The organism is Acinetobacter sichuanensis (assembly GCF_003024515.2).
GTDB classification, from domain to species: domain Bacteria; phylum Pseudomonadota; class Gammaproteobacteria; order Pseudomonadales; family Moraxellaceae; genus Acinetobacter; species Acinetobacter sichuanensis.
On record NZ_PYIX02000002.1, the window covers coordinates 115,344 to 295,115 of the forward strand.

At 37.6% G+C, this 179,772-nt stretch carries 184 protein-coding genes and 4 tRNA genes; 84 read left to right on the forward strand and 104 right to left on the reverse strand.

Going from position 1 to position 179,772, the window contains the following annotated elements; translation table 11 throughout:
• Positions 1–174: 174 nt before the first annotated feature.
• From leuA to rdgB, 6 genes are all read left to right on the forward strand, one after another.
• On the forward strand, positions 175–1,872 hold the full coding sequence (gene leuA / locus C9E89_RS01925) for a 2-isopropylmalate synthase (RefSeq protein WP_107006759.1): 1,698 nt from the start codon (positions 175–177) through the stop codon (positions 1,870–1,872).
• 380 nt (positions 1,873–2,252) lie between these two features.
• Positions 2,253–3,413, forward strand: coding sequence for a homoserine O-succinyltransferase MetX (gene metX / locus C9E89_RS01930; protein WP_107006760.1), 1,161 nt, complete (start codon positions 2,253–2,255; stop codon positions 3,411–3,413).
• A complete protein-coding gene (gene metW / locus C9E89_RS01935) occupies positions 3,413–4,006 on the forward strand; it encodes a methionine biosynthesis protein MetW (RefSeq protein ID WP_107006761.1) in 594 nt (197 codons plus the stop codon). Before metX ends, metW begins: the two co-directional genes overlap by 1 nt.
• Positions 4,003–4,596, forward strand: coding sequence for a tetratricopeptide repeat protein (locus C9E89_RS01940; RefSeq protein WP_107006762.1), 594 nt, complete (start codon positions 4,003–4,005; stop codon positions 4,594–4,596). The genes metW and C9E89_RS01940 overlap by 4 nt, the downstream gene beginning before the upstream one ends.
• Before the next feature lie 223 nt (positions 4,597–4,819).
• Positions 4,820–5,995 carry a zinc-binding dehydrogenase gene (locus C9E89_RS01945; protein WP_107006763.1) on the forward strand — a complete coding sequence of 392 codons (1,176 nt, stop codon included), beginning with the start codon at positions 4,820–4,822 and terminating at the stop codon, positions 5,993–5,995.
• Between the two features lie 163 nt (positions 5,996–6,158).
• The gene (rdgB, locus tag C9E89_RS01950; RefSeq protein WP_107006764.1) at positions 6,159–6,785 is read left to right on the forward strand and encodes an RdgB/HAM1 family non-canonical purine NTP pyrophosphatase; all 627 of its coding nucleotides are present in this window, start codon (positions 6,159–6,161) and stop codon (positions 6,783–6,785) included.
• Positions 6,786–6,895: 110 nt separating this feature from the next.
• On the opposite strand, the gene C9E89_RS01955 is transcribed toward rdgB, so the two are convergent.
• A complete protein-coding gene (locus C9E89_RS01955; RefSeq protein ID WP_107006931.1) occupies positions 6,896–7,771 on the reverse strand; it encodes an AEC family transporter in 876 nt (291 codons plus the stop codon).
• A gap of 163 nt (positions 7,772–7,934) precedes the next feature.
• Between C9E89_RS01955 and tatA the strand changes: the two genes are divergently transcribed.
• From tatA to C9E89_RS01975, 4 genes are all read left to right on the forward strand, one after another.
• Positions 7,935–8,156 carry a Sec-independent protein translocase subunit TatA gene (tatA, locus tag C9E89_RS01960; RefSeq protein WP_107006765.1) on the forward strand — a complete coding sequence of 74 codons (222 nt, stop codon included), beginning with the start codon at positions 7,935–7,937 and terminating at the stop codon, positions 8,154–8,156.
• 18 nt (positions 8,157–8,174) lie between these two features.
• Positions 8,175–8,639: a Sec-independent protein translocase protein TatB gene (tatB, locus tag C9E89_RS01965; RefSeq protein ID WP_107006766.1), complete on the forward strand. Its 465-nt coding sequence runs from the start codon at positions 8,175–8,177 to the stop codon at positions 8,637–8,639.
• Complete coding sequence (gene tatC / locus C9E89_RS01970; protein ID WP_107006767.1) at positions 8,636–9,415, forward strand: twin-arginine translocase subunit TatC; 780 nt, start codon at positions 8,636–8,638, stop codon at positions 9,413–9,415. The genes tatB and tatC overlap by 4 nt, the downstream gene beginning before the upstream one ends.
• Before the next feature lie 153 nt (positions 9,416–9,568).
• Complete coding sequence (locus C9E89_RS01975) at positions 9,569–11,764, forward strand: PhoX family protein (protein ID WP_107006768.1); 2,196 nt, start codon at positions 9,569–9,571, stop codon at positions 11,762–11,764.
• 85 nt (positions 11,765–11,849) lie between these two features.
• Here the strand turns inward: C9E89_RS01975 and C9E89_RS01980 are convergent, their stop codons facing one another.
• Positions 11,850–12,614, reverse strand: coding sequence for an NRDE family protein (locus tag C9E89_RS01980; RefSeq protein ID WP_107006769.1), 765 nt, complete (start codon positions 12,612–12,614; stop codon positions 11,850–11,852).
• Positions 12,615–12,719: 105 nt separating this feature from the next.
• Between C9E89_RS01980 and lgt the strand changes: the two genes are divergently transcribed.
• Complete coding sequence (lgt, locus tag C9E89_RS01985) at positions 12,720–13,538, forward strand: prolipoprotein diacylglyceryl transferase (RefSeq protein WP_107006770.1); 819 nt, start codon at positions 12,720–12,722, stop codon at positions 13,536–13,538.
• 62 nt (positions 13,539–13,600) lie between these two features.
• Here lgt and C9E89_RS01990 read toward each other — a convergent pair whose 3' ends face one another.
• Positions 13,601–14,431, reverse strand: a complete 831-nt coding sequence (locus C9E89_RS01990) for a YwqG family protein (RefSeq protein ID WP_107006771.1) — start codon at positions 14,429–14,431, stop codon at positions 13,601–13,603.
• Between the two features lie 101 nt (positions 14,432–14,532).
• Between C9E89_RS01990 and C9E89_RS01995 the strand changes: the two genes are divergently transcribed.
• A complete protein-coding gene (locus C9E89_RS01995) occupies positions 14,533–14,916 on the forward strand; it encodes a hypothetical protein (RefSeq protein ID WP_107006772.1) in 384 nt (127 codons plus the stop codon).
• Between the two features lie 2 nt (positions 14,917–14,918).
• Positions 14,919–15,293, forward strand: a complete 375-nt coding sequence (locus C9E89_RS02000) for a hypothetical protein (protein ID WP_107006773.1) — start codon at positions 14,919–14,921, stop codon at positions 15,291–15,293.
• A gap of 63 nt (positions 15,294–15,356) precedes the next feature.
• Here C9E89_RS02000 and C9E89_RS02005 read toward each other — a convergent pair whose 3' ends face one another.
• The gene (locus C9E89_RS02005) at positions 15,357–15,899 is read right to left on the reverse strand and encodes a CHAP domain-containing protein (RefSeq protein ID WP_107006774.1); all 543 of its coding nucleotides are present in this window, start codon (positions 15,897–15,899) and stop codon (positions 15,357–15,359) included.
• A gap of 306 nt (positions 15,900–16,205) precedes the next feature.
• Positions 16,206–17,006 (reverse strand): YwqG family protein, encoded by an 801-nt coding sequence (locus C9E89_RS02010; RefSeq protein WP_107006775.1) that lies wholly within the window; start codon positions 17,004–17,006, stop codon positions 16,206–16,208.
• 156 nt (positions 17,007–17,162) lie between these two features.
• On the opposite strand from C9E89_RS02010, the gene thyA reads away from it, so the two are divergent.
• From thyA to msrA, 5 genes are all read left to right on the forward strand, one after another.
• On the forward strand, positions 17,163–18,005 hold the full coding sequence (thyA, locus tag C9E89_RS02015) for a thymidylate synthase (RefSeq protein WP_107006776.1): 843 nt from the start codon (positions 17,163–17,165) through the stop codon (positions 18,003–18,005).
• Between the two features lie 103 nt (positions 18,006–18,108).
• A complete protein-coding gene (locus C9E89_RS02020) occupies positions 18,109–18,621 on the forward strand; it encodes a dihydrofolate reductase (protein ID WP_107006777.1) in 513 nt (170 codons plus the stop codon).
• A gap of 28 nt (positions 18,622–18,649) precedes the next feature.
• Positions 18,650–19,714 (forward strand): Lnb N-terminal periplasmic domain-containing protein, encoded by a 1,065-nt coding sequence (locus tag C9E89_RS02025; RefSeq protein ID WP_107006778.1) that lies wholly within the window; start codon positions 18,650–18,652, stop codon positions 19,712–19,714.
• Between the two features lie 95 nt (positions 19,715–19,809).
• The gene (locus C9E89_RS02030; RefSeq protein WP_107006779.1) at positions 19,810–20,238 is read left to right on the forward strand and encodes an META domain-containing protein; all 429 of its coding nucleotides are present in this window, start codon (positions 19,810–19,812) and stop codon (positions 20,236–20,238) included.
• A 120-nt stretch (positions 20,239–20,358) separates the two neighbouring features.
• Positions 20,359–20,889 (forward strand): peptide-methionine (S)-S-oxide reductase MsrA, encoded by a 531-nt coding sequence (gene msrA / locus C9E89_RS02035; protein WP_107006780.1) that lies wholly within the window; start codon positions 20,359–20,361, stop codon positions 20,887–20,889.
• Positions 20,890–20,968: 79 nt separating this feature from the next.
• On the opposite strand, the gene C9E89_RS02040 is transcribed toward msrA, so the two are convergent.
• From C9E89_RS02040 to C9E89_RS02060, 5 genes are all read right to left on the reverse strand, one after another.
• Positions 20,969–21,373, reverse strand: coding sequence for an ExbD/TolR family protein (locus tag C9E89_RS02040; protein WP_107006781.1), 405 nt, complete (start codon positions 21,371–21,373; stop codon positions 20,969–20,971).
• Entirely contained in the window at positions 21,373–21,993 is a 621-nt protein-coding gene (locus tag C9E89_RS02045; RefSeq protein ID WP_107006782.1) for a MotA/TolQ/ExbB proton channel family protein, read from the reverse strand. The genes C9E89_RS02040 and C9E89_RS02045 overlap by 1 nt, the downstream gene beginning before the upstream one ends.
• A gap of 32 nt (positions 21,994–22,025) precedes the next feature.
• On the reverse strand, positions 22,026–22,886 hold the full coding sequence (locus C9E89_RS02050; RefSeq protein WP_107006783.1) for an energy transducer TonB: 861 nt from the start codon (positions 22,884–22,886) through the stop codon (positions 22,026–22,028).
• 214 nt (positions 22,887–23,100) lie between these two features.
• Positions 23,101–23,967 (reverse strand): formyltetrahydrofolate deformylase, encoded by an 867-nt coding sequence (purU, locus tag C9E89_RS02055; protein ID WP_107006784.1) that lies wholly within the window; start codon positions 23,965–23,967, stop codon positions 23,101–23,103.
• An 85-nt stretch (positions 23,968–24,052) separates the two neighbouring features.
• A complete protein-coding gene (locus tag C9E89_RS02060) occupies positions 24,053–24,745 on the reverse strand; it encodes a TetR/AcrR family transcriptional regulator (protein ID WP_107006785.1) in 693 nt (230 codons plus the stop codon).
• 112 nt (positions 24,746–24,857) lie between these two features.
• Here C9E89_RS02060 and C9E89_RS02065 point away from each other — a divergent pair, with 112 nt between their 5' ends.
• The 5 genes from C9E89_RS02065 to C9E89_RS02085 all read left to right on the forward strand — a co-directional run bounded on the left by C9E89_RS02065 (position 24,858) and on the right by C9E89_RS02085 (position 29,136).
• Positions 24,858–26,306: a coniferyl aldehyde dehydrogenase gene (locus C9E89_RS02065; protein WP_107006786.1), complete on the forward strand. Its 1,449-nt coding sequence runs from the start codon at positions 24,858–24,860 to the stop codon at positions 26,304–26,306.
• A 165-nt stretch (positions 26,307–26,471) separates the two neighbouring features.
• Complete coding sequence (gene rpmB / locus C9E89_RS02070; protein ID WP_000048256.1) at positions 26,472–26,708, forward strand: 50S ribosomal protein L28; 237 nt, start codon at positions 26,472–26,474, stop codon at positions 26,706–26,708.
• Between the two features lie 12 nt (positions 26,709–26,720).
• Positions 26,721–26,876 (forward strand): 50S ribosomal protein L33, encoded by a 156-nt coding sequence (rpmG, locus tag C9E89_RS02075; protein ID WP_003654787.1) that lies wholly within the window; start codon positions 26,721–26,723, stop codon positions 26,874–26,876.
• Between the two features lie 148 nt (positions 26,877–27,024).
• Positions 27,025–28,743 (forward strand): cation:proton antiporter, encoded by a 1,719-nt coding sequence (locus C9E89_RS02080; protein ID WP_107006787.1) that lies wholly within the window; start codon positions 27,025–27,027, stop codon positions 28,741–28,743.
• A gap of 150 nt (positions 28,744–28,893) precedes the next feature.
• Complete coding sequence (locus C9E89_RS02085; RefSeq protein WP_107006788.1) at positions 28,894–29,136, forward strand: hypothetical protein; 243 nt, start codon at positions 28,894–28,896, stop codon at positions 29,134–29,136.
• A 75-nt stretch (positions 29,137–29,211) separates the two neighbouring features.
• Here C9E89_RS02085 and C9E89_RS02090 read toward each other — a convergent pair whose 3' ends face one another.
• The 4 genes from C9E89_RS02090 to C9E89_RS02105 all read right to left on the reverse strand — a co-directional run bounded on the left by C9E89_RS02090 (position 29,212) and on the right by C9E89_RS02105 (position 30,843).
• The gene (locus C9E89_RS02090) at positions 29,212–29,490 is read right to left on the reverse strand and encodes a hypothetical protein (protein ID WP_107006789.1); all 279 of its coding nucleotides are present in this window, start codon (positions 29,488–29,490) and stop codon (positions 29,212–29,214) included.
• 111 nt (positions 29,491–29,601) lie between these two features.
• On the reverse strand, positions 29,602–30,105 hold the full coding sequence (locus tag C9E89_RS02095) for a DUF6586 family protein (protein ID WP_107006790.1): 504 nt from the start codon (positions 30,103–30,105) through the stop codon (positions 29,602–29,604).
• A gap of 75 nt (positions 30,106–30,180) precedes the next feature.
• Complete coding sequence (locus C9E89_RS02100) at positions 30,181–30,543, reverse strand: ASCH domain-containing protein (RefSeq protein ID WP_107006791.1); 363 nt, start codon at positions 30,541–30,543, stop codon at positions 30,181–30,183.
• A gap of 45 nt (positions 30,544–30,588) precedes the next feature.
• A complete protein-coding gene (locus tag C9E89_RS02105) occupies positions 30,589–30,843 on the reverse strand; it encodes an RNA recognition motif domain-containing protein (protein ID WP_107006792.1) in 255 nt (84 codons plus the stop codon).
• Between the two features lie 389 nt (positions 30,844–31,232).
• On the opposite strand from C9E89_RS02105, the gene C9E89_RS02110 reads away from it, so the two are divergent.
• From C9E89_RS02110 to C9E89_RS02130, 5 genes are read left to right on the forward strand one after another with little or no spacing between them, the layout of a single operon-like run.
• Positions 31,233–31,676 carry a type IV pilin protein gene (locus tag C9E89_RS02110; protein WP_107006793.1) on the forward strand — a complete coding sequence of 148 codons (444 nt, stop codon included), beginning with the start codon at positions 31,233–31,235 and terminating at the stop codon, positions 31,674–31,676.
• Complete coding sequence (locus C9E89_RS02115) at positions 31,670–32,161, forward strand: pilus assembly FimT family protein (RefSeq protein ID WP_107006794.1); 492 nt, start codon at positions 31,670–31,672, stop codon at positions 32,159–32,161. Before C9E89_RS02110 ends, C9E89_RS02115 begins: the two co-directional genes overlap by 7 nt.
• A complete protein-coding gene (locus C9E89_RS02120; RefSeq protein ID WP_107006795.1) occupies positions 32,139–32,564 on the forward strand; it encodes a PilW family protein in 426 nt (141 codons plus the stop codon). Before C9E89_RS02115 ends, C9E89_RS02120 begins: the two co-directional genes overlap by 23 nt.
• Positions 32,561–33,229 (forward strand): PilW family protein, encoded by a 669-nt coding sequence (locus C9E89_RS02125; protein WP_107006796.1) that lies wholly within the window; start codon positions 32,561–32,563, stop codon positions 33,227–33,229. Before C9E89_RS02120 ends, C9E89_RS02125 begins: the two co-directional genes overlap by 4 nt.
• An 11-nt stretch (positions 33,230–33,240) precedes the next feature.
• Positions 33,241–35,196, forward strand: coding sequence for a hypothetical protein (locus C9E89_RS02130; protein WP_107006797.1), 1,956 nt, complete (start codon positions 33,241–33,243; stop codon positions 35,194–35,196).
• A gap of 51 nt (positions 35,197–35,247) precedes the next feature.
• On the opposite strand, the gene C9E89_RS02135 is transcribed toward C9E89_RS02130, so the two are convergent.
• Positions 35,248–37,239: an ATP-dependent helicase gene (locus tag C9E89_RS02135; RefSeq protein WP_107006798.1), complete on the reverse strand. Its 1,992-nt coding sequence runs from the start codon at positions 37,237–37,239 to the stop codon at positions 35,248–35,250.
• A 110-nt stretch (positions 37,240–37,349) separates the two neighbouring features.
• On the opposite strand from C9E89_RS02135, the gene C9E89_RS02140 reads away from it, so the two are divergent.
• The gene (locus C9E89_RS02140) at positions 37,350–37,748 is read left to right on the forward strand and encodes a hypothetical protein (RefSeq protein ID WP_107006799.1); all 399 of its coding nucleotides are present in this window, start codon (positions 37,350–37,352) and stop codon (positions 37,746–37,748) included.
• Between the two features lie 65 nt (positions 37,749–37,813).
• On the opposite strand, the gene C9E89_RS02145 is transcribed toward C9E89_RS02140, so the two are convergent.
• Both C9E89_RS02145 and C9E89_RS02150 read right to left on the reverse strand, forming a co-directional pair.
• On the reverse strand, positions 37,814–38,947 hold the full coding sequence (locus tag C9E89_RS02145; RefSeq protein WP_107006800.1) for a glycerate kinase family protein: 1,134 nt from the start codon (positions 38,945–38,947) through the stop codon (positions 37,814–37,816).
• Between the two features lie 77 nt (positions 38,948–39,024).
• Entirely contained in the window at positions 39,025–39,240 is a 216-nt protein-coding gene (locus tag C9E89_RS02150; RefSeq protein WP_147305706.1) for a hypothetical protein, read from the reverse strand.
• A gap of 81 nt (positions 39,241–39,321) precedes the next feature.
• On the opposite strand from C9E89_RS02150, the gene C9E89_RS02155 reads away from it, so the two are divergent.
• The gene (locus tag C9E89_RS02155) at positions 39,322–39,771 is read left to right on the forward strand and encodes a carboxymuconolactone decarboxylase family protein (protein ID WP_107006802.1); all 450 of its coding nucleotides are present in this window, start codon (positions 39,322–39,324) and stop codon (positions 39,769–39,771) included.
• Positions 39,772–39,901: 130 nt separating this feature from the next.
• Here C9E89_RS02155 and C9E89_RS02160 read toward each other — a convergent pair whose 3' ends face one another.
• From C9E89_RS02160 to C9E89_RS02180, 5 genes are all read right to left on the reverse strand, one after another.
• Complete coding sequence (locus tag C9E89_RS02160; protein WP_107006803.1) at positions 39,902–40,465, reverse strand: HdeD family acid-resistance protein; 564 nt, start codon at positions 40,463–40,465, stop codon at positions 39,902–39,904.
• A 217-nt stretch (positions 40,466–40,682) separates the two neighbouring features.
• A complete protein-coding gene (locus C9E89_RS02165) occupies positions 40,683–41,441 on the reverse strand; it encodes a hypothetical protein (protein ID WP_107006804.1) in 759 nt (252 codons plus the stop codon).
• A 101-nt stretch (positions 41,442–41,542) separates the two neighbouring features.
• A complete protein-coding gene (locus C9E89_RS02170; protein ID WP_107006805.1) occupies positions 41,543–41,989 on the reverse strand; it encodes an NUDIX hydrolase in 447 nt (148 codons plus the stop codon).
• Between the two features lie 88 nt (positions 41,990–42,077).
• A complete protein-coding gene (gene topA / locus C9E89_RS02175) occupies positions 42,078–44,723 on the reverse strand; it encodes a type I DNA topoisomerase (RefSeq protein WP_107006806.1) in 2,646 nt (881 codons plus the stop codon).
• Positions 44,724–44,752: 29 nt separating this feature from the next.
• The gene (locus C9E89_RS02180) at positions 44,753–45,202 is read right to left on the reverse strand and encodes a hypothetical protein (protein ID WP_107006807.1); all 450 of its coding nucleotides are present in this window, start codon (positions 45,200–45,202) and stop codon (positions 44,753–44,755) included.
• Positions 45,203–45,577: 375 nt separating this feature from the next.
• Between C9E89_RS02180 and C9E89_RS02185 the strand changes: the two genes are divergently transcribed.
• Positions 45,578–46,480: a peptidase gene (locus tag C9E89_RS02185; protein ID WP_107006808.1), complete on the forward strand. Its 903-nt coding sequence runs from the start codon at positions 45,578–45,580 to the stop codon at positions 46,478–46,480.
• A gap of 11 nt (positions 46,481–46,491) precedes the next feature.
• On the opposite strand, the gene C9E89_RS02190 is transcribed toward C9E89_RS02185, so the two are convergent.
• The gene (locus C9E89_RS02190; RefSeq protein WP_107006809.1) at positions 46,492–47,493 is read right to left on the reverse strand and encodes a hypothetical protein; all 1,002 of its coding nucleotides are present in this window, start codon (positions 47,491–47,493) and stop codon (positions 46,492–46,494) included.
• A gap of 138 nt (positions 47,494–47,631) precedes the next feature.
• Entirely contained in the window at positions 47,632–47,877 is a 246-nt protein-coding gene (locus tag C9E89_RS02195; RefSeq protein ID WP_107006810.1) for a SlyX family protein, read from the reverse strand.
• 35 nt (positions 47,878–47,912) lie between these two features.
• Between C9E89_RS02195 and C9E89_RS02200 the strand changes: the two genes are divergently transcribed.
• Positions 47,913–49,817 carry an ATP-binding cassette domain-containing protein gene (locus tag C9E89_RS02200; protein ID WP_107006811.1) on the forward strand — a complete coding sequence of 635 codons (1,905 nt, stop codon included), beginning with the start codon at positions 47,913–47,915 and terminating at the stop codon, positions 49,815–49,817.
• Between the two features lie 540 nt (positions 49,818–50,357).
• A complete protein-coding gene (locus tag C9E89_RS02205) occupies positions 50,358–51,968 on the forward strand; it encodes a purine-cytosine permease family protein (protein WP_107006812.1) in 1,611 nt (536 codons plus the stop codon).
• Positions 51,969–52,486: 518 nt separating this feature from the next.
• On the opposite strand, the gene C9E89_RS02210 is transcribed toward C9E89_RS02205, so the two are convergent.
• The 12 genes from C9E89_RS02210 to C9E89_RS02265 all read right to left on the reverse strand — a co-directional run bounded on the left by C9E89_RS02210 (position 52,487) and on the right by C9E89_RS02265 (position 61,157).
• Positions 52,487–53,059, reverse strand: coding sequence for a HupE/UreJ family protein (locus C9E89_RS02210; protein ID WP_107006813.1), 573 nt, complete (start codon positions 53,057–53,059; stop codon positions 52,487–52,489).
• Between the two features lie 12 nt (positions 53,060–53,071).
• Positions 53,072–53,686, reverse strand: coding sequence for an urease accessory protein UreG (gene ureG / locus C9E89_RS02215; RefSeq protein WP_107006814.1), 615 nt, complete (start codon positions 53,684–53,686; stop codon positions 53,072–53,074).
• Between the two features lie 48 nt (positions 53,687–53,734).
• On the reverse strand, positions 53,735–54,397 hold the full coding sequence (locus tag C9E89_RS02220; protein WP_107006815.1) for an urease accessory protein UreF: 663 nt from the start codon (positions 54,395–54,397) through the stop codon (positions 53,735–53,737).
• Positions 54,387–54,893 carry an urease accessory protein UreE gene (gene ureE / locus C9E89_RS02225; RefSeq protein WP_107006816.1) on the reverse strand — a complete coding sequence of 169 codons (507 nt, stop codon included), beginning with the start codon at positions 54,891–54,893 and terminating at the stop codon, positions 54,387–54,389. Before ureE ends, C9E89_RS02220 begins: the two co-directional genes overlap by 11 nt.
• 7 nt (positions 54,894–54,900) lie before the next feature.
• Entirely contained in the window at positions 54,901–55,482 is a 582-nt protein-coding gene (locus tag C9E89_RS02230; protein WP_107006817.1) for a histidine phosphatase family protein, read from the reverse strand.
• A gap of 12 nt (positions 55,483–55,494) precedes the next feature.
• Positions 55,495–57,195 (reverse strand): urease subunit alpha, encoded by a 1,701-nt coding sequence (gene ureC / locus C9E89_RS02235; RefSeq protein ID WP_107006818.1) that lies wholly within the window; start codon positions 57,193–57,195, stop codon positions 55,495–55,497.
• Positions 57,196–57,228: 33 nt separating this feature from the next.
• Positions 57,229–57,552, reverse strand: coding sequence for an urease subunit beta (locus tag C9E89_RS23735; protein ID WP_107006819.1), 324 nt, complete (start codon positions 57,550–57,552; stop codon positions 57,229–57,231).
• A gap of 13 nt (positions 57,553–57,565) precedes the next feature.
• Positions 57,566–57,868 carry an urease subunit gamma gene (gene ureA / locus C9E89_RS02245; protein ID WP_107006820.1) on the reverse strand — a complete coding sequence of 101 codons (303 nt, stop codon included), beginning with the start codon at positions 57,866–57,868 and terminating at the stop codon, positions 57,566–57,568.
• Between the two features lie 47 nt (positions 57,869–57,915).
• Positions 57,916–58,539, reverse strand: coding sequence for a hypothetical protein (locus C9E89_RS02250; protein WP_147305707.1), 624 nt, complete (start codon positions 58,537–58,539; stop codon positions 57,916–57,918).
• An 89-nt stretch (positions 58,540–58,628) separates the two neighbouring features.
• Positions 58,629–59,504: an urease accessory protein UreD gene (locus C9E89_RS02255; RefSeq protein WP_107006822.1), complete on the reverse strand. Its 876-nt coding sequence runs from the start codon at positions 59,502–59,504 to the stop codon at positions 58,629–58,631.
• A gap of 81 nt (positions 59,505–59,585) precedes the next feature.
• Positions 59,586–60,575, reverse strand: a complete 990-nt coding sequence (locus tag C9E89_RS02260) for an acyltransferase family protein (RefSeq protein ID WP_107006823.1) — start codon at positions 60,573–60,575, stop codon at positions 59,586–59,588.
• A gap of 30 nt (positions 60,576–60,605) precedes the next feature.
• Entirely contained in the window at positions 60,606–61,157 is a 552-nt protein-coding gene (locus C9E89_RS02265) for an O-acetyl-ADP-ribose deacetylase (protein WP_107006824.1), read from the reverse strand.
• A gap of 121 nt (positions 61,158–61,278) precedes the next feature.
• On the opposite strand from C9E89_RS02265, the gene C9E89_RS02270 reads away from it, so the two are divergent.
• The 3 genes from C9E89_RS02270 (at position 61,279) to C9E89_RS02280 (ending at position 64,027) form a co-directional block, all read left to right on the forward strand.
• On the forward strand, positions 61,279–62,214 hold the full coding sequence (locus C9E89_RS02270) for an LpxL/LpxP family acyltransferase (protein ID WP_107006825.1): 936 nt from the start codon (positions 61,279–61,281) through the stop codon (positions 62,212–62,214).
• Positions 62,215–62,283: 69 nt separating this feature from the next.
• A complete protein-coding gene (locus C9E89_RS02275) occupies positions 62,284–63,384 on the forward strand; it encodes a glycosyltransferase family 4 protein (protein WP_107006826.1) in 1,101 nt (366 codons plus the stop codon).
• 79 nt (positions 63,385–63,463) lie between these two features.
• Positions 63,464–64,027, forward strand: a complete 564-nt coding sequence (locus tag C9E89_RS02280; RefSeq protein WP_107006827.1) for a hypothetical protein — start codon at positions 63,464–63,466, stop codon at positions 64,025–64,027.
• A gap of 45 nt (positions 64,028–64,072) precedes the next feature.
• Here the strand turns inward: C9E89_RS02280 and C9E89_RS02285 are convergent, their stop codons facing one another.
• Positions 64,073–65,518, reverse strand: a complete 1,446-nt coding sequence (locus C9E89_RS02285; protein ID WP_107006828.1) for a DUF2252 domain-containing protein — start codon at positions 65,516–65,518, stop codon at positions 64,073–64,075.
• Between the two features lie 402 nt (positions 65,519–65,920).
• A complete protein-coding gene (locus tag C9E89_RS02290) occupies positions 65,921–67,048 on the reverse strand; it encodes an endonuclease/exonuclease/phosphatase family protein (RefSeq protein ID WP_107006829.1) in 1,128 nt (375 codons plus the stop codon).
• 186 nt (positions 67,049–67,234) lie between these two features.
• Here C9E89_RS02290 and asd point away from each other — a divergent pair, with 186 nt between their 5' ends.
• From asd to truA, 5 genes are all read left to right on the forward strand, one after another.
• Positions 67,235–68,353: an aspartate-semialdehyde dehydrogenase gene (gene asd / locus C9E89_RS02295; protein WP_107006830.1), complete on the forward strand. Its 1,119-nt coding sequence runs from the start codon at positions 67,235–67,237 to the stop codon at positions 68,351–68,353.
• 148 nt (positions 68,354–68,501) lie between these two features.
• Positions 68,502–69,851, forward strand: a complete 1,350-nt coding sequence (locus tag C9E89_RS02300; protein WP_107006831.1) for a FimV/HubP-related protein — start codon at positions 68,502–68,504, stop codon at positions 69,849–69,851.
• Positions 69,852–69,906: 55 nt separating this feature from the next.
• Positions 69,907–71,382, forward strand: a complete 1,476-nt coding sequence (locus C9E89_RS02305) for a FimV/HubP family polar landmark protein (protein ID WP_107006832.1) — start codon at positions 69,907–69,909, stop codon at positions 71,380–71,382.
• Between the two features lie 63 nt (positions 71,383–71,445).
• Positions 71,446–72,432: an asparaginase domain-containing protein gene (locus C9E89_RS02310; protein WP_107006833.1), complete on the forward strand. Its 987-nt coding sequence runs from the start codon at positions 71,446–71,448 to the stop codon at positions 72,430–72,432.
• 8 nt (positions 72,433–72,440) lie between these two features.
• Positions 72,441–73,238, forward strand: coding sequence for a tRNA pseudouridine(38-40) synthase TruA (truA, locus tag C9E89_RS02315; protein WP_107006834.1), 798 nt, complete (start codon positions 72,441–72,443; stop codon positions 73,236–73,238).
• Between the two features lie 98 nt (positions 73,239–73,336).
• On the opposite strand, the gene C9E89_RS02320 is transcribed toward truA, so the two are convergent.
• Both C9E89_RS02320 and C9E89_RS02325 read right to left on the reverse strand, forming a co-directional pair.
• Positions 73,337–73,957, reverse strand: coding sequence for an SMI1/KNR4 family protein (locus C9E89_RS02320; protein WP_107006835.1), 621 nt, complete (start codon positions 73,955–73,957; stop codon positions 73,337–73,339).
• A 102-nt stretch (positions 73,958–74,059) separates the two neighbouring features.
• Complete coding sequence (locus C9E89_RS02325) at positions 74,060–75,070, reverse strand: AraC family transcriptional regulator (protein ID WP_107006836.1); 1,011 nt, start codon at positions 75,068–75,070, stop codon at positions 74,060–74,062.
• 229 nt (positions 75,071–75,299) lie between these two features.
• Between C9E89_RS02325 and infA the strand changes: the two genes are divergently transcribed.
• On the forward strand, positions 75,300–75,521 hold the full coding sequence (infA, locus tag C9E89_RS02330; RefSeq protein WP_001284370.1) for a translation initiation factor IF-1: 222 nt from the start codon (positions 75,300–75,302) through the stop codon (positions 75,519–75,521).
• A gap of 43 nt (positions 75,522–75,564) precedes the next feature.
• On the opposite strand, the gene C9E89_RS02335 is transcribed toward infA, so the two are convergent.
• A complete protein-coding gene (locus tag C9E89_RS02335; protein ID WP_107006837.1) occupies positions 75,565–75,933 on the reverse strand; it encodes a lysozyme inhibitor LprI family protein in 369 nt (122 codons plus the stop codon).
• Between the two features lie 153 nt (positions 75,934–76,086).
• On the opposite strand from C9E89_RS02335, the gene C9E89_RS02340 reads away from it, so the two are divergent.
• Both C9E89_RS02340 and C9E89_RS02345 read left to right on the forward strand, forming a co-directional pair.
• Positions 76,087–76,461, forward strand: coding sequence for a hypothetical protein (locus C9E89_RS02340; protein ID WP_213069623.1), 375 nt, complete (start codon positions 76,087–76,089; stop codon positions 76,459–76,461).
• A gap of 205 nt (positions 76,462–76,666) precedes the next feature.
• Positions 76,667–76,978, forward strand: coding sequence for a hypothetical protein (locus tag C9E89_RS02345; protein ID WP_107006838.1), 312 nt, complete (start codon positions 76,667–76,669; stop codon positions 76,976–76,978).
• A 73-nt stretch (positions 76,979–77,051) separates the two neighbouring features.
• Here C9E89_RS02345 and leuB read toward each other — a convergent pair whose 3' ends face one another.
• From leuB to C9E89_RS02370, 5 genes are all read right to left on the reverse strand, one after another.
• A complete protein-coding gene (gene leuB, locus C9E89_RS02350) occupies positions 77,052–78,131 on the reverse strand; it encodes a 3-isopropylmalate dehydrogenase (protein ID WP_107006839.1) in 1,080 nt (359 codons plus the stop codon).
• Between the two features lie 45 nt (positions 78,132–78,176).
• Positions 78,177–78,740, reverse strand: coding sequence for a hypothetical protein (locus C9E89_RS02355; protein ID WP_107006840.1), 564 nt, complete (start codon positions 78,738–78,740; stop codon positions 78,177–78,179).
• A 92-nt stretch (positions 78,741–78,832) separates the two neighbouring features.
• On the reverse strand, positions 78,833–79,483 hold the full coding sequence (gene leuD / locus C9E89_RS02360) for a 3-isopropylmalate dehydratase small subunit (protein WP_107006841.1): 651 nt from the start codon (positions 79,481–79,483) through the stop codon (positions 78,833–78,835).
• A gap of 115 nt (positions 79,484–79,598) precedes the next feature.
• A complete protein-coding gene (gene leuC, locus C9E89_RS02365) occupies positions 79,599–81,032 on the reverse strand; it encodes a 3-isopropylmalate dehydratase large subunit (RefSeq protein ID WP_107006842.1) in 1,434 nt (477 codons plus the stop codon).
• Positions 81,033–81,184: 152 nt separating this feature from the next.
• A complete protein-coding gene (locus C9E89_RS02370; RefSeq protein ID WP_107006843.1) occupies positions 81,185–81,841 on the reverse strand; it encodes a hypothetical protein in 657 nt (218 codons plus the stop codon).
• A 142-nt stretch (positions 81,842–81,983) separates the two neighbouring features.
• Here C9E89_RS02370 and C9E89_RS02375 point away from each other — a divergent pair, with 142 nt between their 5' ends.
• Positions 81,984–82,232: a DUF2061 domain-containing protein gene (locus C9E89_RS02375; RefSeq protein ID WP_107006844.1), complete on the forward strand. Its 249-nt coding sequence runs from the start codon at positions 81,984–81,986 to the stop codon at positions 82,230–82,232.
• 26 nt (positions 82,233–82,258) lie between these two features.
• Here the strand turns inward: C9E89_RS02375 and C9E89_RS02380 are convergent, their stop codons facing one another.
• Positions 82,259–82,912, reverse strand: coding sequence for a glycine-rich domain-containing protein (locus tag C9E89_RS02380; protein ID WP_107006933.1), 654 nt, complete (start codon positions 82,910–82,912; stop codon positions 82,259–82,261).
• A gap of 439 nt (positions 82,913–83,351) precedes the next feature.
• On the opposite strand from C9E89_RS02380, the gene C9E89_RS02385 reads away from it, so the two are divergent.
• Positions 83,352–84,209, forward strand: a complete 858-nt coding sequence (locus C9E89_RS02385; RefSeq protein WP_107006845.1) for a LysR family transcriptional regulator — start codon at positions 83,352–83,354, stop codon at positions 84,207–84,209.
• A 56-nt stretch (positions 84,210–84,265) separates the two neighbouring features.
• Here C9E89_RS02385 and C9E89_RS02390 read toward each other — a convergent pair whose 3' ends face one another.
• Both C9E89_RS02390 and C9E89_RS02395 read right to left on the reverse strand, forming a co-directional pair.
• The gene (locus tag C9E89_RS02390; protein ID WP_107006846.1) at positions 84,266–84,514 is read right to left on the reverse strand and encodes a DUF2789 family protein; all 249 of its coding nucleotides are present in this window, start codon (positions 84,512–84,514) and stop codon (positions 84,266–84,268) included.
• A 202-nt stretch (positions 84,515–84,716) separates the two neighbouring features.
• A complete protein-coding gene (locus tag C9E89_RS02395) occupies positions 84,717–85,367 on the reverse strand; it encodes an HAD family hydrolase (RefSeq protein ID WP_107006847.1) in 651 nt (216 codons plus the stop codon).
• Positions 85,368–85,550: 183 nt separating this feature from the next.
• On the opposite strand from C9E89_RS02395, the gene C9E89_RS02400 reads away from it, so the two are divergent.
• Together C9E89_RS02400 and ptsP are read left to right on the forward strand one after the other, a co-directional pair.
• Entirely contained in the window at positions 85,551–86,051 is a 501-nt protein-coding gene (locus C9E89_RS02400; RefSeq protein ID WP_107006848.1) for an RNA pyrophosphohydrolase, read from the forward strand.
• 82 nt (positions 86,052–86,133) lie between these two features.
• Positions 86,134–88,434 (forward strand): phosphoenolpyruvate--protein phosphotransferase, encoded by a 2,301-nt coding sequence (gene ptsP / locus C9E89_RS02405; RefSeq protein WP_107006849.1) that lies wholly within the window; start codon positions 86,134–86,136, stop codon positions 88,432–88,434.
• Positions 88,435–88,437: 3 nt separating this feature from the next.
• Here the strand turns inward: ptsP and C9E89_RS02410 are convergent, their stop codons facing one another.
• Complete coding sequence (locus C9E89_RS02410; protein WP_107006850.1) at positions 88,438–88,623, reverse strand: DUF7230 family protein; 186 nt, start codon at positions 88,621–88,623, stop codon at positions 88,438–88,440.
• 101 nt (positions 88,624–88,724) lie between these two features.
• Positions 88,725–89,363, reverse strand: a complete 639-nt coding sequence (locus C9E89_RS02415; protein ID WP_107006851.1) for a LysE family translocator — start codon at positions 89,361–89,363, stop codon at positions 88,725–88,727.
• A 137-nt stretch (positions 89,364–89,500) separates the two neighbouring features.
• Between C9E89_RS02415 and C9E89_RS02420 the strand changes: the two genes are divergently transcribed.
• Both C9E89_RS02420 and C9E89_RS02425 read left to right on the forward strand, forming a co-directional pair.
• Positions 89,501–89,977, forward strand: coding sequence for an Lrp/AsnC family transcriptional regulator (locus tag C9E89_RS02420; protein WP_107006852.1), 477 nt, complete (start codon positions 89,501–89,503; stop codon positions 89,975–89,977).
• A 190-nt stretch (positions 89,978–90,167) separates the two neighbouring features.
• Positions 90,168–90,362, forward strand: coding sequence for a hypothetical protein (locus tag C9E89_RS02425; protein ID WP_107006853.1), 195 nt, complete (start codon positions 90,168–90,170; stop codon positions 90,360–90,362).
• A gap of 228 nt (positions 90,363–90,590) precedes the next feature.
• Here the strand turns inward: C9E89_RS02425 and C9E89_RS02430 are convergent, their stop codons facing one another.
• A complete protein-coding gene (locus C9E89_RS02430; RefSeq protein ID WP_107006854.1) occupies positions 90,591–92,267 on the reverse strand; it encodes an acyl-CoA dehydrogenase family protein in 1,677 nt (558 codons plus the stop codon).
• 80 nt (positions 92,268–92,347) lie between these two features.
• Between C9E89_RS02430 and C9E89_RS02435 the strand changes: the two genes are divergently transcribed.
• The gene (locus C9E89_RS02435) at positions 92,348–92,950 is read left to right on the forward strand and encodes a TetR/AcrR family transcriptional regulator (protein WP_107006855.1); all 603 of its coding nucleotides are present in this window, start codon (positions 92,348–92,350) and stop codon (positions 92,948–92,950) included.
• A gap of 28 nt (positions 92,951–92,978) precedes the next feature.
• Entirely contained in the window at positions 92,979–93,791 is an 813-nt protein-coding gene (locus tag C9E89_RS02440; RefSeq protein ID WP_107006856.1) for a GIY-YIG nuclease family protein, read from the forward strand.
• 59 nt (positions 93,792–93,850) lie between these two features.
• On the opposite strand, the gene katG is transcribed toward C9E89_RS02440, so the two are convergent.
• Positions 93,851–96,040 (reverse strand): catalase/peroxidase HPI, encoded by a 2,190-nt coding sequence (katG, locus tag C9E89_RS02445; RefSeq protein ID WP_107006857.1) that lies wholly within the window; start codon positions 96,038–96,040, stop codon positions 93,851–93,853.
• Between the two features lie 314 nt (positions 96,041–96,354).
• Between katG and C9E89_RS02450 the strand changes: the two genes are divergently transcribed.
• Together C9E89_RS02450 and C9E89_RS02455 are read left to right on the forward strand one after the other, a co-directional pair.
• Complete coding sequence (locus C9E89_RS02450; RefSeq protein WP_107006858.1) at positions 96,355–96,837, forward strand: thiol-disulfide oxidoreductase DCC family protein; 483 nt, start codon at positions 96,355–96,357, stop codon at positions 96,835–96,837.
• Positions 96,815–97,216: a DoxX-like family protein gene (locus C9E89_RS02455; RefSeq protein ID WP_107006859.1), complete on the forward strand. Its 402-nt coding sequence runs from the start codon at positions 96,815–96,817 to the stop codon at positions 97,214–97,216. Before C9E89_RS02450 ends, C9E89_RS02455 begins: the two co-directional genes overlap by 23 nt.
• A 139-nt stretch (positions 97,217–97,355) precedes the next feature.
• On the opposite strand, the gene C9E89_RS02460 is transcribed toward C9E89_RS02455, so the two are convergent.
• The 8 genes from C9E89_RS02460 to hcaE form a co-directional block, all read right to left on the reverse strand.
• Positions 97,356–98,474 (reverse strand): MBL fold metallo-hydrolase, encoded by a 1,119-nt coding sequence (locus C9E89_RS02460; protein ID WP_107006860.1) that lies wholly within the window; start codon positions 98,472–98,474, stop codon positions 97,356–97,358.
• A complete protein-coding gene (locus C9E89_RS02465; protein WP_107006861.1) occupies positions 98,474–99,415 on the reverse strand; it encodes a cation diffusion facilitator family transporter in 942 nt (313 codons plus the stop codon). The genes C9E89_RS02460 and C9E89_RS02465 overlap by 1 nt, the downstream gene beginning before the upstream one ends.
• A 198-nt stretch (positions 99,416–99,613) precedes the next feature.
• Positions 99,614–100,843 (reverse strand): 3-phenylpropionate/cinnamic acid dioxygenase ferredoxin--NAD(+) reductase subunit, encoded by a 1,230-nt coding sequence (gene hcaD / locus C9E89_RS02470; protein WP_107006862.1) that lies wholly within the window; start codon positions 100,841–100,843, stop codon positions 99,614–99,616.
• A gap of 1 nt (position 100,844) precedes the next feature.
• Positions 100,845–101,813 carry a 3-carboxyethylcatechol 2,3-dioxygenase gene (locus tag C9E89_RS02475; RefSeq protein ID WP_107006863.1) on the reverse strand — a complete coding sequence of 323 codons (969 nt, stop codon included), beginning with the start codon at positions 101,811–101,813 and terminating at the stop codon, positions 100,845–100,847.
• 326 nt (positions 101,814–102,139) lie between these two features.
• Positions 102,140–102,955, reverse strand: coding sequence for a 3-phenylpropionate-dihydrodiol/cinnamic acid-dihydrodiol dehydrogenase (hcaB, locus tag C9E89_RS02480; protein ID WP_107006864.1), 816 nt, complete (start codon positions 102,953–102,955; stop codon positions 102,140–102,142).
• 2 nt (positions 102,956–102,957) lie between these two features.
• A complete protein-coding gene (gene hcaC, locus C9E89_RS02485; RefSeq protein WP_107006865.1) occupies positions 102,958–103,284 on the reverse strand; it encodes a 3-phenylpropionate/cinnamic acid dioxygenase ferredoxin subunit in 327 nt (108 codons plus the stop codon).
• Positions 103,284–103,802: a 3-phenylpropionate/cinnamic acid dioxygenase subunit beta gene (gene hcaF, locus C9E89_RS02490; protein WP_107006866.1), complete on the reverse strand. Its 519-nt coding sequence runs from the start codon at positions 103,800–103,802 to the stop codon at positions 103,284–103,286. Before hcaF ends, hcaC begins: the two co-directional genes overlap by 1 nt.
• Positions 103,799–105,166: a 3-phenylpropionate/cinnamic acid dioxygenase subunit alpha gene (gene hcaE, locus C9E89_RS02495; protein ID WP_107006867.1), complete on the reverse strand. Its 1,368-nt coding sequence runs from the start codon at positions 105,164–105,166 to the stop codon at positions 103,799–103,801. Before hcaE ends, hcaF begins: the two co-directional genes overlap by 4 nt.
• A 281-nt stretch (positions 105,167–105,447) precedes the next feature.
• Between hcaE and hcaR the strand changes: the two genes are divergently transcribed.
• Positions 105,448–106,353, forward strand: coding sequence for a DNA-binding transcriptional regulator HcaR (gene hcaR / locus C9E89_RS02500; RefSeq protein ID WP_107006868.1), 906 nt, complete (start codon positions 105,448–105,450; stop codon positions 106,351–106,353).
• 286 nt (positions 106,354–106,639) lie between these two features.
• Positions 106,640–107,311 carry a DUF1345 domain-containing protein gene (locus C9E89_RS02505; RefSeq protein ID WP_107006869.1) on the forward strand — a complete coding sequence of 224 codons (672 nt, stop codon included), beginning with the start codon at positions 106,640–106,642 and terminating at the stop codon, positions 107,309–107,311.
• A 394-nt stretch (positions 107,312–107,705) separates the two neighbouring features.
• Here the strand turns inward: C9E89_RS02505 and C9E89_RS02515 are convergent, their stop codons facing one another.
• Both C9E89_RS02515 and C9E89_RS02520 read right to left on the reverse strand, forming a co-directional pair.
• Entirely contained in the window at positions 107,706–108,563 is an 858-nt protein-coding gene (locus C9E89_RS02515) for an alpha/beta fold hydrolase (protein ID WP_107006871.1), read from the reverse strand.
• 238 nt (positions 108,564–108,801) lie between these two features.
• Positions 108,802–110,043: an OprD family outer membrane porin gene (locus tag C9E89_RS02520; RefSeq protein ID WP_107006872.1), complete on the reverse strand. Its 1,242-nt coding sequence runs from the start codon at positions 110,041–110,043 to the stop codon at positions 108,802–108,804.
• Between the two features lie 507 nt (positions 110,044–110,550).
• On the opposite strand from C9E89_RS02520, the gene C9E89_RS02525 reads away from it, so the two are divergent.
• Both C9E89_RS02525 and C9E89_RS02530 read left to right on the forward strand, forming a co-directional pair.
• Positions 110,551–111,894 carry an amidohydrolase gene (locus C9E89_RS02525; protein WP_107006873.1) on the forward strand — a complete coding sequence of 448 codons (1,344 nt, stop codon included), beginning with the start codon at positions 110,551–110,553 and terminating at the stop codon, positions 111,892–111,894.
• A 155-nt stretch (positions 111,895–112,049) separates the two neighbouring features.
• Positions 112,050–113,237 (forward strand): porin, encoded by a 1,188-nt coding sequence (locus tag C9E89_RS02530; RefSeq protein WP_107006874.1) that lies wholly within the window; start codon positions 112,050–112,052, stop codon positions 113,235–113,237.
• 79 nt (positions 113,238–113,316) lie between these two features.
• Here the strand turns inward: C9E89_RS02530 and dmpG are convergent, their stop codons facing one another.
• From dmpG to C9E89_RS02555, 5 genes are all read right to left on the reverse strand, one after another.
• Positions 113,317–114,336, reverse strand: coding sequence for a 4-hydroxy-2-oxovalerate aldolase (gene dmpG, locus C9E89_RS02535; RefSeq protein ID WP_107006875.1), 1,020 nt, complete (start codon positions 114,334–114,336; stop codon positions 113,317–113,319).
• An 11-nt stretch (positions 114,337–114,347) separates the two neighbouring features.
• On the reverse strand, positions 114,348–115,256 hold the full coding sequence (locus C9E89_RS02540; RefSeq protein ID WP_107006934.1) for an acetaldehyde dehydrogenase (acetylating): 909 nt from the start codon (positions 115,254–115,256) through the stop codon (positions 114,348–114,350).
• Between the two features lie 114 nt (positions 115,257–115,370).
• Complete coding sequence (gene mhpD / locus C9E89_RS02545) at positions 115,371–116,180, reverse strand: 2-keto-4-pentenoate hydratase (RefSeq protein WP_107006876.1); 810 nt, start codon at positions 116,178–116,180, stop codon at positions 115,371–115,373.
• A 490-nt stretch (positions 116,181–116,670) separates the two neighbouring features.
• Positions 116,671–117,339, reverse strand: coding sequence for an HAD-IA family hydrolase (locus C9E89_RS02550; RefSeq protein ID WP_107006877.1), 669 nt, complete (start codon positions 117,337–117,339; stop codon positions 116,671–116,673).
• 157 nt (positions 117,340–117,496) lie between these two features.
• Positions 117,497–118,447, reverse strand: coding sequence for an RluA family pseudouridine synthase (locus C9E89_RS02555; protein ID WP_107006935.1), 951 nt, complete (start codon positions 118,445–118,447; stop codon positions 117,497–117,499).
• A 767-nt stretch (positions 118,448–119,214) separates the two neighbouring features.
• Between C9E89_RS02555 and C9E89_RS02565 the strand changes: the two genes are divergently transcribed.
• The 6 genes from C9E89_RS02565 (at position 119,215) to C9E89_RS02590 (ending at position 125,672) form a co-directional block, all read left to right on the forward strand.
• Complete coding sequence (locus C9E89_RS02565; RefSeq protein ID WP_107006878.1) at positions 119,215–122,769, forward strand: Rne/Rng family ribonuclease; 3,555 nt, start codon at positions 119,215–119,217, stop codon at positions 122,767–122,769.
• Between the two features lie 208 nt (positions 122,770–122,977).
• Positions 122,978–124,819, forward strand: a complete 1,842-nt coding sequence (locus C9E89_RS02570) for a long-chain-acyl-CoA synthetase (protein WP_107006879.1) — start codon at positions 122,978–122,980, stop codon at positions 124,817–124,819.
• Positions 124,820–125,012: 193 nt separating this feature from the next.
• Positions 125,013–125,088: transfer RNA gene (locus tag C9E89_RS02575), tRNA-Lys, on the forward strand.
• Positions 125,089–125,110: 22 nt separating this feature from the next.
• Positions 125,111–125,186, forward strand: a tRNA-Lys gene (locus C9E89_RS02580).
• A gap of 56 nt (positions 125,187–125,242) precedes the next feature.
• A tRNA-Lys gene (locus tag C9E89_RS02585) sits at positions 125,243–125,318 on the forward strand.
• A gap of 278 nt (positions 125,319–125,596) precedes the next feature.
• Positions 125,597–125,672, forward strand: a tRNA-Lys gene (locus tag C9E89_RS02590).
• A gap of 19 nt (positions 125,673–125,691) precedes the next feature.
• On the opposite strand, the gene C9E89_RS02595 is transcribed toward C9E89_RS02590, so the two are convergent.
• Positions 125,692–126,372 (reverse strand): hypothetical protein, encoded by a 681-nt coding sequence (locus tag C9E89_RS02595; RefSeq protein WP_107006880.1) that lies wholly within the window; start codon positions 126,370–126,372, stop codon positions 125,692–125,694.
• Positions 126,373–126,683: 311 nt separating this feature from the next.
• Between C9E89_RS02595 and C9E89_RS02600 the strand changes: the two genes are divergently transcribed.
• Entirely contained in the window at positions 126,684–126,950 is a 267-nt protein-coding gene (locus C9E89_RS02600; RefSeq protein WP_107006881.1) for a PspC domain-containing protein, read from the forward strand.
• 81 nt (positions 126,951–127,031) lie between these two features.
• Here C9E89_RS02600 and C9E89_RS02605 read toward each other — a convergent pair whose 3' ends face one another.
• Positions 127,032–128,132 carry an HPP family protein gene (locus C9E89_RS02605; RefSeq protein WP_107006882.1) on the reverse strand — a complete coding sequence of 367 codons (1,101 nt, stop codon included), beginning with the start codon at positions 128,130–128,132 and terminating at the stop codon, positions 127,032–127,034.
• 220 nt (positions 128,133–128,352) lie between these two features.
• On the reverse strand, positions 128,353–129,831 hold the full coding sequence (locus C9E89_RS02610) for an FAD-binding protein (protein ID WP_107006883.1): 1,479 nt from the start codon (positions 129,829–129,831) through the stop codon (positions 128,353–128,355).
• Positions 129,832–130,412: 581 nt separating this feature from the next.
• On the opposite strand from C9E89_RS02610, the gene C9E89_RS02620 reads away from it, so the two are divergent.
• The 4 genes from C9E89_RS02620 (at position 130,413) to glyS (ending at position 134,637) form a co-directional block, all read left to right on the forward strand.
• On the forward strand, positions 130,413–130,931 hold the full coding sequence (locus tag C9E89_RS02620; protein ID WP_107006885.1) for a 3'-5' exoribonuclease domain-containing protein: 519 nt from the start codon (positions 130,413–130,415) through the stop codon (positions 130,929–130,931).
• An 86-nt stretch (positions 130,932–131,017) separates the two neighbouring features.
• Complete coding sequence (locus C9E89_RS02625; RefSeq protein WP_107006886.1) at positions 131,018–131,485, forward strand: hypothetical protein; 468 nt, start codon at positions 131,018–131,020, stop codon at positions 131,483–131,485.
• A gap of 90 nt (positions 131,486–131,575) precedes the next feature.
• Positions 131,576–132,568: a glycine--tRNA ligase subunit alpha gene (gene glyQ, locus C9E89_RS02630; protein ID WP_107006887.1), complete on the forward strand. Its 993-nt coding sequence runs from the start codon at positions 131,576–131,578 to the stop codon at positions 132,566–132,568.
• Positions 132,568–134,637 (forward strand): glycine--tRNA ligase subunit beta, encoded by a 2,070-nt coding sequence (gene glyS, locus C9E89_RS02635; RefSeq protein ID WP_107006888.1) that lies wholly within the window; start codon positions 132,568–132,570, stop codon positions 134,635–134,637. Before glyQ ends, glyS begins: the two co-directional genes overlap by 1 nt.
• A 47-nt stretch (positions 134,638–134,684) precedes the next feature.
• Here the strand turns inward: glyS and C9E89_RS02640 are convergent, their stop codons facing one another.
• From C9E89_RS02640 to C9E89_RS02650, 3 genes are read right to left on the reverse strand one after another with little or no spacing between them, the layout of a single operon-like run.
• Positions 134,685–135,407 (reverse strand): retron system putative HNH endonuclease, encoded by a 723-nt coding sequence (locus C9E89_RS02640; RefSeq protein WP_107006889.1) that lies wholly within the window; start codon positions 135,405–135,407, stop codon positions 134,685–134,687.
• A complete protein-coding gene (locus C9E89_RS02645) occupies positions 135,404–136,870 on the reverse strand; it encodes an AAA family ATPase (protein WP_107006890.1) in 1,467 nt (488 codons plus the stop codon). The genes C9E89_RS02640 and C9E89_RS02645 overlap by 4 nt, the downstream gene beginning before the upstream one ends.
• A 1-nt stretch (position 136,871) precedes the next feature.
• Complete coding sequence (locus C9E89_RS02650; protein WP_107006891.1) at positions 136,872–137,819, reverse strand: retron St85 family RNA-directed DNA polymerase; 948 nt, start codon at positions 137,817–137,819, stop codon at positions 136,872–136,874.
• Positions 137,820–138,143: 324 nt separating this feature from the next.
• Here C9E89_RS02650 and C9E89_RS02655 point away from each other — a divergent pair, with 324 nt between their 5' ends.
• The gene (locus C9E89_RS02655; RefSeq protein WP_107006892.1) at positions 138,144–138,527 is read left to right on the forward strand and encodes a hypothetical protein; all 384 of its coding nucleotides are present in this window, start codon (positions 138,144–138,146) and stop codon (positions 138,525–138,527) included.
• Between the two features lie 21 nt (positions 138,528–138,548).
• On the opposite strand, the gene C9E89_RS02660 is transcribed toward C9E89_RS02655, so the two are convergent.
• On the reverse strand, positions 138,549–139,007 hold the full coding sequence (locus tag C9E89_RS02660) for a hypothetical protein (RefSeq protein WP_116746683.1): 459 nt from the start codon (positions 139,005–139,007) through the stop codon (positions 138,549–138,551).
• 129 nt (positions 139,008–139,136) lie between these two features.
• On the opposite strand from C9E89_RS02660, the gene C9E89_RS02665 reads away from it, so the two are divergent.
• Together C9E89_RS02665 and C9E89_RS02670 are read left to right on the forward strand one after the other, a co-directional pair.
• A complete protein-coding gene (locus C9E89_RS02665; protein WP_107006894.1) occupies positions 139,137–139,742 on the forward strand; it encodes a hypothetical protein in 606 nt (201 codons plus the stop codon).
• Between the two features lie 401 nt (positions 139,743–140,143).
• A complete protein-coding gene (locus C9E89_RS02670) occupies positions 140,144–140,737 on the forward strand; it encodes a hypothetical protein (RefSeq protein ID WP_107006895.1) in 594 nt (197 codons plus the stop codon).
• An 82-nt stretch (positions 140,738–140,819) separates the two neighbouring features.
• Here C9E89_RS02670 and C9E89_RS02675 read toward each other — a convergent pair whose 3' ends face one another.
• Complete coding sequence (locus C9E89_RS02675; RefSeq protein ID WP_107006896.1) at positions 140,820–141,515, reverse strand: TetR/AcrR family transcriptional regulator; 696 nt, start codon at positions 141,513–141,515, stop codon at positions 140,820–140,822.
• Positions 141,516–141,807: 292 nt separating this feature from the next.
• Here C9E89_RS02675 and C9E89_RS02680 point away from each other — a divergent pair, with 292 nt between their 5' ends.
• On the forward strand, positions 141,808–142,194 hold the full coding sequence (locus C9E89_RS02680) for a hypothetical protein (protein ID WP_107006897.1): 387 nt from the start codon (positions 141,808–141,810) through the stop codon (positions 142,192–142,194).
• On the opposite strand, the gene C9E89_RS02685 is transcribed toward C9E89_RS02680, so the two are convergent.
• Positions 142,187–143,449 carry a hypothetical protein gene (locus C9E89_RS02685; RefSeq protein ID WP_107006898.1) on the reverse strand — a complete coding sequence of 421 codons (1,263 nt, stop codon included), beginning with the start codon at positions 143,447–143,449 and terminating at the stop codon, positions 142,187–142,189. The genes C9E89_RS02680 and C9E89_RS02685 overlap by 8 nt on opposite strands.
• A 120-nt stretch (positions 143,450–143,569) precedes the next feature.
• On the opposite strand from C9E89_RS02685, the gene C9E89_RS02690 reads away from it, so the two are divergent.
• Positions 143,570–144,349, forward strand: coding sequence for a class I SAM-dependent methyltransferase (locus C9E89_RS02690; protein WP_107006899.1), 780 nt, complete (start codon positions 143,570–143,572; stop codon positions 144,347–144,349).
• 23 nt (positions 144,350–144,372) lie between these two features.
• Entirely contained in the window at positions 144,373–144,918 is a 546-nt protein-coding gene (locus C9E89_RS02695) for a hypothetical protein (RefSeq protein ID WP_107006900.1), read from the forward strand.
• Positions 144,919–144,997: 79 nt separating this feature from the next.
• Here the strand turns inward: C9E89_RS02695 and C9E89_RS02700 are convergent, their stop codons facing one another.
• The gene (locus tag C9E89_RS02700; protein WP_107006901.1) at positions 144,998–145,405 is read right to left on the reverse strand and encodes a protease inhibitor I42 family protein; all 408 of its coding nucleotides are present in this window, start codon (positions 145,403–145,405) and stop codon (positions 144,998–145,000) included.
• A 117-nt stretch (positions 145,406–145,522) separates the two neighbouring features.
• On the reverse strand, positions 145,523–146,098 hold the full coding sequence (locus C9E89_RS02705) for a hypothetical protein (protein ID WP_107006902.1): 576 nt from the start codon (positions 146,096–146,098) through the stop codon (positions 145,523–145,525).
• 171 nt (positions 146,099–146,269) lie between these two features.
• Between C9E89_RS02705 and C9E89_RS02710 the strand changes: the two genes are divergently transcribed.
• A complete protein-coding gene (locus C9E89_RS02710) occupies positions 146,270–146,890 on the forward strand; it encodes a class I SAM-dependent methyltransferase (protein ID WP_107006936.1) in 621 nt (206 codons plus the stop codon).
• 24 nt (positions 146,891–146,914) lie between these two features.
• Here the strand turns inward: C9E89_RS02710 and C9E89_RS02715 are convergent, their stop codons facing one another.
• The gene (locus C9E89_RS02715; protein ID WP_107006903.1) at positions 146,915–147,385 is read right to left on the reverse strand and encodes a Holliday junction resolvase-like protein; all 471 of its coding nucleotides are present in this window, start codon (positions 147,383–147,385) and stop codon (positions 146,915–146,917) included.
• A 131-nt stretch (positions 147,386–147,516) separates the two neighbouring features.
• Here C9E89_RS02715 and C9E89_RS02720 point away from each other — a divergent pair, with 131 nt between their 5' ends.
• From C9E89_RS02720 to C9E89_RS02735, 4 genes are all read left to right on the forward strand, one after another.
• The gene (locus C9E89_RS02720) at positions 147,517–148,161 is read left to right on the forward strand and encodes a ParA family protein (protein WP_107006904.1); all 645 of its coding nucleotides are present in this window, start codon (positions 147,517–147,519) and stop codon (positions 148,159–148,161) included.
• 105 nt (positions 148,162–148,266) lie between these two features.
• Positions 148,267–149,388, forward strand: a complete 1,122-nt coding sequence (locus C9E89_RS02725; RefSeq protein WP_107006905.1) for an AI-2E family transporter — start codon at positions 148,267–148,269, stop codon at positions 149,386–149,388.
• 112 nt (positions 149,389–149,500) lie between these two features.
• A complete protein-coding gene (sodC, locus tag C9E89_RS02730; protein ID WP_107006906.1) occupies positions 149,501–150,058 on the forward strand; it encodes a superoxide dismutase family protein in 558 nt (185 codons plus the stop codon).
• A 241-nt stretch (positions 150,059–150,299) separates the two neighbouring features.
• Positions 150,300–150,584 carry a DUF3817 domain-containing protein gene (locus C9E89_RS02735; protein ID WP_107006907.1) on the forward strand — a complete coding sequence of 95 codons (285 nt, stop codon included), beginning with the start codon at positions 150,300–150,302 and terminating at the stop codon, positions 150,582–150,584.
• A gap of 126 nt (positions 150,585–150,710) precedes the next feature.
• Here the strand turns inward: C9E89_RS02735 and craA are convergent, their stop codons facing one another.
• The 3 genes from craA to C9E89_RS02750 all read right to left on the reverse strand — a co-directional run bounded on the left by craA (position 150,711) and on the right by C9E89_RS02750 (position 153,962).
• Positions 150,711–151,940 carry a chloramphenicol efflux MFS transporter CraA gene (gene craA, locus C9E89_RS02740; RefSeq protein ID WP_107006937.1) on the reverse strand — a complete coding sequence of 410 codons (1,230 nt, stop codon included), beginning with the start codon at positions 151,938–151,940 and terminating at the stop codon, positions 150,711–150,713.
• 340 nt (positions 151,941–152,280) lie between these two features.
• Positions 152,281–153,159 (reverse strand): pirin family protein, encoded by an 879-nt coding sequence (locus tag C9E89_RS02745; protein WP_107006938.1) that lies wholly within the window; start codon positions 153,157–153,159, stop codon positions 152,281–152,283.
• Positions 153,160–153,197: 38 nt separating this feature from the next.
• Positions 153,198–153,962 carry a nucleotidyltransferase domain-containing protein gene (locus C9E89_RS02750; RefSeq protein ID WP_107006939.1) on the reverse strand — a complete coding sequence of 255 codons (765 nt, stop codon included), beginning with the start codon at positions 153,960–153,962 and terminating at the stop codon, positions 153,198–153,200.
• A 229-nt stretch (positions 153,963–154,191) separates the two neighbouring features.
• Between C9E89_RS02750 and C9E89_RS02755 the strand changes: the two genes are divergently transcribed.
• Entirely contained in the window at positions 154,192–155,487 is a 1,296-nt protein-coding gene (locus tag C9E89_RS02755; protein ID WP_171405058.1) for a tetratricopeptide repeat protein, read from the forward strand.
• A 51-nt stretch (positions 155,488–155,538) separates the two neighbouring features.
• Here C9E89_RS02755 and C9E89_RS02760 read toward each other — a convergent pair whose 3' ends face one another.
• A complete protein-coding gene (locus C9E89_RS02760; RefSeq protein ID WP_107006909.1) occupies positions 155,539–155,913 on the reverse strand; it encodes a hypothetical protein in 375 nt (124 codons plus the stop codon).
• A 137-nt stretch (positions 155,914–156,050) separates the two neighbouring features.
• On the reverse strand, positions 156,051–157,460 hold the full coding sequence (locus tag C9E89_RS02765; RefSeq protein ID WP_107006910.1) for an FAD-binding oxidoreductase: 1,410 nt from the start codon (positions 157,458–157,460) through the stop codon (positions 156,051–156,053).
• Between the two features lie 350 nt (positions 157,461–157,810).
• Between C9E89_RS02765 and serA the strand changes: the two genes are divergently transcribed.
• Both serA and C9E89_RS02775 read left to right on the forward strand, forming a co-directional pair.
• Positions 157,811–159,043, forward strand: coding sequence for a phosphoglycerate dehydrogenase (gene serA / locus C9E89_RS02770; protein ID WP_107006911.1), 1,233 nt, complete (start codon positions 157,811–157,813; stop codon positions 159,041–159,043).
• A gap of 98 nt (positions 159,044–159,141) precedes the next feature.
• Positions 159,142–160,032: an EamA family transporter gene (locus C9E89_RS02775; RefSeq protein ID WP_107006912.1), complete on the forward strand. Its 891-nt coding sequence runs from the start codon at positions 159,142–159,144 to the stop codon at positions 160,030–160,032.
• Position 160,033: 1 nt separating this feature from the next.
• Here the strand turns inward: C9E89_RS02775 and C9E89_RS02780 are convergent, their stop codons facing one another.
• On the reverse strand, positions 160,034–160,747 hold the full coding sequence (locus C9E89_RS02780; protein WP_107006913.1) for a metallophosphoesterase: 714 nt from the start codon (positions 160,745–160,747) through the stop codon (positions 160,034–160,036).
• Complete coding sequence (locus C9E89_RS02785) at positions 160,740–162,200, reverse strand: tetratricopeptide repeat protein (RefSeq protein ID WP_107006914.1); 1,461 nt, start codon at positions 162,198–162,200, stop codon at positions 160,740–160,742. The genes C9E89_RS02780 and C9E89_RS02785 overlap by 8 nt, the downstream gene beginning before the upstream one ends.
• Before the next feature lie 162 nt (positions 162,201–162,362).
• Between C9E89_RS02785 and C9E89_RS02790 the strand changes: the two genes are divergently transcribed.
• Positions 162,363–163,232, forward strand: a complete 870-nt coding sequence (locus tag C9E89_RS02790) for an EamA family transporter (protein ID WP_107006915.1) — start codon at positions 162,363–162,365, stop codon at positions 163,230–163,232.
• A gap of 55 nt (positions 163,233–163,287) precedes the next feature.
• On the opposite strand, the gene C9E89_RS02795 is transcribed toward C9E89_RS02790, so the two are convergent.
• From C9E89_RS02795 to C9E89_RS02875, 17 genes are all read right to left on the reverse strand, one after another.
• On the reverse strand, positions 163,288–163,746 hold the full coding sequence (locus tag C9E89_RS02795; RefSeq protein ID WP_107006916.1) for a hemerythrin domain-containing protein: 459 nt from the start codon (positions 163,744–163,746) through the stop codon (positions 163,288–163,290).
• A 152-nt stretch (positions 163,747–163,898) separates the two neighbouring features.
• A complete protein-coding gene (locus C9E89_RS02800; RefSeq protein ID WP_107006917.1) occupies positions 163,899–164,666 on the reverse strand; it encodes a sulfite exporter TauE/SafE family protein in 768 nt (255 codons plus the stop codon).
• Between the two features lie 24 nt (positions 164,667–164,690).
• The gene (truB, locus tag C9E89_RS02805) at positions 164,691–165,596 is read right to left on the reverse strand and encodes a tRNA pseudouridine(55) synthase TruB (protein WP_107006918.1); all 906 of its coding nucleotides are present in this window, start codon (positions 165,594–165,596) and stop codon (positions 164,691–164,693) included.
• Between the two features lie 327 nt (positions 165,597–165,923).
• Complete coding sequence (rplS, locus tag C9E89_RS02810; RefSeq protein ID WP_107006919.1) at positions 165,924–166,295, reverse strand: 50S ribosomal protein L19; 372 nt, start codon at positions 166,293–166,295, stop codon at positions 165,924–165,926.
• Positions 166,296–166,467: 172 nt separating this feature from the next.
• On the reverse strand, positions 166,468–167,217 hold the full coding sequence (trmD, locus tag C9E89_RS02815) for a tRNA (guanosine(37)-N1)-methyltransferase TrmD (protein ID WP_107006920.1): 750 nt from the start codon (positions 167,215–167,217) through the stop codon (positions 166,468–166,470).
• 42 nt (positions 167,218–167,259) lie between these two features.
• On the reverse strand, positions 167,260–167,808 hold the full coding sequence (gene rimM, locus C9E89_RS02820; RefSeq protein WP_107006921.1) for a ribosome maturation factor RimM: 549 nt from the start codon (positions 167,806–167,808) through the stop codon (positions 167,260–167,262).
• Positions 167,809–167,836: 28 nt separating this feature from the next.
• Entirely contained in the window at positions 167,837–168,094 is a 258-nt protein-coding gene (gene rpsP / locus C9E89_RS02825) for a 30S ribosomal protein S16 (RefSeq protein WP_107006922.1), read from the reverse strand.
• A gap of 147 nt (positions 168,095–168,241) precedes the next feature.
• Entirely contained in the window at positions 168,242–168,712 is a 471-nt protein-coding gene (locus C9E89_RS02830) for a type IV pilin protein (protein ID WP_107006923.1), read from the reverse strand.
• Positions 168,706–169,161 (reverse strand): type IV pilin protein, encoded by a 456-nt coding sequence (locus C9E89_RS02835; RefSeq protein ID WP_107006924.1) that lies wholly within the window; start codon positions 169,159–169,161, stop codon positions 168,706–168,708. Before C9E89_RS02835 ends, C9E89_RS02830 begins: the two co-directional genes overlap by 7 nt.
• 10 nt (positions 169,162–169,171) lie before the next feature.
• Positions 169,172–173,026: a pilus assembly protein gene (locus C9E89_RS02840; RefSeq protein ID WP_107006925.1), complete on the reverse strand. Its 3,855-nt coding sequence runs from the start codon at positions 173,024–173,026 to the stop codon at positions 169,172–169,174.
• A 15-nt stretch (positions 173,027–173,041) separates the two neighbouring features.
• A complete protein-coding gene (locus C9E89_RS02845; RefSeq protein ID WP_171405059.1) occupies positions 173,042–173,806 on the reverse strand; it encodes a pilus assembly PilX family protein in 765 nt (254 codons plus the stop codon).
• Entirely contained in the window at positions 173,803–174,828 is a 1,026-nt protein-coding gene (locus tag C9E89_RS02850) for a PilW family protein (protein WP_107006926.1), read from the reverse strand. The genes C9E89_RS02845 and C9E89_RS02850 overlap by 4 nt, the downstream gene beginning before the upstream one ends.
• Positions 174,829–175,335: a type IV pilus modification protein PilV gene (pilV, locus tag C9E89_RS02855; protein ID WP_107006927.1), complete on the reverse strand. Its 507-nt coding sequence runs from the start codon at positions 175,333–175,335 to the stop codon at positions 174,829–174,831.
• A complete protein-coding gene (locus C9E89_RS02860; RefSeq protein ID WP_107006928.1) occupies positions 175,329–175,775 on the reverse strand; it encodes a pilus assembly FimT family protein in 447 nt (148 codons plus the stop codon). Before C9E89_RS02860 ends, pilV begins: the two co-directional genes overlap by 7 nt.
• Before the next feature lie 271 nt (positions 175,776–176,046).
• A complete protein-coding gene (locus C9E89_RS02865) occupies positions 176,047–176,556 on the reverse strand; it encodes a type IV pilin protein (protein ID WP_322887898.1) in 510 nt (169 codons plus the stop codon).
• Positions 176,537–176,989 carry a type IV pilin protein gene (locus C9E89_RS02870; RefSeq protein WP_286376050.1) on the reverse strand — a complete coding sequence of 151 codons (453 nt, stop codon included), beginning with the start codon at positions 176,987–176,989 and terminating at the stop codon, positions 176,537–176,539. The genes C9E89_RS02865 and C9E89_RS02870 overlap by 20 nt, the downstream gene beginning before the upstream one ends.
• Positions 176,979–179,772: pilus assembly protein (locus C9E89_RS02875; RefSeq protein WP_213069624.1), on the reverse strand; the 2,794-nt coding region annotated here is incomplete at its 5' end. The genes C9E89_RS02870 and C9E89_RS02875, both read right to left, overlap by 11 nt.

Below are 179,772 nucleotides of genomic sequence, written 5' to 3' on the forward strand. Positions count from 1 at the left end.
AAGCGTCAAAGGCTGACTTTATGTCGTGTTACATCCACACATAATTTAATGCCACTTTAGGCGAATATACTCCAAAAACGACTTGTAAATAGAATGCATAGACACAATCTATATTTGTAGTAAGTTGCCTTTATCCAAGAAACGAGCAACGACAACTACACAAGGAGTTACCTCATGATGTTGGCTGATCCAAGTAAAAAATACCGTCGCATGTATCAACGTGTAGACTTGCCTGACCGTCAATGGCCAGATAAAGAAATCAATAAAGCACCAATCTGGATGAGTACCGACCTACGTGATGGTAACCAAGCAATTTTTGAGCCGATGAACATTGAACAAAAATTTAAAATGTTCCAAATGTTGGTGAAAATTGGCTTTAAACATATTGAAATTGGCTTCCCTTCCGCATCTCAGGTGGACTTTGACTTCACCCGTAAATTGATCGAAGAAAATCATATTCCTGAAGATGTGTATATCGAAGTTTTGGTTCAAGCACGTGATCATTTGATTCAGCGTACCTTTGAATCTTTACAAGGTGCAAAACGTGCCATTGTGCATATCTACAACTCAAACTCTCCAACCTTCCGTCAGAAAGTCTTGAATGTAGATGTTGAAGGTGCAAAACAATTGGCGATCAATGCTGCAACCAAAGTCAAAGAATATGCAGCAAAACAGCCTGAAACAGATTTTATTTTCCAATACAGCCCTGAATGTTTTACCGCAACAGAATTAGAAGTTGCCAAAGATGTGTGTGATGCTGTCACTGAAATCTGGGAAGCATCTCCTGACAATAAAGTGATTTTGAACTTGCCTGCAACGGTTGAAGTTTCAGGTCCTCATGTCTATGCCGACCAAATCGAATGGATGCACCGCAACTTGCAACGTCGTGATGGCGTGATCATTTCTGTTCACTGTCACAATGACCGTGGTTGTGGTATTGCCGCTTCTGAATTGGCAATCATGGCAGGTGCTGACCGTGTTGAAGGCTGTGTGTTTGGTAATGGTGAACGTACAGGTAACGTCGACGTTGCAGCGATTGCCTTGAACATGTACACCCAAGGTGTTGCACCTGAATTGGATTTCTCGAACATCAACGAAATCATTGCCACTGTTGAAGAATGTACAGGTTTGCCTGTACACCCACGTCATCCGTATGCAGGTGACTTAGTCTTTACTGCGTTCTCAGGTTCACACCAAGATGCAATTAAAAAAGGTTTTGAGTTCCAAAAAGATCAAGAAATCTGGGATATGCCTTACTTGCCAATCGACCCGAAAGATTTAGGTCGTGACTATGATGCGGTGATTCGTGTCAACTCACAATCAGGTAAAGGCGGTATCGCTTACTTATTAGAATCCAACTACAACGTGGTTTTGCCACGTCGTTTACAAGTTGAATTTTCACAAGTGGTACAACAAGTTGCTGACGATGAAGGTGTAGAAGTCTCTGCACAACAAATCTGGACTTTGTTTAAAGATACTTATGTTGCGGCAAAAGATGCACATTATTCAGCAAAAAACTATCGTTTGTCTGATGAAAATGGCAATCAAGTGATTGAACTTGATGTGGTAGTCAATGGTGAAACTCAGCATTTGCGTGGTGAAGGTAACGGTCCAATTTCAGCCATTTTAAATGCGCTTCAATTGCCGATTGATGTCTTAAACTATGAAGAACGCAGCATCAGTGCTGGTGCGCATGCAAAAGCTTTGGCATTGATTGAACTTCAGGTTCAAGGTACAGGCAAATCCGCATTTGGCGCAGGTGTGCATGACAATATTGTCACCTCTTCTATTGAAGCAATTATTGCCGCGACCAACCGTTTGATTGATCAAGGCGTATTAAGCACAGATCAGGTGATCGCTGCTGCTGTTTAAACAGTTGCTTTGCAAATAAAAGACTTTAGAAAGGATGCCCCAAGTGGTATCCTTTCTTTTATGTATTTATTGAATAGAGTACTTTCACACATCAAAAAACGAACAGCTTTTTAAGTCAAAAGTGCTATTAAAATCGTCATAAAAGTCCTTTTTCTCTGAGCAAAACAAAGCACTGCTTTGTTGAAATACAAAACGTAGTGGAGAAGATGAGGATGAGGATACATCTCTGATGGTGACCTCACCCTGATCCTCTTCTACAAGGAGAGGGAACTTTTTTGCGAAATAGTGCGAAGTTCAAATGATCAAAATCTGCCATTTTCTGATCAAAAAATGGTTAATGAAAGTTATCTATTCCTCAAAATTTAAGGCGAACATTTCCTGTGTCTTTTCCAGCTGATTCTGTGGGGCTTGTTACTCCGCAAAAGTTTGAATTTGAAGAACCTTTAGAACTTGAATGTGGTCGAGTACTGCCACGTTTTGAAATCATGATGGAAACCTACGGTACGCTCAATGCAGACAAATCCAATGCGATTTTAATCTGTCATGCGCTTTCAGGTCATCATCATGCCGCAGGCTATCATCATGAAGATGATAAAAAAGCGGGTTGGTGGGATGCCTGTATTGGACCAGGAAAAGCCATTGATACTTCAAAATTCTTTGTGGTGGCACTCAATAATATTGGCGGATGTAGTGGTTCAACAGGACCAATCTCACCCAACCCTGAAAATGAAAATCGTCCTTATGGTCCAGACTTTCCTTTGGTGACTGTGCGTGATTGGGTAAAAACTCAAACTATGCTGTCTGACCGTTTAGGGATCGATGTTTGGTACGCTATTATTGGCGGTTCGTTGGGTGGGATGCAGGCATTGCAATGGTCGGTGGATTATCCTGATCGTTTGAAAAATTGTGTGATTATTGCTTCAGCACCCAAGCTTTCAGCACAAAATATTGCCTTTAACGAAGTGGCACGTCAGTCCATTTTATCTGATCCAGACTTTCATCATGGTCGTTATCTAGAACAAGACAGCTATCCAAAACGTGGCTTAATTTTAGCGCGTATGGTGGGTCACATTACCTATTTGTCTGAAGAAGCCATGAAGCAAAAATTTGGTCGTGATTTAAAATCTGGCAAATTTATGTATGGCTTTGATGTTGAATTCCAAGTCGAAAGCTATTTGCGTTATCAAGGTGAGCAATTCAGTCGTAACTTTGACGCTAATACCTATTTAATCATGACCAAAGCTTTAGATTATTTTGATCCATCCCGTGAATATGAACACTCTCTGACCAAAGCATTATCAAATACTCAATGTCGTTTCATGGTGGTGTCATTTACCACAGACTGGCGCTTCAGCCCTCAGCGTTCGCAAGAAATTGTCGATGCCTTAATTACCAATCATAAACCTGTCAGCTATTTAGATATTGATGCTGAACAAGGTCATGATTCATTTCTATTCCCTATTCCGCTGTACGTTAAGTCCTTACGTGCATTTTTAGGTGGCGAAGAACACCTTAAAACCACACCGAAGGAGGCAATCTAATGCGTATTGACCAACAACTTGCTGAAAAATGGATCAGCCCTGGGGCAAGTGTGCTCGATTTGGGTTGTGGTGATGGCGAATTATTGTCACAAATGAGCAAAAAACATCAAATTCGCGCTTATGGATTAGAAATTGATCAAGAAAAGATTGCAATTGCCGTAAGCAAAGGGTTAAATATTATACAACAAGACTTGAACCTCGGTTTGGAACGCTTTGCAGACCAGTCTTTTGACTATGTGGTTATGGCACAAGCTTTACAAGCTGTAGATGCACCTGATGTGTTATTACGCGATATGGTGCGTGTGGGGAAACAAGCCATTATTACTTTTCCTAATTTTGCACATTGGAAGACTCGCTCTTTTCTTGCGCTTAAAGGGATGATGCCTGTTTCTGATGCATTACCGTATATGTGGTACAATACCCCCAATATCCACTTATGCACCTTCCGTGATTTCGAAGCACTGTGTGCAGAAAATCAGATTAAAATTATTGATCGACTCGCTGTAAATGGGAATCAACAAGGCAGCTTTTTAAGTAAAGCTGTACCAAACTTGTTTGGCGAAGTCGCGATCTATAGAGTGAGCGCTATATGAAGAAAATCTTATTAGGCAGTACCCTATTTTTTGGGCTGCTCAGTTTTCAAGCCCATGCGGACTATATTCCTCAACAACAAAAATCAACGTCTGCATTAGCAGCACAATATGCACAAATGAACGTTGCTGATTTAGAAAAAGCGGCTAAGTCAGGACAAGCTGCTGCTCAGTTCTATTTAGCTACACGTTATCAATCAGGTACAGGTGTTGCAAAAGATTTAAAACATGCTTTTAGTTTGTTTAAATCTGCGGCTGACCAAGGTATTTCTGCGGCTCAGTTAAATGTAGGTCGTATGTATGCTGATGGTCTCGGGGTATCTAAAAACGAAACAGCAGCACGCCAATATTTTGAGAAAGCTGCAAGTCATGGTGATAACCGTGCTAGCTTTAATTTGGCAGTGATGGAAGAACAAAAGAAAAATTACATTGGTGCTTATCAATGGTATGAACTTTCAACGCGTGATGGCATGTTAGACAATAAAGTCATTAATATGTCTGAAACTAAAAAAACAGCTTTAGCTGCAAACTTAACACCTGAACAAATCCGTACTGCGCGTGACCGTGCTGATCGTTGGATTCAAACTCAATAAGTTTTATTTACTATTAATTATATAAGGAAGCACCATAAGGTGCTTTTTTTATCCTTTGAGAATATAAAGATAATAATGACAATTTAAGAGATTTTAATTCAGCTAATTTAATACAAAAAAATTACTGGCATCTTTACAGCTTATAACCACGATCACAGCCATATTTTTATACGACTAGAACTGCAATGATCAACAAGAGTCAAATAAAAACAGGGAAGATTTCATGAAATCTGTAGTTTGCCAAAATGCTGAATTAAGAATAGAAAAACTGGCTGAACTTGTACCCTTAAAAGGTCAAGTGCTACTTGAAGTTGTTCGGTGCGGGATCTGCGGTAGTGACTTACATATGCAGCATAACTGCGACCATATGCATAATCTTGCAGCAAAAGTTGGGTTTCAAGGTATCGCCAAGAATGCTGATCAATTTGTTATGGGACATGAATTTTGTGGAAAAATCATGGATTATGGTCCCAAGACACGTAAAAAATTCAAAAAAGATACCTTAGTCTGTGCGATGCCTTTATTAAAGTTTGATGATTTAGGCTACCAATCTACAGGGCTTTCACCCAATGCTTCAGGTGGCTATGCAGAACAAGTTCTAGTTCAATCTAGCCTGATGTTTGAAGTACCAAATGGTTTAGATGTTGATAGTGCAACAATGACTGAACCTATGGCAGTTGCTTTACATGCCGTTCGACGTAGTCGGATCAAAACCAATGAACCTGCGATTGTCATTGGCTGTGGTCCTGTTGGGCTTGGCATTATTTTAATGCTAAAAGCAGCAGGTGTTAAAAAAGTCATTGCCAGTGATTTCTCTGCTAATCGTAGAAAGTTGGCTGAGCGCTGTGGTGCTGACAGTGTCATTAATCCTGCAAGCAACTCCCCTTTCGAAAACTGGAAAGAACTGGGTTTATTGGGCAATGCTGCCGATGCACTCAATTATGGTTTAAGTCTTTTTGACAAAATTCAAGCCACTGGAATGCCTTGGTGGCATGCATGGCGAGTTGCAGATAAATTGGGTGCATTGCCAAAACGTGCAGTCATTTTTGAATGTGTCGGTGTACCAGGAATTCTGCAACAAATCATTGATGGTGCACCATTATTTTCCAAAATTATTGGTGTGGGTGTATGTATGCAAAGTGATCGCATTGAACCTGCACTTGCGATCAATAAAGAAATCGAAATGCAATTTGTTTTAGGTTATACCCCTTTAGAGTTTCGTGATGCCTTACATATGATTGCAGAGGGTAAAATTGATTGTTCTCCACTCATTACGGGAATTGTTGGCTTGGATGGCGTAACGAATGCTTTTTCTGCACTACGTGATCCTGAGCAACATGCCAAAATTTTAATTGATCCAAAGAAAGTTGGAACAGATATTACGATGATAAAAAGATAACTTATTTTAAATCTCTTTAATCAAAGCATCTTCGGGTGCTTTTTTTATTGGGGAATAAAATTAAAATAATCTCGATTAAATTAAACTGATAAAACTCATCTTCTCAAATGATGTACATAATCAGTTAAAATACCCACCAATATTCAAAATCAGAGCAATTGCAATGTCTGCACAAGATTGGTTATCCCAAGGAACACTAGTACTCGCAAGTAATAACAAAGGAAAAATTGCTGAATTTGAAAAAATGTTTGCTGAGTTAAAACTACCAGTCGAAGTGATTCCTCAAGGGAAACTTAATATCGAAGATGCCATAGAAGATGGTTTAAGCTTTATTGAAAATGCCATCATCAAAGCACGTCATGCTAGCCGTATTTCTGGCAAACCTGCGATTGCAGATGATTCAGGCATTTGCGTTCCTGTTCTTGGTGGTGCTCCTGGCATCTATTCTGCACGTTATGCAGGTGAACATGGTGATGATGCTGCCAATAATGCAAAACTATTAGCTGACCTAAAACCTTTGCGCAAAGATGGTCAACCAATTGATGGTATGTTCGTTTGTGTATTGGCTTTGGTACAACATGCTGATGACCCACTTCCACAAATTTTCCAAGGGATTTGGGCAGGTGAAGTCTTAGAACAAGCACGTGGTGAAAATGGTTTTGGTTATGATCCACTGTTTTTGTTGCCTGAACTAGGTATTTCAAGCGCTGAAATGAGTAAAGAAGAAAAAAATAAAATCAGTCATCGTGGGCAAGCAATGCAATTGTTTAAAGCAAGTTTGGAAAAATAAGTTCCTATAAGAAGTCCCTCTTCTTTTTTAAAGGTGAGGGACTTATTCCGCAAAGGGAGGATTCAAATCTATGATCAAAAAAAGATTTACGATGATTTGAATGACTACAACTACGATAAATGCACCACTGCGCCATACAACACACAGATCACACAACTGACAATCGTTCCTGAAGCAATATATTTAGCTGAAACACCAGTGCCTTGATAATGTGTTTCCAAAGCAACAATATTAGCAGCAGGAGGCAAGCAAAATAATAAAAACATCACACCAATATATTCGTGAATATTTGCAATCGCTAAAAAATAATAAGCAAAGCTACAAAAAACCAAGCCACAAAAAACTTTTAATAATGCAATTTTAAAGCTATAAATCAAATCAACCCAATGAACTTTTGTTTTACGTAACCACATGCCTAAAACAGACATTCCTGTAAAAACCATTCCCCACTTAGAAAACTGATAAATAGCCTCAATCCATTGATGATCTTCTAACGTCTGTAACTGTAGAACACGAAATAAAGCTGCAAGTAATAAAGCCACAACAGGAGGAGATTTTAAAACTTTTTTGAACATATCCCCTAAAGCCAAAGGTGTCGTACTCACAGAAGCAACTGCCCAAACATTACCAAAAATTGAGCCACCTACATAAATTGCAATCATTGCTGAACTTATTTCTTCACCAAATAAAGCAATCGCGATCGGAAAACCTAGCCAAGCCATATTGGTATAGCTAAAACATAGTGCCTGTAAACGATCCTTAGACAGCAGAAAATAAATAAAAAATAATAAAATGGCAGAGAAAAAACTAAAAAGCATCAAACTTAAACTGCCAGCTTGATAAAAAACCATATTGTAAATAATCACAATAGGAATAAATAAACGTGATAAAAAAGCAGAAAAAACAGCTCTAAGCTGAGGAGAAAATGAACTGTTTGCCAAAATTAAGCCACTAAAAAATCCTAAAAGCGGTAATAAAGCCGACACACGCATTCACCTAAAATAATTTCCTAAAATATTAACACGTACAAGCTTTACATAGCTTTGAAAATATCAAGACTGCACATTGTCTTTAAATTGAAATATAGACGTCACCTTTTTGTCATAGATACCTGTTGAGATAGGCTGTAATAAAAGAGGAGATTTTATCATGGCTGGATTATCGATTTGGCACGTACTGATTTTTGCAATTGTGGTCATTTTATTGTTTGGTACATCTAAACTTAAAAACTTAGGCAAAGATGTAGGTGGTGCAGTAAAAGATTTTAAAAAATCAATCAAAGATGATGATGCTACCAAAGCAGCAATTGCTGAACCTCGTACTTTAGAACATCAAAATACCAGTGATGTGAATTCTACAGTAAAGCACTAACACACGGAGAGATTAGTCATGCTCGATGTGGGTTTTTCTGAATTACTGGTTTTTGGCATCATTGCTTTATTGGTTTTAGGACCTGAAAAGCTTCCTGTGGCTGCACGCTTTGCAGGAAAATGGTACTCCAAAATAAAACGTACTGTAAGTAATGTTCAAAATGACATTGATCGTGAACTTCGTCTCTCAGAACTACGAGAACAAATGCAGCTCGAGATGAAACGTATTGAAGAACTTGAGCAAAAAATGCAAACTCAAATGCAAGAGTTACAACAACAATCTATAGCCGCTGAAGAAAAACAAAAACATACAGCAATGACAGACAATAAAAGTTTGATGTGTACGTATGAATTGGTCAAAACATCTATTCCAAGCCCTTATATCTCAGAGGTTTGGCTTAAACAATTAAAGTTTGTCGTACACCCCATTCAGCGACTTGAAACTCCAGTTTTTGAGCCGTCTATCTTAAAGGTTGCAGTATGAACAGCTCTTTTAGCCCTCAAATTCAATCACCTGAACCTAACCCTCAGCCTGAATTAGAGTCCATGCCGATTACTAAACATTTGATCGTTTTAAGACGTCATTTATTTAAAATCATGGCATTGTTAATTCTTTTATTTTTTTGTTTACTTCCCTTTGCCAATAAAACTTACGTTGCGTTATCTGAGCCTTTAAGAGCACAACTGCCTGCAACATCAACCATGATTGCCACAGATGTCACCGCAACATTTATGGCACCATTTAAGTTGAATTTTTTCATTGCTTTAATGTTGGCAATGCCTTTTATTATTTATCAAATTTGGTCGTTTGTTAAACCTGCGCTGTATGCCAAAGAAAAAAGTTTAGCACTGCCCTTGCTCATTGGTAGCATTAGCCTGTTTTATGCAGGAATTGCTTTTGCATATTTTGTGGCTTTGCCCTCGATTTTACATTTTTTTATTAGTGTATCGCCTGAAACAGTAGCACCCATGACAGATATTAATAGTTATCTGACATTCTGTTTAAAGCTATTTTTAGTCTTTGGCTTAACTTTTGAAATTCCGATTATCACTTTACTGCTGATTTTAATTGGTGTGGTTTCAACTCAAGACCTTGTCGAAAAACGTCGCTATATTATTGTGGGCTGTTTTTTTGTCTCTATGTTTATTACGCCACCCGATGCTATTTCAATGATTATGCTTGCTATTCCAATGTGGTTACTCTTTGAACTCGGTTTATTTTTTGGCAAAGTCATCGAAAAAAGACGAGCAACAACATAAAGTTGCTCTTTATTTGACTTATATTGTGATTTTCATCATTTTGACTTTTTATCTTCACCAGACTGTCACCTTATTGTCAAAGCTTCGTCATATTTATTATCTAAGTTAATAACAACTTTTGAGAACCATCAATTAACTTTAGGGAATACTTCTATGACCGAGCTGACGCCATATCATGAAGATCAAGAACTTGATAATAACACTTCAGACAATATACATTTTCGTGATATTTTAGAACAACATATTACTCGTCGTAGCTTAATTGCAAAAACTGCAAGTGGTGCAGCAGCTCTGGCTTTAGCGTCAACTTTGACTGGTTGTGGTAATGACAAAGACTCATCAAATAATGTCACTCCACCAACACCAACTCCTGAACCAACAGACCCAAATAAAAAACCTGAAAAATTAACCTTTAAACCTGTTGCTAAAAACCTCAATGATATTGTGACTGTACCTGAAGGTTATGAAGCAACTGTACTCTATGCAATGGGTGACTCGATTAACCCTGCTTATGCAGAATGGAATGATAATGCTGTGCCTTCTGGTCCAAGTTTCCAGTATCGCTCAGGTGACTGCCATGATGGTATGAGTTATTTTGGTTTAAATACAACAAATAAAAACTATGATCCAAAAGCATCTGAAAATGGCTTGTTGGTGATGAACCATGAATATATCAATCCGACATTTTTACACCCTAAAGGTCCAACGAAAACCGCTGATGGTCGCCGCCCTGAAGATGAAGTGATTCGTGAAATGAATGCTCATGGTGTTTCAATCATTGAGTTGAAAAAAGATAAAACGACACAAAAAGTTGAAATTGTTAAAAATTCACTCTTTAACCGTCGTATTACAGCATCAACAGTGATGGATTTTGCAGGTGTTGTTGCAAACTCAGCTTTAGTCACCACCAAGTATTCACCAGCGGGCAAGCAAACACGTGGTACCCATAATAACTGTGGTAATGGTTATACACCTTGGGGCACCTATTTAACGACTGAAGAAAACTATATTGGTTACTTTATCCGTAACAAAGGTGATGATGAAAAACGTACACCAGAAGAAATCATTGCTTTAAAACGTTATGGTTTAAAAGATGGTGCAAGCTCACGTTACCAATGGGAAACAGCGCTTGGCAAAGTTGAAAGCCAAGACTTATACGACCGCTGGAACTCGTCAGTTACAGGTGCTTCTGCTGCACAAGACTACCGTAACAGTGCCAATACTTTTGGTTGGATCGTTGAAATTGACCCATTTGATGGTCGCCAAAATCCTGTAAAACGTACATCTTTAGGTCGTTTTGCGCATGAAGACTGCCGTGCAAGTCGTTTACGTGAAGATGACAATTTAGCGTTCTATATGGGCGATGACTCACGTGGCGAATACATCTATAAATTTGTATCTGATGCAAAATGGTCTGCAAAAGATATCAATGGTGGCTATAAAGCAGGTGATAAATACATGAACTCAGGCAAACTTTATGTTGCTAAGTTCAATAGTGATGGTACAGGTCAATGGATTGAATTGGCTTATGGTAAAAATGGTTTAAATGCATCAAGTACAGTTTATCCATTTAAATCACAAGCAGAAGTCACAACTTTTGCTCGTCTTGCAGGTGATGCAGTCGGTGCAACAAAAATGGATCGCCCTGAATGGGTTGCTGTAAACCCTGAAAATGGCGAAGTCTATGTGACTTTAACCAATAACTCAAATCGTGGTACAGCCTATCCAACAGATGCCGCTAACCCTCGTAACTATGAAGATCCTGAGGGTGGTAAAGGTAATGTGAATGGTCATATTATTCGCTTCCATGAAGATGGTGACACTACAACTGCTACCACATTCAAATGGGATATTTATCTCTTTGGTGCTGAAGCGAAAATGGCAAGCAATATCAACCTTTCTGGCTTAAATGACAATAATGACTTGTCTTCTCCAGATGGTATGTGGTTTGACCCACGCGGTGTGCTTTGGATTCAAACAGATGATGGCGCTTATACTGACGTTACCAACTGTATGATGCTTGCAGCTCTACCAGGTAAAGTCGGTGATGGTACCAAAGCAAAAAGCTCTACAGGACAAGAAACCATTGTTGGTGCAAAAATGACGGATGATAATCTACGTCGTTTCCTCACAGGTCCAACAGAATGTGAGATCACAGGTGTTACGATGACACCTGACCACAAAGCAATCTTTATTAATGTACAACATCCAGGTGAAGACTCTGAAAGTTATGACAAGCCAACGAGTCATTGGCCAGCTACGCAAAAAGATAGCAGTAACAAAACAGCACGTCCGCGTTCAGCAACGGTTGTCATCACCCGTAAAGATGGCGGTACGATTGCAGGTTAATTCAACCTTATTTATCGTATAACAATGATCCACAAATGTTTCTTAACATTTGTGGATTTTTTATCATTTCATTTTTATAAAAAAGCTAAATTTTAATCACCTCTCCCGCATGCTCACCCTGCTGAGTTTTCTCAAACCAAGCAATTTCTGACTGACTTATTCTTAAAAAATTTGAACATCGTGTGCCATAAACAGGACTTTGAATAAAAGTTGATGACAATAAATGCTCCATCTCTTGATTGATTCCTGTTTCAGGCAATAAATCAACAATCACTTTACGTTCATCTTCTAAAATATCCCAAGCTGTGTGTTCTAAATCCTGTTCAGGTATAGATGGCAGTTGTAACATCGGTAAAAATTCTTGCGTAAAACGTTTACGTAAATGTTTGGTCTTTTCCCAATCTTCAGACATCAATCCATTAGAAACAACAAACACACCTTTGGCTAAAACTTGCGGTGCTTCACCACGATTACTTAAATATACTGCCTGTTCTCGATCACCTAAAAATAAATTAAACCCTGCATAGTCTCTTTGTTTTTCTTCAAGTTGTTGTGCAAAACGAATAGGTGTTTGTTCAGATTCTAAAAAAGACTGAATCAAATGTCCTCTGGAAGTTGGATATGAATTTTTATCTTGCCCTTCTCTGAAGTTGGTGACAATTGCCCAGCGACCCTGTGCTGTTACCCCCATCCATGTGCCCCCAGATTGTAAATCCTGCCCTGCAATAATTGGGCTATTTTCCCAGACATGTAATTGCGATGCGGGTCGATGATAAAACTCATCTCGATTTGAAATTAAACACAGTGGTACATCTTCCAAGACTTGCCATGCTAAAGCCACAATACACATATTTTTATTCCATAGCTTATTACTTTAAGTTTACACATTGAATGTACAACATTTTTCATGTCTTTCAGATAAAATCTGTGCAAAACAGAATACAAAGGAAGAGCGATGCTGACCTACCCAAATATAGACCCAGTTGCAATATCACTGGGACCACTCCAAGTGCATTGGTATGGGATCATGTATCTTCTGGCATTTTTATGTGCTTGGGGGCTTGCAACTTATCGTGCTAAACAACGTACAAACTGGAATTCGGAAATGGTTTCAGATCTTGTATTTTATGGTGCTTTGGGTGTGGTATTGGGTGGACGTATTGGTTATGTCCTATTTTATGAGTTTAGTAAGTTCCTTGCAGATCCAATCTGGTTATTTAAAGTTTGGACAGGTGGAATGAGCTTTCATGGTGGCTTCTTAGGTGTCATGATCGCCATGCTTTTATGGTGCCATAAATATAAGAAAACATGGTTTGAAACTTTAGATTTTATTGCACCTTGTGTCCCTACAGGTTTAATGTTTGGTCGTATTGGTAACTTTATTGGCGGTGAACTTTATGGTCGTCAAGTGTCCGATCCAAACTTTGCTTTAGGTATGATTTTCCCAACTGATCCATTACACTTAATACGCCATCCTTCACAAATTTATCAAGCACTGTGCGAAGGCTTATTATTATTTCTTATTCTTTGGTTTTATAGTGCAAAACCACGTCCACGTTATGCAGTATCTGCAATATTTTTGATGGGTTATGGCTGTGCTCGCTTCTTTATGGAGTTCTTCCGCGAACCTGATGCAGATCAAGGCTATATCTTATTTGGTTGGATGACCAAAGGTCAAATTTTATCTTTCCCAATGATTTTGATTGGTTTATGGATGATTTGGTATGCTTATCAAAAGAAAATTTTCGATTGGGGACCGCATAAAAATACCTAATTAAACCCTGTCAAAGCGGATGATCACTCATCCGCTTTTTTATTTTTAAGCTCTCAATTAACTCAATGACATGCCCACAAAAAAACAACTTTAGAAAAATCTCTTTTTTTCAAATCTTGGAGGGCAATATACCACTGCGCAACACCACCATCAGACCACTCCAAACCCTCATCTGTATCTAACTGCATTAACAACACATAGTCTTCAATTCCAAATTCAGTTCGGTTATCTGTAGAGTGTAGATAATTTGCATATCCTCCGATACGATGTCCACCTTCACACTGAAATTGTTCTGTATACGGTTTTTCATATTCGGTATAAGCCCACATTAGATCATCATAATCTCGGCTTAAAGCAACTTGCTCACGCCCAAATATGAGGGGTGCAAAACGATAATCATGAAATGTCATATATTGCTGAACTTTTTTAAAAGTTAAACCACATTCTTCAACCCATAATTGCTGCTCACCCTCAGAAATTTCATAAATTTTTTTCAATGTTTCACGAGTTTTGAGTAAAGTTTCATCTTCTTTTACTTCAGGAAAATACAGCACACGATGATTAAATTGGATGTGTTCAAGGCTTTCATCCATTCCCAAATCCCACTCTTTCATATTCAAATAAAACTGTAAAATTCCTTGTTCAGGAAAATCAGTTAAATGCGGCATTTCAGCAAAATTGATTTGTGCTAAAAATTGCAAAGGTTCATTGCTCAGCTTAGAGCAAGGATATTCACCCTCTAAAGGAAAATAAGGCGACATACCTAAATTACTTTGCCATAAATCCACATGACTTTTTAACTCCCGATCAAATTCAACACAGGTTTGTAAGGTAGATTCGATAGTTTTGATGAAGGGAAAAAACTGTTCTGGCAATTGCGTTATTTTTGACATTATTATGTTCCCATCTTATTTTGCATGACTATGTAACTAAAACTCATCTTTTCAACAAGTTCATTTATACTGCAAGCATCCTTTGAATATATACCAACATTATGCTTGAATTTTGGTTTGATCCACAAACACCTATCTTCAAAAAGATATTTATCTTCATTGCGATTGCCATTGCAACCATCTTGTTATATCGCATGCAACCCTTAGCATATAGCGCGATTTTAATGTTTGTCGCAACAGGTGTGATCTTCCTGATTTGTCGTTACTGCAAACTCCATTTTGCAGCAAAAAAACCAACTGGAATTGTATATCGTATTTTGACATGGGTACCCATCGCACTCTTATTGGCGTTGATTTTTAAAAATATGACACAAGGTGAAATTTTAATTCCGGGAGCACAAGGCATCGGATTTATGGCATTGGCTGTTTGTTTATTTTCACCTTTGTCTTTACTTCATCAAAACAACACGAAAAAAGTCTCTTAATCATGTTAGATTTTTGGTATTCAGAACGCTGTACTCGTCAAGTTAAGCTGATCGTCAGCATCATGCTCTGTATTGTGATTTTTTATTGCTCTAACATTGAAAAACTCAGCCCAATTTTTGTAGGTATTGGTTTAGTTTTAGGTATGGCATTACATGTGCTGTATCGGGCTGCAAGTCAACAGACAGCACAAAATCCTCAGAAAAAATGGATGAAAATTGCAGCAGTTTATCTCCCTATTTTTATTCAAATCACGATCATTTACTGGTTTTTAAAACAATCGAATTTTGTCTATTTAGCCATTCAAGCTTTAGGCTTTATGATGCTTGGACTTGTGCTGATTTCAAATTATCAAAACCGCAGTAAACGCTCAGATTAAAAAGGAAGGTTTTTGCTCAAGCTTCCTTTTTAATCGTCTGCTTTTTGACACATAGAAGACAAATCAACCTAAGCGATAGTATTTATAAGTGACATTACTATCTTTATAAACATCATAACTACGTTGTTTAAAGTCAGAAACCCATTCTGAACCTGTATAACCTGCAATATGCCCATAACGATGTTTACGGGTACGGTCAATAATATAAATATCTCCTTCTTGTGGAGCATCAAAAGAAGGTTGTATTTGTTTATAACCAATTTCTTCTAAAGTCTCGCCCCAATCTGCTGCTGCAATGGGATGATCAATAAACTTTGCACCTGCTGTTTGTAATGCAATACGAATACTACGTGCACAACGTGCTGAGCTTGTACGTGCTGAAATACTATCTAATTTATTGATAAATTTATCAATATCAATTTGAAAAGCATTCGTTAAAGAAAAATTATTGGCTTGGGCTTGTTTTAATTTATTTTGTTGAATAATCGCTGTTGGATTAAAGTCCTGTTTTGGGTAAAAAGATCCATTTTCATTTTGAAAAATGTATTGACTAACAGATACGCTATTGACGTCTTGTACAGGTTGAGTATTTAAATCAACAATCATTGCTCAACCCCAAACTGACTCACTAAACTCTGTCTTACCATACCAAAGTACCGCTACCATAAATTACGAAGTTGCAATACTAAGCATACATTCTTAAAATTTGTTTAACGTAAATGTAATAAAATTTGTGATTGTAAATGAGAATCTTTTAAGTTGCTCTTTCTTGGTTTATTTTTAAAATAAAAAATCAATATCACTTTTAATTATATATTTATAATTTTTTATGCAATAGATTAATAACGTGAAGCCTATCACAAAAAACCCATTCTATCGAATGGGTCTTTTATTTCATCAGATGATCTAATTTTAAGAACAATCCCAGTTATAAAGTACTTTAGAAAAATCTCTTTTCTTTAAGTCATCGGGGTGAATAAAGAAATTGGCAACACCACAATCACCCCATAAAATTTCAACATCTTGTTGCCCAGAACTGTCCAGTTGAAAGAGTAAAATATAGTCCTTAAAACGACTCGTGCTTCGAGGATCATCTTGCGTGAAATATGGATAGCCGCCTAAATGATGCCCACTTGCTGAAAATGCATCATCATATTCATCATAGATGTCTTCTGCGGCATCATCTTCCATTTCATAAGGATCAAAAATTTTCTCAGCAAATTCATGATCTCCCATAGAAATATAACGTTCTGACGCAACAAATTGCACAGCATATTGCCCTGTTACAGGGTTCATATCATGATCTAAATCTTGTGTAGGAAATGCTTGTAGCAACTGCGTTGTATCTTCAATCACTTGATCATAGTAAATGACCCGAAAGTTATTTTGCTTTTGTGGTTCGTCAAAATCTAAACCCCATAAATCATCTTCAATATCAATAAAAAACTGTAAAATTCCTGTACTTGGATAGAGCTCATTTTGAGGAAGTTCAGCAAAATTGATCTGTGCTAAAAGTACCAAAGGTCGCTCTTCGGCGTTGTGTGGATATTTAGCCGTTAAAGGTAAATAAGGCTCACCACCTACTTTGCTTTGCCACAATGATAACGTCTGTGCAGGGGACAAATTTAACTCGATTGCTGACTTTTTTGTTGCTAAAATTTGTGCTTTATATTGCTGAATAAATTCAGAAAGTTCATTCCAGTTGACTTGCATCTTTCTTCTCTCTTGTTATCTCTAGTTAAAATAAATCAGTGTTTAGTATAAACTGAGAAGTTCAGTAAAAATATGACACGCTCAAAGTTAAACGTCATGAAATGTCGTGATTACGTCACTTCAAAACGGACATGATGAGCCTAATTTGGAATTAATATGAAAGCGTATTTAGACCTTCTACAACATATCCTCGACAATGGTGGCGATAAAGGCGACCGTACAGGCACAGGAACTCGTTCTGTATTTGGTCATCAAATGCGTTTTGATTTGTCCAAAGGTTTTCCTCTTCTAACCACCAAAAAAGTTCACTTCCGTTCAATCGTGATAGAACTCTTATGGTTTTTAAAAGGTGACACCAACGTTCAGTATTTAAAAGACAATAAAGTCAGTATCTGGGATGAATGGTCTACGGCTGAACAAACTGCACGTTTTGGTCGTCCAGAAGGCGAGCTTGGACCTGTATATGGTCATCAATGGCGTAATTTTGGTGCAACAAAACTGGAAAACGGCTTATATGAACATGATGGTTTCGATCAAATTCAATGGCTCATTAATGAAATTAAGACCAATCCAAACTCACGTCGTTTGATTGTTTCAGGTTGGAACCCGCAAGAAGCAGGTCAAGTTGCATTACCACCTTGTCACACCTTATTTCAGTTTTTTGTACAAGATGGAAAATTATCTTGTCAGCTTTATCAACGTAGTGCAGACGTATTTTTAGGTGTACCTTTTAATATTGCAAGTTATGCCTTACTGACGCACATGATTGCACAAGTATGTGGTCTAGCTGTGGGTGATTTTGTTTGGACAGGTGGTGACACACATTTATATGCAAACCATTTTGAACAAGCTCAATTGCAATTAACACGTCAACCTTTAGCACTTTGTCAGCTTAAATTAAACCCTGAGATCACAGATATTTTTGATTTTAAATTTGAAGATATTGAAATTGTAGGTTATGAATCACATCCTGCGATTAAAGCCCCTGTTGCGGTTTAATTTTACAAAACCACTTTCAATAAAGCCCCTAAATTCCTCCTTTCAAATATTCGCCTCTCTTTAAAAGGAGAGGTAGAGAGGAATTAAAAAAAATGAGCTCACTATGACATTTAAAAATTTAGAAATTGTTCATGTTGTTGCAATGGATCAGCAACGCTGTATTGGTAAAGGTAATGATCTTCCTTGGCATATTTCAGCCGACCTAAAACACTTTAAAGAAATCACTCAAGGCGGTGTTGTGGTGATGGGACGAAAAACCCTCGAATCGATGGGACGTGCTTTACCTAAACGCGTTAACTGGGTCATTACTCGTGATCCAAACTGGTCTTTTGAGGGTGTTAAAACAGCAACCAGTATTGAACAGGCTTTAACTTTAGCAATTGCTGATGTTCAAGCTTCAGAAAAACCTGAAACTCTATTTATTATTGGTGGTGGTGAAATTTTCACACAAACCATTGCTATTGCTGATCGCTTGGAGCTTACTCATATAGAGCTTAATGTACAAGGAGATGCACATTATCCAGAAATTCCAAATGAATTTAAGAAAATAGCGTCTGAGCAACATATTGATGACAAAACTGGGATTGCTTTTGAGTTCGCAACTTATCAAAAATAAGCTTGATCTCAGTTTATAATTTAAATATATGCAAAAAATTAAAAAAAAATCGCTTTTTCATGCACTTGGAATGGGGCTAATCCATTCCATTTTTAGCATTTTTGTCATTTTTTCTTCTATTTGGCTGTGCTGTGCACTTTGGTTTCAAGCACCTTTTGGTCTGTTCAGTCGTATTATGATTGGTCTTTGGATTTTATTTGCTTTCAGTATTTTAGGCATTTATATCAAACAAAATCTTTTTAGCCGTCATAAAGATATTCTAATTTATATCCTTGCATTTTTGTGTAGCCTACTTTGGTACTTTAATATTCCTGCCAAACAAGACCGTGAATGGAACCCTGAAGTAGATCGCCTTTTTACCTATAAAAAACAAGGTAATATTGTCACCATTCATAATATACGTAACTTTAATTGGCATACAGAAAATAAATACGATGTGCATTGGGATACCCGCAGCTATAACCTTGAGCATATTACAGGCGTCAATATTATTACTTCTTATTGGATGGGACCACAAATTGCACATACGCTGGTTAGTTTTGATTTTTCTGATCAAAAACCCTTAGTATTTTCAATCGAAATTCGCAAAGAGAAAACGGAAAGTTTTTCTGCAATCGGTGGTTTTTTTAGAAAATATGAATTAAGTCTGATTGCTGCTGATGAAAAAGATTTGATCTATACACGTAGTAACATTCGAAATGAACAAGTATATTTTTTCCCTGTCAAAATGCCAAAAACTGAAATGAAGGCTTTATTTACAGAATACTTAGAAAAAACCGATGAACTTGCTCAACAAGCCAAATGGTACAATACACTCAGTAGCAACTGTACAACGCTAGTTTTTGACATGGTACAAGCGATTTCACCGCATGAATTACCTTTGGACTATCGCTTATTGGCTTCTGGCTATCTGCCAAACTATTTATATGATTTAGGTGCTTTAAATCAGCAATGGACAATCAAGCAATGGTATCAACGTGCGCATGTTAATCCTCGTACAGACCAATTCAAACATTTTGAATATCAAAGCAGTGAAAACTATTCTAAAGTCATTCGTGAAGGTTTAACTGAAAATATCCACAAAGGTTTATGATTTAAGCATTTTTTTAATGCTTAGATACATTGTTAATCTAGTGATTTGCATCATTTTTTGCTTATATAGACCCAATTTATATTTTTGAGAAAGTCATGTTAAAAAATATTTTGTTGATCGGTTTAATTCCAGCAACACTTGCAGTTGTTGGCTGTACAACAACTCCAACGGTTAAACAACAAGAAAATTTAAACCTCTTACAAAATAAAACGTGGGTACTGACACATATTGGTAGCACAGAATATCCAAGTCAAACAAACTCACCGATGATTCAATTTAGTAGTGACTTACGTGTGAGCGGCTCAGATGGCTGTAATCGTATTATGGGCAACTATGCAGTTAAAGATCATCATCTAAACTTAGGCTCACTCGCATCTACAAAAATGTATTGTCAGGATATGACTCTCGTAGAAAAATATACGACTGCTTTGCACAAAGTCACAGGCTATCAAAGTTATGATCGTACACTCAAACTAGTCGATCAATATGGTAATGTTGTTTTACAATATAAAACTACGCCATAACATCTTGTATTTACTTTAAAATAGATAAAAACCTGAAATCTCAGGTTTTTTATTCCATACAATTGATTTACTTTAAGATGGTTTTTTTCTCTAGAAAATAAAATAGAAAGGAGGTCTTCGATGCAACAAGCATTATTTGGTGGCGGTTGTTTTTGGTGTACGGAAGCAGTATTTCTTCAACTTAAAGGCGTTGAAAAAGTAACAAGCGGTTATGCTGGTGGCAATACCCTACAACCCACTTATGAACAAATTTGTACAGGTACTACTCAGCATGCTGAAGTCATTCTGATTGATTTTGATGACAGTCAGATTAGCTATGTGCAACTTCTACATGTATTTTTTACCACACATGATCCAACCACACTCAACCGTCAAGGCAATGATATTGGTACACAATATCGCTCGGTGGTTTATTATTTTAACGATGAACAAAAAGCACAAGCTGAGCAACTGATTAGCGAATTAAAAGCACAGGACTTAGATATTGTCACAGAGCTATCTCCTGCTCCAACGTTCTACGCTGCTGAAGAATATCATCAAAATTTTTATGCAAAAAACCCATCACAAGGTTATTGTAACTTTGCCATTCCACCAAAATTAATGAAATTACAAAGTCAGTTTAAAGACTTGCTTAAAGAAAGCGAATTGTAAAATAAAAAATACTGAAAAAAACCATAAAAAAAGCGATCTATCAAGATCGCTTTTTAAATTTTTAATGCGTAATTAACGCTTAATTATCGCTCATAAAGGCAAGATCGTTCAGTCCGGCTTCACTGGCACGAGACATGACTTGAGCAACTGTGTCATAACGAGCATCTTGATCTGCTCTTAATTGCACAGCAGGTTTTACAGTTTGCTGAGCCGCTTCACCAAAGCGCTTTTCTAGTTCAGGTAAACCAATCACCTGATCATTCCAAGCCACTTCACCCTCTTTATTAATACTGATTGTGATTGCTTCAGGTGGAGGATCAATAATTTCTGCTGTTGTTTTTGGTAAGGTTAATGGTATTGATGGGTTAGCAACGGTTGCAGTCACCAAAAAGATGATCATCAATACCAACATAATGTCGATGAGCGGAATGAGATTCATCTCATTCATGCCAGCATCGTTGTCTTCACCCAATTGAAAAGCCATTAAGCTTGACCTCCAACTAAACCTTTTTGTGTTGTCTGCGCTTCAACTTTCACAGTTGAATCTTGTTGTAACATGGTGTCAATCAATAAACCATGTGCTTGATCTTGTAGCTCATTTGACAAAGTACGATTAAAACGTACACAAATGTTATAAGCCAATACAGCAGGAATCGCGACTGCTAGACCTAGACCTGTCATGATCAATGCTTCACCTACAGGTGTTGCTACTTGTGCTAAACCTGCTTGACCACTTTTGCCCACAGCAACCAAAGCATGGAAAATCCCCCAAACAGTACCAAATAAACCGACAAATGGTGCGATTGAAGCGATTGTACCGAGTACAGATACCCCTTTCTCAGCATTGGCTTTTTCAACCGAGATTTGACGTAATAAAGCTTGTTCTGCAACAGCTTTACGTTGATCAAAACCTAAAGGCGCTAATTTTGCTTTCAGTTGGCTCAATGCCTGAGCAAGGTGAGCTTGAGCTTGCTGTTTAAGTTGACGTGTACCCATCAAACGTAGAATGAATACTGTCCATGTTGCAATAGACATTGCCAACAACACGAAATACAGTGTTTTACTGATGGCATCAGCATGTTGCCAATAAACGGAAAAGTTCATACTCGAACTCCTAATTATGTTAGCCGGTTAAATTATTGCCCAGAGGTTTGAAGATTTACAGGTAAGTCAGCAACCATGGCACGTCCATCATTTGACGGGTTCATTCTTGCAGAACGTACAGCACTTCGCACTTCACGATCAAGGTTAGGCAATCCACTCGATTTAATCACAGTGACATCTGTAATTTTACCCGCTGGATTAATTTGAATACGTACAACCAACGATCTAGCTTGATTTCTCAGCAGGTCGTCATCAAACTCAAAACTTGGACGATTTTTCCAAGAAATCTCACCTGCTGTTAATTTACGAGGTTGATTTGCTTCTTCTTGCTGACGACGCTGTTGTTCTAAACGCTGTTGCTCTTGACGTTGCTGTTCTTGCTGCTGACGCAATTGCTCTTGACGCTGTTGTTCTAAACGTTGTTGCTCTTGACGCTGCTGTTCTTGTTGCTGACGCAATTGCTCTTGACGCTGCTGTTCTTGCTGCTGGCGTTGCTGTTCTTGTTCACGTTTAATTTTTTCATGATCAATCTTTTCTTCAGGCTGTTGAATTGCTTTCTTTTCAACTACAGGCTGCTTTTGAGTAATCAATTTTGGTTTTTCAATAGGCGGCGGCGGAGGTGTCACCTTTTTTTCCACTACAGGCTTAGGCTCAACTTTAGGTTTAACTGGTGGAGGTGGCGGCGGCGGTGGAGGGGGTGGTACATCCTCTTTAATCTGTACAAATTTAACCTGAATAGGTTTTTTTTCAATTGGTTGTAATTCAGGAGTTTTTAGATGACTCAATGCCCATAAAGCACCCAAATGTCCTACAAGAACGGCTATTACAGCAGTAATCACCTTTTTCTTCATTGGATTTGGAGCCTGCATATTTGAAGTGGAAGATTGACTCATATGAATCTAAATACCTAAATCTCTGAGAGAATCACATACAAGATGGCTTGTTTAGATTAAACTCATCGGATAGAACAATTAAAGTGCAACAATAATAAATGAGAAGTGTTTTCATTTGCAACTACTTTTTAGAGAGTTTTTATTGATTTTATAAATTAAAAATGCAAAAAGGATGCCTAATTGCATCCTTTTTACTGATTAAAGCAAAGACAATTTATTGGAAAACAACCGTTTTATTTCCATCCACAATAATACGATCTTCCAAATGCCATTTTACTGCACGTGCTAAGACATTACGTTCCACGTCTTGACCTAATTCACGCAATTGTTCAACTGTAAAGTCATGGCTTACACGCTCTACATCTTGCTCAATAATCGGACCTTGGTCTAAGTCAGCAGTCACATAGTGTGCCGTTGCACCAATCAATTTCACACCTTTTTCATGTGCTTGTTTGTATGGATTTGCACCCACAAATGCAGGTAAGAAAGAATGATGAATATTAATAATCTTCATTTCCCATTTAGAAACAAATTCTTCATCTAAAATCTGCATATAACGTGCAAGAACAAGTAAATCATCACCTTGAACTAACTCATCAATTTTTGCATAAGCTTCACGTTTATTTTCTTTATTTACAGGTACAACATGGAATGGAATACCAAAATTTTCAACTGCGCTGCGTAAATCTTCATGGTTCGAAACGACTTGTGTAATTTGGCAAGCCAAACCACCACGCGCATGACGCCAGAGCAACTCAAGTAAAGCATGGTCGACTTTTGAAACCAAAATACCGACTTTTTTCAAATCACTTACAAAAGCAAGACGCCAATGCATCTCATAACGTTCAGCGACATTTTGCGAAAAAGTTTGCAATAACGTTTCTTTACGGCTTTGCAAATTTTCAAGTTCAAACTCAACACGCATGAAATAACGTCCGCCCTGAGCTTCAGTTGCATATTGATCAAGCGCAGTAATATTTGCTCCTTGATGATACAAAAAGCTCGATACAGCTTGCACAATGCCTGGTTTATCTTCACAAGTAATCAGGAGACGTGCTGTGTTGGCAGTGGTCATGTTCATTTAATTGATATCACTTATACGTTAAATTGAAAAACAGCCAAATATTCTAACGCTTTTTAAAAAGCTTTCAATGATTGTGCGCTATTCAATCATGTTTTAATGTCGATAAACTCGCAAATAGCTCAGAAGAACCAAAACTTTCCAATAAGCGCTCATAAGTTTCTCGACTTTCACCCCGTAAATATGGACCTTCTAAAAATACCATTTGACGTAATGCTTGCCAGATCCATTTTTCATCTAAATGATTTGAATTACTCAAATGCCCTGACATATATAAAAAATTTGTCCAGTTGGTTAAAACAATCCAAATATTAATAATTAAAGCTTCAATTTCTGAGGCTGTCATTTGCATTAAACCTGCGTCGACAAAGGCATGATAAATTTTTTGCCCTTGTTGCATCACTTTTCCTGCAAAACGTGGATACACTTTTCTAAAGTCACCATTATTTTCAATTAAATGGTAAACATCACGGTGTAAAAAACGATATTCCCAAAGTTGACTGCTCAAAACTTGAAAATAACGAATTTTATCGTTGGCATTGACTACACGGTCATCGGGTAATGCGAGCATGTCTAGCGTTTCTTTTTGATAACGCTCCATGAGCTCTTTAATGATCTCTTGTTTGTTTCGAAAGTGATAATACAAATTCCCAGGACTGATCCCAAGCTCAGCAGCGATATGGTTGGTCGTGATTGAACGCTCGCCACGTTCATTGAACAACTGCAAGCTGATTTGCAAAATTCGATCTTTGGTTTTTACCGTTTTGGAGTGCGACATCCTAATACCATCTTTCAGCGTTAACATAGGCTAACATATAAAGTGACTTGACTAATTAGAGCTTTTACTCTAAAAATTATCATAAATCAGCTCCTCTCTAAAGGTGTGCGAGATGAACAGTCAAACAAAAACAAATTCAATGACTTCTTATTCCCCTGAAGTTCAACATTTACATGATACGCTCACTCAGCAAAAACAAGCGTATCAACGTTATCCCGTTCCAACTGCGAAAGAACGCATTGAACGTTTAGCACGTCTAAAAAAAGTGTTACTAAAATATCAAGATCAAATTGCAGAAGCAATTAATCAAGATTATGGTAATCGCTCTATTACTGAAACAAAAATCGGTGAACTCATCACCTGTTTAGAACAAATCAAATATTATAGTAAAAATCTAAGTACATGGATGAAGCCATCTAAACGTCATGTTGGCATCATGCATCAACCTTCAAAAGCGTGGGTACAATACCAACCTTTAGGGGTCATTGGTATTATTGCACCATGGAATTACCCATTAGTTCTTTCCGTTGGTCCGCTCATTTGTGCCTTGGCTGCGGGTAATCATGCCATGATCAAAATTTCAAGTTCATCAATGAATTTTGGTTATGTGTTGGAAAATGCACTTTCAGAAGCATTTCCACGTGAATTGGTTTCTGTAGTCACAGGCGGTGGCGTTATTTCTGATGCCTTTTCACATTTAGCTTTTGATAAAATTATTTTCACAGGTTCAACCAATATCGGTAAAACTGTGATGGCGGCTGCGTCAGAAAACCTAGTGCCTGTCATTTTAGAGCTTGGAGGTAAATCACCTGCTATTGTTCATCCATCTACCGATCTCAAAGACGTTGCTCAGCGTTTAGCTTTTGGAAAACTATGGAATGCTGGACAAACATGTGTGGCTCCTGACCATTTATTCTTACCTAAAGGCACAACTGCTGAGTTTGTTGAACAATTCAAAACTATTGTCAGCTCAATGTATCCTCATCTTGCGCACAATCAAGATTACACATCTATCATTAATGATAAACAATTTAATCGTGTGCAAAGTTACTTAGAAGATGCTCAAGCACAAGGTGCTCAACTGGTAGAAATTAATCCTAAACATGAAGACCTCAACCAAGTCCGTAAAATTGCACCTACCTTAGTCACAGGTGTAACGACTGAAATGGACATTATGAAAAATGAAATTTTTGGTCCTGTATTACCGATTATGGAATATGATCAAATTGATGATGTGATTGACTTTATTAATAGCAGACCTCGCCCACTTGCATTATACTATTTCGACTTTGACGATGCGCGAGCACAATATGTCGCTCAGCGTACCCATTCAGGGCACTTTGGTCAAAATGCATTATTGACCCATGTTGCACAAGATGACCTACCATTTGGTGGTGTTGGTGCATCAGGTATGGGGAAATATCATGGTCCAGAAGGTTTTTTCAACTTGTCGCATGAACGCTCTATGATGTCTATGCCAAAACTATTTAGCATAAAATTCATCCTACCGCCATTTGGCGGCGCTGTTCATAAAATTTTAGAGAAAACTTTTATCCGCTAAATGATCAAGGCATGATCTATCGTCAAAGATCATGCAGTGTTTTCACCGATTCCGCTTGTCTTTTAAGCGGAATTTTGGTATAAAACGCCCCTTGAAAGAATTCAATCCGTTTTATTTTGACTGGCCATACAGATTTGCTGTTGGCTAAATCAATGGAGTTACACCATGTCTAAGGTTTGCCAAGTTACCGGCAAGCGTCCAGTCGTTGGTAACAACGTCTCACACGCCAACAACAAAACTAAACGCCGGTTCGAGCCGAACCTGCACCACCACCGTTTCTGGTTAGAAAGCGAAAAACGTTTTGTACGTCTTCGTTTAACCACTAAAGGTATGCGTATTATCGACAAATTGGGTATCGAAAAGGTTGTTGCTGACCTACGTGCTCAAGGTCAAAAGATCTAAGGAGTCCGAACCATGCGTGATAAAATTCGCCTAGTTTCTACTGCTGGTACAGGTTATTTCTATACCACAACTAAAAACAAACGTACTATGCCGGAAAAAATGGAAATCAAAAAATTTGATCCAAAAATCCGTCAACACGTAATTTTCAAAGAAGCTAAAATTAAATAATTTTAGTTTTCTAAAAAATACGACCCTTTTGGGTCGTTTTTTTTTGCCTTTTTTTTATGCAAATTGTTAAAATTGTCCCACTTTATCTTTGGCACTCTTTGTGCTTTTCCTTTTTATTCACGTTATCCCATCTTTCAAGGAGTGTTTAGTGCCTCATGATGTAGACTTGATTATTTTACTCGCCGTGGGTTTTGGTATTGCCCTCATTTTTGGCTATATCGCTGCTCGATTACGCCTCCCTCCTCTGATTGGTTATCTGATTGCTGGCATTATTATTAGTCCAAATACGCCAGGTATAGTGGCAGATCTGGCACTTGCTAACCAACTTGCTGAACTTGGTGTCATGTTTTTGATGTTTGGTGTTGGGATGCATTTTTCATTAAATGATTTAATGCAAGTACGCCGCATTGCCTTACCGGGTGCGATCTTACAAATTACTGTTGCCACATGCTTAGGCATGATCGTATCGCATTTTTGGGGCTGGAGTTGGGGTTCATCTCTCGTTTTTGGTTTAAGTTTATCTTGTGCAAGTACTGTCGTTTTGCTTAAAGCACTTGGAGATAAAGGCTTACTTGACTCCGTCAACGGTAAAATCGCAGTAGGTTGGTTACTTGTTGAAGACCTTGTGATGGTTTTAGTCTTGGTACTTTTACCTGCGACAGCGGTTTTATTAGGCGGACATGCGCTTGCAGGACAAGCATCTGATGAAAATATTTGGCTCACCCTTGGTATTACTTTATTAAAAGTTTCAGGCTTTATTGCTTTCATGCTCATCATTGGGAAACGTCTGGTTCCAATGATCATGCAATATGTTGCTCGTTTGGGCTCTAGAGAGCTTTTTACGCTAACAGTCGTGGCAGCAGCCGTTTCAATTGCTTATGGCTCATATGCGATTTTTGGCGTATCTATGGCACTTGGCGCTTTCTTTGCAGGCATGGTCGTTAAAGAGTCTGATTTTAGCCATCGAGCAGAAGAAGAAACGCTACCTTTAAGAGAAATTTTCTCTATTTTATTCTTTGTCTCTGTCGGGATGTTGTTTGATCCTCGTATTATCATTGAGCAACCTTTACATATTTTAGCTGTGATTGCCATCATCATGATTGGTAAAACCATCGCTGCAATGGCATTGGTTTTATTCTTTCGTTATCCAATGAATACAGCATTGACCGTCGGTGCAAGTTTAGCGCAAATCGGGGAATTCTCTTTTATTTTAGCAACATTGGGATTGTCACTGGGTTTGCTTACTCCTGAAGCACAAAATTTAATTTTAGCAGGGGCTTTATTTTCAATTACCTTAAATTCATTTTTATTTTCGGCAATTGAACCTGTACAAGTTTGGATTCGAGAGCATTCACATCTTGCTCGTTTACTAGAACGTAGTGGCGACCCTCTGGCGATGTTACCCGATGAAGTGGATCAAGATTATCTACGTGATCAAGTCGTTATCGTTGGGCATGGTGAAGTTGGACGTCGTATTACTAAAACCCTAATGGATGATGGTATTAAAGTCGTTATTGCTGAAGAAAACCGTGAAATTGTTGAAAATCTGCGTGAAAAAGGTATTGCTGCTGTTTCTGGTCGCGCCACTGAACCTAGTGTACTGATTCAAGCTCATATTCAACATGCTCGTTTGTTGGTGATTTCTCCAATGGATATCTTAGATATTCATAAAATTGTCGATACGGCAAAACTACTCAACCCTCAAATTCAGGTTTTAGTTTGTGCTGAAAGCAAAGAAGAAGCTGAAATTATTCGTCGAGATCAGATTGGTCAGGTTTATTTTGCTAAAGAAGAAATGGCGAAAAATATGAGTAATCATATTTTAAATCAGATTCAAATTGCGCATCATCACGAACCAACACATTGATTCATTCCAACAGACTATCAAATATGGTAGTCTGTTTTTGCTTGATTAAAGTCATGATAAACAGAAATCACAACTTCATAAAATACGCTTTACTCTGCACACTTTAATGATAAATGTAATTGAAATATAAAAGATCAATAAGAGGACAACATGTTTTTATTTTATTTTGGGCTACTCATTCTCGTCATTGCTTCGATTGGCTTTCTCATCGCTGCATTCAAAGAAAGTATTTGGTGGGGCTTAGGCTGTTTATTGCTTTCTCCAGTTTCTCTGATTTTTCTCATCTTGCATTGGCATCAAGCTAAAAATCCATTTTTCCTACAACTGATTGGCTTAGCCATTATGTTTGCAGGTGGATACTTTTTTGCACCACAGCCTCTACCAACGTATTAAAATCTCAAAACTCATGTATAAAAAACGCACTTAAAAGTGCGTTTTATTCTAGATTAAACTGACAAATATAATCATTTAACTCATAAATTTAGGTTGTTCATCAACAACTTCAGCATGCCATTCATCTGCTTGTTTTTCTAATAAAGCAAATAGAGCAGCTTGAATCATTTGTTGAGCAATTGCAGGCGTTTGATCTCCTAATAATGCTTTCACTTCTTCATTAAATTGAATTGTGACTAATGGTTCTTTTTCAGATCCTGCATTACGCAATGCTAACTCCCCACCCTCAAGTTGAACCAACTCTAAAATGGCTTCTTGATTTCCAAATAATGCTTTTAACTGTTCAATAGACATAAAAACCCTCCATGCTCAACCATGGGGCAAAATGCCGAATGCATTTTGCATCTTGTAACTATTGTATATAGTCATTTAAAAATAAATTTCAAGTAAAACCAATCAAATTGATCAGAATTCAACCATTTCGTTACGAAAACCATCAATAAGCTGCGTTAAATCACGATGCCATTCACGTAAAATTTTGGTATCGGGCAGCCAAGCTTGTGGTGTTTGAGTGACTTTAATAATTAAATTTGACGATGTTTCTGCTTCAGGCTCTGGTGTACTTGGTTCTGGTGCGTATTGGCATAAACGATAGGCTCTTTTTAACTCTGCAATAAATCCATCTTTAGCAAGCTTTTGCATCACCAATACTTCAGGTGAAACTTGTCCTTTTGCAGCCATATGTTCTTCAATAGACTTAAGTGTTGGTGCTAAATCATTTAAACGGTAATAACGTACTAATTCTTGTAGAAATGCCAAAATAGTTCCATGCAAATGAAAAACGGCTGCTTCACGATGTGCTTGTGCTTGCTGCACATGTTCAGTTTGCTCTGCTTGTTGGCATGAAAGTCGTGCGAAATACAGTTTTTGATTAGTGCGATCTGCATGAAAGCGAGCAACTCGTGACATGATATAATTTCCTAAATTTTGGCATCTTTTATGAGACTAAGAGTAAACTTTCTTTTGTCTTCTGCACAACAATATTTATAAATGATCTAGCTCAATAAAATAGATGTTTCGTTTTGCAATCATTGAAAATGGTTGTGAAATTGGTCGTACATTACAAATGACCCATGCCCAATAACCATCTGCCCAGTAGCTTGCACAAGCTGCTTCAAACTCATTTATTCGCCATGCATGAACAGATTCAATATCCACAAGCGCAATGGCTTGTCCAATATCTTCATCCTCTTTTTGAGTTAAATATCTATTATTTTCTACAATCAATAAATCTTTCAGAGGTAAATATTCAGGTTTCCAAGTGCGTATTTCTAAAGTTTTTATACCTTGCGCAATCTTCATTCCATTTGGCTTCACAATAGATAAAGCAGGATATAGTTTTTTCATATTGACCCATAAAAAAGGAGCAATCTATTTGCTCCTTCTTCACTTTTACTCAGCTTTTGGCTTATCTTCCGCGGCTTTGACACGGATACCAGCACCTTTGACTTTCAGTGTATTTAAACCTTTGATCGCTTTGATGGCTTCACGTGCATTTGGCATTTCAACAAAACCAAAACCTTTAGATTTTTTGGTTTCAGCATCCATCACCACAACAGCGGATTCTACTGTGCCATAAGGTTTAAACAATTCAAGTAATTCTGCTTCAGTTACTGAACGCTCTAAGTTACGCACTAAAATTTTCATGATCAAACCTTTAATATCTTCCTTATAGTTTAATCTAGATCAAGTTCAAAATCTAAATTAATCGTGTGATCTTTAATTCAAGTCATTTCATCAAATCATTTACTGAATTTTTTATTCTAAAATCCATATCAAGCTGTAGTTTTTATCTTACTAACTCTCTAAAAATCATCCAATTTATACTGTTTTGAACTTTATTTAGCAGTTTATTGCTCAGCAACTCATCCTTGATAATCCGCCTTTTGTCGGATTTCATGCCTCATTTCAATCTTTAAAATGCCAAATAATTCACCGATATAATCTAGTTTTGAGAGACGAAAAACATTGCTTTGTTTAGTACATGTTAAAATTCAGTCTTATTATTTAATTTTTTTAAATTCTCCCAAAGCAATATGTACTCCGTTAAAAAACCTTTTATTTTTCAATCAGGTTTCACCCTTATTGAAGTCATGGTTACGGTGGTGATTGTCGCAATTTTAGCGGCAATTGCAATGCCTTCGTACACCCATTATATCCAACGTGCCAATATTAAAGCAGCTCAATCTGACCTTGTTGCACTCGGTTTGGTCTATGAAAATTTCTATCAACGAAATTTAAGCTATCCAAGTACAGACTATAGCTCTACCAGTGCATTAACAAATGCAACAACAGGGTTTCCACAATGGTCTCCAACAAAGCAAGATGTTTTTGAGTTTTCAGCAGCGCATACTGAAAATAACAAAGGCTACACGCTCACAGCGACAGCAAAAAGTTCAAGTAACTTAAATGGTTGTTCTTTTAGCATCAATGAAAAGAACATAAGAACCATCAATAACTGTCATGGTGTGACATGGTAAAAGTGCAACAGTTTCAAACAGGCATAAGTCTCATTGAACTGATGATTACGATTGCCCTACTTGCCATTTTAGCGACTACTGGTTCTGCCTTTACAGCGCAATGGGCAAAACAAGCAGAACTCGATAAAGCAACAATGTCCTTTAAAAGTGCCATTGCTTTAGCCAAATCGACTGCGCTTCGTAATGAATATGCGACACAGCATGATTTACCGATTAGTCAGCTTTGTTTCGATGCCAATACCAGTGAACTCACCGTTCGTAAAGCCTCAAGCACAGGTTCTGCAAGCTGTAATAGTCCAGTAATTTTTAGTGCATTTTTAAAAAGCTCAATTGAAATTCAGCATAGTTTGACGAGCTCACCATTTAAATGTTTTGCCTTAAACAATTATGGTCAAGTCATTTCTGAAATTACGGGCAATTGTAAAACACATGTAGCTGTAACCATCAGCAATGGAACATTAAATGAAAACCTTAGCTTCAATTAATCACAATCAACGTGGGGTTGGATTAGTCGAAGCCCTAGTCTCTGTTGCGCTCTCGAGTATTGTTATTTTAGGGGCTGCTTATGCCACAGGAAAAATGCTCACTAGTCAGCAACAATCAAATTTGCAATACATTGTCATTAATGAACTGCAAGCTCGCTTACAAAATGCCACTGTTGAACAGAAAAAATCTTGGTGTAACAAAACAGAAATTCCCACTATTTTGCTGCCAAAAGAAAAAGATGTCACAAAGATTGAGGTCAGTTGTGATGACGTCAATGTGACGATCAATAATAGTGCCAATGCCACGCATAACCGTACTATTTCAGAAAGCCAACCTGTGAAATTTGAAGTGAATAGTCCTCTTTTAGGTGGAAAACTGACTGTAGGTGAAGCATTAAAATGAAACATCAAGCAGGTGTGACTTTAATCAGTTTATTGATTGGTTTGGTCATCGCAATGTTATGTATGATTGCGGTACTGACGACCTATCGAACAGTTGCAAAAACAGGTGCTGAGTCTAGAGTTGCGGCAAGCCATGACACTCAGTTACAAATGGGCTTAACCAATGCACAAATGTTATTACAAAGTGCGAGTTTTGGCTTAGAAGGCAATACTCATTTTAATGCAAATGCGACAATTCGCGTGCAAAGTGATGGCAGAACACAATCCATTAAAGCCATAGTTTGGCGTTATCAAGATGATAATGAAGTTGTATGCCAAGGCTTAGCTGATCTTGAACATCCAAACCATAAACAACGTCAATTTGCATTACTCAAAGGTACAACGGATGGAAGTCATTGTGATACAACACAAAATTTAAGTAACTTGACATGGACAGTACAGAGTAGCCTTGCCAATTTACAAGATTATTCATTAGATCAATCCAACCCTGCACAAATTACATGGCTTCAAAGTAGCGCGCCATGTACACCTTATGGTTCAGGCAAAATTGATGAATCTACAGCGCATGCTGTCATCACCTTATCTGCAAAAACCAGTACACAACACAGTGCGAATTTAAGCCCTGTAAATGTTGCTGTGTGTTTATTAAATATCTCTACGTCATAAAGGCAAATTTTATGAATTCGACCTCACAACATTTTGCCTCATCACAACGAGGTTTTGCCACCATTTTGGTTGTACTCTTGGTTGGGCTAGCTTTGGGTGCTTCAGTGCTTGGAACCGCCTATTATCTAAGAAGTTCACAAAAAAGTTTGGTTGCAAGTCATGCTTTAACCAATGCTCAATCAGGTGCATGGACAGGTGTAGAAATTTTTCGGAAATATCTGAATGATTTAGATGGTGAAACAATTCTAAGTTTAAACAATCAGACCTTACACTTAAATGTTCAAGCAGGACGTGAATTAACAGTCAGTCAAATTCAAACAGCACGTGTTAGTACACATCCTGAAACTTATCAAGTTGCGGCTCAAATTCAAAATATGAGTACAACATCTGAAGCATCCTCAACCATTGGTATAGTCTATGAAGTGACACCAGATGGCGCAGCCTCATCATCAGGAGAGGGGGAATCTGGTACTTCTGGAAGTTTTGAGAATGCTATGAATTTTTATGGAGGGCTTACTGTTGGGGGAGATATAAAAATGGCAAATGCTGGAGAAAATGCTGTTATTAATGTCGATGGAAGCTTTAAATCAGGCGGAGTTAGCTTAACTGGTGTAAAAACAATCAATTCTACTAGTGATGTCAATCTAGGTAGTTCAACAAAAATTGAAAATGTTTATGCGAATGGTACGATTACATTGGTTGGAAGTGCAACAATTACAAGCATTGCCTCAGCTCAAAAAGAAATTTATATGCAGAGTTGGGGAAATCCTCAAGGTGAGTTCTATGCAAATGGTAATATTTATTTGAAAGGTAGTGATGTTAAACGGGCTGATACCCTGAAAAGCATCACAAGCACAGTATGGTCCCGAGTTGGAACTGCCCTTGCCAAAGAAAATATTACCTGTGTTGGAACTGGATGGTCTGCGTTTGATACCCTTCAAGCGACCAAGTTAATAAACTGTCCAACTATCTCAGGCAAAACATATACGCCACCGATTACCACACCACAAGGTGCATTTGCAGCTGTTTCTTTAGCAAGTCGCCCTTTAGTTAATGCCTTAAACTCTAAATACTTAAACGAAGCGAATTATATTTTCAAATATAACGCTACACTTGAACGTCCTATTGTCACCATCAATAATGTTCAAGGAATCCCTAAAGGTGATTATGAAATAGGAAAATATTCAGTAAATAACACTCAATATTGGGGGCATATTTGTAAAGAGTTAAATAGTGATAAAACTTGTAAAACAACAATTTTAGCAAATATAGCACCCAATAAATCTCAAAAAACAAGAATTTCCTATAACAATAATACATGGACTGTAGATGATGAGGTGGGTAATGCAACGGGAAAAGTGGGCAGTAAAATCCCTCCAACGATTCCCTCTTTAGCACCAGGCATTATGCTTTTTTATGGTAATGTTAATATGCCTAGAGGACTTTTTGTTAATACTATTTTAGCGACAGGCAACATTAATTATGGAGCGTCAATTACAGTTTATGCTCCAAATTATGCAGGACCTAGCTCAACCTGTAATGTCACAGGATACCAAATGCCCTTGAACCTATGCTCAGATGCTTTAACAATGACAAAAGCAAGCATAGGGAATATTGCTTTACTTGCTGGATCATGTGCGGATGATTCCTCCTTAGAAACATGTACATCTTCTTATAATGGTGGAACGATTACACTAGGTAGTAGTTCTTATGTATATGGCAATGTTATTGCAGGAAATATCCTAGACACCTCTGGGTCAAGCCATATATTAGGTGCAATTCTTGCAGCTGCCTTAGGTGATGTTGGTCAGGGCAATAAGTTAGGAAATACTACAACCATTGATTTTGATGGTGTGAATGATCATGAAAATTTCAAACCATCTATTCCTAAAGATGATAGTGACAATACTCCCCCAATAAATACTGCAACAGACAAAGCCAAAATTCGTTGGGCGCGTTATATCTAAATACTGATCAAAAAAATTTAAAATGAGGAGAGCAATCTCCTCATTCTTTACTTAATCCAAATCAATACCAAAATCTAAATGAATCGCCTTACGTTCAATTAAAGCACTTTTCACCGTTTGTTCACGCTGACGATAATGCGTTTCAGTAGTACATAAATTGCGTGTTAAATCATTCAAAAAATAACTTTCTACTTTACGTCCGCGTTCATCAATTTGGCTCTGTGCCCAGAAACTTAGATTTTGTTTGGTCAAAATCAGTTCATTTTGTGCACGAGTCAGTGCCACATAAAGTACACGACGTTCTTCCTCAACTTCATCAAAATTGCCTTGCGCACGGGCATGTGGATATTGCCCTGCTGATACATTGGCAACATAACAGACTTTTTGTTCTGTGCCTTTTGCTGAGTGAATGGTAATCAGCGTGACCACATCATCCTGTGACTGACGCTCTATTTCGGAAATAGAGACAGGATCGAGTACATATTCTTCTAAAAATTCACTGAGTTGAGAATGCTTAGACGCCAACTGTTTCACCAGATCAAAATCACCTACGCGTTTATGCCAGTCTTTCTTGGCATAGTTTTCTTCGAGTTGATTGATAATCGCTTCGACGCCCAATTTGACACAGGCTTCAACTTCAGTTTTCAAGACTGCCATTTGCTTCATGATCAGCAAGGTGTTGTCAGGAATACGTCCAAACTTTTCCAATTTTTCAGCAATTTTATCCAGATCAGGATCGATTAAAAGTTGCTGTGCAAGTTTACTTGCACCAACATCACCGACACCATTCCACAGCGTTAAAAAGCGCATCCATGCAATATCATCCAATGGATTGGCGATCACACGCAGTAAACTGAGTAAATCTTTCACATGCGCTGTTTCCAGTAGTTTCATTCCACCAATAAAACGATACGGCACATTGGCTTGAATAAATGCAGCTTCAATATGACGAGCCGCAAAAGCTGAACGTACCAAGACCATGTGATCATTCCACGCTGCGGCTTCAAGTAAATGACGCTCTTTAATATCAATGGCGATCCATTTTGCCTCATCAAACTCATTGGGAAAGACATGCATGCGTGGTTTTATGCCATCGCCTCGATAGGCTTCGAGCTTTTTGTCGTATTTAATGGCACTTTGATCCAACAACCAATTGGACAGGTCTAAAATTTCTTGGGTTGAACGATAGTTTTTTTCGAGTTTAAAAATTTGTGCATCAGGCACACGTTCTTTAAAATGGTGAATATTTTCAAAATCTGCACCACGGAAGCCGTAAATTGACTGTGCATCATCTCCCACACAAAACAATGAAGTTTTGTCTTTGAGTGGTTCTAAAATTGCCCATTGCAGTGGATTGGTATCTTGCATTTCATCCACCAACATATGCTGACACAAGCTTGCAACATAGTCCGTCAAGCCTTCGGATTGTGCCAAGCCTGAAGCCACCACAGCCAAAATATCATCATAATCGAGAAAATGACGTGCCTGTTTGCGTGTCTCGTACTCTTTCATGATTTCTGCAATTTGGTCTTTATATTCTAAAAACTCAGGCAATTGTTTTTCTAAAGCCAAGCTGAGTTTTTGACGAGTATTTCGGGCAAATGAATATAGATCACAGAGTTGTTGCGGTTTTGGTAATGCATTTGGATTTTTCTTATCGTCTTTACCACGAATCAGGCGAAACAGCATGAGTTGATCATCACGATCAATAATTGAAAATTGTTCCAATCCAAATGCTTTTGGTACACGGCGCAGGAGGTACATACAAAATGTATGAAATGTTGATGCGCGTAAGCCTTTGGCTTGATCGCCCAAAGCCAACTCCACACGCGCCACAATTTCACTTGCGGAACGGCGGGTAAAGGTCAAAATCTGAATTTGATTGGCAGGAACGCCTTGATCTATCAGATAAGCTGCTCGTGCCACGATGGTTTTGGTTTTGCCACAACCTGCCCCTGCAAGGACTAGACTGTGCTTGGTTTCAGTCGTAGCAGCTTGTTTTTGTTGAGGGTTTAATTCGTTGATCAGGTTGGCTAAACTCATGGGTACTCATCGTTTGGTGGATGGTGAGTAGTTTAGCAGAGCTATAGATAAATTATGTGTCTTTGACTTAGAATCAAGTCATGAAATAACGTTCAATTGAATAACCAAAAATGCAGAAAAATACCATTTACCAGATTTTTAATTTTCAGACTGAAGGTAATTGCTTTTACCAACTCATTCGACCAAAAGGTTTTGATAAAGAAAAAGGGATTAAATTCAACCCTTTCATAAAAGAAGAATACGATTATAAAAGCGAAGTCGTCATGTATCCTCATGATGACTTTGATATTTACCCAAGTTTTGACCTAATTCGTTTTGATAAAATGAGCTGTTTAATTCGTCTTTATTCTTTACGATTTGGTGAAAGTTATATTCTTGATCATCAATTTGATTATGCTGATGCAATTGATGTAATCAGTCGTTTTGGTCATGAACATTTTCATACTGTGAGTAAATTATTACTTAAAAAATATGGTATAAAACCTGATGAGTATTGGATAGATGAATAAGTACAAGATTCCTCAATGGAATTTCCCTCCCTTTGGGAGGGACTAAGGCAGGGGAAAAAATAAATTTAACGACCAATCAACCTCACCACATTTTCACACGTTCTTTGCAAATTCTTCTCACCATTTTTTAATGCTGTCCGTAAATCACACGCACCATCAACAATGCCGAAAATTGCAGTAAAACCCTCTTCATAAAGTTCTTCAACACCCTCACCCACATAGCCTGCAAAAGCAATCACAGGTTTATTTAAATGCTTCGCCACTTGTGCCACGCCATACGGGGTTTTGCCAAACTTAGTTTGAAAATCAATTCCACCCTCACCTGTAAATACATAATCTGCCTGTGCAATTTTTTCAGCAAGTTGGGTTTCTTCAACTACGATTTCCACACCTGAACGGATGATTGCGCCTGCAAACGCCATCAAGCCAAAACCCAAACCACCTGCTGCCCCCGCACCTGCAATATTTTTCACATCAATTTTCAATTGCTGCTCAACCAAATCTGCAAAATGACTCAAGTTTTGATCCAGTATTTCTACCATTTCAGCGTTTGCACCTTTCTGTGGTGCAAACACATAAGACGCACCATTTTCACCACACAATGGATTATTCACATCACTCGCAATAAGAATTTCTGTGTCTTTTAGGCGAGTATCCAATTGTGAAAGATCAATACTTTGGATTTGATTAAGCTGACCACCACCCACCGCAACAGATTGACCATTTTTATCGAGAAATTTCACACCTAGTGCCTGTGCCATACCTGCACCTGCATCATAGGTGACACTGCCACCAAGCCCAATGATGATTTTAGATACCCCAAAATCCAATGCCGCCTTAATCATTTCCCCTGTGCCCAAAGTTGAAGTGAGCATCGGATTTCGTTGCGACTTTTCAAGCAGATGAATACCGTTTGCGAGTGCCATTTCAATCACAGCAGTTTGATCATTTTCAATCAGACCAAAATAAGTTTTTACTTTTTTATGTAGCAATGAATTGCAAACTTCAATTTCGACTTTTCTCCCCTGTCGAGCGGAGATCAAGGCATCTACAGTTCCCTCACCACCATCCGCCATAGGCACATGTATGCAAATAGCATCAGGGATGACTTTTTGGATGCCACGCTGCATTGCCACACAAGCTTGTTCAGCTGTCATACTTTCTTTAAATGAGTCAGGGGCTAAGAGAAAAGTTGTCATTATTCATCATTTTAATTGCGTATTTCCAAACTATTAATAGCATGACTTTTCAATAAATTATGCTTTCTTTTTCAATTTTACATGTTCATAGATTCTTTCTTCTGTTTAATACGTTTGTCTTCACTTCGAAGATACAGCCAAATAAAGAAAATCAGTAAGACAGTAATGATTGCTAAAATAATGCCAATTCCTGTATCAATCACTACATTATCTTTATGTATCTCATTGATCATAAAGTATAAAATACTGATCACAGCAGATAACATAAACGACGTTTTGTATATTTTATTCATCGTTATTATCAATAATTCAACATTGTTTTAGAACAATATCGTTAAACTCATCAATAATAAATCATGAAATTGTAGAAAATTATGACACGTGTAAATCTTGGCAAAACAGCACCTGAACTTTATAAAACTGTGATTGAACTTGAAAATTTATCTATGCAAAAAGTTCAACAGGCAGGAATCGAAATTGGTTTTTCGCATCTGCTAAAATTAAGAGCTTCGCAAATTAACCAATGTGCTTTTTGTGTACGTATGCATACGCAAGATGCCATTAAAGTCGGTGAATCTATTGATCGGATTGCGTTGATCAGCGCATGGCGTGAAAGTGAATATTTCTCTGCAAAAGAACGTGCTGCCTTGACTTTGATTGAAGAAATTACCCTGATTGCACAGCAGCATTTCCCAGACGCTGCTTATGAACAAGCAGCAAAAGTTTTGTCGAGTGATGAAATTACTGCGATTGAATGGATTGCGATTGTGATTAATACATGGAACCGAATTGCCATTTCAAGCCAATATAAAGTCGCGCCTTGAGTGAGTTTAAAGCACTGCTTTAAGTGAAGCGCAAGACGTAACGAAGTGGTGTAGAGCCTAAAATCCTCTCTCCCAATGGGAGAGAGTTAGAGAGAGGGGGAAAATATATTCTTCTCTTTTATTTCAATAATTAAGAACTTGCAGGTGGAATCTTTTTAATCGCTGCTGCAAAAGTCAGATAATTCACCCCTTGGAATAAAATATCCACACCTAAAAATAACCCTAACACCCAAAATGGTGAATCAGGAGAAGCCAAAATAATCGCACCTGTAGCTAAGGTCAAAATCCCTGAAAATAGTGTCCAACCCCAACCTGCTGTAGGTTTGAGCATAAAAGCATTAAAAATACGGATAAAACCACCAATCAACAAAGCAATTGCAAGTAAACTGGTTAAAACCACGGCTGTCTTGATAGGTGAGTTAAACGCATAATAACCTGCGATCAAATACAAAACACCAAACAATGCCCACAACCACCTTAAGCCACCGTCAAATATTTTGAATGCCGCGATCAAATGTAAAACACCACCGATCATCATCAGTACGCCAAAAAGCACAACAACAGTCAGTGTAGCCATACCTAAAGAGGCAAGTAAAACTAAGCCAAAAATGACCAATAATGCGCCCAACAACACATACCATTTCCGATTTTCATGTAACTGATGCCGAACTAAATCATTTCCTACAGTACGCATAATCTTCTCTTGGTTGTTATTCATTCATTTGATTGTTGATCTAATTCAGTTTTTTGTCTGTATAAAATCTGCATCTTGAGCGAGAACAAAGCATCGCTTTGTTCGAAGCGCAAGACTAGCGTAGCAATAAAAAATGCATTGCTTTATTCGAAGTGCAAGACAAACGTAGTGATAAAAAGCAAAAGCTTATCCAGAATTGAAGAGCAATGAATAACTTTTATTTCACCCAACCAATTTCCTGAGCGGTTAAATCACTGATCATGGTATCTTCCAAATTATCAGGAGTTTTACTTTTCGTTGCGCTCAGTGGAATATAGCCACCCATGATTTCAGCATATTGTTGCGGATATCTTGGATTTTGCTCAGGATGTGCATATCCCAATGGAAAAATCGGCTGTCCTGTGTTCAGGTCATATTTATCCTTTGCACCAAAGGTATGTAACAGTTCATGCACTAAAACGACTTTATTGCTTTCGCTCTGCTTTTTAGAAGCAAATAAATTGACTGAGCCAATACGACCTTTTTCAAGTGCTGTTGAGTGTTTTAAACTTTGTATATTTTGGGGATCATAATAATTTAAATAGAGCGTTACAGCAGGTGCACCATCACCATTTTCATGTTGTTTCCAAGCATAAAACCTAAACTTTAGACTCCATAAAATACTATTGAACAGACTTGGATTTTCTGGAACTTTAGGTGGAATATTTTTAAGTTCTCGTCCGAGTTGAAAATAGACTTGAATCGGCTGTCCACGAAATTGTTTCGACTGTTCCATTAAATATTGTTTTGACTCATCTAAATCATCAATCGAAAGTTGCTGAATATAATGCTCAGTTGCCGTTTGCCCATCCGCATTAATCGGATGAAGCAGCACAATAATGGCTTTATTCCAGTTTTGATTCATATCACGCCAAGTATTCACTCCAACAACCAATAAAACAAATAATAAAATGACCACTCGGATTTTTTTCCACATCGTTTTATTCCCCCAAAATTTTGATATCACACTGCATTTTTAAATATTTCTGCTTTTATATTAAACACATCTATCTGATGAATATTTCTTTTATTTTCATTTCAATAAATTTGTAATAATGGTTCAGGTTTATTTTCAACAAAATTTTCCCACACAAAATCATAAAGCTTTCTTTGGTTTGAAAATACCACTAAAGCTTTCGCTTCTGGCAAGCTACACCAACGATATTCAGTATGCTCTTTATTTAAAACAACGGTTTGCTCATCCTGACAAATGGCTACAAAAGCAGGGATCATTTCAATAACATTAAGACTGGCTTCATAAAACTGTTCAATATAATCGGCACTAAATAAATGTTTTGGCTGAATATTTGTTTCCTCTCTTATTTCTCGGAGAATGGCTTGGCTTGCTGTTTCATCTAGTTCAACTTTTCCTGCGACATGACACCAAAAACCGCCTTTCACACGTTTCATCAATAAAATTTTAAACTCACCTTCAATTTTTGAAAGTAAGACTGACGATACAACAACAGAACGAATTGGAATCATTGAAAATCTCTATTTATATTTAAAATATTTAAGTTTTTCGAACATAAAAAATGCTAACCGAAGTTAGCATTTTCAAATGAATTAAAACTTAAGCTTCAACCCATTTTCCATCTTGATAAACCAATGACCATTTGGTTTGCTTGCCTTCTGGCGTTTCTGAACCAATATATTGCGCTTGGTTTTTACGGCTAAATTTCACCAGCGTTGGATTACCCTCTGGGTCTTGATCAGGTGCCTGTAAAATAAACTGATACTTTGGATCAATTTGATCTGCAACTGTACGCAACTCAGCAACTTTAGGTGCACGTGTTTCACGAACTTTCGGGAACTTACTTGCTGCTAAGAACAGACCCGCTGCACCATCACGTAATACAAAATAATCATCATGTTTGGTTGAGCGTAAATGTTCCATTTTAATCGGATCTACACGTGGTGGTGCAGGTTGACCGTTTTTCAACATTTTGCGGGTATTGTCGCAGCTTGTACATGCAAAATAAGGACCAAAACGTCCTGTTTTCAACTGCATTTCACCATCGCACTTGTCACACGGAATGGTTGGACCATCATAACCCTTGATTTTGAACTCGCCTTCTTCGAGTTCATAACCATTACAATCAGGGTTATTACCACAAATATGTAGCTTACGACCACCATCGATCACGTAGCTATCCATTGCTGTACTACAGACTGGACAGCGTTTTTTCGACATTAAATCAGCTGTTTCAGCACCATCATCATCAGATAAAACTGCGAGTGATTCAACTGGTGTGAGATTTAGAGTACCTTTGCAGCGTTCTTTTGGTGGCAAGTTATAGCCTGAACAACCAAGAAATACGCCTGTCGTTCCTGTGCGGATCTGCATAGGACGCTCACACTCTTTACAGTGCACTGCTTCCACTTCCACAGGTAAATTACGGCGCATGCCGTTTTCACCTTGTGCAGTCGTTAATCGTTTTTTGAAATCGCTATAGAAACTGTCTAATAGTTCTTTCCAATTACTTTCACCATCTGCAACCTTATCTAACTGCCCTTCTAAATCCGCTGTAAATGCGTAATTCATGAGGTTGTTAAAATTCTCATCCAAACGATCAGTGACAATTTCACCCATCTTTTCAGCGAATAGACGACGGTTATCTAACTTGACATAACCACGATCTTGAATGGTTGAAATAATTGCAGCATAAGTCGATGGACGACCAATCCCACGTTTTTCTAACTCTTTCACTAAAGAAGCTTCAGTAAAACGTGCTGGTGGCTTGGTAAAATGTTGTGACGGATCAAGTTTTTCTAACTTGAGAATTTCCCCAACTTTTACAGCAGGAAGTAATACATCATCATCTGATTTGTTTTGACCACGAACTTTGGTAAAACCATCAAAAACTAAAGTACGACCTTTGGCTTTGAGTTCAACGCCATTGGCATCGACTAAAATGGTCGAAGACAAATATTCTGCTGGTGTCATCTGACAAGCAACGAATTGACGCCAAATCAAATCATAAAGGCGCTGAGCATCACGCTCTACACCCACAAGCTGATCACCTGATAAACTCACAGTAGATGGTCGAATGGCTTCATGCGCTTCTTGAGCACCTGCTTTATTGCCATAACGATTGGCTTTTGCAGGTAAGTATTTTTCACCATATTCAGTTTGAATATGATCACGCACCATGCTCACAGCATCATCACTTAAAAAAGTCGAGTCTGTACGCATATAAGTGATAAAACCTGCCTCATACAAACGCTGTGCCAACATCATGGTTTTCTTCACAGAAAAACCTAAACGTGTGCTCGCTGCTTGTTGCAATGTCGACGTAATATAAGGCGCGCTTGGATTTACCTTCGTTGGCTTGTCTTCACGTGTTGCAACTTTGTATTCAGCTTGTTTTAAAATACTTAATAAAGCATCTGTTTGTACTTTATTTTTTAATTTTAAGGTTTTACCGTTTTGTTTGACTGCTTCTAAGCGAATGTCATCGCTCGAAGATTTCGTGTCTGCAAAAACTTGCCAATATTCTTCAGGAATAAAGGCACGAATCTCACGCTCACGCTCAACAACCAGTTTGACTGCAACGGACTGTACACGACCTGCTGACAAACCACGTGCAATTTTTTCCCAAAGTAATGGTGACACCATAAAGCCCACTACACGATCAAGGAAGCGACGTGCTTGTTGAGCATTAACTTTATTCGTATCTAAGCGAGAAGGGTGTTTAAATGCATCCTGAATGGCATTTTTAGTGATTTCATTGAAGACTACACGTTGATAACGTGAATCATCACCGCCTATCACCTCTTTTAAATGCCAAGCAATCGCTTCCCCTTCTCTATCCATATCCGTTGCAAGATAAATTTCGTCAACCTGAGAGGCTAGTTTTTTGAGTTCAGCAACAACATGTTCTTTTCCAGGAAGTACCTCATACTGTGCCTTCCAGTCATGCTCTGGATCGACACCCATACGATTAACCAATGCTGTTTGTGCTTTTTCAGCCTTCTGCGCATCTGTTAATTTAGTACGTGTAACAGGTTTTTTTTCTGCTGTTTTGCTTGAGCCACCTGTTGGCAAATCACGTACATGACCTACCGATGACTTCACAATGTAATTTGAGCCTAAGTATTTATTGATGGTTTTCGCTTTTGCAGGCGACTCCACAATCACTAAGGCACGTTTTTTACCAGCATCAGGAGAGTCTGCTGTCGTACTTTGGTTTGTTGTGGACCGAGGAGCTTTCGCCATAATGAATCGTTTATCCTATTCTTTATAAATTAAATTTCAGCCAAAGAAAGTAAAAATGCTTTCATTTCATCTAACTGCGTTGCTCTGAGATCTGTTTCTTCATCCCAATAAAGCCCTACACAGTTGGCTTGCATATCAATAGCATAAATCCCTTTTAATGCAATGGGAAAATCATTAAATTTCTGATCACCTTGAATAGGTTTCAGTTTCTGATCTTCTACTCTGGCACGCATTAAAGGTAAGCGAGCTTCTGGTATTAACACACTATAGTAAGCCACCATACTGGCACGTTTTTCTGTTGCCATTGGAACTTTTGTCCAATCTGGTGCTGCCACCAAACGTGGATGTAATCCCATTTTTCGTGCTTTCTCACGCATCAAACCTAAAGCTTTTTCTCGAGGACTGACGCGCAAGCCCAAAATTGAACCCATTATGAAAATAACGATAAGGAGCGCAACCCAAAGACCAATGTGTTCCATAGTTCACCTTTTTATTCCTATATTAGAGTTGCATAAGCTGAATATAAAACGCAAGATTAAAATTTAATTTGTCTATTGAAAAGGGGCTTTTTTTCTCTTTATATCATTCATGTTAAATAATTTATTTATTATCAATAACCTTTTTACATGAACAATTTAGTATTATTGAAATAGATAATGAACGAAAATATACCCAGATTTTCTATATTTCATTCAAATCAATTTCCACAAATATAAAAATTTAACCTATAACAAAACCATGACAATCATATTTAAAAAATGCTTTTTTATGACTAAATTGCGACATTTTCAGTCTTGTAAAGGGGTGGTTTCACTAGCAAAATCATCCCATCGTTTTACTTTTTTATAAAAATTATGGATACAAAACTACTCGTAAAAATAAGTAATATTATTGGTTTAATTTCGATCATTTTATTAATGTATTGGGTTTTTAGTTTTGTTTTGATTGAAGTCTTTGGTTTAAAAGTATTTCGTCAACAAATGACAGAAACTTTTTTATTTAGCATTTTAGGTATTTTGGCACTCATGGGAGGCGCATTAATATTAAATATCATGTTAAATCTCACTCGAATTGCTGAACGTGGAGCAGAAGTAAAATATAATAAAAATACCAAAAAAATCATTGTAGGTTTAATTGCGATTTTTCCTTTACTCGCAGGTATTTTATTTACAGGTGACTACTTAAGCTCTAAGAAAAAACAAGACCTTTTTGTAAAATCTGCTGAAAATATGATCTCAACACAAAACGGACGCTTACAACAATTGAGTCAATATCAATTTTCTATTCCATACCTTTCCCAAGCTCAAAAAAATTTAGATTTCTTAGCATTATTAGACCGCTCATTTAATGAAGTTCAGGTGATTGTTCCTGACACCATTGACAAAAACCCTGTTTATTTAAGTATTAACCAATATAATACTTTTAGTTCAAATGAGATGATTTTGACACAGGAACAAGCAAATAAGCTCAATCAGAGTGAACAAACTGATAAAGATCAAGCTTTTGAAATAAAAAATAAAAATTCTATTCAAACCAATGTATGGAACAAAATCAGTGTCAATAAAAAGAGCTATGTAAAACAATTAACTTTAGCTCAGAAAGAATATCTTAACCAAGTTTTTCAGCACAATTCAAAACAGATTCGCTTTGAAGCACATGATGGTCAATATGAATTGTTTTATCCATACCACTATCAAAACAAGACCATTGTTTTGTATTTTACCGACCGACAAAACTATGGAAAACTGGGCAGTTGATGTCTAGTTTTCTAATTTAGATACATCTCATGACTATAAATTACATCGTGCCCATTCCAATAAATATAACCTTTTTCAATCAACTCTTTCAGTAATAAACGCACATCAGATTGGGGAAACATTTTTTCTAGCAAATCACGCAATGCATAAATATCTTTAGGTTTATTGGTTTTTAATTCATTCAGTTTTTGAATCACTTCCCATTGCACAGGATCAATTTTTTCAAAGTTTGTAGTGAATGAATCATCCGTATTTTGCTGTTTCTTGATTTCAGCAATCACCTGTTGAGCATCTGAACTTAGTTTTTCTAAAATATCATCAACTTTTAAGACTTTACTCTCTTGTAAAGCATCTTTACGGTCTAAATCAAGTTGCGACCATTGCTTTAAAAGTTTTTTACGGAACCACACTTGTTCATCATCTTTTTTGACAATTTTTAAATTAATCAACATACCCAATAAACGTTGTGCTTTTTCAGGCACAATCTGCAAACAATTTACAATCGAATTTTTTAACTTTTCAACTGTATTTGGCTTCCCTGTCATTTTTGCAACAGCATCACAATATTTTTTAACAAGCTGTAATGCAGGTTTATTTTTTATTGTTTCAATACTTGGAACTTGATGCTTAGATGGACTGAGCGATAAATTTTTTGATTGCACTTGAGTTAAGTTACAACTCAAATCTGAGCTTCTTAACATATCTATTAACATGTCTGCTGTTGCCATCGCTGAAATAACTTCAATTTGCGTCTCAGGCTCAAGCAAAGCTAAAAGTTGCCCCACCACAACTGCATATTCATATTCTTTTTCAGTGGTTTCTGGCACATCTAAAATCACAACTTGCCCACTGGTAATCCAAGTTGCAAGTTCAGTTAAATCATCTAAAGGAAATTCAAAATGACCTGTACAATTAAATAAATATACTGTTGGATAATGTTCAATAATATCCTGTAACACTTTGAAGGTAGGCATATTATTTTCAATATCAAGAAGGATGACTTTATTCTGCATGATCAATTTTTAACACCATAGGAATACTGCATTACACCGAGCTTTTAAATAAAGGTCAAATAAATTTAACACTTTAATTTGAAATATTAAATATTGTTTTCATCACTAAAAGTGATATAAACCAAATGATAAGTCCACTTAATAATGCGGCGGACGATTGGTCATTGGGTCAAAAGCAGCGATGCCTTCCGATAAATCTGAAGATTCAATCCGTTGGTAAATTAAGCGCATTTGCTTTTTCAAATCAGCAATTTCGGCATTTTGTCGAGCGACTTGATCATTTAATTGTTCGACTAAATCATCTAAAAATGTAATTCGCACTTGCAAATCTTCTATGGGTGCGGAAAATGGCGCCTGATCATCTAAATTTTTTTGTTTAGTCACTTTTAAGTCCTCATTTGGGATGTTTAGGAAACACTATGGCCTATATTACTTTAAGGGATGTCCAACTTGCGTTTGGTGGACCAGCCCTGCTCGATGGCGCAAACTTCAATTTAGAACGTGGCGAACGAGTCTGTTTGATTGGTCGTAACGGTGAAGGTAAGTCTACTTTACTTAAACTGATTGAGGGAAGTTTATTACCTGATGCAGGTGAGGTTTCACTACAAAATGGCATCACCATTTCCATGCTTGCGCAGGACGTTCCAATGGACTCTGGCAAAGTTGCTGACATCGTTGCTGATGGTGCAGGCGAAGCTGCTTCAGTCTTAAAAGCATATCATGAAGCGAGCGATGCTTGTGTACTTGGTGATATGGAAGCCTGTGAACGCATGGGCAATTTACAACATAAAATGGATCAACTCGATGGTTGGTCACTTGAAACCAAAGTCAATGCAATTTTGAGCAAAATGGGTTTAGACCCTGAAGCAGACTTAGCTGATTTATCGGGTGGTCGTAAACGTCGTGTCCTTTTAGCCCGTGCTTTACTGACTCAGCCAGATGTGTTGTTACTAGACGAACCAACCAACCATTTGGACGTTGAAAGTATCGAATGGTTAGAAAAATTTTTATTGGATCAAAACAATTTAACTTTACTGTTTATTTCGCATGACCGTTCATTTGTTGACAGTATTGCAACACGTATTGTTGAGTTGGATCGTGGAACTTTGCGTAGTTATGAAGGTAACTATTCACGTTATTTAGAGCTAAAAGAACAGCAAATGGAAGCCGAGGAAAAGGCAAATGCGCTGTTCGATAAAAAGCTTGCCGAAGAAGAAGTCTGGATTCGTCAAGGTATTAAAGCACGTCGTACCCGTAATGAAGGTCGTGTCCGTGCATTAAAAGCATTACGTGAAGAATCAAGAGCACGTCGCTCACAGCAAGGCAAAGTGAGTATGGCAACTCAGGATGCCAACCGCTCAGGTAAAGTGGTCTTTGAGATTGAAAATCTCAGCGTTACTTTTGGCGATAATGCACCGATCATCAAAGATTTCTCGACCTTGGTCTTGCGTGGTGATCGTATTGGCTTAGTCGGTGATAATGGTGTCGGCAAAACCACCCTGATTAAAGCCATTTTAGGTGAGCAAGAACATACAGGGAATGTTAAAACAGGGACACAGCTTGAAGTTGCCTATTTTGACCAACTCCGTAATGCGCTTGACTTGGAAAAATCAGTCAAAGATAACGTATCAGAAGGTTCTGACCATGTGGATGTAAATGGTTCACGTCGTCATATCTATAGTTATTTACAAGACTTTTTATTCTCACCTGAACGTGCCCGCACACCTGTAAAAGCGTTGTCTGGTGGTGAACGTAACCGTATTCTTTTGGCTAAGCTTTTACTCAAACCATCCAACCTGATTGTGATGGATGAGCCAACCAATGACTTGGATATGGTAACACTTGAGCTACTTGAAGAAATGCTCGGTGGTTATAAAGGCACATTGCTCCTCATCTCGCATGACCGTGCCTTTATGGACAATGTCGTGACCTCGACTTGGGTCTTTGATGGTAAAGGCAATATTGATGAATACATCGGTGGTTATCAGGACTATCTTGAACAGCGTCCTGACCAAACCGTTGTGGATCAAAAGAGTGCAGTGAAAAAAGCCGCAGCAAAAGCTGAAGCAGCAGCGCAAACCACGCAACCGAAAAAAGTAAAGTTAAGCTATAAAGACCAACGTGCTTTAGAGCAACTTCCTGCTGAAATGGAAGCATTGGAAAAAGAGCAAGCTGAAATTAATGCACAACTTGCAGATGGTTCACTGTTTGTTTCTGACAATGCCAAAGCCATGAAATTATCAAATCGCTTAACGGAAATTGATGATGAATTGCTTGAAAAAATGGAACGTTGGGAAGAACTTGAAGAAATGAGCAAAGGTTAATTTTTTCGGTTTCGCTCCTGAATTAAAAACTCCGCTTCGTGCTCATGCTGATCAGTTAAGTATTTTTAAATCCTCCCCCAACCCTCCTTTTTCAAAGGAGGGAGCTTTCCATTACTAAAAATGACTTTAGTTATTGGAAGTTCCCCTCTTTTCCCTTACGCCATATATGGCTTAGGGTTAGGGGAGATTTTTAGAACTTTATCCAATAATTTTACTTAATTGATGGGTATTACCGCTTCGTGCGGAGTTTTTACATTCATGTTCTGATTTTTCAAAATGAACAACACGATATTTTCATTTTTTGATGCGCTAAAAATGCTCATGGTATTTTTAAAATCTTATTTTCTGTCATTTTTTGTGCATTTATTTAGGTACATGAATGGATAAAAATAGTGCTTAAATTTACTCTCCTCAATCACCACATAAAAATATTGCATTAATATTCAAATCCTTAATTAAAATAAAATATCATTCAAACATTTGGCATCTATTTTGCAAAACATCTGACAAACACAAAATTAAAATACAGGAGTGTTTGCGATGCATAACCCATCTACAACAGATACTTTTGAGGATAAAGCCACATCCTCAGCTGCAAATGAAACATTGGAAGACTACACATTACGTTATGCACCACATAGTTTTCGTCGTTGGAGTCCTAAAGTTGTTGCGATTACTGCATTAGGTGGTATTGCCTATTTGGCTGATTTTTCAATTGGTGCAAGTATTGGCATGACGTACGGTACAACCAATGCTGTCATGTCGATCATCTTCGCTGCGATCATTATTTTCCTGACAGGTATTCCGCTTGCCTATTATGCCGCTCGCTACAATATTGATTTAGATTTGATTACTCGTGGTGCAGGTTTTGGCTACATTGGTTCAGTGTTGACGAGTATTATTTTTGCAAGTTTTACCTTTATTTTCTTTGCACTTGAAGGTTCAATCATGGCACAAGGTTTATTGCTTGGGCTTGGTATTCCACTTTGGGCAGGTTATCTGATTTCTACAGTGATGGTCATTCCTCTTGTGATTTATGGCATGAAAGCACTGAGTAAATTACAAGTATGGACCACGCCGATTTGGTTAATTTTGATGATTGGACCTGTGGCATATTTAATTCATAAAGAACCAAGTTTGGTCAGCTCTTTTACCACCTATACAGGTACAAGCGGTTATGCACCTATGGACATGGCAGCGATTATGTTGGGTGCAGGGATTTGTTTGTCGCTGATTATGCAAATTGGTGAACAAATTGATTATTTGCGCTTTATGCCTGCAAAAACCAAAGAAAATAGTAAATCTTGGTGGATTGCTGTGATTTCAGCAGGTCCAGGTTGGGTGATTTTGGGTGCAATTAAACAAATCATTGGTGCATTTTTAGGTTTTTATTTACTGACAAAAATTCCGGGTGTCAATGCAACTGAGCCTGTACAACAGTTCAATGCAGCTTTTCATGATATGTTACCGGGTTGGTTGGCGCTGTCTTTAGCCGTGATTTTGGTGGTGATTTCACAAATTAAAATTAATGTGACCAATGCTTATTCGGGTTCTTTGGCTTGGACAAGTGCATATACCCGCATCAGTAAACATTATCCTGGACGCATCGTTTTTGTCATTGTCAATCTTGTCATTGCGCTCGCATTGATGGAAGGCAACATGTTTGCGGTCTTAGGTAAAATTTTAGGTTTCTATTCTAACTTTGCCATTGCTTGGGTGGTTGTGGTTGCAACGGATATTGCCATCAATAAATATGTTCTCAAACTGTCACCGAAAGAGCCTGAGTATCGTCGTGACATGTTATATAACGTTAACCCTGTCGGAATGGTTGCATTCCTTGCTGCTGCTGGTCTATCGATTGCTGCATTCTTTGGCTTGTTTGGGGATTTCCTTGCTGCCTATTCTCCATTGATTGCCTTGGTTGTAGCATTTGTACTGACTCCTGTAATGGGCTTAATCACCCAAGGAAAATACTACATTAAGTCTGAAAATGATGGCATTAAAGAGCCACGTTATGATGCTGAAGGTACACCTGTTGCCACGGTTTATCATTGTGTGTCATGTCATGAAAATTATGAACGTCCTGATATTATGTATTCACATCAACATAATGGCGTGATCTGTTCATTGTGTAAAACTATGGAAAAATAATAAAACTAAAAATGGTTGCATTAAATTTAAGGCTTCATATGAAGCCTTATTTTTGTGGTGTTTTAAAATAAAGTACTTACAAAAGTCAAAAACAAGAAATGATTGATAGAAAAATCAATATTGAAAGTTTCTTCTTTTATGCCATATATAGCTCAAGGATGAGGAGTAATACCATTCTATAAAAATAAAATAATATAAGTTCTAAATTTGGCACAGCCCCATTTATATTGAAAAATTTTGATTATTTTGCGTAGGCGATGCCTCACTTTTGAAGGATCAAAAGTGACAAAAATCCTTTGTTGGACAAAGGGGACTCCTGTCACCCTTGCCCAACGGCGACATCCATGTCGCCACGCGATAGCACCATTGTTTTTAAAGAAAAATCAACTAAAATATATTAAGTCAATTTAGCAGTTTTTATAATTTCAATAGGTTAAGTATTTTTATATAAAATGATCAGACACAAAAAATCCCACATTTTCATGCAAGATTTTTACACCGTCAAAACTTTCTGCACTTCAAGCCAAACCGATCAACGCAACAATTGCTGCAAAAAAACCCACGATTTTTTTGCCATGTGGAATATAGTCAGCAATCACTTTCCCCAACAGTAAACCCACAGCATAAATCAGTGACATTGCCACCACCATACCTGTAACCAAGCCTACGACATGCCCTGCACCACCCAGTTCAGCACCATGCGCAACGCCATGAAAAGTGACTAACATCGCCGTTGCCACAGGTAAAATCATGTTTGACTTCGACCATAATGCAATCGCAACCACCATCAGCGAAGCCACAATGCCATATTCTGCAAATGCCTCAGGTATCCAATGTGCTGCCCCAATTGCAAAGCCAACGACCAAAGCCAAGACCATACTGATCATGCCGATCGCATTCCATTTTTTAGCAGCCGAATAAAACAAAACCCCCAAAGCAATCGCCATCATCATATGGTCAAGCCCTGTGAATGGATGTGTAAATCCTGCTGCAAAACCTGAGTGAGTTTGATCATGCCCGGGATGTGCCATGGCAAAAACAGGACTCAAGGATAAGAAAAATAAAATACTTTTTTGCCCAAATTTTGTCATTTTCATCGCTCCTCAGGCTTTAAATAAACCTTGTTTTTCAATAAATAAAATAATCTCAGCTAAACCATCTTCAGTTTTCATATTGGAAAAAATAAAAGGTTTTTCGCCACGCATGCGTTTTGTATCCTGATCCATCACCTCAAGATTTGCACCCACCATTGGCGCTAAATCTGTCTTGTTAATAATTAATAAATCTGACTTAGTAATGCCCGGTCCACCTTTACGAGGAATCTTTTCACCCCCTGCAACATCAATCACATAAAGGGTTAAATCGGATAGCTCAGGGCTAAAAGTTGCAGCTAAATTATCACCACCACTTTCAATAATAATCAGCTCCAAACCCTCAAACTTTTCACATAAATCATCAATTGCAGCAAGGTTAATTGAAGCATCCTCACGAATCGCAGTATGTGGACAACCGCCTGTTTCCACCCCCACAATACGATCAGGTGACATGGCTTCATTGCGGGTTAAAAAGTTAGAATCTTCTTTGGTATAAATATCATTGGTGACCACTGCCATATTATATTTGTCACGTAATGCACGACATAAATTTAAGGTCAATGCCGTTTTACCTGATCCGACAGGACCACCAATTCCAACACGTAATGGGCTACGTTCTGACATGATTTTTTCCTTTATTTTGTGTGAATACTAAAGTTAAATGTTGTTGATTTAAGAACGGAATAATCTTGAATATTGCGTTTCATGTTGCATGCTGAGCATGGCGTACTGTGGCAAACTGCTACTCATTTCATCATCCTGTAGCGCCATTGCCTTCTCTACCGCAGCAGGAACCAAGCCATGCAAATGCCATAAAATCCGTTGACCGCTCATTTGACCCAATGGAATGGTTTTAACCGCAGCTAAGACCTGATTTTCCAAAACAGAAAAACTATAAGCGGTTAAAACATCAGCCTCGTTTAAGCCCAAACGACCACAGAGCTGTGCATAGACAGGCACAAAACCAAACTGTTTTTTCACGGTGACATCAAGTAAAAGGACATCTTTGATCCATGCATTTAAGGAAAATGCTAACTGTTGTGACTCAGCCAAGAGCTCCTTACTTTCACGACTCGCCCGATATAAATGCGCCCAATATAAAAATTCATTTTCCTGTGAAAAATACTGCATTAACCGTTGCAAAATAGGTAGCTCAAAACGAAGCAACAGCATTTCCAAAACATCTTCAAAATAGGCTTTGCTGCTGTTTTCATCATAAATCAAGCCTTTTTCAATCGCACTTTCCACACCTTGTGAATAACAATAAGCACCCACAGGTAAAGCGGTTGAAGAAAGCGTTAAGAGCTTGAGTAGTTGCGCGGCATTAATGGACATGGTGTAAAGACTTAATCGGGCTTAAACGATGACTTTCTGCTTTCGATAAACGCTCATGACTGTGTGCATGTTGCGCATAAGCACCACTTTCAGGCTCAAAGGGATGATGAACCTCTGTGACAACCAAACCTAAGCCCTGCACCATTTCCGCAAGCACATGATCAGGCTCAAAATACAAAGCAGTCGGTGTCAACATCAGTGGGACATGCCGATTGCCCAAGTGATATGCCGCTTTTAACAGCTCAAAATCTGTCTTTGCCGTAACTTGCATCAAATGTTCAGCTTTGGCATTGACCTTTAAAATCTCGCCTTGCTCGGTAGCAATCAATGCGCCACTTCTTAAAATGCCTGTACGTGGTAAATCCACGCCAATATCATCGCCATTGTCCAAAGTGGCACGAAAACGACTTTTTTGACGAGTGTCGAAAGTCAGAGCAACCGTTTCAAATGCCTCTTCAGTTTGCATCTGCTCCAATCGTTGGGTAAATATTTTCATCAGCATCCTACTTATAAATAAAAAATTCTGTATTTTTAATGGGTTGATGTAACATATTGTGGCGAAATGCTTGCATTAATTCGGCTGAAACTGCCTGTGGTTCAGTCATTAACATTTGAAATAACTGTAAAAATTGACCATGACTAAAAATCATCAAGTTTTGATCTAAATAACGTTGTTGTTCTCGATCAAGAAATGTGAATAAAGCTTTAACTCTTTGATATAAATCTCGAAAAGATTCAGCATCCGAGGCATCAACATAGTCCACATCCGCCAAATGCCAATAAGCATCTACCCACGGTTTGCGCTGTGATAAGGTTGTACCTCTGCATTTCACATCAGAAAGATAAGAAAATTCTTCAATCGGCAAAATTTCCGCTGTTAACTGATCCCGATCAAGCAAGGGTTGAGCCGTTTGTAAGGTTCTTAAAAAGGGTGAAATAATGACATGATCAGCCTTTGGCAACTGTGCTAAAAGCTGTTGTGCCTGTAAATGCCCCAATTCAGTCAGTGCAATACTTGCGTGTGATTCTGTTTGACCATCAACATTTCCCACACTTTCTGCATGTCGAATCAAATAAATTGCCATCAAACCCGTCCCTTAAAATAAAAAATAGCGTTGTGCCATCGGTAACACTTCGGCAGGTTCACAGGTCAAATGTACCCCATCAGCTTTCACTTCATAAGTTTCAGGATGAACCTCCATCACAGGACAATAATCATTATGCTTCATGTCCTTTTTGGTGATTTTTCGAGTATTTTTTGATGGGGAAATGATCTTTTTAAGCTGTAATTTTTCTGCCACACCTGCATCAATTGCCACTTGTGAAAGAAAAGTAATACAGGTGTTATGTACACCACGCGGAAAAGCCCCAAACATTGGACGGTAATGCACAGGTTGAGGGGTTGGAATCGATGCATTGATATCGCCCATTGGTGCGGCTGCAATCATGCCACCTTTAATGATCATGGACGGTTTAACGCCAAAAAATGCAGGCTTCCACAACACCAAATCTGCCAATTTCCCTTCTTCAACCGAACCGACTTCATGACTTAACCCATGGGTAATGGCAGGATTAATGGTATATTTGGCGATATAACGCTTCACCCGTTGATTATCACAATGCGGTGAATCCCCTTGCAATGCGCCACGTTGCACTTTCATTTTATGGGCAGTTTGCCACGTCCGAATGATCACTTCGCCAACCCGACCCATCGCTTGCGAATCCGATGACATCATCGAAATTGCACCTAAGTCTTGTAAAATATCTTCTGCGGCAATGGTTTCACGACGGATTCGACTTTCAGCAAAAGCCACATCTTCGGAAATAGCAGGGTCTAAATGGTGGCAAACCATCAGCATATCCAAATGCTCATCAATGGTATTGACCGTATAAGGACGGGTTGGATTGGTTGAAGATGGCAATACATTGTCCTGACCAATCGCTTTTAAAATATCAGGTGCATGCCCACCACCTGCACCCTCAGTATGATAGGTGTGAATGGTTCTATTTTTAAATGCAGCAAGCGTTTCTTCCAAAAAACCACTTTCATTTAAAGTGTCGGTATGAATCGCCACTTGCACATCATATTCATCTGCAACACTCAAACAATTGTCAATTGCTGCAGGTGTCGAGCCCCAATCTTCATGCAGTTTAAGCCCGACCACGCCTGCTTTGATTTGTTCTGCAATCGGTTCAGGTTGACTCAGATTCCCTTTACCCAACAGCCCAATATTCATTGGTAAATCATCAATCGCTTGTAACATGGTGGCAATATGCCAAGGTCCCGGAGTAACCGTAGTTGCCGATGTTCCTGCCGCAGGACCTGTTCCACCACCAATCATGGTCGTCGTTCCTGCCATTAACGCAGTTTCCACTTGTTGCGGGCAAATCCAATGGATATGCGTATCAATTGCCCCTGCGGTCAAAATCTGCCCTTCACCTGCAATGACCTCGGTTGCTGCACCTAAAGGAATGCTAATATTGGGTTGAATATCAGGATTACCTGCCTTGCCAATTTTCCAAATTCGACCATTTTTCAGACCGATATCGGCTTTGATAATGCCCCACCAATCCACAATCAACGCATTGGTAATGACGGTATCTGCAACTTCATCTGCCAAAAGTTGTGACTGTCCCATGCCATCACGGATGACTTTGCCACCACCAAATTTTACTTCTTCGCCGTAAGTGGTCAGGTCTTGTTCCACTTGTATAAATAACTCGGTATCAGCTAAACGGACACGATCTCCAACCGTAGGACCAAACATTTCTGCATAAGCACGACGTGATATTTTCATGGTTGAATACCTTAATTTCGTGGATGTTTTAAATTATGTACCTGACACATCATCAAGTTTTCCCATGACTCGTCCTGCAAAACCATACACTTCACGCTTGCCTGCCAATGCCACCAATTCAATACGACGACTTTGCCCCGGCTCAAAACGAATGGCTGTCCCTGCCGCAATATTGAGGCGATAACCTTTGGTTTGCTCGCGGTCAAACTGCAAAGCATCATTGGCTTCATAAAAATGAAAATGCGAACCGACTTGAATCGGACGATCTCCCATATTTGCCACATTGATACTTAAGGTTTTGCGTCCCACATTGAGTTCAATCTCTGCTTCAGGGGTAATGACTTCACCGGGAATCATGTGTTGCTCCTTATTACAGAATGGGTTGATGAACAGTCACCAACTTTGAACCATCAGGAAAAGTGGCTTCGACCTGAACTTCAGCAATCATATCTGCCACCCCATCCATCACATCATCTTGTGTGAGTAATGTGGTGCCATAATGCATGAGTTCACTCACAGTCATCCCATCACGTGCGCCTTCTAAAAGTGCCGCAGAAATAAATGCAATCGCTTCAGGATAATTGAGTTTTAAACCGCGAGCCTTGCGACGCTCTGCCACCAAGCCTGAGGTAAAAATCAATAATTTGTCTTTTTCTGTGGGATTAAGTTCCATAACATTTTCCTGTTTTTCTAATCCATGCAAAAATCGTGCTCATTTTTCTAATCACGATGATCTAAAATATAGCGTTTGAGTTCTAAACCCTGCGTACAGGCAGGATCTGACTTGCCATAAACACAACTCATAATCAGTGCATCTAACGCTTTATCATAGGTTTCTTTCGAGTTATCATTCTTAATTAACTCAGCTGCATACATTGTGCAGCCCCAAGGATCATTCCAACGGCATGATTTTTCAAATGTCCTTGTAATACATTGTTTTCGCTCTAAGCTTAATGTGTCCATAAACGTCATTGCACCCGCTGCTCGATTGGTACATGCCGATGCGACACCTAATTCACAGCCTCTTTGAAATAATTGCTCAGCAGATTGTGCTTGATGCGCTTGCTGTAAATTCAATGCTGTAAAATAACAAGCATACCCTTGATCATACTCACATTTTTTATAGCATGCTAAAGTGTTTTTCTGACAATATGCAGCCAAAATAGTATCGTCTTGTAAGAGTTTGGCTTTTTTATTGGGTGATGTATCCGCTGGACATCGCTCTAAATTATTTATAAATATCGGATTTTTTGACATATCTTGTTTGATTTCGAAAATGTCATTTTCAGGCATCGCATAACAGAACAAAGGCATTAAACAACAAAATAATATTAATATTTTCACTAACTTATCTTTTTAAGGTTGTATTTTTTAATCAGTTTATCGAGATATTCATCACATTACCATCTAAAAACTAAATCATATTTAAAAAACTAAGTCCGCCAAATTCTTGGAAATTCTTCATCTAAATCAAACCAATAGCGTCTAAGTCTTGCCCGAATGGCAGCAAAAGCGTCGTGGCATTGTCGAACATCCTGTCCTAAATAACGCGCACAAATGACATCACCTAAAATAGTCAAGGTCACAGGTGTATTCATCCGCATAATCAACTCTCGGATCAAATCAATGTGTTCATCCAAATGCATATTTGCACGAAATTTCTCAGGAGGCACAGCCCAAAAACTGCCCATCACAGCACAACCATTCATACCTAAACAAGAACTCAACCAACGATCATTCCCCACAAAACTCAGTGAGTCTGCAACTAAAAGTGTTTGATTTCGATAAAGTTTAAAATGATTTTGATAACGCCCCTGTTCAAATTTTTCTTGTTGTGCCTGACGCCCCAAGACCAACAAATCCCAACCGATAAAACTTGCTGTCGGATCTAAATGAACAATCGTTTCAGAATTGGCATTTGCACCATTAAAGAGTATGGTTTCCTGTGGCAACCACTCCAATATCGCATGATTTTTGACATGAATATGAATATGCTGAAAGGCAGGCTTACCATTACTTTTGTACCATTTTCCTGCACCGGGCGTTGTAACCACGGCATGAGCATACTGCTCAACATCGATTTGAAAACTTAAGTGATCGCCCCCTGCAATGCCCGCAGGTGGATGTACAATAATGGCATGGCACACGCCTGTTTTTTCAGGCCACAGCATTTTTTGCACCCGAACAGGTCCAAAATGTTTGCGATGATGCAAAACGGTGCGCTTTTGATCACATTTAAAACCTAACTCCAATTTGGCGTACCAATATTGGGCATTATGCTGTGACGGACTCAAAACTAAATGATTCATCTCAACGGATTTTGCTGTCTTTTGATTAACTTTAAAAAATTAAGCAAAAAATGCACCAAGACTTGTCATTTACTGCATTTTCTATTTTTTAACGGGTAATAATTTTTGGGTAGGTTGCATTAACCATAATGATATTTTTCTTAAAATACGATCAAAAACAGGTTGTTGCAAAATATAACAAGTCAAAACAGAGAGCACAAAACAAATGCTCATTTCTGCAAAAATATTAACATCTAACTTCCAATAACGTGCAATCAATATCACCACAAAACCATGCAGCAAATACACAGGCAAAGTATGCATCCCTAATTTCAACCATTTCCCCTGAAAAAAGTGCATCACGGAAAATAATGCAAATACACCCACAGTGGATAACATCAAACACAGAATTCGTGTGAACATTCCATCAAAAGCACTGACTTTTAGCTGTGTATAGCTTAAGCTGCCATATAACCAATATTGATTGATCTGAATAAAATACATCAAGATCATACAGACAAATAACCCTATCACTCCCCACCATTTGACAGTGATCGACTGTTGAATTTTGGCAATGATGACTTTGCCATACAGTGCACCCAAAATAAAAAATGGGAAAAATACAAAAATCCGACCCACTGAATATAAATAATTATTCCAAGGACTTAAACCAATCAATATGGACAGTAAAATACAAAGAAATAAAGCAAACTGATTTGAAACTTGAATAAGAAAATGAGTCAGTGCAGTCCATACCATCATGCCGAGCAAATACCACAGCACCCAATAAGGCTTAATCAATACATTCCAGTTCCAATGAAACTGTCCTGACCATAAACTCTCAAATGCGATAAATAAAAACTGAAATAGAATATAAAGTGATAGAAAAAATAGAATATTTTTCAGCCAATTTTGATCTTTATACAAAATACCTGATACAAAAATAAAAGCAGGCATATGAATCAAATAAATCGTTGCCAACACTGTGTGGCTGATTGGATCATGCCAACCGATCATACGCTCCAGAAAATGCCCAAAGACCACCAGAAAAATCAAAACTGCCTTACTGCTGTCAAGAAATGAGTTGCGCATCACGGCTTATAAATCAAAAAATTTTAGAAATTATATACCTAAAATCTGCACATCCGTCATTTCAAATTGTGCCAATCGCTGACGATAAATTTTAAAATTTTCAATATCAAAACACACAAAATTAATTTCTTTCACAAATTCGGAATTTTGTAAAAATTCAACACTGTTTGAAATAGCAATATCAGCCGCATTATATTTAGGAAAACGATAAATCCCTGTAGAAATATTTGGAAATGCCAAAGTCTGTAGTTGCTGCTGTTCCGCCAATTTTAAGCTATTTAAATACGCATTTTGCAATAGTTCAGCTTCTCGATATTGACCATTTTGCCATGTCGGTCCCACTGTATGAATGACAAAGCGACTTGCCAATAAACCACCTGTGGTCATCACTGCCTCCCCCACGGCACAACTCCCCTGTTTAGCTCGAATTTGCTCGCACTGTGCTAAAATTTCCTTACCTCCCTTACGGTGAATTGCACCATCCACTCCACCGCCACCCAGTAAAGACGTATTTGCAGCATTAATAATTGCATCTACTTTTTGAATGGTAATATCTCCCTGAATCAACCGAACCACTTTCATTTTATTTCATCCCTGTCTGTGTATTACGCTTTGCAAGATTATAAAACAATGCTTTAAGTCTTTAAATTGAGTTCATGTTACACTTTAATTTGTCTCAATCTGCCTACTCTCTCACATTCCTATGAGTCAAAAGCATCAATACCAATCTGGAAAGTTTTATTGGGCATTCCTGCATCCCAAATACTGGGGAATATGGCTTGCCATTGTCTTTTTGATGTTACTTGCAATTTTACCTTGGGCATTACAACATCGTCTGGCGACTTTTCTAGGAAATGTTGCATTTAAGCGACTGAAATCACGTCGAAAAACGACAGTACGTAATCTGGAAGTATGTTTTCCTGAATGGACACCTAAACAAGTACAAGACAATGCACGTCAAGTTTTTATTGATATGATGCTTGGTGTTTTTGAAACCTTAAATGCTTGGTATTCACCGCAGTGGTTCAAAGGGCGAGTAACTATTGAGGGACTGGAACATATTCAAAATGCTCAAGCCGAAGGTAAAGGCATTTTGTTATTAGGAACACACAGTACTTTACTCGATGCTGGCGGTTATTTATGTGCGCAATATTTTGAGCCAGATGTAGTCTATCGCCCACAGAACAATCCTTTACTCGATATGCTGATTTATCGTTGCCGTGGCACGATTTATAAAGCACAGATTGACCATGATGATATGCGTGGCTTAATTCGTCATTTAAAGGAAGGTGATGCCATCTGGTATAGTCCAGATCAAGATTTTGGCTTAAAACAAGGGGTTATGGCACCCTTTTTCGGTACACCTGCGGCAACAGTGACAGCACATCGTCGTTTATTGAAAATATCCAAAGCAGTCGCTATTCCCCTGTATTTTTATCGTCATGGTGATATTAGAAATCCACAATACCGAGTGTTGATTGAACCTGCGGTGGATCATCTGCCAAGTGATGATGAACTAGATGATGCGATTCGTGTCAACAAAATCATTGAAAATCAGTTAAGAATAGCCCCAACCCAATATATGTGGTTCCACCGTCGCTTCAAAACCCGTCCTGACGGCTATGAAAAGATTTATTAATCTGTTGCAAAAAGTGCGATTACACTGTTCTAAACGCTGCACCAACCTCACAATGACAAGGAAAAACGTATGAAAGTAATGCAACTTCTTCCCGAACTAAATAGTGGTGGTGTAGAACGCGGTACTTTGGAAATTGCCAGAGCATTGGTTGCTGATGGGCATCAATCATTGGTTGTATCCAATGGCGGACGTTTAGTTCCAGAGCTAGAAGCAGAAGGAACAACCCATTTAACGCTGCCCATTCATAAAAAAGCTTTGTCTAGTCTGTGGCAAATCCGACCACTACGTAAACTGATTGAGCAACATCAACCTGATATTGTGCATGTGCGTTCACGAGTACCTGCGTGGCTGACGCATTTTACCCTCAAAGGTATTGCTGTGGAAAAACGTCCGCATCTGATCAGCACTGTACATGGTTTTTACTCTATTAATCGTTATAGTGCCATCATGACACAGGCTGAAAAAGTCATTGCTGTCTCTGACAGCGTAGTCAAATACATTACCGATCATTATAAAAACTGCCCACCTGAAGATATTGTCCGTATTTATCGTGGGATTGATCCCAAAGCATTTCCACATGGTTATCAACCCCCTGCACAATGGATCAATAAAACTTTTCAAGATTTTCCACAATTAGAACATAAGTTTTTAATTTGCTTGCCCGGACGTATTACTCGCCTTAAAGGTCATGAAACCCTGATAGAACTGATGGAAAAATTGCGTGATCAATACCCACAACTGCATGCTGTTGTAGTCGGCGGCGCAGACCCGAAAAAAGCAGCTTATTTAGATGAATTAGAAAACACCATTAAAAGCAAAAATTTAACTGATCACATCACCTTTGTGGGTCATCGTTCTGACATTCGCGAATGGTTGGCATTTTCTGACTTGGTGCTTTCTTTGTCCAATCAAGCAGAAACTTTTGGTCGTACTGCACTAGAAGCGCTTTCTGTCGGTACGCCTGTCGTTGGCTGGGACAGAGGTGGTGTCGCTGAAATTTTGGCAAATGTCTATCCACAAGGTAAAATTGCGGTAGATGACAAGGTTGCACTTTTGAATGCTGTAAAATTACATATTGATCAGCCACAACAGGTTGCACCTGTCACACAGTTCAGTTTAAAAGATATGTGTGATCAAACGATTGAGCTTTATAAAAAAATACTGAAGTAGCTTAGTTTTACATGAGTTTTATACTGAAAAGCTGAATCATTGAATTTGGCTTTTTTATTTAAAATATTTGAGAATTAAAATGAAAATTCAAAATAAATTGTTTTATACAAGCTTGGTTATACTCACTTTTTCTTTATCTGCATGCAGTGACACCAAAGAAACAGCCTCCCATACAAAAACAACTCAAACTCAAGAAATCCAAAATCCGCAAGGTCATTGGCAAGTAAAAGGCGATTATCTCTCCACTGCAAATAAACATGACATTAAGACTGATCTTGCGCAATTAACGTTGATCAGCCAAGCCTATAATAGGAAAGTATTAAAAATGCATGAAGACGTTAAAACAGCAGGCAATAACCCTGAAAAAATCAAAAAAATTCTAGTAGAAACCAATACTATTCGAGATTATTTCAAACAAAAATATACAGAGTTGCATCTAAAAAGCTCAGAAGTACAAAATATCCGTACATTAATCATTGATAACTTTATGATCTCAGAACAACTTTATACATTATCTATGCAAGCTGATTTTAGCCTCAATGCACCAAGTGAAGAGTTTAAACAATTATCAAAACGCTCAATGGATTTACAACAAAAAATTGGTACTGAACTTGAAGGATTAAATGCCAAATATACAAAATAACCTATATTTAAAAGCCTCTCATAATGAAAGGCTCTTTCTAAAAGTTTATAACACCTCATCCCCTGCAACGTCTATTTTTCCATTTTCAATTTCTTGTAAAAATTGTGCATAATCCGCTGCATTTCGTTCGGCATATTGAACTGCATATTCCTGAATAACTTTGACAATTTGCTTACCTTCGCCCAAATAGCCCATCAAGACATCGGCATTACCTGCTTTCGCATGCGCATGTGCCAAGGCTAAACCACAACTATCCGCATATTCATAAAGATACACATCGTCCATATCTTCTAAATCTATAGAAACTTTCATGTCACGTAACTGACGGACATAAAACTGTTGATGCTCCTGACTATACGATGCAAAACCCAAGAAAATATCATTTGCTGCTTGCATTAACTGTTGCCCTGAAATGACACGTTCGCCTTCATGTTTGGCTTTTTCAAGAAATAATGGACTTAAAATGGAAGGATTTGCTTCTTTCATTTGTAAAATTAAAGGTTCACGATCTGCATCTTCAAACAAAGCAATCGCTGCACGTGTACCCACACTCCCTACACCAACAACTTTTAACGCGATATCGGTACAACGATAACGGTCAAATAGCACCTGACGATCAGACTTTAAAGAATCACGATAACGCTTAAAAAATGCTTTGGAATTTTTAGCAAAAACTTCACCTTTTACAGGATGGCGCAGCAAGGGTGGTTCATCAATAAAACAACGATGTCCTGTTTCTGCATCATAATCCGTAAGTTTCGGCAATACGGACGCAGAAGTACGACGATGCGCTGTCGCTAACTGTTTTTCACGCTTTTTACGAATTTTTTGATCTTCGGTATGTTGCAAAAGTACCGCTGCATCTACTTTTTCATACCAAGTTTGTAAGGGTGATAATGTTCTAAAGTGTTGTAGATGCTGCCGATAAGCATTAAGCATGACTTCAATGGCTTTTAAGCCTACTTTTTCACCGAGCTTAATTTCACTTGCTGCGATGATGAAACTTGTTGCTAGACGTTTTAAGTCCCATTCAAAAGGAGCAACTAAAGTTTCATCAAAATCATTAATGCCAAATAATAAATTACGCTCAGGGCTAGCAAAACCACCAAAATTTAACAAATGACAATCACCACAAATTTGCTGCATCAAACCTGAATGACTTTTTTCCCATACTAAATCATACAACATCAAAGATGGCATACCACGAAAATAAGCAAATGGCGAAACACTCATTCGTTTTGCACGTACAGGTTTTAAAATATCTACACGCCCTTGATTACTCCAATGATAAATCGTTAGTGCATCGACTCCCTTTGGGCGCTCTGAGAGCTGACTCAGTTCTGAACGTGAAATAATTTTTCGTTGAGCTTTACCCAACTCAAAGCCTTGCTCCTGATTCAAGAGTTTATTTTTATATTGATGTGAGGTCAGATCAATACTGGAATCTGCCCATAAAAATTGTGGCAATTCAGGTGAATTTTTTTTGTGCATAACCAATTTTCTAATTTTGTTTGTGATCAGAAATCATAACATTGGCTTTTTTATCTTGTCATCATTTGTCTGATGTTCATTTAAATTGCTTTTAAATAATTTTAGCTTTGAATGAAATATTTTTGCTCACCCTAAATAAGCATAACCCGAGTTCTGCATCCTGCAAAACTCGGGTATATGAGGTTGTGCTTTCAAGTTGCTTTTATTTTTATTGTGTTTGGTTGTCCATTCCAACATCATATCCATGATGATTTTCCATCAGCTTCGTCTTCCTTAATTGGGACTCTTCCTTTCCCTATTCCGTGTGCTGATGTGATCATATTAAAGCCTATTCATAAAATTGCCTATCCGCTATGTACCTAAATTGACGTAAGCATTTTCCTACAAATATTAATTTTATATTTAAGGTATTTTTCCATTATCTTTATAATCTTGGGCAATTTCATCAGTCACTATTTTTTCTTCACGCTCTGCTTTTTCAATTCCTTCTTGAATCGCTTCTTGTGCTTCTTGCTCATCAGCATCGGTTTGTTCTAGCTCTTCTTGAATCGCTTCAAATTCACGTCCTGTTTGCAAAACAACATAAATAGGGAAATGGTCTGAACCCACATGTGGCAAACGTTCCATGTGTACCAAAGCAAAGTCTGTACTATGAAATAAATGGTCAAGTGACCATCTTAAAAGCTTATAATCTGCATGAAAAGTATTGACATATTTGCGCCCAACACGTGGGTCAAGTAAACCACTTATTCGCTGAAATAAACGTGTTGTTCGAGACCAAGCGACATCATTTAAATCGCCCATCACAATACAGCTTTCATCCAAATCTTTAATTTGATCCCCGACAATCAGTAACTCTGCATCACGTAAGGTAGAGTCTTTTGCTTCAGTTGGACTCGGTGGTTTCGGATGTAAACAATAAAGCTGCACAGGTTGTCCTGAGTCTAAAATTACTGTTGTATGAATAGATGGAATTTCATCACTTAAAATAAATTTGACTTCAGTATCAAGTAATTTCAGCTTGCTATACAAATGCATGCCATACAAATTATCTAAAGGTACGGGAACACGATAAGGATAATCCTTCTCGATGCTAGACAATTCATTTTGCCAAGTTTGATCTGTTTCTAAAGTTAATACGATGTCAGGTTGATGCTTTTCAATTTGTTCAATTAACAAATGATATTGATCGTTAGGAGTCAACACATTAGACACAATCACCGAGATTTGCCGTTTAGCATCAAGCTGTTCTGGGCGTACTTGAGCAACTTGTTTTTTCCAAAGAAAAGTATAAGGCAGCACCATTTTTAACTGATATGCCAATGCAACAATCAATAAAATAAAAATAATTTCTCGTTTTAAATCCCATTCACCTTGCCAAAAAATCAATAAAAAAAATGCAATGACGCCCAACGCTAAGATTTGTAAGCGTGGAAAATCTGCACCACGAAACCACCATTCATCTCGTGGAATCAGTGACCAAAAACTCAGCCAAATCACCACACCTGCAAGAATTTCGATCCAAAACATAATTTACACTCTTATATTCTTAATTTTTTATTGATTCATAAATTTATATCAGTTTTGCATGTAACATAAACAAGATATATTGCACAATATTGTTGATGTTTTGATTATGTAGCTATTGCAGTTACATATCCTTTTGATACACTCGAATCCCCCTATTAATTTTTTAACGCTCCGAGGCGAAGTGACATGAAAGTAGGTCTGGTCGGTTGGCGCGGGATGGTTGGTTCCGTCCTTATGCAACGTATGGTTGAAGAGAATGATTTTGCTCATTTTGAGCCATTCTATTTTTCTACCAGTAATGCAGGTGGTGAAGCCCCTGCTTTTGGTGGTAAGACTGCCCCAGCACTTATGGATGCATCAGACATTAACAGTCTGAAGCAAATGGATGTCATTATTACCTGTCAAGGTGGCGACTATACCACTGAAGTTTTTCCAAAACTTAAAGCTGACGGTTGGAATGGCTACTGGATTGATGCTGCATCAACCTTGCGTATGGATGATGAAGCGATCATCGTACTTGATCCAGTGAACATGAATGTCATCAAAGATGGTTTAGTCAATGGAACTAAAACATTCGTTGGTGGAAACTGTACAGTTTCACTCATGTTAATGGGCTTAGGCGGTTTATTCCAGAACAATCTTGTGGAATGGGCAACCTCTATGACTTATCAAGCAGCTTCAGGTGCAGGCGCGCAAAATATGCGTGAACTGATCACAGGCATGGGCTACTTATATAACAATACTAAAGATTTACTCGATGACCCACGCTCACCAATTTTAGACATCGACTCTAAAATTGCACAATTACAACGTGGCGAAGGTTTCCCATCAACAAACTTTGGTGTGCCTTTAGCAGGTTCACTCATTCCTTACATTGACAAACAGCTTGAAAGCGGTCAGTCAAAAGAAGAATGGAAAGGTCAAGTCGAAACCAACAAGATTTTGGGCAATGCGCAAATTGTTCCAATTGATGGTCATTGTGTGCGTATTGGTGCAATGCGTTGCCATTCTCAAGCATTGACTTTGAAATTGAAAAAAGACATTCCTTTAGATGAAATTGAAGATATCTTACGTAATGCAAACCAATGGGCAAAAGTTGTTCCAAATACTCGTGAAGCATCAATGACTGATCTTACACCTGTTGCTGTAACTGGAACTTTAACTGTGCCTGTAGGTCGTCTACGTAAACTCAATATGGGTAAAGAATATCTTGGTGCTTTCACTGTAGGTGACCAATTACTTTGGGGCGCTGCTGAGCCTTTACGCCGTATGTTACGTATTTTAATTGACTATAAAAATGCGTAAATTTAAAAATTTATTTAAATAATGTAAAGCCGAACTGTAAAGTTCGGTTTTTTTATGTAACTATACGGTTAAAAATTTATTTGGGGCGATAACTAAGCAAATCCATGCTTGGTTAAATGACGATAATTTCATTAGAGCAATGAAAGCGATGACCGTATATAACAAACTAAAAATTGCCATATTAGCTATTATTGCATCACAATCTGTATCTGCAATTCAAATTGATCCGATTCAAATTCAATCTGGCTCAGGAGATTTGCTTTATGCAGAGATGAAATTTAGCAATTCAAATCCAAACGAAAAAATTGATGTAGATCTGGCCTCGGCAGAAGACATGGTGGACTTACGTTTATCACATCAACCCTCTGGACATTTGAACTTCTTTACACGCCGTTCAGGTGACGGAAATGGTGTGATTGTGATTACATCATCACGTCCTTTTATTGAGCCTGAACTCAATATTCTGATTAGAGTCAAAGAAGGCAGTGCCACTCATATTCAACAAGTCAAAGCAAGTTTAACACGCACTAAAACGCCTGCGGCTTCGCAAAATATCACAGCAAATGAAAAAGCATTAACGCCTCAAATGATTGTGAGCGAAAAAGAGATTGCTTTAAGTCTGCCAGAAAGTGCTTCACAGCAAGTGGTTGCAACTGAGATAACATCAAGCAACTCTGTGACAGCAAAGAGTTCTGATGGCAATAATTTAGCAATTTCTACAACGAGTTTGCCTGAACTTAAAAACAACCAGATCACGCTCAACACACAAACCAGTGCAACAACAAATACGATATTAAAAGAAAATGCCGAAGCAACTAAAGCGGCTTTCTTAAAGTATCATCCAAATGCCCAAGTCAAAGAACAAACGGCATCGGCTGTGCAAAAACCACCGCAAAACACGCAAAAGCCAACTCAAACAAATATAAATACTCAACAAAAACCTGCTCAACAGACGAGAACCAATAAAGGTTCATATACCGTACAAGCCAATGAGTCGTTATGGTCTATTGCAAATAAAATTGCAGCCAAAACAGGACGAAATGTTGCAGATGTTATGCGTGAGTTACAAGCAGATAATCAAAATGCATTTATTCAAGGTGATCCAAATCGGATACGTCAAGGCATTGCTTTAAACCTGTCACAAGCTCTACCTGTAAATCCTCAACAAAAATTTAAACCTGCTCAACCTACAACTGAGCAGAAACCTTCTGCAAAAACAAAATATCGTTTAAATCAAGCTGAAATGAGTATTGTTGCAGATCAGAAAAAAACGACAAACCTAACAACTGAACAAAAAAATACTCAACAAAATCCAACTTCTGCGGAATTATCCACAAAAGTTATGACAGCACGTGAAAAAACAGTTAAATTACAAAATAACGTGACGCAACTGAGTTTAGCGCTAAATCAAAAAAACAATCGGATTCAGCTACTCAATGCTCGACTTGCACAGATTCAGCAACAATTGCAGCAGGCTGACGCAAAAAAACCGAAGTAATTCACGTATTTTCTTAAATTAAGGTTCATTGGATACAATGAAGGGGTAACGGAACATGTTGTTGTATATCATTCCTTTTGTTTTATTGTTGGTCGTCGCAATTGTTTTAAAAAAACGTGAAAGCAGCAATAACGATGCAGGCACTGGAAAAACAAATAAAGCCACCAATAAAAAAACTGCAAAAAAAAATGTTGCTAAAACTGCACGCTCAAGTCAACGACAATCTACAGAAGTTGTTGAAACACCTGTTGTTGCTCAAGAAAAGTTTGTAGAAATTAGTTCAGACTTAAAACAAAAAATTGAAAATCTGATCAAAGAAAAAAACTACTCAGCCGCTGAAGCACAAATCAACCTCGCCCTAAATCAAGACAACCGTCAACATTCGCTATATCTTTATTTATTAGATATTCATTTAGCGCAAAAAGATGATTTTGCAGTTAATCAACTCATTCAATTTATTGGTAGTTTAGGTTTAGACGATATTTTAAAACAAGCTGAAGAAAAAAGAGCGCTTGTTTCAACACAAAAGATTGATGCGATTGAGTTTGAACCCTCTACAACACCTGTTATTCCTGCGACTGCTGCACCAATTGAAAAAAGTCCTGTTTCTTCTGATGCTTTTGATTCACTGGTTGATGTTAAAACTCAGACAAATAACAGTTTTGATTTATTACAAAATGAATATAGTCCAAGTACAAAAACAGAGGCAACGCCTTCTTTAGATTTAGACTTTACTGCTCCCAGTGAAACACCAACAACCCCTGTACCCGATTTAGATTTTGCACCAAGTCCAGCGCCTACTACTTTAGATTTCACTCCAAGTTCAGCACCTACTATCGAAGTAGCACAACCGACTGAAGCATCTACAGAAGTTGCTGATTTAGACTTTACACTTGCACCAGTAGAAAAAAAGGACAGTGCAGAACAATCAACTGCTCATGAAGCATTAGATTTTTCATTTGGATTAGATACCACTACACCAAGCACACCTGAACCTGTTACTGAAAATACGGTAACAACAGATAGCGCTCCACTTGAGTTTAGTTTTGATCTTAGCCCACAAACAACACCTACACCTGTAGCAGAAGCTAGTCCTCAAACTCCAGACCATTCACCAACAGAAATGCTGACTGAATTCAAAATGGATTTTGATGCACCCACTCAAGAAGCACCAAGTGTTGAAGCAAGCTCGCCAACGCTTGAGTTTAAATTAGATAATACTGATCTTGAAGATAAACCTAATTTTAGTTTTGATGCAGCAGAACCAAGTCCTGTGGAATTGGCACCACAAACCATCGAAACATTACATACAACAGATACACTTTCTTTCAGTACAGATGATCCTTTAACACAAGCATTTCCTAAGTTATTAGAAGTCAATGAACTTGCTTTAAATTTAGATCTTGCAGAACAATATATCGATCTGGGTGCATATGCTTCAGCACGTGAGATTCTTAGCCAAAATGCTGACCAGTTTTCACCTGCACAACGTGAACAATCACAAAGTTTACTTAACCGCATAGCATCTTAAAATTATTCGTTTTAAGATAAAGCAGTCATTTATGGCTGCTTTTTTATTGTGAACTAGAGAATCATGAACACAAAAATTGCTTTGATTTATATGGGCGGAACCTTTGGATGCGTTGGTGAACCTTTAGCACCTATGCCAGAGGTGGAGTTTATCCCCAAACTACAACACATTCTGCCACCACAACTTAAAATTGAATGTTTTAAAGCACCCAATATTAAAGACAGCAGTGCCTGCACTGCTGTTGACTGGTTGAAGCTCATTCAACAAATTCAAACGCTACAACTGCAAAATTTCCAACATTTCGTTGTTATTCATGGTACAGATACCCTCAGTTATGCTGCTGCAACCTTGTCACATTTTTTAGGAGAATCTTGTCATGTGGTTATGACGGGTAGTCAGTATCCTCTTCTAAATATTCAAGGTGACGATACACGTGAATTTACTGATGCTGTCGACAACTTAAATACAGCACTTGAAGCTGTCAGCAAACTACCTGTCGGTGTCTATTTGGCTTTTTACCATCAAGTCGTACATGCCAGAACAGCACTCAAAGCCCACAGTACTGCACTTGATGCATTTCGTGGCTCTAAAGCCGATCAAGATATTCAAATGTTGCATTCTGTGATCAATGTCCAACTCAAACATATTGAAAAAGCACAGCATTTAAATATTGTGAATTGGATGATGGTTCCCACAGAACTTGCTCAATTCAATCAAAATCTGCAATCGCTGATTTCAAATGCACCGCATTTTTTAATTTTACAAGCGTATGGTGTAGGCAACCTTGCTGTAAATGCCTCAATCATTCAAAGCTTCAAAGCATTACAACAACAAGGCTGTCAAATTGTGCTTTCGACCCAAGTCCCACTGGGCGGAATGGATCAACGCTATGCCATCAGCCAATGGATCAAAGAATCTAAAGTTTTAATCAGTGATGCACTCAGCCAAGCCGATCTTTATGCCAAAATTCTAAAAATTTATTTACAATATCCAACTCCAGACCAGTGGCATACACATTGGTATGATCATTTTAATCATTCACCTGAATAGGGGTATTTATGCAACGCTTTGCAATTGGTATTGAGTTTTGTGGCATTCGATATAAAGGTTGGCAAACTCAACAGCCTGGCGTACGCAGTATTCAGGAAACAATGGAAAAAGTGCTGAGCACCATTGCAGATGAAAAGATCATTTTGCATGGCGCAGGTCGTACTGATGCAGGCGTGCATGCGACCAATATGGTCGCGCATTTTGATACCAACGCAATTCGCCCGATGCGTGGTTGGTTGATGGGTGCAAATAGCCAACTGCCTAAAGATATTTCGATCCAATGGATCAAAGAAATGGATCATGACTTCCATGCACGTTTTAAAGCGCAAGCACGTCGTTATCGCTATGTGGTGTATCAATCAGCGAACCGACCTGCACTCTTGCATAAACAAGTCACTCACGCCTTTTATCCACTGGATGTCGATAAAATGATTGAGGCTGCGAAAAAGTTCGAAGGTACACATAACTTTGAAAGCTTCCGTGCAGCAGCATGCCAATCTAATCAACCTGTACGCCATGTCAGACATTGTCGTTTGATTCGTCATGGTAACTATCTTGTTTTAGACATTAAAGCAGATGGTTTCTTGCATCACATGGTTCGTAATATTATGGGTTGCCTGTTAGAAGTTGGTAAAGGCATGTATGAAATCGACCATATTGATGAAATATTTGCTGCTGAAGATCGTAAAGCCGCAGGAATTACAGCACCACCTGATGGCTTATATTTCATTCATGCCGATTATCCTGAGCAATTTGAACTTCCTCAAATGCCTTTAGGACCACATTGGCTTAATATGCCTGAGTAATATCACGAACCGTTTTTAATCCTCCTTACTTAGAAAGTCTGTTTTTTATCTTTTAAAGGAGGATTAAATCAACATCATTTTACAATAATATTTTCGATTCACTTCACTGCCGTCTCATGTAAAGACTGATCTAACCAACGCTCATACCAGTTTAAAAAAGTGATGCGTTCACGATTCCCCAATTCTTGTGAAGGATAAATTCCGCCATCATTGGCACGATCATCTGTCCATATATGACCATACTCTGCCCCATTCACCACAAGATTTACACTTACACCGCAGCCATAATTACAAATTGCAATTACACCATCCATTTGATGTTGATGAAATTCAAAATACTGTCGTTCAAATTCTTGTTCATCATCCTCATCACAATTGGCATTAAACGCTTCATTCCACGCTTTTTGATGTGGAAAAGGCAAATCAGGATGCAGTAACTGCGCTGAGTTCGGTCGATCTAAATCGACAAAAAGAATATGCTCAAATGGCTCAAGCCCTAAAAAAGGACCTGCACCACCATTACCAATATTTATTAAAAATTGGACATATTCATCTGGTAAATGGATACCATATCGCTGCTCAAACTGTTGAATAAGCTCAAGTGATACAGGTGGATTTAACTGATATTGGTGCCTTTTAGCACCGAATAAATCTAAATGAGAATCTTGGATTTTCAACTGTGCTAACTTTTGTTGAATGCGTTGTAATTGTTCATGCATTTCTTATTCTCAAAAAATAATCAATTTATAATGATCTAGATACAATTAAAAAGCCTCGAATTTTACAACTCGAAGCTTTTGCTCACTGAAATTTAGAAGATATTAACGCTGCTTACGCTTTCTATATTCTACTGGTGTTTCATTGGTCCAACGTTTAAATGCACGATAGAACGTACTCGGTTCAGAAAAACCTGTTAAATAAACAATTCTCTCAACGCTTTCAGTGGTATTTGCCAAAAGTTTCTTCGCCAAACGACAACGATAATCTGACAAGATTTGCTGAAAACTGGTATTCGCTTCAGAAAGCTGTGTACGCAAACGACGGGGTGTAATATTTAACTGTGCGGCAACCGTTTCTAGTGTTGTTTCACCACTTTCTAAAGTTGAACCAATCGCACGGCGTACTTCACCAACCAAATCATAACGAGCCAACTCTTGGAGTTTTTCAATGGCTAGCTGTTCATGTAACTGCAACAGTTCAGGTTCAGCTTGCCACAATGGATACTCCAAAATGGACGGATCGAAATACAAACGCGTTTCTTTTTGCCCTAAACTCACTGGACAGCCATATACCCGAAAGTATTCATCATCTGGCGCACCTTGAGCAAAGTTAAAATCAATATAGATCGGCTCAAAGCGCCCTTCTGTAATAAATTTAAAAAAGCGTAAAATGCCTGAAATCGCACATTCAGAAAAATGACGATTGACAATATTTTCACCCCATGGCTGTTCACCATTGGTGAGATAACAACGCCCCTCATCATCAATGATGAGTTTGGCATGAAATGCATCACTAATTAAACGCTGATAAGCCAACGCTCGTTTTAACCCTTCACCAAAGTTTTCACTAGAAATAAAGAGATGTTCAATGACTTGCCCACGATAAAGTGGTAAGTGCTCACCTAAGTGTAGACCAATATCGGGATCACGACTGACTTCCTCTGCTGCAATCCAAAAAGCATATTGCGCACTTAAAGGTGTACGTGCATTTTGATCGATTTGATTTAATGCCACACCTGCTTTTGATAATAGTTCTTCAGTTGGCAATCCCGCACGACGAATCGCTTGATAGCCTAATCGCAAAACAACCGAAGCATCAGTTAGCTGACTCACGCAGTGCCCTTCCTTGTATCTTATTCATTTATACTTAAAAACATCGTTTTTAGATTACAGTCGATTGACCAAACTGACAACATGTATAAGCAACTTTTTGTTGAAAAAATTTATTTCTTTGTTCGCCTATTTTGACTACATTTGCAATGCTATCTCCTGACTACATCTTGTTTTTTTCTAAAATTCTGCCTATAATTTGCGCCTTTCCAATTTGATCATCAGGTAGGCTATGGCCAATAAAGAGGAACTTATCGAGTTCGAAGGCGTTGTCACCGAAACGCTTCCTAATACTATGTTCCGTGTACGTTTAGAAAACGGTCACGAAGTGATTGCACACATTTCTGGTAAAATGCGTAAACACTATATTCGTATTTTAACTGGCGACAGTGTAAAAGTGGAAATGACTCCATATGACTTAACTAAAGGTCGTATTACATATCGTGCACGCTAAGTTTTAGCAAGCAAAAAGCCACCATTGTGGCTTTTTTAATGTTTTAATTCAGCGTACTATTTTTACAACCCACTGTATCACACTCACGGATTCGCTCTCTTAACCAAGCATTGCGTTCCTGTGTTTTCTCTAAATTACAGTTCACAAAAACTGTACGCTCTGCTTCATCTGAACATTGTGCATCACGCTCTTTAATCCAAGAAACTTGAGAACGTTTTAAAATTGTTTTTTGATTCGTTGTGAGTTTACTTCTGAGTAATTGATAATTTTTATTTAACTCAGCATCTGCGCTAGCATAAATTTTATTACTACAATAAATATCGTCATAAGCATTACGTGCATTGTCACAATTATCTGCAAATGCAAAACTTGACAGGCACATCATACCCAAACCTAGCCAAATCTTTTTCATTGTCTAATCCTTATCATGTTTGATTTTTGTTTTTCATGTTGTCTAACCAATTATCTAATTTATCAATCAAACAACACTACATCATGAAAATTTTTACTACACTCACAAGGAATGTCAATATCAATCGTGTGTTGACCATGAGGGAGAATATTCATGAAAAAAATCATGTTTTGTGTCGGGCTTTGCTATCTAGGATTGAGCTTAACAGCCTGTCAAACTGAGCTTAATCGCCCTTATGACCTCAATGCGTATTTGCATAACTTTCTTGGTCAACCTAGTCAAACTATCCAAGATAACTTGAATTTTAAAAAATTAGGCTATCAGAGCAAATCACCACAAATAACTGAATCACAAATAATTTATACTATTTATCGCCCTTTAAATATTCCAATGCCACAGGGTGATGTAGGTCTAGGCAAAGTGCAGTCTGGTGCGAGTAGTTATGATATTAATTTTCAATGTAAAATCATTTTTGAGCTAGAACAGAATATTGCAAAAGCTGTAAATTATTCAGGACGAGCATGTTAACTCTCTTATTCCCTTTAAAACTTGTATTTTTATTGCGAAATACAATGACTTTATTTAACTGAATAAAATTATACTTACATCTCGATAACATTTTAGACAACTTAAATAAAAAATGAGAATTCACAATACCTTATTATGCTTATTTGTTAGCACAGGATTACTCTGTGCTTGCTCAACAGTCCATCAAAAACGTAACCAAACGTTAATGCAAAAGTTAAATACTTATCAAGGGCTGAGTGCTGAAGAAGTACAGCAGCAAATCAATTTAAAAGATATTGGTATTCAACTAAAATCACCACCTAAAATCAATGAACAACAGCTTGTATATACTTTTGAACGTCGTGTTTATACGGCTATGTCATCTCAACTTCCTATTGCGGATGCACGAGGACGCTTTATTCCAATGCAAATGGGAGGTTCAAGTGAAACCTACGCCAACCAGATGTCCTGTCATATCATTTTCAAATTAAAACAACAACATGTCACCGCAATTCAACTTAAAGGTCGTGCTTGTTAACTTCCCTTTTCCCATTAAATAGGCATAAAAAACGCAGCCTAAGCTGCGTTTACATGACATCTAAAATAAAATATTAAGCGAGTGCTGCAACAACTGCATCACCCATTTCAATTGTACCGACTTTATTCATGCCTTCTGACATGATATCCCCTGTACGTAAACCTTGATCTAATACATTACCTACTGCATCTTCAATGGCTTTAGCAGCAGTTTCTTCACGGAAAGTATAGCGCAGCATCATTGCAACAGACAAAATGGTTGCAAGTGGATTCGCCACGTTTTGACCTGCGATATCTGGCGCCGAACCATGACATGGCTCATACATCCCTTTACCATTTTCATCCAAAGATGCTGATGGCAACATACCGATTGAACCCGTTAACATTGCAGCTTCGTCAGATAAAATATCACCAAACAAATTACCCGTTACAATAACATCAAACTGTTTTGGCGCACGTACCAACTGCATTGCAGCATTGTCGACATACATATGTGACAAGTTAATTTCTAGATATTGTTCTTCTTTTAAAGCAGTTACAGTTTGCTTCCAAAGCTCAGTGACTTCTAAAACATTGGCTTTATCGACTGAACAAACTTTACCACCACGTAAACTTGCCATTTCAAATGCAACTTTAGCAATACGTTTAATTTCAGATTCTGCATAAACGTCAGTGTTATAACCTTGCTTTTCGCCATTTTCTAACTCACGAATACCACGTGGTTGACCAAAGTAAATACCACCAGTTAACTCACGAACAATGAGAATGTCTAAACCAGAAACAATTTCAGGCTTTAGACTTGAAGCATCAGCAAGTTGTGGGTAAAGAATCGCAGGACGTAAATTTGCAAATAAATTCAATTCACTGCGGATTTTTAATAAGCCACGTTCAGGACGGATTGAACGCTCAATCGTATCCCATTTTGGACCACCAACTGCACCTAACAAAATTGCATCGGCTTTTTTTGCTTGCTCAGCAGTCACAGCAGGATATGGTTCGCCATGTGCATCAATGGCTGAACCACCTAGCAAACCATGTTCCCAAGTTAAACCTAAATTAAATTTTTCATTGACATGATTTAAGACTTTTTCTGCAGCAGCAACAATTTCAGGACCAATCCCATCACCAGCCAAGATCAAAATTTGTTTAGACATTTGTGTTTCCATTTATATTGTTGGCAGCCATACTGCCAAGTAAGTTTAAATTTTTTGCTCTATATATTCGCTTAAACCAGTTTCTGCATTATAGGGGCGACAAAAACGACGAATCACTTTTTGCCCTTGCAACATGTCCACACATAAAGGTGACGGAGCTGAAACATTCAACAAACTCCCTGAGCTTTCTGATCGTTTTCGATACATTTTAAAGGTGTAATGCTGATTTGCTTTAAAACGATGAATAACATGGAAAACTTCTGCATGTTGTTGAGATATAGGATAAAAACGAATTACCAATTCATATTGGTTTGCAGGTACTGTCAAATAAAGTGAAGTTTTTTTACTCTCTTTTTTTGACAATTTTAAATAACCTTGTTTAATCGCAGCAGGATTAATACGATGTGTATCCGCATCAATTAATACCATATTACCAAGACGACCAAACTCACAACTTTCCGCTCCTGTACAATAAAGCGTGACATTATTCAGCGGATTGTGAGGCTTATTTTCCGCTGTTTTAACGCGCAAAATATCAGTTGTCTGACAAGCGCTGAGTGCTAAACTCAGCACACCTATCATGATGCGATAATCAAAGACCTTAATCATTGTTTTGGTCCAACCCTAGTCACCTAAAACATTCATTTTTTTATGCTTCATATGTTAACAAGAGTTGAACTTTCACGCTATCTCTTATCTAACTAAGCTTGAATTTCAGCAAAAACCCAAGGACGTGCTTGTTTGGTCTTTTCCTCATACGCACGAATGTCATCTTGTGCCTGTAAAGTTAAACCAATGTCATCCAAGCCATTCAATAAACAGTGCTTACGAAATGGATCAACTTCAAATTTAAATGCTTCACCGTTTGGTGTACGCACTTCTTGCGCTTCCAAATCAATGGTCAATTGATAACCTTCATTGGCAAAGCATTCTTTGAATAATTGATCAACAATTTCTTCAGACAAAATGACAGGTAACATGCCGTTTTTAAAGCTGTTATTGAAGAAAATGTCCGCATAACTTGGTGCAATCACGGTACGGAAACCATATTCTTCCAACGCCCACGGCGCATGTTCACGACTTGAACCACAACCAAAATTGGCACGTGAAATCAAGATTGAAGCCCCTTGATAACGTGGCTGATTCAAAGCAAAATCAGGATTTTTAGGACGTTTGGAAATGTCTTGCCCCAAATAGCCTTCATCTAAATAACGCAATTCATCAAATAAGTTATCACCAAAACCTGTACGTTTGATCGACTTCAAAAACTGTTTTGGAATAATTAAATCTGTATCAACATTGGCACGGTCTAATGGTGCAACGATACCTTGTTCAACGGTATATTTTTTCATTTTTAATTCCTGAAAAATATCATCACTTTAAATCTCCCCTACCCCCCCTCTTTAATAAAGAGGGGAACTTCTCCCTTTTAAAAGGTGAAAAGCTTTGCTTCGCAAGAGGGGGATTTTAGAAACTGCGTACATCCACAAAATGACCTGCGATTGCTGCCGCTGCCGCCATCGCTGGACTCACCAAATGCGTACGTCCACCATTGCCCTGACGACCTTCAAAGTTACGGTTCGAAGTCGATGCACAATGCTCACCCGGTTGTAATTTGTCAGCATTCATTGCCAAACACATTGAACAACCCGGTTCACGCCATTCGAATCCTGCTTCGATCAAAATTTTATCTAAACCTTCAGCTTCAGCTTGTGCTTTGACCAAACCAGAACCCGGTACAACCATCGCTTGTTTAATGCTTGAAGCGACTTTCTTACCTTTCGCAACTTCAGCCGCAGCACGAATATCTTCAATGCGTGAGTTGGTACAAGAACCAATAAATACACGGTCTAATTGGATATCTGCCAATGCCTGACCTGCATTTAAGCCCATATAGTTATAAGCACGTGTCCAGTCATTGCGCTGTACGTCATCTTTAGCCTGTTCCAAAGTAGGTACAGCTTGAGAAACAGGAATCACCATTTCAGGAGAAGTTCCCCAAGACACTTGAGGCTCAATCTCTTCACCTTGTAAAACGACAACCGTATCGAAATGTGCACCTTCATCAGAAACCAAAGTATTCCAATAAGCGACCGCAGCATCCCATTGTTCGCCTTTTGGTGCATATGGACGATCTTTCACATATTCAATGGTTTTATCATCGACAGCGACCATACCAACACGTGCACCACCTTCGATTGCCATATTACATACTGTCATACGACCTTCGATTGACATATCACGGAACACTTGACCACCGAATTCAATCGCATGACCTGTACCACCCGCTGTGCCGATTTTACCAATGATTGCTAATACGACATCTTTTGGTGTTACACCTTGACCTAACTTGCCATCAACACGGACAAGCATGTTCTTCATTTTCTTTTGAACTAAGCATTGTGTTGCCAATACATGTTCAACTTCTGAAGTCCCGATCCCATGTGCCAAACAACCAAATGCACCATGCGTTGCAGTATGTGAATCACCACAAACAACAGTCATACCTGGTAAAGTTAAACCTTGCTCAGGTCCTACAACATGCGCAATGCCTTGACGGACATCATTGATGTCAAACTGAACTACATTAAAGGTTTTACAGTTGTCATCTAAAGTTTGTACTTGGATACGAGATGTATCATCTTCGATCCCTGCAATACCTTCAGAACGTTCCTTACTTGAAGTTGGAACATTATGGTCAGGTGTTGCCACATTGGCACTTAAACGCCAAGGTGTACGTCCAGCCAACTGCAAGCCTTCAAACGCTTGAGGCGACGTTACTTCATGCAATAAATGACGGTCAATATAAAGAAGTGAAGAGCCATCATCTCGTTGTTTTACTAAATGGTCATCCCACAATTTATCATACAATGTTTTTGCTTTTTGGTTTTCGCCTGCCATGTCGAGGTGCTCCACTGGACTGGGTAATTCTTTCATTAACTTCGATTATAACCACGTTTTCACATAAATCTAATTTATCATTTTTATTAATTTAAAAACTTTTAAGAATGATTTAAATCTATTGAATATTGCTAAAAATATCCACTCAATATTCAATCTAGCAGTTTTAAATCAATAACAAACTCTTGCATCCGATAAAAATATTTCGGTTTTTCTAATTGTCCCTTACTCAAACCATCAAACATGGGCATAGAAAACATGCGTAGATTCAGGGATTTAAAATAACGATCTTTTTTCAATTTTGCAGGATGAAAGAAATACAATGTAACACTTCCTATTAAAGTCAAAAGAATCACTTGGCGATAATCAAATTCATGACCTTGTAAGCCATAAAGCAAGCTCGTCACAACTAATGCAAAAATTAAAATAGCAAGCAGGGACTTTTCTAAAAAAGTTTTAAAATCAATGAGTTGTGCAGAAGTATGTAAACGAGGATCAATATAAAGAATCTGATTTAAAGTTTTTAAAGCCAGAAGTTGTCCTTTTTTTACATCTTCTGGCATAAAAATCACCGCTTCTACAGGTTCATTTTCTTTAAAACTTAATTTTGTAAAACAACCATCTAGTTCAATTCCATCAATCATTGTGTGAAAATAATTGACGTCAAATTCAGGGGTTCCGTGTTTATACGCATGTTTATAAATATTCCAAGATAAGCATGCTTTATGTGTGATTTGAATCTGCTGAATTGTTCCTGATATTTGATATACATCATTTTTTTGTGCTGTGATATTGATCTCATTCAACATACTTCTATTCACTTTCTTTCTTATTCTCAAACTATAGCGGATATATTCACAAAACCAATCACCACAAATTAAAAATTCTCTTTTACACTTCAAATGATAATGATTATTATTTCTTTAAGTTAAACCATTAGTGGTGATTTTCATGGCTCGTATCCAAAATTTTGTACAAACCAATCAGCGTATTTTCAAAAAAACCTTAAGCTATTACATCATGCATATTACCGTTGCAATGTTAGTTGCCTATATGGTGACAGGTAATTTATGGATGGCGATCACGTTGAGCTTGCTTGAACCTACTGTACAAGCTTTTGCATTCTTCTTTCATGAAAAAATCTGGAATAAAAAAGACCAAGCTGCTTTAGCATCACAAAAAACGACCGTTGATGCTTAAAGATTAAAAACAAAAGCTGTGGCAATTTAATCACCACCTCCGCCACAGCTACTACACGAAGAATCAGAACTCGAACCACTATCTGAATTTGAACTTCCCTCATGATCTGAACAAGAATGACTTGTACGACTCGATGACCCTGAATAGGATGATGAGCAAGCTGTCGTACCTGATGAACATGAACTATTGGTAGGAACAGGCGGCATGTGTGAACTGACCGTCAAGAGTTGAACATACATAGCAATGAGTAAAGGTAATTTGAAATAAATACCATTTTCCCATTTTACCTGCGTATCAACTTGAAATAGATGTGGAAGAATTGACGTATTTTTCGGATTTAAATACTGAATCTGACAAGCCGCTTGCCATGTATTCATAAGTTGTTGCTGTTGCGCTGCTTTTTGCATTCGTGTTGGCTGAGGGGCATGTGGTTGATGTTTAAGTTCATAACCCAAAGTATTTTGACACATCAAAAAATAAAAACCTTGAAACTCTTCAATCAAAAGATGCCATAACGCATCGACAGCATGTGAAGGCATGGCATAAGCCTTTTTCTGCCATAAATGTAAGGCAAGATAATCTTTAAATCCTTCTTCAATCTTCACTTTTGAAGACAAACTCATATTTGGATGACGCTGATAAAAAGCCTGCCAAATATAATCAGGAATTTGTATTGCCATTAATTTTTTTAATTTTTGCTGATGTTGTATGCGTATAAGCACCCAAAAAAATACAAAAATAATGCTAAAAATCAGGAAAAAATAAAGATTAAAATAATAGAGAAACATACTGCCCAATAACAGTAGAATAAAGCTATAAATCAAAAACCTATCCCAAGAAAGCTTAAAGACATTTCGGTCAAATGTTCTAAAATTCTTTAAAAAATGATGATGTTGTTTATGCAAATACAAACTACCTTTTTATTGTTTTTATCGTATTCAATATAAATAAGTATCCTATTTTTTGTACAGCAAAAAGTTGTATACAAATTTTTCTTAAAGAATAAAAAACTCAGTGAATTTATTCGTCCTTTAAAAAAAGTAAAAATTGCTTTGATTAATTCTTAAAATTTCTGAATAATGAATTACGCATAAAAATTCTTTATGGATGGAAATTATCATGAATCTTGCTGCCTTTGAAGCTTTTGTAAAAGTAATGGAAACTGGGTCTATTTCGATGGCAGCAGAACAACTGTTTATTACCCAACCTGCCGTCACCAAACGAATACATAGCTTAGAAGATTATTTTGGTGTCAAACTTTTTGAGTCCGCAGGTCGTGGCGTACAAGCAACTCATGCCGCTAACTCATTGCTTCCTAAAGTTAAAAATTGGTTAAATGAACTAGGTGATATTCATCACACACTCAGTCACGAACAAGGGCAAGTACAAGGGAAGTTAAAAATTGGCACGAGCCATCATATTGGTTTGCATCACTTGCCGATACATCTCAAAAAATATGTACAAGATTTTCCAAATGTGACTTTAGATGTGCATTTTGTAGACTCAGAACAAGCACATGAACAAGTCTTAGCAGGTGACTTAGAACTTGCCTTTCTCACTTTACCGCCACAAGGTGATGAACGCCTAAAATATGTGAAAATTTGGAATGACCCTTTGGTTTTTGTCGTTGCACCATTTCATCCTTTAGCACAAAAAGAAAATCTAACACTTGAAGACTTAATTGAATATTCAAGTTTAATTCCTGCTTCCCAAACATATACCAGTCAAATCACTTTAGCTGAGTTTGAAAAACAAGGATTAAAACCGAAAATTACCATGAGTAATAACACGCTCGAAGCCATTCGTATGCTTGTCTCCATAGGTTTAGGTTGGTCTGTACTCCCTAAAACTTTATTAAACCCTGACCTTAAACAGCTTGATATACCTGTCAATATGTATCGCCAATTGGGGATGGTTTGGCATCCTGCACGCAGTCAATCTCGTGCCGTTTTAGAACTCATTGATATGATGAAATAAATAAAAAAGCTCTCCTACATTTTATTGAGGAGAGCTTTTTTAAATGAATGAATCATTTAGTTTTGTTTTACTGAATCTTCATGTAATGATTCATTTAACTGATCAACAATCGTTGCCCATTCACCGTCTGAACTGAGTTTTTCAGCTAAAAATTGACGTTGTGATTCTGTCCAAATATTCGCTTGTACAATGCTTGTTTCTGCATCTAACTGATGTGTTTCAATAAATTTTGAAATTCCTGCTTCACTTGAATCTAAGCCAAGTTGTTCAAATAAATTGGTCATTCTTGGACGTGTTTGGCTCATTTTATTTTCTCCAAATAGTTTTAAAACTTCTCATTTCAACATAACATTTTTAATTTTAAAGTGAAGTATCAAATCTTAAATATATGAAAATATTTACAAAGTTAAGACATAGACGCGATATACTCACAATGTTGATTATTTGCAAAATATGACTAATAAAAAACAGCACCGAAGTGCTGTCATTCATCTAAATTAAAACCAATCAAATCGACCAGTCTTGAATTTCCCAACCTTTTTCTTTGGCTAAAACTTCTAAGCGATCATCAGGATTAATCGCATAAGCATGATCAGCATATTCTAATAAAAAACGGTCATTGATTGAGTCGGAATATGCCCAAGATTCAGTGACATCGCGTCCTTCTAACCATTGATCTAAACGTGCCAATTTACCCTTTTGATAACACGGAATATTGATGACTTTTCCCGTGTATTTTCCATCTTTTACTTCAGCATTAGTGGCAATAATTTCCGTGATTCCAAACTCACGAAAAATCGGTGCAGTAATAAAGTCCGAAGTTGCTGTAATCCCAACCAACTCATGCCCTGCCTCTTTATGTCTTTGAATTGCTTCAAAACCTTGAGGGCGCATTTGTGGGCGAATGACTTTTTGCATAAATAACTGGTGCAACTCGGTCAAATAATCATGGTCATGTTGTGTTAAAAACTCAAAAACAAATTCATTATAAGCAATTGGGTCGAGCTGCCCTGCTTTATAATCTTCATAAAATTTATCGTTCATTGCTCGGTGTCGAATCGGGTCAACCAAGCCTTCATTGACTAAAAACTCACCCCAAGAATGGTCAGAGTCGGTATTTAATAAGGTGTGATCTAGGTCAAACAACGCCAATTTCATGAAAATACTCGTGCAAACTGAAATTTAAGAAAAAAAATGTAAATCTATCTCCGCTTGTCGATAGAAATTCGTTAAGATCATAGCAATTTTACAACATTATTACTTTGACTTTGTCGAGTTGGATAAAAAACTAAATATCCCCATATACAAAGTCAATGAAATTCACAATTTTTAGGTAGCCAAATGATCGATTCAGAAGGTTTCCGACCCAACGTCGGGATCATTTTGGCAAATGATATTGGACAAGTCTTATGGGCAAAGCGCATTGGTCACAATGCATGGCAATTTCCTCAAGGAGGTATCCAGTTTGGAGAAACTCCCGAACAAGCACTTTTTAGAGAACTTCATGAGGAAGTGGGTCTCTTACCTGAGCATGTCCAAATAATTGCGCAAACCGAGGGTTGGCTGCATTATCGTTTGCCACTTCGATACATTAGATCGGACTCCGATCCTGTATGTATTGGACAAAAGCAAAAATGGTTTTTATTAAAATTGGTAGCGTCAACGAAACATATTCAGTTGAATCTATCTGATCCACCAGAGTTTGATCAATGGCAATGGGTCAGCTATTGGTATCCACTTGGACAAGTGGTGAATTTTAAACGTGATGTTTATCGTAAAGCAATGATGGAGTTGTGTATGCAAATGCCACAGTATTCACCTGAAAATGCCATAAAAATGTAAATGATTTTTCAGAGAGGTACTGCTATAAATAATGGGGCATCTTGCAACTCAAGCACCATCTTAATTTAAGGAGCTTATATTCATGTCAAACATGCAACTAGACACGCTAAGACGTATTGTCCAAGAGATTAATACCTCTGTCAGCTTGCATGAATCTTTAGAAATTATGGTTAATCAAGTTTCTGAAGCCATGCACGTGGATGTCTGCTCCATTTATTTATTGGATGAGCGTAATCAACGTTTTGTGCTCATGGCAACCAAAGGGCTAAATCCAAACTCTGTTGGAACAGTATCTTTACATACCAGTGAAGGTTTGGTTGGCTTAGTTGGGCAACGTGAGGAAATCGTCAATTTAGACAATGCATTTAAGCATGAACGTTTTGCCTATTTTCCTGAAACAGGTGAGGAAATCTATAATTCCTTCCTTGGTGTACCTGTGATGTATCGCCGTAAGGTAATGGGTGTGATGGTGGTTCAAAATAAAGAACCACAAGATTTTAGTGAAGCTGCTGAATCTTTTCTTGTTACCCTCTGCGCCCAATTGTCTGGTGTCATTGCCCATGCTCATGCTGTAGGGAATATTGATGTTTTTCGTAAACCCAATAGCGCACCTACCTATAAAACTTTTCAAGGTATTTCTGGGTCAGGAGGTATTGCTATTGGTCGTGCTGTCATTTTATATCCTCCAGCAGATTTAGCAGCAGTACCTGACCGTGAAGCTGATGATATTAGTGAAGAATTACAACTTTTAGATCATGCAATTGCATCTGTACGTCATGAAATTCAGTCCTTAGATGACAAAATGCAAGATGCTTTAATGGCAGAAGAACGTGCTTTATTTAGTGTGTTTTTACGTATGCTTGATGAAAATGCATTACCGTCTGAGATTAAAACAGAAATTCGTGATGGTAACTGGGCACAAGGTGCTGTGCGTATTGTCATCGACAAACATATTGCACTTTTTGCACAAATGGAAGATGACTATTTACGTGAACGTGTCTCAGATTTAAAAGATTTAGGTCGCCGTATTTTAGCTTATTTACAAGAAGCTGATGCGAGTCATCGTGAACTCACAGATGAAAGCATTCTCATTGGGGATGAAATTTCTACTGCGGCATTGGTTGAACTGCCAGTTGATAAAATTGCTGCCATTGTCACCACTGAAGGTGCAATGAACTCCCATATGGTGATTGTCGCACGCGCACTTGGCATTCCAACTGTGGTTGGTGTGACTGAGCTGCCAGTAAATGCGCTAGATGATGTAGAAATGATTGTTGATGCGCATCAAGGACGTGTTTTTATCAATCCACCACGTCGTTTGCGCGCACGTTATAAAGAAATTCAAAAAGAAGAAGAACAAATTGCAAAAGATTTAAAACAATATGAAACCAAAGATGCAATCACGCCCGATGGTGTTGCAGTCAATCTCTATGTCAACACAGGTTTAATGATTGATGTCGTGCGAGGTGTACAACGTGGTGCTAAAGGCGTTGGATTATACCGTTCTGAGATTCCATTTATGTTACGTGAACGCTTCCCAGGTGAAGAAGAACAACGTGCTATTTATCGTCAACAACTCAGCCACTTTGCCAACAAACCTGTTGTAATGCGTACCCTCGACATTGGTGCTGATAAAGACTTACCTTATTTCTCGATTGAAGAAGAAAATTCAGCATTAGGTTGGCGTGGTATTCGATTTACCCTTGATCATCCTGAAATTTTTTCTTCACAAATTCGTGCCATGCTCAAAGCCAGTATTGGTTTAAATAACTTACATATTTTACTGCCGATGGTCACAAGTGTCAGTGAAGTTGAAGAAGCTTTATATTTATTAGACCGTGATTGGCATGCAGTTCAGGAAGAAGAACAAGTCAAAATTACCAAACCTAAAATTGGTATTATGGTAGAAGTTCCAAGTGTACTTTTACAAATTGACGAATTTGCGCCTTTGGTTGACTTCTTTTCTGTGGGTTCAAATGATTTAACACAGTACTTATTGGCAGTCGATCGTAATAATCCTCGTGTCGCGAATGTCTATTCTCATGCACATCCTGCTGTATTACGTGCACTGACTCGTTTAGTTCAAGAATGTCACAAGTATGATAAACCTGTCAGTATTTGTGGCGAAATGGCGGGCGATCCATTAAATGCGATTTTACTCATGGCAATGGGTTTTAATACTTTATCAATGAGTTCGAGTAATATTCTACGGGTACGTAAGGCAATTTGTCATGTACCAATGCCTGATGCTAAAGAGCTACTTGAACAAGCCTTAAAAATGAATAATCCGTTAATGGTCAAAAGCTTACTTGAATATTATTTTAAGACGCATGGTCTAGATGATTTAATTAAAAGTACAACGCGTGTGGTCAGTTATAGTTAAAAATTAAGCACAAGCTAAAAAGTAAAAAGGTCGATAATCATCAGAATATCGACCTTTTTTGTGTTTGGAATAACCACGTTTTTCATTTTTCTTTCGATCTACAAAAGTCTGGCTTTTGTTAAAATCGTTCATGTGTTTTGCCACAAAGTTGTGAATCACAACTTCTGGCGTAGCTTTTTTCTTCGCCATTTGATTTTACCTTTTATATTAAAAACATCAGCATGATGTGAAGCATATAATGCGCTTTTTTGTACAAAATACAAGCGGATTTATCTAAAATTTCTGTCCTATCACACAATAAATACAAGCAATTCTTTGTATAACATACCTAATGCCAAAAAACACATCAGAAAAGCCAATCCTTTTAATAAAATTTGCTGCATCCATATATTATTTAAAAGTTTTTTAATTTTTAAGGCTGCAAAAATATATAAACTTCCAATCATCAATAAAGTCAAAACCGTAAGTCCAATCAAAACAATACTTTTTTCTTTTAAGGACTGTGAGTCAAAAACTGTCGGCACTAAAGCGAGATAAAAAGAGATCGTTTTAGGATTACTTAAGGTAATAAACAAACCTTCTCGGTATGCTGAAAATGAATTCTTTATATCTAAAATTTGAGTTTGATCATTGAATAAATTATCTTCAAAATTCCAATATTGATAGGACAAATACAATAAGTAAAAACTGCAAAGAAATATCATATAAAATGAAAAGTTTGGACTAAGCTTATGAATATAATCAATTAAAAAAATAGAACTTAGCAAAAATAGAACATCACTTGTGATAAGCCCTAGAAGCATCAACGATGCTTTTTGATAACCTTGAATAAAAGTTTTAAACATTAAGCCTGTCATACCAGGTCCTGGTAATAAAGCAGCAATAGCTAAAGTGAAGAAATACATAAGAAATTGAGTTAAATCTTGCATCAGCGTCACAACCTAAAATGATCTTAGATAAACCATCTTATTTTTTGCGAAAAATACAGGTAAAGCTGTTCTATTTATTTCCAAAATCACAACAAAAAAGGTATAAATGACCTTTAATATAGCTTTTAAAGACAAAAATGACCCAAAAATCCATAGATAAAACTGACTCTAAAATTTTAGCGTTATTACAACGTGATTCTCGTATTTCCAATGCTGAACTCGCTGAAAATATCGGAATGTCTGCTTCCCCATGTTGGCGCAGAGTGAAACACTTGGAAGATACAAGCATCATCAAAGGGTATGGTGTATTGTTAGACCGTAAAAAAATTGGCTTAGGAGTTATGGTTTTTATACGTGTTTCTATTGATAGCCATAGTGAAAAAGAAGCCAAAAAATTTGAAGAAGAAGTGACTGCTTTAGAACATGTAGTGGCATGTTATAGCATTGGTGGTGATGCTGATTTTCTTTTACAAGTTGTATCACCTGACTTAGACACCTATGCTGAATTTTCAATGTCAATTATTCGTCGTTTGCCAGGTATTAAAGAAATGCAAAGTATGTTTGTACTTAAAGAAATTAAACCTTTTCTAGGTTTTCCAATTTTAAATTTTTAGCGATCTTATAAATTTAAAATAAATACTATCATAACAAGCTGTTAGAGGAATATCGTACAAATTATTACAAACAAAATCATAAAAATAAAAAATTATTAAATATTTTCAACAAGATAAATTTGCTTTATTCTTAAAACGTATATATATTGTATATACATTTTTAATCATCACCTTTGGGGATAAAAACGTTATGGCTGAATTACCCAAAAAAACAAAGGTGAATAAAAAAGATGGACAGCTCTTAATTCGCATTAACAGTGCTGAGCGCGATGAGTTTTTACAGCTCTGTGAGCATCTGGATACCAGTGCAGCACGTGAATTAAGAAAATTTATCCGTAGTTTTATCAAAAAACATCAGCCAACGGATCCTCAATCGAAGGAGTAACATGATGTCAAAGCAAGTTAAATCTTTAAAGAAAAAAATCAAAGCACGTTTGGACAAAATTTCAAAACACGAAGGTAAATTGAAAAAGCTCCAAAAAAAGCTGAAAAAACAAAAGTAATTGCGATTACTTTTCCAAGCTTGAATCTTAATCAAAACGCTTAAAATGAAGGTCATCATAAAATGATGACCTTCGTGTTTCAAACTGATCTGTTTTGAATCTCTGAATATTTAGGCAGCCAAAGCTCTTTCCAACAACCTTTCAACATCTACAGTTTTCGCATCCACCATACCCACCACACGCCCATGAAATTCACTATAACGGGTTTGAATAAACGCATCAGCCACAAAATCAGGCGCATACTGTTTCAGTAAAATTGCCTGAGCAAGAATCACCAAACGACTGACCAAACTACGTGCCATAAACTGCAATTCATCCGCATATAAACCATTGAATAATTTAAATAAATTCTGCAATTCATTTTGTAAAACTGCATCCTGAGAAGCGACTTCGGCAAAAGATTGGAACAATATTTCAATCGATTCACGGTCACGCTGAATGGCGCGTAACACATCCAGACACATGACATTGCCCGAACCTTCCCAAATGGTATTTACAGGCGCTTCTTTAAAAATACGTGCCATGATGCCTGTATCGACATAGCCATTACCACCAAAGACTTCCATCATCTCACCCGTCAGTTCAACGGTACGTTTACACACCCAGAATTTCGCCGCAGGGGTCATGATGCGTTTCCAAGCCTGTGACAGGGCATCATCATGCTCATAGCAATGTGCAAGATGAAAACTGAGCTGCATTGCCGCTTCAGTTTCCAGAGCCAAATCGGCAAGCACCGCTTGCATTAAAGGTTGTTCAGCCAAATGTTTCCCAAAAGCTTTGCGCTGACGGGTATAGGCGATGCACTGTACCAATGCCTGACGCAGCATCGCACTCGAACCGACAGAACAGGTTAAACGGGTATAATTCGCCATTTCAATAATGGTCGGAATCCCCCGCCCTGCCTCACCAATCATAATGCCCCACGCATTTTTAAATTCAACTTCCGAGCTTGAGTTACTGCGGTTGCCGACTTTGTCTTTTAAGCGTTGCACGTGAATATTATTCTTGGTGCCATCCTCCAACCAACGTGGCACAAAGAAACACGCTAGACCATCGTGTTCAGTTTTTGCTACAACCAAGTGTGCATCACACATTGGTGCTGAAAAAAACCATTTATGCCCTGTCAGTAAATAGGCTTTGCCACGCCCTGATTCAGCCACAGGCACAGCAAAAGTTTCATTGGCACGAACATCTGAACCGCCCTGCTTTTCGGTCATGCCCATGCCCATCCAAATGGATTTCTTCTGAGCTATAGGCACATCTCGTTCATCATATTCATTGGACAATAATTTTTGTCCGACTTTTGCCCACAGTTCAGGCTCATTCTGAATCAGTGGAATACTGCCCAAAGTCATGGAATTCGGACATAAATTGCCACATTCCACTTGTCCACTCAGAAAGAAACGTGCTGCCCAATCCACCCATTTTGCCGAAGATTGTGGATGGTTAAATGGATGTGCATGGGTATTAAATTGGCGATTCAATCCCATCCATTTATGCCAGGCAGGGTGAAATTCAAGAAAATCTTTACGGCGACCTCGTGCATCAAAACTATGCAGTTCAGGGGTATGTCGATTGGCTAAATCGGCATATTGATAATATTCAGTTGAACCTGCGATCTGTGCCAATTCAGTCAGTGTTTTTTGATCTTGACTGCCATAGCGTTGCAGAATTTCCTGTAAAACCTGATCTGTGCTGAATAAATTGTAGTTTTGCAATTCATCAAACTGATTGTTGATCTCGTGGGTTTGCCATGCTGTGATTGCCTGAGTTTGTGCTGTATTCATTTTCAACTCCTGTCTTGTTGTTTTGTCCGATTACATTCAGTATAGAAGAAAATTCAGACTTGGATGTTCGGATTATTTCTATGGCTTTAGCAAGCATCAATGTACGGCGTAAGCCCCGCCAATCAAGGGCGCGTATGACTCAAGAAGCGCTGATGGAAAGTTTTGTTCGGCTTTTGCATGAGCGTACTGCGCATGAAATTACCATTCGGGAAATCACCGAGCTTGCAGGTGTGGGTTTAGGAACGTTTTATGAGTATTTTTCCAAAAAGGAAGATTTGATTGCCTTGCTGATTCATCAGCAGGTAAAAACCAATGCTGAAACAGTTCAGAGTTATGCACAAAGTCTGTATGAGTTATCCACAAATTTAGTGTTGGGTGATTATTTACAGCAAGTGATTCATTTTCAGTTGCAAGAAATGCAGGCGCAGCAGTTTTTATGGGCGCAGTCTTTTTTGTTGGAACGGCAGATTTCGAGTATTGAAATTTATCAGAAAAGTTATGCCATGATGGTGCAGATGTGGCGCAGTATTCTTGCACCTTTTGTACAGGATGATGAGCAATTGCAACGTATGAGCCTGAATATTCAACGGATTTGCTATGGTTTTATTTCCCAGACCTTGCTGATTGAACCTGAGTTTAAGGATTGGGATGATTTGAATCAATCAATCCTTAGTTTTTTTTAAGTTTGAAATCAAAATTAATGGAAATGTTATGTCAAATCATATTTTACTCAATGATCTTCTCAACCTCGAAGATATAAACAATACAAAAATTAGATTTAATATGATGTTTGAAGGTAATTGGAATCCGATAGAGTTATTCCAAAATGGCAATATACAAACAATGTTAGATGGTCAGTATTGGAACTATGAAAAAACTAAATCATACAAAGAAGGACAAATAACTCTTGGCTTTGTAAAAATAAATACAGATCTTTGGCTTCTTTTCCATGTTGGACGAATAACACAAGATTTAAATATTTTTAATGGTGTTGGTTATACTTTTGAAAATTTAGATCAATACACAAAATTTTGTGGTCGATTAATTATTCGGTATAAAAATAAAAGTACTAATCTAATACGTTTAGCTAATTCGGTGATTAATCAATGCGAAGTCTATCAAATACTACCTGATGTTTTTGATCAAGATATTTTTCCAGGTTACGAAAATGTAAATATTTCCTGGAAAGACCTCCAACGAGTTATAACAAAAGAAGCTTGGAAAACAGCTCTTAAAAATCAAAAAGCTGTGTATCTTTTAACAGATAAGTCCAATGGTAAGCAATATGTTGGTTCTGCTTATGCAGAAAATATGCTTTTAAATAGGTGGCAAAATTATATTATCACTAGACATGGAGGTAATGATCAATTAAAAAAACTCACTAATGAGCACATTGAAAATCACTTTTACTTTTCTATCTTGGATATATTTAAAGCAAAAACAGATGATCATATTATTCTCACACGGGAGTCATGGTGGAAAGAAACTCTACTTACAAGAAGATTTGGTTATAACTCTAACTAAAATAACTATTGCTCCACAAAAAACCGCCCTCAGGCGGTTTTTTTAAATCTTAAATTTCTTTATTTCACATCAAAACGGTCAGCATTCATCACTTTCGTCCATGCCGCCACAAAGTCTTTAACAAACTTCTCTTTGTTGTCATCCTGAGCATACACTTCAGCATAAGAACGCAGAATCGAGTTCGAACCAAATACAAGGTCTACACGCGTTGCTGTGTACTTCGTTTCGCCTGTCGCACGACTCACGATGTTATAAGAGTTCTTACCCGTAGGCTTCCAGTTATATGACATGTCAGTCAATGTCACAAAGAAGTCATTGCTGAGTACGCCTACTTTGTCGGTAAACACGCCGTGTTTTGAGTCAGCATAGTTCGCGCCAAGTACACGTAAACCACCAATCAACACCGTCATTTCAGGGGCAGTCAAACCAAGCAATTGCGCACGATCCAATAATAATTCTTCAGGCTGAACGGCGTATTCTGCTTTTACAAAGTTACGGAAACCATCTGCTTTAGGCTCAAAGTCCTCAAAAGAATACGCATCGGTTTGTTCCTGAGTTGCATCACCACGCCCTGCAAGGAATGGAACTTTGACGTTCACACCTGCATCTTGTGCGGCTTTCTCAACGGCTGCTGTACCACCCAGAACAATCAGGTCTGCAATGCTGACTTTTTTAACCAATGTGCCCTGAATTTCTTCAAGTTTCGCCAGAACTTTGGCTAAACGTGCAGGCTCATTGCCTTCCCAGTCTTTTTGTGGAGCAAGACGGATACGAGCACCATTTGCACCACCACGATAGTCCGAACCACGGAAAGTACGTGCACTGTCCCAAGCTGTTGCAATCAGTTCAGCAGATGTTAAACCACTGCTTAATAATTTGGCTTTAATATTCGCGACATCTACATCAGACAAGGTGTAGTCTGCTTTTGGAATCGGATCTTGCCAGATTAAATCTTCAGCAGGAACATCAGCACCCAAGTAACGGGTTTTTGGTCCCATATCACGGTGCGTCAGTTTGAACCATGCACGGGCAAATACATCAGCCAGTTTTTCTGGGTTGTGATAGAAATCTTCTGCAATTTTGCGGTATGCAGGGTCAAATTTCAGTGCCATATCGGCATCTGTCATCATTGGGTTACGGCGTACATTCGGGTTATGTGCATCAACAGGTTTGTCTTCCTCTTTGATATTCACAGGTTCCCATTGTTTTGCACCCGCAGGGCTGAGGGTTTTTTCCCATTCGTAAGTAAACAATAAATATAAAAATTCATTATCCCATTTGTCAGGGTGAGTCGTCCATGCACCTTCAAGACCACTGACCATGGTATTGCCTGCATTGCCCGTGCCTTCTGAGTTGTGCCAGCCTAAGCCCTGAAACTCGACATCTGCGCCTTCAACATCTGCGCCAAGGTTTTCCGCCTTACCATTACCATGCGCCTTACCAACGGTATGACCACCTACTGTTAATGCAACGGTTTCTTCATCATCCATGCCCATACGGTCAAAGGTCACACGCATGTCCTGCGCGGTACGTAATGGATCCTGCACGCCATCAACACCTTCAGGGTTCACATAGATTAAACCCATTTGCACTGCGGCAAGTGGATTATCCAATGATGAACGATCCTGATCATCTTTATAACGTCCTTTGGTTGGCGCCAACCACTGACGCTCTTCACCCCAGTAAATGTCTTTTTCAGGTGCCCAAATGTCTAGACGACCACCACCGAAACCAAAAGTTTTTAAACCCGCAACTTCATAAGACACGGTACCTGCCAATACAATCAGGTCACCCCAAGACAGTTTGTTACCATATTTTTTCTTGATTGGCCAAAGTAAACGACGACCTTTATCGGTATTGACATTGTCAGGCCAACTGTTCAATGGTGCAAAACGTTGGTTACCTGTATTTGCGCCACCACGACCATCCTGTTTACGGTATGAACCTGCCAAGTGCCATGCGGTACGTACAAACATTCCAATATAGCTGCCATAGTCAGATGGCCACCAGTCTTGACTGCTGTTGATCAGTTCTCTTAAATCTTGTTTAACTGCTTCTAGATCTAGTGATTTGAATGCTTTGGCATAGTCAAAATCAGGATCAAGCGGATTAGTTTTGCTATCGTGTTGTGAAAGAATGTCTAAATTTAGTGCATTTGGCCACCAATCCGTATTGTCGGTGCTGGCTACACTGGTTTGTCCACCTGCCTGATGAAATGGGCAACCTGAAGCTGGCGTGTTGTTATCCATAGTTCTTCTCCGCATACAATTATAAAATAAAGAGATAAAGCAAGTTTTGTTGAATAGTTTACCCCTAAGAACATAGCTGTTTTTTTTGATAAATTACAGCAAATTTAACGAATTAAAACAATCGGATAATCCTATTTAAAATATTAAAAATAAATGACTTTTTTATTTTCAAAGGGATAGCTTTTTTTTATTTTATGTTACACAATTACACTGAATCTTTTTTAAATTCGAATGTTATTTTCGATTTTTCCAATATAAATTTTCTATGATCAATAAATCAGTTATATTTTAAAAAAGTCTCTGAAACTTAATCTATGTATAACAATAAATCGCTAAGTTTTGATTCACATCAAATTGCCAATATCATCGAGCAGCACAATATTATTCTGTTTGATGCAATCTGCGTCATTTGTAATCATTGGGCAAAATTTCTTATTCAATATGACCATGCTGCTTATTTTAAACTCGCTTCGGTTCAATCGCCTCTAGGAGAAGCCATTTTAAAATATTATGGAATGTCAACAACAGACTATACAACGATGGTCGTTATTCATCATGGGCAACGTTATATCGAATCAACGGCATTACTCAAAGTCATGCAGTCTTTAGGTTTGCCTTTTTCTTTGATGCAAGCAGGCTATTTTATACCACGCCCATTGCGAGATTTTTTATATCGTCGTGTTGCACTAAATCGTTATCAAATTTTTGGTACAACAAATGACTGTATACTTCCATGTGCCGAAAATCAGCAGCATTTTTTGGAAAACGTTATTTATGCAAATAGAAAAGAAAATTAAAAATATACTGTTAACACTACATTTGGGTTTAGCAATTTTATGGATCTATCAAGGGCTGGTTCCTAAAATCATTGCTAAATCTGTTGATGAACAGCGTTTTTGGGCAATATTTTCTCTGCCTGAACAAATCATGTTTTTTTTAATCAACATCGTGGGGCTTGCTGAAATATTATTTGGACTCTGCTTTCTTTTATTTAAGAATAAATTATTAATTTCATTACATTATTTAAATTTATTTGCAATGTTAGGATTGAGTATTTTTGTGGTTATTGTCCATCCCTTATATTTTACCGCTGCATTTAATCCTTTTGTAATGAATGTTGCGATGGCTACGCTTTCCCTCGTAGCAATTCAAGTCTTAAAAATACAAAAAATCTGAATGAGTTTATCATCCGATTTTGCAATGATTGGTTTAAAAGGCAACAAAAGTAGTAAATCATCTGTTCTAATTCATGTATTGCAGTCTACTCCTGAATTATCAAGATCATGATTTAGCTACTTTTATTACCAGTATTTATTTAGACAATTAATTTTCGTCCCTCTTTAATACAATAGAATGGATTCATCAATTTCGATGAGTTTTTCATTGCATTTTGTAGGTCTTGCTCAGGTTGTTCTCGACTTTCATCTGTTAACTGAAATGTTCGATAATGGATCGCTAAAGAACGTTTAGACTGTAAATCAATATGTGCTTGAAAAGCATCCTGCGGATTCATGTGCATATAACGCATCAACTCTCGCGGCTCATAAGCACCAATTGGAATCAAAGCAATACGTGGTGTACCTAAACGCTTCTGAATCTCTTTAAAATGAGAGGAATAACCTGTATCACCCGCAAAGAAAAAATGACCATGTTGCGATACAATCGAAAAGCCACCCCATAATGCAGCATTTTGATCACGTAGACCTCGTCCTGAACCATGTTGTGCAGGTGTATAAACGATTTTTAAATTTCTAAAGAGTGCCGATTGCCACCAATCCATTTCAATCACATGCCAATCATCGGGTAAATAATGACTATTGCCTAAACCCGTATAAATTGGCATTGCAAATTTATTGTGCAACCAACGTAAACTTGCCAAGTCCATATGGTCATAATGATTATGACTCAACAATACCGCATGAATTGTAGGTAAATGCTCTAATGCAATTCCCATTGGAATAACACGTTTTGGACCACGTCCTTGCTTTGGACTAACATGGTCTGCCCAAACAGGATCGGTTAAAAAGTTATAAGGTCCGATTTGTAATAAAACCGTTGCATGCCCAACAAACCAAACTTGCCAATCATTTTCAGGTGCATTGGGTCTATTTTGTGGTAAAGCACGTGGTGTTGCATAAAACTCAGCAGCTTCTTTCGCTGAATCTACATTCCACGTTGAAGACTTTCGAGTGCTGAGCCATTTCACTAAATCCCAATGCCGATTACCTTCAGGTCTACGGACAGGATTAAAAAATTTCTCTCCATTATGATGATCTGAAGCAAGAACTCTAAATACAGGTCTATACCATGTATGAGCTAAACATGTTTCAGTCACTAAACGATAATGGAGTTGTTTGGTCGTTACAGTTGTAACAACTTCCGAAGTTTGTAAAGTACGATCTTCAATTGGATCCTGTTCAATCTCTTTTGACATTACGACTCTAAACGCCCTTTCATTCTTTCTAACCACATTTGTTGTGTTTGCGGTTTAATAAATAACGCAATAATTTCAGGATGAATGTGTTTAATCTTGGTTTCAATACGATTAACACAAGCTTCTATTTCATCTGAAGTTAAATTATCTTTAAATTCCAAACTGAGTGAAGCAATCACTTGGTGTGCTCCCATTTGTTCAGTCAAAACGCCATTCGCATAATGTACAGCTGGATCTTCCTTCGCCACTTTTAACACATTTTGACGCAATTGTGGATCAGCAATTTCACCTAAAAGTAATCCTTTAGTTTCTCTTGCCAATAACAATGCTGAAACTGCCAAAACAATCCCAATCAAAATGGACGAAATTCCATCAAGAATAGGCATATTCAGCTGATGTGCTAAGAATATCCCGACCAATGCAATGAATAAACCTATTAATGCAGCAGAATCCTCAAAAAGTACAGTAAATGTCGTCGGATCTTTACTTCGTCTAAATGCTTCGAAGTACCCCATATTACCTTTTAGTTTTTTAAAAGATCGTAAGGCAACAAACCAAGAACTTCCCTCACAAAGAATAGCAACACCCAAGACAATATAATTCACATAAGGTGACGTCATTTCCTCAGGATGCAAAACATGTTGAATGCCTTGATAAATAGAAACAACCGCACCTAATGCAAAAACCAATAAAGAAACAATAAATGCCCAAAAATAAAGCTCTCGCCCATATCCAAAAGGATGCTTTGCATTTGCTGGTTGTTGCGATTTTTTGATGCCATATAAAAGTAAAACTTCATTTAAAGTATCTACAACAGAATGAATTGCTTCACTCAACATTGCAGAACTATTTGTTATATAAGCAGCAATAAACTTCACTAAAGCAATCACAAGATTACCAAGAAGTGCTGCATATACAACAATTTTATTTGAATCTGACATTTATTGTCCTAATTTATTATCATCAAATACAGTCATTTGATTTTTATCTGTATTTTAAGCCATATTGTCTTACTTACTTGTAGTTTTCCTTTATTTTTTGTTGTTTTTCATCTTTGCCTGTTGCTTTAGCATGCATCTTTCTCAAAACATAAAAAAGCCCAAGTTTAAACTTGGGCTAAATGGCGTCAAAATTAAATTTTATTTAACCAGTTTACGTAAGTCTTGTGTTAAATCGAGATATTTTTCCATCTCAAATACTGATTTTTTACTGATCAACTTTTTGAGATGACGCATATCTTTAGCAGCATTTACTGTAATTCCAGCAACGATTTGACTGTCGCTGACACCAAACATCACAAAAGAATTTTCAGAACCTTGAGCAACATCCATTTCACCACGAATATGCCATTGCGATGCAGCCATATCACCAACAAATTGGAAGTTAATCTCCAATTGGTCTGTCCAGAACCATGCAGGATTTGGCGTAGGATGTTCAACATTCATCACATGACGTGCAAAAATACCTGCTTGGAGATTAGCATTTTCCCAAGTTTCCACACGAGCATATTGACCATTGGCACGTAACTGAGTCGCCACATCGCCTGCCGCATAAATATCAGGATGTGAAGTTTGACAGTTTTCATTGACTTGAATAGCAAAATCGACGTTTAAGTTTGCATCAATTGCAAGCTGTGCATTTGGAATAATCCCAATACCATAAACTACCGCATCTGCACGAAGTTCTTCACCATTTTCAAGGATGACCACAACTTCTTCACCATCAAGCTGACAGCCAGCAATCTTGGTTTCAAGACGGACGTCAATGCCTTTTTGACGATGTTGTGCAAGCAGAAACTCACTCAGAATAGTTGGTGAGCAACGTCCCATTACCATTGAACCCATTTCAATCACAGTCACCTGACAGTCTTTGAAACGTGCTGATGAAGCCAGTTCTAAACCAATCACGCCACCACCGATTAAAATAATACGGCGACCTGCTTGTAAAACAGGAACCAAAGCTTGTGAATCTTCAAGATTACGCAAGGTATAAACGTGTTTACCTAATGCATCGAAATTTGGTAAACGACGTGCAGCTCCACCAGTCGCAAGCAACAACTTGTCATAGGCAAGCACTTCACCATTTTTTAATTCAATATTGTGGGTTTCAGGATTGATTTTCACCACGCCATTGCCACGAATAACATCGACATTCAACTGCGCCAGTTTCTCGGCTGAAAGAATCTCAATTTTGGTGTCTTCAGGTTTAAGGATCACATCTTTCGAAAGCGGTGGACGTTCATAAGGCAAATGTGCTTCATCCCCAACAAGGATGATTTTACCTTCATATTGATGAGCGCGCAGTTCAATGATGGCACTTGCCCCTGCTTGTCCTGCACCTACAATGACGATGGTTTCGATGTTACTCATATCATTCACCTTTTAATTCTGCCGATACAATGCCAAAACCTGCAATCCATTCACTGATCGCTTCATAGCAATGAATCGTCATATCGTATTGCCCTAATTCTGCTAGTGCTGCAAAAGCTGCCATCCAAGAACGGACTTCTTGACCGCCACGACCACCTTCTTTACGAATATCGTCTTCAGTCATTTTCTCAATACTTGCAAAATCAGCATGTTTGAATAATTCAAGTAGGCTTGCATCCCATTCAGGATTTAAGGGTACTGAAACAGATTTATCACCTGCTGCCAACCGCTGACCCACGGAAATGATTTTTGCCTGACGTGCTTGACGAGCTTCCGCTGTTGGATGACGACCACAAATCAAAAATTCTTCCACTTCAGGCGGTACTGCACCCATTTGCGGAGTTGGTGGATCATGTGAAAGCCCGCCTGTCCCTAAAATAAGAACACGCTCATTTTCAAGATTCAGCGATTTAATAAATTGACCAACAGCACGACCTAAAGCCAAAGTACGTTTAGTTGTTGGCATGGGTGCTGCTGCACCATTGATAAAAATTGGAATCGTTGGATAACGATCTAGTTTCCCATCGCATAAAAAATGTAAAGGTTGAGTCACACCATGATCTGCTTGCATACGATATGAATAAGCAACATCGACACCTTCATCCAAAACTTTACGTACTAGACCTAGCGCAGTTTGTTCAGGCACATCAATTTTGGCATGGTCTTTACCATAATCCCAATCCCCTGCTGCTGTGGCACGTATACCCACACAGAACGATGGCATCAAGTCATAAAAGAAACCATTAAAATGGTCAGGACCAAAAGTAATGATTAATGTCGGATTATAGGCTTGAACTTCAGTAGCCAACTTTTCAAATGTTGCACGAACCACTTCTTCCTGACGTTTTTCGGCAGGTGAAGCAAATTCCATTAATGGGCTATGCGAAGCACAAATAAGTTTAACGGTCATGTTGGACTCCGAAAGAGAAGTAGTGGCAATACTTCTTAATCTCCCCTCTTGCACAGCCATACTGTTCAGATTTTAAAAAGAGGGAAACTAATACACAAAAGTGAATTTAATTTATTAATTAGACTTATTACGTAAACCATAAAATGTTCAGATTTTAAATTTGAGACATATTTAAAAATGTCTCGGGCGTTCCTTCTTCCTTCGGGAGAAGGCTAGGATGAGGGGCTCTAAAAAAACCTCTCCCTAACCCTCTCCTAACAGGAGAGGGAACACTCAATATTGATCTAAATCAATCTGAAAATTACTTTAGTGATCTAGTAAACCCATCACTCATCAAAAAAACCCGCACGAGGTTGACGCAAACCACGAATTCCCAAACCACACTCAGCATTAATTAAAACACCTGTAAGCGGTCGGTTATTAGCACGAGATGCAAGTAAGACATATGAACCTGTCATATCTTCAGGTTCAGGTAAAAAGTTCAGTGGCATACCACGTGCAATTTTTTCAGGGTCACGTGCATCTAACAAACCAAGATTTTCCTGACCTAATGATGCAGCACCTTTGATATTGACATTCATACCTGATGGTGCGACCGCATTGACACGCACTTTCGGTGCAAGTTCATATGCCAATTCTTTCATCACCCCCACACCTGCATGTTTCGATGCTGTGTAAATTGGTCCACCACCTGCGGAATACAGTGCAGAGTTAGACAGTGTAAAAATGATTGAACCTTCAGATTTGACCAACTCATCTAAAGCTGCTTTTGCACCTAAAATCAAAGATTTGGTGTTAATCCCCATAATCTCATCAAAGGCTTTTTCCAACTGTTCACCGCTCATATTGACGATGTCAGCATAGTGATCCCAAATACCTGCATTACCAATAAAGCAATCCAGTTTTCCAAATCGCTCAATCGTGGCATTCACTGCTTTTACATTATCCGCAAAGTTGGCAACATCGCCGACGACAGTGACAATCTGATCCCCAAAGCGCTCATTCAGTGCATCCACTTTAGCTTGTGAACGTTGTAATACCGCTACTTTTGCACCTTCTGCAAGGAAACGCTCCACCAAAGCCAAACCTAGACCTGAACCGCCCCCTGTAATCAGTGCAACTTCACCTTCGAGCCAACCCATGCTTATTCTCCTGACATTTCCACGTATAAGGCACCATCTTCAACAATCACAGGGAATGTTTGAATTGGATCTGTTGCAGGCAAGCACAGTGCTTGACCTGTTTTCAAACAGAAACGCGCTGAATGTAACGGACATTCCACTGTGCCATCATCTTCAAGATAGCCTTCAGACATCGACGCATTACCATGTGAACAACGGTCATTCATCGCAAAGAAATCACCACCATTGTTGAATACTGCAAGTGCTTCAATGCCATTTACACCACAATCTACTTTGAGTGCTTCGCCTTCATCCAACTCGTCGATTTGGCATACAAAAATTTTGTTCATTAGAAAAAGATACTCAAGTTATGTGAGTTGTAAGTTGCTTGATCTAGCATGATCTTACGATTAAAGATTTGGAATCCTAAGCCATCTTCCACTTTACGCAGTTTGTCGTGACGCTTACCGCAGTAGATGGTGACATCTTTTTCTTTCTGCGTGCGGTAAAGTAAATACGTCACATAAACATCGTATTCATCTGCAATATCAGTGGCTTCAATGATGACATTTGACACCATATGCGTTGTACGTGAAGGTGGTTCTTCTGCCCAAGCCATCCCCGTTTCTAAACGGGCAACACGGCGTTCTAACAAATCTTTAGTGTCGTTAAATACCCATGTTGTTGGTGGCTCAACTGAACGACGACGGTCACGTGTTTGTGCATTTGGAGTAGTACGTAGCGTATAAGAAATATCTTCAGCTAAAGTAGCTAACCAATCGCGGAATTTCCAATCATCAAGCAATTTGGCTTCACGATAAAGAAACTGACTAATTTGATGTTGAAGTTCTAAACTGATCTGACTCATTTGATTAGCTCCTTCTCATATTCGTCAGCTGCTTTTTCCACGTCTTCCCATTTTTCATGAATGAGTAAATCTGCCCAACGGCGGTACATACCACGCGCTGCTGTTTCAGAGAAAATATAGTTGGTAATCCCCGGAATGCCATCTTCACGGACTTTCTCATTCCCTTTACCCATTTCCATGATTAAACGGTTTTGACGCGCTTTATAACCACGTAATACTTTTTGAATTTCGATCCAGTTTTCAGAGTCATCTTGCTCAAGGAAACCTGCAGGACCGAATGCACGTGTTGCTGAACGTTCAAATGCTTCTTTTACTTCTTGTGAAGCTTCAGCATCTGCAATACAGAATGCCCATACTTCTGTTTTATTTGGACCACGTGGATGCCAGACACGAAGTGTCGCTGTACCGTTCAACCAAGACATCGTTGGGAACATCGTGTTGTGACCTGCCAAACGCAAAGCACGCACCTCACCTAAACGTTCTTTTACTTCTTCATATGTTTCACGGAAATAGTTGGCAACTTCACCATCGACCCAGACGTTTGCGTCTGGTTTTTCTGTGAAGAAAAAGCCTGAACCATGACCACGTGAACCATATTGGATGGCATCTTTTGCTGTTTCCCAAACTGGACGAGCGGTTTGAGCTGCACCTAATTTTTTCGATGAGTCATCATCTGGTTTTGCACCCAAAACCTGAATCGCAGATGCATGTGAGAACAAAGCATGGTATTGGTCAGATGCGAACTGTTCAGCAGCAAATTTCCAATTACACTCGATTTCCCATTTGTGTACACCGCCAATGATTTCTGTCCCACCTGAACGACGGTCAACGACACCATCTAAATACCAAGCGATATCACCCATGTATTCTTCTAAATCTGGTGTGGTTTCATCCCAACATCCGAAAATTAAGCCTTTGTAAGATTTCACACGGTTGACTTCAATCAAACCCCATTTTTCTTTACATGCACCTTGTGGAAAAGCTCGGTCTTCTAATGGAATATCTTTTAAAGAACCATCTGTGCCATATGACCAACCATGATATGGGCAAGTAAATGCACGTGTATTACCACAGTCTGCAAAACTCACACGCATAGACCGATGACGGCATTGGTTTAATAATGCTTTGATTGAGCCATCTTTTTGACGAACCACGATAATTGGATCTTCACCCATGTAGGTATTGAAAAAATCACCTGCCTTTGGAATTTGGCTTTCATGGCAAAGGAATAACCAAGTACGACCGAAGACTCTTTCGAGTTCGAGTTCATACAATTCTGGATCTGTATAAATGGATGGCGAGATACGTCCATTTTGTGCATCGACTAAAGCGTCGATTTCACGCACATCTATTTTTCCACTCATGAAAGCTCTCCTGCGACAAACGTGGGGTCACACACAAATTGACTCAACTTGTAAAAATCATCGCCGTTTGGAGCACTTTTAGGGAAATATTTATTTTGTTTTAATTAATATGTTTTATGGATTATTGAGTTAGGCTTTTTCTATATAAAATGACTGATCACTTCGATTTCGTCATTTATTTTCTAAATGATGCAATCATCTTCACCTCTTAGTTGTTTATAGATTATACTCAAGTGAATTCGTAGTAAGACATTTTTTGGATTACTCTTTGGAAAAGTTATATGGAATTACGACACCTTAGATATTTCATTACTGTTGCTGAAGAACTTAACTTTAGTAAAGCAGCTTTGAAACTTTATACCGCCCAACCCTCTCTAAGCCAACAGATTAAAGACCTTGAAGAAGATGTCGGTGTTCGACTACTCAACCGCACTAAACGTAAGGTTGAACTGACTGAAGAAGGTGCTGTTTTTCTTGAACAAGCACGTTTAACTTTAGCCCAAGCAGACAAAGCAATCGCTATGGCACGCCAAGTGTCCAAAGCCAAACAACAATTGCTGCGTATTGGATTTGTTCCTGTCGCAGAAATGAAAGTTTTTCCTTATGTATTGCCTAATTTACGTGTACAAAATCCAGAGTTAAAAATTGAATTACTCAGTTTAAATAATCTTGAACAAATGCGTGCAATCCAAAAAGGTGAGCTTGATGTTACCTTTACGCGCCATAATTTTCACAATGATGAAATTGAAAGTAAATTTGTTTTAAGAGAACCTTTAATCTTCATCTTACCTAAAGATCATCCCTTAGCAAAATATGAAAGAATCCCTGTTAAAGCATTGAATGGTATTGATTTTATCATTCCTGCTGAAGAGCAATCTGGGACATTACACAATGCGATTTTAGACTTTGCTAAAGCCCAAGGAATTGAATTTAATATCGTGCAAAAAGCCGATAATATTTTGTTTAATATCAATTCAATTGGGATGGGTTTAGGCTGCACCATTCTTCCTGGTTATATTGCACCACTCACCATGAATAATACGGTGATTCGTCCTTTAGATGTTGAACTGCCTTATCTTGATTTGTATGTCAGTTATCGTAAAAATGCCAGTTCTATTTCTGTACAGAAGTTTATTGAACTGCTGACCAAGGTTTTTTACTTAGACATTAATCGAACAGATGATTAGCATTTAAGCTGACTGCCAATCAACGCATCCATTGACTATTTATTTAAAAAATGGTGATGCCAATAAAATAGAGAACTTATTCACACTTTATAAAAACAAAAATAATTGAATAAGGGATCGATTATTTCACATCAAATACGATTTTCAAGGTTGATTATTTTTTCATCCACGACTTAAAATAAAAAATATCGTACTTTAGCTACAACTTAAGTCTAATGCATGTAAAAATACCCCTTAAAAGAAATGTAAAGAAAAAATATAAACTCATAGTGCAATGAGGTTTTTCATGATTAAACATCGCTTGCAAGGTATAAAAATTGGGATCCAATCTCGCTTCTACTTCTTTATCACCTTTTTACTCACTGCAATTTTATTTATTTTTCTACATTTTACGACGCATTGGGCATGGTCAACTCAGATTTTACTCAGTTGGAATGTGTCTATTTTATGCTATTTAATCTTCACAATTCGTCTCTTATGGCGCACAGATCGTCACCATATTTTAAAACGCGCACAACAGCAAGATGCCAGTAAATGGATCATTTTATTGTTGGTATTTTTCACTTTAATTATGTGTTTTATTGCGATTGTGATTGAACTGAGTCATTTACCTCATCATGGATGGATTAAATCAGGGCATTTAGCTTTAAGTATATGTACCATTATTTTTGCGTGGTTATTTATGCATACTGCATTTGCGATACATTATGCGCATGATTTTTATTTGGCTATAGCAAGACATGAAGATGGCGGCTTAGATTTTCCTAAAACACCAGAACCAACCTATCCTGACTTTTTATATTTTAGCTATGTCATTGGCACCTCTGCACAGACTGCGGATGTCTCTATCGCTTCACGCTCAATGCGTATTTTAAATATTTTACATATCCTTTTGGCTTATGGCTTTAACACCACAATTTTAGCGATTTGTATTAATGTAGCAGCGAGTTTTATTTAAATGAAGTGTAATGTTATTTCCTATTCTATCAATCAATTCAAAGCCTTAAAATCCCTATATTTAGTGCTTTTGCATTTTACGTGAATTAACCTAATCTGGTGATGCTATCGCAGGGCGACATGGATGTCGCCGTTGGGTGAAGGTTCATGGACGAACCCCTCACCCAACAAAGGATTTTTGTTCCTTTTCATCCCTGAAAAGGAAGGCATTACCTACGCAAATAAATCTAAATTTTCGGTGGTATATGCGGCAGTGCAAATAAACTTACTATTTAAAAACTCATATTTCACATCATTTAAACTACTAATTTTATTTACACGACGTTAACTTGCATCAATAAAAAAGGACAGCTTTCACCATCCTCCATTTACTACACACAAAGTATTAAAAATACCTATACACCACGTGCAGTTAAATAATCTTTAATTACCGTATTAAACTCTTCAGCTTTCTCAACTTGCGACCAATGACCACACTGACTGAAAATATGCGCATCTGCATGTGGAACAATATTTAAAATATCCCATGAACGAGAAACAGGAATCACCACATCTTGCACACCATGAATCAACAATACAGGCACTGTAATGTCTTTCATTTTTTCAAAATCGAGTGGGAAATCAAAACGATCGCGATCACGTGCGCCAACCACTTCCATCAAACGATCAAAAGCATAGTCATTTTTTGCAGCCTCATAACGCACTTTCACTAACTCATCTGTAATCAAATCTTTGTTCACAACAAACATAGATAAAGTTTTTTTAATGCCTTCTTCTGTCAAAACAGGGTTTGCATGTGCTTTGAGTGCAGCAGTTTGTTTTGCACCACCTGTACCCATTGAAACAATACCCAGTACACGCTCAGGATAATCAAGTGCTAATTGAAAAGACAACCATCCACCAAGAGAATTTCCAACGAGCCATGTTTTTTCAATACCTAAAGCATCTAAAGTACGAATAGCATGATCCACCCAAGCACGAATACCATAAGCAGTATTTGGTGCAACAACAGTTTGACCATAACCAATCGTATCAATCGCGATACAACGTGCTTGCTCACCAATGTGTGGTAAGTTTAACCACCAGTTTGCGGCGGCAGAAACACCCGTACCAGAACCATGTAAAAATAGGATAGGCGTACCTTCCCCCACTTCATGATAATGCGTTAATTCACCTTCAGCAGTTTCAATCCATTTATCTTCTAAACCAAAGAATGAATCAGTTTTATAATCGGGGATTTGCACAGTGCTCATACTTATTCCTCGTACAGCCTAATCGATGGGTTGAATCCATTTAAAACACATCTATACAGATTCAAATTGCCTAATTTACAGCTTTATATTACATGCTTCACAAGCACAAACTGATACTTATTAACGATGACAAACTACAAAATAACGATAATTTAAATATTTGTTTTACAACAACTTTAATTAAATATAAAAAATAAAATCGCGCTATTTCAATAGCACGATTTTTTAAAATGATAAATTAAAAACGATAATTATAAGTTGTTGCAAAACGATACTCTTTTAAATCTGTTTTCCAATCATAATCGACATCAATATACATCGCTTGGAAGCCCAGACCTTTCATTTTCCCTTCAGGTACGGTGTAATTTACAATCACATTGAGTTCATCAGAATCCTGTTCTTTTTTACCTGCCACTTCTGCATTTGAACCCATGAAATACATCGCTGTGGCATTTAAACCCTGAGCACCCAGTTCGGAAAAATCATAACCATAGGTCACGCCCCAAGACTTTTCATTTTTATTGGTAAATGTCGCAACACCCCAGTTCACCAAATAGGGCTGTGGCACCCAACCTGCTAAGGTTGGAAAAGCATTTTCACCAAACATTTGCTGATAACCTAAGCCCAAAGTATGCGCAGCATAATTCACTTTGGCACTTGCAGAAATCGCTTGGTTATCAATCGTGCCATACAACTTGTCGCCTGATTCTGAATTGTCAAAATAACGCACATAGCTGTCTAATTTTACTTTTTCAGAAAATTTTGCTTTATAGCTTGCACCTACATAATGCTGTTGATAAAGATCACGAACATCGGCATACCAATAACTGCCGCCAATTTCAGAGCTAAATTGATGATCAATTCCAGCGATATACATACCATCTGCTGCTTTTGCTATGGTTGGATTATTATTTGGAAATAAACTCAAATCTTGAAACTGGTTGTCATAACGCGCATTGATGCCGTCTATATATGCCAAAGTTAATTTGGTATTTTTAACATCTTTAGATTCTAACCATGCACCGCTATATGTGGTGAGTAATTGACGAGATGGGTCAAAAACCAATACAGGAGAAACAGGTAAAATTTCACCCACTTTCAGCTCAGTTTGAAACACTTTGGCTTTTAACGTTGCGCCAACTTTACCAAAATGATCACGTGATTTTTCCCCATCATGTGCTAAGACCCAGTCAGCATTTTGATCACGCCCATTGAGTTTAACTGCATGTTGTACCAATAAGTCAGCACCCACTTGAATGCCTGCCCCAATGTCTTGATAACCAGATTTTGCATCTAAGGTCACACCCTGTGACCAACTGCCCCAATTATTTTGTGGTAGATCTGCATACTGTCGATCTAAATAGAAGTTTTTAAAATTGAGTTGAACTTGGCTATCGTCGATAAATTCTGCATTCGTTGCAGTTGTACCTAGTATTGCGATTGCAGCACAGATTGCTATCCATAATGATTGACGAGGCATCGTTGTTTTTCCAATTAAAACGAAAATCGATGACAACATCATGCAAAATGCGACAAATAGAAAAAATCAGACCACAGTATAAGAATTTTGAGCGAATATCTTAGAGAAAAATTATCATCATTTTTTGGCTATTTTTTTAATATGTTTTAACAATAACTCATTATGTAAGCCAGTTTCACTCAGAGATTTTAGTATAAATTTTTAGAAGAATTCATTCTCAATATAACCACCTAATTATCAATATATGAAATCTATTAGTGTTTTTTTGTTTAAGTTATTTATTCACAGAGCAAAAAGCTTTTATTTTTTTATAATGAATAACGTTTACAAGAAACTTTTTTTCTATATATCCAACCTAAAGCAGTATAAAACTCAACCAAACAGATTCTAATTGTTAACTTTTTATACAAGTGCATATAAAAATACCTATAAAGTATTTGGATCCAAAGTCTCCTACCTGTAAATTTGCCTAACTTTTTCAAAGACCATTTACAGGACGTAAACCACATGAAAGGACTTAAAACTCTATTCTTAGCCACTGCCCTATTTTCAGTCAATCAGATCAGCTTTGCTGATTGGATCAAGGATGCAGCGCTTCAAGTTGAACCTCAAACCATTCAGTTACGTCATCAAATTCATCAAAATCCAGAATTGGGCAATATGGAGTTCAATACTTCGAAATTAGTCCAAAAAGAACTTAAATCTTATGGCATAGATGTACGCACAGGCTATGCTAAAACAGGTGTGATTGGCGTTTTAAAAGGTGATCTTGCTGGTCCAGTCATGGCGTTAAGAGCAGATATGGATGCCTTACCTGTTGAAGAAAAAACGGGCTTAAGCTTTGCCAGTAAAGTCAAAGCACTTTATCAAGGTAAACAACAGCCTGTTATGCATGCTTGTGGACATGATACGCATACTGCCATGCTTCTCAGCGCAGCTAAGGTGCTCGCTAAAAATAAAGATAAACTTGCGGGTACAGTGGTATTTGTATTCCAACCTGCTGAAGAAGGTGCAGCAGACCTCGACAATTTTACTCAAGGCGACCAGATTGGCTCACGTAAAATGATTGCAGATGGTGCTTTAAAACAGCCTGCACCTGAAGTTATTTTTGGTATGCATGTGATTTCAGGCATGCCAAGTGGCAATATTTTCTATAAAGGCGGCGCTATTTTAAACAGTGCTGATGAATTCCGTATCAAGCTGAAAGGTCAGCAAGTGCATGCGTCTATGCCTTGGGCAGGTAAAGATCCAATTGTGACTGCTGCACAGGTCATCAACAACTTACAAACCTTAGTCAGCCGTCAGTCAAATTTGACTAAAGGCATGGGTGTGGTGAGTGTCGGGCAAATTGCAGGTGGTACAGTCAGCAATGTCATTCCCGATGAAGTGATCATGGCAGGCACCATTCGTACCAATCATGAAGATATCCGTCAAACCATTTTAAAACAGCTTCCAAATATCGTGAACTCGACTGCGCAAGCCAATAATGTCAAAGCCGAAATTGACTTATCTTCGTATGCAGGTGTTACGAGCAATGATAAAACTTTAACTGAACTCACTGCACCAACGTTAGAAGCCGCAGTGGGCAAAGAACGTCTACATCTAATGGAAAACAATGCTAGCCCAAGTGAAGACTTTTCTTACTATGGCAAAATCATGCCTTCTTTATTTGTCTTTTTAGGTGCGACACCTGAACATGAAGATATGAACAAAGCAGCGCCAAACCATAGTTCTGAATTTATTGTAGATGATGCCACACTGAAAACAGGCGTTGAATCACATGTTCGCTTTATCATGAATTATCCTAGCATTGCAGCAAAAGTCCAATCCGACTGGAAAGCAGCACACTAAAGCTCTCTAGCAAAGTGAGTTTGCCTTAACACCATCTTATTTTAAAAGTCAGTCTATCACGCCCCCAATTTCTATCTGTGAAGTTGGGCGTACTCCCCTTGTCTATTTTCAGATAAAGCTTCTTTAAAACATCTTAAAACAAAGGATTTATTAAGATGAATAAAACCATTCAACTTATTGGTTTAATGACAACGCTACTCACTGCAAATCAAGTATTTGCAGAATCTTTAACATTTGGTGATGCAAAAACAGATGCAGGGGCTTTAAATGTTTCTGGTGCGATTCGTGGTGCGTATCTCTATAAAGATTATGCAGAACAAGCCAACGAAGGTACGAAAAATGGCACGATTAAGTTTCTTGATACCAAAGTCATTTTAAATTATGAAAATCCGAATTGGCTAGCATCTATGGATACGCGTTGTTATCAGTATGATCGTTTATGTGATGCGATTTATGTCCGTGATGCATGGGTCGGTTATAAACTCTCTGAAAATAGCCGCATTTCAGCAGGTCAACAAGATATTGAGTTTGGTTTTGGACGTCTGTGGGGCAACACCAACTATGGCTCGATTTTTTCAGCCACTGGTCTAGAAGATGTGCAAAATATCGGCTTAAAATACAATTTAAACCAGCAAGACTATCACTTTACTTTGGGCTATTATCCTGTAGATGGTGCTAATTATAAAGGTTTAAGCAAAGACTCCAGCCGCTATGGAGTAAACTATGTGGAAGCTGATGAATTGGATCAGGGCACACATCTTGAAGAAAAAAATATGTGGGTCACTCGCCTGAGCAAAACCTTTCAGATTGATCCCGACCAAGGTTTTAACACCGAAATTGGTGCATCTTATTGGCACTCAGACTTAGACAACAAAATTACAGGAAAAAGCGGCAACCGTGATGCCTATAATATTTTTGCCACCACCAACTATAATCAATGGCAATGGTTAGTATTGGTAGGAGAGCAAAAAGTTGATAATGCTGACCAATTATTTCCACATGACTCAACCATGGGTTCACGTGATTTTTCTTACCAAGTTGCCAATGATGGTAAATATTTACTCAATGAAATCAATTACACCATCAAACAACCATTCAAACATGTTCCTGAAATGAAACCCTATTTGTCTTATGGCAAATACTATAAAGATCAACAAGGTTATCTTGATTCAGAGCGTTTAAATGCAGGTGTATATTTCTTCTATAAAGATATTGGTATTCAGGCTGAATACATTATCAGTAAAAACGACCCTGCTGTAGGCAGCAGTGCCAATTCGCTTGCCAAGGGAGACAATAACGACATCAATAAACTGTTTGCTTTAGCAGTCGGCTATTTCTTCTAAAGTTTAAAACTGCCATCACTATTGTAAAAAATAAGTACAGGAACATTGCCTGTACTTATTTGATTTCTAATTCATTACATTAAACATGTGCTGCTTTGGTTTTAGACATGGTCAATGCCAAATCTTCGATCATATCTTCCTGACCACCAACCGTACCACGACGACCTAACTCAAGTAGAATTTCACGCGCAGAAACACCATATTTTGCTTCCGCACGTTTTGCAAATAACAAGAACGATGAATAAACCCCTGCATAACCCAAGGTCGCTGCATCACGGTCAGCACGAATAGGTTGTTGCATCATCGGTACAATCAACTCTTCTGCAATATCCTGAACTTTAAATAAGTCCACACCTGTTTCGATCTGCATACGATTTGCCACTGCCACAAATAGCTCAAGTGGTGTATTGCCTGCGCCTGCGCCTAAACCTGCTGATGCTGCATCAATACGCTGTGCACCTGCCGCAACGGCTGCAATCGAGTTGGCAACACCCATACCTAAATTATGATGACCATGAAAACCAATTTCGATATCAGCAGCTAAGTTTGCACGTAAAATACCTACATGGGCTGTAACATCTTGCGGCAACATATAGCCCGCTGAGTCTGTCACATAAATACAGTTTGCACCGTACGACACCATTTTTTGTGCTTCTTCGAGTAGTTTTTCAGGACTCGCCATGTGTGCCATCATCAAAAAGCCAACAGTGTCCATACCCAGTTTACGTGCAGCCGTAATATGCTGTTCAGAAACATCTGCTTCGGTTGAATGTGTCGCCACACGAATGGTCGCTACACCAACATCATGTGCCATTTTCAAATGGTCAACTGTGCCAATCCCTGGTATAAGCAACGCTGAAACTTTGGCTTGTTTTAAGTTTGGAATCACGGTTTGCAGATATTCTTCATCTGTTGCGGCAGCAAAACCATAGTTGACTGAATTACCACCAAGACCATCACCATGCGTGACTTCGATCAAGGGGACACCTGCCGCATCTAATGCAGTTGCAACAGTCAGCATTTGGTTAGGGGTAGTTTGATGGCGCATTGGATGCATACCATCACGTAAAGTCATATCATTGATTATAATCTTAGACATGAAAATGCTCCTTATGCGTCTACAGTTGATGAGGTATTTGAAAGAACACTTTCAGCAAACATTTCAGCAGTACGTGCAGCCGCAGCCGTCATAATATCCAAGTTGCCTGCATACTTCGGTAAATAATCACCCAAGCCTTCTACTTCAAGGAAAATGGATACACGATTGCCATCAAAAATAGGACCATTCACCAGTTTATAACCCGGTACATATTTTTGAACTTCTTTAATCATGGCATGTACAGACTCAGTAATCGCAATCTGATCAGGCTCACCTTCCACCAAACAATGTACGGTGTCACGCATCATCAATGGCGGTTCAGCAGGGTTAATGATAATGATCGCTTTCCCTTGCTTAGCACCACCAACTTGCTCGATTGCACCCGCAGTAGTACGAGTAAATTCATCAATATTTTTTCGTGTACCCGGACCGACAGATTTGGTTGAAACAGTTGCAATGATTTCACCATATTCAACTGCTTGAACACGTGAAATTGCAGCGACCATTGGAATTGTTGCCTGACCACCACAGGTCACCATATTGACATTAGGTACTTCACCCGCATCCAATAATGCTTCAAGATTTACAGGAGGCACACAAAATGGACCAATTGCAGCAGGAGTCAAATCAATCATCAACACGCCAAGTTCATTGAGCTTTCGGCTATTTTCAGCATGTACATAAGCCGATGTCGCATCAAAAGCAATTTTAATTTCATCTGCAACAATATGAGGAAGTAAACCATCTACACCATCACTTGTGATTTTTAAACCCAGTTTTTCTGCACGAGCCAAACCTTCTGATGTTGGGTCAATTCCCACCATCCATACAGGCTCTAAAAATTCACTACGTTGTAATTTATACAATAAGTCTGTACCGATATTTCCCGGACCAATCAAGGCACATTTAATCTTTTTCATGAGCGATTTCTCTTTAAAATTCGTGATAAAAACCGCTTTTATCAAATACTTTTCTTCTTTATTAAGAGGAATATCCATCTGTAAAGATGATCAAAGCGGTTCATTCAAAACATCTTATTCAGCAGCGAAAGTAGCCGTCACTGAACCAAAGCCCTCAATTTCAACCACAAATTCATCACCTGCATGAGCTACAGCCATTGGACCAAGCGCACCTGTGAGAATGATGTCACCTGCTAATAAAGGACGACCACGACGTACCATTTCATCTGCTAACCAAACCGCAGCATTGAGTGGATTTGAAAGGCAAGCTTTACCCACACCTTGAGAAACAACTTCATCACCACGCTTCATAGTCATTTTGCAATTTACAAGGTCAAGGTCTTCAAGTTTTACAGGACGTGAACCTAAAACATAAGCGGCTGAAGAGGCGTTATCTGCAACTGTATCAATCAGTGAGATTTTCCAATTTTCAATACGGCTATCAACCACTTCCACCGCAGGCAAAGCATACTCAGTTGCACTGATAATATCTGCATAGGTATGTTTTTCTTGGGTTAAATCTTTATTGATGATCAAGGCTATTTCAGCTTCAACTTTAGGCTGAATCAATGTGCCTGCAGGAATCGCTTCGCCATCGCCAAAAGCCATATCGGCAAATAGCATGCCAAAATCTGGTTGATCTACGCCTAATTGCTTTTGAACTGCAATTGAAGTTAAGCCAATTTTACGACCAACTAAGCGGCGTCCTTCCTTCAGCGCACGTTGTGTATTGACTTCTTGTACAGCATAAGCAATATCAACATCTGCATTTTCAGCACCCAATTGTGGACGAACAGGTGCAATTGCAACTTTTGACAATTCAGCTTCACGGAGTGCCAAGGCAACCGATTCAACACTTGTTTTAACAACAGCAGAATTCGACATCATCTTTCCTTAAACTACAAAAATGGACTCAATACCGTTTTCATGAATCAGACCAATCTTTGCAGTTCCACTGCATCTGAACTCATCTATAAAACATGTACTTTTATGAACAGTTTAAGCATCAGGAAAATGTCATTTTTGTGCCAATACTTATTTTATGTATGGCAATAGTTAGAAGCTATAAATGCTTATTTGCATAGAGAAAAAGTTAAATATTTTATAAATTTCAAAATAAAATAATCAGAAATAGAGAAAATAAATTCATGATTTATTTTTGAGCAGATGATGTTCTACGACTAAAAGATAATAAAATGCACGACAAAATAAAGCACAAGAACTGCCGTTAATTTTTGTATTTTACGGATCAATTCGCATAAATATTCAGAAGAAAATATGTGAAAGAATTAATTTGCCTAATCTTTAAACAAAAACTTAGCAAACAAAAATCTAGGCGAAATTAATTCTTGATTTTAAAAATATAACAAGATGACTAAATTGCGTCTTGAAGCTGATTTTGTCGTAACAAAAACTGATGCAAAGCCTGAACATCATCAGCGATGGTTAAAGGTGCAAACTGCTGTAAAGTTTCAGGCGTATGTACACCATAGCTCACGCCTACACGAGGCATGGCAATGTTTTGCGCCATTTCCAAATCATAAGACGTATCACCCACCATAATCGCACGATCTGCCTCTACGCCCGTATGTTGCAAAATTTCAGCAAGCATCAATGGATCAGGTTTAGATTTGGTTTCACTTGCGGCACGAGTCACACAAAACAAATCCTGACTTTGGGTCTGCGCCAATACACGATCTAAACCACGACGGCTTTTTCCAGTTGCAACAGCGAGTTGAATGTTCTGACTTTTCAAGTCATGCAACATTTCGGCAACCCCTGCAAACCATTGATCATCCTTGGAATGCTCCACATAATGATCGCCATAGCTTTTTAAAATATCGGTGTGTAATTCAGGTACATCTGGAAATAAAACCTGTGCCACTTCAGGCAAACCCAAACCAATAATACTTTTTGCTGCGTCATCAGTTAAAGGCTGATCAAATTGCTGTGCAGCAAATTTTAAACTCGCCACGATCTGCCCGACAGAATCAAATAATGTTCCATCCCAATCAAAAATAATCAGCTCTATAGGTTTTTGCATGATAGATTCCCATATTTACTTTTTGATAAATCCTCACCCTGAGCAGAAATGCTGCGCAAGTCTTCTTTAAAAAAGGAGAGGGAACTTTTCATTACTAAAAACTATTCTAGTTACAGGTCGTTCCCCTCTTTCTCAAAGAGGGGTTAGGGGAGATTTGCTAATTAGTAGGCTTATCCGCTTTCTGCGCTCTTAACTGCGCCACCAAACTCTGCATATCCTCAGGCAATGGTGCTTCAATCGGCTCATAGCCCGGAATTTCCAAACGCATCGCATGCAAACACAAACGACGTGGATTTGGACCACGATATTCAGTTTCATGCCCGTATTTATCATCACCCACCAAAGGATGCCCGATACTTAAACCATGTACACGAATCTGATGGGTACGCCCTGAAAGCGGTGAAGCATAAACCAAAGTCGCATGCATAAAGCGTTCCGCTACCTTCCATTGTGTCTTAGATTCTTTACCATCTTTTGACACACGAACACGACGCTCACCATTGGCAAGTTCATAACGCAATAAAGGTTGATCAATCAACTGATCATCCAGACTGACCTGACCTTTGGCAATGGCTGCATAAGTTTTACGAATTTTATGCTCACGCAATAAATCTTGCAGTGTTTTCAATGTGCTACGCTTTTTACTGATCATGACCAAGCCAGAAGTATCACGGTCGATCCGATGAATCAGCTCCAGATATTTTTTACCAGTCGCGGCACGCAAGCCTTCAATCAATCCATATGCAACGCCACTGCCGCCATGCACAGCAATACCTGAAGGCTTGTTTACAACCATTAAGCCTTCATCTTCATAAACCACACGACTTAGTAAACTTTGTGCGACTTTATCTGAAACAGGTACAGCAGATTCATCTTTTTGTTCAAAACGAATCGGAGCAACACGAATTTGGTCACCAATCGCCAGCTTAGTTTCAGCTTTTACGCGCTTTTTATTGACACGCACCTGACCTTCACGAATCAGTCGGTAAATACGGCTTTTAGGCACGCCTTTTAAACGACTGAATAGAAAATTATCAATACGTTGACCTTCTTGATGTTCGTCGACTTCAAACCAGGTGACACTTTGCCAGTCTTGTGTAGAATTCATACAGTTACGATGACCCAATAAAAACGAAATTTTGATTAAAAACTGATCACTTAGACTATACTTTTCATACAAAATAAATGCATAGCCCATAGGCAGATGATGTAAGGTTTGCTATAGTCAGCGCACGGATACCACCGTAAGTGAAATTTATTGTGACATTTTCAAGACTTTTGAGAATTAAACACATACAAAATTCACCATAAACTCGGAAAGGTCCCAAAAGAATATGCCGACGCCGAAGGCTTTATTATATCGGCAAAAAGACAAACTGTTGCGTTTAATTGTATTTAAAGTACAGAAATCAGTTTGTTTAAAAATATATGTCGCCAACCCAGACGTTGGTTTTTAAACATAAACTGATACACGCCAGACAAGTCGCTTTAGAGTGTTATTCAGGACATAAGTGTTTGAGGCATTGGAACTGCATATTTTGTAAAGATACGACGATAATTCCGTATCAAGACGCGCTCACAAAAAACTGAGCTGCTCTTCGAGCAATATGTCAGTGAAAGACGAATCAAATCAGTCATCCAATGCACCACTTTCAGTACCAGTGAAAACCTCAGAACTTTAATTGTGCAAAGATTAAAGAAGTATTGCAGCATCAATACAGGCATCAAATCCAAACTTGTTCAAGACAAGCTGGTAAATCACTCAAGTTATTAGAAATGATTTTCAATAATTTGAGCATTGATCCAATATTAAGATGTTCGCTTCACTTATAGATAGCGAGTTGTTGGTGTGGATCACTATTAGGTGTTACACCCATGAAACGTATGTTGATCAATGCAACACATGCCGAAGAAGTTCGCGTTGCACTTATCACTGGTCACCGTCTTTACGATTTCGATCTTGAAAATCGCACGCGTGAACAAAAGAAAGCCAATATCTATAAAGGTCATGTGACTCGCGTAGAGCCTTCTCTAGAAGCTGTATTTGTAGAGTATGGTGCAGGTCGTCAAGGTTTCTTGTCGATGCGCGAAATTGCCAATTCCTACTATAAAGCCGATCCTCGTCAAACTTCAAATATTCGTGAACTCATCACTGAAGGCACTGAACTTTTAGTTCAAGTTGAAAAAGAAGAACGTGGTAATAAAGGCGCTGCCCTTTCTACTTATATTTCCCTTGCAGGTCGTTATTTAGTTTTAATGCCAAATAACCCGAAAGGTGGCGGTATAAGTCGTCAGATTTCAGGTTCTGTTCGTGAAGAACTAAAAGAAATGTTGGCTTCTTTAAATACCCCTCGTGGCATGAGCGTCATTGTTCGTACTGCGGGTATTGGTCGTACTCAAGAAGAATTACAACTTGACTTACAACATTTATTAGACCTTTGGTCACAAATTCAAAGCACAGCAAGTTCTGGTCCATCGCCAATGTTGGTTCACCAAGAAGCTGGCGTTGTGACTCGTGCCATCCGTGATTATCTACGTGATGATGTTGCAGAAATTTTAATTGATTCTGAGCAAGCTTATAACGAAGCCTATAACTTTGTGAAAGCAGTGATGCCGAACCAATTAGACAAACTCAAAACTTATACCTTAAATGAACCATTATTTGCTCATTTCGGGATTGAAAGCCAAATTCAAACGGCTTATGAGCGTGAAGTTAAACTGCCTTCAGGTGGTTCGATCGTTATTGACCAAACTGAAGCATTGGTGTCTATCGACATTAACTCAGCAAAATCAACACGTGGTCATGACGTTGAAGAAACTGCATTAAGCACAAACTTAGAAGCTGCTGAAGAAATTTCTCGTCAACTCCGTTTACGTGATATCGGTGGTTTGGTTGTCATCGATTTTATCGACATGACCAAAGAACGTAACCAACGTATGGTTGAAGCGAAACTTCGTGAAGCAACACAAAGTGACCGTGCTCGTATCCAATTCGGTCAATTATCACGTTTTGGCTTGATGGAAATGAGCCGTCAACGCTTACGCCCTTCTCTTGAAGAAGCAACGGGTTATGTTTGCCCACGTTGTCATGGCACAGGCATGGTACGTGACTTACGTTCACTTTCACTTTCAATTATGCGTAAAGTTGAAGAAATTGCTCTTCGTGAACGTCATGGTGAAGTACAAGTCGAAGTTCCTGTCGAAATTGCAGCATTCTTATTGAATGAAAAGCGTCACAGTCTTGTTTACTTAGAACAAACCTCAAATGTACGTGTGACTGTATTGCCACATCCACATTTAGAAACGCCACATTACGAAATTTCATACAACCCTGAAGGTTTCGCACCAACAAGCTATGAGCGGACTGAAGCAACACGTTCTAGTGAAAAAGAATTGGGTTATGAATCTTCTGAATGGCATTTAGAAGAAGAACATGCAGCTGCTCAACATACAACTGCGCCAACTCCAAACAATAACAACAAAGTATCTAACAACCATAAAAAGCAAAATACTGCGCCAGTGGTACAAGCAACTCAACAACCACAAGTTGCTAAAACACCGACTGCAACGACAAGCCCATGTGCATGGTTAGAAAACTTGTTTGTCCAAAAACAAGCAAGCACGATTGACCAATCCCGCACAGCAAATAATGCTGCGGCTGCGATTGAACAAATGGTGAATGGTGGTGCTGTTAGTCGTGGTCAGTTTGGTCATGTCAATACAACAGCAGTTGCTGCACCTCAACAACCTGCACTTGTTGAAACCAATGCTTATTTAGGTCACGCTCCTGCTGCAAAAAATGAGCAACGTGATTACGCTGAAAAAGTGATTGAGAAAGAAGAAAAATCTCAACGTAATAACAAAAAGCGTAACAACAACAATAAGCACAAAGACACACGTGAACAATCACATGATCAACATCATCAAGTGATTGAAGAAGTTGTCCAAGCTCCACGTCAAGAACAGCGTGAACCTCGTCAAGAACAGCAACGTGAGCCTCGTCAAGAGCAACAACGTCGTCAGCAAAAACCACAACGTGTTCAACATGAACAATCTGCTGATACACATGACAGCGTTCCTCGTCGTGACCGTAACAACCAGCAACGTCCAAATCGCCCAAATCGTCATCGCGATGCGAGTGTATTTAATGATGAGCAAAATTCAGCACCTCCTGTTTCTGCACCAAGAGAAAACAAAGCTGTTGAAAAAGCACCAAGCATCAAAGTTGATCTTGTTGAAGCACCACGTAATGAAACAATGACGACTGCTTTAGTGGTGAATGTTGACCAAGCGCAAAGTGAAATTATTGCTTTAGCACCTCAGCAACATGTAGCTGCGAAAAAAGAAGCTGTTGCTCCAGTTGCAAAAGTTGCAGCAAATAAAGCTGCAACAACAACTGAAACACCACAAGCAACTGTTAAAGTTGAACCTGTTGTCGTTGAAGAGCAACCTGTTGCACAAGCAACTCAACCCGTAAAACGTGCAAGCAATGACCCACGTCAACGTCGCCGTCAACAACGTGAGACTGCTACAACCACGCCTGTAGTTGAAGTTCCTAAACTAGCACCTTCACAAATCCCAACGTTAAGCCAATATACGATTGGTAGTTTGATTCGCCATGTATATGGTGAAGACTGTGCTGTGTTGATTGAACAATTTGGTTTAATTCCAACATTCAATCGTGCATTACAAAAATTCTCTGACGAGTATGCAGCAACTTTAAAAGTTGAAAAAACTGTAGCGCCTGTTGAGAAAAAAGCAGTCACACGTGATGTTGCGATTACTAAAGCAGAACCTGAAGCAGAACCTGCACCAGTACTTGATTTAGTACCGCCAAAACCTGTTTCAGACAACCGTGTTGCAAATGACCCACGTGAACGTCGTCGTTTAGCAAAACTTGCCGCTGAACAAGCAAAGCAAGCACATGTTGAACAGAAACAAGTTGCTGAACCTGCTGTTACAGAGGTCGTTGCTGAAGCTGTTGAGCAAGCTGAAAAATCTGTTGAAAAATCACAGGAAATTGCACCAAGTGCAGTGGCAAATGCAGAAGTAACAGCACAAAGTGAAATTGCTCTACAAACAGAAAATGTTTCTGTTGCTGAGTTAACTACAGCTGTTGAGCCTGTTGCTCAAAAAGAAGACCAACCTGAAGCAAAAACCATTGCCGAAGTTGAAGTAGCTATGACTGAGCAAGCACCTGCTGAAGAAAAAGCTGTGGTTGAAACTGCAAAACCAACCAAAGCACAAAGCAAAGCCAAAGCTCAGCCAAATGCTGCAACTGAGGCGCAAAGTGCAGAAGCTGTAAGCAAAAGCACTAAAAAGGCTGAAGTAACCGAAGACTCTGAGAAAGTAGATGGTGAAAAACCTGCACGTCCTCGTCGTCCTCGTGGTCGTCCACCAAAGAAAACGACACCACCTGCAGCAGAATGATTTGCTGAATTGCGGGTGATTTAAGAGAACCTAGCCATTTCGATGGCTAGGTTTTTTTGTTATTTTTAATGGTATTTTTATAAGTTTTGTCAAATTAGGTTGATTGCACTAGAGCACTACCGTTAAAAGGACAACTGTAAAATCACTGTAAAGTAAACTCGCAGACAAAATAGACCATATTGGATTACGAAAAATAAATAGGATGCTTATGAGCTCAAATACACAGAACGATCTTATCGGGATTGCTGATGTCGCAGCGCGACTCCCTCAATTTATCAATAAAGTCCCTAATTTACTCACTGGCCTAAAACAAGCCTATTTACGCACACCCAATACACCTTCTGGTTTAGGTTTAGCATTTGAACGCGCCGTAAAACGCAATCCTTATGGTGATGCTTTACTTTTTGAAGACCAACGTTTCAGCTATAAAGAACTCAACAATTGGGCAAATCAAATTGCACACTATTATCTTTCATTAGGTGCATCCAAAGGTGATGTCATCACGGTAATGATTGAAAATCGCCCTGAGCTGATTGCTACTGTGATTGCACTAGCAAAAATTGGGGTAACTTCTGCTCTTGTGAATACTTCTCAAGTTGGAAAAGTTTTAACTCATAGCATCAACCTCGTTAATCCAATCGCGATTATTGTAGGGGAAGAATGTCGTGCCGCAGTTGATGAAATTCGCCAAGATTTAAATATTGCAGCAGATCGCTTTCATTGGTTTGCAGATCAAGAAACGTTAAAAGATATCGGTCAAGCACCTGAAGGCTATACCAACATTGCCCAAGTCATTGATGATTTTCCAAAATTTAATGTACCAACGACCCACAAAGTCACAGGTAAAGATGGTTTATTTTACATCTACACATCAGGTACTACAGGTTTACCTAAAGCCGTTATTTTTACGAATAGCCGTTGGATGCTGGCTTTTGGTACTTATGGTCATGTGCTCAATCTAAACGAAGATGATGTAATGTACTGCACACTCCCTCTCTACCATGCAACAGGAATGGTTGTGTGCTGGTGTGGTGTACTCGCTGGTGCAGCAACATTGGCGATTCGCCGTAAATATTCAACATCAGCATTTTGGACAGATGTTAAAAAGTTTAATGCTTCTGCTATTGGCTATGTCGGAGAACTTTGTCGCTATTTAATGGATGCGCCTGAATCAGCAGCAGATCGTGACCATCGTGTAACAAAGATGATTGGTAATGGTATGCGTCCAAATATTTGGAGCAAATTTAAACAACGTTTTGGCATTAAAGAAATTTTAGAGTTGTATGCTTCAAGTGAAGGTAATGTCGGCTTCAGTAATATCTTTAATTTTGATAATACAGTCGGTTTTTCACCTATTCCTTACGCAATCATCCAATTTGACAAAGAAAAAAATGAAGCTGTACGTGATAAAAAAGGATATTGCATTAAAGTCAACAAAGGTGAAGTTGGCTTATTATTAGGCAAAATCACCAAACGCTCACCTTTTGATGGCTATACCGATCCTGAAAAAAATAAATCTGTGATTATGAAAGATGTCTTCCAAAAAGGAGATTCTTATTTTATTACAGGTGATTTAGTCCGTGATATTGGCTTCCGTCATGCTCAATTTGTTGACCGTCTAGGCGATACATTCCGCTGGAAAGGCGAAAATGTTTCTACAACTGAAGTTGAAAATATTGTTAGCGAATATAGCAAAATTACTGAAGCTGTTGTTTATGGTGTCGAAATTCCAAATACGAATGGTCGCGCAGGAATGGCAGCGATTACGTTAAGTGAAAATGAAACGCTGAATGAACAAGATCTAACCAACATGGTTACGGAGTTTAAAAAAGGACTTCCTGCTTATGCTATTCCTGTATTTTTACGTATACAAGAAGCAGTAGAAACGACTGGAACCTTTAAGTATCAAAAAAATAAGCTCAAAGAACAAGCTTATGATCCAAAGAAAACCTCTGATCGCTTATATGTTTTTTTACCGAGCACCAACTGTTATTGTGAAATGACAGATGAAATTTACAAAAATATTGAGGACTATAAATATCGTTTTTAAGTCAAAACGAAGCGACAAAAACACAATTTTAGAAAATAATTGCTAAAATTGTGTTATTTATAACCGAACGTTGCAAACTTTATTAATTTTTACTTGCGCTCTATCAATAAATTGCTAAAATACGCTCCATCAAAACAAAGTAGTGTTTAATTTTATTTTACACTGCGTATTTAAGGTAAAACTTAGATATAGTGGGTCGTTAGCTCAGCTGGTAGAGCAGCGGACTTTTAATCCGTTGGTCCCGCGTTCGAATCGCGGACGACCCACCACTTATTTTGATCACCTTTAGATGGGTCGTTAGCTCAGCTGGTAGAGCAGCGGACTTTTAATCCGTTGGTCCCGCGTTCGAATCGCGGACGACCCACCATCTCATTGTAAAAGCCAATTTTACAATACCTGCTCAGGATAGCTTATCCTTGCTCAGGGTCGTTAGCTCAGCTGGTAGAGCAGCGGACTTTTAATCCGTTGGTCCCGCGTTCGAATCGCGGACGACCCACCATTCTTTCTTAGGGCTTCTTTCTTTAATACAGCAGTGTTAAAACAGAAACGAAACCTACAAACGATCCGACCAAGACCAAACATCTACAACTAGATGCTTCGCCATTCTCGATTTTTTGTTAAATTTACCTGTTAACGATATAAATTTGATATTGTATGTCAAATATTAAATCTGCAAACAGTTAGATGGCATATGTAATCTAGTATTCAAAACTACATACTGCGTCTATCTTGTAAAAATTTTAAAACGATATTTTAACGTGTTTTAAAATTTTCTCAGGGTTGTTAGCTCAGTTGGTAGAGCAGTAGACTCTTAATCTATTGGTCGTGGGTTCGAGCCCCACACAACCCACCATATCTTTTAAATTTAATTTTTAATTCTTGGTTTCTAACTTTTTCAATACATACGCTTTAGTTGGAACATAAGTACCATCAATCAATTGACCATTTTCAACTTTATTGTTGGCATAGATGCTGTCAAGATCAATAACCAAATTACCCTCTGGGTTAACGTGATAATAAAAGTTTACCCCTTCTTTTCTTTTAACTTCAATCTGATGTGTTTTAGGATTAAATGTCCATGTATTTTGTTGATAGATGTGGCTTGAGGGTTTTGATCTCGCTTCATGACTCATTTTACCCAAATAAACAATGGTACGATGCGATGTGCCATCTGCCAATAAACTAATGACAAACTCTGCTTTCCCTTTATCACATAAAGCAAATTTTTCAGAACAATCAATAATTAAGTGATAACGCCCCACATAGGCTTGCGATGCCTTTGAAATCATTTTTTTAGAATGAGCAATAGATTCAGGTTCTGTTAAACGTGGCAAAGCGGTTCTACCTGCAACTTCTGTAAGACGCTTCCCATCTTCGATATCTACCGTATTTTCTTGTGCTGAGTCTGCAACAACCTTCACCGACGCCACATCACCCTGTGAACTGGTCGTATTTTTTGTTTGTGTTGAAGAATCACAAGCCCCTAACAATAAACAAATAGCCATTCCAACATATTTAAAGGAACCGATTTGAGTATATTTAAACGCCATCATATGAATAAACCAATGTTTATTTTAAATAAACTTACATATTTTAATAGTTAAGCTATGATATTTTATTTTCACTTAAACTATAAATTAATCCCCCCTGATTGTTACAAAACTATATAACAATATAATAAATCTAAACATTTAGAGAAATTAATTCACCTTTTGGTGAAAATTAACTTTTTAATTCATGATCAATTTTTTATTTACAAAAGTATACAAACCACTTCCCTCACATTCTTTAAATTTTAGAATAAAACCCAATATATAAATTAAAGGTATTTTACTTTTGATTTAAATTTTAGGAGAAATTATTCATGACCAAATCTGGTTTATATCGTTCTAGCCGACAAAACATGATTGCGGGTGTGATGGGCGGTATTGCTGAACGTTTTGGTTGGAATGTAACATTACTTCGCATCATTTTTGTTCTTGTATCATGTATGAGTGCTGCATTTCCTGGAATTCTGGTTTATTTAGTTTTGTGGCTGTTAATTCCTAAACAAGATTTGCAACTAAATTCACCGCATGCAAATCCGTATCAGCAATCTATTCGTACGGTGCATGAGGAAAAATATAAATAAACTTATCGTTATAGATTACTTTTTTACCGCTACGACAGCGTCCCCCTAGACTGTCGTAGCGTTTTTTTATGCGCTAAAATCTCATGGAGTACGATTTAATTGTTGTTGCATGGCTGCAATCATATCTGCACGGCTAATAATGCCAACCAATTTGTGCTGTTCAACGACAGGAATATAATTAAACGAGCGCTCTACAAAATAAGGCACTAAATCTTGAATGGGTTGTAATGGTTGCACCGTCACGACTTTACGATTCATAATCTGTTTCACCAGATGCTCCCAAGAAGCACGTGGATCTGCAGCTCGCTTAAACCATTCTACGACTTCATAAAGTGCAAGCGTCCCAACTAACTTATTTTCAGTATTAACGACAGGCAAGCTCATTAAATTAACATGTTTAAATTTATCTAAAGCCTGATGAATATCATCTTGCTCAGACAAACTAATGACATCTTTACTCATAATGTCTTGGCATAGGTATTGACTAATTGCTCTTGCATTGGCTTTTTCCTGCGCTTCTAAAATAATTTTTTGTAGATCGTATTCACTGATATCAAGTAACTCAGTTTGATGCTCTAAAACCTCCTGAATATCTTGCGGTTGAATCGTGACTTTTTGCATTGGCGTTGGGTCTTTAGAACGCGTATTGACTTGAGCAACTTGTGGATATTGCTTGCCAAGTAAACGGTTAAAAATAATTGCCACAGCCAAAAGTAAAACAGAATTTAATAAAACAGGATAGAAAATAAAGTGATAGCCTAACTCATGAACTGATTCACCACCTAACACCGCTGTAATGGCAACTGCACCACTGGGCGGATGTAATGAATCTGTACTCATCATCAGGAAAATTGCCAAGGCAACAGCAAGACTAAAAGCCGCAGTCTGATTCGCAATAAACATTGCACATGTCACACCAATAAAGCCTGCAATAGTGTTGCCAACAATGATATTCCAAGGTTGCGAAAGTGGACCTGCAGATACTGCAAACAAGAGTACAGATGATGCCCCCATCGGTGCAATGTACCATGCATTGAAATCACCTAAGACATACCAACTGATTAATGAGGAAATTGCGAGACCAATTAAAGCCCCAACTCCACATAATAATCGTTCTTTAAATGGTAATACTTTAAAGTTAGGTTTTAAGGTATTCAGCCACTCAAGTTGCGTATGAAACATTGAAGTCCTTCGCTTTTGCACAAATGAAGTGCGAATTATACGTGGTTGTTATGATAAGGTGTATTTATTATCTATTTTAATGCGCTAAAAAAGACACTGCTTTTATCACATAATGATTTTTATCAAATATAATCAAAGAATTAAATCTATATTAATCAGCACTATTATTGTTCAAATATAACCCAATCATGCCTAAAGTACACGCATCTGATCATAGTGGTTATTGATAATGGACATAAAATTGATTATTGAAAATTTCATCTGCATCATATTTTTTCTTTAAATCAAAAAAATCATCTGCCTGCGGATAAGCCAAACGCATTTTTTCACGGCTGATATGCAAACGATAGGGCAAATAATAAGTTCCTTGATGTTTCAGTACGGCATCCACAAGCTGATTGGTCAATGCTTGCATTTGTTGTTCCTGCTCTGGTGTTTTCTTTTGATTGAATAAAAATACAAGCCCAAAGACATCTTCACGTGCGTAGTTCATAAAAGCATCCTGATCATGACGTACTTCCCGAATAGTGATATTCAGCAAGTCGATTTTTGATGCTGTTAAAATTGGTTTTAAATCCTGAATAAAAGCTGCCAACTGCGATTTTGGAATAAAATATTCATGTAATAAATCAGTTGAACTTGGATCTTTATTTGCAATAAGACTGGCTTTCTCATTCAAAATTTCATTGCGACTAAAGCTGGTATAAGGTGAAACCTGATTTAAGCTGCTTTCCAGATCCCAACGCAGTCGTTTGCCATATTCATTGTCAACTGAACCTCGAAAAACAATCCGTTTCACTTCCGCATTTTTATTTTGCTGTTGTTTCAATAGCAACGGTTTTTCATCGGTTTTGATAAAATAATTCAGGCTTGCCTGCTTCAAACGATGTTTATCTGAAATACGCAAACGTCCATAAGCAAACTGGACTTGTGGATTGTTCGTAACGAGCTGCTGATAAGTTTTTAGGTAATCCTGCGGATCAAGCGAAATCGAATTAAATTTCAAAGCCACATTATCAACGACTTTAAGTTTGACATCCAAAATAATCCCAAATAAACCATAGCCTCCAATGACCAGTTTAAAGAGTTCAGGGTTTTCATAACGACTACAATTGACGATTTCTCCATTTGCCTGCATTAAAGTAAATGACTGCACACTTGAGGAAACAGGCGCTGCATTTTGTTGCCAACCATGACCATTGACACCGATTGAACCACCAATGGAAAAATCACTGAAAGATTGCATGACTGCAATAGATTTACCAAAACCATCCAGATATTGCAGTGCCTGTTGCCATGTTGCACCTGAACCAATGCTAAGAATATTGGTCTTTTCCTCCAAATGCATGTGATTGTACGGCAACATATTTAAAGCAATGCCATCGGGGTAAATGGTATGCCCGCCCATGCTGTGTTTTGCGCCTGAAATGGAGACTTTTAAATGATGTTGTCTAGCATAACTAAGTAATTCTTGGATTTGTTTTTGTATGGCGTGTGGTTCTGTTTCAGCATCCACAATTTTGGCGACTTTGGTTTTATTTAAATGGCTTGCATCATCACGATAACCTGTCGGGAGTTGCTCAATATTTTGATGTTCATTGATTTTTGTACGAATTAGATGAATTGCTGGAATTGAAACTACAGCAAATAAAATCAGAAAAATGCTGAGCCAAAGCGAGGTTTTATGGTGTTTTTGCATACCTATTTATTTTTAATATCATGTATATTTATTTAACAACTTATAATCTATAAATCAGAACAATGCAAAAAGCGTATCCAAACGTCATTATTCTACGAAGTTTATTGCTCGCGCCTTTACCCGTCCTTTTTGGTTGGATGGTTTATCTCTGTTGCCAACCGACTTTTTTTGATCATTATGAAGGATTTAACAATCTAGCCTTACTAATCAAACTTTCTCTAGTCGTGTATTTGATCTATATTTTTATCATTTCACCATGTTTATTTATAGGTTTATATTTTTTAAACAAACATAATAAAATTTACTTTTTTATTTTGCTAACAATTGCCTATTTTTCAACAATTTTACTGACTTTATTGGGGAATTATTTTAAAGACCATGACTTACCCAATACCCTCTTTGAATTTAAAAAGATTTTTATTTTAAACCCTCTGTTGCTTTGGACAGTTTCAACTGCTATTGCTTTTTGGCTATTTTTAAAATGGTATGATTACAGAAATCGTTCAGATCTAAATGCTTAATGTTATATCCTATAGAGATAACACATTTTAAATAACATGAAGCATATCAAAGGAAAATAAATGGCTTATATCATGGTCGACATCGAAGCCGATGGACCAATTCCCAGCGATTATTCAATGATTGCATTAGGTGCTGTACTTGTAGATGAAGATTTAAATCAGCAGTTTTACGGCTTACTAAAACCTATTTCAGAAAATTATATTCCACAAGCCTTAGCGGTTTCTGGTTTTAGTCGTGAAGAAACTTTAAGTTTTAGTAACCCTGAACATGTCATGAAGGACTTTGCCACATGGATCGCCAAAGTCAGCAAAGACCGCCCTATTTTTATCAGTGATAATAACGGTTTTGACTGGATGTTTGTCTGTTGGTACTTTCATCATTTTACAGGAAGCAATCCGTTTGGTTTCAGCTCGCAAAATTTAGGCAGTTTGTATAAAGGTTTGACCAAAGACATGTTTCGAAATTTTAAACATTTGCGTAAAACAGCGCATACCCATAATCCTGTTGATGATGCCAAAGGCAATGCTGAAGCATTATTGGCTTTGAAAAAAGATTATGGGTTGAAGATTAAGTTTTAAATGAATATAGAAAATAGCTTTTGAAAAAATATGGTAAATATATTAAGCATATTCAATACCTTAAAAAAAACCAAAGGTCATAAATATTGAAAAAAACAAACCATCATTTCACTATTAAAGTGCTTTTTCTAAAACTTCAGGTCAATCATTCTCAAATCAAAAAATGTTTAACGATTGCACCTTTTTATCCTTTGGCTTTCTATTATCTTTTGACTAATTTAGCACTTCTGATCCAAACACAATTTGCGTTAGAAACCTTTGGCATGTTCATCATGTTATTACCTTTTGTTGTAGGTGCTTTAATTTTTTACTTCATTCTCATTTATGCTTTTATCTATGCTATTCAACTTTTTTTACACAAGTACTTGTTTATCAACTTTTGGACGATTCTTTTTTCAGCAATCCTCCTCTCCGCTATTTTTATTTTGCTCGGCGTCAAGGTCTTACACTTAGAATTAAATGATTTATGCTATCTATATTTATTCTCAGTTCCAACAGCCATCGGCTACTGGTTTTTACTTTTGAAAGAACATCATAAAAACACAAATGCTTAAATGACAATTTTATAGACTAACCTTTGCCACTCTCCTGCAAAATCCTTATACTTAGAACCAATTTTTTCTAATACTTATAGTGGATGCTGCATGAGTCGCGCCATATCGCATATTGATACATTCCAAGGCTTAATTCTTGCCTTACAAAACTACTGGGCTGAACAAGGTTGCGTCGTGTTACAACCTTACGATATGGAAATGGGTGCAGGGACATTCCACACAGCAACATTCCTTCGTGCGCTTGGTCCTGAAACATGGAACGCTGCATACGTACAACCATCACGTCGTCCGAAAGATGGACGTTATGGTGAAAATCCAAACCGTTTGCAGCACTATTACCAATTCCAAGTGGTACTTAAACCAAACCCTGACAATATCCAACAGCTATACCTTGACTCGTTAAAAGCAATTGGGATCGACACGTTGACTCACGACATTCGTTTCGTAGAAGACAACTGGGAATCGCCAACACTCGGTGCTTGGGGCTTAGGTTGGGAAGTTTGGCTCAACGGTATGGAAGTGACTCAGTTTACTTACTTCCAACAAGTCGGGGGTGTTGAATGCTACCCTGTGACGGGTGAAATCACTTACGGTTTAGAACGTTTGGCAATGTACTTACAAGGCGTAGATTCTGTTTACGATTTGGTTTGGACTAAAGGTCAGTTCGGTACTGTAACTTATGGCGATGTATTCCATCAAAATGAAGTTGAACAATCGACTTATAACTTTGAATACGCACCTGTTGAAAAAATGTTTGAGCTTTTCGACTTCTATGAAGCAGAAGCAACCCGTTTAATCGAGGTAAAACTTCCACTTCCTGCATACGAGCAAGTCATTAAAGCCTCTCACTGCTTTAACTTATTGGACGCTCGTGGCGCGATTTCTGTGACTGAACGTCAGCGTTATATTTTACGTGTACGTACACTGGCACGTGCCATTGCACAAAGTTATGTTGCCGCACGTGCCGAGCTTGGTTTCCCAATGGCTGAACCACATTTACGTGATGAAGTATTGGCACAGTTAAAAGCACAAGTTGAAAGCGAGGCAAAAGCTGAGAAAGTTGAATCTAAGGAGAGCAAATAATGTCTAAACATACAGTATTGTTCGAATTAGGCTGTGAAGAACTTCCACCAAAAAGCCTCAAAACTTTACGTGATGCGTTGACTGCTGAAACTGTAAAAGGCTTAAACGATGCAGGTTTGGCTTTTGATGCGATCGAAGCCTATGCAGCTCCACGTCGTTTGGCTTTGAAAATTGTCAATGTCGATGGCGCACAAGCAGACACTCAAAAACGTTTTGATGGTCCTGCAAAACAAGCGGCTTTTGATGCTGAAGGTAAACCAACTAAAGCCCTTGAAGGCTTTATGCGTGGTCAAGGCATCACTGTAGATCAAGTTTCAACTTTCCAAGCAGGTAAAGTTGAAAAAGTTTGCTACTTAAAAGACGTCAAAGGTCAAAGCCTTGACGTTTTATTGCCACAAATTTTACAAACGGCTTTGGATAATCTGCCAATTGCAAAACGTATGCGTTCAGCGGCAAGTCGTACCGAATTTGTACGTCCTGTAAAATGGGTAGTTTTACTTAAAGACAACGAAATTGTGGATGCAACCATTCAGGATCATAAAGCAGGTAACGTGACTTATGGTCACCGTTTCCATGCACCTGAAGCAATTACATTGGCAAACCCAGATGCATACTTAGATGCACTTCGTAAAGCTTATGTAGTTGCAAACTTTGAAGAACGTCAAGCAATCATTGACGGTCAAGTCAAAGCTTTGGCTGATGAAGTGAATGCGATTGCAATTGTACCTGCTGACTTACGTGACGAAGTGACTGCATTGGTTGAATGGCCAGTTGCGCTTCGTGCAAGTTTTGAAGAGCGTTTCCTTGCTGTACCACAAGAAGCTTTGATCACCACCATGCAAGACAACCAAAAGTATTTCTGTTTGGTCAATGCGGACAATAAACTTCAACCTTACTTCATTACCGTTTCAAATATTGAGTCTAAAGATCCGACTCAAATCATTGAAGGGAATGAGAAAGTTGTACGCCCTCGTTTGTCGGATGCTGAGTTCTTCTTCTTACAAGATCAAAAGCAACCGCTTGCCTCTCGTAAAGAAAAATTGGCAAACATGGTATTCCAAGCTCAATTGGGTACGCTTTGGAATAAATCTGAACGTATTGCAAAATTGGCTGTAGCATTGTCGGCAATCACAGGTGCAAATCCTGCCGATGCTGAAAAAGCGGCACTGCTTGCAAAATGTGACTTAACTTCCGAGTTGGTGGGTGAATTCCCTGAACTTCAAGGCATTGCAGGTACTTACTATGCACGTCTTGAAGGTGAAAATGATGAAGTAAGCGAGGCTTTAGGTGAGCAATACCTACCGAAATTTGCGGGTGATGTTTTACCGCAAACTAAAACAGGTACAACCATTGCCCTTGCAGATCGTTTAGACACGCTCACAGGTATTTTCGGGATTGGTCAAGCGCCTACAGGTTCGAAAGACCCGTTTGCACTGCGTCGTTCTGCGATTGGTATTTTGCGTTTGGTGACTGAAAACAATCTTGATGTTTCGATTGAAGAACTGATCAAGCTTGCTTTAACTGCATATGGCGATGTTGTGAAAGATCACGACAAGACTTTGGCAGATGCAGTTGCATTCCTTGAAGGTCGTTATCGTGCGAAGTATGAAGACCAAGGTGTTGAAGTTGATGTGATTCAAGCGGTTCAAGCGCTTTCTCCAAAATCTCCTTTAGATTTTGATAAGCGTGTAAATGCCGTGAATCATTTCCGTGACTTGCCTGAAGCTGCTGCGCTTGCTGCTGCGAATAAGCGTGTTGCGAATATCTTGGCTAAAGAAGCTGAGCCTACAGGTGAAATTGTTGAATCTAAACTGGTTGAAGATGCTGAAAAAGCACTTTATGCCGAGATTCAAAAATTGCTTCCTGTGGTTCAACCGCTTTTGGCTACGAAAGATTATACTGAAGCGCTTTCTAAATTGGCTGCTTTACGTGCACCGATTGATGCGTTCTTTGATAACGTAATGGTGATGGCTGAAGATGCTGAGTTAAAAGCCAATCGTTTACGTATCCTTGCGCAGTTGCGTGGTTTGTTTACGGCTGTGGCGGATATCTCGGTGTTGCAGCACTAATTGATTAGTGAATAAAAAAACCCGCTTCAGCGCGGGTTTTTTATATTTTAGTAAGAAACATAATCTAGTTTACATGTATAAAACTTCATATTTGTCGCTGTATCAGCAAACAATGCTTCTCTTAAAAAATCTAATGCTTCTGGAAGGCTTAAACCACCATCAGTTAAACTCTTAAATTGGATTTCAATTGCTGCTCTTACCTTTCCTCTAGCTTTCAGTAAATAAGTTTTTTCATTTAGGTTAAGTCGATCAATTGAACTTTGTGCCATTATTTTGAACTCTTCTGGACATTGAGCTGATACAATAATTTTCCCATCAGTTTCAAAGGTAAATATTTTTACTCCCTCTGGAATATGTAAAGGATTGAAGATAATATTAGTCCAATCTTTTTCACCTTTATCTGCATCACAATGCCTATTTTTTTTAGAAGTAAAACGCTCATCCTCCTGAAATAAACGTTGTGTTCCACCATGACAACACCCTAGTAAATTAGACCATGTTAAATGAGCATTTTCTCCATTTGGTAAAGGGGTTTGTTTCTTAGGATAGAAGTGCTCTACCCTAAAGTCTTTGATATGTGCCTCATCCGACACATGAAAATCAATTTCACAGTAACAACAAATTCCTAATTGATCACTTTTGATTGTATTTTGAACTATCTCATGTGCTTTTTGTGCTTCATCACCAAAGTTTTTCCAAGTAGCATCAGGATTTTCTGATAAATATTCCGCAAGCCCTTCTGGACATAAAGATTTAGAAATGTGTCTCATTTTTTAGACCGCTTAAAAGCTCTTAAAGAGATTTCTATATCAATTTTATCTAATTCAGTTTCTTTATTTTTTCCCCATCTATCTAATCTTGTACGTAGCTCTTTAGCCTCCTCTGAGTCCCATTCATCATTGTTGACCAATTTAATATATTGATCTAACCATTTTACTTCTTCTACATCTTGAGGTCTTGGATCTACATAGAAGACATCTTCTAAAACTACATTTGACTCCGCACCTTTTGTAAATTTAGGTATCTCATATTTAAATGTATTTGTTTCATGATCTATGCATATAGAACGAATGCATTCAGCTTCTACTGTTGTTAAAACATGGGGACTATGAGTAGTCATAATAAATTGAAGGTTCGGGAAAGAGTCTCTTAAAATAAGAATAATTTTCTGTTGCCAACTAGGGTGTAAGTGCAGTTCAATTTCATCTATAAGAACAATTCCTCTACCATCAAAAGGCGTATCAGATACATCATTGAGTAAAAGCAAACGTCTTGCAATGTCTCCTATTAAACCAAACAAAACTCTTTGTCCATCAGAAAATTGGTGTAAATAGATTTGCTCATTTTCTAACTCTATAACTACCTTATCCTTACCATCATCTTCATAAATAAGCTTTATTTCTTTTAGTTCGGGATAAATCTTTTTAAATAAAATTTCTACATTTTGAATTGCTTTTTTAGCTTTCATATTCTTTACATTTTTTTCTTGCAAATAGGTATTTCCTTCTTTTGCAAGTTTTAATTGCTGTACTAACCAAATAATTAGCGTATCAAACGATGTTTTATCATTTAAAGATAACGAACTATCATAACCCTCAATTTTCCCAAACTCTGAACTTTTTGATTTTTTTCCTGTGGCTTGTATACGATCTATGCCATAAAAAGCAAATAATGGTAAATCAATATTTTGATACGTATTCAATATACGAAAGTTTCGCCCTAATTCACGGTATTTTGTTAACTCACTTTTTAAATCACTTATAACTCCATCTGGTGGAGTAGCAACACGTCCCTTACATTTATAATTTTTTCCTATCTGAAATTCACAATCAATATATGCTCCTTTATCTTTGTAGAAATTATTTACTTCTTCTTTTGTATCAATAGTCCCACCATTTGTATTATCTTTACGTGTAGTTGCAGCTATCCACATTAAATTTTTACGAATAGCTTCTAATAGGCTCGTTTTACCAACTCCATTTTCACCAATAAATACTGTCAAATTCTGATGGAGAATAATATTTAGTTCCAAGACTTTTTTAAAATTTGAAATAGTTAGTTCATTTAAATAAAAATTTGATTGAATAATCGAAATAGCATTTTCAAAAGCATCTAGAGCTAATTTTTCATTTTTTTCAAAGTCAGGTGCACCATCTTTGTAATTCTGAAATACTTGAACTGCAGCTTCAAAATTTCCCTTCTGTGCATTTTTGACTAAATGATGAGTACTCATATCAATTTCCTAATCGAATTTTTTGAATTACACTTTGAGTATATTTTTGCTCAAGAGATATTAAAAAACTTGGCTCAACATATTTTATAAATCCTAAATAACCTCTGAGATAATTTAAATCTTCAAGAGTTATTTTTTCTTCTATAAAGTTATGAACTAAATGTTTAATATAGCGTTTTTTCTCCCTACCAATCGAAATATTATTATCATTGGTAATCGTTAAACCAGTAACATGCCTATTATGTTTTTTCGATGAAAAAGCTGTTTTAAATTGATTAATTTGAATTTTTGTTCCATAAAACTGTAAGAGAGTACCTCTTACAATATCAGGAACACTAAATAGAATACCAGATGTACTTGTTGAAAAAGTTAAATCATCAGCATAACGTGTATACGTAATTCCATTCTTTTTGCAATATTCATTCAATACTTCATCAAATGAGTACATTACAAAATTAGAAATAAATGGTGAACTTGGTGCACCAATACTTAAGACTAGCTCTTTTGAATATTTGTTTTCACACCAAAATAAAATTTTTTCTAGTGTTTCTTTATCTGCCCAATTTAAATCTATCTTTTGACGTTCACACCCTTCAAAAAAAAGTTTAGGTGTTATAGAGTTAAAAAAATCAGTAAAATCCATTTTGAGAAAAAAAGAATTTCCTGAATGTATTAAAGCATTTGTTTTAATATCCCTTCCTTTCATATATGCCATACAGCAATCATGAATCAGAAATGTAGTCTCAAAAATAGTTACGATTGTTCTTTGATAATCTTTTAACTGACGCATCGGTTGAGCAATTTTTCTTGTCCCCGAAGTTCTTTTAGGTATCTCGTAAGATCTATATTTTCTCGACGCACCTTTGATAAACGACTCAAACCCTTCTTTTGACTTATGAATTTCCATGTGATGTTCTATCAAATACTGGGTAACATCAATGTTTGACATAATCTATCCTAATTAAAAAGCTCAGAGAGATACGGTATCTCTCTGAGCTAGATACTCTTTACTTTAGAGCTAAAGTTTCAATTGTTTGCGAGAACCGAGCGAAGAATTGAAACTTTAGGTCTGCAGTATTGCAATGAGTTTCATCAATAAGTTAGAGTCTGGCTAAACACCCGACTAGACTGTTAAGTCCTAAAGCTAAAGAGCTTTTATATAATAAGCCAATGAATCAATTTGCACAATCCAAACACTTTTCAAAATATTTAGTCTTGATCTATCACTATATTTTTTAGATAGTTATATAAACTTCAATCAAATGTAAATACCATGAAAATCTCTCTATTAATTTCATCAATTTTAACAACATTCGCCCTCACCGCTTGTTCAACCACACCAACAAATCCTAATGCTCCTATTGTCATCGAACAACACAAAAACATCTCTGTTGAACCCACAACTAAACACAACCTCGCTCGTCTCATTCAGCAAAAAGACAACTGCGTGATCGAATTTACAGGCAACTTTGAAACAGGCAAAGCCACGGAACACTGGATCTTTAAAGGCGATCAACTCATTTCAGCATTTTCAAATGTAAATGCCGAAGTAGAAAATAAACAAACTGTTTTTGACATTCAAGATACTGAAAAACTGAAAAATTTTGCAGCCTTACAAAAGAATTTTAAAGCAAAAAACTTAGAAAAATGCCAATAATCATGACAGAACTACTTTAAATTAAACCTTTGAAGTAGTTCTTTTTCCATTCATCTTTAAAATATAAAGAATTGGATAGAACCACAAAAATAGCGCAAATATTCCCACAACAACAATCACAAAAAATGGGGGTATAACATCTCGAATTTGATCATAAATTTTCATTAAACCTAAAGTGTCTGTATTAAATAATACCCCTATCATTAAAAATAAAATCATATGAGGAACAATAAAATGAACAATTTTTAATGATAAAAATTGATAAAATTTTACAAACCACAAGCTCGGTATTAAATAAATGAATAGGACGATCAACCTGATCATCCATGTTAAAATTTGATAACCAAGGCTTAAAGAATTTTCCCCACCACAACCACAGGCAAAGCTCGGTTGTAAAAATAGAATCGGGATAATCAACCAAAATATATTTAAATATTTAATTTTTATCATTTCTAATTTCTCAATGATCTTCTTATACATGTAGACTATACAACAGCTTTGTTTTTACTCTGTATCACTTTGCTTACAGAACCCATGTCACTACTTTTTTCACAGTATGATACTAACTAAACACGTCATGAACCTCTATATCTGAAGGAAGAAGTCACAATGAAAAGTATTAAAATTCTGTCTTTTGCTACTGCCATTTTGGCAACATCCTCAATTTATGCAGAAACAAAAACACCACCACCTTATGGTGATAACCCAAATATTTTCAAAGTTTTAGCACATAAGACAGGTGAAAAAGTTCAAAATACTGCTGAGCGTGTGGGTGCTGCTGCTGAACGCGGTGTAGAAAAAATTAAACCGAAAGTAGACAATGCATGGGAAGAAACTAAAACCTTTTCAGAACAACAAACTGAACGTGCAAAAATAGGTGTACAAAAAGGTGCGGAAAAGGTGACAGAAACGGCGAGTAATACCCGAGATGCTATAGTCGGAACAAATAAAGGAACTGTTCCTATTGAACGTGGGCATTTAAGTCAGTCTGCTACAACAACTATCGTGACGCCGCAAATAACACCGACTACAAGTAATCATTCTTCAGTAACAAACCCAGCGACCACACCAACAACGACACAAATCTCAACAGAAACTGCGGTTACCATAGACCCAACTCAGCAGCATTTAAATGAACCTGTAGAACCCGAGATCAGTAAACTTTCTTTGCCAACTCCTCAATCGAACAAAAATAAAGAAGATATTCCACAATAATCAGTTAGAGCAAAATGATCATATTTATTTAATATTTATAATAGTTTTAAGTAAATTTGATCATTTTTAATGTTTTGTTTTAAGGGTCATACAATCGTTTAAAAATAAAACAATAACGATACAAAACAATAGGTTAAATAAAACAGCATCACATTAATAAATGTAAACTTATGTAAATTTCAAATAAAAATATAAAGCCAATAAAAAATATAACAATATGAAAATAAATAAATTATCCTATTAAAAACATCTTATAACCACCTTATACTTATGTAGTCTTATTGTGGTAAAGATGTATCATTTTATCTCTTTTTCACACTTAGAAAGAGCTTGGTTTTAACATGCCCGCCTTATTATTGGAGTACGTTGTCAGTACTCCTCACATTGAGGAAAGTCTTATCATGAAAAGCATAAAAACAACTTTGGTCGCTGCAAGTGTATTGGTTTGTGTTCCTGCTTTTGCTGAAACAACTACAACACCTGTAACTAAAGCACAAGTTGCAGTTCAAAATACTCAAGCGAAAGCTGAACAAGTTCAAACTGCCGTTGTGACTAAAACAGTAGAAGCGAAAGATGTGACTGTTGCTAAAACTGCTGAAGCGAAAGATGCGACTGTTGCTAAAACTGCTGAAGTGAAAGACGCGACTGTTGCTAAAACTGCCGAAGTGAAAGATGCTGTTGTTGCTAAAGCTGCTGAAGCGAAAGACGCGACTGTTGCTAAAACTGCTGAAGCGAAAGACGCGACTGTTGCTAAAACTGCTGAAGTAAAAGACGCAACTGTTGCTAAAACGACTGAAGTAAAAGATGCTGTTGTAACTGAAACAACTGAAATCAAAGATGCTGTTGTAGAAAAAGTAGAACAAACAAAAGAAGTTGTAAAAGATCAATCTGAAAAAGCACAAGGTTTCTTTTCTAGATCATGGGAAAAAACAAAGAACTTCTTCCGTGGTACACCTGCAACTACAAGCGAAAAAACTGTAAAAGCGGGTGCTTAATATCCTTCAAATATTTTGATTGATATCATAAAAAATCCTTCATTTCATTGAGGGATTTTTTATACATGACTTAGATCTAGATTTAGCCTTCATCCACCGCTAATAAATAAGCATTATCTTTTAAAGCAGCCAAGTAACTCATCGCAATTCGATAAGATTCCTGAATAATTTTTTCAGAAATATAATTTTCATTATAATAACCATGTTTCATACAGGTAAATACCAACTCCATGAGAATCGTTAAGCTATCTGGTTGCTGTGGTACATAATGATCAACTTTAATCATTTCTAATGCCTTACGTACACCAACACTCACTTTTTTCAATTCAACTTGATATTCTAAATAAGCTTGACGTGTAAACGGTCCACTTAAAATAATTAAACTCGCCACTTCAGATTCATTAAAAAAATGTGCAGTTGTTTGAATCATACTTGCAGATAATTTTTGCCCATATTCATCAATTGAAGCTTTAGGATGTTCACTTAAGACTGCAACTGCTGCATGACCTATTCGTGTGACGAGAACATTTAAATGCATCAAAGCAATATGACGTAATAAATCATACTTTGTAGGAAAAAACTGATAAATACTGGTGCGAGGTATGCCCACAGCATTTGCAATTTCTGGAATAGAAATACGTTCAATACCCACAGCTAATAATAACTCTTGTGTGGTTTGAATGACCATTTGCATACGCTTTTGAGTACGTTCTTGCTTAGGTTGCGCTGTTTTTTTTCTTATTTTTTTTAATACTGAAGTTGCCTGTGCCTTGATCATAGTGATTTCCTTAACTTTTTTGCATTCAATATTATTGAGTTATCTGCCATTTCCTATTGGCTATTTCACAGTCATTCACTGAAATTTAGTGTATGTAAAATATTTAAAATTTATCGTTATGATGTACATAACAGCATACAATCTTTATAAAATTAGACCATGCTTCATCTAATATAACATAGTCCCATCATGTGGATAGTTTACAAATAGATCATCACGTCATTCTCTTTTTTAAAACTACATAATATCGGAATTTATAGTGACTACACAGCAAAAATATAGGCTCTATTTAATGATTTTAATGTTATCAAGCTCAGTGTGTTATGCAGAAAAAGTTTTGCAATCTATTGATAATATTGAATTATACCCAACTACCGAAGGCAATCAATTTAAACTCTCTCAGCTTAAACAAGGCTGTAAAATTGAAGCGCATTTTTTTGGCGAAATAGGCAAAACTCAAGAAAATTATATTTTTAAACAGCAAAATTTACTTTATGCCGCACGTTACGAATATCATTACAGCAAAGGCGGCTTAACAAATCTATCGGAAAATAAAGGCAATTTTAAAACTCAACGACAGCGTATTGAGTTAAACCCTCAATCCTCTCAAACCATTGCTGACTTTCAGCAATATCTTGCCTTATTTTCACCGCTAGAACTTAAAAAGTGCTTTAGATAATGGTATATTTTTCAGTATCCTGCACACTTTCAGCATCAAAATAACAGTTACCTGCTTCATCACAACGCATATATAGATTTTTATAGCTCAATACATAAAAATCTGCACATTTTTTAATAACAATCGGATTCATATCCAAAGATAAAGCATCATCGTATTTAAATAATTTAGTCACTCGACGGTCATTCATACAAATTAAATAGGTTTGCTTTTTAACTTCAATTTCGACTAAACCACTATTTTCAACATTCAGTGGAATAATATATTTTCCATTTACATCAATAACTTGCTGATTGTAACTTTCAAGTTTTTGGGTAATAACATTAAATACAATAATATTGCCAAAACAGTCCTGTAACTGAGTTTTTTCTTCGAAAGGCAAGTTCACTTGAATGCCAAGCTTTTGTAAATCTTGCTCATCAACACGTTTATTGGTCAATAAAATACGGGTGATGGTCTGTTTTAAATTCGCATCAAAAAACGTGCTATCAAGCTGTAAATCAATCCCTTTTAATATTTTCCCTAACGCTTCATTATGTGTACCCAAAAGATGAGCAATCACACTACGATAGTAAAATTTACTGTTCTTTTTGACTTCACGAATTTGTTTATAAAAATAAGTCTGATCATAAGGATATTCAATAAAATCATGCAATAACGCTGAGTTTGCTAAGACAGCAATTGCATCATGTCCTGTATAAGGCAAATGCAACGTATGCAATTGTGGAATCCATGGTTTTATTTTTAAATAATGCTCTTTATCATTTTCAAAATACGGATCGTAAACAATAATATATTCACAATTTTCGACAATATCCTGTGCCTGAATACGCATGTCTGCATTTAATTCAGCATCATAAAAGTCGGTATAACGCTTATCTTCAACTTCATTCGGATCAATCGAATATTGCGGCACCATTGCCACGACACGTGTCATTTGCAATGGTTTGGAATATTTAATCGCAGCATAACCGCCCATTGAACCGCCATAACCCACGATTTTTTTAAATTGTTTTAAAATAGGCTGCAAATGCGCTAATAGCGCATTCATGCTTGAGGCAGGAAACCATGATTTTTGTTTTGGCATAATACCAACAACACTATAATCATATTTCATTAATGATTTTTCAGCATTAATCGACAAGCCTTTAGCACGAGTAATTAAGTCACCAAATGACAAGACCAAAGTATCTGTTGAACCTTGTAAATAAATTGCTCGAATGTGATCGTCTTCAAAAATGATTTGCTTGTCCATTGCAATACCGAAAAACGGCTCTCTTATCTTTAGTTAAAATTAAATAAATAGATAACTTGCCTATTCATCGTATTCAATGTCATATTTTATAGAGTCTGCACAGATAAAAAAGCGCAAAATATGACACATTCTTTACATCCTGCCGCACAAAAAGGCTTTAGTTCTGCTGCTGAACTATATCAACAAGTTCGTCCAAATTATCCATCTGAAATTGTTAATTGGCTAATTGATGAGCTGAAAATCCAATCTAACTCGACTGTGGTTGATTTAGGTGCAGGAACAGGTAAGTTTTTGCCTTATTTAAAGCAAGTAAGCCATCAAATTATTGCGATAGAGCCTGTGGCAGAAATGCTTGCTCAACTAAAAAAAAGCCATCCAGATGTCCAAACCTTACAAGCAAAAAGTGATGATATTGCACTTGCTTCAGAAAGTATTGATGCCATTTTATGTGCTCAGTCTTTTCATTGGTTTTCAAATATTGAAACTTTAAATGAAATGCATCATTTATTAAAACCACAAGGTCATCTTGGTCTGATTTGGAATCAGCGTGATGAAAATGTGCCATGGGTTAAAGCATTAGCCGACTTAATTGCACCCTTTGAAGGAGATACACCTCGTTATCATAGCGGTGATTGGAAAAAAGTTTTTGAACACCAATTTTTATTTAAGCTAGAAAGCTTAAAATTATTTTCACAAATTCACAAAGGAACAGTTGAAAATGTAGTCAGTAAACGGCTATTGTCAACGAGCTTTATTGCCGCTATGCCCTCCACACAACAGCAACAACTAAAACAACAATTTGAAGCTATTATATTGGAGCATACAGGTAAATATGCACATGATGAGATCGAGTTTCCTTACGTCACTTATGCTTATCATTTTAAAAAGCAAACCCTATGAATATTTTAAGGAGTTTTAGTTTCATGCACCTTTTACGCCCTTTGACTTATATTTCAGTACTCCTAAGCGCTGTCCTGATTGGTGCATGTTCATCGGAAAATGATCCTAAAAATAAGACCGACCAGACCACGAAAAGTTCTGATGCTGTCATGACAGAACTCAAAACTAAGCCTATTCAAAATTTCCCAAGTACGCCTAAAGATGCAGCGGACATTACTTTACTTGATGAATATCAAGAAAAATATGATGCCATGAATGAAGCCTTAGAAGCTGATTTAGAAAAAATGGATGCTGAAGGTACATTAACTGAGGAAATTGACCAACAACGTAAACGAGATAGCATTCAATCTGCTTTAAATATGTTAAAAGACTTGGATTTAAAAACTGAACAAGGTCGCTATATTCAAGGCTTACTTTATCAATACTGGGAAAATCAAGCCAAGACCTTTGACCAAAAAGCTGACAAATCAAATCAAGATGATGCTTCACTTGAGTCAGTACGTGGCATGAGTGATTTATTGACGGCAGAAGCTCAGCTTGATAATTGGAAAACCAAAACAACCAAGTAAAAATTTAACATTCAATATTTATCGTTTGATCTCAATACCGAGCTGCTGTCATCTTTGCCAGCAGCTTTATTTTTATATTTTAAGAAATACGAATACGACATTGCCACTGTTGATTGGGTTGTTGACTAGACTCCCAAGGGCGTACATGAATCAGCTCAATATAATCTTGCCCTGCTTTTAAAGCAGTAAAACGAAATACTTTTGTACCACCTGCACCTACAGTTCCTTCTTCAACATCATTTTGTAAAAAAGTTTCTTCTATTTTAAAGTTTTTTAAAGGTTGGACTAATTTCCATTGATAACCAGTACTTGGGTTTTCAGGCGCAGAAAAAACCAAAGTTTCCCCTGTATTCATTTCCATTAAAGTTGGGCAGCTTTGTTTTACAGTGTATTGATGGGTTTTACCATCTACTGTGGGGCTTGTACTTTGGCAAGCTGTTAAAGCACACCCCATAAATAGCACTGCAACCGCAAAAAAACCTTTCATTAACATTAACTCTTTTACATAACATGATTATTTTTCAAGCATAGAAACCTTAGCATTTTTCAGGATTTGTCTCAAACGATCATTCAAAAAAATTCATTTATCTCTCGCTTGATGTACTTATATATTTTGTTTTTCTACCCATTGAATTGAGTCAACACGAATTAACTTACATGCCCCATCACCTATTCCGTTCCAATCAAGTGCAGATTTCCAAACTAAATCTTTATCATTAATCTGTACCAAATCACCTGTTAAACGCACAAGATCACCACGCTTTACTTTCTTAATTTCTTGGGCAATTTTTGGATTGGCAGGAATAATATGCATATTACTCACCATTTGTGTGGCAAGTTTTGGTGGGATAGGTGGACGTGCCATTTTCCAATTTAAATAACGATCATATTGGTTAATAGAAATTTGACGGGCAATTTCAGGCTCAGTAAAAATGCCACGTGTTACAGCATAATCAATAGGTGAAAACTTTGCTTGTTCATCATCTTGATATTCTTTAGATCCTAAAATACGAAACTCACCATGAAAAGGCTCAAGCACAGAAATTTTTTGATCTTTAATAATAGGCGCTAAACCATTGGCAATATTATATTCAGCAGAGTGAGATTCAACGGATTGAGAGGCATTCACAGCTGCTGAACATAATGCCAAAACTGCTGCACACCATAAATTCCGTGTCATAAATGCCTCCTAAAAAATACATATTCAAATTTAAGCTTTAGTATCCCCCATGAAAATTAAAATAAAATCGACTTTAAGTAACAAAATATAGAAATTTCGTCACTTTTTTGTCTTATATTTAAGTCTATATTTTCGTTAGAATATTTTTTTAATAATAAAACTGTGAAAGCGATGATTTATAAATTTTATCAACAACGGATTTTTCCACATTTACTCAATAAAGTCATGCAAACACCAAGCATGATGGATGCACGTGCTGAATTACTCAGGAAAGTCAAAGGACAGGTCTTAGAAATAGGTTTTGGGACAGGTTTAAATTTACCTTTTTATCAGGTAGAGCAATTAATTGCTTTAGAACCCAATGCTGATCTTTACCAATTAGCTCAAAAAAATGTCTTAGATGCCCCCTTTAATGTGCAACATATTCAAGCAAGTGCAGAAAAACTACCTTTTGCTGATCATTCTATTGATCAAATTGTAAGTACATGGACTTTGTGCAGTATTGCAAATTTACAACAAGCCTTAGCTGAAATTTATCGTGTTCTTAAACCTGAAGGGACTTTTCATTTGGTTGAACATGTTCAATATCACGACCATCCAACACTAAAAAAGTTGCAAAATATTTTAACACCTATGCAAAAAGTGATTGCTGATGGTTGTCATCTCAATCGTAATATTGAACTTGATTTGTCCAATGCAAATTTTAAATTTATAGAAAAATATTATTTTGATGCAGATGAGCTACCTAAAGTTGGATGCCGTATGTTGATGGCACGAGTACAAAAAGTCTGAGTTTCATCTGCTTAGCTTCGCCGTTTATATGTCCTCAAAATCAATACGAATGGTTTCAAAACGAACTCGTCCTTCACGAATCGCCTGTGCAATCGCTTGTTGCCCTTTGGTCAAGCGAGCACCTCCACTTTTTATGTCCACCAATATCACTTCAATATTATCAGCATGCCCTTCACCATCTCTGAACTCGCTATAGCCATTAAAAATGACATAATCGACAGGATCACCCAAAAACTTTGCATCACTTGGTAAATAGTGAAATTCGGGCATAATCGGAGCAAGTTGTTCTGCCATTTTTCCCTTTAAAACAGCACGACTGGTATTTACACTTCGTTTTTTTGCCATTGCTAAAGCTTGCTGGTGTTCTAACTCTAACTCAGCGATATAACGCTCATACTCCGCTTTGATTTTGCCATTTCGCGTATTTGATAACACTACAGTTGTTATCACAACACCTAGACAGACACCTATTAACATGGCGACCCACAATGACATGATCAAACTCTACTTTTTTGCTGTTTTTCCAATGTAAACAACTCTAAGACTTTTGTCATGTGTAACCTACTGTCTAAAAAATAATGCTAAGCTAGTGAAAGGACGGGCTTGGATGAATCAAATTAAAAATCATGAAAACAATTCTCATCGCAAATCAAAAAGGTGGTTGTGGAAAAACGATTACAGCTATTACATTAGCTTCAGCATTAGCCCAAAAAGGTTATAGTGTGGCACTTGCAGATGCAGACAATCAGAAATCTGCTTTACAGTGGTTAAAACACCGTCCAAGTGATGCCAATGAAATTCAAAGCTTAGACTGGCGACATGAAAAATCCATTGGTGATACACCTAAAAATGTTGAATATTTAATTATTGATGCACCAGGCGCATTAACAGGTGCTCATGCAGAACAATTGATCAGCGAATGTCATGCTATTGTGACACCTTTACAGCCTTCTTTTTTTGACATTGACAGTACCAAACGTTTTTTAAAACACATCCAAGAAATTAAACGTATACGTAAAGGTAAAGTAGAGATTCTACTTGTCGCAAATCGCGTAAAAGCAAATAGTTCAAGTGCTAAAGATATTCAACAATTTTTTGAAAAAATTGAGCAACAACCCTTGGCTTGGATTTCCGAACGCAGCGCTTATGGGCAACTGGCAATGCAAGGCTTGTCTATTTTTGATAAAAATCAAAAGAATTTTCTACAAATTCAAACGCAGTGGCAACCACTTCTGGATGCTTTAATTGATGATCCGAGCGATTGGTTCTAAGTCAGTTTTTCAAAAAATAATAACTGGCAATGTATTTAACATTGCCTGAACCTATTTTTCAGTTAATATTAACTGAACGATAATTAATTAAACTTCGAGAAATTAGTGTCAGATTTCACTTTCACCTTGCAGCGTATTTTATTATTTGGCTTATTATTTATCCTGATTTTTTTGGGATTTGATATTATCAAATACTTCATTGTCCCTGTGCTTTGGGCGTGCATTATCGCCTATATGACATGGCCTTTGTATAAGCGTATCTTAAGAACATGTGGTGAACATCGACCGACATTAAGTGCCTCGATCATGATCATGCTTGTCGTACTTGTGATTGGCATCCCCTTAGTCTTTGCTATTTTCATTTTACAGCATGAAGGGCGTAATCTCTATTTTGACCTCCATCGTCAGTTGGCTTCTGGGCATTTAACAGTTCCTGACTTTTTACGTCAACTCCCGATTATTGGTAAAGAATTTTCTCGTATCATTGAGGAAATTAATTCAAATCCAACCAATCTCTCACAAAATATTGGCGTTTGGATTCAAGGGCATTTAAATTATGGCAAGTTTGTTTTAAGTGAAATTTCTAAAAACTTAGTCAAACTCTGCTTTGCAATTATGTCATTGTTCTTTTTTTATCGAGATGGGCAAACGATTTTACAGCAGGTCAGTAAAGCTTTAGAAATGGTGATTGGTCCACGTGTACATCATTATTTAGAAACGATTTCTGAAACCACACGTGCCGTTGTGTATGGTGTGGGTTTAACGGCTGTTGCACAATCCTTACTTGCTGGTGTGAGTTATTTTGTTGCTGGCGCACCCAATCCTATGGTGTTAACACTGATTACGTTCTTGATGGCATTAATTCCATTTGGTCCGCCTTTGGCTTATGGTGCTGTGTCACTGTGGCTATTTTCAAAAGGTATGACAATTGAGGCGATTGGTGTCATGGCATGGGGCGTATGTGTGGTCAGTACAGCAGATAATGTCATTCGTCCCTTGGTGATTTCTGGCGCAACTAAAATTCCATTCTTACTCATTATGTTTGGTGTTTTAGGTGGTTTAGCAAGTTTTGGTTTAGTTGGTTTATTTATTGGTCCTGTCATTTTAGCCATTTTATTGGCGATTTGGCGTGAGTGGTTACATGAAACCAGTGTTGCCGAACAAATGCCTAAAGCAACTTTAGCATACGATATAGAAGAAAATGATGATGTCATTTCACCAAAATAAATGACATCAATTTAATAAATTTTTACATTCAAATACTTATTCATTACTGTACAAACTTCTGTACTTTGTTTGAATACCCCAAGACATAACAAAACTTAGGATATTTCATCATATGCATGCTTTTTCTATTTTTAAACTTTCAGCGCTAACTGCATTTATTACGCTGACTACGGTTGCCTGTACCACGACAAGCTCTCAAAATACAGCAAAAACAGCACAGAAAACTGTTGCAGTACATGCTGTTACTGCTGAAGGAGTCGGTGAGAAAATTGGTTCTATTCAATTACAAGACAGCAGTAAAGGTTTAGAAATTAGCACTGATCTTCAACAGCTTCCTTCAGGCTTTCATGGTTTTCATATTCATGAAAAAGGCTCATGTGAACCTGCTGAAAAAGATGGAAAAATGGGAGCTGCTTTAGCGGCTGGTGGGCATTTTAACCCAACACAAGCAGCAGGTCATGGCACACCTAATGATGGTCATTTAGGCGACTTACCTGTGCTCAATGTAGACACTGACGGCAGTGCGAAAACAACGGTTTATGCTCCTCGTTTAAAACTTGCAGATGTACAAGGCTTAGCCATTATGATCCATGCAGGTGGAGATAACTACTCAGACCAACCTAAGCCTTTAGGCGGTGGCGGTGAACGTATTGCTTGTGGTGTGATCTAATACCGCAGTTTATATTTTTTAAATATTAGGGTGAGCAAAGTATAAATATTAATATTATTGCTCACACTTTCACCCAAATAGTGAAGAAAATCTATTTTTAGTTACGTTTAAAAACCGAGTACGTAGCTTGGTTTAATTTTCAATAAATTCAACAATTTAAAATAACTATAATGCATATTTAATTTGCTTTAATCATCAAATTGTTTACACTCAAACTATTATATTCAATACAGTATCTACGATGAATTTTAAAACTTTAAGACTAGTTGGCTTACTCGAAGGTATTTCATTTTTATTGTTACTGTTCATTGCAATGCCGATGAAATATATGTTTGATAATCCTATTTTGGTAAAGTATGTTGGCATGGGACATGGTGTACTTTTCATCCTATTTTTATTGGTTTTATTTATTGTTTGTGAAAAAGAAAAGCTTTCTTTAAAAGTATTTTTAATGGGATTGGTTGCTTCAATTTTACCGTTTGGACCTTTTGTCTTTGATTATAAACTGAAGAAATTAGCGCAATAACATCATTTTTTCTTTGATTTTTTGTATAACAATAGCCCTAAAATCTTTCTTATAAACATCCCTCCTCAGAGGAGGGATGAGAGAAGTACTTTTAAAAGCCCTCTCCCTAAGAAATAAAATAATTATTTAAAACTCACCTTTTGCCTGACGCTGTTGCATGATTTCTTTTAATAATTTACGGGGAATCGTAAACCATAAAGCGATCAAGGTAAAACATGCCAAAGCATATGCCCATAAATGAAAATGTTCATACATGATGCGAATAATCTCAATCACAAAGAAAAAGATAAACATCATTAACACTGAAACTGCCGCAGCAACCGTTCCTTTAGACACATCGGACGCCATCAATGCAAAACGGTAAAGTACTGAAAAGCTGATCCCCTCACCAAAGCTGACCAAGGTCATACCTAAAATGACGCAGTAGAGAAAATATTCACGCCAAATCACTCCCAGTAAGATGATTGCAGTTCCTAACAGCATCAGCGGTAAGCCCATTAAAACGGTTTTACCTAAGGCTAAACGGTCAATCATTTTAATCAGGACAATATTACCCACAATTAAACCGCCCAAAACAGGAAACTGTGCCAAGCCATATTGCATACTACTGAGTCCTAATTCCTCAACCAACATGACAGGTGAAAGTGCAATCCATAACATCAATGGCATCGCCACCATAGGCAAACCTAAAGTCATGCCAATAAAGGTTCTATTTTTCAGGACTTTTTTATAATCATCCCAAATATAACGCAAAGGCTGCTTAGGAATACTCACTTTAGACTCAGGCATTTTGGCTTTTAAACCAAACCAACTCAAACATGCAAAAAAGGCAATCCCAATAAAACCCCAGTGCCAAGACACATGGTCAATGAGAAAAGCCCCTAAAACAGGTCCAATTAAAGGTGCTAGCAAAGAGATATTTGCCATGAGAGCCATGACTTTAATCGCATCACGCTCTTCAAAGGTTTCTTGAATTGCGGCATAACCCACTGCTGCAATGACAGATAAACCAAAACCCTGTAAAAAGCGTAAGGCTAAAAAGCTTTCAATATGATGTGTGAATAAGATGAGTAAACAGGTCATCACAAAGAAAATTACGCCTGCCAAAAGGACTTTTTTACGTCCTAAACGGTCTGATAAGGGACCCAATAACCATGCGACACAGGCACCACCCAATAAATAAAAAGACATGGATGAAGGCGCCCAAGAGCTACTAACACCAAACTCTTTAGTAATCGCTAACATCGCAGGTTGTACTAAATCATTACCAATATAGACTGAAAATTCGAACAAAACTAACGCCAATGGAAACATGAATGTTGCACGGCTCAAAGTCGTCATCTGCTCTTTTTGCATTACATTTTGTGCATTATTTTGCATTGTTTTCTACATATCATAATGGCTTGCAGGTCTACGCTTATTTTTCAGTAAATAAACGTCAGCCCAATGACAAGCACTGAGAATTTAAAATAAATTTAGATTTGCTTTAATCAAGCGAGATCAACACCGTATTCACAAGGTGTCTAAATCAGGTAAAAATAGAAAATAAAATAGAGTGAGATAGATCTGCGTCAATGTTCACTTGAGTCCTACAGACTCACGTTGAAACAGGGTACAACCAAACGCAGAATGCTGAGTGTAACACAGGCTTTTTTTGAGTGAAAGTTATCCATTTGTTATGAATGTAACGTATTGACTACTGCTGAATAAATCTCCCATTTTTCAGGTCGTCATAAGCCTGTAAAATTTCTGTGTAAGTATTCATCACAAAAAAACCTTTGGCATTGATCGGTTCATTCAGTGGTGCAGCACTGAGCAATAAAAATTTGCTGTCACGCAAAGCAGTTACCTGAACCTGCTCACCATGACTCGACATGACTGCAAGTGCCTGATCTTCCAAAATATCATCATTCAATGCCTCATCTTCTTCCTGAAATTGTAGTCGCCCTGTTCTGAGAAAAATTAAAGTGCTATCACCCACTTTGGCAGGAAATGTCGCTGTTTGTCCTGCTTTTAAATCTATATCTAAAACCATGATAGGCGTATGGGTTTTGGCAATACCATGTTGCCCTGCATATTCACCTGCAATGATGCGTACTCTGCCTGCATCATGTTCAAGTTGTACCACAGGAATATCGGCTTGTTTCAAACTCTGATAACGGGCAGGATTCAATTTATCTTTGGCAGGTAAGTTGACCCACAGTTGCACAATTTCAAATGCACCGCCTTGTTTGGAAAAAGCTTCACTAAACAATTCTTTATGAATCACGCCTGAGGCTGCGGTCATCCATTGCACATCCCCCTCTGCAATGATGCCACCGCCACCAGTCGAGTCACGATGTTCAAGTTCTCCCCGAAACATCAAGGTTACGGTTTCAAAACCACGATGCGGATGTTCTGTAACCCCTTTGCGTAAATGTGTCGGTTTTAAATAACTCGGTCCTAAATGGTCTAGCAATAAAAAAGGTGAAACGGTATTGCCCAATTCATGGTGAGAAAAAATAGTTTTAACAGGATGAAAATCTCCAACCGAAAATATCGTGTCATTACGGTGGATAAAAGCGAGTGTTTTCATCATGTTATTTTCCTTTTTTAATTGATTTTTTTAAAGCATCAACCATAAAAATGTTGTTTGAGATGAAAGCTATATTCGGTTAAATATTGCTGAAGTTGTGCCACGTCATTGGTTGGCTCAATTGCACGCAAATTTAAAGCTTCAATTTTATCATTTAACAATTTTAAAATCTCTGCCTGTTCAGGTGCAGAAACCTGAGCTTTTTCTTTCTGCTGTTTTTTAATTTCCAGGTAATCTTCTGCCCAATGGCGCAGTGGATCATTTTCATCAATTTGGGCAAATAAGTTGGTGATCAGGAGTTCAGGCATGATTTCCTGCGTTGCAAGTTCGGCAGACATTAGACCCCGAATTGAGTAAAACACTTTTTTGTAGGTAAAATTATCTGCTGTTTGCATCACATGCATACCGCCTTTGGCAAGCGATAAATAATGATAATACAATGCCTTATAATCTATACGCTCCAGCAATCCATCTCTGAATTTTTCCCATTCAGGAAATTGGTTAAAGTAAATAATATGCGCACGTACCCATTCCAAAACAGTGGGATTACTTTTAGCAAGTAGACCAAACATTTTATTGAGATCGAAAGAAACAAAGTCAAAATCACCGTCCATGATTTCGATTAAATCACGATGCTTTCGATAGTCGTAATACTGGGCTTTGCTCGGTAAGTGAAAACCACGTACATCATAGTCACTGTCAGGACTTGCCATGCCCCACAAACGGCTGCCACTTTCAATATAAAACAGCGGATGTTCGTCTCGGTTTTGGAATAGATTTTGGATTTCTTGTTGGATGTTCATTGTTTTCACGTTTGAGGTCGTTCTACAGGTTTTATATCATTAATTTTGGCAATATCAGGATTTTTTTCACATCTTTAAAAAATTATATTTTTCAGACATTTAAAACTTACTCAATTTAACACAGTTGGAAAGTAATTTTTGCTATAAATACTTCACGAAATTCAATCATATATTTTAACTAAAAATGAAAAAATCACTTCTTACACTCAGTCTTTGTAGCGCTGTTTTCATGTCTGTTGCACCATTACAAAATGTATTTGCGACTAAAAGCCCAAACATACAACGCACCATAAAACATAACACGCCCTCGCCTGTACAACACACCCCGATCTTTGCTGAATTTCACCAACTTAATGGCATCAATTCATTTAACCAAATCTTATGGGAAGACTACTTAACTGACCCTGAAAACGATCAATCACTTTCTCGTATGTTTGCAGAACAAATTAAAAATAACTTGCCACAAATTGAAGCAAGTTCAAACATGAGTGAGGAAGAAAAACAGAAATATCGCGACATGGCAAACATTCGTGAACCTGATGAAAATGACATTAATATCTATAAAAAATTGCTTGAAGCTCAAAAATACGATTTGGGAGAAGGCGTAAAAAAAGACCAAAGCAAGGCGAATGATTTAATTCTTGAAGCTGTTGATTTAGGCAGTTTTGATGCTATGGAACTGATTGGTATTCGTGTCATGCATCAGATTGGTTATACGCAACTTCAAGAACAAGGTATTGATCTACTTTCTCTTTTTGCTGACAATCCTAGTAATGCCGACAGTATAGGCGCATATTGGGCATACGTTGCATATAGCTATGCTTACGGTGTTGGGCGACCTGAAAATCAAGAAAAGGCGCTGCAATATTGGAAAAAAGCCAATCATTTATATTCGATGCAAATTGACCCGACAGGTTTTATTGCCTACATGATGGGAAAAATGATTGAAGATAAAAATATGAATAATCAACCGATTGAAGATGCGATGCAATATTATAAAATGTCTGCTAATAAAGATAATATTGCAGCACAACAAGCGGTTTTAAAACTATTAAATAGCAATAAAAAATTTGAAGACTTAACCTATGAACCTGAGTTATTTATGGCAGAACATAAAGCTGCAAAAAAAGAAAAAGATGCTTTCTATACACTCTCAGAACTGTATGCACAAAAAGAGTGGAAAATTTATGACCCTAAAAAATCTATTGCCTATCTAAACCAAGCCATTGCACTTGGACATGATCGGGCATTACTAGATTTAGCACGTTATTATGAACAAGGCTATTTAGTAAAAGCAGACCCTGCCAAAGCCGCAGAACTTTATAAAAAATCACTACAACAAGGCAACCCAACTGCGGGCATTTTGCTTGTGAACTTATATGAAAATGGCAGTAAAGCTTTTAAAGCCGATGCCAAACAAGCCAAAATTTGGCGAGCTAAAGCGACAGCATTGTACAAAGAACTGGGTTATGGTGATGTTTTACCAAAAGCAGATGAAATACGTTTATTCAATCGTATGTACTAAATTTAACTTACGAGATCGCTCATCTCGTAAGTCCACTAAACGACAATGAAATTAAGAGCATAACTGTGTTTGAAATTCTCTCGAATTACCACGTCTACATTGATAAGTCTTCTTAGTTTCTTGTAGTTTCCATGTATTTTCTACACGTTTAAAAATATAATCAGTACGAATCGCATTCACAGAATCATCCAATAAATTTGAGTCAATTACTGCGATTTGTGCTGCTGTTGGATTTTCTACACGGTTAAATACTTGACGAACAGACATACTATTTTGATTTTTCAGAATCGATGGTTGAGCTTTTATCACCTGTTGCATAGGTGTATCTGAACCACCAAAACTTACTTTACCGGTTAACTTTTCAGTTGTTGCACAACCTGTCAATGCTGCAAAACACAGTGCAGAAATAGAAAATAAACGAATCATTTTATTAGTCCAAAACAAAGAGATAAGCCTATGATGCAATAACTTAGCTCATGATGCTGTTTTAAAACTGTGATTTTGCATTATTTAACAATAAAAAACGCTCCCGAAAGAGCGTTTTTTTATATCAATTTAAATGATTAAAGATCAAATAATTTACCCGGATTCATAATACCGTTTGGATCGAATACTTTTTTCAAGGCTTTCATGTATTCGATTTCTTCAGCAGTACGGGTGTAGTCTAAATATGGCTTTTTGGTCATGCCTACGCCATGTTCAGCTGAAATTGAACCGTCATATTTTTTCACAGTTTCAAACACATACTTGTTTACAACCTGACATTTTGCAAAGAATTCATCTTTACTTAAATCCGCAGGTTTTAAAATATTTAAGTGTAAGTTACCGTCGCCAATATGACCGAACCAGCAAATTTCAAAGTCAGGATAGTTTTCTTCCACAATTGCATCAATTTCTTTAATAAATGCAGGAACATGTGTAATGAGTACAGAAATATCATTTTTATATGGAATAAATGGCGCGATAGATTCTGAAATATCTTCACGTAAACGCCATAAATTATGAACTTGCTCAAGGCTTTGGCTCATTACACCGTCAAGTACCCAGCCTTGTTCCATACAATGCTCGAAGATTTCCATCGCAGCATCCATGATAGGCTCATATGGTGCTTCAAACTCAAGCAAAACATAGAATGGACATTGTGTTTCAAATGGACGTTGTACATGACCATTATCTAACACTTTTTGCATTGCCAATTCACCAAAGAATTCAAATGCAGTAAGGTCAATTTTCTTTTGGAATGCATGTAACACAGGCATAATGGCATCAAAATCAGGCACACCAAGGACTAAAACTTGTAAATCATGTGGTTGACGCTCAAGCTTAATTTCTGCTTCAGTCACTAAACCTAAAGTCCCCTCACCGCCGATAAATAAATGTTGCATCGCATAACCAGTCGCATTTTTAATCATGCCTTTGTTTAAGCGAATTACATCCCCTTTACCCGTCACTACAGTTAAGCCTAAAACCCAGTTACGTGTCATGCCATATTTAATGACTTTAATCCCGCCTGCATTGGTTCCGATATTACCACCGATTTGCGATGAACCTGCCGAAGCAAAATCGACTGGATAATACATGCCTTGTTCTTCAGCATAATTTTGTAATTGTTCAGTCACCACGCCTGCCTGAACACGTACCATACGATCTGCTGGGAAAAATTCTAAAATCTGGTTCATTTTGTCAAAGCTGACAACAATTTCACCATTTGCAGCAACAGCACCTGCAGATAAACCTGTACGACCACCTGACGGCGTTACTGCGACATTAAATTGATTGGCAATTTTAACAATGGCTTGTACTTGCTCAGTGCTCGATGGAAAAACGATGACCGATGGATTTGGATCAAAATGTTTAGTGTGATCACGCCCCCAGTTTTGGAGACTGTCGTTATCGGTTTTTATGCGGTTTTCACCGACAATTTCAGTTAATTGGGTCAATAACTCAGGTGTTAAAGCGACTGGAGCGTTCATCGTTTGCAGACCTAGCAGAAGTAAACAAGTAGAAAATGTCTGGCAGATATTCTATCGTGATAGGCACAATATTGTATATTTTCCAGACAACGGTAAGATCGAAAGCGATATATGGATATCAGCAATTCTTACAGGACAACATTATAAGCCATTTTTGCCTAAAACCTGTAGAAATTAGCATTTTGATCAGGTCACTTTTAAAATTACACAGTTAAATAGACCATAAATGACAGATTTTGACTCATATTTCGCCGAAATACCCACAATCATCGTCATAAAGGAAATGTAAATCAGGCTGCGTCCTATGTTATTATATCGCCACTAAATTTGGCCTTTGTAGCGGAGCCGTAATGAGCCAACATCTTTCACTGCCTAAAGATAAAATTCGTTTCTTGTTGTTAGAAGGCGTTCATCAAAACGCAATCGACACACTAAATGCTGCCGGATACACCAACATCGACTATCGTAAAACTGCGCTTGAGGGTGAAGCGTTGAAAGAAGCGATTAAAGATGCTCACTTTATTGGGATTCGTTCGCGCACTCAACTGACTGAAGAAGTTTTTGAAGCTGCGAATAAACTGATTGCTGTGGGTTGTTTCTGTATTGGTACAAACCAAGTGAATTTAAATGCTGCGATGATTCGTGGTATCCCTGTTTTCAACGCACCATATTCAAATACACGTTCAGTTGCTGAACTTGTACTTGCTGAAGCGATTCTTTTGCTTCGCCGTGTACCTGAAAAATCAACAGATACACATGCTGGTGGCTGGAATAAATCAGCAGTAGGTTCATTTGAAACTCGTGGTAAAACTTTAGGTATCGTGGGTTACGGCTCAATTGGTTCTCAACTTTCTGTACTTGCAGAAAGCATGGGTATGCACGTCATTTATTATGATGCCGTGACTAAATTACCATTGGGTAATGCACGTCAAGTTGGTTCTATGGATGAATTACTTGCGACTGCTGATGTCGTATCTATTCATGTACCAGATGTACCTTCTACACGCAACTTCATGACCAAAGAACAGTTTGCAAAAATGAAGGAAGGTTCTATTTTCATTAATGCTGCACGTGGTACATGTGTCGTTATTGAAGATCTAGCTGATGCGCTTAAATCAGGTCATATCGCAGGTGCTGCGGTTGACGTATTCCCGAAAGAACCTAAAGCGAATGGTGAAGAATTTGTTTCTGCACTGCGTAACTTACCTAACGTGATTTTAACACCGCACGTTGGTGGTTCAACCATGGAAGCACAAGCAAACATTGGTTTAGAAGTTGCTGAGAAATTTGTTGCTTATTCTGATAAAGGTATGACTTTATCTGCTGTGAATTTCCCTGAAATCGCACTTCCATTGACTGAAGGTAAACACCGTTTACTTCACATTCATAAAAACGTACCGGGTGTACTTTCTAAAATCAACAACCTATTCGCTGAACATGGCATTAACATCTCTGGTCAATCTTTAATGACTAAAGGTGATGTTGGTTATTTAGTGATGGATGTTGATGCAACTGCATCTCAAGAAGCATTAGATACACTTCATGAAGTTGAAGGTACAATTCGCGTTCGCGTATTGTTCTAAGTTTCAACGGATATAAAAACCACAGGCTTTGGTCTGTGGTTTTTTATTGCTTTACTTTTATGTGCTTCATGCTCAAATAAGAGACAATCCTTGCTTTCATGCTGAATTTTAAAAATAAGCCTTATTTACATGCGTTGATCTTACTTTTTATTGCCATGATCAGTATGCAAAGTAGTGGCTCACTTGCCAAAATTTTATTTGATCAGTTTCCTATACTTACCGTTTCCGCTATGCGGTTATTATTAGGTTCTGTCATTTTGGCAGTTATTTTTAGAATTTGGCGTATGAATATAAAAGACGTTCATTGGTCTGCGCTCATCAGCTATGGTCTAGCTCTTGCAGGTATGAATGCCTTATTCTATTTATCGATCGAAAGACTTCCGCTCGGTATTGCGGTCTCTTTTGAATTTATTGGTCCCTTGAGTGTTGCACTGTTTTATGCACGACAAAAATTTGATTTTATTTGGATTATTTTCGCCATTTTAGGCTTAATTTTACTCTTTCCTTTTGATCAAACTGCACAAAGCTTAGACCCAATCGGAATTATTTTTGCTTTAGGCGCAGGTTGTTGCTGGGCAATGTATATCATTTTTGGGCAAAAACCCTCTGGTATTTCTGGAAATCATACTGTTTGTCTAGGTATGTTTATTGGCATGTGTTTTTTAATGCCTATCGCGCTCTTTTCAGGTTTACCATTACATAGCTTTCAACCTGAAAATTTAATACTTTTCACGGTATTAGCAATTTTAGCAAGCGCATTACCCTTTAGTTTAGAAATGGTCGCTTTACGCCGTTTAAGTCCTTTTGCTTTTGGCACACTCACCAGTTTAGAGCCTGCTATTGCTGCTCTTTCAGGTTTTATTTTTTTACATGAGCAATTATTATGGACACAATGGCTCGCATTGGCTGTCATTATTGGTGCTTCTATAGGTTGTACTTATACCACCCAACAAGCAAAAAAAGAGGTTGAAGCCAAACTTAAAAAATGAGTCATTTTATAACATTTAACTGCTGCTCTATGGCTAGATTTTTATCAATTTCTAACACCGTCAGTTGAGCACCAAAAACTGCTCCTGTATCAATAAAATAGCAATTATGTCGTTTGGTCACTAAATCAACTACGGTATGCCCTAAAAAAACATAATCAATCCCAGTGATCACATCAAATTTTTTTCTAGCTGAATTACGAATACGTGAACGTCCCCATAAAATAATTTCACGTGATTGATGGTCATTGATCTGGGCTTTAAAAGTATTCCAATCATGATGCTCAATATCACCATGCACAAAACCGTAGTTTAAACCTTGATATTGTACTTCCAACACCAACGGCAAGGTTTGGCATTGTTGAATGACTTTGTGTTGTTCTGCTAGTGGAAGTTCATAAAACCATTCGCCACCATGTTGAGCATGCAAGTCAGCCATTCCCACATCATGCTGACCCAACATACACATCTCTTCATGGTTGCCTAAAATTGATTTAAACCAAGGCTCTTTCGTTAAGTTTAAACACTTTAAACTTTCAGCCCCACGATCAACCAAATCCCCTACAGCAATCAATAGGTCTTGTTGAAAGTTGAAGTTAACGCGTTGAAGCTCTTGCATCAACGCATCATAACAACCATGTAGATCTCCCACCACAAACAAACGTCCTTGTTCATAGTGGTAATATTCGACTCTATTGATGTCTAAAGGTTTAGCCATATAGCTCTATCGCACATGCTTCGATATGTTGATTCTGCTTAGCTAAATCTAAATATTTAACAGCATTCTTTTTATTTTTACGAATACCTAAGCCCTGTGAGTAAGCTTGATATAATTCAAAATAAGCATCTACATCGCCACGCTCAGCAGCTTGCGTAAGTAACACAACACGCTGTTTTGGATCAGCTTCAACACCTTGACCATTTCCATACATTTGAGCCAATAAATAATAAGCCCATGCTGAATCAGCATCTTTTGCCAAATCTAGCCATTGTAAAGCCTGTCCAAATTGCTCTTTTTGTTGCTCATGAACAGCCATACATAGCATCGCTTGTACATGTCGATTATTGGCTGCGGCTTGTAACAATGCTAAATGTTGGGGATGCTCCACAGCAATAAGCATAGCTAACTCAAACTGTGCATCTGCATTATTATTTTGTGCAGCTCGCTCTAACCACTGTACACCATGTTCAAAATTTTTCTCTGTACCAATACCCGTTCTTAAACACTGTGCATAAGAATATTGTGCAGGAATATAGTGATTTAGAGCTGCATATTCAAAAAATTTAAAAGCTTGTTGTTTAAGTTCTTGTTGCTTAGCACCTTCTTTCATCTCATCTGCTTTACGCAAGTTTTGTGCAGCAGCCCAATAAGATGCATCAATATGACCAAGTTGTGCGGCTTTAATTAAAAACTCATGTACAACATCTGGATCGCTTTTTGGATTTTTTTCTTCCATTAAAGCACGGACATAACAACCATAAGGGTTATTTTGTTCTTGTGATTTTTGTGCGTAGTGAAAGGCTTTTTTATCATTGCCTTGTTGAAAATATTGAAATGCAAGCAATGCACTTGCATAGCTATCATGTTGTGCAATTTCTTCTAACTTTTGATTTACTACGTTTTGATCAAATGCAGAATGTTCAATACAAGTTTTTAAACTATTTTCATGCTGATTTTGTTGGTAATTATGCATGAGTAAATTTAAAGCAGCTTCAGGATTATTTTCTAAAATATGCAATGCTGAAGCATAAATAGCCTCAGGATGATTTAAATCAACTGATTTTTTTAAGTAATCTAAACCTTGTTCATTACTAATCGTCGAACTTAAACCTTTTAAACCAATATATGCTAACTCGACCATTGCTAAAGCATCGCCTAATTTTTCTGCATGTTTAAAAAATAAAATTGCTGACTCAATATCTTTAGGCACATAATGCCCAATTAAATGCCATTGACCTAGACACGTACTTGCAGCAGCAAAATTTTCATTTGATGCATGAATTAACAGATCAACACGACGCTGAGCCTCTTGATTCGTTTGTGCTATACCTTTTTTCTCTAAATCTACAACATATTGATAGTCTTGTGCTACTTCATCACCATCATCAACAATCGACATTGATTTTAAATTTTCTTGCACTACTTTTTTGTTTATTTTAGTTTCTGACATCTTCTATACCTATAAATTAAATAAAACCCTAAAACCATATAATATTGTGGGGGTAATTATATCAAACAATATAAAAGAATGTATGCATAGATCATAAAGATTACCGCCCATTTTGAAACAATAAAATGCTAGAATTGGTTGATATTTACTCTCGATTGCACCATGCAAAATACTCAACTACTTGCTGTTTTTTATATGATTATGTCGATGGTGTCATATCAAATCAGCGCCTCATTTGCCAAACAACTTTTTCAGGTTTTAGACCCTTTAACCGTCGTTACACTACGTTTATGCTTTGCCTCTATTTTAATTTTTTTCATGTTTCGTTCATGGAAAATTATTCATCGTTTAGGACATTTACAATGGAAAAATCTACTATTTTATAGCGCTTCCGTTTGTCTGATGAATGTTTTGTTTTATGCATCTTTAGGAAAATTACCTCAAGGCATTGCTGTTGGTTTAGAGTTTTTAGGACCACTTACACTTGCCCTACTCTCAATAAAACGCAAAAGTGATTACATTTGGGTCGGTTTAGCGATTTTAGGCATCGCACTCATGGTGCCATGGCAAGATGCAACTCAACATAATTTTTCTTATTTAGGCGCAGCATTTGCGCTTGGTGCAGGAGTTTGCTGGGCAACTTATATTTATTTTGGACAAAAAGTTATACGACAAAATATTGGGATGCATGCCTTAACCATCGCTATTGCTTTATCTGCTCTAGTGATGTTGCCTATTAGCGCAGTCCACAACCCTGAAGCGCTGATGCAAACTCAATATTGGGGTAAAGCACTCATTATTGCCTTATTAGCTACAGCGATTCCTTATGCACTTGATTTACTTGCGCTCAAGCATCTTAGCAAATTAAGTTATGGTACTTTATCAAGTTTATCACCTGCTTTAGCTGCGGTTGCTGGTATGGTCTTACTCAAAGAACATATCAGTATTTGGCAAAGTATTGCTTTATTATGCATTATGGTGGCTTCTGTAGGCGTCACCTTAAAAGCAAAACAAGACGCTATTTCATCATAAACATCATCGTCCTAATGCATTAAAAAAGGAGCTGAAAGTTCAGCTCCTCGATCTTTTAAGTTAAATGATCCTTATCTTTGGCTTTATATTTTGCATACTCCACTAAATATTGCTGCGCCAAACTACGCTTTTCGACATCATTCAAAATTTTACCAGCCTGTTGAAAAAAGCCATGTTCTTCCTCTTTTAAATGATGATGTACAAGCTCCGATAATTTTTTTGCAAGCACTAACCAATGCGGATGACTCATTGGCATTTCAGTTAACTTTTCTAATAACTCATCCATTTGATGATGCTCTGCCAAAGCATGACGACTAATATTAAGTCCTGAATCAGTCATCATTAAAGGTAAATACAAATAACGATCCTCGCCAACGGCATGAGCAAATAATTCATTCTTCAATAACTCAAATAAGGTCTGCCGCTCTACATTTTCACCAGATGTTTGTATGAGTTTTTCAGCCAGTTCTCTTTGAATTTCATGACTTTCTCTTAATGCTTCAAATATATTCATTGCAACGAACCTCAATAATTTTCGGTTTTAAACAAAAAAATAATTTCTAGATTTCAGTGAACTTAAACATCTTTTATCATAGAAAATAAAAAGAGCTGACTGTGTCAGCTCTTGCAATGATTTGTATAAAAAGCTTTAGTTATGTAAGTCGGTTAAGCAATAAACATTTGATATGCTAAACGACAAATTAAAATACTCACTAAAATTAAAAATAAAATACGTATAAAACCACTGCCATATTTTAATGCCATTTTTACACCGACCACAGAACCTGCAACATTTGCAACTGCCATCATCAAACCCAGTTGAAATAGCACATGTCCAGTGGGAACAAAAAAGCTCAAAGCTGCAAAATTCGTCATGAAATTACCAATTTTAGACAAAGCAGAAGCATGTAAAAAATCAACTTTTAAATAGCGAATAAAATAGAAAATAAAAAAACTACCTGTACCTGGTCCAAAAATACCGTCATAAAATCCGATTAATAAACCACCCACACCTGCAAGAATTAAAATTTTACGAGTCACTTCTTGCTGAATATGCACTTGTCCAAATTGCTTTTTAACCAAGGTATAAATAGCAATGACGATCAGCATAAACAGCACAAAAGGTCGTAAAATTTCTTGTGGAATCAAAGAAACACAAGCTGCACCACCAAAAGAACTAATAAAAGCAGTGATACCAATAACAGCCAATAATTTCCATTGAATTTTAACTTGGCGCAAATATGAAAAAGCTGCTGAAGCTGTACCACAAATTGAAGCTAACTTATTCGTTCCAAAAACAGTTGCCGTTGGATAATGAGGCAATGCACCCATTAAAGCAGGAATTTGAATTAACCCGCCACCACCTACAGCCGCATCAATTGCACCTGCACAAAATGCAAAAAACACCAAGCTGAGTATAAGATCAAGTTCCATCACTTATCCTTTAAATCTTGTGTATTACAAATTTAAAACCCGTTTTGGTACTAGACGCTTTCGATCAGTAATCTCAGCGAGACCTAGACATTTTTCACCATCAAAAACAACAACTTGCTCCTCTGCACAATGATCTATATTGCTTTCCATTCCTCGGCTAAAATATTCTGACCGACCTTCTGGAACTTGTATTTTTGGAAAATAATCAATTGAAGCATATACAGGAAGTAATAATTGTTCTCTTTGTTGTTCAGTTAAACTTTCTAAATATTCAATGGTATAACTTGGATTCAGCTCAAAATGCCCTGTCTGAATACGATGTAAATACGTCAAATGACCATATGTTCCTAAAGCTTTAGCAATATCTTCACCTAAAACACGAATATACGTTCCTTTAGAACTGGTGATGTCCAAGGTCAAACTATTTTCAGTAAAAGACAACAACTGAATATCATAGATATGAATTGGGCGTGCTTCACGTTCGATTTCTATTCCTTTACGTGCCAACTCATATAAAGGACGTCCTTCTTTTTTTAAAGCCGAGTACATTGGAGGAATTTGCTGAATATCTCCTATAAATTGCGTCAATACCTTTTCAATCAAAGCCTCATCCAACTTTGGTACAGCTTTTTCTAACAGTACATCACCCTCAACATCACCTGTTGTTGTACTCTGCCCCAAATGAATAGTTGTTTGATAACGCTTTGTTGAGTCTAATAAAAAATGAGAAAATTTAGTCGCCTCGCCCAAACAAATAGGCAATAAACCAGAAGCCAATGGATCTAACGCGCCAGTATGTCCACCCTTTTCTGCACGAAATAACCAGCGAACCCGTTGCAAGGCAGCATTAGAACTAATACCTAACGGTTTATTCAATAAAAAAATGCCACTGATATGACGACGTTGAATTTTTGGCGATTTTACAGACATAGTAAGGAGATCAAAACAATGTATGACTATTCTAACAAATCCATTTATCTATTTTTATAAATTTGCGCTTTAGAAATTAAAATTTCATCTTTAACTTTTAGCCCATGATAAAATTAAAAATTAATTATCAATAAATCAATTATTTAGTCTTAAAAATCCTACTATTTTGCCATAAAGAATCAAGAAAACACTGCACCAAATAAATGACACATTGGTCTAAAGTCAGCTTATACAGAAGAAACCTATATTTTATCTAATTCAACTTACTTAAAGATATAAATAAAAAAATGCGCCATAAGGCGCACTTTTTTAGTCACGTAAAACGTATTATTTCGCTTTACGAGCTGGTAATTTTTCACGAATACGTGCAGCTTTACCAGACAATTCACGTAGGTAGTAAAGTTTAGCACGACGAACGTCACCACGACGTTTCACTTCGATACCAGCAACAATTGGTGAATGAGTTTGGAAAACACGTTCAACACCAACACCGCTAGAAATTTTACGTACTGTGAACGCAGAGTTCAAACCACGGTTTTTCTTCGCGATTACAACACCTTCAAATGCTTGAAGACGCTCACGGTCGCCCTCTTTTACTTTTACTTGGACAATTACAGTGTCACCTGGTGCAAAAGCTGGGATGTCTTGTTTAAGCTGTGCATTTTCAACAGCTTGTACTAAAGGATGCTTACCGCTCATGGGGTATCTCCGATATATGTGGGTCAGAAGAGGTCTGAATTCCACTGGGTATAGAGGCTAAAGCGCATAGACCCGATTATCTTTCTCTTTAAGATTGACCACTTCAATGCTTAAAAAGCCTATTAATGACTCTCAGTAAAATACTTAGAGTAAATCTGCTTAGACAAATGAATTAACTCTTTTGTCCTTGCAAATCTTTTAGCCATTTTTTTTGCTGCTTGGTCAATGTGACTTGCTCAACCAATTCTGGTCGACGTTCAAGTGTACGTTGATAGCGCTGCAAAAACCGCCATTTCTCAATATTTGCATGATGCCCAGATTTAAGTACCTCAGGCACATCCAAACCTTCAAAATGATCTGGCTTGGTATATTGTGGGCAGTCTAAAAGACCATCCACAAATGAATCTTGCACATGAGATTGTTCATCAGACATGGCACCCGGAAGTCTCCGAATAATACTGTCCAATAAAACCATCGCAGGGAGTTCACCACCTGATAAAACGTAATCCCCAATTGACCATTCCTGATCAACATATTGCTGGATCAAACGCTCATCGACGCCTTCATAACGCCCACAAAGCACAATCAATCCATCATAATCAATAAATTGTTGTACTGCTGGTTCATCTAAAGTTTTTCCTTGTGGTGACATATACACTACAGGAACGTTCACTGCCCCTGCTTGTGTTGCAAGTTCTTTGGCACGATTGATTGCTTTGCTTAAAGGCTCAGCCATCATCACCATGCCTGGACCACCACCAAATGGACGTTCATCCACTCTTTTGTAGTTACCCTCAGCAAATTCACGTGGATTGATGCAATGAATATGCACAATTTCGTTTTTCGCTGCGCGCCCGCTAATACCGTAGGCTGTAATCGCTTCAAACATTTCAGGAAAAAGCGTAATGACTGCAAAAAACATCGCAGACTCCTCTATTTTCCTGCTGCGTTTATCCTATTCGGATTAATAATCTACGCCCCAATTCACGTAAATACGACCAGCTTCTAGATCAACGCGTTGTACCACATCTTTATGCCATGGAATCATTCGCTCTTCACCATCAATGCTTGCAGCAGTTGCGCGAACCACCATTACATCATTGGCACCTGTTTCAAACAGTTCATGGATTTGACCGAGATTAACTTCTTGTTCTTCATCATCTAGACCTAACACGGTTAAGCCTTTTAAATCAGTCCAATAATACTCGTCCACGCCTGCTTGAGGCAGTTGCGATTTAGAGATCCAAACATTTGCGCCAACTAAATTATCTGCTGCGGTACGATCACTCACACCTTTTAGCGAAACAACTAAGCCTTTGCCATGTGGTTTCCAACGTTTTACATCGACAATTTGCCAGCCTGCTTTGGTTTCAATGTACCAAGGCAGGTAGTCAAAAATGTTGCTCATCGGTTCTGTATTGGAATAGACCCAGAGCCACCCATTTAATCCATATGCTGAACGTAACTGTCCAATCTGAATACGATCTTCGGGAACATTCTGTGTTGGTGTCATGGGCAATCTACTACTTAATTTTCAAAAATTATGCAGTAACTGCAGCTTTCTTAGCTTGAGTAGCTAAAGAAGCAACACGTTCAGAAGGTTGCGCACCTTGTGAAACCCAATGAGCAAAACGGTCAGCATCTAAACGAAGTTTTTCTGCTTTACCTTGAGCTGTAGGGTTAAAGAAACCAATACGTTCGATGAAACGACCATCACGTGCATTACGGCTATCAGTCACAATAATTTGATAGAATGGACGTTTTTTAGCACCACCGCGTGCAAGACGAATAACAACCATGATAGAACCTTATAGTTTTTACGGATTATCCTTATACCGACCATCGATATAACTCAAACCCCTTTCATAGAGGGCAGTATTTTACGTTATCTTTGCAATGAATGAAAGATCAAATTTTTTAGTTATCCACAATTTTGAATTTAAGTTTTATTTACCATCCCAATTTGTGGCAGCAGATGGTGTACAGGCTGTTCCTGTTTTATCACTACCTTTTGTCCAACAACGTTCAGCACGATGATTTAATACTAAATGCCCATCTGCAAATTGTGTAGTTGAAGCTATTGGTGTTGCAATTAATGTCCAAGTTGTAGGTGTTACTCCTATGATTTGTAGATCATACAACGCTTCTCCTTGCCTAGGAATCTTAGCTGAATGATTTAACTCGGCTAAAGTCAAAGGTGTTTCCACATCGTTAATCAAAGGTGCATAAGAAAAATTTGCTATTTTAAAACGCTGAATCTGAGTCGCTAATTCTAGCATTTCAGATTGAGCCTCTACTCTATGCGTTTTTTTGACATACTCTTGATATGATGGATAAGCTATAGTTGCTAAAACACCTACAATCGCAACAACAATCATGAGCTCAATCAGTGTAAAACCTTTGCGATTACTTACCATTCTTCACCTCCTACACTTTTATCACCACATGAAACCTTTGTGACATCTATAAGATTTCCCGCTTTATTTTTACAACGTATGCCTGTACTCGACATAAGAAAGTTATCACTTTTCGTATCTTCTGCGAGTGCTGTGATGACCCAAGATTGATGTCCTACACCTGTAGCAACAGAGAGGTTATACCTTATAGCACTTCCTGTTGCGCCTTTTGGTGAAACCTCCATCTCCACTGGCAATACAAAACCTTGATAGTTAAAGTTTCTTGTCTTATATCGATCTAAAGCAATTGCGATTTGTTGCAATTGGTCTTGAACCTGAGCTGCCTGAGCTCGCCGTGCATATTCTTGATATGATGGGATTGCGATCGCAGCAAAAATTGCAACGATCACCACCACAACCATCACTTCAATAAGCGTAAAACCATTTTGAAATGAGCTATTTTTTTTCATATTTCACCCATTATGATACTTTACGTGCAAGCTTTTCATACCAACGTTGTGGAATAAGGCACATTTCTGTTGCTTCACCATTTCCAAAACCACCTGTCACGGTTAAAGCAATTCGACCACTGGTATTAATACAATAGTTTGTTGCACTGGTATTTCCTGTCGCTTTTGGTGGACATGATTCATCTTTGCAATCAACAGGTGGACAGCTTTCTCCTACACATTCTCCTTCACCTCCCTCACTCCCACCACCTTCACCTTTTTTACCCCCCACAGTAACTGTGTGAATACCAATACCAATTACCCCACGTGCAGGTTCTAACTTTGATGCACATTGACCAAAAGGCATACAGAATGCAGTTAACATACTTTCACCTTTTACACCTGCACCACACTCACCAGAAATGCCTGGTTTACTAGAATCAAAGGTAGAAACATAAAGTTTGTAATTCATTGCCAATGGTGTACCAAAGACTTTTTCACTTTGTTTATTATAGTTATTACAATTAGTTAGTTTTCCATCAACACCTGCTGTACAGGTTTTAAAATCATAATACCAACCTCCTTTTTCTGAAAAAGGTGCAACAAGCGTGGTATTTTCAAAACGATTAAGATCTGTTATTTCACCTAAATTAGTTTTTTTAAGATTTTGAGTATTTAAATCAGTTTTTCGATTAAATAAATCACGGCGTGCTACATCTTTATCATAGATATTATAAATTGCATCATATTCATCAGATGTATTAGAAGACGTATAACTTACTAAAGGAGCACTACGATTACCACTGCCCTGCGAAATTACAGCAAATGTTGTACCATTTTGATTATATAAAGAAAAACCTGGCATATCGTAGAATCTAGGACTGGCTACATCTGTATGCATAGTGAAAATTTTTACTGGTGCTTTTGGAACAGCACCTTTTATATTTTGCTTATTATCCAAATCTATTCTAAATAATTGTCCACCTAAATCACCAAAATATAAATGATCAATTAAATCATCACCATCACGATCTACAGTACGAATCTCACTCACTACGCTATATTTCAAATCTGCACTTTTGGTTGAAATAACACCCGTATTTACATCTGTTGGTGATGTAGCAGTAGCATAATCACTCGCCCACCAAAGCAGATCACCATTGTCTGCATCAAACATATAAATGCCTGCACCTTTTGACCGACTTGGATTGTAGTTTGCATTTTCATAACCACTATATAGCCCTTTCATACCATTGGTATGCGCATCGCCATCATCGCCACCCGCATCATAGCCACCACCAACAAACATCACACGTTTACGTGTTCCTCCCCAATTTACCCAACCAATCGCTGGCTTAGACCAACTTTGCCCCATATATTGCAGTTGATTAAATGTTGTAGAAGAGCTTCCGCTATATACTTTTTGGGTTGTTGGATCGATATGGAATTTCAGTTCTGGGCTATTAATATTGCTCAGATCTAGCGCATAATAACTACGCCCTCCCATTCGTAATCCACCATATGCCATTTGCATACCTTGTTGACTATCTGTACGTCCTTTGCCTACAACCAAATTACCAGAACTATCAACAACATATTGTGTATAGAGAGACCAAGAACCATCTATGCCATAGTAAAGTTTTTGCAAACCGCCATTGGTCACACTAGACAAACGAAAAGCATCTTTTTGATTTTCAACCATTTCATTAGGTACAAAAGCAAACTTTTCAACACCTGTTTCAGCATCAACAACATGTAATAGACCTTGTGTTGTACCAAACAGTACATAGTCTTCTCTGCTAGTTGATTCCATCACTTTCGTGGTTTTGTTATATTCTAATTTTCCATTATTGGTAACTAATAATGGATAAGAATGCATCACTGCACCCATTTGACGTAAATTTGGTTGTGCTTTTAAATTATCAATAGTTGTAGGTGGATTGACTACATCAATGTTATAGCCTAGCAATGACCATAAATAACCACGATTTGGATCGTTTTTATAAGTTGTATCAACAATATCTGCCAATTGAACTTGGCGTAATGTGCCTGTGCCCTTAAATGATGTATTACCATTTTCAGTGACTGCTTTACGATTTGTTAATAACTTACGTTCTGCTTTATTTTCAGTATTTATCCCAAGTAACATTTGTGACCATGCGCCACCACGTACAGCAAATTTTTTGCTTCCAATAGTATTTTCATCACCATTTTCCACAGCAGTATCTATTTGTTTCGCCCAAAAATCATAAATTGCTGAAGTAATATTCCCATTTGCATCATAAACGGGTTCTTTGATTCGACCATCACTTTCAAAAACTGTTGCTGCATTTTTTGCTTTTAAAACACCATTCTCACTGACTAAATATTTTTTTAAGTTACCTAGCCAGAGTTGGTAGTTAGTTGCAGGTGTAGGCTGAAAAGTTTGATAATATGCATTATCCTGTAGCTCAGCAGGGTTTAAAGCATCTCGGGGAATAGTCGGAGAACCTGTCGTTACAGAGGGGATCTCTTTGGATAAATTATTAATAAAATCATTGACACTATCTACGACATCTTGAGAACTGTTACCTGAATACCAACCACCTTCTGATTGAACGCCCCAACGTGCTGCGTTCTTAACATCCTCACTCGCATTGGCTGAAGCAATATTATCCAAATTTTGTTCTGTACTTAACTCCTTACTAAAGGAGTTAATATTGTTAAAATCACTGCCAAATCCGACCACGGCTGTTTTTAATATCGGACGATTACCATTTAATGCTTGCTTTAAAATACTTTGTGAAAATTTATTTATACAATCCCAACCTGTACTAGAGTTAGTACAGGAAAAACTATTATTGTCTAATACTTTTTTCATTAACTCTTGTGCTTGATCATTATTACTTGGAACACCATCCGTTAGAACATAAACGCCTTGTCCGCTACATTGTTGATTACTTTCTCCTGTTATCTGTTTTTGAATACTTTCAGGAATAATATAATTATTTCCAGATGTTACACCTGTACCAGCATAAAGAAAGCCACTTGAGTTTGTATTTATAGTCGTTGCTCCCCATAAGGAAGCTACTGCTTCTGCATAAGCATGTGCAGTTGGTGTACCACCACGTGCACCTAACTGAGCAATTTCATTTAAAAGTATTTGTCTTTGCGTAATACCGTCAACAACTGCATCCAGTCGACGAGCAGGGATACGTACTTGCCCTCGCACATTGTCTGCTTCACTGGGTCTCCCCTCACTATCAAAACTAGTTGGTCGAGAATAAGTGGTCAATCCAATAATTTTATCATCAGCGAGTTGTGGAATATTGTTTGCTCTATTTCCATTTAATAGGTCGAACATGCCGTCTTTAACACGTGTAATTCGATCATAATATTTGCGTATCATTCCCTCATAAGCAACGGTATAGCTACTTCCGCCAATTCTTACTGTTTCTTTATGCAATGCATCATAATCAGACGGTTTTTTGGAGAAGCTCGCCCCCCAATTACAGTTACTAATGCTCGCACTCTCATTCGTACACTTCCAATAGGTATTATTTCGAAAACGATATTTATAAGTTTTCGTATCAGCTACATTACAATAATATCGCTTATAACTTGGCGAACCATTTGTCGAATCTTCCCTATCACTAGATGCGATCGAAGCTTCATTAGGAATATCACAAGAACTCTTATTGCCTATTTGTTGAGGTGCTCCCATACTTCCTGAGATATCCAACATAAACATCAACGTAATATCACCCGACTTTGCATCTTGGTAAATATCAATATCACTTGCTTGTGTCACACTTGTACTGACTAACATAGTCGATATTGCCGCAATACTTATGACCAAAACTTTATAACGAGATGAATTCAGGAAATTTTTGTTTAAGGTTTTCATTTCATTACTCCAAATCTATACAAAGTCTTGAACAATCACATATTCAGTCACATGTGATGTATATGGGACATTTAAATCAGCAAGACACTCCGTCACTGTTCTTCGTGAATCAGCATTTAATGCAACTGTCGTTCCTTCAGGAACTGTTGCTTCACTCATATAATTTTTAAAACATTTATTAATATCTGTAGCAGAAGCATTGGTTAGTGTAGGCATAACAGATACAGCAAATACTTTCACAGGTTTACTACGATCAAATTTTACGGTTTGATCATCTGTACCAAATTGCGTACCAAAAAAAGGATCATTTTCTGAAATACTGGAAAACTTAACAGCAATTTGGGTCATCACAGCTTTACGACCACTGGTAAAAAAATTTGTGGCACTCTCATCTGCATTACAATATCCATCTAACCCAAACTCACTATTGCTTGGTGCTTGTTGCCCCGATTTCCAATAAATTAAACTTGCTCGACTAATATCAAAAAAACCTGATTCTTCACCGCGATAGCAAAAGACCATTTCTTTATCTTTATCTGTTGCCCCACTGATATAACCAAACATTCCACTAGAACTTAAAGCCTGAATAATATTGTCCTCTCGTTCAACATTAAAAAAAGCAGCATCTGCATTTTGTAATAACAACTGTTGTGCTTGACTATTTGTCGCAATATTCAAACCAACTAAACTTTGTCGTACTGCTAAAGTTCCCAATACAACTATGGCTAATAAAAGAAATAAAACAACGATTAATGTTGCTCCACGTTGTTGCTTCATCATTGCCCTCTCTCCCCAAATGCATTACGTAGTGCTATCGTTTGTGTGACCACTTGTCTTGCATACTTTGAGGAATTCCCTATAGGTTTTGTCACTGTTACATCCTGATCTAAAACTCTAAACACTTGACTATCTGAAAATTCTGTTCCAGTACCTACAGATTGATTTGAGCGTGCTAAAACACCTAATTGCACTGCTAAAATTCGAGGTCTTGATGCCATAGCCATATATGTGGCTGTATCTACATAGCGATGATTTTCACCAGATTGAATTGAATACAACACTCGAAAATGATCAACTCTTTGTAAAATAATTTCGCCATCATCACCCAAGCCTGTAATTTCATTAGGGCTGCCTTCTAGAGGATAATGTCCAGCATCACATGCAAGTGCTAAAGGTGTATTAGGCTCATTTTTACTATTATTGTTATCGGGTCGTAAAAAATATCGTTGGACAATAACTTGACGACCTTCTGTCCGACTAAATTCTAATTCTGTCCCTTCACAATCAGAACCGCCATACCAAACATCATCATTTTCATTTGCTGTATTTTTATGATCCAAAACATATTGTGGAACAAATTGAATAGTCAATTGGTCACTAGATCTATCTTGCACATTCGATACACCTGTCCATTGCGGTGATGTACCTACCTCAAGCCCATCACTACGAGTAAGCAAGGTTTCATTTACAGTTTTTCCAACAATACTTATAGGGATATTTGCTCGTTCAACTCCGCTTACTTCAACTGAGTTCTCAGATGAACGAAAAACAATCCCTCCATATGTAGTTAAATCATTAATACTTGAATTAATTGTATTTAAATTTCCTAAACGTATATCTTTTACAATATAGTTCAGACCAAAATTGGCATCATCCTGTAAACTCAATTGCCCTTGTTGTAATGCCTGACTCCTAGAACTCGTCAAAAATAGCATTGTTGCTGCAGCAACAATTACCAAACCTAGAGCTAATGCAATCATTAATTCAATCAAAGTAAAACCGACTTGTTTAATATGGCTCATTTAATAAACCTCCATAATCAAACAAGTTGAATTTGGCTCGTAACTTGTACCAGTTGTACAATTACCACGATCAGTACCATCAGTTGCAGCAGTATCCCCCCATGCAACATAAATACATCTGCGGTTATCCTCATTTCCCTGACAAGGTAAATAATTTGCTGTCATTCCGATTGTTCTTGCTTTTGTAGCGATCTGAGCGACATCAAAATCAGCTAAATTTGTACTAGAACAATTTGTATTAAAACAATTGATAGGAAAAACTCTTTGTGTATTGGCTGTATTTAATTGAAATGCGTAAACCTCTTCTGCACCTCGATTCACTCGCATTCTTTCAGCTAAATCACGCGCAAGATTGACTGCTTGAATTCGTGCACCACTTTCAGCAGTTGCTTCTATAGCCCGATACTGTAGTGCAATAAATCCCATGACTCCTATTGCTAAAATTAATAATGCAACAAGTACTTCAACCAAACCGACACCCTGTTGATTTTTATCAATCATTAGCATGCCCCTTGAATAGCTTGTTGAATTGTTCCCATTTTAGAAACTTTCACTATTTGAGACTTTCCACCTATTTCAGAACAAATGATAAAAGTGGTATCTGACCCTGCATCTCTTACGCTACCATTTAACCCATAAGTAATTTTTGTTTCACTTGCAGTTGTTAAATGTACTTTTCCATAAGGCATCCAATAAATAGTTGTATCTGTATTTTGAGGTAACAAATCTACTTCACTTGGACTGAGTTCTACTTCAACATTTTTACGCTCTAGTGCCGCTTTTGCTCGTGCCTGATTCAATACACCTATTAACTCATTAGTATTTTTTTTTAAATCTTGTTGAGTCAGCATATTTTTAAAGGGAGGGATAGCCATCATCGCAATTATAGCGATGACGGATATTGTGACCATCAGCTCAATAAGCGTAAATCCTCTCATTAATTGCATAAAATTATCTAAACTATAAATCTATATAATTACGATACTAAGGTTTTATTTTTTAAATATAACAATAGATAGATGAAAGGCTATTTTTACAAGATATTCGGATTAAACAACTGATTAAAAACAAATTTTATTAAAATAATGATAAAAAAATAACTTAAATATTCAATTAAATAAAACACATCACATTATTTGGAATTTTAACCAAAAAAAACAACATTAAGTAAAAAAAACCTTCTAAATTAGAAGGTTTTTTTACTTAATCTGGGATTAATTATTTATCTTCCCATTTATTACTACAAGCTGTAGCTGGAACAGGATTACCATTATTATCAACCGTTGATGTTACATTTGCACTATCATCATTTTTGTACCAGCACTTTACGCCCGCTGAATTTAAAGAAATAGCGCCTGTACCTTTTTGTCTCTCTGTTGCTATTGGTCTTGCAACTAATAACCATGATTGCAAATTCGCCTGCGCATTAGTAAAAGCAACACCAGATATATCCGTTAACGTTAACTGATAATATGCAGTATTAATAGGATATTTATCTCCTCCTAATTGGGTTAAATTTGCACCAAAGAAACTATGGTTCACTAAACGATAAGTTTCCAAATTTTGTGCAAGATTCATAACATGTGTTTGTGCATCAGCCCTATTACTTCGTTTAACATATTCTGAGTAATTAGGAATTGCTATAGCGGCTAAAATGCCTACTATAGCCACGATAATCATCAACTCAAATAATGTAAAACCAAATTGCTTACCAATCTTCGCTTCCATCTGCTCTTGTCCCACAATCTGTAAATGTTACTTTCGATGCTATTTTATTTCTACACCTAAGACCCTGATTATTAATTAAATATGTGAAATTTTTTACATCCTGTGGAACAGCTCTCATCACCCATGCAGAACCATCCGTGGCTAAATTTGTGGTCGCTGTTGCTTGAAGACTAATTGTGTATTTAAGTGGATCTCCAACATTTATTGAAATAGGAGTATACAATCTGTAGCTAAAATTCCTAGATTTATAACGTTCTAGATCCTGAGCTAGACGTTGCATTTCTGCCTCAGCTAAAGATGCATTACTTCGTAGAATATATTGCTGATAACTTGGGTAAGCGATTGCAGCAAGTACTGCAACCATCACCACCACCACCATCAACTCAATAAGCGTAAAACCATTTTTTAAATTCATTTTCCACCTATTTAGCATACCAATTCATTGGTTTGGTTTGAGCAACACATTTCCACTTACCAGTACCATGAAGATTGCCTGCTAGTTGCAAACCACCACAGTTTCCATCAGATTGACCTGGTGCGAATGCACTACCTAAAATCCCTTGCCCTAGAGCAGCACTTGATACTTCACTTCCGAGAACATCACTCTCTTTCCCTGGTCTCCAACCTGTTTTACTCTCCTCGAGAGTGTTAAGAGTTACGTTCGTGCCCGTTCCACTCAAACAAGCACCAAATGGTAAACAATAATATTGACGATAAGTTTCTCCAATAACACGAACTTGACATGGATCTGGATTGGGATTAATTGTTTCACTTTCAGGGTCATAAACAGTCATCAACAGAGTATTAGCAACGACTATTAATGGTTCAAATGCTTTTATCCCACCTAATTGTCGATAACTATTATTTGCTCTCTCTGTACCAGCTGAATTACTCGATAAAGAACGATACCAACCATAACGAGTAGCTGCGTTAACTGTATTCACGTAAGGAATTAACTGATTTTTTAATACACCAAAACCGCTATTTCGAACAATAACCTGAGGATTTTGTATAAGGCTAGCTAATGTTAAATCTTTAGTCGCTAATGCATAATCAGCTGCATAATTTGTATTTAAATCTTTTTTCAGTACATCTGTATCCATAATTGCATAAATATTATTAGCTAATTGACCCGTTAATGCTGTAGGTACAGATGAAGGACGCATACGCCCCAAAGGTGCAACATCTAATGGTGAACTACGATCACCAGATGCTATAGCCATTAATATAAATCTCTTTCCTTGCTCACGATGCATAGTTAATGTTGGTGCTTCATAAAAACGTGGATTATTTCCATTCGTAATATTTGCACCCGTTGCATTTGTTGCCAGATTTGCGACTTTAACAACACGTACACCAAAGCTTTCACTATTTTCTGTTTTATTTTTATTGTTTAAATCAGCACGGAAAACTTGCCCTCCAAGATCTCCAAAATAAAAATGATCTACTAAACCATCAGCATCTGTATCTAATGTAGAAATATTACTTACAATACTGTGTTTGATATCTGCATTGTTCTTATCTGCACCAGCATTACTTACCCAAAATAAGCGGTCACCTGTTGCAGCATCAACAACATAAACAGCATTACCTTTTGCTTGTGATTTATTTGAACATTGTGCTTTAAATGCAGCACTTTTTGATATATCTGCTGTGTAATCTGTATTAAGTTTAAAATGTGGATCTTCATAACATGTATCATAACCACCACTAATAAACATAACTCGCTTAATCACACCATTGATTCGAATATTACCCAATACTGGTTTAGACCAAGATTGTCCCATATGGTTATAATCTGTTTGATCTGCACTAATTCTAAATAAAAATTTTGGTGAGGTTTTTGTCGTAATATCTAAGCCATAATAACTACTTCCTCCCATACGTAAGCCACCATATGCATACATTTTTTCAGCAACAATTTTTGTTGTTGCTGTATCTCCTGAACCTACCTGTTCATACTTATATATAGGATCAACAACCCAAGCTGCATCCGTACCTGCTGCAACACCTGCTGTAGATGATTCATCCCTTTTCAGAGCTAAGGACTGTACCGAGTCAGATAAAATATCTGATGGAATAAACGAGAATTGTTCTGTTCCTCTTTCTGCATCTACTAAATGTAAACCACCTTCCATTGTTCCAAACAAAATTGATTGGCTACGTGTAGATTGTAATTCACCTTCACTATTTAGTACGCCTTCATAAGTTACTTGTACAGGCAATGAATGAGAAATCCCTCCTAAACTATTCCACTCTTTTCCTTCCTGTTGTAAAGGTACAGTTGTTAAATCAGTTGGTAGGTTTGTATCATTCAAATCAATTTTAAAACCTAAATAGTTAAGTATTTTACGTTTTAATAAATTAGTGAATTTTGAAGTTACTGCATTTTCATTTAAACTAGTTATTGTGGTTGCTAAAGTAGAGTTTTCCACTTCTGGTAAACGCAGTAAATTAGCCCCTTTAGATAATTGAGGCGTTAAGTTATTATCACTATCTAATTTAAAATTGGTGTAAAGATTACGTATTTTATTTGGTGCACCAACTATCGGCATTGGAATGTTTTTATACGCACCGCCTTTATATACACTTCCACCTTCATCAGCACCTGCCGTCCCCCAAAGATCATTAATCCCCGTATTAAACTTACCTTTATTATCTAATACTAATGAAGCAGTCGCTGATGCTCCTTCAGCTAAAGCACCATTCACAATATCATATTTTTTTAAATTTCCTGCCCACAATACATCTGTACTACCTGGTCTTGGTTGAAATGCTCGAACATATCCCTGTGACGTAACACCTGTTGGATTTAAATCATCAACAGGTACAGACCAAGCACCGGTGGTTAATGGTTCGATTGTTCCTGTATCTAAATTATTTAAAGCAGCAAGAACACTATTTGTAACATCTACTGCATCTTTTGCTTGGAAAAATCCACCATTACCAAAACCATCCTCTGCATTACGAAATACAGTATTGGGCTTTACAGTTTTATCTGTATTATAATATGAACAATTATCACCCTCTTTGGCTGAACCAAGCTGACAAGCATTGCGTGTATCTGTTGTCAATGTAGCTGACATAGCCCCATCAAACTCTTTACCAAAACCAACAAAAGCTGTCTGTATTGGACGCTGTTTAGGGTTAGTTATTGCATATAAACTACGTGCAAAAGCCCCCATACACTTCCAACCACTCTCTGAATGACTATTT

Coding starts and splice junctions, on each gene's coding strand:
- leuA (WP_107006759.1), top strand. CDS start 175: ATGATGTTGGCTGATCCAAGTAAAAAATACCGTCGCATGTATCAACGT.
- metW (WP_107006761.1), top strand. CDS start 3,413: ATGCGTATTGACCAACAACTTGCTGAAAAATGGATCAGCCCTGGGGCA.
- C9E89_RS01940 (WP_107006762.1), top strand. CDS start 4,003: ATGAAGAAAATCTTATTAGGCAGTACCCTATTTTTTGGGCTGCTCAGT.
- C9E89_RS01945 (WP_107006763.1), top strand. CDS start 4,820: ATGAAATCTGTAGTTTGCCAAAATGCTGAATTAAGAATAGAAAAACTG.
- rdgB (WP_107006764.1), top strand. CDS start 6,159: ATGTCTGCACAAGATTGGTTATCCCAAGGAACACTAGTACTCGCAAGT.
- tatA (WP_107006765.1), top strand. CDS start 7,935: ATGGCTGGATTATCGATTTGGCACGTACTGATTTTTGCAATTGTGGTC.
- tatB (WP_107006766.1), top strand. CDS start 8,175: ATGCTCGATGTGGGTTTTTCTGAATTACTGGTTTTTGGCATCATTGCT.
- tatC (WP_107006767.1), top strand. CDS start 8,636: ATGAACAGCTCTTTTAGCCCTCAAATTCAATCACCTGAACCTAACCCT.
- C9E89_RS01975 (WP_107006768.1), top strand. CDS start 9,569: ATGACCGAGCTGACGCCATATCATGAAGATCAAGAACTTGATAATAAC.
- C9E89_RS01980 (WP_107006769.1), bottom strand. CDS start 12,614: ATGTGTATTGTGGCTTTAGCATGGCAAGTCTTGGAAGATGTACCACTG.
- lgt (WP_107006770.1), top strand. CDS start 12,720: ATGCTGACCTACCCAAATATAGACCCAGTTGCAATATCACTGGGACCA.
- C9E89_RS01990 (WP_107006771.1), bottom strand. CDS start 14,431: ATGTCAAAAATAACGCAATTGCCAGAACAGTTTTTTCCCTTCATCAAA.
- C9E89_RS01995 (WP_107006772.1), top strand. CDS start 14,533: ATGCTTGAATTTTGGTTTGATCCACAAACACCTATCTTCAAAAAGATA.
- C9E89_RS02000 (WP_107006773.1), top strand. CDS start 14,919: ATGTTAGATTTTTGGTATTCAGAACGCTGTACTCGTCAAGTTAAGCTG.
- C9E89_RS02005 (WP_107006774.1), bottom strand. CDS start 15,899: ATGATTGTTGATTTAAATACTCAACCTGTACAAGACGTCAATAGCGTA.
- C9E89_RS02010 (WP_107006775.1), bottom strand. CDS start 17,006: ATGCAAGTCAACTGGAATGAACTTTCTGAATTTATTCAGCAATATAAA.
- thyA (WP_107006776.1), top strand. CDS start 17,163: ATGAAAGCGTATTTAGACCTTCTACAACATATCCTCGACAATGGTGGC.
- C9E89_RS02020 (WP_107006777.1), top strand. CDS start 18,109: ATGACATTTAAAAATTTAGAAATTGTTCATGTTGTTGCAATGGATCAG.
- C9E89_RS02025 (WP_107006778.1), top strand. CDS start 18,650: ATGCAAAAAATTAAAAAAAAATCGCTTTTTCATGCACTTGGAATGGGG.
- C9E89_RS02030 (WP_107006779.1), top strand. CDS start 19,810: ATGTTAAAAAATATTTTGTTGATCGGTTTAATTCCAGCAACACTTGCA.
- msrA (WP_107006780.1), top strand. CDS start 20,359: ATGCAACAAGCATTATTTGGTGGCGGTTGTTTTTGGTGTACGGAAGCA.
- C9E89_RS02040 (WP_107006781.1), bottom strand. CDS start 21,373: ATGGCTTTTCAATTGGGTGAAGACAACGATGCTGGCATGAATGAGATG.
- C9E89_RS02045 (WP_107006782.1), bottom strand. CDS start 21,993: ATGAACTTTTCCGTTTATTGGCAACATGCTGATGCCATCAGTAAAACA.
- C9E89_RS02050 (WP_107006783.1), bottom strand. CDS start 22,886: ATGAGTCAATCTTCCACTTCAAATATGCAGGCTCCAAATCCAATGAAG.
- purU (WP_107006784.1), bottom strand. CDS start 23,967: ATGAACATGACCACTGCCAACACAGCACGTCTCCTGATTACTTGTGAA.
- C9E89_RS02060 (WP_107006785.1), bottom strand. CDS start 24,745: ATGTCGCACTCCAAAACGGTAAAAACCAAAGATCGAATTTTGCAAATC.
- C9E89_RS02065 (WP_107006786.1), top strand. CDS start 24,858: ATGAACAGTCAAACAAAAACAAATTCAATGACTTCTTATTCCCCTGAA.
- rpmB (WP_000048256.1), top strand. CDS start 26,472: ATGTCTAAGGTTTGCCAAGTTACCGGCAAGCGTCCAGTCGTTGGTAAC.
- rpmG (WP_003654787.1), top strand. CDS start 26,721: ATGCGTGATAAAATTCGCCTAGTTTCTACTGCTGGTACAGGTTATTTC.
- C9E89_RS02085 (WP_107006788.1), top strand. CDS start 28,894: ATGTTTTTATTTTATTTTGGGCTACTCATTCTCGTCATTGCTTCGATT.
- C9E89_RS02090 (WP_107006789.1), bottom strand. CDS start 29,490: ATGTCTATTGAACAGTTAAAAGCATTATTTGGAAATCAAGAAGCCATT.
- C9E89_RS02095 (WP_107006790.1), bottom strand. CDS start 30,105: ATGTCACGAGTTGCTCGCTTTCATGCAGATCGCACTAATCAAAAACTG.
- C9E89_RS02100 (WP_107006791.1), bottom strand. CDS start 30,543: ATGAAAAAACTATATCCTGCTTTATCTATTGTGAAGCCAAATGGAATG.
- C9E89_RS02105 (WP_107006792.1), bottom strand. CDS start 30,843: ATGAAAATTTTAGTGCGTAACTTAGAGCGTTCAGTAACTGAAGCAGAA.
- C9E89_RS02110 (WP_107006793.1), top strand. CDS start 31,233: ATGTACTCCGTTAAAAAACCTTTTATTTTTCAATCAGGTTTCACCCTT.
- C9E89_RS02115 (WP_107006794.1), top strand. CDS start 31,670: ATGGTAAAAGTGCAACAGTTTCAAACAGGCATAAGTCTCATTGAACTG.
- C9E89_RS02120 (WP_107006795.1), top strand. CDS start 32,139: ATGAAAACCTTAGCTTCAATTAATCACAATCAACGTGGGGTTGGATTA.
- C9E89_RS02125 (WP_107006796.1), top strand. CDS start 32,561: ATGAAACATCAAGCAGGTGTGACTTTAATCAGTTTATTGATTGGTTTG.
- C9E89_RS02130 (WP_107006797.1), top strand. CDS start 33,241: ATGAATTCGACCTCACAACATTTTGCCTCATCACAACGAGGTTTTGCC.
- C9E89_RS02135 (WP_107006798.1), bottom strand. CDS start 37,239: ATGAGTTTAGCCAACCTGATCAACGAATTAAACCCTCAACAAAAACAA.
- C9E89_RS02140 (WP_107006799.1), top strand. CDS start 37,350: ATGCAGAAAAATACCATTTACCAGATTTTTAATTTTCAGACTGAAGGT.
- C9E89_RS02145 (WP_107006800.1), bottom strand. CDS start 38,947: ATGACAACTTTTCTCTTAGCCCCTGACTCATTTAAAGAAAGTATGACA.
- C9E89_RS02150 (WP_147305706.1), bottom strand. CDS start 39,240: ATGAATAAAATATACAAAACGTCGTTTATGTTATCTGCTGTGATCAGT.
- C9E89_RS02155 (WP_107006802.1), top strand. CDS start 39,322: ATGACACGTGTAAATCTTGGCAAAACAGCACCTGAACTTTATAAAACT.
- C9E89_RS02160 (WP_107006803.1), bottom strand. CDS start 40,465: ATGCGTACTGTAGGAAATGATTTAGTTCGGCATCAGTTACATGAAAAT.
- C9E89_RS02165 (WP_107006804.1), bottom strand. CDS start 41,441: ATGTGGAAAAAAATCCGAGTGGTCATTTTATTATTTGTTTTATTGGTT.
- C9E89_RS02170 (WP_107006805.1), bottom strand. CDS start 41,989: ATGATTCCAATTCGTTCTGTTGTTGTATCGTCAGTCTTACTTTCAAAA.
- topA (WP_107006806.1), bottom strand. CDS start 44,723: ATGGCGAAAGCTCCTCGGTCCACAACAAACCAAAGTACGACAGCAGAC.
- C9E89_RS02180 (WP_107006807.1), bottom strand. CDS start 45,202: ATGGAACACATTGGTCTTTGGGTTGCGCTCCTTATCGTTATTTTCATA.
- C9E89_RS02185 (WP_107006808.1), top strand. CDS start 45,578: ATGGATACAAAACTACTCGTAAAAATAAGTAATATTATTGGTTTAATT.
- C9E89_RS02190 (WP_107006809.1), bottom strand. CDS start 47,493: ATGCAGAATAAAGTCATCCTTCTTGATATTGAAAATAATATGCCTACC.
- C9E89_RS02200 (WP_107006811.1), top strand. CDS start 47,913: ATGGCCTATATTACTTTAAGGGATGTCCAACTTGCGTTTGGTGGACCA.
- C9E89_RS02205 (WP_107006812.1), top strand. CDS start 50,358: ATGCATAACCCATCTACAACAGATACTTTTGAGGATAAAGCCACATCC.
- C9E89_RS02210 (WP_107006813.1), bottom strand. CDS start 53,059: ATGACAAAATTTGGGCAAAAAAGTATTTTATTTTTCTTATCCTTGAGT.
- ureG (WP_107006814.1), bottom strand. CDS start 53,686: ATGTCAGAACGTAGCCCATTACGTGTTGGAATTGGTGGTCCTGTCGGA.
- C9E89_RS02220 (WP_107006815.1), bottom strand. CDS start 54,397: ATGTCCATTAATGCCGCGCAACTACTCAAGCTCTTAACGCTTTCTTCA.
- ureE (WP_107006816.1), bottom strand. CDS start 54,893: ATGAAAATATTTACCCAACGATTGGAGCAGATGCAAACTGAAGAGGCA.
- C9E89_RS02230 (WP_107006817.1), bottom strand. CDS start 55,482: ATGGCAATTTATTTGATTCGACATGCAGAAAGTGTGGGAAATGTTGAT.
- ureC (WP_107006818.1), bottom strand. CDS start 57,195: ATGAAAATATCACGTCGTGCTTATGCAGAAATGTTTGGTCCTACGGTT.
- C9E89_RS23735 (WP_107006819.1), bottom strand. CDS start 57,552: ATGATTCCCGGTGAAGTCATTACCCCTGAAGCAGAGATTGAACTCAAT.
- ureA (WP_107006820.1), bottom strand. CDS start 57,868: ATGGAACTTAATCCCACAGAAAAAGACAAATTATTGATTTTTACCTCA.
- C9E89_RS02255 (WP_107006822.1), bottom strand. CDS start 59,504: ATGAATCATTTAGTTTTGAGTCCGTCACAGCATAATGCCCAATATTGG.
- C9E89_RS02260 (WP_107006823.1), bottom strand. CDS start 60,575: ATGCGCAACTCATTTCTTGACAGCAGTAAGGCAGTTTTGATTTTTCTG.
- C9E89_RS02265 (WP_107006824.1), bottom strand. CDS start 61,157: ATGAAAGTGGTTCGGTTGATTCAGGGAGATATTACCATTCAAAAAGTA.
- C9E89_RS02270 (WP_107006825.1), top strand. CDS start 61,279: ATGAGTCAAAAGCATCAATACCAATCTGGAAAGTTTTATTGGGCATTC.
- C9E89_RS02275 (WP_107006826.1), top strand. CDS start 62,284: ATGAAAGTAATGCAACTTCTTCCCGAACTAAATAGTGGTGGTGTAGAA.
- C9E89_RS02280 (WP_107006827.1), top strand. CDS start 63,464: ATGAAAATTCAAAATAAATTGTTTTATACAAGCTTGGTTATACTCACT.
- C9E89_RS02285 (WP_107006828.1), bottom strand. CDS start 65,518: ATGCACAAAAAAAATTCACCTGAATTGCCACAATTTTTATGGGCAGAT.
- C9E89_RS02290 (WP_107006829.1), bottom strand. CDS start 67,048: ATGTTTTGGATCGAAATTCTTGCAGGTGTGGTGATTTGGCTGAGTTTT.
- asd (WP_107006830.1), top strand. CDS start 67,235: ATGAAAGTAGGTCTGGTCGGTTGGCGCGGGATGGTTGGTTCCGTCCTT.
- C9E89_RS02300 (WP_107006831.1), top strand. CDS start 68,502: ATGACCGTATATAACAAACTAAAAATTGCCATATTAGCTATTATTGCA.
- C9E89_RS02305 (WP_107006832.1), top strand. CDS start 69,907: ATGTTGTTGTATATCATTCCTTTTGTTTTATTGTTGGTCGTCGCAATT.
- C9E89_RS02310 (WP_107006833.1), top strand. CDS start 71,446: ATGAACACAAAAATTGCTTTGATTTATATGGGCGGAACCTTTGGATGC.
- truA (WP_107006834.1), top strand. CDS start 72,441: ATGCAACGCTTTGCAATTGGTATTGAGTTTTGTGGCATTCGATATAAA.
- C9E89_RS02320 (WP_107006835.1), bottom strand. CDS start 73,957: ATGCATGAACAATTACAACGCATTCAACAAAAGTTAGCACAGTTGAAA.
- infA (WP_001284370.1), top strand. CDS start 75,300: ATGGCCAATAAAGAGGAACTTATCGAGTTCGAAGGCGTTGTCACCGAA.
- C9E89_RS02335 (WP_107006837.1), bottom strand. CDS start 75,933: ATGAAAAAGATTTGGCTAGGTTTGGGTATGATGTGCCTGTCAAGTTTT.
- C9E89_RS02340 (WP_213069623.1), top strand. CDS start 76,087: ATGAAAAAAATCATGTTTTGTGTCGGGCTTTGCTATCTAGGATTGAGC.
- C9E89_RS02345 (WP_107006838.1), top strand. CDS start 76,667: ATGCAAAAGTTAAATACTTATCAAGGGCTGAGTGCTGAAGAAGTACAG.
- leuB (WP_107006839.1), bottom strand. CDS start 78,131: ATGTCTAAACAAATTTTGATCTTGGCTGGTGATGGGATTGGTCCTGAA.
- C9E89_RS02355 (WP_107006840.1), bottom strand. CDS start 78,740: ATGATTAAGGTCTTTGATTATCGCATCATGATAGGTGTGCTGAGTTTA.
- leuD (WP_107006841.1), bottom strand. CDS start 79,483: ATGAAAAAATATACCGTTGAACAAGGTATCGTTGCACCATTAGACCGT.
- leuC (WP_107006842.1), bottom strand. CDS start 81,032: ATGGCAGGCGAAAACCAAAAAGCAAAAACATTGTATGATAAATTGTGG.
- C9E89_RS02370 (WP_107006843.1), bottom strand. CDS start 81,841: ATGTTGAATGAGATCAATATCACAGCACAAAAAAATGATGTATATCAA.
- C9E89_RS02375 (WP_107006844.1), top strand. CDS start 81,984: ATGGCTCGTATCCAAAATTTTGTACAAACCAATCAGCGTATTTTCAAA.
- C9E89_RS02380 (WP_107006933.1), bottom strand. CDS start 82,912: ATGGCAATACAAATTCCTGATTATATTTGGCAGGCTTTTTATCAGCGT.
- C9E89_RS02385 (WP_107006845.1), top strand. CDS start 83,352: ATGAATCTTGCTGCCTTTGAAGCTTTTGTAAAAGTAATGGAAACTGGG.
- C9E89_RS02390 (WP_107006846.1), bottom strand. CDS start 84,514: ATGAGCCAAACACGTCCAAGAATGACCAATTTATTTGAACAACTTGGC.
- C9E89_RS02395 (WP_107006847.1), bottom strand. CDS start 85,367: ATGAAATTGGCGTTGTTTGACCTAGATCACACCTTATTAAATACCGAC.
- C9E89_RS02400 (WP_107006848.1), top strand. CDS start 85,551: ATGATCGATTCAGAAGGTTTCCGACCCAACGTCGGGATCATTTTGGCA.
- ptsP (WP_107006849.1), top strand. CDS start 86,134: ATGTCAAACATGCAACTAGACACGCTAAGACGTATTGTCCAAGAGATT.
- C9E89_RS02410 (WP_107006850.1), bottom strand. CDS start 88,623: ATGGCGAAGAAAAAAGCTACGCCAGAAGTTGTGATTCACAACTTTGTG.
- C9E89_RS02415 (WP_107006851.1), bottom strand. CDS start 89,363: ATGCAAGATTTAACTCAATTTCTTATGTATTTCTTCACTTTAGCTATT.
- C9E89_RS02420 (WP_107006852.1), top strand. CDS start 89,501: ATGACCCAAAAATCCATAGATAAAACTGACTCTAAAATTTTAGCGTTA.
- C9E89_RS02425 (WP_107006853.1), top strand. CDS start 90,168: ATGGCTGAATTACCCAAAAAAACAAAGGTGAATAAAAAAGATGGACAG.
- C9E89_RS02430 (WP_107006854.1), bottom strand. CDS start 92,267: ATGAATACAGCACAAACTCAGGCAATCACAGCATGGCAAACCCACGAG.
- C9E89_RS02435 (WP_107006855.1), top strand. CDS start 92,348: ATGGCTTTAGCAAGCATCAATGTACGGCGTAAGCCCCGCCAATCAAGG.
- C9E89_RS02440 (WP_107006856.1), top strand. CDS start 92,979: ATGTCAAATCATATTTTACTCAATGATCTTCTCAACCTCGAAGATATA.
- katG (WP_107006857.1), bottom strand. CDS start 96,040: ATGGATAACAACACGCCAGCTTCAGGTTGCCCATTTCATCAGGCAGGT.
- C9E89_RS02450 (WP_107006858.1), top strand. CDS start 96,355: ATGTATAACAATAAATCGCTAAGTTTTGATTCACATCAAATTGCCAAT.
- C9E89_RS02455 (WP_107006859.1), top strand. CDS start 96,815: ATGCAAATAGAAAAGAAAATTAAAAATATACTGTTAACACTACATTTG.
- C9E89_RS02460 (WP_107006860.1), bottom strand. CDS start 98,474: ATGTCAAAAGAGATTGAACAGGATCCAATTGAAGATCGTACTTTACAA.
- C9E89_RS02465 (WP_107006861.1), bottom strand. CDS start 99,415: ATGTCAGATTCAAATAAAATTGTTGTATATGCAGCACTTCTTGGTAAT.
- hcaD (WP_107006862.1), bottom strand. CDS start 100,843: ATGAGTAACATCGAAACCATCGTCATTGTAGGTGCAGGACAAGCAGGG.
- C9E89_RS02475 (WP_107006863.1), bottom strand. CDS start 101,813: ATGACCGTTAAACTTATTTGTGCTTCGCATAGCCCATTAATGGAATTT.
- hcaB (WP_107006864.1), bottom strand. CDS start 102,955: ATGGGTTGGCTCGAAGGTGAAGTTGCACTGATTACAGGGGGCGGTTCA.
- hcaC (WP_107006865.1), bottom strand. CDS start 103,284: ATGAACAAAATTTTTGTATGCCAAATCGACGAGTTGGATGAAGGCGAA.
- hcaF (WP_107006866.1), bottom strand. CDS start 103,802: ATGAGTCAGATCAGTTTAGAACTTCAACATCAAATTAGTCAGTTTCTT.
- hcaE (WP_107006867.1), bottom strand. CDS start 105,166: ATGAGTGGAAAAATAGATGTGCGTGAAATCGACGCTTTAGTCGATGCA.
- hcaR (WP_107006868.1), top strand. CDS start 105,448: ATGGAATTACGACACCTTAGATATTTCATTACTGTTGCTGAAGAACTT.
- C9E89_RS02505 (WP_107006869.1), top strand. CDS start 106,640: ATGATTAAACATCGCTTGCAAGGTATAAAAATTGGGATCCAATCTCGC.
- C9E89_RS02515 (WP_107006871.1), bottom strand. CDS start 108,563: ATGAGCACTGTGCAAATCCCCGATTATAAAACTGATTCATTCTTTGGT.
- C9E89_RS02520 (WP_107006872.1), bottom strand. CDS start 110,043: ATGCCTCGTCAATCATTATGGATAGCAATCTGTGCTGCAATCGCAATA.
- C9E89_RS02525 (WP_107006873.1), top strand. CDS start 110,551: ATGAAAGGACTTAAAACTCTATTCTTAGCCACTGCCCTATTTTCAGTC.
- C9E89_RS02530 (WP_107006874.1), top strand. CDS start 112,050: ATGAATAAAACCATTCAACTTATTGGTTTAATGACAACGCTACTCACT.
- dmpG (WP_107006875.1), bottom strand. CDS start 114,336: ATGTCTAAGATTATAATCAATGATATGACTTTACGTGATGGTATGCAT.
- C9E89_RS02540 (WP_107006934.1), bottom strand. CDS start 115,256: ATGAAAAAGATTAAATGTGCCTTGATTGGTCCGGGAAATATCGGTACA.
- mhpD (WP_107006876.1), bottom strand. CDS start 116,180: ATGTCGAATTCTGCTGTTGTTAAAACAAGTGTTGAATCGGTTGCCTTG.
- C9E89_RS02550 (WP_107006877.1), bottom strand. CDS start 117,339: ATGCAAAAACCTATAGAGCTGATTATTTTTGATTGGGATGGAACATTA.
- C9E89_RS02555 (WP_107006935.1), bottom strand. CDS start 118,447: ATGAATTCTACACAAGACTGGCAAAGTGTCACCTGGTTTGAAGTCGAC.
- C9E89_RS02565 (WP_107006878.1), top strand. CDS start 119,215: ATGAAACGTATGTTGATCAATGCAACACATGCCGAAGAAGTTCGCGTT.
- C9E89_RS02570 (WP_107006879.1), top strand. CDS start 122,978: ATGAGCTCAAATACACAGAACGATCTTATCGGGATTGCTGATGTCGCA.
- C9E89_RS02595 (WP_107006880.1), bottom strand. CDS start 126,372: ATGATGGCGTTTAAATATACTCAAATCGGTTCCTTTAAATATGTTGGA.
- C9E89_RS02600 (WP_107006881.1), top strand. CDS start 126,684: ATGACCAAATCTGGTTTATATCGTTCTAGCCGACAAAACATGATTGCG.
- C9E89_RS02605 (WP_107006882.1), bottom strand. CDS start 128,132: ATGTTTCATACGCAACTTGAGTGGCTGAATACCTTAAAACCTAACTTT.
- C9E89_RS02610 (WP_107006883.1), bottom strand. CDS start 129,831: ATGCAAAAACACCATAAAACCTCGCTTTGGCTCAGCATTTTTCTGATT.
- C9E89_RS02620 (WP_107006885.1), top strand. CDS start 130,413: ATGGCTTATATCATGGTCGACATCGAAGCCGATGGACCAATTCCCAGC.
- glyQ (WP_107006887.1), top strand. CDS start 131,576: ATGAGTCGCGCCATATCGCATATTGATACATTCCAAGGCTTAATTCTT.
- glyS (WP_107006888.1), top strand. CDS start 132,568: ATGTCTAAACATACAGTATTGTTCGAATTAGGCTGTGAAGAACTTCCA.
- C9E89_RS02640 (WP_107006889.1), bottom strand. CDS start 135,407: ATGAGACACATTTCTAAATCTTTATGTCCAGAAGGGCTTGCGGAATAT.
- C9E89_RS02645 (WP_107006890.1), bottom strand. CDS start 136,870: ATGAGTACTCATCATTTAGTCAAAAATGCACAGAAGGGAAATTTTGAA.
- C9E89_RS02650 (WP_107006891.1), bottom strand. CDS start 137,819: ATGTCAAACATTGATGTTACCCAGTATTTGATAGAACATCACATGGAA.
- C9E89_RS02655 (WP_107006892.1), top strand. CDS start 138,144: ATGAAAATCTCTCTATTAATTTCATCAATTTTAACAACATTCGCCCTC.
- C9E89_RS02660 (WP_116746683.1), bottom strand. CDS start 139,007: ATGTATAAGAAGATCATTGAGAAATTAGAAATGATAAAAATTAAATAT.
- C9E89_RS02665 (WP_107006894.1), top strand. CDS start 139,137: ATGAAAAGTATTAAAATTCTGTCTTTTGCTACTGCCATTTTGGCAACA.
- C9E89_RS02670 (WP_107006895.1), top strand. CDS start 140,144: ATGAAAAGCATAAAAACAACTTTGGTCGCTGCAAGTGTATTGGTTTGT.
- C9E89_RS02675 (WP_107006896.1), bottom strand. CDS start 141,515: ATGATCAAGGCACAGGCAACTTCAGTATTAAAAAAAATAAGAAAAAAA.
- C9E89_RS02680 (WP_107006897.1), top strand. CDS start 141,808: ATGATTTTAATGTTATCAAGCTCAGTGTGTTATGCAGAAAAAGTTTTG.
- C9E89_RS02685 (WP_107006898.1), bottom strand. CDS start 143,449: ATGGACAAGCAAATCATTTTTGAAGACGATCACATTCGAGCAATTTAT.
- C9E89_RS02690 (WP_107006899.1), top strand. CDS start 143,570: ATGACACATTCTTTACATCCTGCCGCACAAAAAGGCTTTAGTTCTGCT.
- C9E89_RS02695 (WP_107006900.1), top strand. CDS start 144,373: ATGCACCTTTTACGCCCTTTGACTTATATTTCAGTACTCCTAAGCGCT.
- C9E89_RS02700 (WP_107006901.1), bottom strand. CDS start 145,405: ATGAAAGGTTTTTTTGCGGTTGCAGTGCTATTTATGGGGTGTGCTTTA.
- C9E89_RS02705 (WP_107006902.1), bottom strand. CDS start 146,098: ATGACACGGAATTTATGGTGTGCAGCAGTTTTGGCATTATGTTCAGCA.
- C9E89_RS02710 (WP_107006936.1), top strand. CDS start 146,270: ATGATTTATAAATTTTATCAACAACGGATTTTTCCACATTTACTCAAT.
- C9E89_RS02715 (WP_107006903.1), bottom strand. CDS start 147,385: ATGTCATTGTGGGTCGCCATGTTAATAGGTGTCTGTCTAGGTGTTGTG.
- C9E89_RS02720 (WP_107006904.1), top strand. CDS start 147,517: ATGAAAACAATTCTCATCGCAAATCAAAAAGGTGGTTGTGGAAAAACG.
- sodC (WP_107006906.1), top strand. CDS start 149,501: ATGCATGCTTTTTCTATTTTTAAACTTTCAGCGCTAACTGCATTTATT.
- C9E89_RS02735 (WP_107006907.1), top strand. CDS start 150,300: ATGAATTTTAAAACTTTAAGACTAGTTGGCTTACTCGAAGGTATTTCA.
- craA (WP_107006937.1), bottom strand. CDS start 151,940: ATGCAAAAAGAGCAGATGACGACTTTGAGCCGTGCAACATTCATGTTT.
- C9E89_RS02745 (WP_107006938.1), bottom strand. CDS start 153,159: ATGAAAACACTCGCTTTTATCCACCGTAATGACACGATATTTTCGGTT.
- C9E89_RS02750 (WP_107006939.1), bottom strand. CDS start 153,962: ATGAACATCCAACAAGAAATCCAAAATCTATTCCAAAACCGAGACGAA.
- C9E89_RS02755 (WP_171405058.1), top strand. CDS start 154,192: ATGTCTGTTGCACCATTACAAAATGTATTTGCGACTAAAAGCCCAAAC.
- C9E89_RS02760 (WP_107006909.1), bottom strand. CDS start 155,913: ATGATTCGTTTATTTTCTATTTCTGCACTGTGTTTTGCAGCATTGACA.
- C9E89_RS02765 (WP_107006910.1), bottom strand. CDS start 157,460: ATGAACGCTCCAGTCGCTTTAACACCTGAGTTATTGACCCAATTAACT.
- serA (WP_107006911.1), top strand. CDS start 157,811: ATGAGCCAACATCTTTCACTGCCTAAAGATAAAATTCGTTTCTTGTTG.
- C9E89_RS02775 (WP_107006912.1), top strand. CDS start 159,142: ATGCTGAATTTTAAAAATAAGCCTTATTTACATGCGTTGATCTTACTT.
- C9E89_RS02780 (WP_107006913.1), bottom strand. CDS start 160,747: ATGGCTAAACCTTTAGACATCAATAGAGTCGAATATTACCACTATGAA.
- C9E89_RS02785 (WP_107006914.1), bottom strand. CDS start 162,200: ATGTCAGAAACTAAAATAAACAAAAAAGTAGTGCAAGAAAATTTAAAA.
- C9E89_RS02790 (WP_107006915.1), top strand. CDS start 162,363: ATGCAAAATACTCAACTACTTGCTGTTTTTTATATGATTATGTCGATG.
- C9E89_RS02795 (WP_107006916.1), bottom strand. CDS start 163,746: ATGAATATATTTGAAGCATTAAGAGAAAGTCATGAAATTCAAAGAGAA.
- C9E89_RS02800 (WP_107006917.1), bottom strand. CDS start 164,666: ATGGAACTTGATCTTATACTCAGCTTGGTGTTTTTTGCATTTTGTGCA.
- truB (WP_107006918.1), bottom strand. CDS start 165,596: ATGTCTGTAAAATCGCCAAAAATTCAACGTCGTCATATCAGTGGCATT.
- rplS (WP_107006919.1), bottom strand. CDS start 166,295: ATGAGCGGTAAGCATCCTTTAGTACAAGCTGTTGAAAATGCACAGCTT.
- trmD (WP_107006920.1), bottom strand. CDS start 167,217: ATGTTTTTTGCAGTCATTACGCTTTTTCCTGAAATGTTTGAAGCGATT.
- rimM (WP_107006921.1), bottom strand. CDS start 167,808: ATGACACCAACACAGAATGTTCCCGAAGATCGTATTCAGATTGGACAG.
- rpsP (WP_107006922.1), bottom strand. CDS start 168,094: ATGGTTGTTATTCGTCTTGCACGCGGTGGTGCTAAAAAACGTCCATTC.
- C9E89_RS02830 (WP_107006923.1), bottom strand. CDS start 168,712: ATGGTAAGTAATCGCAAAGGTTTTACACTGATTGAGCTCATGATTGTT.
- C9E89_RS02835 (WP_107006924.1), bottom strand. CDS start 169,161: ATGAAAAAAAATAGCTCATTTCAAAATGGTTTTACGCTTATTGAAGTG.
- C9E89_RS02840 (WP_107006925.1), bottom strand. CDS start 173,026: ATGAAAACCTTAAACAAAAATTTCCTGAATTCATCTCGTTATAAAGTT.
- C9E89_RS02845 (WP_171405059.1), bottom strand. CDS start 173,806: ATGATGAAGCAACAACGTGGAGCAACATTAATCGTTGTTTTATTTCTT.
- C9E89_RS02850 (WP_107006926.1), bottom strand. CDS start 174,828: ATGAGCCATATTAAACAAGTCGGTTTTACTTTGATTGAATTAATGATT.
- pilV (WP_107006927.1), bottom strand. CDS start 175,335: ATGCTAATGATTGATAAAAATCAACAGGGTGTCGGTTTGGTTGAAGTA.
- C9E89_RS02860 (WP_107006928.1), bottom strand. CDS start 175,775: ATGCAATTAATGAGAGGATTTACGCTTATTGAGCTGATGGTCACAATA.
- C9E89_RS02865 (WP_322887898.1), bottom strand. CDS start 176,556: ATGGAAGCGAAGATTGGTAAGCAATTTGGTTTTACATTATTTGAGTTG.
- C9E89_RS02870 (WP_286376050.1), bottom strand. CDS start 176,989: ATGCTAAATAGGTGGAAAATGAATTTAAAAAATGGTTTTACGCTTATT.